This is a genomic window from Paenibacillus sp. J22P59 (assembly GCF_059383895.1).
Map to the genome: position 1 here is coordinate 173,015 of NZ_JBXENX010000007.1, position 187,915 is coordinate 360,929.

A 187,915-nucleotide genomic window follows, 5' to 3' on the forward strand; every position below is an offset into this window, starting at 1 on the left:
GTTCAATTAACGGAATCATAGCGTAGCCTCCACCAAAGGTAGCCGGCCCGATTCGCAGGAAGGTCCAGAATAACTGCAGCAGCAGCTTTGTTTTGTCCATGTTACATATACCTCCATCATTATGCCTGAAAGATTAGTCCTCTCTATTGTAGCATCTTTATTCCATTTTGGCATTAAGTATTGCAAATTAAATCTGGCATCCGCTTTTATCCATAATAATACATTGTCATCCTAATAAGTTAATTCCAATTTGGTTTTAAGTTCATGCATTAGCTCCCTTGTTCATTCCTTCTTTCTTCCCCTTCGCAAAATAAGCTATAATAAACGGACATGACTTTCGTCAACCTTAGTAAATGAAAGGAAGCGATCAGGTGGAAAAACGACCGCATCCTGTCCCGACAACCAAAAGGCTCGTTTACGACCTCGTGTCGAACACAGAGGTTATATCCAAAGCAGAGCTCTTAACACAGCTTACTGCCCTAAGCAGCACCTCCCTATCCCGCTTGCTAGACGAGATGATCGGGGAAGGACTTCTGATCGAATCTGGATTAGGACGATCCAGCGGAGGCAGAAAACCAATTCAGTATCAGATTAATCCGCATTACGGCTATCTATTCGGCCTCGAAATTTCTCGGATGTACTCAACACTTGCCTTGTTCGATATGCAGATGAACGTCAAATCCATCACGCGCTGGCGGATGGATGAGGCGATGAATACAGAGCAATTTCTTGACCATGTGCATGTGAACATCAAGACTTTCCTGAGTGACCACCATATTGCGCCTGACAAAATTATCGGCATTGGCGTAGGCTCTGTCGGTCCGCTGGACAGAGAGAATGGGATGATCCTTAAGCCGCTCTACTTTCTCGCTAATGGCTGGGAGAACGTCCCGATCTGTGAGCTGTTAGAGCAGCGGACGGGCTTCCCGGCAAGATTGGATAATGGCGTTAACATGGCGCTGCTCGGTGAGCACTGGTCGCTGCGGCATCATGATTACGGGCATTTGCTCTATGTACATGTAGGAGCAGGACTGCGGTCGGCACTCATGTCGCATGGACGAATTATTCATGGCTCCAATGATATGGAAGGCGCAATTGGACAGATGATTATTCAAATGGACGGCCCAAGGATACATAATTATGGAAACTATGGTGCGCTTGAGGCATTCGCCTCCGTCCATGCACTTGAGCACAATGCGCGGGCCCATGCCAAAACAGGCCGGCATCATTTGCTTGAGAAATATAATACGACGCCAGAGTATTTGAATTATGAGATTTTATCGCGAGCTTTGGCAGATGGTGATTCCTATGTCACGGAGCTGTTCCAGCAATCGGCCTCCTGCCTTGGCGTAGGTCTGTCTAATATGATCAATATGTTCCATCCGGAGATCATTATATTAGGCGGTGTCCTTATTCATGGCGCCGATTCTTATTACCAGACAGCATCAGCTATTGCTATCAAGAACACCTTCAATTACCCGGAGTACGAGCCTAAGTTCTCCAAGGGCAACTTAAAAGAGGACGCTATCGTGACAGGGTCAGCCATTATGATACGGAATGCCTTTCCGATGTAAATTAATAGTTAAAGACACGTTTTTCGAGCAGCCAGACGATAGAGAGCCCCTGCGTTTTTCAAACACGGGGGTTCTTTTTTACTTTGTTAGTTTGTTGGAGCAACGCGTTAATATATTACAAACGTTGCTAACCGCTGGCGTATAGAAGATGAACAAGATCTCTCTATCCTTAGAAAAGAGGGCTTTGGGGTCCCTTCTCGAAGAGACAGTCCCTATACCGAACATTAAAAAAAGGCCGGCGAGATTTTTCTCGACAGCCTGAACGTAACTACGTTCCGTTAATTTTTATTTTTGTATCTTTTCATGAAAATAATGGATCCAGGTTCCGCTATTTCTTTAGTATTAGTTAATTTAAGCTTCATTTTTTAAAACTAACGGAAACGCTTGCCGCTAATGGATTATTTAAAGGAGCAAAACAACAAATAGAGGAACGCCGTGCCGTTATGGCTTTACTCTTAACGGGACAACTCTGAAACCATCCTGATCATCCATGCACATGCAACATAAGTGCCACAAGAAAGTCAATTATAGCCTTTCAAGGTACACCTTTTTATTCTATAGAGAAAACAGCTTTCTTTACAGCCTGACCGCTTTCCTACCAGCCTGCGTACGCGTATTTTTTCCCTATACCTGTCTATTTATCTTACGAGCACTTTTCTATACCATCGCGACTAATAACCAGCTCTGTAGCTTGCTTAAGCTCGTGAATGACCTACGACTCCAATCTTTTCTCTAGAATCGGACGTACCCATCTCCAATAATAGACAAGCGCAAATGAAAGCATGATCGCGGTTAAGAGAAAGGGCAGTCGATAATTTCCCCCAGTCAGAATCCATCCCGTTAAATAGGTAGCCATGGAAGAGCCTACGCTGCGAAATACCGACCTCATCCCTGCATACAGATTCCGTTCTCGTTCCTTAAAGGCAGACATAAGCTGGCTGTCCACCAGATTAGAGAGCATAGTAGAGCCGCCTCCACGTATTAAGAACACGATAGTGAACAACCAGACAGGCATCACACAGAAAAGAAAAGCAAACAGTACAATATTCACAAAAAATACGGATAGAATAGCTCTATTAGGCCCGAATCTCTCTAAGACGTAAGGTGTCATTAAGGAGCTGATGAACAGGACGAATCCACTAAGGGCGAGCAGCAGCGACACCTGATTATCCATCCACTCCAGCCTGTACTTCACAATGACATTCTGGAAGGAGCCTGTCATAGCGAGCGCACCGCCGAGCAAGGTGATGAGTATTGCACACAGCCATAGCGGGCGAGCAGGGAACCAATTGAATTTCTTCGTCCCTTCCCCCTTGCTGCTGAGCTGGACCACTTCCACCTTCTTCTCTGCCGGAAGCCATAGAGCCCGGAGAATCCCTTGAAACAGCAGAACTGCTCCAGCAATGAGCAGCGGAATCGGGTAACCGGCTGCAGCATTGCTCGGAAGCTGTCCGGCAAGCAGCGTCCCTGCACCTGTGAAGGCAGTGAACACAGCGAACATGAGCGAGAATGCGCGGGTCTCATCTTTGCGGGATACGCAATATTGAAAGAGCAGCTGAACCTCGGTCGTCTCGACCAAGGTTAAACCAATTGAAACCATAATTTGCGCCATATAAAAAAGGGCCAGCTCTTCGCTGATCGCATAAAGCACATTGCCTGCTGCAATAAAAAAAAGACCAGTTACCAAAAGCCGCTTCCGTCCAACTCGGTTAGCAAGCAAGGACACGGGAATAGCGGATGCTCCCATGATTAGAATGCCTGTGGATACTAACGCGCCAATCTCATCCTCCTGCAAACCCTTCGCCAGCAAATGCAGATTAAGAACAAGCGCATACATCCCTATGCCAATGCCATATAGGGCCTCCGTTGCAAGAAATCGACGAACACCAACAGGCAGACGCAATAACTCTTTCATATAAGTCGACATGCTGGTCTCCTTTCCATGAAGCTATCGAGACAAACAGGAAGGGCTCCATGAGGAGCCCTTCGATTATTCCGGCTGCGTTTTTTTCAAATACGCACGCCAGGTAATGCACCATTGTTTCGGATCATCCAGCGACGATTCGTCATTGCGATGCACAGTGCTTCTATGCGGAGCTGTCTTGACGATATCTGGTGTCGTGTAAGCTTCGTTCGAGATATGCTCCAGCGCATGGATATATTCGTCCAGATCCTCCTTGGAATAGGATTCCGTCGGTTCCAGAGTGAAGGGCTGCTTCACTATATACGGATGGTGGGAGGTCCAATAATGGAGCCCAAAATCACACATGCGGCGAGTAATATCCTCGGTCGTTACGCCAGTCTCATCCGTCAGCTGCTTCCAGCTGTAGCGAACCTGCTCCAGACGTCTGCCTTTAATGTAAGGAGCGCTCGCACCGCGAATTTGCAGCACTTTATGATAGAGATAATTATTGTTCAGCACAGCAATTTGCGCTACATCTTTCAGGCCCTCGGCCCCTAGACTCATAATCCATGCATAGGAACGCAGGACAGTCTGGGCAACGCCATGAAAGCTGCGAACTTTGCCGATGCTATCGCTGGACTGATTCGCCAGCACATAGCGGCTGCCATCAAAGTCTACAAGCGGGCCGGGCAAGAAGCGTTTGAGCTCATCCGTAACGCCAAGCGCCCCAGTAGCGGGACCGCCGCACATATGCGGAGCGGCGAAGGTTTTGTGCAGATTGAAGAAGCACATATCGAAGCCTGCTTCTTTGGCTCTCGTAATTCCAAGCAAGCCATTAGCATTCGCTTGGTCATAGAAGCAAATACCTCCTGCTTCATGGACAACATCAGTAAATTCACGGATGCGGTGGTTATAAATGCCCGTATCTTCTGGATTCGCTACAACGAACCCTGCTGTACGCTCACTAATCACACTTTTCAATTTCTCCAGATCCGGGAAGCCATCCTCGTCGGGATGCAGCGTAATGATTTTGTAGCCCTTAACCGCAGCGGTTGCGGCTTGAGAAGGATGGGAGAAGATCGTTGTAATAATTTCATCCCTCTGATCCCCTTCCCCTCGGGAATCATGATACGCACGAACGATAGAGGCCATCGCAAGAAGTGCTTGCGTGCCGCTGCTTGGCTGGAAGGAAAAGGCATCCATCCCCGATATCTCTCTCATCGCAAGATCAAGCTTATGGAAGACCTCCAGCATGCCTTGTACGGAATCCGCATCCTGAAGCGGATGAAGCTCCATCATATTCGGTGTACGAATAAGCATTTCATTAATGCGTGGAATATATTTCATCGTGCAGGTCCCTTGCCCGATCTCTACATTCATATCAGAGCCAAGCGTCTCTTGAGACAGCCTTAAATAATGGCGGAGCACCTTCGCTTGACCAATCTCGGGCAGTGCAGGCGCGGAGCTGCGACGCATAGACGCCGGTATACGTCCAATGCCATCACCAATCGCGGCAGCGATGCCAGCTTCGGCAGTTGGCGGAATGACTCCCCGTTCACCCGGATGATGAAGCTCGAATATAACAGGCTCATCCCATTTGGCTTGATGGAATTGACGAACTTTATGATCTCTGCGAATCCGTTTCATGGCTATTCAATCCTTCCTTGGTTCTGAGTTGATTACGATTGTCGAACAATTGCTTCCAGCGAGTCAGCCAAACGATCCAATTCCTCTTGTGCATGGATTTCGGTCACGCAATAGAGCGCGCACTGCCCCCAGTGCGGATACGAAGTGGATAAATCTTTTCCACCGAAAATTCCTGCCTCAGCCAAGCGGCGATTAATGTCGGCAACCGTAAGTCCTGTATCGTTGAAGTCCACAACAAATTCCTTGAAGAATGCTGTATCACCGAAACGAAGGGCTACACCCGGGATTGCAGCGAGCTTGCTTGCCGCATACTGTGCCTTCTGCATAATCGTCTCGCCAACTTCCTGCATGCCAACAGGCCCGAGCAAGGATAAATAGACACCTGCCGTAATTCCCCATAACGCAGTTTGCGTACCAACCGATTCCTTGCCATTCTCACGGTGAGCGAAGGAGGTCCGCTCATAGGCGACATCGCCAAAGCCGTATTCGCCCTCGACCTCGGTCGGCACGATGCCGAACAATCGTGAAGGATATTCCATGACATAGGTCTCATCATCATGCGTAGCAATAAAGCCGGCTTGACCGCCGCCATAGTTCATATGCATGCCAAGCGGCTGCAGGTCTCCGCACACAATGTCCGCGCCATAGTGGCTTGGCGGCTCGAGCACCCCAAGCGAAATAGGATCAACGCCTACGATAGACACCGCCTGTACCGAATGGGCCAGCTCTGAAATTTCGCGGCCTTGATCCTCGATTATGCCCAAATACCCCGGATTCTCGAAGTAGACAGCAGCCACTTCATCTGAGAGCTTGGCACGAAGATCATTCAAATCCATACGTCCCGTTGCAGGATCAATCTCAACGAAGCGCAGCTCCATAACCGGTGTGCAATAGTTGTTAATGATCATCACTTTGTCTGGATCGACGGAGGTCGGCAGCAAAGCGATCTTGCGGCCCGTAATGCGTCCAGCCATCCGAATCGCAGTCGAAGCAGCCTGTGCCCAGTCAAACGTAGGTACATTGACAACATCCATATCGACCAGCTCTGCCAGAAGGCTCTGATATTCGAATAGCGATTGGAAACGGCCATGGTCCTCATAGGGCTCACCCGCATAGGCCGTTACGAATTCGGAGCGCTGATTAATTTCATCACAAATAGCCGGGATGAAATGTTGCCAGCAGCCTGCACCAAGAAAATTCAGATAGTCTGCACCATGCTTGTTTTTGGCCAGCAGGCCATTGATGTGCCTGCGAAGCTCATGCTCGGTCAACGCGGCAGGAAGGTTCATGTCCCGCTTCAGCTTCAGGCTGTCAGGAATGGCATCATGCAGCTGATCCATCGACGTGAGGCCGATCTCCTTCAGCATGGCATCCCTAACCTCAGGTACAGTGTTCGGTATATACGGATGAGCATAGGTTCTCTTCTCGGACAAGATTAACGCCTCCATTCATAATGGTCAGAATCGGTTATAAGAGAAAGCCAGAAGCAATTCTGGCTTATATATTTCAATAAATCAGGCGATGCCGCCGCCATCGACGACCAGCACCGTGCCGGTTATCCAAGAAGACATGTCACTAGCAAGGAACAGAACGGCATTGGCGATATCGCGCGGTGTTCCAAGCCGCTCAAGCGGGCGTCCGCCTGCGGAGGAGACGAGGAATGCTGCTTCATCCTGCTGCAACTGCTTAGCTTCGTCCCGAAGAAGAGGCGTATCTGTATCACCCGGCGAAACACAGTTCACTCGAATATTCGAGATGCCATGATCAATTGCCATTGCTTTCGTCAAGTTCACAACGCCTGCTTTGGCCGCGCAATAGGATGCTGCGCGATCTCCGCCCTTCAGTCCCCAGCCTGAGCCTGTATTGATAATGCTTCCTCCGCCATTGCGCTCCATGACAGGAACGACGTACTTGGATAGTAAATAAACGCCTTTGAGTGAAACATTAAGAACGAGATCCCAATCCTTTTCCTCAAGCTCTACAACTGTTTTGCGGCGAATAACCCCTGCATTGTTGAACAAAATATCTATTTTTCCATACATAGCATCAATCTCTGAAGTTACCCGTTTGCAATCGGCGGATGAGGTCACATCACAACGATAGAACCTCGCTTTGCCGCCATTATCTATAATGCTAGCTGCCGCAAGCTCACCTTGCTCGACATTAATGTCGAGCAAGAGAGCGTTCGCTCCAAAGCTGGCAAGAAGCTGCGCCGTAGCCAGGCCGATTCCTGAAGCTCCTCCGGTTACAACCGCCACTTTCCCTGTTAGATTCAATAGATCTAATGTATTAAGCATGATCTGTGTCCTCCTTTTGTAAGCTCATCGCTTCCAAGCTCATCTGACGGCTCAAGCGCTCAGGTGCTGCATCCTCTGACAAATAAGGCTTCAATAAAATTCGGAATTGGAATGGCTCTGGCTTAACCGTAGCTTCCGGCGTTTGAACGGGACCGCAGCTATTGCTGCCGAGGCCGTTCTGCCTGTAATCCAGATTCAGCGTAACGAACTCCCGCTTCACCAAATCACTCGCATGCTTCGCTTCCTCCAGATCCTTATCCGTATAACGGCGTGCGCTGAATTCAAGAACTGGCGCACCGGCTGCCAGCAGCCCGATGCCCGAGCCATCTGCAATAGAAACCCACCGGACATCGGTTCGATTGCCGTTCTCTTGCGGATAAATATAAGGCGTGAACAAACCATCTACCGTATTCTCATACACTCCGAACCTTCCTGCTTCCTTACTGTCTGAATAGCTTTCACCCGGACCGCGTCCATACCATTTCACTTTATCTAGATCACCCGGCACCTCCAGCTGGAGACCGATCTTCGGCAGCATAGCCGGCGGTTCGCCGATTGGAGAGCCTTTCACATCAACTGCAATAAGGCCAGAACCAGTAATCGTATAGGACGTCTCACATTGGAAGCCCCAAGCATAGACTGGCGGTGCAATGCGCGAGGTCCAGGTCAATCGAACGGAGCTCTCGTCCAATCTGCTCCACCGGAAATCATCTACCCGCTCGGTAAGTCTATCGAGATGCGCCTTGCGCCAGCCTTCAAGCACGTACATATCGTTGTCGATCGGCGCACGCCAGAAATTAAGACGAGGCCCTGTTTGAAGGAGCTCTTTGCCATTGATCCGCAGCGATGCAATCCCTGGGCGCAATGCATCACAAGCGATACGGAATACGCTGCTTTCGAGTACTAGCTGATGTCCTTCTTCCTTGCAAGCAAGGCTTGGTATAACTGCCAGAGCGGCTCTTGGTAAAGTCTCTTGCTTAGCAGGCGGCTCCATAAGGAACTGCGCCCAAGCAACCTCATGCCCCTGTGCTCCCCAATAGCAATCGGCTGCAAGCGTAAAGCTAATGTTCAGCCAGCCTTCGGCACCTTCCTTAAGCTGTCCGAGGAGTATTTCCTCCACAACCGGTACATACACAACCGCGCTTTCACCCGGCTCAATAACAGGCAGCACCAATGCTCCGCTCTGAATCGTTTTTCCGTCTTTCATTACGCTCCACGCCGCGTGCAAATGATCCAGCGTGATGAAATCGTACCGGTTCGTGATGCGTATCCGATGATTTTCTATATATTCGACCCGAATGGGCTCGATAATTTTCTTATATTCAATTAATCCCGGCGATGGTGTCCGATCCGGACGTACCAGCCCGTCGATTACAAAATTGCTGTTATTAGGAAAATCTCCGTAATCTCCGCCGTAAGCGTAATCCTCACGACCATCCTCCAGCTTGACGCGAATACCGTGATCGATCCATTCCCATACGAAGCCGCCCTGCAATCTGCGGTACGAATCAAATGCATCGAAATAAGGTCTGAGACCACCAGGTCCATTGCCCATGGCATGGGCAAATTCACATAAAATATGCGGCTTTGGATGATCCGTCATTTGTCCGAAGCCAATCATCTTCTCAACCGAAGAGTACATCGTACTTACGACGTCGCATACCTCCGCCTCTCGATCTTCCTCGTAATGAACAAGTCTTGTCGGATCGGCCTCTTTGCACCAAGCATACATAGCCCGGAAGTTGCAGCCAAAGCCAGACTCATTGCCAAGCGACCAGAAAATAACGGAAGGATGGTTCTTGTCCCTGTCTACCATGCGTCTAACGCGATCAACATAAGCCTCCTGCCATGCAGGATCATCGCTAAGCTGAGAGATATTGCCTGTAAGCTGGAAACCATGGGTTTCCAAATCAGTCTCTTCCATTACGTATAAGCCATATACGTCGCAAAGCTCGTAAAACCGTGGATCGTTCGGATAATGGGCCGTTCTTACCGCATTGATGTTATGCTGCTTCATTAATATAATATCTTGGAGCATCGTCGATACGGTTACCGTACGTCCTGTGTCCTGATGATGGTCATGTCTGTTAACGCCCTTGAGCATAATCGCTTTGCCGTTCACAAGAAACTGGCCATCCTTCACCTCTATCTTGCGGAACCCGACTCTTTGAGCAATGGTCTCTACGACCTGCTCATTCTTATCAACAATAGTTAGTGAAAGATGATATAAAGCAGGCGATTCCGCACTCCATAAGAGAGGCTTCGCAACGGGTATTGCGAATGCAAGTGAGGTCTGTCCCGCAATGCCCTGATCCGCAGAAGCGATCCAGTTGCCTTGATCATCTAACAATTGGACATTTAATTTTCCTTGCAGGGCGTCTCCGCCTAGTTCAACCGCTACCTGAAGTGTCGCATCTCGATAATCAGCATCAAGCTCAGTGACAACGGTGAAATCTGCGATACGAGTTGATGAGGGCTCCGATACCAAGTAGACGTCCCTGAATATGCCGCTAAGGTACCACATATCCTGATCTTCCAAATAAGTACCGTCTGACCATTGATAGACCCGAACGGCCATACGATTAATGCCCGGCTTCACATAAGGAGTCAAATCGAACTCTGACGTCAAACGGCTGCCTTGGCTGTAGCCGACGAATTGTCCGTTCACCCATAAATGAAAAGCGCTGTCTACGCCGTCGAACTTCACGGATAATGCTCTGTTCTCCCAATGTGCAGGAATCTCGAACTCTCGTACATAGCTGCCTGTTGGGTTATCATTCGGCACATGCGGCGGATCAACCGGGAACGGATAGTAGAGATCGGTGTAGTGCGGCTTTCCATAACCGCTTAGCTGCCACAGCCCGGGAACTTGAAGCTCATCCCAGCCTGTCACGTCATAATCCTGATGATAAAAGCCCTCCGGCGCATAATTCGGGCTCAGTGCATAATTGAACTTCCAAATACCGTTCAATGACTTGAACCAAGGTGAGCTTCCCCGGTCATAGCTCAATGCCTCGCCTTGATCGGAGAACGGAATGAAATAAGCACGGCTCTTCATCCGATTGCGCTCCAGCACCTCAAGGTTATCCCAATCACGTGTAATCTTTTCGTTATGCATCGTTTCTGCTCCTCTCGTATCTATCTCTATCGCTTCCAGCTGCAGGAAGCTATCCTTTTATACCTGTACTTGCGATTCCTCCGACAATATAACGCTGCGCGAAGAAGAAAATAGCGAGCGGCGGAATAGAGATCAAGCAAGTAATAGCCATGATGGACTGCATATCAACACCAAACATCCCTTTGAATTGTGCGAGTCCTAGCGTAAGCGTATATTTCGACTGATCATTCAAGAAAATCAATGGCCCCAAATAATCATTCCAGCTGTTCATCATATGGAACACGCCTACGAGAATAAGGGAAGGTGCCATCAAAGGTACAATAATTCGGAACAGAATGCCCAGCCTGCTTGCCCCGTCGATCGTTGCCGCTTCATCAAGCTCACGGGGAAGAGTCAGAATGAACTGTCTCAGCAAGAAAATAAAGTAGGCTGAACCGAAAAATGAAGGCACAATAAGCGGTTTAAGCGTGTTGATCCAACCCAAATAGTTGAATTCCATATATTGCGGAATCATCGTTACTTCCCAAGGAATCATCATCGTCGCGAGAACGATCAGGAACAGCGTATCGCGCCCTTTGAATTGGAATCTGGCGAAGCCATAGGCTACAAGCGTACAAGATAGCAGCTGGCCTAGCGTCGACAACACCGTAACGATAACTGTATTTTTCAAAAAGAGATTAAAGGGCTGGATGGTCCAAGCCTCTTTAAAGTTGCTAAACATCCATTCGGAAGGAATCCATTTGGGTGGAAAAAGGTAAAGCTCCGACTGGGACTTCAGCGCCGTCGTGACCGCCCAGAACAGCGGGGCAACAAAGAGCAGCGAGCAGAAGATGAGCAGCGCATATACGACTACTTTTTTCATTCTAGCGCCTCCTACCATTCGACTTCGTTTTCTTAATTGGCTTCCGCTTCATTTCGCCTTCGTAGAACACCCACGCCTCGGACGATTTGAAGACGAGGAACGTCAGGCTAAGAACGATCAGGAACATGAACCATGCATTGGCTGCGGAATAGCCCATTTTGTAATATTTGAACGCGTTCTCGTACATGTACATCGCATAGAAGTAAGTCGCTTTCATTGGGCCGCCTCCAGTAAGGAGGAGTGCCAACGTCAGCTGCTGGAACGCTGCGATTATAGACGTAATCAAATTGAATAGAATCGTTGGAGTAAGCATCGGAATGGTTACGCTTACAAACTGTCTGAGCACGCTCGCGCCATCCATGGATGCTGATTCATATAAATCTTTTGGTATGCCCTTGAGCCCAGCCAAAAAGATAAGCATCATCGAGCCTTGTCCCCATAGGCTTGCAACAACCATAGCTACGAGAGACCAGTTCTTTTCATTCAGCCAATCTGGCCCTGTAATTCCGAAGAGTGATAGAAAATAGTTCAGAATGCCATAATCACCGCTGTACACCCAAGCCCAGATCATCGCCAGCGCAACGCCCGAAATAACCGAAGGCAAATAAAAAGCGGTTCTGAATATCGCGCTTCCGCGCGTCTTCTGATTCAGCAGTATCGCAAGTCCCAAAGCAACTATAATATTCAGAGGAACAAATAAAGCTGCAAATTTCAGTGTAACGCCCAAGGATGTCCAGAATAACGGATCATCTGTGAACATATCCTTGTAATTGCCCAAACCGATAAACTTTACTTGACCAACGATCGGCCAATCAAAAAATGAAATAACCAGCGAGAACAGCAACGGCCCTAAAGTGAATACGAGGAATCCGAAGATCCAAGGGAAAATGAAGAGGTAGGGAGCTACCCCACCCCATTTGCGTTTCCTTTTAGGCTTGAAGCTGACCGCTGGTTCCCCTGCATGCTGCACGTAGGTCTCAGCCATCTCCTAACCTCCTTCTATCTTTATTTCAAGTAACGTGCGCTTTCTTCAACAGCTTGATTAAGCGCCTCTTGTGCATCACTGCCATGAACAACGGCTTCTACCGCAGCAGAGAGCTGTCGGTTCACTTCATTCCACTTCGGATTAAGCAGGAATGCTGGTGTATTGTCGGAACGCTCGAGCATCGTGTAGTAAGGCTTATACAACGGGTCTTGATCCTTCTTCAGCTCATTAACGACGCTAATCCGTACAGGCAAGTCCGCTACGCGCATCTTGATCGCTTCATCAGATACGTAATATTTGATAAATTCCCAAGCCAGATCCTTTTGCTTCGAATCCTTGGCAATGGACAATGCAGATTCGGCTACTACCCCTTTAACCGGCTTGCCCTCGAACGCTGGCATTTCAACCGTACCTACATCTATGCCTGCAGCCCGGAACGTTTCGAGCGGCCAGATGCCACTTTCCCACATTGCAATTTTGCCGCCTTTGAAAATATCCTCGCCGCTCTGCTGGCCTTTGCCGCCAGTCAGCACCGCTGAACCATCCTTGAGCATATTGCCGAATAATTGAATGGCTTCTACCGTTTCTTTACCATTCATATGGCCTTCTACCGTTTTGCCATCGTCGGACAAATATGCACCGCCATTACTCCATACGAAGCCTTGCAGATCATACGTATCATTCTCGGCACGAACGCCGAAGCCGTACTGCTTCTTCGATTTATCTGTCAGTTTCTTAGAAATTTCATTAAACTCTGTCCATGTCCAACCATCTTTAGGATAAGGAATGGACGCATCATCAAACATTTTTTTGTTATAATACATCACTCGGGTCGTGAACCCAGCTGGAATGCCATAAAGCTTGTTGTCGATCATGCTGTAGTTGAACAATCCTGCATAGAAGTCGTCTTTATTCAGATCCTTATCATCGTTAGCGTAACTGTCTAGCGGCTCAAGCGATTGATGGTAAGTTGGAAAATCCCACATATACATGACATCGGGAGGATTCGTAGCGCCAAAGCCCGCTGCCAGCTTCTGATCGAAGCCATCTGCATACGCCTCTACCTGTACCTTCGTGCCTGGGTGTTTTGCTTCGAAGTTTTTGGCGATATCCTGCTGAATCTTGAGCGCATCACCTGTGTCCCAGGTCGCGAATCGCAATGTCTTCGTTTCGCCCTTCCCACCTTGGTCCTTTTCTCCGTTAGCGTTTTCATTGTTGCTGCCGCAAGCGGACAGCATGGTCATCGCCAGCGTTGTTGCCAGAACTATCATCGGTAATCTCTTCTTCACTTGGCAGCTCCCCTATTCATGAGTAGATAATAATTGAACCGCTTTCATTGTATCTAAAATGAAAGCGGTTCAACACGGACATCTATTCGAATGTTTGTGCGTTTTTGTTCGATAAGAAGGGGCGGGTGTCATTCTGTTCGAGACTCGCCGCCTTTTTGTTGGATGCGGTATTCGCTTGGGGTCTGGCCCGTACACCGCTTGAACCATTTACTGAAATATTTGCTGTCTCCAAGACCCGTACGCTCCGCAATATCCTGCATCGTAAGCGTCGTATCCCTCAGCAGCCCATAGGCAAGCTTGAGCTTGCGCTTATATTGGAAGGCAACGAAGCTGTCGCCCAGTGCTTTTTTGAACAGGATGGAAAAATGGCTGCGGCTCAGCCCCACTTGGCTTGCAACGTCGCTGACCGACCATTCGGCAGAAGGATGCTCATGCAATAGCCGAACTGCTTTCCAGATCGGCTCCGGCCAATCTGTCACCGTTACGTCGTAGGCTTTCTCAATCTCAGCTTCTTTATGCAGGGCAGTGAACGCCTCCAGCCTTTCCTCCGCACTTACAAGCGGTCCTCGCTTGGCCCAGTGCAGCTTGGCCATTCTGCTCTTGCGTTCGATGAGCAAGCTTTCAACCGTCTCCCTGCATGCTTGCGGCACGAGAATATAGCAGCGGTTCTCACCGAACGGAATGAACGCGCCTTGACAGATTTCCTGCTCCTCGCTAGGTGCATCCTTCACCAGCTCCGGCCATTTTTGATCGCAGCCAGATGTCTTGACCAAATAAAGATAAGCAGGCTGCCCCTCAAACCGCCATACGCCTGCAGCGCGCTTCCGCATTTCATCGGCAAATTTGTCGCTGTGCCCGTTCAACCAGGCATAGAGCATACTGCCTAGACGCTCCTCCCTATCTTCACCAGATTCCTCACTGCTCGGAGCAGCCTCTGCAAGCTCTCGCTGAAACCTCTCCAGCATGCCCTCCAGCTCTTCATCTTCAAAGGCAGTCTTCAGCAAATAGCCGGAAGCTCCCAGCTTGATGCCTTGCTGGGCATACTCGAAATCTCTATGGCAGCTTAGCAAAATAATTTTCGTATTCGGGGCAGCCTCCTTCACCTTGCGGCAAAAAGCGATGCCATCCATCTCCGGCATAACAATATCCGTAATGACAACCTGCGGCCGATGCTCCTGGAAGGCTTCCCATGCTTTTCGCCCATTGGCTGCGTCCGCCACAACCTCCATTCCGTATTTAGCCCACGGCACCGTAGACTTCAGTCCTTTTCTGACAATGCTCTCATCATCTGCAATTAATACTTTAATGCTGCTGCTCGTCGTTTCCATGCGAATATTCCTCCCTTTTCGGCCATCGAATCGTGATGGTTGTCCCTTTGCCCAGCGTTGAGTTTACCGAGAGCCCGTATTGTATTCCGAAGTGAAGCTTGAACTTTTGATTAGCGTTTTGTACACCGAGCCCTCCTCGGCCTTTACGCTGCTGAGTGCCTGCCATATGCAGCCGCTTCAATTTGTCCGGCGGAATGCCAGCGCCATTATCCGCTAGCCTCAGCACAATATGATTGCCTTCCTCTTTTACAGTTAAGTGAATGGTCCCTTCACCATCCTCGAAGCCATGGAAAAATATATTTTCGAACAAAGGCTGCAGCGTCATCCGCGGAATGAGATATTGCTTCAATGAGTCTTCACATTCCAGCTCATAGTGGAATACGGAGCCATATCTAATCTCTTGGATTTTGAGAAAATGCTCGATCATTTGAAGCTCTCTGCCGATTGGAATAAGCTCCTGCGTAATATCGAGATTGCCCTCGAGCACCATTGTTAGATGATAGAGCATCTCGCGAATGTCCTCGGCGCCCTGCAGCCTTGCTTTCCATTGAATCGAATTCAACGTATTGAACAATAGATGCGGATTAATCTGATAATGAAAAGCTTTCAATTCCGCTTCTTTTTTGAGCCGCTCGCTGCGTTCAACCTCCTGAATAAGCGACTGAATGCCTCGAACCATGCTGTTAAAGCTCGAATCCAGGCTGCCCAGTTCATCCTTGCTTTTGACCATAGTTCTCGTATGCAGCTTGCCGAAGCTTACCTTCTGCATCGCATCCTTCAAACGGCGAATTCTCCCTGTGAAGTGCGAGGAGAAGAAATAGGCTAGCCCAAATGCCAGCAAGCACGAAAGAATCGCAAGCATGATCGTATACGACCGTATTAGTGCAGACGAACGATAAAATTCCTTGGCAGGAAGCCGTGCTTCAATCGTCCAACGATTCTCGGGGAGTGTCTTGTGCCACACAATATCGCTCTCTTCTGGCACGAAGGCTCCTGCGCTAGCATAGATCATCCTTCCTTGCGGGTCAGCAATGGAGAGATGGGCCTTCGTATCGCTCTCGAATAAACGGAACATATGCAGCAGATCGTCGGCATTCTCCTCAATGAGTATTCGACTGCCCTGCAGCGCACCATACGGATTATTGATTGGAACAACTAAACCCAACAACGGCTGTCCCGTATTATCCGTATCAATCATGCTGTGCTTCTGTGGATAAAATCCGAGCCAATATTTTTCCCTCAATTCAGCAGGAAGCGATGCCCATATTGGAATATCATGAAGCTTGGCCACATCCAGATTATTCTCTCCATAATAATAACCAGATGGGGTAATAATATAGATGCCCTTCGTACGGTCTGTTTGAAGCGCTTTCAACACGGTTTCAAAATCATTTTTTGCTACAATTTCTTTATAGGCGATTGGAGCAGCTTCTCCAAGTATTTCGCTCGCAGGATTAAGCAGGTAAGAATAAATCGTCTCAGTCGTCTGGTTCATCCGGTTAAGATAGGAGCTGATTTGCTCCTCTAGCTGTGCAACTGCATTGTCTCCATATTTGCCGAATTGCGAATTAATAACGTTGGCCGATTGATAGTAAGACAAGCCCCCGAGTACAAAAAGCGGGATGAGTGTTACGACCAGAAAACAAAATAGCAGCTTCGTTCGAATGCTTCGGTAGGAGCCCGACCATCGGCGGCTCGTCAAACGCTTCAACATCGCTTGAAACATACCAGGCTATCCCCCTTGTTTTCTCTACTGTAAGAATAAATTTAGTGTATCATGGCCTTCGCATACCGAACATGTAACCATCATCCAGTCTTATAATAGGAAAAGCACTCCCCTTCAGCCGCCATATGCGAAGGGAAGTGCATTCTTTTGTTTAGGTAGCGTACTCATTGCCCAGTATCAGGAATACGCTCGACGTCCAAGTGAAGGCACGGTCCCGCAGTCCTTCTCCTGTAAGGGCATCGAAGTTCTCCGCCATGCCGCTTCGATTAAGCATCGTGCAAAAGCGTCGAGAAACTTCCTCAGCGAGCTCTCGATCTCCCGCAGCATGAACGCCTTCTACTAGCAGCATGGTTGAAGGAGCCCAAATCGGCCCTCTCCAATAACCGTCTGGCAAATAGTAAGGGCTGTTGATGCTTTCCGTTGCCCATCCGTTCGCCGTAAGGAATCTTGTCTCATCTCTCAGGCCTTCGAGGAGCGCAAGGCGAATCTCATCCGGCAGGCGCTTGCCGAGCAAGATTGGTACAAACAACAGCAGGCTGTCGCCTTCAGAAAGCTCATGAGTACCAGAACGACAAGCCGTGAAGCGTCCGTCTTTCCAGAAGTGATTAATCATTTTGTCTAGTGTGTCCTTAGCAAGCTGGCGCCATTCGGAGGCTTCCTCTGCCTTATCCAGCTTTTCAGCGATATCGCCTAGCAGCTCGGTCTGCAGGATGAGGAAGGCCGCCAAATCTGGGCTTTCCACTGGAATGCCATTATTGAATGCGGTACTATTGTCCCAGCCGCAATCATTGCCATGATTGTACTGCGGTATTCCATCTCCATCGCCGTCGCGATAACGGAACCACCAGTTTGTCCATTTGGATAATGGGCCGTATACCTCCTGAAGCTGCTCCAGCTGGATGAAATCTGTTCTTGCCATCATCCAAGCCAAGGTCCAGCCATGAATCGGCGGCTTGTTGCAGTTCCACAGTTCATACTTATCATTAATGAAATCCGGTATTAACCCGCTTTCGTCCTGCCGATCGAAAAAGATCATGAATTGGTCCCAGGCAAGCTTCGGATCATGGCTCACGAGTGCCATCGCATTAAAGCAGTGATCCCAGCTCCAAATATTCGTCATCCAGTTTTTCGACATATACATAGCTGGACGCGTCAGACAGCCTTCGGCTGGAACAAGGCAGGACCAAGTGATATAGGCAGCTAATTCACGCCCCGCCTGGAAGCTCTCCGAGACCGAAAGGCTATTGTCCAGCCATGCCGAAAATTCTGTACGAGTCTGGCTGACTACATCATCGAAGGATGCCCATTCGAGTCTCGGCTCCTGCACGGTACGGAACTCTTCGATAGCGAACTCGGCTGTATCCTGGCCTGTACTTGGAATGAATTCCGCTACAATACGGGAGCTTTTGATTTTGTCCCATGGGACTTCCATCTTGAGCTCACCCTGCAGCTTGGTGAGCATGAAGCGACATTCATGCGTAAAGCTGTTCACTTCCCAGCTACGGTCTGTGACCTCGTAAGCATAATCATACGCTGCCGGCCGGAAGGTAAGCCGAATGCCGCAGCCGCTCGTGCGGATTCGGAAGGTGCTGCGGCCCTCGATACAGAGCTCTGCGCTTCCGGTTGCCGAATGAAGTAGAATTCGTTCTGGAGCAGCCTCGATCGTATAAGGCAGAGACTCACCGTTACTATCCAGCATTTCAATTAGAAAGGCTTCCCCGAATTTATCGTCGCCGCCGCGAACAGTTCGGAGGTATAAGCCTTGTTGTCTATCCTTTGCCTCAGGCAGGAGAGATATCGCTAGGAACGATCCTCTTCTGCTGAAGGGAACTACATTTAGATCAAAGTTCATAGGTATGGGCTCCTTCACTAGAAAGTATGCGCTTTCAGTGTACCTGAAGGAATGGCTTGAACAAACGGACAGTTGTTTCCGTCTATTCGCCATTTTGTCATTAGAGATCGAATCCGTGTCATTTTGTTAGATTAAACCCGTTCTTTTGTATGATTCATGAGCTGCCTAATCAAATGGGTCTGTCCTGAAAGCATGAAGTTCGCTGGAGAGATGGCTCACTTTCAACGAAAACATGAAAATAGGGCTGCCCCAAAAGTCATGAAGATGATTTTGGGGCAACTTCTTTCCTTCGCAGGTATTTTTAGAAGTAGAAGGGCTTAAAGCTCTAGGAGCTTTAAGAGCTTTATCCCTTACGCTTCAGATGGCGCATAGGAAGAGCTTACTCTATTTTAGAAAACGTTTTTCGTAAAAACAGACTTGATTTGGGGGCATGTCGAAGATAACGTCAGCTATATTCAGTAGTCGGAAACCGATCTGCTCCACTAGTGAACATAACTTCACTGTTGGCCCTTTTTATCTGTTTGAGCAGTGAGATAGAGCAATTGTATTCCTTAATTTGTACATGACATTCCTTCTCTGGCTTAGGAGCCTGCCTTTTTGGACAGTCCTTTCTTTTTTCAGGGCGGCGATTGGAACAGCTGCATGAACCAGACGCCACCTTCCATGAAGAAGGAATAAATCGGTGTAGGTGTTCGAACAAATTAAGAACAACCGACGATGTCCGGCGTTTTCTGCTTCGAGGATTGCCAAAAGTGAGCTTTGAGGCTCGGTGGCTGTCGCTCACCTGCCGTTACTCAAGAAGACAACAATAAGACCACACAGCAGAAATGGCGGTGCAGGAATAACCTCCTTAGCATCGCCATTTCTTAAATTTTCACCAAATTTCTAGTAAGTACGCTGTCTCTTCAAGTGAGTAGAGCTACTTCTGGGACAGCCCCATTTTCCTTTTGGTCTATTGCTGCTTGCTTCATAAAATCCTTAAATGGAAAATTTTTATTTTGTTCCATCAAGGAACATGCTTCGCTAATTAGTGAAAATGCCTCACTAGAGAATCATCAAGCATGTAATCTAGCTTTATTCCTTTACCTACTACTTGGCGAGCAATTGGTAAGTAAAATAAATTGGATAGTTCATTCGAGGCTCTCCAAACAATTTCGGGGCAGCCCCTTAATTACACCAAAATTATTTCTTATTAAGCTCACGCCTTACAATAGGTGCTACTTCACCAGCCAGCAGCTCAATCGAAGCAGCAATGCGAGACATTGGCAGGCCTCCAATATCAATCTGCGCCATAAATCGGTGATGTCCGAACAGCTTATGCTGCGCCACTATTTTCTCGGCAACTTGCTCTGGGCAGCCAACTAGAAGCGCGGTACCGGGACCAACATTACGCTCAAACTGTTCACGAGACAAGGATTCTCCCCGTGAAAGGCCGCCCAAGAAGCGATTATAATAGCTCACATAATGAGGGAAGAAATCATCAAGTGCTTGCTCCCAGGTCGGTGCAACATAACAATGACCTGTAATCGCTACTCTAGCTTGATGATAGCCAGCCTGCGAGGATGCTTCCTGATACCTTTCTACCAGAGGCTTAAATCTCGCGGGATCCCCGCCGAGCAAAGCCAATGCCATTCCCGCGCCAGAACTGCCTGCAAGAGCAGCACTCTCAGGAGTGCCGCCTACTCCAACCCATATAGGCAATTGCTGCTGAAGCGGTCTTGGCGCAATCTCCGCATCCATTAAAGCCGAACGCAGCTGCCCGCTCCAAGTTACCCGTTCATGCTTGTTGAGCTTCATAAGGAGCTGCAGCTTCTCTGTGAACAGCTCTTTATATTGCGCTAATTCATAGCCGAACAGAGGAAAGGATTCCACATAAGCCCCACGACCGACAATCACTTCTGCCCTGCCATCTGACAAGAGATCAAGCGTAGCGAAGTCTTCAAACACACGGACAGGGTCCGCTGTTCCGAGTACAGTAGTTGCACTAGTCAAGCGAATACGATTTGTCCTTGAAGCGATAGCTGCTAACAAAACGGGTGGGGAGGATACAGCAAAGTCAAGCCGATGATGCTCCCCGACACCGAATACATCCAATCCAGCATCGTCTGCTATTTTTGCTGCTTCCACAATTTCTTTGATTCTCTGATGAGCGCTTACTGCGCTGCCATTCAATGGATTTACGGCAAGGTCTCCTAAGGTGTAAATGCCAAATTCAAATGTACCTGCTTGCATATCGTCTCTCCATTCCGTCTTTTTGCGTTTACTTCCAATATAATTGCCAGCCAGCATTTATTACCGGCACAAACACCCAGTCACAATCCGCTCCTGCATCATATGATACATTGTAGTCAAGACGTAAGGAGGTGCATGTAATAATGTCCGGTTACGTTGGTGGAGCATTCAATCACACAGGTACGATTCTTGTTCTATTCATTCTGCTGGTGATCATTGCTTGCAGCTGCGGCTTCTTCGGTGGATAATCATTATTATGAAATAAAACCAACACAAAAGACCCATTCGATGGGTCTTTTGTGTCATTATGGGCTAGGTACATATAAAAGATACCGTCTGCTGAATCCATGACATAACCTGTCGGTAAATAAATGTGTTCCACGACCAGGTTATGACAAATAATTTGTTCCCAGTCTGATACAATCATTCTCATGTTGTCTCTAACAACTACGAGGAGTGAAATGAATGGAATCCATTATTAATCAGCAGTTTACGAATGAAACAATCAGCTTTGACGGTTTTCGCTTTATTGGCTGTACCTTTACGAATTGCGTCATTATTATTTCTACCTTACACTTTGATTTCAATAGATGCTCATTCTATGAATCAATTCTGCATGTCAATCCGAATCTTCCCGTCTTCGAGATCTCTCATCGGCTTTCCCAGTCCTCGTATGACACTGATACCGCTTGCTACCGTAATGACTATAAATTTCCGAGAACGATCGTGGAATTGCCTGCTGCAACGCTGGTGCATTAAGCAGATAGAAAGAACGAAGAGGCATTCTGCTACAGCGCAGCTTGCCTCCTAGGCTTCCTATGATATCCACGTCGTTCAACTATGGATTCATTTCTCTTATCCACTGATGCGATTGACAATCTTCAATACGGCAGCTCTCGTTAATTTGTTGCCGCCTGCCGTAAGAATCTTCACCGTCGCATGTGCTAAGGAAAGCGGAATTTTACAAAACTCCAGTGCAGGACCTTCCTTCAGCTCTGCGATATACTCATCTGCAACCTTCAGATTGCGGCGAGTATATTGCAGCATTTCCTTGAAGTCCCAGCCCTCAGGATAGAAGCTAACCCCTCTTTCGAGATCCTCTGCTTTGTTGCGAAGAATGTTGACCGCCTGCAATCCTCTGCCGAATGCAACGGCCTTCTTCATATCCGATTCTGTCCCGTCATACCACAGCCACAGCTCAGCCAACATCTCGCCTACCATACCTGCTACGCTATAGGTATAGCGATCAAGATCTTCTTCTGTCTTAATGCTGAAGCCGGCCTCTACCCACTCCGCCATTTGCTTCGACATCTCTGCCGTATAACGATAAACCGTAGGGGCTATCGTAGGCGGACATAGCAGCGCCCACTCATGCAGCTGCATCGTCACATCCGGCAGAACTGCTTGATGTGGAGACAATACCTGACGAGTCGCTTCAACAACATTATCAGCTTGCATAGCCTGTTGAAGAGCATACAAAAGCCCAACCTTCAATTCATCTGGAAGAGCGGGGTGATCCTCAATCTCATCAATGGCTCTCATACACAGATAACCTGAAGTTACAGCTTCACGCAGGCCTGGAGTCAAGCGACTGATCGGAATATAGAATGTCCTGCTCGTCTTTTCTAACATGGTCATGGCATCATTTAGGACAGCGTTATTAATGAGTATTCCCTCCAAAAAAGAACATGGCTTATTTTCTACCTCTATCATAACATACGTTGAAGAAAGACCCCAAATGGAATACTCGTTTTTCCGAATCAAAAGATTACTTTGTACGGCTCGAAACTATCGTTCTTCTACAAGGTGAATACCGTCTCATCCACTATTGGAATTAGCTGGATGAATAGGAGAAGGATACAGGGAACATCTGTCGAATGATTAGGGATGATGTCGAAACGGAAACTAATACTTATAACTGCTCTCTTTATACTGGTTCTCACAGGCATGCGTCTGTCCTGGCTTTACTGGTATGCCGAACCTGAACACCCAGCAGCCCAGCAAGGGGTGCTTGATTTGCGTGATTGGGATTTCGAGAATAATCGAGCCATTTCAATGGATGGCGAATGGGAATTTTATGCGAATACATTGCTTACACCAACTGACACAGGAGGTATAGATTCATCCAGCATCAAGTCTTATATTCAAGTACCTGCGGATTGGAGCTCTTCCTTGGGCAACGAGGGCGATTCTGCTTATGGCTACGGCTCCTACCGATTACGCATTCTTATCGGGGAAAGGTCAGAGCAGCCCTTGCAATTCAACGTCCGGGGAATAGAAACCTCCTCCAGCATATTTATTAATGGAAAGCTGCTCTCAACATGGGGCAAGCCTGCCGAGCAAGCTGATCAGTACATACCAAGAGATAAATCCTATACCCTGTTGTTCACGCCCGATCGAGATGCAATTGAGCTTGTCATACATGTTGCCAATTTCGATAATCCTCGGGCAGGCGGAATAGCAGCTCCCATCAAGATAGGCTCACAGGCAGCAGTAGACAATGAATGGATGTATGCGGTTGGTTTTCAATTAGTGACCTTTATTGTCCTGCTTCTGCACAGTCTGTATGCAGGTATTTTATACTTATTCAACCGCAGGCAAAAAGCACTTATTTATTTCTTGTTCTTCATCTTATTCTCTGCAGGCTGTATCGTAACTGATGACGATCAAATATTGCTCATGTGGCTGCCAATCGACTATTTATGGAGTGTAAAGCTGAGACTGTTCATGTATGTCGGTATGTCTGTCTTCATGCTTCAACTAATTCTGAAGATATTCCCCTCCTACAAGATTGGAAAAATCTTTCGCTGGCATGCCATTGCAGGCGGCATTTATATGGCAGTTCTTCTCTTGGCACCAATAGAAACGACTTTTTATGGGAGCTTTATTTGTAGGTCCTTAATTCTTTTCCCGGCTGTTATGGTCCCTTATTTCATCTTAATCCTAATATTGAAAAACCAAAACAATGCCATATTCTTGCTTTTGTCAGCTAGTAGTCTAACCTCCAGTATTATATGGGGAGGCTTCAAAGAGCCTGGCTGGAGTTTTTATCCAATTGATATCATGATTGCAATCATTGGATTTGCGACCTACTGGTTTAAGCATTACTTCCAAAGTGTTGCAAAGACGACCCAGCTTGCCGAAGAGCTTCAAAGAACGAATAAATTGAAAGATGACTTCCTGGCCAATACATCGCATGAGTTAAGAACACCGCTCCATGGCATCATCAACATTGCCCAAACCATCCTAACAGGTGAACAAGATACCTTGCAGGATAAGAATAGACAAGACATGGAACTGCTCCTTACCATTGGACGGCGAATGTCCTTTTTACTTAATGATTTGCTTGATTTGACACAGCTCAAAGAGAATCGAATAACGCTTCATCCGTCCTCCATGCGTATGCAGTCGGCAGCTTCAGGCGTCCTTGATATGCTTCGTTTTATGACAGAAGGCAAGCCTATTTCGCTTATTATGGATATTCCCAAATCATTCCCTCCTGTGTGGGCAGATGAAAAAAGAGTCGTGCAAATTCTATTCAATCTTGTTCATAACTCGATTAAGTTCACGACTACAGGAACAATTGTCATTCACGGGGAGATCAAGGATGATGGCTTGGCTTACATTCATGTGTCAGATACTGGGATAGGCATGGATGAAGAGACGAAGCTTCGAATATTCCGGCCTTATGAACAAGGCATTCACGACAAGAGCACGCCTGTCGGAGGCATTGGGCTAGGATTAAGTATTTCCCAGCAATTAGTCGAGCTGCATGGGGGAGAACTAGCGGTGAAATCCACTCCGGACAAAGGCTCCATATTTTCATTTTCTCTTCCCCTTGCCGAAGCATCGGAGCGTAATTGTGAACCGGCTCCCACTGCTGTTGAAGCACTGGCAAGCCAGACTTCACTTTTTTCTATAGCAGAAGAGAATGTACTACTACCGAGTTTGGATCCCCCATCGGTGATGGCTGGGAAAGCCCGAATACTAGCTGTAGATGATGATGCCGTTAATCTAAAGGTTCTGTCTAATATATTAGAACGAGAGCAGTATACGATTGTAACGGCAACTAGCGGCAAAGAAGCCATCATGAAGATCGAGGAAGGCCAATGGGATCTGGTTATAGTTGATGTTATGATGCCTCATATATCCGGCTATGAAGTGACTCGGATCATTCGCGAGCGCTATTCAATCTCAGAATTGCCCGTTCTCCTCCTAACAGCTAGGAGCCAGCCTGAGGACATTTACTCGGGTTTCTTATCCGGAGCAAATGATTACGTAGCAAAGCCTGTTGATGCTCTTGAACTGCGGTATCGTGTTCGAGCTCTAACAGAAATGAAGCAGTCCGTTGGTGAGCATCTACGAATGGAGGCTGCTTATTTACAGGCCCAGATCCAGCCGCATTTCTTATTTAATACTCTGAATTCGATTATCGCTCTGAATGATATTGATACGAGCAGAATGCATGATATGATCGAAGCCTTCAGCTCTTATTTGCGGATTAGCTACGACTATTGGAATTCCGAGAAGCTGGTTCCTCTTGTACACGAGCTGCAACTGGTCCGTTCTTACCTCTATATTGAGAAAGAACGATTCGATGACCGATTGGAAATAGTATGGGAGGTAGAGCCGGACATTGAGCTGGATCTTCCGCCCCTCTCCATCCAGCCTCTGGTGGAGAATGCCTTGCGTCATGGCATACTAAGCCGTTCCAAAGGCGGAACCGTTCATATTCAAATTAGTAGCAGAACGACTTACACCGAAATTTCGATTACCGACAACGGGATAGGAATGGATGAAGAAACGACAAGCCATTTGCTTACCTTCAACAAAAACAAGCGAACAGGAATCGGATTGTTGAATACAGACCGCAGACTGAAGCAAATGTATGGGAAGGGCCTAACCATCCAAAGCAAACCGGGAGAAGGAACAACGGTCTCCTTCACTATCCCAATAGTCATAAACAACCCTATTTCTAATTAAAAAGACAACATTCGATTCATTACGAATCGAATGTTGTCTTTTTTCATACAGAAGCAAGCGGCAGCTCTGATGGCAACAAATCCTGTGATTTCGTTACAGCCTTCCGCTTGTCATAATGTTTAGCCCTATACATAACACGATCAGCTTCTTTAATGAGCTGTTCTAATGAATACCCGTTCTCCAATGTCGAACTAACCCCAATGCTCGCGGATAAGCATACGTTCTGCCCATTCAGAAGCATATGGCGGCCTAGCTCCTGTCTCAGTTTATTCACTAAGAAGGATAGCTCACCATTCTTCCGGTCATTAATCTGCTGGATAACAACAAATTCATCGCCGCCGTATCGAATCAATCTATCCTCTGGCGCAATCGTACGATGAAGCCTATCGGCAATTTCGCGCAAGACAAGATCCCCGCAATAATGGCCATAGGAATCATTCACCTGTTTGAAATCATTCATATCTATAAATAAGGCGCGAAGCGGTGCATCCGGAATTTCTTCACATAGCCTGCTCAGATAGCGCCGATTATACAACCCGGTTAACGTATCCGTCATTCGATCTTCTTCCAGCTCTACTAGATATCCAAGCAATCCGGCTAAAGACTGTAATAGAGCAATCTGTGACTCGACGAGAGGGATAGGCTCGGCATCAACAAGACCAATGATAACCGTTGTATTTCGGTCCGAGGAGCTGGTAACCGCTATTCCCGTCAAGGAGCAGCTTCGAACTTGTTCATCATCTATAAGTGCTGCCGTTCGTTTATCCTGACTGAACCGATGGATACAGAGAACAGATGAATGTTCCATAATAAGCTTGCACAAAGGCTGAAAAACAGCTAATGCTTGGTCCATCTCATTCACACTCTGAGCGAAGCTGTTGCGACCTTTTATAATGCGGCTGGTTGCTCGATCATTTATGGCAATAAATAGCGAGGGGACACCAAGCATTTGTATGATGGTATTCATCATTTGCTCCGCTGCTTCATCGATGGAATGAATACAATTCATGGTCTCAACTCCTGATCCGATTACACGACACTTCTCGTGTCTTTCTATCTTTTCAGTATATCAGCCCATTCTGTACACTTTCTAAACATAAATGCAATAAAAAAAGGCGAAGCAGCATTCATTCTGCTTCAGCCCAATCATCGCATTTCGGCCTATTTTATGCATCATTTTATCGTTTTCGGTCCTATATACATGATAATCTTGATAGGCTTTACTATTTTATGTTCAAAGATCATCCCTTGACAATCCTCCGCAAAATAATAATGCGTAGAATCTACAAGATTCAATATGTATAACGTACTCTCCTAAGAACACTTATGAAGGATCTTCTCTATTTCCCCTGATGCAGCTTAACTTATCTCCATTAGCTTATTGGAGTATCCCAATTGCTATCTCTCTTTTGTTTCTTCTTGTTGTCTGCTCGTTTGGTGATCAGAATGAGAAAGATAATGCTAGCCATGCAAAGAAAAGATAAGGCTACAAGAGAATAATGCTGAAACATATATAGACCAGCCAGTAAGAGAACTGCTGAACTAATAAAGCCGACCAACTCGTTGGTTTTCATTTGGCACCTGCCCTTTTTGCCTAATAATTACATCGTAGGCAATATAATTATAGCAGGCTTTTAAGTTTATAGTAAAAAAAATAGTGAATAATATGAACAAAATTCGAATTAACCCTTAGCTTTCTATTTCGTTAAGCATCGTTTGGAACCGTTTTTTGACTTCTTCATAGCCCTTGACGACCTGCTGCACCTTTTGAAATTCTGCGTCTGCCGGGCCCAGATCGTTCATAAACATCATCTGCAATATTCGATTATAAATCGCTTGTCGCTCATCAATATTTTTAATTTCCATCCGCAGTAAATCTTCAAGGTCATTATGTTGAATGAGCTCCTCTATATCCATTCCATTCAAAGAAATGAAGTCTGAATTTCCGATAATAATGTCTGGGTTGGAATCATAGCGAGAGCCTCTAGGCTGCGGAATAGGCTCGGGAATGTCTTCCTCTGTTCTTCTGCCAAGAGGAATGGAGGTATTCAGTTCAGAGATAACAATGCCTTCCCTTGCAAGCATGACTTGGAAGGTCTTGTTTTGCAGCAAATCCGCTATTACGAGTCTTGACATATCCTTATTCCGAATAAGCATCGAATCAAACGGATGCAGGATCCACTGGTCCTCCTCTGAATGGAACAGATTAAAAGTAAACCATTCCCCTCCATAGTTGAATCTAATATTTATTGTCGTCTCCGAAATAATCTCAAAGGTAAAATCCAAAAGAAGACCCCCCGTATGGAATAATATAGTTACATTATACCAAAAGAGAGGCCTATGATGAGCTATGTTATTTTTTTTCTTGAAGGATGAAATCCGCCTTTTCTATACTGGCGATTACAATACAGACTGCGATAAATATTCCTAGACAAATGCCCTCGAACAACAGGATCACTCCCACTCATTCGTTTGTATCAATCTATGCGGACGGTTAGTCCATCATTACAGTATCTCCCACCGCTCTAATTCTACATACGCGCGCAACAAAAAAACGAGCTTTCTCAGCTCGTTTCTGCACTGCGCCTATATGCTATTCTAAAAAGCCCTTAGAAGTATTAGTGGATTGCAGCTCAGCCTGAGAGGACTTAATCCCTAATCGTTGTCCTACCTGCTGGTTAATCTGCGTCATTTTCTCCGTTTGCTGAGACACAGTCTGAATGATCTGACGGTTGGAGTTCTCATATTTATCCATTGCACTGAACAAATCTGACATTGCTCTCTCAACCAATTCCATGCTCATGGCAGGCTTTGTGAGTGCCTCATTCGCTCTTGTGGTCGTTTCATTCAGCAAGCGAGCATTCTCGGCAAATTGATTGCCCAGCATCTCATTGGTTGAATTAACTGCGTCTATCGCTTTCATCTGATCGTCAATCGCACTGGCAATAAGAACAGAGACAGACATCAAATGCTGTGTCTTATCAATCGAGCTGTCGAGTGCGTCCATCAGCTTGTCATTCGTATCGTTAATGATATCAGTTGCTGCGATCGCTTGCTGATACAGCATAATCATCTCGGTATAAGTCTGAATGCGGGTTACAACCTTGCGAAGACCACGCTCTAGATAAGACTTGCGCAGCTCATTCTCTGGCTTGAGAATCTCGGCCTCGAACATCTGCTTGATCCGATTGCCATATTCAATCAGCAACTGAAGCTCATAGACATTCTCCAAGCTGCTTCTTTTCAAATTACGCATATGGACAACATTCTCTTCCAGATTGTCGCGCCCATCGCGAAGCGATTTCACAATGACCTGCACATTTGTTTTGGCCGATTGATACTTGTAAATATAAGCCTTCATCGGTGTCTTTCTAAGCAGCTTTTGCATCAGGCTCAATTGCTTGCTTCGACTAAGGTCTTCCACCTCATTACGCAGCTTCAGCATATTGCTGGCAACCTCTGAGCGTTTGCCCGACATCAGATCCGATAACGGACGCTCGAGCATCGTCAAGGTCTGACCAGACCTCTCTAACGTCTTCTGTCCCCTCTTAGAGATCTCATCCATTAGTGTGTCTAGATTACTCGTGTCTGTCGTCGCTACTTTTTGCATCGTTAGCTGAACTTCTTGCTCCAGCTTCTGATAATCTTCCTCTTTTACTTGAACGAGCTGCTTCGCCATTTGCTTATTTCTCCCCTCTTAATCGTTTAATCGTGATAGCCATATCGCTGTTGAATTAATTCCGCCCTGGTTCTTAACTCCATAAGATCCTTTTGTTCAATCGTCGTCGTGTACGACGTCAATTTTGAATTAATGTCTTTGATGCCATCCAATAAAATTCTGCGATTCTGCCGCTTTGCCTCGCCGCTCAGACGCAGGAATGGATTAATCGTAGAATTAATATCCTTGCGGATCAATCGAATGATATTGTGATTGATTTGAGGATCTCCCAGAACGATTAAATCAGGAACGATGCGATTAATTCGAGCGAGTAAGGCTAATGTCTTCTGAACGATCTCAGGGTCAAGCCTGTTGTTCTCGCCTTCCAGCAAGACCATATCCTCTATGATGCCGATGTACTCAAGGGCTTGCGCAAGTTCTGGGTCCGTAGTGATAGGCGGAGCTTCAGCAGAATCCTTTACTTGCGGAGCATTATTCGGTAGATGCGGTGACTGTTGCGCTGGCGGAATAGTCTGTGCTTGCGGTACAGCCGCATTCTCAAGCTGACGCTGCTTTTTATTCCTTAGGACCATGAAAATAATCATTCCGATCGTAGGTATAGCTAATGCAATATATACGGAAGAAATCAGATAGACGATAATTCCGACTATATATACACTTACTGGAATGATAATATCTTTTTTGCGTATGTTCAGTTACAACACCTCCATTACAATAACAACTCCACTGCTCATTATTCATGTCCTACCTATCATTATCCCCAATAAAGCAGGTTCTCGTCAAATATTTGGAGCAAGGTTATCGCATTTGAACAGCCTGCTCAATATAACCCGCCTTAACTTCGAACTTCGGATTAGGAGGCGCAATCGTTTTTTCCAGAACGGCCCTGATCGCCAAGTACGGCATATTCACACCGGATAGACAAGTAATGAAGAGGCCCCCGGACATCCGTGGATTAATCTCAAGCAGCTTAGCTATTCCTTTACTGTAACGGACCTGAATATTAAAGGCGTACGGAATACGCAGCTCACTGGCGATTCTGCCTGCAATAGCTAGCAGCTCTGCATTATCTTCGAGCAGATAGACCCGACCTGTAGATTTGCGGCGAGGAATAGCGGTAATCAGCTCTCCTTTGGCGTTCGCAATACAATCAATACTATATTCTGGTCCGTCAAGCATCTCCATAACCATGATGTTACTGAAGCGTTCCGTTAGCGCCAATGTCTCATAAGCCTGTCGGAACGTCGTAGATAAGGTAACATAACCGAATAACTCCGCTAACGGATCACGTTCATTGTTAATAATGCGGAAGCCCATGCCGCCCTCGGATTTAGTAGGCTTGAAGCATACCTTATGCCCTGCCTCTACAAGCTCTTCATAAGCCTGCTTGAAATCCTCGGCATTCTGAACGACGCGATAATCAGGAATGGCGACAAGCTCTTTGTCTCTCAGTGCCTCGTAAAATTTATCCTTCTCCACCATGGAGTCCAGCAGCTCTGTATCTCTGCATACCATTACCTTGGTGCCGATCTCATCGAAGAGCTCGGCATGCCGGGCTATTTCCTCCATATGCAGCCTTGGAATAAACACATCTATCTCATGGCGCTTGCAGAAATCCACACAGAATGCAACATATTCTAGTCCTGTAACTTCCGGCTCTACCTCAACGACATCAGAGGCCTGCAAAGACATATGATTTATATCTGGATGTGTGCCATAGAACTTGAATTGTTCCCCATCTGGATTATCCCGAATCATATTAATATACAAGTAAGCGACCGAAAACCACCGATTCATATAAATGCGTGTCATTGAAAACAACCTTCCTTATCCGGTTTGGAATGTACATTTGTTAAGACATGCTCCGTAATTCGATCCAAAATTTCATCCGATGCCTTGGCTCCGCTGCTGCTCGTGAATTGAATATGCTTATGCTCAGAGTAAAACCTTCTTAATTCACCATGAGCAGGAGCTAACGCATAATCCGCTGTCATAAGCAGACTTTCATCTAATAGACTATCCCCTGCCGCATAGAGATACCCTGCAGCCAATTTGTCTTTGACATACGCCATGGCAGATCCCTTGCTTACTTTGTCTGGAACAAGATAGACCTTCCTTCCTTGCAAAGAAAGGCTCCAGCCTAGAGGCAGCAGGCTTTCCCTCAAGCTGTCTAGAGCACCCAGCGGTACTTCTGTTCGCTCTACACGTATGGAGTAGAACAGTTCATCACACAGGTCGATGGATTTCACCCAGTCCGCAGACGCGATTCTATCAAACAAATGAATGACTTCCAAATGGTCCGCGCAATGCTCTTTGACGAGGCCCCTGACCTGTTCATTCCATTCCTGATCCGGCTGTCCATCCTTGAGTATAGTTCCTCCATTGCTCATGATGGCATATTGAGGACGGAAAAGCTGGGACATTCCAAATATACGGTTGTATTGTGCCGGTATACGTGTCGTTACCGGAACGAAATGAATGAGCTTTTGGAGGGCGCTGAGCTTATTGATCGCCGTTCTGGTCATGAAGGACAACGGCTTATCATCCAGCTGCTCAACCAGGTCAAGCTCCTCCTCCAATATAACGCCCATTGATCTTCTTGAATAAATCAACGTCTGATCTAGATCGCTTGCGAATATCATTCGGAGCCCCCCTCTAGCGGTTTAATAATGCCGCAGCAGGAATAGGTAAGTCCGGGGAATTCTTCTACAGGAACATTCCGATCCTTTGCCAGCAGCAATATATGTCTAAGATTGGGGTTGTCCAACCGGTCGACGAGTATTTTCCAAGGAATTCTTCGGAGCAGCACACGAGTCGTCTCGCCTACGCCAGGCTTCACTAGATTCACATTATCAATCTGAAAATGCTGCTGAATACGCTTGATATCCTCCATGCCGCGCCATGTAACCTTATAGCCAGCTGGATTCATGCGATGCGTGTCAGCCTCTAGCTTTGCCATAGCAATATTCGATTCAAAATAAGCACTAATCGTATCTACGAATAGATTCGAGAGATCCTCCGCTTGCCATTCCTCATAATATTTGGCTCCATGAAAATCATAAGGGCCAATCAGATCATCTCTTAGCACAGTACGGCTTATCAGGCCGGACACGGTAGAGTTCAAGCATGCGCTTGGGATCAAATAATCTTCTCTAGTGCCGAATATGTCTGAGCAGCAGCCCGGGTCCGCCAGTACAGCCAGATCATCCTCCAGCTGTAAGCCATATTTGTCGTTGATGCTGGAACAAGCCTCAATCAGCACCTTCCTTATCGCCCCTTTGCCTGTCCAGCCATCCACGAATTGAATGCGGCGGTCGGGATGCTGCTGGTTCATATAAAGGACAGCATTCTCATCTATTCCTTTGCCTCGAATAATCGAAAGGCTGTAATGCGGAACATCCACCTTATAGACAAGCTTAATATAACGCTTGATCAATACGCCGATAGGCGTACCTCCCCGAGCCAAAGAAGCTAGAACAAGATTCAGGCCTTTGTTATGGACAATAATTTCAGAGACGATCGCTACTGCTCTTGCCATTTTGTCGGCAGATTCCTTCAGCGTCTCATGAAATAGTTCAATGTAGGCAGGCGTCGGCTTATACTCAATAGGCAGGCTCTCCGAATAATGTCCACCCGATTGCATAGCTCGCTCTCGATCTTGTGTCTGCTGCTCCAGAGAAACTCGGCTAAGATCTTTCAGAAGGAAGATCGCATCCTCCTTCTTGTAGCTCCCCATCCTGTCTGGAGGAGCTATTGGCAACTGATGGTTCTTCTGAGTCATGGTTGTACGACCTCCGGTTAGCAGCTGGCAAACACAAGATTAAGCCTTGGTATGTTCAAGGATAATAAGATCTGCTTCAGCTCATTCATCTGTTGTTCAGGTACTTTCCGTTCCATAAAAAGATACAGCTCATCGTAATGGGCAGGTGGAATATTATACATGAAATTCATAACTTCCGGATGCTCCGGTGATGTAAACCGGAAGCCATTACGCACTGCATAACGCTCATCAGCATGCGGATAGATCGGGCTTCTTGTCGTCGATTGATACCATACCTCTCCATCCATCTCCGCTGCAATCTTCATAGGAACGAACATAAACTCTCCTGTTCCCATACAAAGCACTCGCTTGCCTTGTTTGTGCTGATTAAGAATAGAAGCCGCTTGCTTAACCTCAGCATCCAGCAATCTGCCTTGTTCGCTGGTCATTCCGAATCGGCCAGTATGGTGAATATAGCTGACTTCCCCGGTACCGATAGGGAGTTTAGCAAAGCATGAAGAAAGATCAATTTCATTGATCCGTTGGGAACTTTCCTCATATTCAGTACCGGTATTGCTATATTGATGCTCAATCATACCAGTCGAGCCTGTTACTTCGATGGCTCCAGATACAAGAGAAAGGCATTGAATCTTCAGATTGTATTTTTCTTCAAACTCAGCAAAGCGCTGGATATCTTCGTCAGAGCGCCAATCGAGCAGGCTCGCCACAATAAATTTGCTTTTCTTATATTTCACATGCAGGTCCGCAATAATATTAAGGGCTGTTTTGCCTGTCGTCATCTCGTCATCGACCAAGACAATAGTCTCTGCTTGCTCGAACAATGCTGGATCAGTCGCATAACAGCGATGAGTAGTTGCATGGGAATGCTCCTCTTCAAAATCGACGCGGGATAGCATAGAAGGAATATTCTCTCTCGTCGTATGAAGATACGTGATGGGCCCATCGAACACATCAAACATGCTGTGCCCCAGAGCAGTAGCTGTCTCAGCAAAACCGATAAATAACGTTTTTTCTTGTATACGCATAGGGTTCAAGCTAAGGTGCTCATATACTGTTGCAGCCACTTCGGGTGATTCAAAGGCCTGCAGCAATTGCTCCAGTTCAATTGGAAGCTCCTCGCCTTCTGACTCTCTGAATAATAATCCTAATGCCGCTCCAGACAGCAAAGACGCTTTGGGGCCTACTGGAATGTGCTTGCCCAGCACTTTGCTGACAAATAAGAAGCTGCGGTTTTTATTGATCCTTGCCGCCATATGAAATAAGTATTCAAGAGGAATCTGAAAGGGATTGCTCTTTACCTGTATGCTTACTTCCAAATCCCCAAGTATGTTAAACGATTGCCGGCTCTCGATCTTCTGCGAGAAGGCTGGTAAAGTTTTGGTTTTCATTCAGCACCCCGTATATTTTTGATCTCGTAATAATTCGATCTGCCCAAGTTCGATGGGGCTTCATTTCATTCATTTTGTTGGCATATTGGCTCTTTAACACGCCAATTGCTCCGTGACTATTACCGTTTATATGCAGCGCATCCATATACTCTTCATGCGTGACAACATACATCGACTGGACAGGCTTAATATGCGTAGGATGAATAATCGTTTTGCCGATTATGCCATTTTCTTTATCCATGGCTACTTCTCGAATCAACCCATCCACATAACGATTAATATAGGACATTCGCAGCACTCTTCCCGAACGCCCCATGCTTTCTTCGAACGGCGTTTGCCGAAGCTGCGGCTTCAATACGCGATCACTCTTGAAATATTCCCATACCGGTCCCGAGACCACATAATTGTTATCCATTCTTCCGAACACATTAACGATATCCGCAATACAATCACGAATAACCGCTATATCATAGATCGTATGATCTGCACTTCTTCTCAAACCAAATAAGCTGGAGAAATCAGTTGCGCCAATTCGAACATTCAATACATATGATTTGTAATCATTCAATACAGCTGAAATCGATTGCAGAGCATCAATTCGGGATTCCCGATAAATAATTTCAGCGCTTTCCATAATAGGCATGCCATATACAGTAGGAGTATCCGGGCTCTTCCTTTTATTATATTGAGAGAGAAGCTCAAAGTACTCCGAGCCTGTCTCTGCATTAAACTTAGGAAATACGAAGCCTGTAATGTAAGTAATCTCCTCTTCAAAGAAGGACAACAGCCGTTTAAACTGTATTACCGATCTGACCCGAATGAACATTAAGGGAATTTGCTCTACTTGAATGCTGCCTTTACTAATAAATTGGGTCAATTTCCTAAGCGTTTGCTTCAACGTCTCTTCCGCTTCCAGAACTTGATTATCGCCCACGGCATCTTCAAGATCAAAGACCATCGAGACGAGGCCTTCCAACTTTTGATTCATCAAATCTTCTGCTATATTCTCTCGTGTTGCAGGCATATATAGCGCGGCACCAATGGCATGGGCAATCACGTCTTTGTCAGCATGATTATCGAAATGCATTGGAATAGTGTGGAATAGCGTCTCTTCCTCTTCGTCTGTGAGATAATTAAAATACCTCATATGTTGACTCCTCCTATTAAAAAAATACCCCTCATTCCGCTATGAGGGATATTAAATCAAAATCAATCAAACATTATCCTTTTATTGATTCCACACGTTTTTTCTTTTGTATGCTATAAATCATTGTGCCGGCAAAGACGGCAATAATAAGACCGAAGAAATATACATGATCAACATGGAAGTCATAAGCACCCGCAATCATCTTAGCACCAATGATAATGATAAGAATGAAGGCTGCTTTTTCAAGCTCAGGGAACTTATCAATAAGTTTGAGGAAGACTTGAGCAACCCCGCGCATCATGAGTACGCCCAAAATACCGCCAAGGAAAAGCACCCAAACTTGATCACTTACGCCAAACGCTGCAAGAACGCTGTCAATACTGAACGCAATATCCATAATTTCAACAGCAAGTACCGTTCTCCAGAAACCATAGCCTTTGTTTTTAACTTCTTCATTTTCTTCACCCTCTTTGGCTTTTTTGCCAATGTAAGGAATGAGAGGAATGTTGCCAACTCGCGCTAGCTTGAATTCCAAATGGAACAGGTTACTGAGGGCAATCCACAGGAGATATAGGCCACCTGCAACCTTGATCCATGTAATCTGTACGAGGTAGACTCCGACGCCAATCGCGATAAAACGGAAAATATAAGCACCTATAATACCATATAAGAGAGCTTTCTTTTGCTGTTCTTTCGGCAAATGCTTAACCATAACGGCGAGTACTAGAGCGTTGTCTGCGGATAATAAACCTTCCAATATGACGAGTGTTGCGATAATACCCCAGTTAGTCGGGTCACTCAAAACTTGAGATAAATTCTCCCAACTAAAAAAATTCCCGAAATTGGCTATCAAACTATTAAAAAAATCAGCCATTCTTTACAACCTCCGTCATATCTATTTGCTTCCTTGAACCCAACGCAGTCCCCAATCATAGGCCTGATCCAATTCCCGATGCCCTGAGAAATATTGAACAAGCCGTTTGATGCTGAAGGTCTGATCATTTTCATTCTCAATCATAGCAATCGCACACATGCCCATACGGTCATTATGCTCGTTCATGCGCACTTCGATCTCCGGCCCCCCGGCTTGCTTCACGGTTACGACACCATCCGCTTCCGCCCAATTCGTTGCTCCTTCGTAGATGTAGGCATAGACAACGATTCTCTTAATCTCAGATAATTTGTTGCCGTTGATCCGCAGATTCTCACCTGTAGTGATTGCGCCAGTCCGATCATCTCCATCGAGAGAAACATAAGGAGGTCTAGAGAAGTCGCCAAAAGAATTGCCAAGTGCTTGAACAGTACCCTTAGCTCCGTTCTTCAATTCGAAGAGACAGCCGAGATCAAGGTCAACACGCCCGCTGGAACGCCCAAAAAAGCTTGTCTTTTTTTGCTGCTGATTCCAGTTGAGATTGATGATGATCTCGCCAAGAGAACCGCTGCCTTTCTGCAGATTGATCTTGTCCCCGCGTTTCTCTAAGGAGATTTTGCTGAGGCTGATCGGTGATGCTGGTGCTGGTGGCGCGGGAGCTGGCGTCGGGATTGGTTTTGGTACTGGCGTTGGTGGTGGTGCTGGTTTCGGCGTCTCAATGGTCGGTTCCGCGGTAACCTCAATTCCGAAGCTTTGACAAAGAGCTGACAGCCCTCCAGAATAGCCGGAGCCTACAGCGTGGAATTTCCATTCACCGTTATATCTATATAAATCCCCGACGACTATTGCTGTCTCGACAGAGAAATTATTTCCAATATCATAGTAAAGGAGTTCTTGCCCGCTTCTTTCATCAACGATCCTTATGTATGCACCCTTTACGCTTGAGAAGGATTGCCTTCTCGCCTCCCCTTCATAGATGGTCAACGTAAATGAAATACGCTCGATCTCACCCGGCATGGAAGAGAGGTCCACAATAACTTGCTCCTGATCCGTCTTGCCATTGTAAGTACGTTTGTTGCTGCCAGCAATTCCTACGGCTCCTCTTGCTCCATTCGGATTGCTATAAAAAATTAAATCTTCGTCTCCTGAGACTTTTCCGGATGCGCGCAGCAAAAAAGCTGAAAAATCCACATCAACTCCGCTGGTTGCTTGCCAACCCATTCCAACAACGACTTTGTTCGTTGACGGGTTGTTCTTCGTTATGTCAGCCTTCTGGCCCTTCATCAATGCGATTGTCATGTATGATCCGCCGCCCTTCTCCATTATGGAATAGGGTGAAGCATCAACCTTGAAGAGGCTCACCCTAACATTCGTGTTCTACACAGAAAGACCATAGTTTCGGCATAAGGCTGCTAAGCCACCAGAGAAGCCGGAACCAATCGCTTGGAATTTCCAATCATCGCCATGTCTGTACAGTTCACAGAAAACGATGGCCGTCTCAACAGAAAATTCTTCACCAAGATCATAACGCAAAATTTCGCGGCCAGTTGTTTCATCAACCAGGCGCACAAAAGCGTTGGACACTTGTCCGAAGTTCTGCTGTCTGCTCTCACCATCATGGATCGTAACTGTGATGCCAACTCGTGAAATATGTGGAGGAAGCTTAGAAAAATCTATTTTGATTTTCTCATCATCCCCATCGCCCTCGCCAGTACGGTTATCACCCTCATGTTGAACGCCGCCGTTATAAGCGATTAAATGGTTATAAAAAACAAAATCCTGTTCGTCCTTAGCCTTGCCGTCTTGATGCAGCAGAAAAGCACTGGCGTCAAGGTCGAACTCGCCTCCGCCATTGTAACGATTCGTATCCCAGCCTAATCCAAGAATCACCTTTGTTAAGCCAGGATTCGTCTTGGTCAGATCAATCCTTTGTCCTTTGGAAAGGTTAATTGACATGGATGAATCCCTCTCTTCTCTCAAAAGTTGTCGAATGTAGAGAGGGTCGCCAGAAGCAACCCTCTCTTAAAAGGTAGAATGAAAATTAGTTAGCAGACAATCCGAAATCGCGAGCTAGTCCACCAAGACCATCTTGGAAGCCGCTGCCGATAGCGCTGAACTTCCATTCACCGCTGTGACGATACAATTCGCCAACTACAACAGCTGTCTCAACGGAGAAATCTTCGCCAAGATCGTAGCGAATCAATTCAGCACCTGTCTCTTCATTGACGATACGAACGAATGCATTCGATACTTGTCCAAAGTTTTGACCGCGTGTTTGACCATCATGAATCGTGATGCAGAAAGCGATTTTTTCTGTTTCTGCAGGAACTGCAGCCAGATCAACCTTAACTTGCTCATCATCGCCATCGCCCTCGCCAGTACGGTTATCGCCAGTGTGCGCAACCGAGCCATTGGAGTTCTTCGGGTTATTGTAGAAAATGAAGTCAGCTTCGGAGCCGGCTTTGCCTTGTCCGTTCAAGCAGAATACAGATGCATCAAGGTCAAAGTCCTTGCCGCCGTCATATTTATTTGTGTCCCAGCCAAGACCAACGATAACTTTTGAAAGACCTGGGTTTGTTTTAGTGAGATCGATTTTTTGACCTTTGGAAAGATTAATTGCCATTTGTAGTTACCAACTTTCTATTATAGGATTAGGTATATTGTCTTGCTAAAATATCGATATGAGGAGCATGAGTTCCTTCACCGATTGCATTGAATTTCCACTCGCCGTTATGGCGATACAACTCGCCTACTACGAGAGCTGTTTTGCCGGAATAATTTTCCGTAAGGTTGAATCGAATCAGCTCTTGATTATTCGCAGGATTAAGTATCCGAATATAAGCCGACTTGATCATGCCGAAATCCTGACGACGCGACTCACATTCATAGATGTTAACGACACACAATACTTTGGATACATCTGAAGGAATACGATTCAGATCCACCGAAATTTGCTCATCGTCCCCATCGCCTTCGCCAGTAATGTTATCACCGGAATGAACGACCGAACTACAACCACTCTGCTTATTGTAGAAGCATACCAAATTTTCTTTTTTGGTTAGCTTTCCGTTAGCGTCCAATAGAATAGCAGAAGCATCACAGTCGATGTTAGCTGCCTTCTTCGTACCAAAAAAGCCCTTCTTCACTTCAAGCGGGTCCCAACCTAATCCGACGATTACTTTACTGAGACCAGTATTGCCCTTCGTCAAATCTACTTTTTGACCTTTTACCAGAGAAATAGCCATGTATTCGCACCCCCTTCCCAGCATAAGCATAATTTCAAGAAATTCCCTCATATCAATTATAAGAACGAATGATCGAAAAAGGAAGCATTTTGTTCCTATTTGTCAAACGCCATATTGAACATTACGGATTTGATAGGAATAAAGTTGCGAAATCTCATAAAAAAGTTTTATCATTCCTTATTTATGAACAAAAAGCTACTGGCGGCATATTGAATTTTTATATGAAATATACTTCCCAGCACAAAAAGAGCACTTTAAATGGTGAATAAGCCCATTCGAGTGCTCTTTTCAATCGTTCTCAACCGAATCGCCCAGAGATATAATCACTCGTTTCTGTTTTATCCGGATTCGTGAATATTTTTTCTGTCAGATCGTACTCCACGATTTCACCATTCAAGAAAAAGGCGGTCTTCTCGGAAATCCGCGCAGCCTGGTGCATATTATGCGTGACAATGACAATGCAATAATCCCGCTTAAGCTCACTAATCAGCTCTTCAATCTTGGAAGTCGATATCGGGTCAAGAGCAGAGGCAGGCTCATCCATAAGAATAATATCAGGCTTAACGGCAATCGAGCGTGCAATGCACAGACGCTGCTGCTGTCCTCCAGACAACGCAAGGGCGGAACGATGAAGCCGATCCTTCGTTTCCTCCCAGATTGCTGCCTTGCGCAGAGATTCCTCCACGAGCTCATCGAGCTTCTTTTTGTTTTTGACGCCATGATAGCGCGGTCCAAAAGCAATGTTCTCATAAATAGATTTGTGGAATGGATTAGGGCGCTGCCACACCATGCCTATCCGCTGTCTAAGGGACACTACATCTGTCTTCGGATCATTAATATCTACATCGCCAATTCGAATCTGCCCCGTTATGCGCGCTCCCGGAATCAAGTCATTCATTCGATTGAGGCTTCGCAAGAAAGTGGATTTACCGCAGCCGGAGGGACCAATTAACGCGGTGACCTGCCGAGGAGCGAACTTTATGGATACATTATTTACGGCTCTCTTCTCACCATAATATACGCTTAAATCTTGAGCTGACAATTCAACATCAATCATGGGCCAAGCCTCCTATTTCGTTGCTGTAAACTTACGGTACATATAACGTCCGAACCAACGAGCCGATAAATTGAACAGCAGAACCGTAATGACGAGGACCGCCGATGCTCCTGCAGCGATTTCTGCAGCATCCGGCGCCAAGCCTTCCGAGTTAATTTTCCATATATGAACCGCCAGCGTCTCAGCTGGGCGGAACGGGTTGAGAGGAGACACAGGGCTGAATGGATTCCAGTCTGAGAAATCCAATCTTGGCGAACTCATCCCTGCGGTGAACAATAGGGCAGCGGCCTCGCCGAATACACGGCCTGCGGCCAATATGGTGCCCGATAAAATAACAGGAAGAGCAATCGGCAGCATAATCGATGTGATTGTTTTCCACTTGGACAAGCCCAGTGCGAGACTCGCTTCTTTCTGCTCTCTTGGCACGCTCTTCAAGCCTTGCTCTGTAATCCGTACCATTAGCGGAAGATTGAATACAGTAAGAGCCAGTGCGCCAGAGAATAGCGAGAACCCGAAGCCAAATAGATTAACGATCAATAAGAGACCGAATAAGCCGACAATAATAGAAGGGAACGATGACAGCACTTCAACCACAAGGCGTATGAAGCTCGTTAACCGATTTGGCTTTGCGTATTCGCTCATATAGATGCCTGCTCCAATTCCAATCGGCACCGTAATAAGCATCGTTAGGAATAGCAGGAACAAAGAGTTGAATAGCTGCGGTCCAATTCCCCCGCCTGCCTTGATTGTTTCTGGCGCCGAAGTAAGGAAATCCAAGCTAATATGCCCAAGGCCCCTCATAAGAATGAACCCGAGCAGTCCTGCTAGAAGGACAACAATGAAACAAGCGACAAGAACAATGGCTCCTGTTGCTATCTTATCGACCGTCTTCGCCTTCATAGTTTCGATCTCCCTTCAAGCCAGCGTACAATAAATACGAATACGAAAGTCATGAGCATCAAAATTAAAGCAAGTGACCATAGAGCATTATTCGGCGTAGTCCCCATAACGGTATTCCCCATGCTGAGTGTAATGGCACTCGTCAACGTGGAGGTGGACTCAAATAATGAGCGCGGAATATGCGGAGCATTGCCGATAACCATCTGTACGGCCAGAGCCTCGCCGAAGGCGCGAGCTATGCCGAGTACAATACCTGTTAATAAAGCAGGGAGCGTCGTAGGGAGTACGACCCGATATATCGTTTGCCAACGGGTGGCGCCAAGGGCATAAGAGCCCTCTTTGAGGCCTGAGGGCAGGGCTGCCAAAGCATCCGTAGCAATTGTAGTCATCGTTGGGAGAATCATGACCGACAGAACTATAGCTCCAGTAGCGAGGCCAATTCCTTGTCCTGGGAAGATGTCTCTGAATAAAGGAACGAGAACCGTGAGACCAACAAAGCCATAGACAACAGATGGAATGCCTGCGAGCAGTTCAATAACGGGCTGCAGAATTTTCCGCCCGAACTTCGGTGCAATTTCAATCATAAATACAGCCGCGCAAAAGCTTAACGGCGCAGATATGACTGCTGCTAATATGGAGGTACTGAACGAACCAAATATGAAGGGCAATGCTCCGAATAATGGAGGCTCTCCATCCGGCTTCCACTTCACTCCAGTCAGGAAATCAATAAAGTTAACCTTATTCACAAAAAATGTGCTAAGCCCTTTGGAAGCGACGAAATAAACCATGGATACAATGGTGGCTACCAAAAAAAGAATGCAAAGGAAGGTGTAGACTTTCCCTACCCATTCTTCAACAAAATGATGCTTTAATTTCTCTCGCTTAATCGACTGCGCCATTGGTCTCCCCCTTTATACAGCCAGAAGAGGCAGAATAGCTCCGCCTCCTTCTAGCTTGTGAACAGAAACGCTTTATTATTTAGTAATATTGCCTTCAAGATCACGCTTAACTTGCATTTTGCTAGCTGGGATGTAACCAAGCTCAACAACATCGCCATTTTGTACTTCTTCGCTAGCCATGAATTCCAAGAAAGCTTTAGCTACTTCGTTTGGCTCGCCTTTTGTGTACATATGCTCGTATGCCCACACCGGATAAGTACCGTTAGCTACGTTCTCTTCAGTCGCTTCTACACCTTCATATTTAACTGTTGTTACAGAATCATCAAGGTAGGACAAAGCAAGGTATCCGATTGCACCCGGTGTCTCGCCGATAATTTTCTTAACTGTACCTGAAGAATCCTCTTGAATCGAACCTGCAAGGTCTTCTGTTTTCATGCCAAGCGCATATTTTTCGAATGTAGCACGAGTACCTGAGCTTGATGGACGGTTAACAATTTGAATCGCTTGGTCTTTGCCGCCAACTTCGCTCCAATTTTTTGTTTTGCCTGTAAAGATATCAATAAGCTGTTGCTTCGTCAGGTTATCTACACCTGCATCACTGTTCACAACCGCTGCCATTGCTACTACTGCCACTTGATGGTCTACTAGCTCAGCTGCTTTAGCTGCATCCAGCTTCTCTTCAGCGAATACATCGGAGTTGCCGATATCCGCTTGGCCTTCCGATACTTGAGCAAGACCAGTACCGCTGCCGCCGCCTTGTACTTGAATGGTTACGCCATTATGTTTTTCCATGAACTTTTTGGAAGCTTGATCAACCAACGGTTGAAGTGCTGAGGAGCCAGTTGCTAACAAGGAGCCTTTCAGTTCACTTGCAGGAGTTTCTGTTCCTCCAGATGTATTAGCTGGGTTATTCGAACCCTCGTTTTTGTTCCCGCAAGCCGCCAATGTGAATGTTAGTACCAAGGCCATAATTAACATCAAGCTCTTTTTCATGTTTGTTGCTTCCCCTTTCAAAACCTTCGTTTTTTGTTTACATTCACATTGTAGTAGGCGGGCATTAATCTAATGTTTTCAATTTGTAAATTCAAATTTAATTATGCATAGATTTTTTGTATATACTTGATTATTATATAGATATTACTGATGATTTGATTTTTGAAAGGACGGTTTGTTATGAGTCTATTAAAAATGAAGTTAATTGTACTCATAGATCGCTATAAACAAGTGACTGCGGTCGCACATGCTATGAATTTGAAACAGCCTACAATCAGCTTTCATATGAAGAAGATGGAGGAAGAATGGGGCGTCAAATTATTTGATTATCGGACCGGGAAGATCTTCCTTACGACAAATGGAAAGATGCTGCTCCACTATGCTACCCAAATTGATTCCTTATATGCAGAAGCCACATCCAAACTAAGCCATAGCGCAAATAAGCACAGCCGCTTCGTCATTGGCTGTACAGAATGTACGGCTGCCACCTTGGTCCAACTGCAATGGCTCAAGCAAATTCATACGCTGCAGGATATCAACATATCTATAGAGCTTGGAGCTGAAGATGCTTTGTTCCGGCAATTGCAGCTCGGGACTGTCGATCTCGTATTAAGCGGGGAAAAAACAGCTGATGCGGAGACGGGATTTTATCATCATGAAGCTCTTCTTTCTTCTCCATTAAAAGTGATGATGCCTGCCGAGCATCCCCTCGCCTACTCCGGTAAACTATTACCGCACAAACTGGATACCGATTTATTTATTGAGCTTCATGAGAGGTCGGTAGAGGAATGCATCAAGCAATGGGATATGAAAATGAACAGCTCCATACAGACCATTGGAGCATTCGGCTCTGTCGACTTGCTCGTGAAGGCTGTACAATCGCAGATTGGACTAGCTATTCTTCCCGAATGTGCGCTGCCTGCAAGTGCGGATGATCAATTAGTGATGCTTGACCTGCCCGGTGACAGCCAAGTCTGGACTCTATTCGCAAGCCGCATGAATAATCATTGGAATATGGATATCGTTCTCCGTGTATTGGACAGCCTTAGGCAGACCATCCAAGGCTAATCCATAGAAGCAACAAAGAAGCCATCCGCGAAATAACTTGCGAGTGGCTTCTTTGACTATTGCTGATTAATGGTAAATTAATTAATAGTGATATTCCCTTTATACATGTTGCCTGCAGAGCTTCTTGTATTCTGAGATACAGTAGCCGAAGAATTGCTGTAGGCAGCAACCACATAGGCTGCAGGATCGCTCAGATATACCGTATTATTGTTAAATTCGTTATTAATGCCCCAGCCTACTACGATTTCATGAAGCTGGAAGGCATCTACAAGAATCGCGTTGCCATTCTGGTAGGCAATATTATTACGAATAATAGCATTATTCCCTTTGACATCAATAAAGCTGTCGGCGTAGTTCGCGCCGCTAATGCCCACACCATTAAATGTGCAGTTTTCTACGAGCGTTCCAAGGGTTCTCTCTTTGATGTCGATATGCTCCGCTGTAATATTGGGGCCAAATGCGACGTTACGAATCGTATTATAATGAGTAGCTTGGTTATACGTTGCTCCTTCCGCAGAACCTACATACACGCCTTCACCGAATCCCGCTCCCGTTAGACCGGTATCATGAATACTAGAATTTTCAATTGTGCTGTACGAGCTTCCATCCCGGAAATGTACCGCTTCATACCCGGTATTGTACACCTCAACATCTGTAATCAGCGTGTAATTAGAAGAGTCCAGCAAAATTCCTTTTTGAGCATTCGTGAACTTTAGATTACGAATAATCCAGTGATCGCCGCGAACTCGCAGGCTGTAGCCCGAGCCTGCCGAATAACCCGAAATAATAGCCGGGTTGGCGGGATTTGCACTTTCGATAATGATCGGCAAAGCGGCCGTTCCGTTCACATCAGTCGAGAAGTTGCCCGAATAAGTGCCTGGTGCAAGGACAATTTTTTGACCTGGCAATACATTTTTGAGCGCCTTTTGGAGACAGGCTACGGCACTGCAATCAATGACATTCGCAGAAGGGGTTTCTGGAGTGCCAGGAGTACCGGGACTTCCTCCGCCTGCTGTTTCACACACTCCCTTATCCTCCCATACGCCCCATTGCCCCGTCGTACCCGGCTCTTGACCAGATGTCCACCACTTCGCCTTCCACTGCTTGCCTAGATGCGATACCTCTGTTCCTCCCGCATAAGCACTGCTGGCATTCCATGCCGGTGCAGTGCAAGTTACATTACTGACCACCCCCTCGCTTGATGAAGTGATGGCGTAGGCTCCCGATGAAGGCTCGGCTTTGACAGAAGCTCCGTATGGAGCAACTCCTAGTATTAATAGGAATGTCAACAATAACCCAGTCCCCCTTTTTAACAATTGCCCCGATCGACCATCTGACATAAACATAATAATTCCCACTCTCCTTCATTATTTTAGTAAATCACGTCAAGTAAACGCTTACATATAAGTTTAATCCACTACTTATATATCCACAATACCCATTAATTTTAAATAAAAAATAACGCTTGGATACGCCCAAGCGTTATTCGCAGCTTTTCTTCTATTATATAACTAGCTCTTACACTTCTTCTCTAATCATTTCGCACTTCCAGCCTAACTGTCTGCACATTTCTTCAATTCGGCGGATATCGCGACGAGCCTCGATCTTGGTACAGCCCAATTCCTGGGCTTGCTTGGCTGCATAACGAAGCATGTAGACATGCACGTCTGCTTGTGTTTCCTTGGAGCCATAATCCATCAGTACCAGAGTGTCGTTCTGAACGCCAGAACGAACATATCCCCAGTTGGAACCTCCGAAGAAACGCGCAGATAATAGCTCACGTGATTCCGTTACTCCGTATAATTCAAGAGGGGTCGATAGATGCTTATACCATTCCCGTTCACTCGCAAAGCCGGATGTATATTGCGGAATGCCCCAATCTGCGGATTCGCAAGCAAGCTGCAATAGCGCCTCCTCCGATTGGATCGTTACAAAATCTTTGTCCGGGAAATCCCATTCAGCAGGAACCTCAATAACGAGCTTCCATGAGTTATAAGATACCTTCTGCTGGATCGACTCTAATATTTCCAATACGCCAACTGGACGCAGGCCTTGGTTAATGGCTTGACGAATGAGTGTTTTTAGAGCAACTGGCGTTTCTCTTGCAATATCATTACTATGCTGAATGACAATTGTGCCATTCGTCAATTCTGGAGATATCTTCTCTACAATTGCAGCAGCAGGCACGCCTGCCCAGTCCCCGGAATCTACTCCTTCTACATTCGTATAGCCCCATTCTTTCAGCCATTCCAAGCTATCGTCGGTATAAGAGCCGTATGGGAAACGCATTACGCTAGGACATGGCAAACCAGTTGCATCTTGATAAGCCAATTCTGTCAGTTTGAGCTGATACAGGAAAAAATCCTTAGGCACTTGTGCCATCCGGCGATGATGATACGTATGTGGAGCAAGAACGTGGCCCCTCGCAAGAATTTCACGTGCTTCTGCTGGATGGCTATCCATCCATTCTCCAGTGAAGAAAAAGGTGCCGATGGCTCCCCCCTGCTCTAAAGCATCTAACCATAGATCCAATGGCAGATTGACAGGACCGTCATCAAACGTAAATGCACAAAGATTCTGACTGGAATTCCCATGTTGAACTAATACAGATGTCATACCAAGGCACCCTCTCATTATAATATCGAATCTATTATAGCACGGCTTACCATCAACCAATATATAGAAAATGATAGGAAATAGGTCATTTTTGCGATAAATGCACGAAAAATAAAGCTTCAGACTGCCAGCATCATTGTCATTAGGTGTTACATCATTTTTTATCAATGGAGGATGAGAAGGTCAGGTGGTAAAGCTAGCTCACCTGCTTGATGATCCCCTCTAGTGAAGCATTTTCACTATATAATGAAGCCATTGTAGCTAAATGGATCACTTTGTAAGCTTGATCGAGGATTAGCGTTATTAAGGTTCCTAGTCGAGAAGCTTGGTTTCTCACTAATGAACCTAATTCACTATCTCATGTTTCTGTCGGTATATTGAGTGGAGCAGCGTAATGGGATTCATCAATTAGCGAAATCAGTTCCTTCCTAGAATAAATCACTATTTAGATCATGATGTAATGGAATAGCAATTAGCCTCTCAACAGTAGATATAAAAAAGAGGGTGTCCCAAAAGCCATAGGCTTCAAGGATACCCTCTTTAATTAGATTTTATATCATTTTTGTTCAAAGCAAACGATCTGTCTAGCAGCCTTACTACTATTGGAACAATTCCTTCCGCTTATAGCGCTTCCGTCTGCAAGGCTACAAATTCATTGCCTTCTGTGAATAGATACACCTTGCCATCTTTAATCACAGGAGCTGATACGATTGGCTGATTGTGCTCGTATTGCCACACTGGCTCACCCGTCTTGCTGTCCAAGCCGATAATAGCCTTATCTGCCAACACATAGATTTGATCTCCAGCAACGGTAACGTCAAAGGTCTTCAGCTGATCAAATTTTTTCTCCCATTGCACAGCGCCGCTTTCTTGATTCAAGAACAATATGCTCCCTTGTTTCGGTGCTGGCTTATTCGCCTGCAAATCAATGATCAGAAGAGAGTCTCCGAATAGAAGAACCTTTGGCGGCAAAATAGTCTCATCGACAGCATCGACGATGAACTGCCATTTTTCCAGATTCGCTTTGGTATCATAGAGAACTACACCTTTTTTCAATGGATCACTATTAGCAATACCGCTGAATGCCACTCTATCTTGCTGACGATCAAAGAACTGATGCGCATAAGCTGATGGAATCTGCTGAGCTGTCTCACTTGTACCAGCATCAACAAGCTGAATCATACTGTCACTTCTAAGAACCAATTGGTTATTGAACATCGCTGGCGTTGCTCCGGCAAGAAGAAGCTTGTCCTCTATTGCCCAGCGCTCTTTGCCTGTGCCCAGTGTCAGAGCTGCGAGCTTGCCATTATCAGCGAATAGCACGGATTGCCCATCCGATTGCGCGGAAGGAATAATCGTATCCGCTGCTAGCGGGCTACTATAGTTTTTCTCCCAGTCTACCTTGCCTGACTTGTCACTTACGCAGTGAAGGCCAACTAAGTCATTGAAGCATACTTTGTTATCTGCAATAACCGGAGCCGAAGGAATCCCCTTAATCCCGATCGTCCAAGCTGATTTCCCTGTGCTGGTATCCACTTTGTAGAAGGTTGTAGCTGTGCCGAAATAAGCATACTTATCCGATATGACGGCTTGAGAAGCAGCCCCATCTACAGGCAGCGTCCAGAGCGTCTCATTAATCTTACCTGTAGCCTTAGCATCGGTCGTAACCGATTGATACGATATTACAGGAGAAGCCTCATCATTCTTTGCACATCCCATAGCCAAGCCCATTAACAAAACAAGTGATAATAATGCCGATCTTTTCAATCATTACACTCTCCCTATTTATTGTAGTAGTCGATCCTTTGTCAAGCACCCCCAACTGCTAAAACGCTTTCAATTGCATTTTACCATAATTTTGTTTCATCAAACACTGTAATTTGGTTCTAATTCGAATGTCAGCCCCAGCTAGCGAATTATTCTCTTATTCTTCGCTTCCTTCAGCCATAGCGGGAATTCATTCAATAGCTGATCATACAGAGATTCATCCGATACCTTGCCAATGTCTTCAAAATGAATGAAGTTCGCGTTGTCTACGATTCTTCCCTCCATCGTATCCAGCTTTTTCAACACTTCAAAATCAGAATGCCCAATACCGACAAACTGCCAAAATATCGGCTGGACAGCAGCTTCTGTTATAACCTTCTTAATCGGCTTCACAACTCCCCCATCATTAATAAAAATAATAAATACAGGCGTTGCAGAATCCTCTTCTACTGTATATTTCTTAATGACGTCTTCCATCACGGGAACCTCATTGTTGCGACCAAACTTATGGATTGTATCATTGTTCATAATATGATCGACTACATAATGACCAAGATCCTCCTCAGTAACAACGGGCATTCTGCTGAAATACGTATCATAAATCCATACATCCAGCGCAGCATTATCATCAAATTTACAAGCAACAGCCAATATCCGCTCGACCACTTCCTGAACCGTGCCATCCTTATACATCGTCTTCATTGATCCTGTTATATCGAGAACAATGCCGACTCTCGCTACTACGCCCGTCAATTTTTTCTTCTCAAGCGTAATTTGGACAAGCTTTTTGCGCAAATCGATAGAAGTCATTTGTTTTTCTTCTACAGCTGCTGCCACCTCAGAATCTGTAGCCTCAAGCTCAAGACCAAAGCTCGTGCACAAAGCACCGAGTCCTCCATAAAACCCGCTTCCAATCGCATTAAATTTCCATTCGCCATTATAGTTATACAGCTCACCGACAACAATTGCCGTTTCTAGGCTCAGATCAGAACCATAGTCATATCTGTACAATTCATTACCGCTGTCAGCATCAATAAGCCGCAAATACATCGAAGCGACATCCTGCATCGTATGTCCGTGCTGCTCCCCCTCATGAATCGTTAACGTAAATGCGATTGCAGCCGCATCTGCTGGCAGCTTAGCGATACATACTCGAATTGCTTCTTGCTCGGGTCCATTCATTGAATTATGTGCAACTGCACCGTTTGGTGACACTGGATTACCATAAAAAACAAAATGCTCATCCCGTTCACAGCGTCTCTCATCTGATAATATAAACCCCGCAGCGTCTATACTCATTTCCTTCTTTTTCGCCGTATATCCGAACTGCAGACTAAGATTTGAGAGATTCCGTCCTTTTGTAACGTCTACCTTCTGTCCTTTTAACAAATTCATCATGAAACTCCTTCGCTTAGCAGAAATATATGGCTGTTTTTTCCATACTAGCATATGGCAAATAGGATGTCTTTAAGTATGTGCATACGGGAATAATAAAGATACAGGGCATACCCTTTTACACCCTGCAATTGGAAGAAGTAAACTGGCTTATTTCAGAGGGCAAGTGTAAGATATAATTTAATTGTTTGGGAGAGGTGGAATATAGGAATGACTCATGTAAAATTTGCAAGACCGCAGCTGGCAGATTGTATTCCTGACCTGGTTGCATTCGCAAAAGGGGAACAAAAGGCTTCTTTATTTATCCGCAATGGTACTTTAGTTAACGTAATTTCTGGCGAAATCTTGCCTGATATATCGGTTGCCGTAGTCGGTACCCGAATTGCCTATGTAGGTCCGTATGTAGATGGAATGATCGGGGATGATACCAAAGTTATTGATGCTGGAGGCAAATATATTGCTCCGGGTCTGCTTGACGGTCATTGTCACATTGAGAGCAGTATGCTGTCTGTTACACAATTCGCCAATGCTGTTCTTCCGCTTGGTACGACTGGCGGATTCTTCGATCCTCATGAAATCTCCAATGTACTCGGGCTGCCTGGTCTTCGTATCATGCTCGATGAAGCGCGGCAAACACCGATGGCCGCTTATATGCAAGTAGCCTCTTGCGTACCGTCAACGAATCCGGAATTTGAAACTTCGGGAGCGGAGTTCGGACCAGAGGAAGTAGCAGAAGCTTTAAGCTGGGGTCCTGATATGATTGCCTTGGGTGAGGTTATGAACTTCCCGGGTGTCGTATTCGGCGATGAGAAGATGATCGGTGAGATTCAAGCGACACTGCGTGCAGGCAAAGTCGTTGACGGTCACTATACTTGGCCTTCTAATACACCAAGACTATCTGCTTATATTGCAGCTGGCGTCTCTGGCGACCATGAGTGTGTAACCAAGGAGGATGTTGTCAACCGCGTAAGATTGGGAATGTACGCCAAAATGCGCCGTGGATCTGCGTGGCATGACGTGGCGGAGACGATCAAAGCCCATACAGAGCTTGGCATTGACTCGCGCCGAATGATTCTCGTCTCGGATGACCGGATCTGCGATTCTTTGGAAGAAGAAGGCCATATGAATTTTATCGTCAGACATGCGATTCAGCAAGGCGTGAAGCCTGTAACTGCCTTCCAAATGGCAACCGTGAATACAGCAGAACGTTTCGGTGTAGCAAGAGACGTAGGCTCAGTAACACCGGGAATGATTGCAGACATTATTTTGCTGGATGGCAATCTTGCTGATGTAAATGTCGTTATGACGATTGCCCGCGGTGAAGTCGTTGCGGAGAACGGTGCCATGACCATTGAGCTGAAGCCATTCGATTATCCCGAATATGCGATTAACTCGGTTAAGATCACCAAAGAGCTTGCGCCTGCCGACTTCGAAATTGCCACGCCGGTTCAATCAGGGGTGATCAAGTCCCGTGTAGCCAAAGTAATCGAGAATCACGTTGAGACGGAAGAATTATTCGTAGACGTAGCCGTTAAGAATGGCAAGCTCGATGTTACTGTTGAGAGCGGCTTATGTAAAATGGCCGTGTTCGAGCGTCATGGCAAAACCGGCGGCTCGGCAATCGCTCTTGTTGACAACGTAGGGTTCAATCAACCAGCAGCCATTGCAATGACTGTTGCCCATGACAGCCACAATGTGCTCATTATCGGCAACGATGACGCATTAATGGCTCAAGCGGCTAATTCGGTCATTCGCATGCAAGGCGGCATTGCAGTTGTAACGAACAACAACGAGATCGTAGAACTGCCGCTTCGCCTTGCTGGCCTCATGTCAACAGCGCCTTATGAGACCGTCGTTAAGCAGTCCAAAGCCATCAGCAATGCCCTAGTACAAGCAGGCTGTACAATGAATTATGCGTTCATGACGCTATCACTGCTCGCTCTAGTAGTCATTCCAACTCTTCATATCTCCGACACTGGCTTAATTCGTGTCTCTGAATCTGGCTTCGAGAAAGTATCCTTATTCGTTGACGGAGAAGCTTAACCGATTGTATGTAAAAAAGCTATCCCACAAGTCGTTCAGTATGAACGCTTGGAGGATAGCTTTTTATTTTTGAAAAACAATGAGTTTATAAAATTTTCATGCACTTATTTCTATATTAGGTATAATGATCTGGTGATTGCGAATTATTAGTAGAAACTGGGTGATCATTTTAATGGGATACGAATATTGACATTTGTAGTATTCGATGTTAAAGTTCGACTATAAAATTTGAGGAGGATTGCGATCTATGATTCCACGTATTTGGTAAGTACACGATAAAAAGCTTATTTCCACCAATGTGGGCTTTTTTGAGTTGCTTATCTTTACGTATGAGGACATCGATTGCGATCTCTACGGCCTTTTTTACTGTGCCTTGTTTCGCTCTGTCCAATTGTGTAATTCAAGCAGACCCAAGCCCCTATGCGGACTTGGGTCTGTTTTTTTTATTGCTTTGAATCCAACTATAGAAGGAGTCGTAACGATGCGAGGCATACATTTGTACTTCTTTATTTAATCCTCTCTAAGTAAATCGCGGGTCAGCCTGCGAACGAAAAAACGGAAACTGCGATTTTCGAAGGAGGATTAAGTATGTTATTGATAAAAGCGAAGGATATTTATGTGGAATTTTTGGGACGCGGCGTGCTTGATATCGAGCAGTTGGAGTTGTATGAGTTTGATCGAATTGGTCTGGTTGGCGCCAACGGAGCTGGAAAAAGTACGTTGCTCAAAGCGTTACTAGGTAAAATCCCTTTGCAGCATGGCAAGATTGCAAGGAAGGGGACGTTCACCTATATTCTCCAATTGGAAGAGGCGGTTACCCAACATGAACAGAATCAAGCTATAGCAAGCCAGTTAGGCGTCAGTCAGGTACATGTGGAGACAATGAGCGGCGGGGAAGAGACGCGGTTAAAAATTGCACAGGCACTGTCGGGAGAGGTGCATGGCATTTTTGCAGACGAACCGACATCCCAACTGGATCGTGAAGGTATCGACATCCTTGTAAACCGACTTAAACATTATTCGGGGGCGTTGCTCATTATTAGTCATGACCGTTATTTCCTAGACCAGGTCATAGATAGTATTTGGGAGATTAAAGAAGGGAAGATCACCGAATATTGGGGTGATTATACCGACTATTTGGCCCAGAAAGAAGAAGAACGAAAAAGCCAGGCTGCCGAATATAAACAATATGTAGTGGAACGTGAACGGCTAGAACGGGCTATTGAGGAAAAGAAAAGTCAGGCCAGAAAGCTTGATCAAAAGGCAAAAGAAACAGACAGAAAAAACAGGACGGATAGTGGCGGACGCCTCGGCCATCAGAAATCCCAAGGCAGCAAGCAGCAGAAACTTCATAACGCAGCCAAAAATATGGAACGGCGAATCGAAGCGCTTGGCGAAGTCACTACGCCTGAAACCATACGAAAAGTTCAATTCCGACAGAGCAAAGCGCTTGAATTGCACAATCCATTTCCGGTTGTGGGAAACGAAATCAGTAAACGGTTCGGAGACAAGGTGATATTCGACAATGTGTCCTTCCAGTTCCCGCTCGGGGGCAAAATTGCAATAACAGGCGCTAATGGGGCCGGAAAGACTACTTTGTTCAATATGATTCGCGATAGGGAGAGCGGTATCAAGTTATCGTCCAAAGCGGAAATCGGCTATTTTGTCCAAACCGGTTACAAGTTCGATCGGAATCAGAACGTAATGACATTCATGCAGGAAAACTGTGAATATCAGGTTTTGGACATTCGGGCGGTACTCGCATCCATGGGGTTCACACACCAGGATATTCGCAAAGAGCTATCCGTATTAAGCGGCGGTGAAATCATAAAGCTCCATTTATCCAAATTGTTGCTTGGACGCTACAACATCCTGCTTATGGACGAACCGAGTAACTTTTGGGATATTCCCACCGTGGAGGCACTTGAGACCATGATGCGAAATTACCAAGGCACCATCGTATTTATATCACACGATACCCGTCTGCTCGGGGGTGTCGCCGATCAGGTATATAAGGTGAGTGATCGCCGGCTTGTACGATTGAAGTAATGTATAAGTAAGACGATCTGAAAGAACGAAATTAGGGGGTACAGAACTTCATGTATATGCAATGGAAAAAAACGTTCGCATTAATCTTCAGCGGGCAAATTTTTTCGATTCTAACATCTTCTATGGTTCAGTTTTCAATCATCTGGTATTTGACTGAGACGACGGGGTCGGCTACCGTGCTGATGATTGCAGGTCTTTCCGGGTTTCTACCGCAAGCGCTATTAGGCCCATTCATTGGCGTCTGGCTTGACCGATGGAATCGTAAGCTTACAATGATCGTTTCTGACAGCGTCATTGCGTTTTCCAGTTTGGTTTTAGGCGCCTATTACTTATGGGGCGAACCAAGTTTATGGGTCGTGTATGCAATACTATTTATTCGATCGATAGCTTCGTCCTTCCATGCCCCGTCGTTCCAAGCCGCGATCCCTCTTATCGCGCCGGAAGAACAATTAACCAGGGTGGCTGGCTGGAATCAGTTAGTGTTCTCCGCATCTAGCGTACTCGGACCAGCGCTTGGAGTAGCGGTATACTCGGCTACTTCACTAGGAACGGTATTGCTCTTGGATGTGGTTGGTGCATTAATCGCTAATCTCATGCTTCTATTGGTCAATATTCATCAACCGAAGCCGGAGATCATACCAACGTCTTCGTTCCATAGGGAGTTTACTCTCGGTTGGAAAGCGTTCCTTTCTGAAAAGTCCATTATCACGATTACAATCGCAATGGCGATCTTTAGCGTTGTTTTTGTGCCTCTGGCGATGCTGTTTCCCCTGATGACACTGTCTCATTTCGGCCGCGGGGGTTATAGCGCTAGCCTGATCGAGGCAGTATTCGGAATTGGCATGATCCTTGGTGGCGCACTGTTGTCGGTTCTTGCTTCTAAGTGGAAGGATTCCACTTATATGAGCCTGAGCTTGGTTGCGATTGGGTTGGCCTGCGTCCTGAGCGGGGTAGTAGGGAGCGATGCGTTCCTTGCTTTCATCGTCCTATCCTTCCTTATGGGTGCGGCGGCGCCTTTGTTCAACGGTCCTTACATGGCGATGATTCAGAAGTCCTACGCGCCTGAAATATTGGGGCGTGTGCTTTCATTTGTCACGAGCATTGGACTATTGTCTTCCCCGATCGGGCTCGCTTTGGCGGGACCGGTTACCGACCGATTCGGAGTTCAAGTTTGGTTTTTCTGGTCTGGGATTGTCGTAGCCTTGATCGGAGTTTTTATATTTGTCAGGTTTCATGGTAAAGGTAAAGAAAAGTAACACATCGGTCAGTGTTCGAATGAGTGTTTTTCGAAATATGCAGGGCGTGGGCAGGTTGTTTTCCCCAAACACTGCGACCCGTAGATAGAACAAGATGCTAGTTAATTGAAGGGCGGCTACTTATTTGTATTACTAGAATCAATTTGTTGAGCTCTAACGGGTAACGATAGTTCAATCTCCAACTAAGACTAGGCTGCCGATCAATGTCGGCAGCCTAGCTCTGTCTTGGGCCATTAACGTAAACAACCCAACATGATAAATGTAGCTTTATTCCATACGTTTGAAACGCTGGTATTTCTCCAATCACAGCAAAATTCCTTGCACATATATTTAAAAAATTTATTCATCTGCTTTCTCCCTGGTGACAGCTACTACTACCTGCTTTCTAGGGCAACTGCTAATCAGTTCTGGATCTCTGAACATTCATCGTACATTGACCAAATTCACCGGCTCTTGAAATATAAATCACCCCAGAATGACAACGAATGGCTGTTGGCTTCAAGGATGGAGTTGGTGTTCTGTAGCTTTGCTTAAATCAGTTAATACTGATAAGATGGCTCTTAATATACTACTTACCATGACTGCTATTCTTGGAATAATAATAATTATGACTACTTCAATTAGATGGATTTCCGCTGAACTAAAGATACAATTACCCTTAACCCTGTAAACCTTCGAAAAACCCTTATCGAAAAACTTGAAAATATACTTTTACAAATTCCTAATAGTAAATTACTGCTCTATAGAAATTTTGTGAAATTGCCTCTAAATAAAAATCTCCAAGCACAATTCAAGGAATGTACTTGGAGATTACTTCGCTACTACCCTGCTTATTCAACTACTCTTTCTCAATGCCTCCAAACCAAGAGCCAATCCGCCGCATAAACCTGCATTATCTCCAAGTCCGGGCGGTACAATATAAGATTCTATTCCATCAGCCAGCTCCGCTAACTGTATATAATGATTAAGATTGTTCCGAACAACTCTATGGATTAGAGGGAATAATTGCTTCTGATGCATGACCCCTCCACCTAGAATGATCTTCTTAGGCATAAGCATCAATATGGTGTTCGTAAGAGCTTGCCCGATATAGTGTGCTTCGATTTCCCAAGCTGGGTGATTCGCCTTCAGCTCGTTGCCCTTTTCATTCCACCTTTTTTCGATTGCGGGACCCGATGCCATACCTTCCAGACAATCTCCGTGAAAAGGGCAGCATCCCGCGAAATTATCATCTATATGACGCTTCACAAGCACATGTCCTCCCTCAGGATGCATGAGACCATGAACAAGCTTTCCTTCGGCGATCGCCCCTAAACCAATACCCGTTCCAACCGTATAATAGACACAGCTATCTAATCCTTTGGCACTTCCCCACGTCGCCTCAGCCAGAGCTGCCGCATTAACATCCGTATCAAAGCCGAAAGGGATATCGAATTGCTCCTGCAAAGCACCCAAAAAGTTATAATTCGACCATCCCGGCTTTGGCGTAGTCGTCACATACCCGTATAAAGGACTCTTCGGATCAATATTGAGCGGGCCAAATGATCCCAGCCCTATAGCCGCGACGCTCTTATCCTGAAAATATTGAATAATCTTCCCTATCGTCTGCTCAGGATCACCCGTTGGAAAGCTGATTCTCTCTTCCACCACACCATGCTCATTGCCGATGCCACATATAATTTTTGTTCCTCCTGCTTCAATAGCTCCTATATACATCATAAGTCCCTCCCCTTTTGTCATTCCTTGATGCTGGTACTAAGATCATGCCAATGCCGATCATAATAGACTGATGCCATCCAGTTTACGATAAACAGAATATATCATAATTCGTATGACTTTAAAAAGATCGTTATGGAGATTCATAAGCTCAGATTTACCCTGTTGAGTACCCTCGATATGCTGGCTATTGGGCACGTAAGTAATCTGCTGATGGTTGAGTATGTGAGGTACTACGAGTACTACGAGGTACTACGACAAACTAAGAATAGCTTGAGCTTAGGAGCTGCCGCTATGAGGCAAAATCACATATGTATGAGGATAATCACCTATAATTGAGACGAATAACGACGAAAATAATCAGATATGAGGTAAACCTCATATCTCAGGAGGCTAGGCTCTTGAAGTATGAGGCTAGCCTCATACTATGCTTTTCGTGCTGCGTCAGCAGGTTATATGTATGAGGATAGCCTCACAGAAGAGTGAGGCTGATGGTGCGCTCGCAAGGATGGACAGGTTAGTTGAGTAAATAGTAAGTGATTGTGTAGGAGGTACAATGAGAAACTTTCCTTTACAGGTGAGTGAACATCATCCGTCTGTCTGGCAATAGATAATATATTGCTACTGTCAGCTAGTAACCAATTGAGAACTCTGGAAACTCAGTAGTTTACGATAAGGTTCGGAGGTCCGGGTTCCGGGTTCCGGGTTCGGGGTTCCGGGTTCGGGGTTCGGGGTTCCGGGTTCCTCCCGTTTCCCTTTCACGGCTTGCCCAAGCAAGCCATTCAAAAGCTTTCGCTTGTTCCTCCAACCGCTTAACAAAGCAGCGATCAATCAAAATAAAAAGGGATGAATCAGAAATCACCTGATCCATCCCTTTGTAAAACTTACTTTTGATAATGCCTCATGGCTCAAAAGACCCTAGCATTATGACTTAGGCGATACCGTACGCTTCACGAACAGAGCTAGAATTAATGCAGCAACGGCAAAGCCAAAGCCGATCATAAATGCATCATGCACACCAGCGACCATTGCTTCAGCCTGTTGGGCAGGCGCAGTCGGGTCAGCTGAATCGGTGAGGAAACGGCGTTGACCCGATGTCATCACACCGATGAATAGAGCAACCCCAATTGCTCCTGCCACTTGCTGCAGCGTATTAAGAATCGCTGTACCATGTGGATAAAAGCGGCTTGGGAGTTGATTCAAGCCATTGGTCTGAGCCGGCATCATAATCATCGAGATCGCAACCATCATACTAATATGCAGCCAGACATACGTCGTCTTCGACGTGTCTATAGATACTTGAGTAAAGAACCACATAATAATAACCAGAAGAGCTGTTCCTGGAATAACAAGCGCCCTTGGCCCAAATTTATCAAACAGCTTGCCTGTAAGCGGTGAGATCAGACCATTCAATAAACTTCCCGGAAGCATAATCAATCCTGATGTAAATACAGACAACAAGAGTGCGCCTTGGAACAGGAATGGAAGCAATGACATCGTAGAGAACAAAGTCATCATCATAATAATGAGCAAGATCGCTGTCAAAGTAAACATCGGATAACGGAAAGCTCGCAGATCCATTAAAGGCTCTTTGACTGACAACTGTCTTAGCACGAATAGCAGAAGCGCTACTCCGCCAACGATGACAGTTCCATATACCTCTGGGCTTGACCAACCGCCATGGCCCTCTCCAGACATACTAAATCCATACACAATGCCGCCAAAACCGATCGTGGACAAAATAAGCGACAATACGTCTACCTTAGGCTTTGTTGGCGTCGATACATTCTTCAAAAATACGAAGGCAAATATAATGGAGAAAACCGCGAATGGCAGAACCATATAGAACAACCAGCGCCATTCGAATGATTCCAGAATAAGTCCAGACAGCGTAGGACCAATCGCTGGAGCGAACATAATAACAAGACCAATACTACCCATTGCCGCTCCACGCTTCTCAGGAGGATACAAAGCAAGAATCGTATTCATAAGAACGGGAAGCATGAGACCTGTTCCTCCTGCTTGCAGCAGACGACCGATCAGAAGAACAGAAAACTCTGGAGCAATACCACATACCAGTGTTCCCAGAGAAAATAGGGTCATAGCCCCCAAAAACATTTGCCTTGTTGTGAACCATTGCACAAGCAATGCAGAGGCCGGGACTAGTACGCCGACTACGAGCATATAGCCCGTTGCCAGCCATTGAAGCGTTGGTGCCGACACTTTAAGCTCAATCATTAATTCAGGAAAGGCGATATTCAATAGCGTTTCATTCAAAATCGAGAAAAATGCCCCGATAATAAGTGATATTAGTATTGGCAGCCTCTTTACATTCCCCAAGTCCGGCGCATCCGGAGCTTTCATAGCACTTGCGGTATTCACAATAATTTCCTCCTCAACTCTACTAGAGGTAATTATAGTACATTATTCATGCCGTTTTCAAATGAATTCCTTGCAAATAAAATTTGTAATTATCATTACAAAACAAAATTACTTTAGTTCTAAAATACTTGTTGAGAAATCCCAAAGATAGATGTATAATCCAATTGAATTACAGATGATACCTCCACTTACTTATTCATTCCTGCGATCCTCAGATTTTACTCCAGCCTAATTTTTTCAACCTGTCTTACTTCCAAACGATTGTACCAACTAGATACGCCGAATTTTCAATCTTCGATTATCAAACTTACTATTGCCGCCAGTTAAAAATCTGAAGCAGAGACTGGTTTCTTAGCTTTGCCCTTTTTTCAACTGCCCTTTGGTATAGGCTCCATATGAGTTTATATATACGCCATCCCTACAAGGAGGAGGATGCCGCCACTGCTGCTCGAGGGCCTTACGCGGCCGCGAGAATTGTACATGCGGGAGGAGTTGATCAACAACCTATACCATAGCTTTAGCAGGATTGCATTGAAAATTAGTTCCACACTAAAAGGAGGAAAATAATTTTGACGTACAATCGTTTATCTAATTCGCTTATGTTAAGGCTGTTGATTGCAAGTGGCGCTCTTCTTCTTATTATTATGGCCTCAATGGTTTTCACTGGAAAAGCCTCAGCGCATGGTTATATTGACTCTCCGCATAGCCGGGCTGACTATTGCGCAAGCGGTGTTAATAAAAACTGCGGGGCTATTATTTATGAACCGCAAAGCTTGGAAGCCCACAAAGGATTCCCGGCCGCAGGTCCGGCAGATGGAAAAATAGCAAGCGCTTCCGGGATTTTCCCTCAATTGGATCAGCAAACCGCAGCTCGCTGGACTAAGGTACCTATTGCAGCTGGATCTACCACATTCCATTGGACAATCGAGGCTAATCATGCCACTACGAGCTGGAAATATTACATCACGAAGCAAAATTGGGACCCTAACCAGCCTATTAGCCGCGATCAACTGGACCTTACGCCCTTCTGCAACGTTAATTACAAAGGCAAGCAGCCTCCTCACTCTTACTCGGATACTTGCACCGTGCCTAGCCGCACTGGTTATCAAGTCATCCTAGCGGTATGGGAAATCGCAGATACAGCTAATGCCTTCTATAACGTCATCGACGTGGATTTCGGCGGCGGAGCTCCTGCTGATACGGTTGCCCCAACTGCACCTGCCAATTTGGCCTTCTCGAACGTAGCTATTACAAGTGCTGCCCTTTCTTGGAGTGCAGCAACGGATAACGTAGCGGTTGCAGGCTACAAAATCTATAACAGCTCCACTTTGGTTGCTACCATTGCTAATGGATCTACCCTGTCTTACAATCTTACAGGCTTAACGGGCAATACTACTTATTCCTATACGGTTAAAGCCTACGATGCTGCAGGCAATCATTCAGCTGCAAGCAATGCCGTTACCTTCACTACACAACCGCAGCCAGTTGATAATACGGCACCGACAGCACCGTCTAACCTTGCCTCCTCGGCTATCACTTCTACGTCTGCCAAGCTGACTTGGAATGCTTCGACCGATAATGTTAGCGTGGCTAGCTATAACATTTATAATGGCACAACACTTGTAGGAACCACGAATGCAGCAACCTTGACTTATACAGTATCAGGGTTGACCGCTAATACTTCGTATACCTTTGCTGTTCGTGCTCTTGATGCAGCAGGCAATGTATCGACAGACAGCACAATAAGTGTCACAACCTCCAGTCCTCCGGCAATCTTACCTTGGACAGTAGGGACAACTTACGCAACGGGCTCTCTTGTCACCTATAACGGGCAAACTTATGAAGCTCGGCAGCCACACACAGCACTGGTTGGCTGGGAGCCAACTAGCGTTCCTGCATTATGGTTGTTAAAGCCGTAAATGCAGCATATCTAGTAAAAAGAGCAGGAGGGGCTAACCAGCCCTCTCTGCTCTTTTTACTATTTCCAGCCGCCGAAGCAATCATTCACTTCATCTATATAGATGAAGCAATTCATCAGTCCAGCTTTTTTAATTAAGTAAATAGCATTTCTTGAATATCGCCCAAGTACATAGGTGAAATTAAAACTGGTATAATTACAGTTATTTTACAATCAAAAGCGATTTTCTATTGACAATTCGTATTAATCCTATATAAATAGATTGTGTATCTTCTTACTCACTGGCCACTAAACAAAAATGGGGGAACAGAACGTTATGATCGAAATCGATAAGGTTAATAAAACGTTTCACCAACGTGACGGCAACCTTTTCCATGCTTTGGACGACGTCACATTCACGATAAAAGAAGGCGAGTTCGTCTCCTTGCTCGGACCATCCGGCTGCGGCAAATCAACAGTTTTGAACTTAATCGCCGGGTTTGACAAAAGCTCCCAAGGAACGATCAAGGTTAATGGCAGCAATGTTAAGGAGCCGGGACCTGACCGTGTCGTTGTATTTCAGGAGCATGGGCTATTCCCATGGCTGACTGTTCTTGAGAATGTCGCTTTTGGCTTGAAGCAGAAGGGCATGTCCAAAAAAGAAAGAACCGCGATTGCGCTGGAGCAAATTCGTGCAGTCCACTTAAGTAAATTCGCGGACCGCTATCCGCATGAGCTCTCAGGTGGAATGAAGCAAAGGGCCGCTATCGCGCGTGCACTTGTGATGGACCCGCAAATTTTATTGATGGATGAGCCTTTTGCTGCACTCGATGAGCAGACGAGACTGGTGCTTCATCAAGAATTAGAAGAAATCTGGATGCGCACAGGCAAGACGGTGCTGTTCATTACCCATAATATCCGCGAGGCGGTTATGCTATCTGATCGCGTATTGGTCATGTCGACAAGGCCGGGCAAGATTAAGAAAGAATTCGTCGTACGAGCCGCAAGACCTCGGGATGGTTCGGATTCCGTGCTGCATCATGTGGAGCGCTCTATTATGGAATGCTTGGCAGACGAGCTAGAGAAAGTCGTAAAGGAGGAAATGGGCGATGACACGTACAGCCTTAAGAAAAACGGTCTTTCTGATCATACTTTTGGTAACATGGGAAGCGGCATATAGACTGATTGGCTGGGAGGAATGGAAGTTCCCTTCCCTATTCCAGACAGCACAATCCTTTTACGATGGATTCGCACATGGGCAGCTGCTTGAAGCGATTGTTAACTCCCTGCGCAGACTGCTTATCGCCTTTGCCCTATCCCTAACGATCGGCATGCTGCTTGGGCTGCTGTTCGCCAAATCGAAGCTGGTCGATGATACGTTAGGCTTCGTAGTCATTGCCTTGCAGACTGTACCCAGTATCGCATGGCTGCCCTTCGCTATTATTTGGTTCGGCTTCAATGACACGTCGGTTATTTTTATAACCACATTAGGAGCGACTTGGACGATGTCGCTCGCTACGCGAACCGGCATAAAAAATATTTCGCCAATCTATATTCGCGCGGCACAGACACTGGGGACAGGAAGCGGCTGGAAGCTGTTCGTCCAAGTGCTAATTCCCGGGGCCTTCCCACATATAATGACGGGGATTCGCGTGGCATGGGCATTCGCTTGGCGCGCACTCGTTGCTGGCGAATTAATCGCCAATGGCGCTGGTCTTGGGCAGTTGCTGCAGGATGGCAGAGGACTCGGCGATACGGCTCTGATGCTGAACGTCGTTATCATTATCGCTGTACTCGGCACCATCTCAGATCACTTCTGCTTCCGCCGTCTGGAAGACAAGCTGCTCATTCGATATGGGCTCGATAACAGTACCAAATAAAAAGTTATTTACAAATGAATTAATTCCGATATAATTAGTTGGTATAATACAAAACTATAAAAAAGCAATGCGGAGAGGGTTGGCGAGAAAATGAAAAAAACAGCGGGTCTTATTCTTTCATTGATTTTCGTTCTACTATTAGCAGCATGCGGTGCTAACGAAGCATCACCGAACAATACTAACAAACAGCCGAGTGCTACAGATGGCGAATCACAAAAACCAGTTACCGTGAAGATTGGCATATTCAAAAATGTCACGCACGCTGCAGGTTATATTGCCTTGGAGAACGGCTATTTCCAAAAAAACTTTGGTGATCATGTGAAGATTGAAGTACAAGCCTTCGATAATGGCTCTGACTTCTCCACAGCTCTGGCAACTGGGCAGATCGACTTCGGTTATACAGGACCTGGACCTTCCACGAACCAATTCCTGAAAAGCAATAACTTCCGCGTTATCTCTGGTGCAGACAACGGCGGCGCAGTTCTTGTAGCAGGTAAAGATTCCGGAGTAAAAACAGTGAAAGACCTAGTCGGCAAGACGATCGCCATTCCGACAAAAGGAAGCACGAATGAAATTTCACTGCGACTGCTGCTTGAGCAGGAAGGCGTAAAGGTTACAACAGATAAGTCCGGTGCACAGATTGTTGCTCGTGCACCATCAGATACACTCGTAGCGCTTCGCCAGAACGAAGTACATGCAACGCTGATTCCTGAGCCTTGGGGCACACAAATCGAGCAAGAGGGCATCGGTAGTGTAATCGTTCCTTGGGATCAAATCCCGCCAAACAACGGTGACTACCCATTAGTTATTCTCGTTGCTAGCGATAAGTTCATCAGCGAGCATAGAGATTTGGCAAAAGCAGCAGTAAAAGCGAATATCGAAGCGATCGACTTCATCGGAGCCAACCCGGATCAAGCTTATGAGCTGATCAACAAGCGTCTAAGCGAGCTTAGCGGCAAAGGACTTGATGTTGAATTGATCAAGGCAGCGCTCTCCCACATGAAATTAACGCCTGACGTTAGCCTCGCTGCAATTGAAGAAATGGCGAAGGTATCCATTGAAGCTGGCTACATTAAAGACATCACTGTAGACACGCTGGATTTGAGCAAATTTGTTGATACTTCCCTGTTAGAAGAAGTACAAAGTGAGAAATAATCATTACCCTGCATAAAAAGAGAGCTCCTCATTCCAATCGGATGAGGAGCTCTCTTTTTTCACGTTCGCTAAAAAGCAATGGCTTCCCTGTCTGTCATTATTTCAATCGAACTTTTCGATTCACAAAGTAAATGCTCAGCAAGATAAACACAAGGCCTATCAATAGTGAGACGGTAAACGGCTCATTCAGGAATATAGTACCCGCCAGAATCGCAACCAATGGAATAAGAAACGTATAGGATGCCACCTTGCTCGCTTCGCCGGAATCGATCAGCTTATAGAAGACTAACCAACCAATCGCAATAACGAATATCGATATGAACAATAAGCAGATTACAAACAGCGGAGACCATTCCACGTCCGACCAGCTCTCCATGCTAGAGCCCAGCACTGTCATAACCACTCCGCCTATTAGTAGTTGATTCGTAACGAGCCAGATTGGATCGACTCTTGGACCATTTTTTTTAACATAAACCGTACCTAATGCCCAGGTAAGTCCAGAGCCTAGAGCGAGCAAGATCCCTGTTACTGAAATATGTCCAGATAAGCCGCCTGCACCGCTTGATATGATGGCAACGCCGGCGAACCCTAGAACAAGCCCTGTAATCTTCAGCCCATTCATCGCTTCTCCCAGCCACAGCCATGAGAAAATCCCTACTAGCACAGGTTGCAGGTATACAATGGCAGAGAACAGCCCGGAAGGCAAGTAATTCAGCCCAATCGTCTGAAGGCTGTAATAGAGAATGACATTGAACAAAGCAGAGAACATATAAATTGGCCATGTATTTCTGAAATTTAACCGATTTAATCTCGGAATCGCCACCATCAGCAGCAGCAAGCCGCCAATCAAGGTCCGTAATCCTGAGAAGAGAACCGGTGGAATATAAGATAGAGCAAATTTAGATAATGGGAAATTAATTCCCCAGACGAGAACCAGAAAAGTAATGAATACAATCGTTTGCTTTTTTGATAACTTATGCATATCCCACAATCTCCTTATGTCTGCTACTGGATGATGAATTCTATTATAAAGGATTAAGACGCAAATAATAGATTTTCCATCAAAAAAAGCCGCCAATCATGTCGAAATCCATGTAGTGGCAGCTTGTTTCTCCTATTAATGGTTATTCCCTTATTCCAAGCGTTCATACAAAAAATCAACAATATGCACAGCTTCCATTTCATCCGTCTTGCCATGCTTGTCGATGCCAAGCTTCATCTGGAGAAGGCAACCGGGATTGCTTGTTAATAAGTAACGTGCATTAGTCCGGTTGGCATGCTCCATCTTATGCTCAAGCAATTGCCCAGCCATCTCAGGCTGAGTCACATTATAAATGCCTGCTGATCCGCAGCAGCGGTCTGGTTCCTGCATCTCTACGAATTTCACACCTGCAATCTGCTTCATTAATTGCCTTGGGGCTGACGCGCTCTTCATCACATTGCGAAGATGGCAGGAGTCTTGATAAGTAATCGTTGTGGACTCGAAGGGATGTCCCATTTCCGTGACGGACGCAGAGAATTGAGGAACTCTGCCTTTCTCTAGAACAAGCTGGCTAATATCGATAACCCGCTTCGCGAACCAGACGGAATCCTCTTGCCATTGTTCATCCTCATGAAGCAAATGATCATATTCCACCAGCAGAGCGCCGCAGCCTCCCGCATTTGAGACAATATAATCTACTCCAGAGGCTTTGAACGCCTCGACATTGGTTCTCGCAAGTTCTCTAGCTTGCTCCATCTCCCCGCTGTGAGCGTGGAGAGCACCGCAGCAAACCTGACTTTCCGGGATGACCACGTCGAAGCCCGCCTCAGACAATAGCTTGACCGTATTTACATTTGTGCCGGCGAACATGACATCCATTATGCATCCTCGGAACAAGGCTACCTTTGCAATCGGCTCTCCCTTAGCTGGATAGAAGCTGCCAAAGCGCTCGATCACTCCTGCAGCTGTTGCTTCGGGCAAAATCCGCTCCATCTCACGCAAATGCGCCGGAAAGAGACGCATAATGCCGGTCCCTCTTGTTAAACGCTGAAGGCCGGATTTCTGATAAAATTGCATAGACCTGCCGAGCCATTGCAACCTGCTCCGATGCGGGAAAACCTCTTCGAAAAACAGCTTGCGGAGACCTTTGACAGGAGCACGATGGCTGGCATGATCCTCGATTGCATCACGCGCCTGCTCGATCAACTGTCCATATTTCACATCAGCAGGACAAGCAGGCTCACAGGCACGACAGCCGAGGCAATGATTCATCTGCTCTTGAAAAGCCTGATCCGGCTCCATCACCCCATCTGCGACAGCCTTCATTAATGCAATTCGTCCGCGCGGCGACTCCGGCTCACCCCTGTTTCCTGAAAGGTAGGACAGGCGGGCAGACAAAAGCCGCAGCGCATACAATTCGTCAATTGATCATAATCCAACTTCTCCAGCAATGTACGTGACAAGGGATTCGTATGCTCGATATCAGGCTTCTTCCGTGCCCTTCAACTCTGAGCGCACCAACCTCACTTTTCTGTGAGGTTATCCTCATCCATTCTAACTGCTCTCCCGGCATTATAACTCTTCTATGAGGCTAAACTCATATCTCAGGAGCCCAGCCTCCTGAGGTATGAACCTCACCTCATACATCCCAGCTTTCCTCACTATTCTCCGTAATTATAGGTGCTTATCCTCATATATTCGTGAGTTTGCCTCATAGCGGCTGATCTTTTCTACTCAACTAACCTTCCCTTCAACTCCGAGCGCACTAACTCATTATCTTAGTTCCTCGTAATCCCGCCTAGTTCCTCACGTAATGCACATCATAACTAAACATCCGTTCAACGCAGCAGAAGGTCCCGCAACAACAAACGGTCAGTTTTCCAACTCACCCGTACATAAGTAACCTATCCTCAACTCCAAGCTTACCAGCTTCTGTGAGGACAGAGCTTCTACTTCCTTACTAGAAGAAGATCAATCTATTACACCATAATCATGGTATAATAAGTAAAATTTAAGATGAAATTCATAACCTAAAGATTAAGGGGATTAGTATTTATGATTCTAGAAGCAGTTATGCTGCAAGTTAAAGCAGACAGGGAGCAAGAATATGAAGAAGCATTCCGTCAGGCCTCTTCTATCATTTCGTCTATGAACGGTTATATTAGCCATGAATTACAGCGTTGTATGGAGGCAAGGGGGAAATATCTTCTGCTCGTTAATTGGGAAACGCTTGAGGACCATACTGTGGGCTTCCGTCAGTCCGAGCAATATCAACAATGGAAAGAACTATTGCATCCATTTTATGATCCTTTCCCGACAGTCGAGCATTTCACTCAGGTAGTACTATCTTAGCTCAAGGAGAACGAACAAATGAATACAATCGAATACAAAGCATTTTATGAAAAGGTTGGAAAAGCAAATGGATGGGATTTCAGTAAATTGAAGTTCGTTTCTGAGGGCGTACAATGGGATTTTTATACGGAGGTTACGCGAGCTTGCAAAAAATCTGATCTATTGCTGGATATCGGGACTGGTGGCGGAGAAGCACTATTACCGATTACGGATTCTGCTTTATTGTTAGTTGGAATCGACCTTTCCTCTGCTATGATCGAGAAAGCACACCACAACTTACAGCAGACGGACAAGACAAATATACGCTTCTTCCAAATGGATGCCATGCAGTTGAATTTCCCTGACGGCTTCTTCAACATTGCCTCCTGTAGGCATTCCAGCTTCTGTGCGCTCGAAGTAGCAAGAGTACTCGCCAAGGACGGCCTTTTCTTAACACAGCAAGTAGGTGAACAGGATAAAGCCAATCTCAAAGCAGCCTTCGGCAGAGGACAAGCATTTGATGTCAAGGAAGATACATTGAAAGACCAGTACATAGCCGAACTGAATAAGGCCGGCTTTACTGATGTTCAGTCTCTGAAATGCAATGCAACCGAATATTATGAAACTGCCGAGGATTTGCTCTTCTTGTTGAAGCATACGCCTATTATTCCCGATTTCGGTCATACGGAGACTGATTTCCACATTCTCCAACAATTCATTGCCGATAATCAAACACCAAAAGGAATACAAACCAATTCTGAACGCTTCATGATTATTGCCCGGAAGTAAAGTAATTAACCTCGTTTATTTTCCGGGAAATGATACTCAACCTATTTGTTCGAGATTAGCTGCTGGGTCTGTTCAGCAAGCCTATAAAAACACTAAGCAGACCCAGCCCCATCAAGATCTTGATCTTCTCTAGCCTGCTTCAGCCATCGCCTCATTCCTATTCCCTTCATACATGACCATCGCACGATACTTCGAATCTTGTTGCATTAGTGAATCATGCGAGCCCATCTCTGCAATTCCTCCTTCATGTAGAACAACGATTACATCACTGTCACGTATCGTCGATAATCGATGGGCAATGACGATGGTTGTTTTATTACTTCGTTCACTCTTGAGGTTTTTCTGAAGAAGGCGTTCCGTTTCCAGATCAAGTGCAGAAGTCGCTTCATCTAGAATTAATAGCTCTGGATTGCGAAGAAGTGCCCTGGCAATGGCAATTCGCTGCCTTTGTCCACCAGACAAAGTAATGCCTCTCTCTCCAATCCGAGTCCCTAAGCCATCTGGCAAAGAAACAACAAACGACTCAATCTGAGCGAGTTGGCATGCTCGCATCAGCTCTTCGTCTGTGAAGCTCTCATTGCCCATTTGCAAATTATTGCGTAATGTATCATGAAATAAATACGGCTCCTGCATCACAATCGCAATTCTTTCTTTCCACTGAGATAAGTGCAATTGATTCAGGGGTGCTCCGTTCACCAGAATGCGGCCTTTAACAGGATCATAAAATCTCGCAAGCAAAGACACTATAGTGGATTTCCCGCAGCCGCTTTCGCCTACGATCGCGACGGTCTGTCCAATAGGAATAGCAAGATTGATTTGCTTCAAGACGTCACGGTCATTGCCTTCATACTGAAAGCTGACTTCCTCAAAGGAAATATAGCTGAGCTCCCCACATAGATCTTCTTCTCCCTCAGCCTGTACGTCAGCCTCTGTAAAATCCCGCAGCCGATCCACATGAGTCAAGTGAGTCCAAATATCATTGCTGACCTCGAATAAAGCTTGCAGCGTACTAAGCAATTGTGTGGAGAACATGTATGCGATGACATAAGTACCGACCGATAGATTGTGCTCCATGACCAGATAACCGCCGAATAATAGAACGAACAGCCGCGCTCCCCATTGCAAGGGCTCTGTAGTAAACATCCTCACATTCAGCAGTTTAACTTCATTCATTACCCGCTGAAAAAAAGCATCGAAAGCGCTGTTATAGCGCTGCTTCTCCCAAGCTCCCTGGTGAAAAGCAATTACCTCTCTTGTAGCCGAGATGCCTTCCTCCAAATACACCCCTATTTTATGCTTGGCATCCCATGACTTTCCTGATGCTTCTTGGGCCACCTTCCCAAATTTCCATCCGAGAAAAATATAGAATAATGCGGTTCCCATACAAATAGCAAGCATCATAGGATGAACCCAGAATAAAAAGCCGGAATAAGCTATTGCGATAATGACCTGCTGCATGAAGGTCCACAGCCGATCAGAGAAAGCAAAAGAAACCAAGTGAATATGCCATTGAAAAAGCCCAAGCACCTCACTCGTTCTTAGCTTCACAAGGCGGGCTACCGGCAGCTTGAACAAATAGTGCATTAACCACTCTGAGAGCTTAAAGCGAATGCCTGTGTAATTTTTCAAAGAAATGAGAGGACTAATAAAGATCAATAAAGAATGAACAACATAACAAATAGCCATTCCTATTAGAATGCTTCGATAATGATCACGATTATTGCCTAATATGACATCGTCAATTAATCGCTGCTGCAGTACAGATCCTATGAATTGAGCGATCATCTGAATGCTGGTTACCCCTATAACGAGAATTAATAAAAGCTTATGCTGCTTAATATGCTTCCACACCCAGCGCAGCTGCTTCATCCTTATTCACCTCCTTATGTTCGCCTGCTACCAATCGAGTGAAAGCTCCGTTCTTGCTCATCAACTCGTCATAAGTGCCCGCTTCAACAATCCGGCCGCCTTCCAAATAAACGATCTTGTCATAATCCATAATCGTCGAGATTCGATGTGCGACAGTTATGGTTGTCGTGTGCCTCATATGGGTACGCAGAGCTGCTGTAACGAGCAGCTCGTTCTCATTGTCTAACGCAGAAGTAGCTTCATCGAGCAGCAATAGCTTAGGCTTCTTGAGGAAGACGCGAGCGAGAGCAATCCTTTGCTTTTGTCCGCCGGATAGAATAACCCCTCGTTCTCCCACCAAGGTGGCATAGCCTTGAGGCAGATGGCTGATGAATTCATGCGCTGAGGCCATCTTAGCTGCTTGGATCACCTCTTCCTCTGTTGCAGAAGGAGCTCCGAATGCAATATTTTCTCTCACTGTATTTCCGAAAAGGTATGTTTCCTGAAACACGACCCCTACAGCTTCCCGCAGCGTCTCGAAGGAAAGCTTCCGTATATCTACACCGTCAATCCGAATTGTGCCGCTTTGTACATCATAGAAGCGCGGAATCAGCTTGAGCAGTGTAGACTTCCCTTCCCCGCTAGGTCCAATAATAGCCACTCTTTCCCCCGCCTGTACTTGCAGCGAGAAGTTGTTAATAACAGCTGTGCCATTCGGATATGCGTAGGTCACATCCTCCAGATCTATTTGGCCCATGATTTCACCTATTTGCTGAGGATGCTCTGGTTCGCTCACCTCGGGCTCAAGCTGCATCAAATCATGCAATCGGGCCATCTGATTAATTAATACTTTAACCTCAGTCAATATCGAAATCATCGCAGACAAATAGAGCATCGCAGGAAAAAAATAAAGCAGAAAAGCAGCTACAGCACCAACCGTCAACTCATTCAGATTCGCAAGCTGTACCCCATATACAATTGCAGCAAGCCCGCCTGCATAATAAAAGAACATTCTTACCGCATTTCTCAAATTCATGAAGCTATATGAACGCAGCAGCATATCATTATGCAGCTTCAATCGGGCTAAGCCCCTTCGCTTATCCCATGCTTCCCCATTATTCGCCTTAAGCTCCAGTTGAGCCGATATCGTCTCATGAAGCTTTTGATTCAAACGGATTCGCTCATCTGCCCAACGCTTCCCGTAGTATGAAATTTTCCTTTCAATTACCGGGCCCACCAAATAATAAAGAATAATGGTTGGAAAAATGACCAAAGTGAGCTTAATGCTTATCGACAGCATCAGAATAATAGAAACAACAGCAAACAAGCTCTTATTAAGCAATCGAGGCAGCAGCCTGCGATACATCCCTTGCAGTGTATCTACCTCTGATTGCATCAGGCTGATGCTCTCTCCCACAGGATGCTGATCAAAATAAGCAAAGCCTAATCTTCTAATCTGATCAAAAATAGTAGATTGTATGTTTCTAGAGATTCGCTCCTGCATCGCCCGCTCTACGCGGTTATTTACAGCTTGCAGCACGACTATTCCGATTAAAAGCACTAGCAGCAACGGGATGAGTTCGAATAATTGCGCAGTACGTCCATTCGGTATAACATGGTCCAGTATGTATTGAATGAATTTGGGAATGATCAGTTCTGCAAGTGCCACTAATGCTCCTAATAGAATCGTAATACAAAAGATCCATTTATAAGGTTCAAGGTAGGAGAGCATCCATACGAGTATGTCACGGCTACTTTTTTTCTCAGTGGCTGCTTCCATCTTGCGAGAAATTACGGTCTTCAAATTTCCATCCCCTTTTACAATAGCAACTATTAATTAGAATATTTATCCAATAGAACCATAGTACTATAGATGTGATTGCAATGGGAATTAAATTGTTGCCCCTAATAAAAAATAACCCGCGATCATGGTCGCGGGCTTTTCGATAATTCTTAAATTAGTATTCTTTTTAATGCATAATCCTCCCTGATTTGATTAAAAATAAGCTTTGTCTTTCCAAACACAACCATTATGGAGGAGTGATCGTTATGCGTGAAGGTTTGATTCCCGCCGTTCTTGGAACTGTGGTAACGGCTTCTGCTGCTTCACTGCTTGGAGGCAAGTATAAACTTGCTGCAACAGGTGTACTCGGGTTTGGGTTAGCCCATGTCCTACTAGGTGCAATTGATCTTGTTGAACATAAGTAATGTGCTTGGAACGATGTAGTGAGGATAAAAACTCTCTGCAAGGCTGTCGAGACGTTCTCGACAGCCTTTTATTATGGTTCGCTGTCTATGTAAGTAAATCCACTATCCTATGAAGCTGTGGATTTACCACTGGCATGCCAAAGCTAATGACGTGCCATAAGATAAGGAGCCAATTCTCTTGCAATAACTTGATGCCCCCGATCATTCGGGTGAATAGGCAGAAAACCGCTTAACGCGTCTTCTATTCTTCCTCTTCGATAGCCGTAGATTAGCTCTGCCTGTTTTCCTTCAAACCATCTATGGGCGGGAGCGATTCTTACATTGTAATGATGGGCAACATCGGCCGTTGAATCATTCAAGCGATCTATCGAGTCTGCTGCCAAAGCGCTATTCGGAAAAGGGTTGTATTGTGTGCAACAAATGATTCTGGCATGGCTTTTGCTTTGTATTTGCTCCAGAATCGCGCGTAAATTTCTTCTGTAGTGGTACAGAACTGGTTTTATAGCCAAGGGCTGCCGATTTTTAAGTGAAAAAAGCGCTGCATTCGCTAAATCCACTCCTCCGATCCATATCGAAACGACATTGGATTGACTAATAATAGAGGACCCTTGCCACAGCACAGCATCTAATAAGTCTTTGCTGCTCCAGCCAGGGCGTGCCACAACATACCCAGTAACTTTACGAGAGCGTGAATTCAAAGCCGATACGGCTAATTGGGGATAAGCTCTTGCCAAAGAGGACGCATTCTCCCCGAACGTTATCGAATCTCCAAGAGCTGTGTAGATCAATCCAACACCCTCCACCCCATCTTTAATCTTGCAACTATAGTATTGCAATCCTGTACCGGAGGTGTGGACATTTATAGCTGGAGCCCCATTATTCTTTCAATACAAGCTGTAGGTTCTCTATAAATGCTGATTAAAAAAATCTAGTACATATTCATTAACGGCAGCTGCTCCTATATTTCCATCCAACTCTCCGGTCATTCCTGTTATTCGCAGGAGACTAGAGAATAGCTGCAAATCGGTGAAATTGTAATGACCCGTCCCTTCAATCATGATTCGATTCCCGCCATGGTAAGCTGCCGCATTCATAACAGCTTCCTCTTCCATAACTTGCTTATTATTATACTCACGCTTCTTGGCCGCCACATATTCCTCTGATTCCAGGAACAAGAAAGGCTTCTTCAATTGCTCTTGATCATGAATCCCAAACAAAGTTCCATCCATATCGACCCCTGCTTTAACTGCTGGCATTCCATATGCGCCCTGATACGCAACAGCACCTCCGAACGAGTGTCCAAGCAGTCCGATGCGATTCAAGTCCAAATCCCCCTTCAATTGGCTAGGGATTCCTCCCTCATTGAGTACCCCTAATTGTTGAATGACGAACGCAATATCCTCCATCCAGACTCTGCCAATCCCGCTGCTCAATTGTTCAAAATCACTTTGGCCAATTTCGGTTCGCATCCCTGTTACCGTACCATCAGGAAACACGGTAGCGGTTGTACTATAGGTATGATCAATAGCAGCCACAACATAGCCATGACTAGCTAGATTCTCCGCTTGAGAAGTATGCAGAATCTTCCCTGTTCCCATGCCATGGCTTAGCACTATTAACGGAAAAGAAGCTGCTGAAGCTATCGGCTCTGCTTCCTCATAGGCATTCGTACGGATATATTTCCAATAGTCCAAAAACAAAGAAGGGATCCCTAACTGAGCAGAGTAAGCCACAGTGACTTTATGGAATACTTCTCTAGCTTGAGGAAATAGGAAATTCGGTCCCTGTGCCGGATCTGAATCAGCAGGGTACCAGAGCTGCACCATGAGTTCCCTCTTGTCAGTACCAATCTCTGTATTCATCTCTTCTCTGTTAAGGTCTGTGAAATGCAAGGTTTGCGTACCGACTGAATAGGCACCCGTTGGCTTCGGCAAATCAAATACAGGCGCATAAGAAGCGATTAATGCCGAGCCCGCAATAAGAAGAACTGCTATGAGGTAGAGACTACCCCTCAATAATCTTTTTAATCGAGTAGCTGTCTGTGCGAAGGAGTAACGCAAGCCTATGAGTACACTCATTAAAAGCGTCAGGGCATAGACGAAGAATAACTGCCATCTATATCCCTCTAAAAACCATTGTGCGATTAGTACAGCAAGGCTTGGCAGCACAACGAGAATTCCTGCTCTCCGGGGCATCTTTCCAGAAAAATACCCATACACCAGCAATACCGTACATGCCAGCAACAGCAAAACTTCAAATGATCTCACTTTAATACTCCCCCTAAATGATTATCTGCCGGCATTACACGCGACAATTCTATCCTAAAGCACGAAGTTTAAAGGAGAAGATGCATTCGTTTAAAACGGGTTTAAATTTGAGGATAAATCTCCAACCGCCTATTTTACAAATAATGATAATATTATATTTACAATAGTGTGTGGCACACAGTATAATATGAGCAGGAGTTGATTACATGAAAGAGATTGACGAGGTCATCAACAGCCTGATGCAGGAGCTCAGGCGCGGAACCATTATCATTGGCGTGTTAAGCCAGCTATCGGAGCCACAATATGGCTATTCCCTTGTAACCGTATTGGAGGAGAAAGGAATTGCTATTGATCCTGGCACCTTGTACCCGTTGCTGCGCAGGCTTGAGAAGCAAGAGCTATTAGAAAGCCAATGGGATACGAATGATACTCGTCCGCGCAAATATTATTTGCTCAGTCCATTTGGCAAGAAAGTGTATGAGCAGTTATGTGTGGAGTGGAGAAAGATGATTGCTAGCGTAGAGGGCTTGATTGAATCTGAAGGAGGCGGCAGTAATGGAGCTGGTCAATAGGTATATTTATGCGGTAACTCATAAATTACCACTGAAGCAACGGGAGGATATTGAGAAGGAACTGCGGAGTTTAATTGAAGACATGGTTGAAGAACGCATGGAGGGCGGACAGCCTGCTGTATCAGCGGTAGAAGGAGTGCTCCAAGAGCTCGGAGATCCGAATAGGCTTGCTGCAAAGTATCAAGGGAATCAGCGATATCTGATCGGCCCGGCTTTATTTAGCTCTTACATCTCGGTGATGAAGATCGTGTTCGTCTCCATTCTGATCGGTATGTCTGTCTTATTCATAATAGACTTTATTCTGGAACCAGCCATGACCGTACACTTCTCAGAGTTCTTCTCTTCTTTGTTCCTAACGATTGTCCAAGGGTTTGCATGGGTGACCGTCGTGTTCGCTTTTATCGAATATGGCAGCCAGCATACGGTTAAGAAAGGCCAGCTTACTAGCAAAAACGATTGGAAGCCATCTCAGTTATCCCCCATTCCAATCCCGCAAGCACAGATCAAGCCGAGCGGTCCAATTGCCGGCATTATATTCGCCATTTTGTTTCTCGTCCTGTTCACCTTCTCCAATCATCTGATTGGCGCTATCTTTATAAACAACGGGCAAAAGGTCGTTCCCTTCTTTAATCTCGACGTACTGCACAGCTATCTTCCACTTATCTGGGCTTGGGCTGCACTTGGAATACTCGGGAATTGCCTGAAGATTATTACAAAAAAATGGACGACAATGATCATTGCCTACCAATTTTTCTTCATTATTGCATCTTTTGTGTTCTCCTTCATCCTCGTTACGAATGCCGGGCTTTGGAATCCGCAATTTCTGAACGAATTGGTCGCCACAGGTATTTTCACCGCTGGAAGCGAAGCTTATGATACCGTATCCGCAATCTGGGACCGTTCAACTGAAAATTTCATCACTTTAGCAGCTCTCATCGCTATTATCGAGCTCATCGTCTTAAGCTGGAAAGCTTATCGCTTGAAGAATGTTGACTAATCTATAGGAATGAAGAATGAATGACAAGCCCAGCCCTTCAATAAAAGCTCGGCTTGTCATTTTTCTTATTGCATGGTCATAATAACTGGACATAAATAGTATTTACATTTATTTCACAGCATGATAAGCTTATTTCGATAATAATCGAAATTATCAACACAGAGAGGACTTACCGACATGGATGCAATCAACACGGACATGAATCAAGCCGTTAAGGTTCATAGAGCACTAGGCGAGCATACTCGCTACAAAATCATCCAGATACTTACGAAGGAAAGTAATCTGTGTCCGGCAGAGCTTGAAACTCGCTTAGAATCTGTAGCTCTATCGACCTTATCCCATCATCTTAAGCAATTAGCTGAATGTGGTCTTCTAGACTCTCAGAAAAAGGGAACCTACATCTACTACAGTTTAAACTTGACTGCTGTTAAAAAATTTGCGCCTTATTTGATTGATTAATTTTTTGTTTATTATTTCGATTAATCTAGAAATATCGAAACAATACATATTGTCCTTGTTTGCATGCATTCCTTTCTCTGTTAATATTTCGATATTTCTAGAAACATAAAATAAAAAGAAAAGAGGTTCATCGTAATGACGAACACATGGAAAATTTATATTCTTGCCCTCATCAGCTTTTTGGTTGGAACATCTGAATATATTATTGCAGGAATTCTCGATAAAATAGCAGACAGCATGGATATCACATTAGTTGCAGCTGGACAGCTTATTACCGTCTTCTCCCTCGTATATGCGCTTGGCACGCCTATTCTCATGGCATTAACGTCTCGATGGGAACGCAAGAGACTACTGCTCTATTCACTGGGATTATTTGTTCTTGCGAATGGGCTGGCTCTTATTCTGCCAGGATTCGGATTATTCATTGGAGCACGGGTTCTGATGGCACTTGGGGCCGGAGTAGTCGTAGTGACTGCTTTGACGGTTGCAGCTAAGATCGCTCCCGCAGGCAAGCAGGCCAGTGCAATTGCAACGGTTGTTATGGGTTTTACAGCCTCGCTGATCGTCGGTGTTCCGCTGGGAAGAATGATTGCTGCCATCTACGATTGGAAGGCCGTCTTCGGGGGAATTGGCGCACTAGGATTATTGGCTATCCTCATTATTGCTGTCGCAATTCCAAAAACTGACGGTGACAAGCCTACTCCTTTACGAGAACAGTTGTCCCTTCTCAAAAAACCTAAAATCTTGATTGCCTTATCCATAAGCTTCTTTTGGTTAGCCGGCTACTCCATTGCTTTTACCTACATCTCCCCTTATCTCTTATCAGTCACTGGAATGAGTGAGCGAGCACTCAGCGCGGCATTGCTCGCATTCGGTATTGCAAGCTTGGCCGGCTCGAAGCTTGCTGGATATAGTGCAGATAAATGGGGCGTTTTCCCTACCCTGCTGTCGGGCATGATGCTGCATGTCCTATCACTTGTCTTATTGTCACTTGCTGCTCATTCTCCAATCGTCGTATTTCCTTTGCTTATTCTATGGTCATTCGCTGCATGGTCATCTGGCCCGACTCAACAATATAATTTGGTGACAATGGCGCCCGAATCAGCTGGCATTATGCTTAGTCTTAATAGCTCCGTCATGCAGCTTGCTATGGCAGCTGGCGCAGGAATCGGAGGAGTTATCGTAAATGTAATATCGCTATCCTCCATTACCTGGATCGGAGCAATCGGCGTAATCATTGCCATTCTACTCGTAATCTTATCCTTGCAATGGTCTCGTGCAAGCTCAACACATCTAGAAGTATCGACCTCCGATAAGTAACAGCTGCAAGCCTACTATTATGCAATGCGAACAGGCATCTTTGCGAACAAAGATGCCTGTGTGTCATTGACTCTGGCTTATCAGCTCCAAAGCTGCTTGGACAAGTTCTGTTTTTGCGGGAGTAAATCCTTTCAATTCATAAAATTGACATGAACCCCCTATCATTTATACCTTAACCGCCATGATGCGAATTCTCGTGTAATCCGCATGCCATACCCCATCGTTATAAAGCTTAGGCTGTGCTTGCTCCATCACCTGTCTATATGCTTCCAAACGCTCTGCTTCCGACAGCCCTCTGAAAAAGTCATCTGCAAAGCTATTCAACCAATGAACTAGACCCCATTCGCCATCTTCAAGTCGTGTAAGCCTATCAAAGTGGATGGCATACGTTACACGGAACCCATGCTCCTCAAGCAAGGAGCTATATTCAGCGATACTGGGGAAAAACCAAGGATTCCTGCTCGCAGCATCTATTCCATAATGATCCGCAAGCGTCGCGGTAATGCTCGCTACAATATGTTCCACATTGCCCCTGCCTCCGAACTCTGCTACGAAGCGTCCACCCGTGCGTAAAGACAGCTGCACAGCTTCGATTACTTTCCCAGCATTTTTCATCCAGTGCAGAGCAGCGTTGGAGAAAACCGCATCAAACTGTTCGTCTGTTCGGAAGGATTCACCATCTTCGACTAGGAAGGGGATATACGGATATTTTAATCTAGCTTTATCAATCATGCTGGCTGCCAGATCCGTACCTGTCACCAATGCTCCGGACTTCGCTATTTCATTAGCGAGATCTCCTGTTCCACAGCCCAAATCAAGTATCCTCTCGCCATGTTGGGGGTTAAGCAGCTCAATGACTCCCTTACCAAACTCGGATACAAAGCCTAATTGATGGTCATATAATTCTGCATTCCATACATTCATTGAACCCATAACTGATCTTCCTTCCTTCAATGGAATTGTGCTTAGATCCATTATGTTCCAAAAAACTTCATAACTGAAATATATAAAGTTTATATACGTTATAGTTTTTACCTATAAAATTTGTAATGAGACCGTAAATTTGAAAAAAGGAAGTGCAAGCGCCGGCCTTATCTGACCGACGCTTGCACTCCGCTCATTTCTTAATGGCTTTCATCTCAGTTCTTTCAGGCACACAGAGCCCTAAAACTTAACTAGAAAAAACACCAGCTCCATAAGGAGCGATCCCAATAAGCTCAATCCTTTAAATATTTTTCAATTCCAATAATCTTATAATAACCGTTATCGCTTCTGCTCGCGTTGTCATTGCGTTGGGAACGAATTTGTTGCCCCCGCGGCCTTGCATGATGCCATTGCCGGTCACCACCGCAACCGCGTCCCTCGCCCACGCAGGAATATTATCGTTGTCAGCGAAGGTCAATTCCTTATTGGTTTCTGCGCTCCATCCATTAACTGCGCGCATAGCCGATTCCAATAAAGCGCTCATCTCGACACGGCTGATTGTGGCGCGCGGTCTGAACGTGCCATCCGCGTATCCCTTTACGATTCCTGCCTCAACGGCAAGCGAAATCGATCCCTTCGCCCAATCGCCAATCTCTACCTTATCCTTGAATAGAAGCCCTGTCTCATCGCCCGTCAGCTTCAACGAACGAACCAGCATGACGACAAACTCTTCCCGGGTAATCGAAGCCTCTGGACGGAAAGTGCCATCGAGATATCCGCTGACAATGCCTTGAGCGACCGCTTGCTTAATTGCTTTTTCCGCCCAATGCCCTTGAACGTCCGTAAACGCAACATGTGGTGCAGGGCCGTCTTCATTCAATCCGAATACGGCGAACTTGGTAAAATGATTAACTTCTACTGTAACTTTATCACCGGATACCGTGCCACCAATCGGAATCCAAACCTTGCTTGCTTCATCATAATAAGCAATGTACGGCAACAGTTTATCCGTCACCTTGCTCGAATCGAACTTGATGGTTATCGTAACCGGCTTCATGAAATTTTCAGAGAAGTTTTTAACAATCTCAAAAACCGGACTGAGCAACAGATCTTTACCCGTGATCAATTTGGATGGGTCGAGTATCTTTTCAATCTGTAGCCGCAGCTCCTCATTGATGGCTCCCGCAGGAACGTACACCTTCACTTCATCCTGAAGATTAGCTGTACCCGTTCCGCTAACCGGAAGGGTGAGTGTGCCATCTTTTTTATCGGGCTCTGGACTTGGTCCAGGCTGGCTTGGCGGTACATATCCGGCTACGGTCACCGTCACCGTATACGTTTGCGTCGTTCCGTCCTGCGCCGTTACCGTATATAACACCGGCGAAGTGAAATCATTTGCCATCATTCCGCTCACCTGCTCTACCCCATTCACTTGCACGGATACCCCCGTACTGATGAATGAGGCAATCAGCTTACTTGCATCTGTGCCGTAAGGAACGACAAGTTGAATGCCTGTTTCGTTAATCGTTCCGGTCACTGCAGGCGACAAGCCCATAAAGGAGAATCCAAGGATTTCCTTCTCGCTGCTTGTGAAAATGGTCACCGTCACCGTATACGTTTGCGTCGTTCCGTCCTGCGCCGTTACCGTATATAACACCGGCGAAGTAAAATCGTTTGCTGTCATCCCACTCACTTGTTCAGTTCCGTTAACCTGTACCGAAGCTCCCGTGGCAGCGAATGTTGCGATCAGCTCACTTGCATCTGTACCGTGCGGAACGACAAGATTAATTTCTGTTCCACTAATCGTTCCTGCCACCGCAGGCGACAGGCCCATAAAGCCAAATTCCGTGATTTCCTTCTTGCTGCTAATAGCTATCGTTACCGTCACCGTATACGTTTGTGTGGTTCCGTCCTGCGCCGTTACCGTATACAGTACCGGCGAAGTGAAATCGTTTGCTGTCATCCCACTCACTTGTTCAGTTCCGTTAACCTGTACCGAAGCTCCCGTGGCGGCGAATGTGGCGATCAGCTCACTTGCAACCGTTCCATGAGGAACGGTTAGGTCGATGTTGGTTCCATTAATCGTTCCAGTCACCGCAGGCGACAGGCCCATGAAGCTGAACGCAACAATTTCCTTAGAGCTGCTTGTCACTATTATCACCGTCACAGTATACGTTTGTGTGGTTCCATCCTGCGCCGTTACCGTATACAGCACTGGCGAGGTAAAATCATTCGCCGTTGTACCGCTTACTTGCTCGATTCCATTGATTTGCACGGAAGCTCCCGTACTCGTAAATGTTGCAATCAACGCACTTGCATCTGTGCTCTCAGGAACAATAAGATCAATGTTAGTTCCGTTAATTGCCCCGGTCACCACAGGCGACAAATCCATGAAGCTGAATGCTGTTATTTCTTTAGCAACATACCCTTTTTCTACGAGTCTGCTTTGCGCATCCGTTAAAGCTGCCAAGGCTGTATCGACTTCCGATTGGGTTGCAAACGGCTTGTTGTTTATGACTTTAGCTTTCGCTACAGCTTGAACGAATAGGTTCCAGCTCTGGGCGGTATAATCCGCTTCTGCTTTCTGCTCTGCATCCGAGATCGCTGCTGCCAAAGCGGTTTTGTCCGCCTCTACAGGCAGCAGGTCTTTGTTCGTTGATATATTCATTTCATAGATAACGGGCTGCACATTACCCCAGGTCAACTTAATTTCAAAAATATGTGCATACACCCGGTTGTAAATGGTATTCAAGCTTTTATCCAAAATTCCGAGATCGACCCATTGGTCTGGACCAATCCTTGCGCTTACGACAGCGTTAGAAATGGCATTTGAACCTTGAACAATGGTGATTACCGCTACATCTGTTTTTTCTGACAAACGATAAGTCAAAGAGCCATCGGTACGATTCGTCATATTCGGTTTAAATCCAGTTGTAAGATTGCCATCCATCAAACGCCCTGGGCCAAATCCTTCTTCTTCAATGGGATCGGCAACAAAGCTAGGATTGTTCTCTGTTTTGACATATTCGCCGCCGTTAATGACGAACTCGTTAATATGAGCAAATCGGGTTAAATAATTTGCTGTGTAGACAATTCGAATATATTTGGCTTCAATCCCACCTATATTGTCATTGCCATAATAATAATTACCTGGGTTGGCTGAATCATGCGTATAGCCGTCCGCAATCATATCGGCGTAATCTTGCTTGCCGCCCGCAAGATTATCTACGCCATCGCCCAAAGTAATGACATCTGTCCAAGTGTGGTTGTCCAGCGACAATTGGACCTTGGCGTCCCGAATATAGTTAATATTATTTTCTTCATTATATACACGCAAACTATTAAAAACTCTTGGCTCGCCCACTGAATAAGTGATGTACTGCCCTCTTCTCTGAAAATCAGCAAAGACAGCTTTCGTATTGAAGTTTTTATCAAACGGAGCTAGCAGCGTGCCTGCGTTTCTTGAATCGCTAGCTGCGTAGGCACCAGAGATTCCCATGTCCGACCCGACAAAGCTTGGTCCGTAAATCTCCTTCGATAGAACAGTAAACTCATTCAGGTCGAAGGTTATGACATCATTCGTGTCGTTCAGCAGCCTTACGAATCGAGCTAGGGTGCCGTCCGTAGGAGTTGTCCATTCGACCTCATTCGCAGAAGCCTGCAGCGTTAATTTATCGCTTGTTGCATCTACCTGCACACGCGCAAGCTCTTTGATTCGCTCTAATTTTACACCCACGTATTCTTGCGGATTCAGTGTAATATTTGTTGTTGCAGCTAAGCTTGTATTTTCTAATGTGTGCTGAGATGCAATTTTTTTATAGTTATTGTTATTTGAATAGGTATAATCGGAAGAAGCCAATTTGGCGGCATCGACCCGAATTTCACTAAACTTGATCCATGCGCTAACATTTTTCAGGTTGGTCAAGCGGACATATCGGGCTTTAATTCCGGTTAGATCCTCTTCAACCTTATCCATGCCTGAAGACTTGCCTGTATATTTTTTGTACAAGGTGTAGTTCACATTATCAGACGAATACTCCAATTGATACTCCGTCCACTTGTCTCCGTTATCTCTGCCGACAGCGAAATAGACCTTCCCTAGATTCGTATCCTTTTGCAAATCTACGCCAATATAATCTCCTACAACAGACGTATCTTTAACCGTGCCTGAAGGATTATACCAGATAAAAGTCGTATCATTGCCATCGAATAGATTGGCTTCGCTTCCTTGGTACACTTTAAAATGCCCCGGTACCATTAACTTGTATTGTGGCGCTCCCGTCTCTGCCTTGATCTCGTTAATCACAATATCTTTAATGCCAAACCAAGTATTCGTACGATCACTAGTCGCAATCAAACGAATCCCTCTTGCTTTCAAGTTCAAGTTTTCTAAAAGCACTTTATTGATATGTCCATATTGGGCCCCGGCAATATCTATCCAGTTTTCTCCGTCAACGGTGTATTGCGCTTTGCTTGCACCAAAAGTATCGGTATTATTGCTGCCTTGGCCTAATTCAAAGCGCACCGTATTAAACGTTAAAGCTTTTTCGTATACGACTCCAATGAATGTCCCTGTCGTAATCGTATTCGGATTCTTAAAAATAACTTCCGTACTCAAATTGTTATCCAATAAATTGTCCAGGCTGCCAGCAGGCGTATCTGTCCGATTCGTAATGACTTTAGCAAAGTTGCTATCGGGGTTCACGCTCGATTGAACCTTAATTGAAACATCATTTAGTAGAACCTTAATAAATGGAACGATATGTTGAACCCCGACTTCAGCATATTCATAGTGATCGATATATCGGAATGGATGCTTCAGTGAAGCATCAAACGAAGCTTGGCCTTCACTATAGTTTTCCCATACAGCAGGGCTGTCTCCAGTTTCATGCGCAATCTCGGCTTTCAATAAGAAAATCGCTGCATTCGCAGTATCTACAGCGCTATCCAGCCAGTAGACAATCTGGTCTCTTGTTCTTGGATTGCCAGGGCTCTTCTTGTAAGTTAATGCCGCATCCCGGATGACTTCAAACTCTGCAATTAAAGCTTGCGCTTGATCAGCAATTTTCGCTTTGCCCAAAGCTCCTGTAAGCGCATTCAACTTTGGAGCGAGCTCAACCGATTCTTCCAATTTGGCCACACGACCGTCCATATTCTGATTGATCATGTGCTTGGACAACTCTCTAAGCGCGTTTGAAGCCGGCGTTTCATTAATGTTCAAATGATCCATATAGGCAAATGAATCCGTCCAGTTTTGCCTTGCCTGATCTACATTGTCCCAAATATTCCATGCATAATCGGCATTCGCAAAAATAGCGGATTTGCTTGCTTCCGATTGCTGCATAGGATTCAACACAATTCCTTCAATGTTGGCAGGGTTAACATTAGGCTGTAAAAATGTTTCATTGCCGCCCATGAGTAAATGTTTTTTGGAGTTGTCCGTGCAAGGCCAGTTAATCCATAAGTAAGGCCCTCTTCCGGCATTGGCAGTAAATTGCTGCGTGAAATTGTTGGAAACCTCGCCCCACACCTTACCGCCGGTTTGAACATTGCTGACAGACTTCGGCAATTGTTTTAACGTCTGGATTTGGGCGCTATCTCCCCAGCCCATATAATCATTCGGACAGAAAATCATGTCTGTCACTAAATCCTTATAGGTTTTTTGCTGCTCAATTAGCCAATCGGTTAAATCCGTCATCAAGGTCACGTAGGTTTGAGCCCCTTGCGGCGGAACTCCCGCGTCATCAGCCAGAATACCAAACTTTCTAACGCCGGCATCCATCAATTGCGTGAACTTCGCTTTAATGACGTTCAAATCAGCTTCATAATTGTCAACTGTATTAAAGCGAATCGCATTATTCATAAAGGGATGAAGGGTGTATACAAATCTCGTTTTGCTGGCATTGCCGGCTTCAGCAAGCTTGGTGATTTTCGCAAGCTCTTCACCCGTATATAATTCTCTCCATTTGCTATTATGCTTAGGATCATCCTTAGGCGCATAAATATAAGAATTCATCTTGAACTCTCCGCCAAATTTCATCAGTTCAACACGATCCTCATTGGACCAAGGCTCTCCATAATACCCCTCAATGAAGCCTCGGCCCTTTACATCCGCGTAGTCCTTAATGGTCAATGCATGAATGGTTCGCTCCTGCAGCTGCTTGAAGATATGCTTGATCGTGGTTACCCCATAAAACGCAGAATCAACATCTTTTCCCAAAACAGCAATGACATTATTACCGATGGATATGATGTTGGCATCCAGCTTATCTAACAGCGCGGCATCTATTAATTGCTGGTCTTCAAAGTACTGGTCTACATATTCGTTCGATTGATAAATACCGACTAAAAAATTGGTTGCACCTGACACGATGGCGTTGGACTCTGTAAATTGAATATTTTTATCCGCCAATATTTCTTCTACTCTTTTTTTCGTATAAGCATCTACCTGCGATTCGTATACGATATTGATCGTATCACTTACTTCGAACTGACCGCCCTGATAGTGAATGTCGTGAGGATTTGGATAGATGGTGTAAGGCTCTACTGCAGCAGCCGCAGCAATTGGACTGATTATTCCAGCTACGCTGCTAAAGAGCATTGCAAAAATGACAACCAGATTGAGTGCAAACTTTTTATTCATAGAGATCCCCCTGTACTTAGTAATGGATTGCTTTTACTTCTCATTCGCTGTCATTTTAGCCCTCGATGATGATCAACGCCTTCATTCTCCCTTCCGGCCGCACTTGTATCCGCTTACATTTCTGAGCAGATAACGGCGTCTTTCCTCATATTTCGCCCCTTTTCCCTACAGGTGCAGCTCATAAACGTGTATCTGCCTGATACCTGCATAACACAAAAAAGGCATCAGTTAAGAAGAAATAATTCTTCATAACTAATGCCCTTGCGGTAACACGTTATGATAATATGAATTTTATAGCTATGATACACGCAGTACCTATAAGACGTCAACAATATTTTCATTAATTTTGGAAATTTTAACTTTTTAGCTCTTTGTTTTTATATATAATACTAAAATGATAACGCATTTGATATTCATTAATTTGTGTTATATTCGCTAATTTCAAAAAGTCTAAATCATAGAAGTGGGATTGCTGCTGCTCTTCAATCTATGAGCAGTTGCTGTTTTTCTAAGGATCGGAGCAGGAGGTCTTCTCCCTTATTCTGTACCGCCTTATTCCCCTGTTGAGAAGCTTGGCATATACCAGCTCGGTATATGGGTTTGAAAACCATTATACCAATGCAGCACCTGTCCAGCTCGCTCCAACATAATATTGACCTGATCCTGCCCGAATGGAATAGCCCAGTGAATTGTGGATAACTGATTACTCGCTATATAGAGCGCCATGACTCTAAGAAACTCATCAGGCACATCGTTATTGAAATAACCATGAATACGGCCCGAAGCAAACACTCCGCTCTGCCATGCACACCATGTAATACGATTAAATTCCTCCCAAGGGTCTCCATAATCCAATCTATTGAAATCTATGATCCCTAATTCATGCGAGCTCGTAACGATCATATTGCCCACATGATAATCGCCATGCTGTAAAGTACAGATGCGCTTATCCAATAGATAACGATTCCGCTCCACAAAGTTGATGATCTGATCTGATCCATGCAGAGGTATCCCGCTTGCCTTATAATTGGCCATATATTTATCAATTTTGAGATTATAATAGTCAGCCCATGACCCCTGATTGCTCGGAGCAGGAATGTCATGAATCGACCTTAAGATTTGTCCTGCTTCAACCCCCAGCCGGTACTGCTCCTCCGTACTTAGTGAAGTGATAACCTCATTCGCATCCTCGCCTTCAATCCATGTCCACAAAGAATAGACAGACTTGCCGCTATTGCTTATTCCGAATGCAATCGGCCTAGCAATTAGAATAGGGCTATTATCAAGCTGGGCTGCCGCTTCAAACTCCCATTTCTTCTTATCATACTGGGAGATATCTGATAATCTAAGCAGCCACTCTCTGCCGTCTTCTGCCTGGATATAATATTTCTTATCCCTTGACCATCCTTTGTTGATTTCCTTCACTATTTTCCAAGTGCCGCTATTAGGTATGTCATTAAAAAAATCATTCACATTATGTCCCTCCCTTGCGTCCCTCTACATCTATTTTCGAATGACTTATCCAAATTTTACTATCCCGCTTACCATATGGCGAATTTCGGTAATCTTATAACCCGTATTCGTTTAAGCACAAATCAACAGCCCTTGACAGAATGTCAAAGGCTGGCGTTTTTATTGCACTTTATTCATTACTCATTCGTAACTCAAGCCGAAGCCTCTCGGATAAGCTTCACTAATCGTTATAGGCAATTTGCCTTTTGGCTTGGCACCGAATATGACTTTAACAGCAGCATCCCAAGATACAGGAATTGGGGTAACGGAATACCAGGTGTCCAGAGCATAGGTTGCCAGATAAGCCGCTACATCTGAATAACCGAGCAGATCACTAGGGTTGCCAAGTGAGATTGCTACAACTGGTTTACCTGTTGCACGAAGCTGATTCACAAGATCAATCTGCCCTTGCGATACCTCTTGATCGGAATGGGTAAAGACGAGAATGCGATCTGCTTTTTGCGCCTGTTCAACCGCTTTCCTAATGCTTTCTTCCGTTGCATCCAGCTTTTCACCAGTCGCTGGCGCTGCCTGATAAGCCATGACCTCACCCTTGCTCACCTTTTTCACGGTTTCAGCAATTTGATTCGCGTACGCCACACTTACAACTAAAGTCGTTTCCTTCGACTCTGCATCAAAAGGCAACGTACTATTCTCGTTCTTAAGTAATGTAATAGAATCCATTGCAATACGCTCAGCTAGCTCCCCATGCTCCTTGCTCCCTACGATTTCTATAGCCTTATCGACTTCGACCTTACGATTCTCGAACAGCTTCATCTTTAGCTTATACGTAAGAATACGCTCTACAGAAGTATCTACACGGCTTCTTTCCAGCTTGCCGTCTTGCAGAGCTTGATAAAGGGAGTTCATTGTATCATATTGGTCAGACGCAGAGCCATTGGCCATGACGATATCTGCACCAGCATTAACAGCCATAACAGCGGCCTCTCCCGCGCCCCAATTTCTTGATATCGCTCCCATAACCATAGCGTCCGTAACGATAATCCCTTTAAAGCCAAGATCTTCGCGCAACAATCCTGTCAGCACCTTTTTGGACAGTGTGGCCGGCAGATCGGGATCAATCGCCTGCACAATAATATGCGAGGTCATAATAGATTCAATGCCTTCATCAATAACAGCCTGGAATGGCGGGAGATGTACTTTCCGCAGCTCCTCTTCGTCATAGTTTACAGTGGACAATGAGTAATGCGTATCGAATGCGGTATCCCCATGCCCTGGAAAATGCTTGGCACTCGCAATGATTTCCTCACTATGATAGCCTTTCACCTCTGCAACAGACATATCACTGACCAGCTTCGTATCTTCACCGAATGAACGAACGCCAATGATCGGATTCAAGGCATTAGAGTTCACATCGGATACAGGAGAAAAGCTCCAATGGAAGCCCATCGCTTTGGCTTCGATTGCTGTAATTTTGGCAGCCTGTTCTGCATAGTCGAGATTTTGTGTAGCCGCTATCGCCATTTGCCTTGGCAATACAGCAGCTTCTCTAGGAACCCTTTGAGCCGCACCATATTCCAAATCACCTGAAATAAACAATGGAATGCCTAATCGAGTCTCCGACGCTAATTGCTGCAATTGATTATTGAGATCCGTCATCTCTTTCACAGTATTGATTCGGCGATTCATAAGCGTGCTTCCCGCGTAGTATTCTTGAATCATCTTCTTGGAGAAGGCATCAGCTGTATAGGTAGGTGTATACATGACTAGCTGGCCGATTTTCTCCTTGTCATTCATTTGTGCGACCAGTGCCTTCGCCCTTTCCTCGATAGAACCCGAATTATTTGGCTTAACGGTTTCGGTTACCGGCTCACTTTGTATAGGCTCACTCTTATTCCCGCTCGTTCCTTTAGAATTCATAATTGGAATGATAACCGCTACTGCAATCACGATTAATAGTGCGAGTAACATGACGACTTTCTTATTCATAATAGCCTCCTAGTTTTTACTGTTCATATTTTACCATAATTTATATTATTAAATAAATGTTATAATATAAGGAAAACGAAAAAACAGGTACGGTTTGGAGACGGATTCCCGTCGTGTCGAACGTTTGAGTTTTAAGCATCCTTGCCCTTGCCCTGAAAAGAGCCCAGCAGTCCAGTTTCATAGCCTCTAACAACAGCCCCAATCCGTGTCTTCACGCCAAGCTTCTGGTTAATAGAGGTCGAATAATACTCAACTGTTCATTGGCTCATAGCGAGCTCATGGGCAATTTCCTTACATTTATGAGTGAGCGCATTCTCATCCACACGGCATGATGGCCTGCACGAACAGCATTCTATGAGGCTAACCTCATCGCTCAAGAGCCTAGCCTCCTGAGGTATGAGGTTAACCTCATATCTCCCCGTTTTTTGCATCCATTTCCATCATTAAGAGCGGGTCTACTCACACTTTTATGATTTTGCCTCACATGCTCTAATGATGAATACGTAACTGCGAGCGATCCATTATTCGAATGCATGTATTCAAGTGTAAATAGCTATGTCTTGTTACAGACTTCAGGATTAGCTTCGTTTCTTGCTCTACTAGTCCGCCAGCCAGCTAGCCTGCTGCGTAACAGCCTTTTCATCAAATAACCGCTTGATTCTGTTAGGTGCAATCTTCGATCTAAATTGTCCTTATCTCAATGAGGATACGATTTGGTCGTGTTTGCCTGCCAATAACTGCTCGATAGGCTAATAAATCTCAACAATCGAGCTTAGTTCGGCTATGCCCTGTGCAATCATTTCATTATCAGAGTGGCAAAGTTTATTTAGCCAGTTGCCATCAAACCAGTTGTCATCAAATAGAATGTGCTGATTGTCAGCCACCAACATATTCATGGTCATATTTTCAATTCGAGCTATATACGATAAGTGCCGCGCAATCGAGTTGTTCGTTTATTCCTATTGTATTGGCTAGCAGATTTCAGGATTGCTACTCCTAATCTCATGTCAACCTTAGCTGGAACCCTCCTATTAATAGTCATCTGAGAAATGAGGTGCTTTCGCTATTTAATGAGGACAATCTCACTTATTTCACTACTTTACTAGCCAAAATCCAAGTTAAGGTAGGTCAGCCTCATTACTCAGGAACCTAGGTTCCCCACTAATGACCTCAGGTTCATAGTTTTACCTTTTCGCCTGACTGAGCCTATTAACTGCGAACTAATATTCCTTATTCCAAGAAATATCTTCCTTATATGCCCAGAAGAACATGGGATGGGAATGCCACAAATAGGCGTATTCCATTCTGCTAGGGAGGAGACAGGAATACCGTACAAAAAAGCGGCTTCCCATTCTGCTTGGAATGGAATGCCGCCTCACCGTTCGCTTCTCAAGTGAAACCAAATATAAATCCTAACTGCTAATCGCCGGCTGCTTAACCGCTGCATCTGCCTTCGCAGCTGGAATTGCCTTGCACACTTCAAGCAATTGAAACTCCCCATGCTGCGCTTGAACCTCGTAACGAAGCTGGTTGCGAGTCAATATTTGCTCGAATTCCTCCAAGCTATGCCAAGTCCACCCAGCAACGCATGCGAGATAGGATACATACACCTCGCTGTGGATGAGGATCAGTTTTTTCGATATACGGAAAAGCTCCTTGAATAATATGCCCGCGATCGGATCGCTGAACATCCGGTAATAATCCGTAACGATCAGCACGTCGAAGTGGCCTGAAGGATAAGGCGTATCAACGCCCAGCATATATACGAATTCTTTATCTACGATTTTGCTTTTGAAGTCTTCGTAAAGATGTTTGTTTTGCAGGAAAGCATGCGTAACCCCGATCTCGTTCAATAAGGCGTAGCTGTCAGCCCCAATAATCGCGGATCGCTGAGTCCCTTCTAAGTAGTCGGAATGAAGGGTATCAATAATAGCCTCAGGGTACAACGGCGTATAATATTTGATGACCATCTGATTGAATTTCGTCATGATTTGGTTATAATGCATATCCGACGAATAAGGGTACAGCTCCGTATCGAACTGGTAATGCTTATAATGCATTTTTTTACGGTTCAAATAGCTCGTCTTGATCTTAAGGTCAATCTTGTCGTCCGCCTCATGAGGAAGATGCAGCACACAAATCTCTTCCGTCGTCAGCATCTGAGCGCCATGCTTGTGCAGATGATAGGAGAAATCTGTATCCTCTGCTCCCCAGCCTTTGAACGACTCATCGAAGCCTCCGGATTTCAGTACGATATCCCGTGAAGCACTAATCGCCCCGCTCCAGCCCATCGTCCAAGGCACGACCATCTTATTCAGATCGCCTCCGACCAGCTCAAAATGCGCCGTGCGCAAATCTTCCCAGCCCGGATGATGCTTCAGACGCTCACATATTTCTTCCAGATTATCTGGAGAAATACCATCAATAACAGACATATCCTCTGTAGCCGGATCGGTGAAAGCGCCCAAAATATAATGATACAGCACCATATTGGTACTATCACCAATGCGGTTCGCTACTCCTTCGATCAAATGGGCTGGAATGACAATTCCGCAATCTAGAAAAACAAGAATTTGCCCCTTGCTCTCGCGAATGCCGGTATTGCGTGCCCGGGAACGACAGGAATGCTTATCCCGAGGTATGAAAATATAGTTCAATAAAGGAATGCGATCCGCATACGAATCGACTACGCTTTTGATCGGTTCAGTGGAGCCGTCATCTATGATAACTACTTCCATCTGAATATCGTCACGATACTTCTGTCCGCTTATAAAGTACAGCGTCTTCTCCAATTGCTCGGGCTTGTTATGCACCGGAATAATGATTGAGATATCCATACTTCTAATCTCCCTCCTAATCGAAAGGGAACAAACCGAGAACCGGGAGCTTCCTCCAAGAAGAGGAAGCCCTTAAGCCCGGCTATTATGCTCCCACAACCACTGCTCGTTCCGGCTTATACGGCATAAGGCCATTTCGACTGCACAGCTCATTAATAAGCGACTGAAGAACAGGCTCCTCCGCAGCTTGCAGCTTTTCAAGACCATTAATAATGGATTCCAAAATTTGAGTGTTCCGTGACCAGAAATATTTCATCAGCATACTGCGCAGCGTGAACGCCTGCTTTTCCAGAGCACGATAATCTTCCAGCAACGTATTGTCTTTACTCAAGCACCCAAGCTCCTGTAGATAGGTAATTCGGGAAACCATCATTTTTTTGTGCTCCCACAAAATATGGACCGGCCTTACATCCAGATTGACTTTATCCTCTATCAGCACTTGGAAGTAGCGCTGCAGCCCCTTATAAATATCAACCCCGTGATAACCATCCGATGGCGTGTAATGGAACCGTAAGCGTTCGGACGTATTCACCGCATGCAGATAATCGCTCAACACATCAACCATCATCTGCAGATCCAGATCGAATTTACCGAGACGCATCCCGAACCGCGAATCTTCATACTGATAGGGAGCTATTTTGCGGCATAGGGTAATTCCCTTTTGCCCCGTATCGGTGTGATACGCTTGTTCAAAATGCTCGAAGGATACTTCTTGGAAAGAAAACTGCCGATTTTTATCAAAAATAGCGATGTTATAGATCCGTCTCTCCAGATCATAGCCATATACCATCAGATCATGGCTGAAATGATGCGTGCCATTGCTTACAGAATTCGGGATATAATACTCATCCACATAGGTGAAGCAATAAAAGTTCTCGTCGATTTGATACTTCAGAAAACGATGGAGGTCAATCCCCATCTCGGACAGCATCGTTTTGTCGGTATGCTGATATTCAAGCCACGGCACATTGCCGAACAGAATCATTAGATTCGGTACGAAATCCAGCCGATATTCTCCTGCCTCGATATAATCCTGAGAGATATGCAGCTGATTATAATGGGTATACATCCACGGCTTGCATTCCTCATAGTTCTGAAGAATGCCAAGCACATAAGCATGACCAAGGAAACCGTACACATCCGGCATCGCGAATGGCAGTTTTTTTGACTCACTGGATATACACGCAGCAGAGAGGTCAATTGCCTCGTTGTCCATCATTTATCTCCTCCCCAGCCTCATGCAGTCATTAGAATGATTCTTTATCCGCGAACATACGCGTGCAGCGATTGCACATCATAAGGTTCGTCGTTTTCAAATATTCACGGAATTTCGTTGCTCTTTCACCCTCCCACATTTCCTGAAAGGAATTCTCGTAGATGTTCCCATATTTATAGTCAGGCAAATCGACGCATGGATACACATCGCCCTGACGGCGAATGACAAGCTCATGCCATGGCGCTACACATTTGGAACGACCGAACACATTCTCGATATCTGTGAAATACTCGTGAATATCAACGAAGTTGGATGTATCTACACCCTCAGATGCCCAGATCTCTTCAAGATCCTTTTTAAGCGCAACTGTGTCGATGTCGATAGACTCTTCCACGAATCCTTGCCAGCCTGGAGACACATCGCAGTCCAGATGCTCTTTCATTTGGGCAGCATACGCCTCGCCGCGCTCCTGACTCGTGAACAGCAGCGGTGCGAAATTGACAGACAAATCACGGCGCTTGAGCCAAGGGTTTTTGGAATCATGCAGAACAACCGTTGCATCACTGAAGCGTTCGCGAAGCGCACCCATGAAATCCTTGATACTATGATAGTTATATTTGGACAATACCATCGTAATGTTGATGAATGGGAACATTTTTTTTCTTCTTCTTTTCTCAGCAATCAGGGCATCTATATTCTCACAGATCGTTTTGAAGCTGCCTTTGCCGCGAATTGAATCATGGAATTCTTCTGGGCCATCAATCGAGATATTCATCCCTACGATGTTTTCCATAATGAATTGAACTTGTTTTTTGATCAGCGAGCCGTTTGTCAGCAAATAAATATTTGCTTTTCTGCTGCGCAGATATTCAACCAGCTCCGTAAAGTTTTTGTACAGCATCGGCTCACCGCCGGTAATGATAACGTTAAGATTCTTATTGACCTCTGTTACTTGACCGAGGAAGCCCTTCAAAACTTCAATATCAAGCTGCTCCCGAATGGCACGTTGGGGCTCCTTCAGCGCCCAGCCGGTATCTCCCCAAATGTGGCAAAAGCTGCAACGATAATTACATAATTCTGAAGGAAACAGCGTGAGCTGCTTGATCTCCGGCTTTAAATTCTGGACATGCTCCACCAATGCGGCTCCACCAAGACTACCAGCTTTCGTTAACATAAATAGAAAACCTCCCTTTTCTCACTATTCGTCGCTTGAGCTTGCGATATATTCCATAATGGCGTTAATGCTTCTGAAATTGCGGAAATCCAAATCCTCGTCCTTCCAAGCAACACCAAATTCCATTTCCGTAGCAATGACGAGCTTAATGAAAGTCATCGAATTAATTCCGAGAACGGACAGATCATCATCTGGACCAAGGCGGTCCAGCTCATCTGGATCATCTACATTTTCCTTCAGTAGGTTAATTACTTTTTCCTTCAGATCTTCCTGCGTATCAATTGACATAATAAATCCTCCTATGCATTGGCTTTTTGCTGAATCTGTTCGAAACTGACGAATAAACAATTCTGGAAATCAGTTTCGTTGCGGACAAGCTCAAGCAGCTTGTCCGCGATCGCTTGAATCGTGTCGGGCTGGTATTTCGGCAAATACATATACCGAACTACGCCTTTTCGAATCGTCTCCCAATCATTGTGCAGCAGCATAAATTGTTTCGTTAGCTCATGCTCCTCGCCGAAAACAGCGCTCAGCCGATACCGTTCAACCTGCTTGGCATTCATAATCTGATTCAATAAATCGACGAGATCATTCACCTGCGGACTAAACGAAGCTTCCAGCGAGCCGATCCGCTCGAACCATTCTGCAAGCTCCTTCAGCGTTCGCAAGCTATCCTCGATGCGGGATCGGCCGCTAAGCTGGCTCTGTGCGAACAGCTTCATGGCAGCAACGCTGTCCCCACTGCTTGCTTCCGCTCGTTCCGAGAGGCTCTCGACGATGTAATGGGTCGGCCGGTATTCCCGCTCCATGAAATGGTCGACGAAGCCCCGGCACGCATTGGTCAGATCGTCATAGCTGATCGTACGGGCTTTGTACGACAAATTTTCCTGACGGTCATGCTCCACGATATGGAATTGCCGGAGTCCCTCATCGAACCCGAATACGAGCAAGGTGTGATCGACATGCCTCTTGTGATACGTATCCTTGCGGAAGGATTCGTAATAGCAGTCCACCCATACGATAACGGGCTTGCCTTGGCTGATGCTGCTCACCAGCTCGCCCACAATATCCTCGTTGTTATAGTAGGTCATCACCCGCAGCCCCAATTGAGCAAACAGCTCATCAATTGGGCGGACGAAGACATACTCAATTCCATATCGTTCCTCGTTTGCTTCCTCCGGACGGCTGAATACAATGAGATCATTCAAGAGGAAGGGCAGAACGCTGCGTCCGAAATGCTGAACGGCCGGGAACAGGGAGTTGTAGAAGCAGTTCCGATAATACAAATCATTGAACGGCTCCATTCGAGGCAGAATAATCGGCTCCGAGTACGGAATTACTTCTCCTTCTAGAGACAGCTCTTCTGCAGCAGCTGTCTCGACTGCCCTTTCCTCGTTCGGACCAAGCTTCGGCCGCTCCTCTTGGAATAGATTCGATGATGGCTCCAGCCTTTCGGCGGCCTCTTTGATCGTCGGATAGCTGAAGAGCTCTTCCGAGCCGAACCGAATGCCCTTTTTCTCCAGCTCCACTTCAAGCCGAATCGCTAAGATCGAGTTGCCGCCAAGCGTAAAGAAGTTATCGTAGACATCAATTTCCTGAATGCCGAGAAGCGTTCCCCATGCTGTCGCCAGCTCTTGCTCCATTCGGGTGTAATCGCCGCCGGCTTTGCCTGTCAATGTAATGTCCGCTTCCAGTTGGGGCTGAGCGTTCAGATAAGGCTCCTCTGATAAGGTCGCCACAGCCCCCACTTCTGGAGGAAGCGGATCGACCCAGCATCTCATTTCCTGAAAAGGATAGGTCGGCAGCCTGGTATTAGGCCGGTTGTTACAGCCGTTCAGCTGCTCCCATTCGACCTCTGCACCAAGGCTATAGAAATAGCCTAGCTGCCTCAGATCCTCAGGCCGTGTAGTCTCCCGCTCCGAGAGACGCGAGATGCATTCGCTCGCGGCTTCACTGTACGTCCGCAGCTCTTCCGTCGTAACATCGCCCTCTCCCCACAATTCCCTGCGGATGCTGGCGATTCGATGCTCCCCATAATAAATGCCTCTTGTCTCATCATTGCGAAGACCTTCATCCAATAGAATCTGGAGCTTGTCCTTCAGCTCATCCAAATCCCCCGCAATAATCGCCAATCTGCAATTGTAATGCCCCCTGCCGATGCCTGCGGTATAGCAGATATCACCGATGCTTGCTTCCTGGTCGGGAAGCCATGCTGCATAGGCTCGCAAGAGCTCCTCCAGCGCCGGCTTGCTCTTGGCAGACAGCGTCAGCAGTTGATCGCCATCCTCCTGCTCGCTCCGGCGGGGACCTATCTTCGGGGCCTCCTCCAGCACAAGATGGCAATTCGTGCCGCTGAAACCAAAAGAGCTAACTCCGCATCTTAGCGGTGAATTCTCCGCTTCCCAGCGCTGTGCGCGGTCATTGACATAGACCGGCGATTGCTCGAACGGGATGTTGCGGTTCGGTCTCGCGAAATGAATCGTTGGCGGAAGCGTGCGATATTTCAGCGCTGCAACCGCTTTGGCAAGCCCGGCGACACCCGCCGCAGCATCCAGATGGCCAACATTGGTCTTCACCGAGCCGAGTGCACAGAACTGATTCTTCGTTGTGTAATTACGGAAAGCTCGTCGAATCCCATCCACTTCGATTGGATCGCCCAGCTTCGTCCCCGTGCCATGCGCCTCCATATACGTGACCGTCTCAGGGTCAATCCCGGCGTCCTTCCAAGCCTGTACGAGCAGCTTCTCCTGTGAGGCTGCGTTCGGGGCAGTCAGGCCAACCGAGGTCCCATCCTGATTCATCGCACTGCCTTTAATTACTGCGTGAATCGGATCACCATCGCGCACAGCCTTTGCCAGCGGCTTGAGCAGAAAAGCCACTGTGCCCTCTCCCCACACCGTACCGTCAGAGTCATCATCGAAGGCATTCGTCTGCCGCATGGAGGATTCAATTCCGATCTCGAACAAGCCTTCTACCGGCATTAAACATACCTTGACTCCTCCTGCGATCGCCATCTCGCACTCGTCATTGCGCAATGCTGTGCATGCTAGATGCACAGCGACCAGCGATGAAGAGCAGGCGGTATCTACCAGCAGCGTCGGTCCTTGCAGATCGAGTAAGTAGGCAATTCTCCCCGCCATAATGGAAGGCGTATTGCCAATGCTGGCAGTCTGAATCTGCGAGGGCATATTCTTGCTAATGTACTGGCCATAGACGGGCCAATCAGCGTATCCAATATAGACGCCCGTCCGTGTGCCATTGATTCTTTTGCCACCGTAGCCAGCATCCTCAATTGCCCTCCATGCGGTCTGCAAAAAGAGCCGCTGGTTCGGGTCCATCAGTGATGCTTCCTTAGGCGACAGGTTGAAAAAGCTGTAATCGAAGCCGTCAACCTCCTGCAGATATCCCCCGTGGCTGTAGCGAATATCATTCGCCTTCAGATGAGTGAATGTTCGAATGAAGCCCTCGGAATCCGCTTGCCTAGCCAATGGGTACGGCCTGATCAGGTCTCTGCGATTCACAATATTATCCCAGTACTGCTCAAGATTGTCCGCTCCCGGCATCTTGAGGGAAAGTCCAATAATGGCGATGTCCTTCGATGGCTTGGGATGCTGGCTCTTGAGTGACCGAAGCAGGTCGAGACCAGTCTCGGCATCAAGCTTTCCTGCTCCAACACTCTCGAATATTGTGCGTATTATGTTATCCATTCGACACCTCCAAAGCCTGGTACAGCTCGACTGCGTCGTCGATCGTCAGCTCGCCCTGCCCAATTCGATCGAACAGGGTCAGAACCTCTTGCCTGAATTCGTCTTCTCCGAAGTCTGTCGGCAGCTCTTCTATTAATGATGCTGCTTGGGAGCTTAGATGCTCGGAGATACGAGCTATCGTTGGATAGGAAAACATATCAGCAACAGTCGTCTGTCTTGGGAACTGCTCATCCAGAAGGGCATGTATCTTCGAGATGAGTATCGAATCCCCCCCTATTTCGAAGAAGTTAGCATGGACGTCCAGTTCTTCATAACCAAGCACTTGCTTCCAAGCCTGTGCCACGATTTGTTCAATCTCACTGTAACCGCCAACTGATTTGCCCTTTAATATAATCGGAACTACGACCGCAGCTTTCCGCGTAAATGCAGGTTTAATGGGTACGCCGTTCCGATTGCTTGGACGGATCGGCGCTGCCATTCGGAATGGCAGCAAATCCCCTAGGGCAAATAAATCTCCGCTTCTATTCCACTCCCCGACGAACACCTGCTTGTCGCCCCGGTTCAGCATTTGATGAAACGCCTCTACCCCTTGATTAGGAGGCAATATTCGGAACATTTCCTTGCTCTCGTCCATGTCGGCGCCTTCTGCTACCCCCGTCTGCTCCCATGCCGGCCAATTCAATACGAGCGTCCGGCATCCTTGGCGGCTTCGGTATGCGGAGTAGGCATCCAGATAAGCATTCCCCGCTGTATAAGGTCCTGAGCCGATTCCGCCAACCAGCGTAATGGCTGAGGAGAACATGACGAAGAAATCCGGATGGTCCTGTCTTGTCAATTGATCCAGCAGCCAAGTCCCTTGCACCTTGGAGGCCGTTATTGCCTTGAACTCCTCCAACGTCAAGCTGCCAAGCAGATTGCCTTCTGCAATCCCCGCAGCATGAACAATGCCAGCTATTCGCCCATACTGCTGACGCAGCCCCTCGATAGATGCAGATAACTGCTCGCTGTTTGACACATCCGTCTGGACAATTACCACTTCGGAGCCTAATTGCTCAATAGCGCGAATAGCTTGGATGCGAGCTGCGGTACGTGATTTGGGCTGCTCCTGAAGCTCGGCATCCCAATCCTCACGCAGCGGTAAGACTGAGCGGCCCAGCAGAGCGAGACGAATGTTCGCTTGCGTCGCCAAATGCTTGGCGATATGAAGCCCAATTCCTCCGATGCCGCCTGTAATCAGATAGATGCCTTCCGAAGTCAGCTCGACTCCTGTGCCTGCTGCCTCCTCTAGAGGAAGGTGTTCAACCTGATCTATATACCGCTCCCCTTGCCGATAAGCAGCAAGATAACCCTCGGCTTGGGCAAGCAGCTCCGCCCATACGATCTCCTCTGCATCCTTCGTCTCATCAAGATCGATGCAGCGCACCCGCAGCTTGGGATTTTCCCAGCCTATAACCTTGCCTAGCCCAACCATCGCATACGATTCCGGCAAAACGCTCACTTGATCCGTAATCACATCATCTGCGAGCAGCGATACGACAGTTAGTTCAACCCGATCATGGAGAGGCTGATTCGCAAGTGCTTTAGCCAAATAAAATAAGCTGAACATGCTGCGATCGAGCCTATTCTCAAGCACTGTGAGAGAATCTGCTTCTGTTTGGCTGCCCAGGGAGCGGAGATGAACAATTCGCTCAATCCTCTCTCCTGCTAGCTCCAGCAATAGCCGAGCATAATCTTCTGCGACATCTCGAATAAGGAAGGAACTCTCATTCTCCTGCTCGTATCGGTCGCCAATACTGACCTCGATTACTTTGCAGGAAGCAGACCTTGCCCGATTCGCCAGATTAACCCCAACCCCCTCCGCATCCTTGAAGATTAACAAAGCAGCGGGTACATGGGCCTCTCTTCTACTCGGCAGCGGCTCCTTTATCCAAACCCGTCGATGGTATAAGCCTTCTCCCTCGAACTGTGTGCGATCAGCAATCGGCTCAGCTTCGGGGAATGACAGCCAGCAGCGGTCCCGATCGAATGCATAGGTCGGCAGGTGAACCCGTCTTCTTTTCTTCCCGGCATATAATCGGTCCCATGCAAGCTGAGCGCCTCGAGCATACACAGCGCCCAGCTCTTGAAGCAATTGCGCATCCTGCCCGCCTGCAGACTGCAGCTTCTTCAAGATTGCTTCAGCCAAGCGATCTTGATCCGCTTCCTGCCCTTGTGGAGCATTCGCTTGCAGTGTCGAGGCGAACCAGCCTTCTCCTGCACAATCGCCTTGCAGCATTCCCATGCGAGCTTGCCTGAGCAGATCCACAGCTTCTCTACTACTTGAGGCAACAAGCCCAAGGCGATGTCGATAATGCCCTCTGCCTACGCCTAATGTATAGCTGACATTTTCTAAAGACAGCTCTTCATTCCGTTCAAAAAAATCAACAAAACTGCCAAGGAGCTCATTCAAAGCCGTATCCGTCTGTGCCGACCATACGAGCAGACTAGGCTTCCCGCTCTCCGTCTCTGCTGCTAAGGCTAAGGCGCCGACATCAGGCGCTTCCTCCAACACGACATGGCAGTTCGTGCCGCTGAGGCCGAAGGAGCTAATGCCGCACCTTCTAACACCTGACTCTTGTTCCCAGCTTGTCAGCCTATCATTGACGTACACCGGTGAATCTGCGAAGTCAATTTGTCTGTTCGGCCTGGCAAAATGCAGCGTCGGATACAGCTTCTTCTCATGAAGCGAGAGCACAGCCTTGACCAAGCCTGTGATTCCAGCAGAATTGTCCAGATGACCAACATTGCTTTTCACAGAAGAAACCGCGCAAAACTGCTTTTTGTCGGTGTATCTGCGGAACGCCCGCTGAATGCCTTCTACTTCAATCGGATCGCCCAGCTTCGTTCCCGTACCATGCGTCTCGATGTAAGCAATCGTCTCAGGGTCAATGCCTGCCTGTTTCCAAGCTTCAACAATCACAGCTTCTTGCGCCTCTGCATTTGGTGCCGTAATGCCCACTGAACTGCCATCTTGGTTCATCGCGCTCGACTTAATGACGGCATAGATCGAATCCCGATCCTCCCGTGCCTTTTCCAGCGGCTTGAGCACAATGGCTACAACACCCTCTCCCGTCCCGGTTCCATCCGAGCTGTCGTCGAAGGTTCTCGCTCGGGACGTCGATGACTCAATGCCGACTTCTACCTCCCGAACAGGTACGAGATGGAGCTGAATGCCACCGGCAAGCGCCATATCGCATTCACCGTTACGAATTGCCTGACACGCTAAATGCACGGCGACGAGTGATGACGAGCAGGTTGTGTCTACCAATAAACTCGGTCCTCTCAGATCCATCAGATAAGATAGACGGCTGGCAATAATGGGACGCACATTCCCTGTCATCGCCAATGACAGGCTCGCTGGTTCGACTTCTTGAATTAATTTCTTATAGTCTGAATCGGAGCCATAGCCTACATAGACACCAGTACGGCTTTCTTTGAGCTTATCGCCGCCGTAGCCTGCATCCTCGACTGCACTCCAAGCTGTTTGAAGGAATAGCCTCTGATTCGGATCTAGCAAGCTTGCTTCCTTGGGCGAGAGCTTGAAGAAGCGATAGTCGAACTTGTCGATCTCGTCCAAATAAGCGGCTTCGCCATACTCAATCTCATGGGGCTCTTTGCCCATCCACTTAAAGTAGCGATCGGTGTCTTGCTTACGGGAAGACGGGATTGGCCTAACACAATCAAGACCTGCTCCGAGATTGCTCGCGAATTGCCGTGGCGTATCTGCTAGAGGGAGCTTCAATGATAAGCCGATAATGGCAATATCTGAATGCGATACCTCCTCAAAGGCGACATCGCCGAACTCCTCCAGTGGAATGCCGGTTAACTTGATCGAACCGAAGTCCATTTTCGCTTCACCTCCGGATGTTATGACATACTAACGCTTCATGCGCTGACATAGTGGGAATACAGCGTCTGGGTACCCGACTTTTCCACAATTTCTTGGAGTCGTTCCCGTTGCTCCGCTTCCGGCACTTTCTTCGTCGCAAGCATTCCTTTGAGCAGTGACAATGCTTCTTCCATCTGCTCCGAGGTCGGCACAGTCTCTGGAGCTGCATCAAGCTGCTCCTGAAGCTGCTGCAGCTTGCGATAAGGCTCAATGAATCCATGCTCGTATTCGATGTTGTCAAAGTTCCGGTTGCGCGTGCATACAGCAGCTGCCAAGCATAAGGTAACCACATTATTGACTGCGTTTTTGCGGCGCTGAGCCTCTATTTCCACTGTGAATTGGTGGCGCACAGCCTCTAGCTCCTCAGCCTTCTCGTACGAATAGCAGGCAATCGACGGAGCATTCGCCTTCATCAGCTGAGTCAGTACGTTTTTGGCTCCTAGCTCGATCGCTGCGGAGACACCCATGCGATAGATGTATTGCATCGATTCCTCCCAACGGACCGGAGCGGTTAATTGGGACGATAAGCTCGGAATAATCTCGCCTACCGAGGCGTAGGGAATCGCCGTAACATTAGAGAGCACCGGGAATCGGAAGCTGCGGAACGAGTAGCCTTGCAGCTCCTGTTCGAATTGAGCCGCTGCCGGCTGCATTAACGGGCTGTGGAATGGCGCACTGACCTGCAGAAACGCCAGCCTTCCACCCTCTGGCTCCAATTGGCGAGCCGCTAATTCCACGGCCTCCCGATGTCCAGAGATGACGATTTGCTGCGGCGAGTTGAAGTTAGAGATCACAACCTTGCACCCTGAATTCGCTGATGCTTCTATGCATGCTGCTTCAATTGCTTCCTTGCGGATGTCAATTGCCGCGCACATTGCACCCGTTCCCTCGGCTGCTGCCTCCTGCATCAATTGGCCTCGCCGCCTCACAATACGCAGGGCATCCGCATACTCCATCGCTCCCGCACAGGTTAATGCCGAGAATTCGCCAAGGCTGTGACCAGCCGCATAAGCAGGCAGCACGCCGATCTCCTCCATATAGACGCGAAAGGCAGCGACGCTTGCAGCAAGTAGAGCAGGCTGTGCATTCTCTGTCCGAGTCAGCTCATCCAAGCTTCCTTCGAACATCAGCTTTCGCAGATCGAATCCTAGCACATCATTCGCTTCCTCGAAGGCGGCCTTGGCGGATGGATAGTGGTCATGCAACGATTTCCCCATTCCAACATACTGGGAGCCTTGTCCCGGAAAAACCAGCGCAAGCTTACTCATTATTCATCCCCTCTCATGTTAGGACGCGGCTATCCGCCAATTGGCGAAGCACGTCGACATAGCCTTTTGCCAGACTATTCACCGCTTCTTTTCGGATGCGCCTGTCATTGAACTTAACCGTAACTGTCAGCTGTTTCGTATCCTCGGAATCCTCCAGAATCAAGGCGATATCATAGATATCTAGGAACGCTGCATCCATCTCCAGCTCATCCTTGCCTACGAACGGCAGTATGGAGGCTTCGTCCTTCGTCGAAGGGATCGCTCCAATATGGCTTAAGGGATAACTAGGCGAATCAGCATTCTTCCCTTCCCTAGTCAGCTGAACGGCACGGAACAACTCCGCGAAGCCATTCATGGCCTTCAAATCTGCTTGAAGCGGTGCCACATGCTCCCTGTCATCCAGCAAGCATTGCAGGACAGCTGTTTTCCGGCCGCTCCATTCTGCAAGCAGATACAAGAGAACACCTGAGAGAACATCGAACCATTCCACCTTATGCTCGGTCCCAATCGATCGAACATGCTCACGCATAGCGGATTGGAGATGGAAGCGTATCGTTCCGATGCCGCTGGCTTGCGGTTGACGGGTGAAAAAGCTGGCTGGAAGCACTTGATAACCGCCCCACACCGACTCATCGTATACAACGTTCCTGCTGTCCACATAACGAGCCAGCCTCGCTATCGTCGGATAAGCAAATAAATCGACTATGCTAATTCCCCAACCATATTCCTTCTCCAGCTTGGCATGCACCTGCATGATCAGAATCGAATTGCCGCCTAGATCGAAGAAATGGTCCTGCAAGCCGACATGCGCAAGCTTTAACACATCCTGCCATACCAAGCGAATGCTCACTTCTGTAACGCTGGCGGCCCGATCGTCTTCCCTCTGGCGTTCCAACGGTTTTGCCACTTGCGCAAGCGCCCGCTTATCGGTCTTGCCATTCGGGGTCCTAGGAATTGCCTCAATGACATAGAACTGAGATGGAATCATATATGCTGGAAGCTTGGCCCCCAAATAATCCCGCAAATCGTCCGAATGAAGGTCGCTGATTGGCTGGATATAAGCTATTAGCGACTTTTGCCCATAAGCATCGTCTATTGCCAATACAACCGCGTCCTCAATGGACTCATGCTTAAGCAGATGGTGCTCAATGTCGCCCGGCTCCACCCGGAACCCGCGAATTTTGATCTGCTCATCCGTCCGCCCAAGGAATTGAATACTGCCGTCCGGAAGCCATTTGCCAATATCGCCTGTCCGATAGAGACGACCGCCCTGCACATAAGGATCGGGGAGGAACTTCTCCGCGGTCAGCTCTGGCTGGTTCAAATAGCCGCGAGCGACACCTGCACCCGCAATGCAGATTTCCCCAGAAATACCGACAGGCATCAGGTGACCGTGAGTGTCCAGCACATACACACGGTAATTCAAGATCGGCTTGCCGATTGGAACGACGGTCAGATCAGCATTCGTACAACGATGATACGTAGCGCAGACCGTTCCTTCCGTAGGACCATATGTGTTATATACAGCCGCACCGCCAAGCAATCGGGAGATGTAATCGGGCTTCAGCACATCACCGCCCCCGATGAAGAGTCGCACCCCTTCGAGCTCTTCTTGCTTGTTCAGCTCATTCAAGAGAAGTGGAGAACAAGATACAATTGTCACTTGCTGCTGACGGATTGTGCTTGTCAGCTTCCCAATATCGAGCACGTCCAGCTTCTGAGCAATTACCAGCCTGCCCCCAGCCAACAGAACCGGATACATCTCTTCGACAAATTGATCGAATGAGCAAGAGGCTTGCTGAAGGAAGGCATCATCCTTGGTCAGGCTGAATTCTTCCTGAAAAGCTTGCGCATAGGCAAGCAGGTTGCCATGCTCCACGACAACGCCCTTCGGACGCCCTGTGGAACCAGATGTATACAAAATGTAAGCAGCATCGTTGCTGCTGTTGCGGTTATCCAGATTGCCGCTATCATAAGAACCGGATAACAGCCAATCTCCAGCAGGGTCCAGCCTCACACCGTCAAAGCCAATTGCCGTTGCAAGCTCTTGCGAAGCCAGTAGTATCTTCGCTCCACTGTCTTGCACCGTCTGAGCGATCCGATCAAGCGCATATTCATGATCAATCGGAACGTACGCGGCGCCCGCTTTAAGCACACCCAGCATAGCCGCGATCAAATGCTCGGACCGTTCCATGACAATCGCAACCGCATTATCCGGCTGCACCTCTGCCTGTCTCAGCTGCACCGCAAGCCGATTCGCCTGTTCATTAAGCTCGCGATAGGTAAGGGTCTTGCCGCCGCTAATCACTGCAATCGCATCGGGCGTTCGCTCCGCCTGTCTCTCAAACAAAGCATGCACGGGCTCTGATTCGATCTGGCTAATCTCCCGATTGAATTGCTGCAAAATAACATTTCGTTCTTCTGGCGTCACGATGTCGATCTCGCCTAGTCGCATATCTGGCTTACTAACAAGCCCGCGTATAATCTGGACGAAATGTCCAGCCATCCGCATTATGGACTCCTGTGAGAAGCGCTTCTTATCATAGGCAAATTCGAGCTCGATTCCATCGAATGTCTGGATGCCGAGCGTTATTCCATAGTGGGTTGTCTCATGCATCTCGAAGCGTTCAATCTTCAGCAGCTCATCCTGCAGCAGCTTCATATCAAGCGGATAATTCTCCAATACGACGATGGAATTGAATAAGGGCTCACGGTTGCCCAGCCCGCTATAGGTTCCGATATCGACCAGCGGGGTATGCTCGTATTCCTCACGGCGTTTCAAGCCTTCGTTCACGGAGCGGATGACTTTGTCCACGGAATCACCCGGACTGCCTAGAACACGGAGCGGGATCGTATTAATGAACAAGCCGACCATTTCTTCAATCCCTATAATCTCGGGTACTCGTCCGGATACCGTTGTGCCGAACACAACATCATTTGCCCCACTATAGCGGCCAAGCAGAATCCCCCATGCGCTATACAGCAGCGCCGCAAGCGTCACCTCTCGGCTCCTCGCACAGCTGCCGATCTCCTCGGCTTCGTCATGCGCCAGCTCTACTTTATAAATGCCGACAGATTTCCCGGCAGGGAGAGCTTCCGGGCTCTCTGGCAAAGACGTACGCTCTGACCAGCCCTCCAGCTCTCGCTCCCAAAATTGCCGCTGCGCGTTTTTATCCTGGCTCTGATGCCATTTGACGAACTGCTTGAATGGCGTTTTTCCTGGCAAATCCGGCAGCGTTCCCTTAGATATTGCCCGGTAAGCCTGCAACAGCTCCTTCAGAATAACGCCGTTGCTCCAGCCATCGAATAAAATATGATGCCATGTCACGATCATCTCGCATTCATTGTCTGCCAGCTTGCAGAGCGCAATACGGAATGGCGCCGTCTCAAGATCGAGATCCGCCTGCCGTTCTTTAGCTCCCACTTCCTTCGCGAGCCTCTCGCGGTCTTCCGTCGAGTGGCCCGTCAAGTCGATTAGCTCGATCGGTGTCTGAGCGTTCTTCAAAACAATCTGTACAGGTCGCTCAAGCTGTTCCCAGCGGTAAACGGTGCGAAGCATTTCATTCCGCCGAATAACCTCTTCCCAAGCCGCAGCCAAACGGTCCAGATTGCACTCGCCCGTCAGCCTGACGGAAAGCTGCTGTGCATAATGCCCTTGCTCCCGACTGCCCACATAATGAAACAGCAGGCCCTCTTGTATGGGCGTCAGTGCCAGCATGTTCTCCACATTCGTTCTATCTAGCCGTCTTTCTTTCATGCTCTCCCATCCTCTCCCCATGATGCGACTACAGCAATCGGGCTAATCTTAAGCTCCAGTCACCGCATAGCCTGCGGATTGTGGATATTCAATCTTGACGATTTGTCCCATATCCATCTTAATCACCTGATCAGCCAAGTCGAAGAACCGATCATCATGCGTAATCGCAATGATGCATTTTCCTCGTTTTTTCAAATCAGGCAGCAGGGTGTTGTAGAAAAAGGCACGGTATTCCGGGTCCTGATCGGCAGCCCACTCGTCAAAAAGACAGAATGGACGGTCTTCCAAATAGCTCATGAGCAGCGCAAGCCGTTTCCGCTGGCCTGTCGAGAGCTTGGTCGTGTTAAGGATACCGTCCTCAATCTGGACCTTATCCTCCAGATGCAGAACGCCAAGGTAATGCTCGATCTCCGCTTGCTTGGCCTCGTGATCAATGCCGTACATTTTCTGGAACAGGTAGAAATCACTGAATATCGCTGAGAAATGTCTGCCGAGCCTTCTCGGATCGGCTTGCTCGCCTCCGAGCAGCACATTGCCTTGATCAGGAACATACAGGCCGGTGAACAGCTTCGCCAAGGTTGATTTGCCGCTGCCGTTACCGCCCGTTATGAACGTAATTTCGCCTTGTCGGAATACACAATTAATAGGTCCAACAGAGAAGCTCTCGCCATCTTGGGTCCGATAATGATATTCCACGGAACGAAGCTCTAAATTCGCCGTAGCCGGCAATACAGCTCCTATCGACTCCGGGCTCTCCTCCTGGATCGCATCCAGCTCAGCGGACAGCTCTTTAATCCGATTCCAGCTGATGCGAATCTGGATGGCATTCGGTATCGTCGCCAATATACCGTGCAAAGGACCGATCATGTACAGCAATATGAACACATAGCTCCTAAGCGTGTTTACTTTCAGCTCACTGAATAGAAGCGGGAATAGAAAGACGACCGCACCGATAACGAAGGTGAACAACAGCTCGCCAATTACGTTGACGTTAGCGAATTGAAGATCTCCTGTAATCCGTTTGTCCCTGTAGGTCGTACAGCTAGCTTCCATATCTTTGCGGAAGCCGCCCCGTTTGCCAGCGTTCAGGCTTAGCTCTTTGAAGCCATTCATGAGATCATTAATGAAACGGAAGAACACGTTCTGGATGTCGCGAGTCTCTCCCCAGATCTTATTGGCCTTAATTCCAGTAACGTAGTGGAGCCCTGTAGCAATTACGATAAAGGCGATTGCTACCAGCACCCCTTGCAGACTGATTGCTCCCATGTACACAAAGCAGCAGATCAGCGTTACCAACCCGGTAGCACCCGAGATGACGACATTCGAGAAGCCGCTAATCGTTTCGGTATCATTATTAAGGGAAGCCTGAATTCTACCATCCTCCAAGCTATCAATGCGCTGATAGGAGGTATTCAGGATTTTCCCAAGCAGCTCCATACGCGTCTGATACACCATGTCGTTGGCGACCTTCACCAGTCTTGTACGAACCAGCTTCTGGCCGATGACGTAGATGGCAATGCCGAAGCTGAAGTAAAGCAGCAGACCGCCCTGGAAATCTTCAATGCCACGGTTCAACGTCTCGTTGACAATGAAAATGATCATCGCATTGCCGAAGCCGCTCGCAATGCTGAGCAGCGTCAGCGCAAACATGGCGCGATCATCCGCTCTCGGGAACAGGTTGGTAAGCACCATATATAATCCGAACAGCAGGATCGTTGCGAACAATGTCAGGACAGCGTATACGAGCGTGTTCGGTGCCCATACGCGGACAAAGTCCCAGTTCAATCCCCAATACAGAATGTCTGGAATACGGTATAGACAGTAGGCTAAACCGACCATGAAGGCAGCAAGCACCGCTATATGGACTACAACCGATAACAGGTTTCCTTGAAAACGGCGTATACCGCGAATCGCCTGTACAATAGCCGAACCCGTCATCCATATTACGAGCAGAACTACTGGAATTGCGACGATCAGAATAACAGAAGCAAGTGTGTCGATGCTCTTGTAGGCATCGCTGATTGGATCAGGAACTTCCTTGCCCACCATAATGTTCATGATGCCTTGGGCAATCGTCCCGGAGTATGGAGAATTCATATTCGCCAACAAGGCAACGCCTAGCCCATCCTGCGGACGGAATACAAAATAACTAGAAAAGTTCGGATTAGCTCCAGCATGTGAAATCTCTCCCGTGCCATCCTGATAGATGCTCCAGCCTGCCCCATAAGAAGAGCCGTCAGAGCCCGGCGGCACCGTTCTATTAGGAAGATGCGACTTCGCAATCAGCGCGGCAAGAGACTGTTCCACCGGCTGGGCACCAAGCTGGATCTTCAGCCACTTCGCCATGTCATTTGCATTAGAAATCACGTACCCGGCAGGCGTATTTCCTCTGTACATCGGCGCATCATATACCGCCGGGCGCATCATCTTAGGCTTGTATCCTTTAGAGAACGAACGCTGTGCCGCCTCATCGCGGAACAGGAAGGTCTCGGACATGCCCAGCGGCTGCAAAATTTGTTCCTTGATATACTGCTCAAAAGAAATGCCTGACAGCTGCTGCACAATCAAGCCCAGCACGTCATAATTGATCGTTGCGTAAAGATACGTTTCGCCGGGCAGGTTGTCCAGCTCTTGCCCGATTAGGGTTCGAGCCGTCTGCTCCAACGCTTCCTCGCCCTCAGCTATCGGAATGCCGCCAATGCTCTTGAAAGGAACGCCTGTCGTATGGTGTAAAAAGTCTCTCAAGGTGACATCAACCGGACGTTTTTCGTAGGTCATAGTAAGCCATGGAAGATACTTCGTAACAGGATCATCCAAGCTCAGCAAGCCTTCCTCCTCCAGCTTCAGCACGGCAAGGCCAGTGAATGCCTTGCTTGTCGATCCCAGCTCGAACAAGGTGTCGGGCTGAACAGGAGTGCTTTTATCGACATCAGCATAGCCGAAGTCCTTCTGGTAGACCGTGTCTTTTCCATCTACGATCACAATGGACATCCCGGGGATGTCTGATTTCTTCCAGCTTTTCTCGATGAATCGCTCAATCTCTGCTTCCTTGCCGCTTAGGCCGGCAGCAGAGCCTATAGCCGGCTGAACCGCCATCATAAGCAGAAAGCAGCTGGCGAATAGCAAAAACCATCGTTTAATACGCATCATCGTACACCTTCTGCTCTTTGAATTTAAACATTTCATCTACCGCATAATCCAAGCCGCCCGTCGCTTCGAAGGTCTGCTGTACCCGCCTGCAATTCTCGTGGTAAGCAGGGTCTGAGACGATAGCCTCAACCGCCTCTTTCAGCACGCTTGCGTCAATTTGCTTATCCCGAATGTACAGGCCAGCTCCCGCTTGCTCCACCATCAACGCTCCCATATACTCATCGAATACTTGCGGGAGTACAACCATTGGGACATGACAGCATATCGACTCATAGATGCTATTGGCGCCGCCGTGAGTAATAAAGACGTCAGCTTGCCCGAGAATGTCAAGCTGTGGCACATAAGGCAGCACGATAAAGTTATCTGGCGCCCCACTCCAATCTACTGCGTTCATTTTGGGTCCGACGGACATCACCACTTGGAACCGGCTGTCGCCAAACGCAGAGAAGCAAGTCTCGTACAACTCACTTAGATCACTTAATATCGTTCCAAAGGCAATATAGACAAGCGGCCTGCCGTCCAGAAGCTCATACGGAAACGTAACTGGCTCCCGTCTTGGGTACAGCGAATACCCCGCAAATAAATGGCTGTCGTCAAAAGCATCCGCATGGATCTGAAAGGATCTGGAGGTGAACACCAGATTAAGCGGCTGCTTGCTGCAAAACACATCGTTAATAATATTGAGCGGCGGCAGGCTATACCGCAGCGCAATCATGCGAGACAGCTTGTCCAGCAGCTTCCGGTAAATATCATGCTTGCCCTTGTTCTTCTCGTACAGCGGATCGCCTTCTGCCCGAAGCACATATTCCATGAAAAACTCGGGATCACGATCCGCCATCTCGTCGATAAAGGGAAAGTTGGCGAAGAAGGCTATGCCCGGTACGCCAAGCTGGTCCGCAAGCCGCTTGCCCCAGAGGCTGAATGCATCGTGGACGATATAATCAGGCCTGAGCTGTGCCACTTCCTCAGATAATGCCTCTGTCAGAATACGGCTCTTGTCCATCAGGAAATCGGCGAATACGAGAAACGTATCAATGCCCGTCCCATCGTGGGTGCCGAATCCGAGCAGCCCTCTATAGCTGCGGAATGAGGCGCCGGTTTGTTCGATTTTGTCCTTGAAGGCGTCACTGCAGTAATAAATAACCTCTTCTCCCCGCTCAATCAGCTTGGCGACCAGGCCAAGTGTCGGGTTAACATGACCATGCAGGTCTACGCCGAAAAATATAACCTTCGACATTACACACCTCCTCTGCTGAATTCGCTTGTCATAGCAGCAAGCTGTCCAGCTCATCCTGCGATAGTTCAATCGTGTCGAAATCAGATGGCGTATATTCTGTCGCATGCTTCCCACAGCAGTGCGCAATGATGCTCCTTAGTTGATCCATGAATGCCCCGACAAGCTTAGCCGCTGTCTGGTCATGAAACCTATTGCCGCTGTAAGTGACAGCCAGCTTAAACCTCTTATTAACGATCATCGCGTTAAAGTCCATTTGAGAAGTCATAGGGTTGAGTCGCCCCGATTCTAATCCACTGTCTCCCTCATCTAAAGAGAACCAGTCATTGTGGAAGTCGCTATCGAAATCGCCCATGAAATTAAATCGGATCAGCTTAGGTGCAGCAAAATCTTGGGATTCCAGAGATCGCAGTTGAAGCAGCCCGAAGCCGATACCGTTGTTAGGCACTTCGCGAAGCTGTTCCTTCACCCGCTTGATCCAGCTTGGAAGCTCGCCTGGCGTGCGGATCAGCTTCACAGGATACAGAGAAGTAAACCATCCCGCTGTACGGGACAGATCAATCGGATCGCCGAGCTGCTCACGGCCATGCCCTTCCAGTTCAATCCCTACTTGATCCAGCGAAAAGAACTTGAACAGTGTCTGGCCCAGTGCTGCGAGCAGCAAATCCATCGCTTTCGTTCCATAGGCAGAATGAGCATCAAGCATTAGGCCGCTTGTCTCCGATTCCGTCAAATAGCTAAAGATCGTTCGCGCACTGTCAATATCATCCTCGCCTCTCTCCTCATCAACCGGAATCGGGCTAAGGCCGTCCACTACAGACTTCCAATAGCGATACTCTGCTTCCGTCAGGCTAGCCTGATGCAAATACTCAGCCCATGCTTGTAGAGATGCAGTCTTGCTTGGCAGCTCGACTGTATCACCTGCCCGAAGACGCTCAAGACCTTGAGCGATATCCTCCAGCAATATTCGCCATGTCACACCGTCAACGACCAAATGATGCGCAGTCAGCAATAGCTTCTTGCCGCTTCTGCCGAGATCTAATATACACGCTTTAATCAATGCTCCCTGCTGCAGATCAAAGGATGCTTTCAGCGCTTCGCCGAGCTCAGCTATACGAATAGCCTGCTCTTCCTCCGATATGGCCGAGAGTTGATGAGCATGCACCGCGACTGCTTGTTCTGGCTCATTGTTGTAGAATAATTCTCCTGTCACAGCATCGACATTCATCCGAAGCGCATCATGATGCTCGATTAGCTTCGCAAGAATAAGCTCAATCTGGCTTGCTTCAACCTCTTGCTTGAGGCTAAGCAGAACGGATTGATGATAATGCTCCGGCTGCTTGAAGCGGTGTCCAAAAAACCACGAGCTGATCGGCCATGGTCGAATGCTTCCCTCAGCCCGATGCTGGGGATATAAATCATCTTCTTTCAGGGGCTCCATCTGACGTGCCATATCTTCAAGGATTGCATGCGATAAAATATCTTTGACCTTGATGGCATACCCTTCTCGGTTGAGCCTGGAAGATGCTTGAATCGCCTTGATCGAATCGCCGCCAAGGTGATAGAAGTTGTCCCGAATGCTGATCTGCTCGATTTGCAGCAAATCGCCAAGAACGCGAAGAAGACTTCTCTCCGCTTCATTCCGTCCTTCTTCGAAGCCGGCTTCTCGTGCTGTGGCCTTCTCTGGTTCGGGAAGCAGCTGGCGGTTCACCTTCCCATTGACGCTAAGCGGTATTTCATCTATTGCCACAAAATAAGCTGGAACCATATAAGCTGGCAGCCTTTCCGAGGCAAACCGTCTTAACTCCGAGGTTAGCGACCCGTCCTTAACCACCACATACGCGCATAAATACTTGCTCTCATCCGCATGCTCGCGGTCGATGACTACCGCAGCCTGTACATCATCGTGCTGCTGCAGAACCTTCTCGATCTCTCCCGTCTCAATCCGATGTCCGCGAATTTTGACTTGGTGATCTGTCCGTCCAGCATATTCGATTATGCCGCTGGCTAGCCGCTTCGCTAGGTCCCCTGTTCTGTACATCCGTTTGCCGGAGACAAATGGATTATCTATAAACCGTTCATTCGTCAGATCATCTCTGTTCCGATAGCCTCTGGCAATGCCGTCTCCCGAAATATACATCTCGCCGAGGGTTCCATCGGGTACCGGATTTCTATTCGGATCAAGCAGGTAGATCATCACGTTATGTGCAGGAACACCGATAGGCACCGACGCCCGCGTATCCGCTGCCGGATCATACCGGTGAATCATGCAGCCGACCACCGTCTCGGTCGGACCATACTCATTAAAGACGTCAACTTTCCCTCCCCAGCTCTCAAGTATATTGCGTGCCAAGCTTGTTTTTAGATCTTCACCTCCAACGATAAACCGCTTGACTAAGGAAGAGCGGTTATCCATATTTTGCAACAAGGATAGATGTGCCGGAGTCAGCTTAATAACTGTAGCCCGGTTGTCTCGTAAAATGCGATATAGGATGAATTCATCTCCATTATCCCGATAGACAAGTATTTTGCCTCCGCAGATCAGTGGAGTGAAGATAGAAGTCACGGTTAGATCGAATGCCAGGGATGAATATAGCGGGAATGCTTCCTCCTCGCCCTTGACATACATAAGCTGCGCCCACCAAATATAGTTGGTCAGCCCCTGATGCTCGATCATTGTTCCCTTCGGCATGCCTGTAGACCCGGACGTATAAATCATGTATGCCAGATCATTCAGTTCATTGGAAGCGGCAGGATTGGAAGTATTGGAATCGTAAATAGCAGGATCCGTTAGGCTCAGCCATTCCCCGGCAAATGCAAACGGAGAGGATTCACTGACATTCGACAGCACCAGCTTCGTTCCGGAATCGTCCAGCATATAACGAATTCGTTCTTCGGGATACGCGGGATCGATCGGCATATAGGCGCCTCCCGCTTTTAGTACAGCCAAGATGCCGATAACGGTCTCGATCGAGTGATGCGCCCATAAGCCAACAATCGAATCCTTGGTCACTCCGCTTTGAATCAATCGCCAAGCCAAGCGATTGGCTGTCTCGTTAAGCTCTCGGTAAGTGAATTGACTGCATTCATGCTCAATTGCAAGAAGATCCGGCGTCCTCTGTGCCTGTTCTTCGAACAGACATTGAACCGTTTTGCTGCGCGGATATTCCGTCTGGGTATTGTTATAATCAAGAAGCTGACGGTCTCTTTCCTCCTCCGTTAGGAGGGAGAGGCTGCCAATGCTGGCCTCAGGATCGTCTAGCATCTGCTCGATTAATAGAAGCAAGCAGCTTGCCATTTCATTGATTGTCTCAGAGGAATAAGCATCCACTCTATAATCCAGATCAAGCGTCAACGCGCCTGAATCGGACCAATCCTTGATCACCCATTGCAGCTCATAGGCTTGATGACCGTTATAAAATTCGGTGTTCTCAACAGATGCGCCATTCATGCTGGTCAGAAGCTTCGTATTGTAATAATTGACACAGGCATGGAACAGTTGGTCATATTCTTTTTTCTTAAGATCCAGATCCCTTACTAACAGATCATAAGGGTACCGTTGGTTGAAATAGCTTTCCATCAGCTGCTTCTGCAGAATCGTCAGCGTCTCTTCAATCGTTGCGTTAGCATCAACTGCAAACCGGAAAGGCATCGTGCTGGTGAACATGCCGAACATTGCTTTTTCTTTTTTGCCGGAACGGTTCAAGACCGGGGTGCCGACAACAAGATCATTCTGGTTCGTCGTTTTATAGATATAGGCAAAGTAGACGAATACAAAAAAAGTATTCAACGACACCTTGCGGCGTTCCGCCAATTCCCGAATTCGCCAGGAAAGCTGTGGGTCCAGCTCGACCGTCGTTCGTCTTCCTGCAATATGATTCGATTCGGTGACCGCCAGCCCTTCTGGAAGAGTTCGGAACTTCTCCGCCCAATAGAGCTTGTTCTTATTGAAGCGCTCTGATTGAAGATAGGCTTGCTCCTCAGTCAAATAATCGAGATAGGAAGGCGTCTGCTGGCCATCATCGGCCTCTTCCGCATTTGCTAGCTTCGTGTAGCACTCTGCGATTTGCTTCGTGAGAATCTGGATGGACCACCCGTCGCACACAATATGATGACACTTGATCAAATAACCTTTATCCTGATCGCTAAGCTGAAAAAAAGCAAAATAGTATAAAGGGGCTTGCTCAAGCGCAAAGGACTTTCCCGCTTCCCGGTCCACCCACTCTTGGAATGCCGCTTCGGGATCAAGCTCCGTTGTGAAATCAAAGAAATCAAAGGGCTGCTGCTCGTATTCACTTACATATTGCCGAGCTTCTCCGTCGGCCTCGGTGAGTTGGATTCTTATTCCTTCATGCTTGCGGATGAACTGCTGAATCGCTTTCTGGAGCAGCTGGAAGTCGACGTCACCTTTGATACGGACGGGACCACCGATATTCGCCAAAGGCGTGTGGGGAAAAATTTTCTCAAGATACCAGATTCTTTTCTGGGGATGGGTCAAAGGATAAACATCCTCACAGCTCGTATGAACAGAGGAAGGATTGAACATGCGTATTACCTCCATGATAACGCGTAATTGAACGTACATGCGGGTTGGATTCATGATGAAGCGAAGAAACGCTCGGCGGGCGAGGCTCTTCGTCTTGTAGGTAGACGCAAGATGTGGAATGGCTAGGCTGTCCGCTTGGAATGACCTAACCTCATAAGGCGGGAATTCGACTTCTCATCAGTCGAAAGTTGACGTTAAAAGTAGAATTGATAGATTTCTTGTAAAGTTAGCAATAATGTAACAGAGTCACTCTCATAGAGTCAATACAAGTAATTTATGGAATTTGTAATCCTATTTATTGAGTACGAATATTACTTTACCAATAAACATTAACTTCTTTTTTTCATGTTATTTCGACAATTTTCTCCGTTTCCAAGTTAGTCTGTCAGTCCATTGTTTTTCCTTAAATAGTTAAATTAACAGGACTTATTAGGTCTAATTACCTTGTTTTCATATTAAACGGGTTCTATTTTTGAATTTTTTTTGAATTCCTCGCAACTTTTTTACATCTAATACAAATATGTAAAAAAATGTATTACTCGTCTATTACTCTATTACATTGCTTCCGCTCATTTCTCTCTGCCTCCAATCATATAATGGTGTAAATGGCCTAGGAGGCGCTAAGAAAATGGGTAATATTTCAATAGCAATCCATAAAGAAATCCAGCAACTGACAGCAATTCTCATTAAGCAGCAGCATTCGGACGGCGCTTGGCGTTTTTGTTTTGAGAGCGGTACGACCATAGATGCTTACCTTATTATTCTTCTCCGAAGCTTGAACGCTCCAAGTGAGGACCTGATTCGCCAGTTGCATGAGCGTATTCTGGCAGAGCAGCAGCCCGACGGCTCATGGAGCTGGTATCGGGATGAAGAGGGGAATTTATCGGCTTCCGTTGAAGCCTATTACGCCCTGCTCTATTCGGGGTACAGCAAACAGGCAGATGAACCGATTCAGCGAGCCAAGCACTTTATTCAATCCAAAGGCGGTCTCGGGAAAGTAACCAGTCTCCTTACTAAAGCGATCCTTGCCGCCACCGGGCGAAGAAAATGGCCTGTCTCCATCTCCTCCATTCCATTAGAGATCGTGCTGCTCCCTGCTTCCCTGCCCTTTTCCTTTTTCGAATTTTCCGGCTATTCGCGAGTCCATCTTGCCCCCATGCTGATCATGGCTGATCGGAATTTCTCTATTCAGACTCCCCATACTCCTGACCTAGATGAGCTTCATATCACTAGAACGGATACCGAGAAGCCACCAGCGAGGGGATTCCATGAAATGCTGGGCAGCATACAGTCCGGAATGAACACGCTTATTGGCACTCCCCATGCGATCCATGAGGCTGCCCGGGCTAAGGCCGAGCAATTCATGCTGGAGAGAATCGAATCGGACGGAACATTGTACAGCTATGCCAGCAGCACTATTCTAATGATTCTAGCCTTGCTTGCTCTTGGCTACGATAAGCAGCATCCGCTGATTACTCAAGCGATTCAAGGACTAATGGCGATGCGATGCCACACGGGCCGCAATGTAACGATTCAAAATTCACCCTCTACGGTATGGGATACCGCTCTGCTTGCTTACAGCCTGCAAGAGTCCGGCATTGCCAGCCACCATCGAGTCATTCGTAACGCTGCTGCTTATTTGCTTAAGAAGCAGCATGATAGCGCAGCAGATTGGAGCTTCCATAACCCGAATGTTTTACCTGGCGGATGGGGATTCTCTGAGTCCAATACGCTTAATCCTGATGTGGATGATACGACTGCAGCTTTGCGAGCTATCAAAAATCTGTCCCTGCATGAACCCGCCTATCGGGAATCATGGAACCGCGGACTTCATTGGGTGCTGTCTATGCAAAATAAAGATGGCGGATGGCCGGCTTTTGAGAAAAATACAAACAAAGAGATGCTCACTTGGCTCGCCATAGATGGGGCCAAATCGGCTGCCATTGATCCTTCGGAGGCTGACCTGACTGGACGTACCTTAGAGTATCTCGGCAATTTTGCCAGACTGGACACTCGACATGCCTTCATGGAGCGGGGAACGAACTGGCTGATCAACCACCAAGAGAAGGATGGATCGTGGTACGGGAGATGGGGTATCTGTTATATCTATGGCACATGGGCAGCGTTGACTGGCCTCCGGGCTGCTGCTGTTCCATCCAGCCACGAGACAATAAGCAAAGGCGCCAAATGGCTGTTAAGCATCCAGAATACCGATGGAGGATGGGGAGAATCTTGTAATAGCGATCGGCTCCTCCACTATGTGCCTTTGGGAGTAAGCACGCCTTCCCAGACCGCATGGGCATTAGATGCGCTCATCGCTGTTCATGCACAGCCCACCGCTGCCATGATTAAAGGAGTCCATCGACTTATCGCTTTCTCGCGCGAAGATGCTTGGCCGACTGCTTATCCTACAGGCGCTGGCCTTCCCGGCTATTTCTATACGCATTACCACAGCTACCGTTATATTTGGCCCTTGCTTGCTCTGAGTCACTTCCGCAAAAAGTATGGAGAAGCCTTGCATTAACTTCGTATTTTAATTCCTGCACTGTGAGGAAGTTAACATCTTCCCTTCATGCATTTATGTTATATATGAGAGGTAGAAACGAACGGAGTCTAAGTAGTTATACGACAGCAAAGAGATTGCCTCGGTTCTCTATTCGAAGGTTAGTACGATGCGTTTGGAGGTTCCGGTCGAACGAGCCGCCAACGATTAGTCACTAGCCTTACAGGAGGTCAAGCCCTTGAAAGAAAAACAATTGAATAGTTCCAATGAAGAAATCGCGCGGAATGATACTCAAAAACCCGGAATACTGGATGATATACTGCTCTGTAAGCGGAAGATCGAGCGAGTTGCGGATTACCAGTTTAGGACAATGACGACGAGTCAGTCTCTAAGTATAACAGCCGCTGCGCTTGTATTTATTTTTTTGATAGGCAGAAATACACGGCAATACAACCGCTGACAGCTGGATAAGGCTGATCGGCTGAAAATTGTTTTTTTTGCGTATGAAGTAAGGGTACGAGATCATTTCTACTGAGGCATTCATCTGCTTAAGTGAGGAGAGTTCCGTTTTACTGTATGGGTGAATATCCTGCATCATCCTACACATACGGAGGTACGATGATGATTCCGAGATACCCTTATTACGGACAGGAAACCAAGTGCAAGGAGGTGCCGATTACTTTTTCTCCCCAGCATCAGGATGTACAGCCTGGCCTGGAGTATAAAATGGTGCCGCTCCCAATCTCCGACAACCCTGCTTATAAGGGAAGCGGGAAGCTTACGGGCAAGGTGGCCATTATTACTGGAGGAGACAGCGGAATAGGTCGGGCCGTTGCCATTGGATTCGCCAAAGAGGGCGCGGATGTCGCGATTGCATACTTATATGAACGTCGAGATGCCGAGGATACTAGGCAAATGGTTGAGCAATATGGCCGCCGTTGTCTGCTTATCGAAGGCGACCTGCGCCACCCTGATTTCTCGACTGAGGTCGTCCGGCAAACCTTGGAATGTTTTGGTGCCATCCATATTCTAGTCCTCAATCAAGCTGTGCAATTTCCTCAGAAGAGCATTATGGATATTTCCAATGAACAGTTGGAGGATACGTATCGTACAAATATCTTCCCTCATTTTTATATGACCAAGGCTGCACTCCCCTATCTTTGTCCCGGCAGTTCCATCATCAGCACAGCATCCGTAACCGCCTATGCAGGAGCGCCGCTTCTGGTTGATTATTCCTCAACAAAGGGAGCCATCGTATCCTTCACCCGCTCTTTGTCGCTTCAATTAGTTGATTGCGGAATACGCGTGAACGCCGTAGCCCCAGGTCCCATATGGACACCGCTGATCGTCTCCAGCTACTCAGCCGAATATGTGAAGCACTTTGGTCTAGAGACACCGATGAAACGAGCAGGCCAACCCTTTGAGCTCGCCCCAACCTATATTTATTTGGCTTCTGATGATTCCTCATTCGTTACCGGGCAGGTCCTGCATGTCAATGGGGGCGTGATGACGGAGACTTGAGCCCTCCTCTCGCTCATGCTCTAAACGGTGCGGTGCAGATATCAACTCGGCAGACCAGTTACTCCGCTAACGAGTACTCAATCTGCGAGCGCGGCAATAGCCTCACTCTTTTGTGAGGCTATACTCATTCATATGAGCTGCTTCCCTGACACGACAAGCATTCTATGAGGCTAGCCTCATAGCTCAGGAGCCTAGCTTCCTGAGGAATGTGCTTTACCTCATACATTCCAAATTCCTTCACCATTCGCCACGATTATAGCTGTTTGGCCTCATACTTATGTGATTTCGCCTCATGGTGTTTGTATTCTCCCTTACTCAAAATTCATACGGTTCGTCAAGAGCAGCATCGCGCACCTAAGTAACTTCTGATTAACTAGTTGCATACCTCATACTTATCAGCTAGACAAGACATTTACTCCACTAACGAGCCTTCAACTGTGAGTACGACAATAGCCTCACTCTTCTATGAGGCTACTCTCATCCGAACAAACTGCTCCCTTCACGTCAACCCTTCTTATGAGGCTCTTTTCCACGGGCTCATACCTAAGTAACCAACCTATTAGGCAATCTCCATAACTCTACATATATCTTGCTATGTATCCCAATATTTTGTCATTTATAAGCCATAATAGACACAAAACATTCGCGAAGTGACTCCCGTTCATTATCTTTCAGCGCTAGGTGATCATGCTATACTAAGCATACTAGCTATATCCAACACGTTTATATAGGAGATGTTCTTTTTGGAAAATCAGCAATGGATCGCACCTGCATACTACAATCTCACTTCCGAAATGGAACAGCATCCTGCCAATAAGGTTGCGCTCAAATGGTTGAATGAACAGGGTAATATTAAAGAAATCACTTATGGAGAGCTTCGTAAGCAAGCTAATCAACTTGCCGGAGGCTTAGCTAAGCTTGGTCTTCACCAAGGGGATCGCGTACTTGTAATGGTCCCGAGAAGCATTATTACTTATGTGATTTATCTCGCTTGCCTTAAGCTGGGATTGGCCGTTATTCCTTCTTCCGAAATGCTGCGGGCTAAGGATTTGTCCTATCGCCTCCAGCATTCCGAAGCAAGAGCCGTTATTACTTGGTCTGAGGGTACGACTGAAATTGATAAAATTAAAGAAGAATTGCCTGCTCTGAACTACCGTCTTGCTGTTGCCGGAGAGGCTGACAAGCTTGGTCCCAATTGGCTGAATCTCGAAGAGCTAATGCTCAATCAGCCTGATACCTTTACAGCAGTAGACAGCCGCAGTGAAGATATTGCGATTCTCGCCTATACCTCCGGCACAACCGGCAATCCGAAGGCTGTTGTCCATAGCCATGGCTGGGCGTATGCCCATTTAAGAATTACCTCCTCCTTATGGATGGATATTCGCGAATCGGATACGGTATGGGCAACAGCAGCACCCGGCTGGCAAAAGTGGATCTGGAGTCCTTTCTTGACGGTACTCGGCAATGGTGCCACAGGATTCGTCTACAACGGATCGTTTAAGCCGGAACGATACTTACAGCTGCTGCAAGATCATGGCATTCAGGTATTATGCTGTACGCCAACGGAATACCGCTTAATGGCCAAGACAGAAGGATTGGAGCAATACGACTTATCAAGCTTGCGCTGTGCTGTATCCGCTGGCGAGCCTTTGAATCAAGAGGTTATTACCACCTTCCAAAGACATTTCGACATTACTATTCGGGATGGCTATGGACAGACAGAGAGTACGTTGATCATTGGTACACTCAAGGATACTCCTATTCGGACAGGCTCTATGGGCAAGTCCATTGCACCTGGCATTGTCGAGGTTATTGATGAGGAGGGTAACCCGCTTCCAGCAGGCGTAGTAGGAGATATTGCTGTGCATCTCAGCATGCCGGCATTGTTCAAGACCTATTATAAGGACCCTGACCGTAAAGAAAACAATTCGCACGGCAATTATTTCTTAACAGGTGATCGGGCACGCAAGGATGAAGAAGGTTACTTTTGGTTCGAGGGTCGCGGGGATGACATTATCATCAGTTCAGGCTACACAATCGGTCCCTTTGAAGTTGAAGATGCGCTTATGAAGCATGCCTCTGTCAAAGAATGTGCGGTCGTCGCCAGCCCCGATGAGATTCGCGGGCATGTTGTGAAGGCCTTTATCGTGCTGAAGGAAGGCGCTCAAGCTTCTCCAGAGCTTATTAAGGAGCTGCAATCCCATGTGAAAGAATGGACAGCCCCATACAAATATCCACGAAAAATCGAATTCGTCGAGGATCTCCCTAAGACCTCCTCCGGCAAAATCCGAAGAATCGAACTGCGGGAGCAAGAGAATCGGACGGTTCAGAAGTAAGATATTATGGCGGGTCTGTCGATAATTCTGTAAAAGTAATATAAGTATTGGGCTTCGTCTTTCTATACTTGCAAGACAACCTGACACAATAGAAAAGCTTCCTTTCGAGAATGCTCGAAAGGAAGCTTTTCTATTGTGATTATAAGGAAATGCACGCCTAGCTCTTATATGGCGCGCTTCTATTCGTGCCTGACCAGACCAGTTCAATCTAACGTTCCCTTTGATTCTTTATGTACTGTACTCACAAGCGATAACCTCGTACTCTTAACGGAACGGTGTTCCTCTATTTCATCCTATTCTACTGCCACGAAGAGAATAGCACTCAACTAGGCTATTTCTGAATAATAACGGATTGCAAATCCGTTTTTATTCCCAATATTGGTATAAACAGCAGAATAACGGAACCTCGTTCCGCAAAGCTGTCGAGAAAACTGCTCCCTCCACTATATTCAAACCACGCACCCACGTAGGGTGCGACCGTGGAGATGATCACTCGCACGGATGCAGATTATATTTCAATCCACGCACCCACGTAGGGTGCGACTATTTTGGCATGATGGTTAGAACATTAGCGACAAATTTCAATCCACGCACCCACGTAGGGTGCGACAATAGGATCGATGTTGCGTTGCGCGAGGTCATAATTTCAATCCACGCACCCACGTAGGGTGCGACCAGAATAATCCACTTCGATACATTGATCCTACAGATTTCAATCCACGCACCCACGTAGGGTGCGACGCAGGGGCAAAAGTGCTGGGGAAGCTGGCAGGAACTATTTCAATCCACGCACCCACGTAGGGTGCGACAGCGGTTTTTCGTCAAAACGGGCTTGAAAGCCCGCTTTTCCAATCAAAAACACGCTTAATTTAACGATTAGCAAAGTTAGATTACACATTATTGTTAAAATAAACAACAAAACAGGGCAAAACTTGGTGCGAATGTCCCCGGGAATTCATGTGCGCTTCACATTCGCACTATAAAATTAAAGGCCCTTCCATATCCATAGATTCTTTTACACCGACATGTTCAACCTTGCCTTTATAGTTATTGCCCAGCTTATAGAACCGCAGGCTATCCTGCTCTTCATCAATAATCGCCATAAGCTTTAATCTCAATACAGCAAATTGAGTGGCATCTACTACACATTCAAACACCGAGTTCTGAACACGCTGCCCATAATTTTGGCAGACTTTCGAAACCTCACGTAGCCTTCTCTGCCCTCCGCTGCTAGTCGTTCTTACGTCGTATGTAATAACAACGAGCATACCTTTGCACCTACTTCCATAAGAACGGAGGATACTCATCCAAGTCATTACGCAAATAACGCGCCAGCAACAAGGCCTGTACATGAGGAACTAGTCCCCATGCTATCTTCTCGCCTAAATAGGGATGTGTAATCTTTTCTTGCTTTTTATTGTGCCATGCCGCTAAAATTTTCTTTCTAACTTCATCCGTCATAATGACAGCGCCATTTTCCTTTTTCAGAAAATCTCCGCCATTAACTACTTTCTTATTAATTAATGACAACACAAACTTATCTGCAAAGACCCCCCGTAATTCTTCCATCACGTCCAGCGCAAGTGAGATCCGTCCTGGCCGATCCCGGTGCAGGAACCCAACATACGCATCCAGTCCGACTGTCTCTAATGCAGCTGCGGTATCATTAGCTAGCAACGTGTACGTAAAGGACAGCAAAGCATTCACATTATCTAGCGGTGGTCTTCGTGAACGGGAATGAAAATAAAAATCCTCTTTTTGCTGTAAGATCATCTGATTGAACAGCTTGTTATAGCAGAGGGCCGCTTGCCCCTCTAAGCCTCTTAATCTTTCCAGATCCTCGCATTGCCTTACTTCAAGAATAATAGAAGACAACTGCTGAGAAATTTGCTTGAACTGGGCGACATCTACACGCAACGGATAATCCCTGGTCATTCTTTCAATTATCCATTTATTATTGTAAATTTTACCTATTATAAAATTTCGCGCAATGGTTGCAGACAAGAGGGTATCATCCGATACCCTATATTGCTTCTTCCTTAACACAACATTACCTTTGCTTTTTCCAATTACTCTAGCAATGAATCTACCATTCATCGTTAAGAATACTAATGATATATTTCTCTCTGCACAATAACCCATTAGCGCTGGACTTGCTCCTGTATATCCAAAGGATACCACCGACTCTAAGTTATGGAGCGGCATTCTTCCCAATTTCTCCTGTTCTCTCAGCAACACAATATTATCGCCATCCAAGGATAAATAGACATCTGGTTGGGTTACGTATAAGGTATTAAGAAGTTTTTTCATTCATTAATTTTCCCTTCTACATAACTTTTTACTGATCGTTTATTCATCATTTCAGGCAAACAAATATGTTGAAGAGAGCAGCTCTGGCAAAATGGTCCTGTTGGAACTTTAGGTGTATAACTACGCTTATAATAGTCTTGCATCTCAGTGACAATCGCTTTTACTTTTCTCTTGCTGTCATCGGTTAACGGTACCTCGACTCTATGCTTGATCTCGTTATAAAACAGATAGCCTACATGGATCTTACACAGCAGCATTTCTTCCAGACATATCGCTTGTGCTGTTAACTGCAATACATCAGCATCATTCACCTTAGGCTTGCCACGTTTGTATTCCACCGGGTAAGCCATGTACTTACCTTCAGCCTCATTGATTTCAACACCGTTGTCATCCTTAATAAACTCAACCACATCGCAGATGCCTGTAATTTGAAGCTCATTAGACTTAATCGGCATGGCCCGAACAATGAGCTTATCTCCACGCTTCTCCCTCAGAAATGGCTTATCCGCATTCCGATGAAGGTGCTGCCCTTCAACGGTTAGAACATTTTCTTCCCATTGCTGCTCAATATGAATGAATGCCCACTGGCGTTTGCAAAATTGAAAATGCTGAATACCAGACAACATCAAATAATTGTCGTCTTCATTATAGTCCATCTATAATCTCGACTTTTAAGTGGTCTAATTCATTCAGGGTCACCGTATAATGCTCGAAGCATCTAGGCTCTTCTACATTTGCACTAACAGTTAATGACCGATGGACCTTCGCAGATGAATACTGGCCTAATTTGGAGCTGTGCTCCCACCAGAATACCTTATGTACCTCCATACTTCCATCCGGCCTTGCAGCAGAGGCATCATTCTCGAATAATGTTACTAACGCCTGCTTGATTTTGTCAGCATCCACATTCGTAAATCCGGTTTTTTCAGATAGTTGTGTATTAATACTTCCTTTTAGAACATACACACCATAATCGACGCGATGCTTCATTCCCATCGTATCTGAGCCTCTTTCCTTTCCGGGCTCAGAATTAACGCTTTTCGTAATTTGCATACTTGTAATATCGACAGGAACAACACTCGTAGCAGTATGAATAGACACTGGTCCTCTTACCCCGACGGAGACACCTGCTTCTTTACCTGCACTCTTGAATGCAAATACTTGACCGAAGCTGCGAACATCAAGCCATTCCTGACAAGCAATTCGAGCAAAATCATCACTTGAACCAGCTTTAGCCTTTAGAATCTTCTCAAGCTCCGCATTCGCATCCGCACGCTCTCTTAAACTATTGAAGGAATCTGACTTACGGTCATTAGATTGAACAAATATAGGTTCGCCCATATCCTGCAGACGGTTTCTTATCTTTCTTTTGATCGCTACGTCCGAAATTTCGCCATGGCCATCATAGTTTTGTCTCGGGCGATTCCCATTCAACGGGTCACCGTTAGGATTAGCATTGGTTACAGATAATACAACAGCAAAGTCGATTTTATGGTCTAATATCGTCATTCTTATCTCTCCTTTTAATTAGATGCTTCTGCTTCCACTGCATCATCTATTTTTTCTTTCTTTTGATATAGCTCATGTCTTTGACTATAAAAGCCCAGCAAATACTTGCCGGATAATGGCCTATTATTAAACTTATCAACAGGAATACTAGAGGCTACTTCATCAATAATTCGCGATAAATAAGATGCTTTTGTGCCCATTCGCGCTTGGTAAGGCTGTAGGCACTCTTGGATTGTATGCCATGTTCGGGCAGGATGCTTAGAGAATGCATTCATATAGCGAATTGCATTGCTCGAACGAGTCTCGTCACCTAATGCACGTCTTTCCAGAACATCTGCCACCGCTAATAAGCGACCAAATAAATAATCACGATCTTCATTAGTTGTATCTAATACCATGGAATATCCCTCCTGCTTATTAATCAAAGCGCATGTAATGCTAAGTGTTTTTTCCCACTCCCACTTTTCCATTGAGACAGGGTTCGAAGCACGATGAAAAGAGCTATTCACAATATCTTGGGGGATATTTCTCCCGTCTACAATACAAGGAAGCATCCGCTCCGTCAGCCCTTTGACCAGCTTTTCATTCGCTCTAGGCCCGTATGCGGCAAATGCAATGTCCTTCGTCGCTGGCGCCCCAAAAAATTGCACAAATTCACCCTGCTCGTCCTTGCGATAACGATGAAGCCATGCGCAGGTAGAGTGCCACTCTGCAAGCTTGTCCAAATATAGCTCTTTATTCATATTCCGGTAATACAGCACTGCTAGACGCCCAGTTGTTGCGGAATCCAGCACCATTACATTAACGTGAGCGGAAGAGGAAAGCTTGTTCTTATATCCATCCAATGCCTTATATACTTCAGTTGCATACTCTTGATTCGTGTAAGATTTCAGTTCTTTTTCTGTAAGGGATACAGGATAGAAGGAGAAGGTATCCTCTGTAGGAATAATGATGTCAAGATCATCATTGCCCCATACGAGAAATACGCGCTGGTCGATCATTTTCCCTTGGCGGTTAATAAGCCACTTTAAGGCATTATGTGCTTTTTGGGACACCTCGTAGCTAATGCTAGCGACTTCATTACTTTGGCTGAAACGTCCCCGAAAGGTGAAACCGCTAGTGTCATTGGCAGATATAAGCTTCGCTTTGTCGGCCGCATTTCTTATTTTATTCGCATGCTTGTCGGTGCTTGGGAGATTCTCCCCCGTGACATAACAAATATCCTCGCTCCCCAGCATTCCTCTATAAAATTGAATGAAAGAATCATACATCTCTTGATCCTTCCATATTGGGCGCAATTCTTTTTTAGGTGAATACACGTTGAACCTGATGAAGACACTCTCCTGCTCACCAGCAATGACCGAGAATATTTGAGGCTTCTCTCCATACTCAGACTCAAGCTTCTTATCCCATTTATTCAGTAGCTTGTTACGGGCATCTACAATCAGCTTATGATCTTCCACTAGATCTTTAATCAATTGTCTCTTGCTTAAATACGTATAAATGCTTTTTACTTTAGAAGTAGCATACGGAGAATCAGCCCACTCTTTTAATTGCTCAATATAGTAGGTGAAGGGCTCTTCTTTTTTTATTTGCCCGCCATAAGCGACAAAATCTCCCGCCACATAACTCAATTTATCATGAAGGGGGTATGGAGCTATGACGGACCCAGCACGGCTTGAAGACTTTTCTGTACAAGGTATCAACGTACTCGCATCACTTTTATCAATGATTTCCGCGGAATGAAAATCTCCACTCTCCGTGATCGTTACTTCAATATGGGCATTTTGTGTTGTGTGTGAGACGGGCAGAAGGGTATACTCACGATCATTATATTTCTTCTCAATGACTCCAACACGACCGAGATTAGCTTCATAGGTCTCATATAAATTTAATAACCAGCTCATTAATTCCCCCCCTCTGCTAATTGCGCGAACAGGCTATCGGCGGATTCGACATTCGTATGATCGAATAGCTTCGGCTTCATATCGGTAATCTTGCGAATCTGCTGGCATTCCTCTGGCTTAATAAACTGAATAACACCATTCCTCATCACTGGACTCCATAAGCGAACCTCCATTTGATCCCTGCCGGTCTCATCCGGATAATTAATGCCATGTACCATATTTCCTAGATGAATATCTCCATAGTCGTCATAGAATCCCTCCCCTTCATCGAACACGCAGGGCTCCACATAGCCTTGGCACTCTCTGGCACCGAGAAAAATATCTCTTCGTCCCCCAGCGTGAAGGGATCGTTTGAATATATTATGATGTTTATTTTCATTGCGATCATAGGCCATGTCTGGGCGATTCATGTTGAAATTAAAATGACATCGTACCCGATAGCGCACATCTTTTAAATACGTATAATTTGCAAGCGTATTGCCGCCTCCATAGTCCATTGGACGAATGCCTTTCGATTCCATCCGTATCGCATTCATAACTCGGACTTCATCGACAATCATCAAGAGCGTTGGCTTCCAATAAATCGATTCTACTATTCCTTTCAACGCTTGATAGGTAGGAACCTGATAGGTCAGCTTTTCCCCTCCCATCTTGGTCAACGGGTCTGTGAATAGGGCATAATCTCCGTAGACTTCAAATTCAACTGCGTTTCTCATGTCATCAACTCCTTTATGTCAATCTTTTTCGAAGATAGGTTTTAAAATAGGCTCAGGCCAACTTCACTGTCATTCTCGATATTCACGCCAAACTCCTCATCATAGGCTGCTTCTTTTAACACGAAAACCTTCCCATCCAGACAGCTTTCCAATCCGCCATTTTTATCTAGCTGCTGCAATTCATTGCGACGTAAATTAATCGTATATTGCTGTGCCTTACGCAGTAATTGTGTAAGGTCGTTGATCGTCTGATCGCTAATCAATTCTGCGATAATGTCCTTGCCCTCATCATTTGCGTTCCCATAAGGAACAATAACAGAGGTCGTATGATCTTCAATGACTTGAAAATGCTCCGCTGCTGTTCTATAGCTATTGACCAGAAATAGTGGTGGCCTATCTTGAAAGTTGCTGCAATACGCCTGATAATATGTATCTTCATCTTGCTTCCCGCCTATCAATAAACCCGTCATTTCCTTCTTTAGCTTCGGTATAAAATAATTCAAGCTCGATTCGAATTGCTTATATAACTCACTGAAATATCTTTTCATCGCTTGTACAGACAGCAGATTGCCGCCATGCTCCGTCTGATCTCGCTTAAGATCCAAAAGAATTCTTCTAGCTATCTGCTTCCCAGCCTTAATTTCTTGCAGATGATTCAGATTTTCTTCTTCGTGGTCAATAACGTAGACTTGCTGCAGCTCCCTCTCTCCATGTCGATTGCATCGTCCTGCTGCCTGAGCAATGGAATCCAAACCAGCCAAAGAACGAATGACACATTCAAAACTTACATCAACACCAGCCTCTATTAGCTGTGTGCTGATGCATACGATTTTATTGCCTGCCTGGAGATGCTCTCTTATTTCTTCCAAAATACAATTCCGGTGTGCTGCGCACATAGCTGTACTGAGATGATAGATAGGAATATCCCTATCTGCCATCATCAACTGTCGATATAATGCTTTCACAACTGATTTGGTGTTTAATATAACTAATACACTCTGGACCTTTTCCAGCTTCGTCGTAATAAAATCTGCCAGCTTGTCATTATTAAACCCTTCACCCGTTGCCTTATCAATCATCTCGACTCGTTGGAACGCTTCAATTACATGATCAAGATTATGTATGATCTCCGCCTCTGATTCGAGCTGTAGCTTATGTGCAACAATATCCAATTCAGGCTGTGTCGCCGTACATAGTAAGATGCTGGAACGGCCATATGCTTTCAAAAAATTCACTGCATGATTAAATAAAGATACGCATGGGATAGGAACCTTCTGTACTTCATCAAAAATAATAATCGACTCCGTTAAATTGTGAAGCCTTCGAATATTTCTGCTGCCTTTTGCATAAAACACATTGAGAAATTGCACCATTGTCGTGAATATAATGGGCGAATCCCAGTTGTCCTTGGCTAGCTTTAATTTCTGCTGCACATTGATTAGACCATCTTGATTCTCATCGTCATCATTCCTATCCTCAACGACATTCGAATGATGCTCCAGAATATTCGCATCATCAAGCAATATTTGGCGTACCTGAGCCGCATTCTGCTCAATAATGGTTGTATAAGGAACGACATAAATAATATGCTTCTTCTTATAGCGAATAGCGTGCTTTAAAGCATAGCGCAGGCTTGCTAATGTTTTGCCCCCTCCAGTGGGGATGGACAATTTATAAATATTAGATGGCTTCTCGGCGAATTGCTCGCATTGTTCGGACATCTCTCTTCGCAGAACGTTGATTGGTGATTTCGCATGATGATGCTCTTCAAAGGAATTAAGCTTCGTCATGAGTCTCGCGTAATACGCTTCGAACAATTCTTGATGATTTAATACAGCCTCATATCTCTGATTCTCTTCGAATAATCTTGTGTTCGTACGATCAGCATCTATTAGAGCGCTGAATATAAATTTCGTTAGAAACATTAGCTTGTTCTCTATGGTTATCGAAGACTCTTTGCCTAAATAATTGTTCAATTCAACCGCGGCTTTATCTACATAATGGTGAAACTCCTGTTCATCCATAACCTGCTCGAAAAAACGCTGTGCTGTCCATTCGAATTCATCCAATTTCCTATCGACGCGTTGTAAGTATTTAGATTCCAAATCCGGATTCAGAAAGTCATGCAGATAGGAATGATGAGAGATGATTGCATTGCCTACAATTTCAGCTAAGATTGCTTTGAAGAGTTCGCCTTTCCCCGTATGGAAAAGATCAAATAACAATTTCCCCCCTGCGCTGGAATGATCTACACTCCCTCTTTTCGGCGGGGAGTCAGGGTTTGCTACTGCTTCTACTATGTAATCATGGAATTCCTGACTAAATTTGCCCATATCATGAAGCAGACCTGCAAGCCCCGCTATATGCTTGACCCCAATCTTATCCCCATACATCTCAGCCAGATCCCTTACCTCTAATAAATGCTCTTCGACAGTCTGAATCTTCCCGTCACTCTCACGGATATGAGCAATGGAATCCACATCATTCCTCCTCTATTGTCGTTGTTAAATACCAAAGGACTGTAGGCCTATTAAAAAATACAAAGTATTAGATTCACTTCCACTATCCACCAGGATAAGCTAACATTCTATTAAATATATCACAACATATGTAAAAATTGGAACAAAAAATAGTCCTTGTATAATTCCAAGGACCTACAGGGTATATTGGGTGAATTTGAACAATTTAATGGGGATAAAAATATACTCTGATAAAATACGAATACAGAGCGAAAAGAGGCGCGATCTTCCAATCCGCGCACCCATACAGGGTGCGACGTGACGGCTAATATCGAAGAGGCTGCGGTCTTTAAAATTTCAATCCACGCACCCATACAGGGTGCGACTTTATTCATCGTTTATTTGCAGGGCGATTAGAGAATTTCAATCCACGCACCCATACAGGGTGCGACATGTCAGGAAAATCTTATCGGGAATTATTAGTTATTTCAATCCACGCACCCATACAGGGTGCGACATCACAATTAAACAAACTCCTCCCTGATATTGCATTTCAATCCACGCACCCATACAGGGTGCGACAGGGTTCCCGCCATGTTGGCCACTGCGACTATTATTTCAATCCACGCACCCATACAGGGTGCGACCCCGTGAAATCGAGCCATATGAAAGGTCTTGGATAATTTCAATCCACGCACCCATACAGGGTGCGACTACAGCAAAGTCAAGGCGTTGGGTTCAGCATAAATATTTCAATCCACGCACCCATACAGGGTGCGACAAGATACCGTTGTGGACTAAAAAAGTTAAGGATGAATTTCAATCCACGCACCCATACAGGGTGCGACATGAGCAGCAGACTACAAATCTTTAGCCGCAATCATTTCAATCCACGCACCCATACAGGGTGCGACAAAATTGATGGTCATTACATCTTAATCGAGGACATTTCAATCCACGCACCCATACAGGGTGCGACGTGCGCTGCAGTCTCAGGGTAGCGGTCAGCGGGATTTCAATCCACGCACCCATACAGGGTGCGACGATGCAAAGCTTAAGGGCGATGCTGCAGGCATGAAGATTTCAATCCACGCACCCATACAGGGTGCGACCAGTTTTTAGCGTTGCGCCATGCATTTGAACAAAATTTCAATCCACGCACCCATACAGGGTGCGACGGTTGGCGAAGCACTTTCAGATCCTAATGTGATATTTCAATCCACGCACCCATACAGGGTGCGACGAGTATGAACAGCCATCAATCACAGCTTTTATGATTTCAATCCACGCACCCATACAGGGTGCGACGAGTATGAACAGCCATCAATCACAGCTTTTATGATTTCAATCCACGCACCCATACAGGGTGCGACCAATCAGCATATCTGTATGCCTGGCTAAAGTGTCATTTCAATCCACGCACCCATACAGGGTGCGACGGTCGCATGGAGCCTTTTAGCATCATTGACGAGCATTTCAATCCACGCACCCATACAGGGTGCGACATAGAGGAGGTTTTTAGAATGTCTGACAAATTGAGAATTTCAATCCACGCACCCATACAGGGTGCGACTAGAGACTGGGACGCCTTGCCCATAGGAGGGTTTAATTTCAATCCACGCACCCATACAGGGTGCGACAAGCCTTATTTTACTCTATCTCAGTTGTATAGATTTCAATCCACGCACCCATACAGGGTGCGACAGCGCCTAGTAAAAACCCTTGCCCCGCAAGGGTTTTGGAGCTCAAAAGTGCGAATCATCAAAATATGGTGCATTTAACTTCTATTTTTATGTTTAAAATCACGCAATCGCTTGTCCTGCCAGGGGTGCGAATACCCCAGGGATTTCATGTGAGCTTAGGGTTCGCACCTCATTCTTTACTTTTAAGTGAAATACGATTAAACATAGACACATAGGCCTGATGAGGAAACAAAAGTGGATTATTTATCAGCATCAATAATTGATTTAACTGAAATGTCAAAGTAAGCAAGGATATCTCATTGCCACCACTTTCATTTTCCCACACTTTCAAATCGTTCAGGCTCATCGTTTCTAGCTTTGGATTACTCTTTGCCTGAGGAACAGGAATCGAACTATCGTTATGATTCAATTCTTTAACCCAATAAGCTATCGTGTCCGTTCGATCGGTTTCAGCATTCTGCTTCATAATCATTTCTACTTTCAAGCGCTCACTCTGGGGTGCCATAACAATATCAAAAGGCTGTTTAAATGGCAAAGAAATATTACCAGCCATGTGACATAATATCCGAATAGGACGGGTAGAAGTTTGTGATATTCCAAACGGCCTATCCTTTTTATCACATCCTTCTTTCTTTTCATCTATATCGGTTGGACTTTGTAAACTGGACAACCATCTTCCATCAGCATCTTTATAGGGCAGATCACTACAAGCAATACCCGTGGCAATCCGGCTTATTCCAGTAAAGGACGTTTTCAATTTCGTAATGCTTTCAGCCCAAGCCTGTACACCTGGCACAGTTGTACTTTTACATTGTACAACCACAGCTACTGCCTCGATCGGTATATATTTCATCTGCCCATTCTTAAAAATATAAGGGGTATACTGTTCATCAAAGATTGCCAAATCTACTTCGTCAGAAATATTGCCAAAAGAATCTATAATAAATACAGAACGGGCTACAGTAAATTTATGCGGCACAATCTGATCGAAGATAGATTTCCAGACATCTTCTCGATAGCCGCCTGTAGTCATCGGATGCTGTGCGCTCATGTTAAGCTGTTCAACTATGGACTTTTCCCAATGAACATAATTTTTTTTGATTTTAGCAATAGCCGAGTTATCCTTAACCGAAGAATCACTACTCACCCTATCTCCCCCTTGAAAAAACCATATCCACTGCTTGTTTTGCCACCCAACCCTTCCTTTTCCAGCATAGTCTTAACAATTCGCACCGCAATCGGCAACCATTCTTCCGCTTCAGGAACGTCTGGATCAGCAATAAGCTTGAATGTAAAATGGCCTTTCACAGCCAAAAAATGAACAGGAATCGGTGAATCATCATCTCGCGGAGCATAATCCGGAAGCACATCCTCTGGGATCATAGCATCATTAGGCTGCAGCCCCTGATAATTCCTGTGATGCGGTGTCAACACATCTAGACACAAAGCCTTCTCGACGCTCTTCGGATCGAGCCAGGCATCCTCATATTGAATGATCGCCGACTGCTCAGTAGAACCAAACAGCATCGTATAGTAATCCTGTCCTTCCCGAAATCTTATATCCTGCGCTCCTAATACACGGTGGCAGTAATGAGCAACCGCGCCTTTAATCATAGTTCCGGGCAAATAAGGAAAGCCGTATACGGGATGCAAGGTTAGATGCGTCTCAAGCACGGAGGCTTGTCCTTGCCCAGTTATCAGAGAAGATTCACATTCTTTTGTGAAAATCCCGGTCAGCTCTACTGATTTTCCATCCGATGTGCCAGACTGCCTACCTTCTGGCGCTCCGAATCGACCTTCATATCGCCGGAGGTACCACGCCCTCCATTCTTTGTCCTTCCAGCTTTCCGTATAACCCGTTATCAATCCTTTATAAAACGTTCCACGCGCGTCCTGTCCCTTTGAGATAATACCGGATAAGCCAGATAAAGCATCTGTCTCTCCAATAGATTTCGTCATATACAGATAAGCGTTCACATCGCATCACCATCCTGCTCCTCAGCTGCCTCCACTTGTAGAATAGCCTCCGCATATCGCTTGAACCAGACCGAGGCAGTCAGCGCTTGACGGGACAAGAGCCGATAGCGGTTCCCATCGCAGGAATGATGATTTAATTCCACACTTAATTCCGTATCCTTTACTTCCAGCGCTTGCTTCATATAGCGCAAGTAGCGAGCGTATGCTTGTGCTCTTGCGGATTCTCCTTTTTTTGAAGCACCAGCCTCATAAAAAATAACAGTCAAACGCAGCCCGTTCAATCGAACCATAGCCGGGAACTGATGACATAGCGTCCCGAAGATTACAGCTTCTGCGGTATTCACAACAAGACCCTCGGTCATACCGCTATAAGCCGCTTGAGCGTACCGCTGCTCGCCAGAAATCATCATTCCCCCTCCTCCCCAGATAGTAAATAACGCACCCGACCTTTGCCGACACTAATATTAGCACCAATCTGAAGCGCTATGTCCTTGTGCAAGCTATCCAGCACAGCACGAGGAGTCAGCTTCATTTTTGGTGCATATACATGATCACACCAAGCAAGACCGTACAAAATAGCTTCAGAAGGAATATATTCTTCATACCAAAGCGCGCCGTTCTCCACTATCTTAGTCTCTTGCTTCATTCGAATACGTGGAGTAACCTCGCAGCACATCGTCACAAAGTAATGAAAAGCTTCATCTGAGACTACAACAAAACGCTTGGACCAGCTTGTACGATCTATTTCCATTCCCTTGCCGGGAAAAAGCTGCTGGGCACACCATTCTATCCAAGTCGTTAAGGTACTTAGGTTCGATACAGCTTGAAACTGAAACTCATCCAGCCAAACCTCACCATTATTATGTTCATTAGCTGTTTGGGTTGACTCCGTACTCTTGGTTGGAATAAGTTTGCTGCCAGGATAAATGAAGGCGTCTTGAGCATTGCTACTCAGTAATTCTTCCAACTGCGCAATTCCTGGATTGGGCATAGAAATATTAGCCGCTTCGCTGTCCCGGGCGAGACGACGCAATGCCAATGGACAGGTAACATAGGCGAAGACACCATGTAAGCTTGCTACCGGAAAGGCCAGCACTCTACTGTCTGTAAATACGAGTGCTCCAGCGTTGCCTTCATTCGACTCCTCCGTATTGTCAGAACTTAATTTGTCCTCACCCCGTCCGAACACGGCATCGACCCATGGTCCTGTGATGTCGGGTACCTCTTTTTCAGCTTTCCGCTTGTAGTACCGACGTTGTACACCTTTCATACTGCTGCCCGGTATATAAGGCCATTCCGTCGTACGCTCGCGTATTATCGGCAAGTCAATATCACCGACTCCCTGCCCAGCGCCTACATGCACTGGCGAAAGACAGTGGACGAAATACATTTTTCCATTCTCACTCATTGATGATCTCCCCCTTGGTTTCAATCCCCCATATAGCTAATCCAAACCCGTCCTCTCGGTCCAGAGGACCTTTGCGCCGTCTTGTGTCCGATACCGAAGCAAGCCAATGCTCAGCAAGAACTCCCGCATCTCCCTCAACTAATTCAAAGAAGTAGACACTGCCTGCCGGGACCATCCTCCGAACTGGCTTCTCTCTGCCTTCCTCTGATGTCCGGCTGTAGCTCCATCCTGACACAGGCAGCCAATGATCGACACAAGCCCACTTCAGTTTGAGTCGAAGTCTTGTCCCGGCAAACACGGGCATATTCCAGCATTCATATAAATGTTCGTTTGTATGTAAATCAGCATCAACCCAACGAGGTCTCCATCCCTTCAAGAAATAAGCAGGCGTTGCAAGCGTCATACGTATCAAGCTGCCTGGCTTAGCAACTTGCAACGCACGCGCGATAGGCTCTGGACAGCTCCACGGGGAAGGTCGGTCTTGTGGCCAGTCGATTGTCTCAAAATGTGACAGCCGACGCTTGCCTCCCATACTATGAAGCGCCTTCAAACGCTTAATAGATTCGTCTCCTTCGACTTTCACATCTGCAATTAGAGACACACCCTGCTTAAATCTTAACGCTTCCGTCGAGAACAGCTTTCCCTCTTCTGTCCTGCCCGTTAGAGCATCGGTCGCATTGTGTATTCGCATCTCTCGTTCATAAGGGAGCAGGAAAGGAGAATCAGCTGGCGCAGCCTCAAGCTTATGGCTCCGGGTATTGCGCCACTCCTTCCATTCATTTAACACGCAGCTCCACTCTTCATCTGAGACACCGCCGACCAACTCTTTATACAGCCAATCCTCGCGTACAAAAGAGGGGCTTCCGGCATATGGTTTGCCATAGTAATCTAGTACAGGGGGCAACAAATCCATTCGTTGATTGCCCTCAATCGTCACCCCAAAATACCCTTCGTCAGAACGTAATGGGACTGGACGTAATCTATGAATCTTCAGAATGTCCTCTTCCTCGTAAATAATTAGATCAGCAGGCATCGGAAAATACAGATTTCCCTGCCATTCCAGCAATGGACCAGCTATTAGCAGCTGTTTCATTAAGCCGGCTCGATCCTCATTCGACAAGCTTGTCCGATCCTTATACAACATAGCTCGAATCGTTCCAGCCAACATGCCGGGAGATACATCCTGCATGCTATGAGCCATTGACCCCGGCGAAGCATCGAAGGGACGACCATCACGGGTCATAATCGGATCAACAGGTTCAATACGCAGCAACATCTGAACCAACCTCCGTTTTTTTCAGTGTAATTGCCAACATGACCTGCTCTGCTAAGCAGTCTAATGGAATCAATGCCCGTCCGTTGTGGCTCCGAATAACCGAGGCCATCCAATGGCTTAACGTTAACCCCTTTTCAATCGTCATAGGACACTCATCAAGCTTCTTTTTCCTGAGCAGTCTATGGACTTCCTTAATCAACAGCTCTTTATATTGCAAATCCATCTCTTGGCTTCCGAGCTTACCGCTAGTAATCGTCATTAACGGAAATCCAACCCGCTGGTACCTGCGATGTAATTGTCTCAAATCATGGGCGAGTTGGACCGAAATTAATCCCTCCTGATACAGCCTTCCTAACTCACTCAGGCTTTGTGCCGGATTCTCCTCCCAAGGCAAGCTAACCTGTAGCTGATTCCCTCCAGCACGCTTCTGCACATGCACGAATAAGCGGTCTCTATGAATTTTAGCCTGACGTTCCGCCGTTTGAGCCATTCGCCGAACTTCTCCAAGCGGCTCCAGCATATGAGCAATAACCAGTCCCGCTGACAGGGTGGGTTGCTCGGACGCTTTCGTGTAATTCCCCGGCCCTTCCTGAATAATCTCCGTGAAACGTAATCGGAGCCTATCCACAGCCTTCACGCAAGAATGCAAAGGGAGCAGCGCCATGCAATCATCCCCGCCGCCATAAATGAACTCTCCAGCATGCTCCTCAATAATTACGCGGGATTCAGCCGCAAAATGGGACAAGCACTCCGTCCATTCCCTATGCACATCGGGAGCTGCGACCTGTCTTAATTGATCTCCAATTCGGTCCCCGTCACAAAGGAGAAAAGCGTAATAAGGTGAAGGTGTAAGCTTGTGCTTACTGGACCACGCGTTAATCAGGTGACGCAAATGGGCCGCTAATTCTTTTTTCTTCTCCTCATTGAGAACCTCACTCTTCTGTCCTCTGTTTGTCTGAATGGCGTATTCATCAACAAAATCCTTCATCTGATGCGGGTAGAATAGCCTTGAATCGAATTCCTCTGCCCTTGTGGCCTGGGTGATCTTATAAGGAAGTTTCAGGTGAGGAGCACAGGCTTCAAGCAATGATTTGTATAGCTCCGCTGCCTTTTTTTCTAGTTCCAGATCCTCTTTCAGTCGGTCGCGGAAAGGTCTGAATGCTAGATCGCAAACGGAAGCAAAAGAAATTTTCGCCCCAGAAGGATGCAGCTCCCCTACAATTCGATTGCTCAGTCTCTTGACCAGGGAAATCGCATCTAATGCTTCTTTTTCTCTAATGCCGAAATGAGCATAACCCAGATGACGGCTCTCCAGCAGGACCGATTCTCGACCTGGATTCAACGATGACTTCTTGTCCCCATACATATGAGAAGGCTCATTTTGTCGAAAATCTCGAAGCGTCTTGCGTCCAGCGAGCAATTGGTTCACTCTATTCAGAGTTTCTCTATAAGAGGTTTCATCCGTCATACGGGACCAAGCAGCGTGGAATTCCACAAAATCTTTTACCTGTCGCTTCCACATTTCTGTATTAATGCTTCCTTTGGCTTCTAAGAGCTCTTGCGCTTTCCGTGTATATAGTTGCCATGTATCCAAAACCGCTTCACGTATCTCTTGCACGAAAGCAGCTGGATTTTTGCGGCTAGTCAATCCTATGATTTTATTAGCCACTGGAAGCTTAAAGTTATGCTCGATTGGCTGATTAGTGTTCTCATCGTCAGAGAGAAAGGGCATAATCAGTTCCCCATTCCCTCGAAATCGTTCCGCTGCAGCGCGGCTTAGCTCGGAGAGCAAATATGATCCAAACCATAGATCACGTGTCTTGCGCGCCTGCATTATGAAATCCTGCACAGGCCCAATCGAAATAACAATCAGCGTTTGATGGGATTCCAGTGTTTGTTCATTTTTTGTTGTATGCTCGCTTGAGCCGAATGCGTTGTCCAATTCCTCACCTCCTCGCTTTGTAGAAAACCTGCTATGGCGTCAGGACCACTGTCTCTTAGAGGATAGCGGGCGCTTATGTACTGCTTGGGATAGATATGTTCAGTGGTTATTTTCAGTAACTTTAATTTTTCTTCAAATTTATATATTTCAACATTAAGATTTTTCTTTTTTCCTTTTCTATTTATATTTCTAAATCGCTTCTCTTCTCTCACATGGCGCAACTGCAAAAACTTTAACGGCGGTTGAACTAACCTTATAAAGATTCCAAAAGCTTGATCGGTACCTATCGACAGCGGTTTGAGAATTAATGGCGATGCAAGCCTGTCCTTGCCTGTAGGAGTCAGCTCCGTCTTAAGCGGTTCCTCCCCCTCATCATTACGATATCGCTCCAACTGAGCATCATCCACTTGTTCATTAAACTTGAATGTAATCGGAAGACCGAATTGCGCCCGCGGAAATGCAATTATTCCCTTAGCTTTGGGGTCTATGGAATAAAGCGTTCCATGCCTAATATCGGCCCAGTTCGTAGCTTTTCGTATCACATCCGGCTCAGGCCAATGACTGCGTGTAGACTTTGTTATTTCTTTTCCACCTATGATACTTTTTCGAGTATTTCTTCTTTGCCGGAATTCGGAATAAGCTAATATTGTTTCTTTCCATACATCTGTGGTAGATTTCGGTTCGTTCTGAACCGTAAAGCAGTCCTTACGACCCGCCAATATCGCTAGAATTGGCCAATCCCTGAGAAATTCACTGCTACATTGGGTACGCAGCTCATACTTTTCAACTTTAGTATTAATCCATTCAAGAAGTTTAACAGAAGTATTGTATTCTTTTTCAGGTGAAAAGCACTCACTGTGCAAACTGCCAAACCCCCGTCTTGTACGGGCACCAATTCCACCGAAATTGATCCATGCCCATAAAGCAGCCTCTACCTCGATTTTAACGTCTTCTGCACTCATCCACACATGCAGAGCTTTCTTCTCGGAAAGATATTCCACGGAATCTGAATAATTAATGTGCAATACAAATGAACGGCCACGCTGTTTTTCAGCCATAGCAAGAACCTTATCATCAAATGGAAATGCAATATAACGTGAAACAGGACGAGCTTTTCCTTCTCTTCTATTAGAAGATGTGGCAGACAGAGCAGATGAGACTGCTACTTTCAATTTGCATGGACTCGGCAATGATGTATCGCCGAATATTAGACGTTCTCTCGCCTTTAATTCACGGGCATTCTTGTACGCTGCCCCGCGTGTTGCCCGCCACCAAAAACGTAAATGTCCCCGAATAGAAGGAACACGGATCTCCCCATCCTCAAGCCGTTCCAGAGAGGGGCCTCCAAGAATAGCATCGGTCACTATTGTAATTGGGTATTGTCTGCAAAATTCTGTTTCCGTTTTTCCCAGCAGCTTCTCCACATCTTGCAGATTCGGAGCATTAATCCTCACGTCATTACCCTCCTTCATTCTACATAATATCCAAATACTCCCTACAAACTAGTTATACCATTCTTTAGACCTATGCTAAAGCCTTTTTTAATAGATCAAAAGACAGATAAGAGATTCATTCAAGAAAAAGATGCTATTCAACACCAAGAAATGAGTATTAGGAAACAAGAAGAGGAGCCTGATTTCAGGCCCCTCTTCTTGGGTTCTCTAGCTAGACACCAACTATAAAGGATGTAGAAGTCACGATTACGATTTTCTATCGCTTCGATTCCATGTTATTTGGACTATAGTTCGTCAATTGCTTGAACAACTAGCACCAAAGCCTTAATCCTTCTTTCTAAAAGCGTTCTTTGTGGACTTCCAAGCTTCGACTTAATATAACTGCTCTCAACGGAGGGGGTTAGACCCACAAGAACATTACGAGCTCCTACTATATCTTCATGTGTGTAGCGATGAGGTTTTTGATTCCATACATTCTCCAAAACAGCTAAACCAATGTCAACAGCATGAAGTCGTTTCTTTACCAAGGTAGTATTTGCGCCGCTTTGAGTCATCTGCAACAAGGCGTTCTCGAGTTTTTTAATTGTAGATTGCAATGATTTTAAAGATTCAAACTTGTCAGCATCAGATACATTTTCCATAGTTACTATCCCTTCCTCGCTTATGAATTGATATATTGATTCCTGTCTCTAACCAGAAATTTTAGAGTTGCTTGAACCCTTTGACCTTGTCCTTTGTTCACCGAAGGGTCGAATTCCTTAGACACAGTAACACACATTTATAGCTACGTGAATATGGGTACGGGTTCCTTTGTAAATGGCATAGCCGTGTATGGTTGAATCTATTCTCTGAAGGCAGTGAAGTGGCTGGAAAAGCTAGCTGTTCTGGGGAATGGTGGGAAATGGGATAGCTTTAATTTTTGCACGGAAGAAAACAGAGATGTTCTTTAATCAGGCTTGGAGCCGAGCAGATACGCGCTGCTTTTCCTACGAAGCCGCTTGCACTTCTACCATGATGATGGTACGAGAGCAGAAGCAAATGCAGTGCGACTCGACCGGGACAGGACGCTCTGTTCGTTATCATCATTTTCAATTCACGCACTCACAAGAGTGCGACTCTATATTATTAGGCGGTCATTGGAAGATGTACAATTTCAATCCACGACTCACATAGAGTGCGACTTGCTAGAGAACTATGTTCTTAATGGATCGCTCATTTCAATCCACGCACTCACATAGAGTGCGACCTGATCGTACTATTGAGCGTACTAAGACTTGGATATTTCAATCCACGCACTCGCATAGAGTGCGACAAACTACGAGTTCCGGACGGATAGCATTGATTATGATTTCAATCCACGCACTCACATAGAGTGCGACGCGGCTACGAACCGAATGTCAGCGCCAAATGACAATTTCAATCCACGCACTCACATAGAGTGCGACGTATTGCGTGAAGCAAAAATGCCGTCCGTTTTGATCATTTCAATCCACGCACTCACATAGAGTGCGACTTTTGAAAATCAAACAAAGCGTTGGATTTTTGCAATTTCAATCCACGCACTCACATAGAGTGCGACGTCAGTCGTGATCGAAGCAATAATGCTCTGGAAAATTTCAATCCACGCACTCACATAGAGTGCGACATATAAAATCTTATGAGTACGAAAGGAAGATAAAATTTCAATCCACGCACTCACATAGAGTGCGACAGCAAATCATTTAGCACAGGAAATGGATATGGATATTTCAATCCACGCACTCACATAGAGTGCGACGTTGGAGGGTTCATATAACAAATTCAAAAGAAAGATTTCAATCCACGCACTCACATAGAGTGCGACGCGGGATATGCGACCGAAGGCCGTTCTGTTTTATATTTCAATCCACGCACTCACATAGAGTGCGACGTCGATAGATTCGACAACGATGAAGAGGTGACGGTAATTTCAATCCACGCACTCACATAGAGTGCGACTATTTGCAGCATATCCTGATCTTTCAGTCCCTAGTATTTCAATCCACGCACTCACATAGAGTGCGACGAGGGCTTACCAAGCTAACTATTGGACTACCGAATGAAATTTCAATCCACGCACTCACATAGAGTGCGACAGCGATTTTCAGCCAAAAAGGCTTGAAAATGAGTTAAATCCAATCAATAAAACGCTTATTTCTTTAATTCGAGACCAAAACTATGCATCTCACTAAAAAAACCTGCCGAATAGGCGCCCAAATTCGGTGCGAATCCCCCGGGGATTTCATGTGTGCTTCCCATTCGCACCATAAATCTCGCCCTATAAATCCTTCCATCCATCCCGCAATTTTCACCAGTCCCACTCTAAATCAACTTATGCTTGTACCATTTCTCGCCTTTGAAGCGCCATGCGAAAATAAATCCGCGAATGCCCCATTCGGCTACCATTGCCAGCCATACGCCCATAATGCCGAATTGCAGAGTGATTCCCAGAACATAACCGAGCAAGATGCGGAACAGCCACATCGACAGCAAAGAGGCGATAGACGTGAAGCTCGAATCTCCAGCCGCTCGCAAGGCGGCGGGCATAATAAAGCTGTATGACCATAAGAAAGGCTGCGCGATCGCTATCACTAGCAGAAGGCCAAATATGGTAGGAACGATCTCTTCCGGCGGCGAGAATAAACTCACAATGAACGGAAACAACGGCAATATAATAACGGCCGCGACTATAAAGAATACCGTCGAAAGCCCGATGAATGACTTAATGAACTTCCGGGCATCCGGAATATTTTTTCGTCCAATACATTGCCCGACAATCGTTACAATCGAAATGCTGAGCGCATTACCGCCAATCTGGAACAGCATCGCAATAGAGCCGCCAATCGCATTCACGGTCATCGCCAGCGTCCCTAGTTGCACAATGAACGTCTGCGTCAATAGCTTTCCGCCATTGAAGAACATCTGCTCCGCAGCGAACGGAAGCCCGATGAACATAATTTTTTTGAAAATAGAAAAATCAAAGTGCAGCGCATTCTTAATCTTAAAGCGCAGCGTCTGGTTATATTTCAGCAAATAGGTTAGCGATGCTGCCATACCCAATATTCTTGCTAGAATCATAGAGATGACTAGCCCGATAATTCCCATATCAAACACCGTAATTAAGACGATATTTAAAGCTAAGTAAGTTAAATTCATGATCAAAGATAAGCCCAAGCAAGCCTTTGTCTCCGCAACCCCTCTAAGCACTCCGCTGACCGCTTGGAAGATGGCAATAAAGGGATAGGAAATACAGCTGCCGATTAGAAAAATCTTCGCATTGTTGAATACCTCAGCCTCAGCATTACCAAACAGCACATTTAGGGTAGAGGTATGGAATATAATGACTAGCGCACTGATCAATATAGACAACAAAGCAACTACAGAGATTGCTTGCGTAGCGGCTCTGGATACCATCTCCTGATTCCCGCTGCCTTTATACTGCGCCACAATAACGGTTCCGCCTGTAGCTACAGCCACGAATACGTTAATCAAGAACATATTCAATGAATCGACCATACTGACCGCACTGACGGCGGCAACCCCAGAGGAGCTGATCATCGCCGTATTGAGCAAACTCATCAGTACGATAAACGCCTGATCTACAAATATCGGAATAATAATCGCAATAATTTGCTTGTAATCAATTGAGCTTCCTGTAAAATACTTATTCAATAATAAAACGGTTCGTTGTTGTACACTCTGTCTTATTCTATGCACCGCGTCATCACTTCTTTGGTTGTATTGTGTCAAGAGTCTTAGCTGATCGTCTACTATTCCAACTTACAATAGCTCTATTACGATAAAAGTACCGTTTCCGAGTACAATTTGTTATACGTCTACCCTAGCTTACCATCCTATTGCTTTTTAAGTAAGCTTCTTTTGGCTCTCGCTACAATTCGTTTCGTTTCCTTCGTATCTGAAATATCCAACCACCGATCACAAATTTCCAGTACCCACTCCAAATTAGTTTTGCTAGCATCATTCAGCCAATTGCCTACGGAGTCCTGAACATATTTCGCCGGATCAGATTTCACCGCTTCTAGAAGTGAAGCTGCCATAGCAGGATTCTCCTTCAACTGCGGAATATGCTTCGCCCATACGCCTTGCGGACGTGTCGATTCAATGGCAAATCTTCTAATATTCTCATCTTTATCCACTACCCAATCCTTCAAGCAATCAAGCGACTTCACTACTTCCTTAGAGATCGATTCCCGTAGAGCCATCCACGCTATCTCCCGAACGCCAAAATGGGAATCTGCCGCAAAACGGCGAATGGCCATCAATCTTTGCTCCAAATCCAATCGTTCATCTACCCCAATCACATAAGCAGCCCAGCAGCGCACACTATCCGATAGATGAGTCGCCAATTCATTGTAGATTCGGCTGCCATCCTCTTCCGATCTTCGATCCATTAGCTGAAGCCACTCTTTAGTGATAGCAGGTATGATTCTCATAATCCTTTTTTCATCCAGCTCATTCAGCCTTTGAATTATTGGATCGCACTCTTCCTTCAAGTCAAGCTCCACAAGGATTGCTTGCACAAGAACCAGATGATCGACAGCCAGCCATTCCGTCAGATTAACGGTTTGCAGCTTCCCCTTCTCCAGCATTTCAACCACTTCATTCGGAATCTCACTTACCTTTCGAGCCCCTTTTCGCTGTAGCATCGTTCCATTATCCATAAATATCTCTTCCCCTCTTTTGAGCAAACTACTTCTACTATACTTCGTTTGTTCGAAGGAGGATGTAAGGTGGCTTACAGCTTTGTAAGAAGCTTTTCTCGATTGATCCAAATCGTTTTGAAACCTGTCTTTATGACCTCTTCTTTGACAAGCTCTTGCAGGGCGACCGTAACCCCTTCTCTCGTTGCTCCAACTAAATTGGCAATCTCCTGATGGGAAAGAGGAAGATTAATTTTGTGATACCTATCTTTACCCGCAAGTCCATACTGATCATACAGCTTCATCAGCACATGCAAAATTTTATCATGAAGACTTCCCACCGCGAGATTATGCGTTAATTGGCTTATGCCATTGATTCGATCACTCAATACTTTTAATAAGCTCATCATAAAGCGAGGGCGTTTCACCACAAAATCCTCAAACCTCAACCTATCCATCAAGCAAATATCGCTTTCTTCGATGGTTTCAATATAATGCTCTCTTGTGCCAAAAGATAGGATATCCATTTCGCCGAATACATTTCCTTCATTAAGAATATCGGAAGTAAACTGCTTCCCCTCCGCATTCAGCTTGTATAGACGAACCTTCCCTCTTTTCACAAAATAAAGCCCTTCGGCAAAAGTGGCTGGTGTCTGGATAAATGTGCTTTTCGGAAGTGTAGTTATTGAAGTTAGTTCATCCATCTCGATCAGATCTTCCATGGATAAGGAGTGAAGCAGATTAAATTGTGATAAATACTGTACGTTATCCATTTGTCCTCCTCTTGCCTAAAGCTGTTGAGAATGAAGAAAGCCAATGACCTGAATGGGCCAGAGGCTTTCTTGCGATTTATTTATTTTCTAAATCATCTGGATAAGAGATTGTTTTGAATACTTCGCCTGTGCTCTCATCTTCAACATGAATCTTAACGTTTATTTTATCTGCTTTTACACCGCTGAAGGATTGATAGAACATCCCTTGAAGTCCAAGGCCTAAGCTCACGAAGCCATCAAAACTGCCCTCGTAGGCTGCCTTATCCACACTTAGTGTAAATTCCGAATAGGTATCATTGCTGGATACATCTTTGATTGATTTGTAATCTCCTGAGGTTTTCAATTCATTGATATAATTAACAACTGTATCTTCCATTTTGTCCATCATTTTTTTATGGACTGCTTTCGGCATTTTATAAGTAACAGACCCATCTGCGTTCTTTGTAACGTCGCTTACTCCCTCTTCTTTCGCCGACGCAATGACCTGTTCAATATCCTGCCCCTCGAACATAGATGCAGGCAATGTAATCTCTACGCTCAAAAGATTCTTTTCGACTTCAATCGGCTTTGCCGTATTGGATGCCTCTTCATTAGGCTCGGAAGTTACTTCGGTATTTGCTGGTGTGTTGGTTTCTTTATTGCTTGCTGGCTCATTTGACCCACAAGCGGATGTGATAACCAATAAGAAAATAACAGAACCTATGAGAACTAATTTGATGCGCACTATAAAACCTCCTAATATTATGTAATTTCAGTCTACTATATAGTGCCGATTTTACCTAATAGATTATTAAAGGTGTGTTTCTTGCATCGAGGGGGAAATGGTTCTAATCACTGGTGTAGCTAGTTAGCTCACACATATATAGAGTGCGACTGATGCGCTTGGAGATCCATCTGCACCGTATCCTTATTTCAATCCACGCACTCGTACAGAGTGCGACCTACTTATGGAGAGCTCAAAGCCCTCGCAGCGAATTTCAATCCAGGCACTCATACAGAGTGCGACTCCGATGGAGCTTGGGTATTACAACATAGAGGGATTTCAATCCACGCACTCATACAGAGTGCGACGAGAACCAGTCATACTATCACCCTTAACAATCAAAATTTCAATCCACGCACTCATACAGAGTGCGACCGTTGGGAGCCAGCTCAGCCAATTCAAGGGCAATATTTCAATCCACGCACTCATACAGAGTGCGACGTTCGTACAGTGAAAGAATGTCCGAAGAAAAGCATTTCAATCCACGCACTCATACAGAGTGCGACACGTACCAGCCAAATGCCTACTGTAGCACCTAAATTTCAATCCACGCACTCATACAGAGTGCGACAGATCGGGAAGGAGTGGACGTCGTGGACGAAAATATTTCAATCCACGCACTCATACAGAGTGCGACCCTATGGAGAATTTACAAGGAGCAGCCTTCTCAATATTTCAATCCACGCACTCATACAGAGTGCGACAAATTCGAAACTACAGGCTGAACGAAATAGTCATCATTTCAATCCACGCACTCATACAGAGTGCGACGCGTCTACTTGATCATCATTTTTGCCATTAGGATTTCAATCCACGCACTCATACAGAGTGCGACGGTTTTCCCCTTGTCAATAGCTACACTTAATGCTATTTCAATCCACGCACTCATACAGAGTGCGACATCATCGTATTTACCTAGATAGAGAGCTGCTGAATTTCAATCCACGCACTCATACAGAGTGCGACCGAAGTTAGGGCAGTGGATAGGTGAACATTCTTATTTCAATCCACGCACTCATACAGAGTGCGACTACCTGCACCAGTAATGGCGCAGATCGCCCTATGGATTTCAATCCACGCACTCATACAGAGTGCGACTTGTTAAATTTTGACTCGTACTAAAATTATTAAATTTCAATCCACGCACTCATACAGAGTGCGACCGTTGCAAGTGCAGCGGAACCATGGCCTTTCCCAATTTCAATCCACGCACTCATACAGAGTGCGACTGCAGGGGTTCATGAATACGGTAGCGCTAAGATGCATTTCAATCCACGCACTCATACAGAGTGCGACGTGCACGGATAGCTATTGTAGATGATCCAGTGAAATTTCAATCCACGCACTCATACAGAGTGCGACGGCGGCAATGGAGTTAAAGCTAAATATCATGCAAATTTCAATCCACGCACTCATACAGAGTGCGACCAGATATATTAGTGCTATGTGCAGAGAGCTTGAATTTCAATCCACGCACTCATACAGAGTGCGACTTGGTCATTTTGGGCTGAAACTAGGCTGTATAAAATTTCAATCCACGCACTCATACAGAGTGCGACATGGAATTTATCTTCAATACGTATGAAGCTCGGTATTTCAATCCACGCACTCATACAGAGTGCGACGGTGCGAAGGATGCACCACATGCAGCAGGCGAGTGAATTTCAATCCACGCACTCATACAGAGTGCGACGCAAAGCATGGGTTGCAGCTGATGAATCCCGTATATTTCAATCCACGCACTCATACAGAGTGCGACGAGGATGCGCCATGGTTAACGGATTACGAGGATATTTCAATCCACGCACTCATACAGAGTGCGACAGCGGCCCGAAAAAGGCCTTGCCCTGCAAGGGCTGAGAGGCCAAAAAGTGCGACTCTCTAACAACAAGGATAATTTCAAGGTTTAACTTCGTATCTAAATGGCTGAAACCCTTGTCCAGCAAAGAGGTGCGAATCCCCTAGGGATTTCATGTGAGCTTAGGGTTCGCACTTCGTTTCTTCCACCATGCGATCTAAACTATGTTTTCACCTGATATCATTCACCCAGTTATTTCCTTAACGATAGTTATATCATTCTTTTGTTCGATAATAAACTCTTTTTTCTCTATGCTAATAGTAAGCTTCTGTACCCTATCTCCGATACTTCCATCTTATTTGCCCCACCTGCAATTAAGTATCGGATCTGATAGATCTGTTTTATATATAAAAATTACAGTAAAAGCCAAACCCTCTCTTTTTCGAGCAAAAAATTTATATCCCAACTCATATTCATCAATTATTTTCCACTCTTAGTATGATACTATGTTAATAGATTTCATTACTACAGAATGGGGTGTACTTTGTGACGATGAATCATAGCCAGCTTGAAGAAGGATATTTTGGTGAATTTGGGGGCAGCTTCATTCCTCCCGAACTGAAAGAAGTAATGGATTATTTAAGTGAACAATTTAATAAATATAAGGATGAACCCGAGTTTAATGAAGAGCTTCGTTATTATTTGCGCGAATACGTTGGTCGGGAGAATCCGTTGACCTTTGCTAAGCAGATAACAGAAGCTTGGGGCGGCGCTAAAGTTTATTTGAAGCGTGAAGACCTCAATCATACTGGCGCGCACAAAATCAATAACGTTGTCGGTCAAATCCTCCTCGCCAAAAGAATGGGCGCCAAGCGCATTATCGCCGAGACTGGAGCAGGTCAGCATGGTGTTGCTACTGCTACCGTATGTGCGATGTTCAATATGGAGTGCATCATTTATATGGGTGCCGAGGATACGAAGCGCCAAGCATTGAACGTATTCCGCATGGAGCTGCTAGGTGCTACAGTCGTACCCGTACATAAAGGCCAAGGCCGCTTGAAGGATGCGGTAGACGAGGCTTTGAATGATCTGGTCCTGAACTATAAAAACACGTTCTATCTGCTTGGTTCCGCAGTAGGCCCTCATCCGTTCCCGAGCATGGTGAAGCACTTCCAATCTATTATTAGTGAAGAGTCCAAGCGTCAGATTATGGAGAAAGAAGGTCGCCTGCCTGATGCTGTTATTGCTTGCATAGGCGGAGGAAGCAATGCAATTGGAGCGTTCGCGCACTATTTGGACGAGCCTTCTGTTCGTTTGATCGGGGTAGAGCCGGATCAAGCTCCTACTTTAACGGAAGGCGTTCCAAGTGTCCTCCATGGCTTCAAATGCTTGGTCCTGCTTGATGAAGAAGGCAACCCAAAGCCAACTTACTCCATCGCAGCAGGTCTAGACTACCCAGGGGTTGGACCAGAACATAGTAACCTCAAGGTTATTGGACGTGCAGAATACGTAGCAATTAGCAACGAAGAAGTATTGGCGGCGTTCCAAGAATTATCCCGTACAGAGGGAATTATCCCCGCACTCGAAAGCGCACATGCGGTCGCTTATGCGAAGAAGCTTGCTCCCACAATGAGCAAGGATCAAATTATTATTATTAATCTGTCCGGACGCGGCGACAAGGACGTTGAGCAAGTGTTCCATATGCTTAAAGCCTAGAAACAGCTATACACCAGCAGCTATCACAATCTATTGTGGTAGCTGCTTTTATTTAGGAGAAGGATTCAAATAGGAACTAATACTTGTTCATGGCAATGGCCTTTTATGACCGCCACTCGTGTCCGAGCTGCCCCGACCTTCCTTTCTTTATCAGCTTTCCAGCCATGTGCGCATCCCGTCCATCGTTTATCTCTCGATTTATGTTCATTGATCTAGTAAACTGACATACACCATTGCCTTATTGCTAACAGCTTTCAGATAATAGCCACTACGTCCCAAATCTTCACACACAAAAAGAGCTGCACAAATTGGTTTTGTGCAGCTCTCCATACTGTTATTTTCTCTATTACTGTTGCTCACGCTCGAACGTACGAATCATTTGCTCCATAACCTGATCGGGTGATTGGTCAATCAGCCAAGTCTGGCCAAACATTTGGAAAATTTTAATGGTTGGGAAATCTCCCCAGAAACCAACAAACTCATCATTTAATTGTACTTTGTCCGACACATGGCGATTCATTTCCTCCAGGTAGTCCTCAAGAATCGCTTTCGCTTTCGGATGGCTGAGCCAATCGTTTAACAGGCTAAACTTATGGAAGGTAATCTCTTCGCTTCCGAAATCGCAATATATTCTTTCTCGAATGCGGATATCCCTTGAAGAGCTCCCGATTGCGAACTGGAAATACCCCGTTTCGGCGACCCATTTGTTATATTTCGTATTATAGTAAGCAAGATCCCTCTCCTCAAGAACGAAGCTGATCTCCTTCTTCTCACCAGGCTCAAGCTCAAGCTTGACGAATGCCTTCAATTCTTTCTCAGGCCGAACCCATTTGCAGTCCTCGTCATGCACATACAGCTGTACGACTTCTTTGCCAGGCAGCCCTCCTGTATTCTCAATACTGAACGTAACAGTCACTTTATCGCCATGCTGCACAGCCTTCAGATTAGAATAGCCGAAGGACGTGTATGACAAACCGTGTCCGAATGGAAATTGCGGAACAATCTCCTTCTTGTCGTAATAGCGGTATCCAACGAACAGCCCCTCCCGATAGAACAGCTTCCCGTTCTCACCGCGTATCCGCATATGCGACGGGTTATCGGACAGCTTGACCGGGAACGTCTCTGACAATTTGCCTGACGGATTTACCTTTCCGAACAAAATGTCGGCGATCGCTTTGCCGCTGCCTTGTCCCGTCAGCCAAGAGTGGAGAATGCCTGGCACATGCTGTGCCCATGGACGCATCGCGAGCGCTGTGCCGCTGCTTGTTACAACAATGCATTTGGGTTGAACCGCCGAGATGGCTTCAATGAGCTTCAGTTGATGCAAAGGCAGATCAATGCCTTCCAAATCATGCATTTCTGACTCCGCATACTCCGGCTGCCCGACGAACAAGATCGCCATGTCTGCCTTCGCTGCCAGTTCAACGCTTTCTTGAATAAGCTGTTCATTCACGCTGTCATCTTGCGGATAACCGTCCGCATAAGACAGAGAGATCGAACCAGCCGCATTCTCTTGCATCTCTTCCCATGGAATATCTATGCGTGTAGGTGTCACCTTGGCGCTGCCGGCGCCTTGGATTCTCGGCTGCTTAGCGAATTTGCCGATAATCGCCACCGAGGATACCTTCTCCGAATTAATCGGAAGAATCTGATTGTCGTTTTTAAGCAGTACAATGCTTTCCGCCGCCGCTTTCCTTGCAAGCTCATGATAATCGACAGCTGGCTTCTCCTGCTCGTTGCTTGTTTCTGTTGTTTTGCGCACCAATTCGATAATGCGTCTGACGGTCTTATCTAGCTGTGCCTCAGTCAACGTACCCGCTTGCACGGCTTCGATGATCGCTTTCGTATTGTAATGCGCTGGTCCCGGCATTTCCAAATCAAGGCCTGCTTTAAGACCTCTTACGCGGTCGTTTACAGCCGTCCAATCAGACAGCACAACCCCTTCATATCCCCATTCCTCGCGTAAAATATCATTCAGCAAGTGCTCATTTTCGCTAGCATAGGAGCCATTCAAAAGATTATAAGAGCACATGATCGTCCACGGATTCGATTTTTTGACAATTCGTTCAAAAGCGCTCAAATAAATTTCGCGCAGCGTCCGTTCATCTACCTCAGAGCTGGTTACCATTTTCTCGTACTCTTGATTGTTGCAAGCAAAGTGCTTAACCGATGCACCGACGCCTTGGCTCTGCAAGCCGTTCACGAAGGCTACTCCAAGCTCGCCCGACAGGCAAGGGTCCTCGGAATAATATTCGAAGTTGCGGCCGCCGAGCGGGGTGCGCTTCATATTGATTCCAGGTCCAAGAAGAAGCTCAACGCCCATCTGTTTGCCTTCCTGACCAAGGGCAACACCAACCTCATGCAGCAGCTCTATATTCCATGACGAGCCGATTGCCGAGCCCGTCGGGTAGCAAGTTGCTGGTATATTCTCGCCAGTAATGCCGATCTCTTCGTCACTATTCGTTTTGCGTATGCCATTTGTACCGTCATACATATGGATGGCCGGGATTCCAATACGGTCATTCCCTTTTGTCATCCACATATTCAGACCTGCGCACAGCGCGGCTTTTTCCTCTATTGTCATGGCTTTCAGTACATTTTCTGTTGATTGCTTCACAGTGTACTCCTCCTCATCCAAACCTATTTATCCTTCATTCAGGCTGGTATCTTGTTGTTCTTTCTTTAGCTCTTGCATGTCATAAATTTTGAAGAATGGAAACCAAACGACGAAAATAATGATCAGGACAACCGCGAGCAATATGAGCCCTTTAAAGCCGGTCAAAAGATACGTGGATAAGCCAAGAGGCGTGTACCATAGCTGGAATACCTTGCTCGGGATATCAACAAGGCCGAGATCGAGCACTATATAGACGATAATTGGCGTTATTATGCCGTTGATCCACATTGGAACCATTAAGATCGGATTGAAAGCAACTGGAGCGCCATAAATGACGGGCTCGTTAATATTGAATAGGGAAGGCACAATCGTCGCCTTGCCAATGGAACTCAGCCTTTTGGATTTGGCGAATAGGAACCAGATAACAAGCGGCAGTGTCGCGCCAAGCCCGCCTACTCCTACCCATCCGGAGAAAAAGGTCTCGAACGTATTAATATTAGCAGGCTCCAGGCCCTGTGCGACCAATGCAGCATTCTCCTCGATCGCAGGAATCCAGATCGAATATAAGATCGGAGTTAATACCCATGGGCTGACGCCGAAGGAATAAAGAACAACACCGATAAAGTTAAATAATACGAATCCTAATAAGCTTTGGCTAATGATGTTAAGCGGCTCGAACACGCTGACAATCAGCGCGAAAATATCGAAGTGAAGCTGATAGATAAGCACCCAGCCGAATGTTAGAATAAGTGCAATCGGAACGAGAAAATCAAACCAGTCTACAATAAACTCTGGCAAGTTTGTATCCTTCTTAAACCAGGAGAAACGGTTGAACGCATTTATCACGACCGCTACGGTAATCCCTACTAGCAGTGCTGTAATCATGCCCGACGGTCCGAATCGCTCCAATATAAACTGTACGGTACCGTCATCCCCGAATGTCGGCTTCAGCAGCATGAGGAACAACGATAAGCCTGTCGCCCCTGCGATCAGCTTAATTTTGTGGCGTTCCTTCTTCTGCATAACCATATATGGCGTCAGAAAAGCGATGAAAATGCCCAGTAGACCAAAGCTGAACGTCGTGATCGGCGTCAAATCGGGCAGGCCCGGAATAAAATCCTTCAAAATCGATATAAGCGTAATCAATGAACCAATAAAAATCATCGGCAGCGTCACCATTATCGCTTCTTGAATCGAGTCCACCCATACATTTTTAGTGAATGCTTCAAGACGAGGTGCGAATTTATCTGCCATCCACTTCATAAAACGATCCATTGTCATCCCCCCATAATCTTTGTTCGACGTTATTGCTTACTCAGTATAAAACCATTTGATAACGCTTTCTTGTTGTTATTTGTCACGTATAGGTATGTTTCTTGCCGAAACATTTTCCCCTCAATAACTTTGCTATATCCGACATTATATATACAGCAAAAAACACCCTTACAAAAAAATAGAAAGGGTGTTTGCTTACGACCACGCTCAGTCGCTTCTATTCAATATTGTCTAGTAAGCGTAATCAGCCTAATTCCGTGAGGCGGAAGAATGCATGTCACTTCATAGCCTTCCGCCTCCGTTATAAGCTCCGTCTTCATTTCAGGGCCGCTTTTGCCCTGCAAGTAGAGGAGCTCCTCATTCGTTGGATGGATGGGCGCTCCCAATCGAATCCACTCATCAAATACCGAACCATGCTCACGATCAAGCTGATAGCTTGTCATTTTATAGCTGTTATTCAAGCCTTCCAGCTTCAAATGAAAGGCTTTGTCACCCTTCTCTTCAAAAATGGTATAGCGGCTCTTGTCCGTCAATCCTGATCGGTCACCGCTTGCGAACAGCTCATCCACATGCGCATAATGATACATTAATACTTGGAAGCTTCCGTCCTTTCGATTCGTTACGATATAACCGTCTCCACGGGCGACAATCTTATCTCCCAGCTTGGCCAGCAGTTCAAAGGCATAATAGCTTGGCTTCTTCAGCCCGTTCTGACTGATTAGACCGAACCCGCCATAGAATAGCGAGGGTGGAACCTGGCTTTCTTCGAAAACATCGGTGAAGGACCAAAAGGCGATCGAGGTCATCGTGCCTAACGTTTGAAGAGCTTGATGGATGACGAATGCTGCCATAAACATCGTATCATGCATCAGGTTGCGATCATAAATAGAGAAATTCCATTCCGTCATATGGAGCTCAAGATCCGGTGCAGCATCCGCACCGATTTGATCTCTTAACCGCTTAACGCTGTCCAGATAAAAGGATGGCGGCATGATTCTCGTTAGCTTATCCGTCTCGTCCTTATGATGCGGATATTCCGAATACACATGAAATGAAAAAAAGTCGATCGGTATATGACCATTGCGGCAATAAGCCATAAAGTCCTCCGCCCAGCTGTCATTCCACAGCGATCCATAACCGAGCGCAGGCCCGCCCACCTTCAAATCGGCAGCTACCGACTTAATCATGCATACGGTTGACTTGTAAAAATCAAAATACTCCTGCTTCGTTCCCGCCCAACAAACGCCAGCTAGATCGGGCTCATTCCAAACCTCGAAATACCACTTCTTCACTTCATCATACCCGTAACGATTCAAACAATGACGAACAAACTCACGGACGAGCTTGTCCCACTTGCTCTGAATAGCCGGAGGAGCAATATTGCCCCTCCACCAAAAAATCGTTTCGTTTGAACGGCGCAGCAGCGTCGGCATAAAGCCCAGTTCTACGAATGGGCGGATGCCGGCTTGCAGCAAGAAATCATATAGCTTGTCTACATACGACCAGTTATAGATTGGTTCTCCGTCATCCGATTCGCTGTAGACCATCATCTCATCATTAAATATGCCGTGGAAGCGGATATACTTGAAGCCAAGACTGCGTTGCAGCTCCAGAAACTGCTCCTGCCAATCGGATCTAAGCCCTTCTACAGCTCTGCCGGCAGTCGTTACCTTATTCCAATGCGGTTCATACATCGAGCCCGGATCATTAGCGCTTATATGTATAGCAATGCGATTAGGAACCATCTGCCTTGCTTCCCATTCATTCGTTCGGTCCTCGTTGCGTCCCAAATAACGATATAAAGATTCCATAGCTTGTATAGTGTCGGTTTCATAATAATCACTGCTTGACGATTCATCGTAGGTAAGCGGTTTTCTCGTCGATGAAGATCTCGCCTCGGTTGCCAATGATTCACGGAATGCGCTTGGCGTGCAATCATACTTTTCTTTGAAATATTTGTTGAATAGCTTCACATTCGCGAAGCCGCAATCATGCGCAATTTGTGTCATGCTTTTGCTGGACTCCATCAGCTCGATTACCGCCTTCTCCAAGCGGACCGAGGTTAAATATTTTTGGAACGGGATACCGATTTTATCAGAGAAGAAATGAGAGAAATAATGCAGGCTCAGATGCTCTTGATCGGCAATCGTTTGCAGCGTTATTTTCTGGCTATAATGACGATCGACGAACTGCAGCACGCGATTCAGCCGTTTATAATCATAAGCCTTGCCTTCCTCCTGCGAGGCTTCGTTAAGGCCTTCTGAGAAATAGCGAAGCAAATGGCCTGCCAGCAGGTGCAGCAAGCCTTTTGAATAATTACGGCAGCCAGGAGCTTTCTTGCTTGCTTCCCATGCCATCTCCGCCAAATAACGTCGAACCCTGTCATAACGATCGCGGTTATCAGGCATCTGCTGCAAGGAATTGCAATCAATGAAGGCATGATCGTCCACGAGCTCAGGGCTGAATTGCAAAGTCAGCAGCACGTTGTCTTGATTGGTACGCTCGATTTTGTGGACGGACATGCTGTTTACGACAATAATATCGTCTTGATGCAGGATGTATTGGCGCTGATCCAAATAGATGATGACTGCACCCTGCAGCACATATATAATTTCAACTTCTTTATGCCAATGAAAATGAACATGCGCAACACTGTTCACGAACAGTCGTATCGGCAGATCATCCTGATGCTCAATAAACTCATAAAGGTAACGCATTGCAAGCTCCCCTTTCCCTTCCTATTATGTATTCATTACGCACAAAAATACAAACAACAGGAACGTTCTTCTCTACTTGTGCGAAACATTTTTTAGCAATTTTATACATTTCACAATCCCATCAATGATATATTATTAGTGTGATTAATTAGGAAGCTATTACTGGCAAACAAGGAGGATTGTATGGAATACTTAAGAGATTACGCTATGTATACTTCTATATTCGGCATGTTCAGCTTTTGCTGGTTCGGCTGGGCACAAGAAAATCCCAGACCAGCCTGGCGCAAATACATTGGCATCGCTTCTGGCATTGCCCTATTACTATGCTTGTTCGGTGTTTACTTAAGCGTGAAGAATTGGAACGCACCATCCGCTTTATCCGACGTGACCTCTTTCCGCAATTATTTGATTTTTGTATACGCCGAAATCATTTTAGCAGGTGCGGGTGCTTTTGTACTCATCAGAAAAAAAAGCAAGGATTATATCGCTCCTTGGATCGCCTTCGTTGTAGGCATACATTTTATTGGCTTGAAAAATGTCTTTGATGATGCCAGCTTGTATCTGCTCGCGGCCTTACTCGTTGGCGTCTCCGTTCTGTCACTACCCTTATCCAAAAAACTCGGCGTAGCGAGCAGCGCTATTACAGGCATCGGTGCCGGTACAGTACTATTTGCCTTTGCTGTTCTAGGATTAATACGATTTTTCTAAATATCGGAGGAATGAAAAATGACTGAGCTCAATACCTTATTTCGCCAAAGAATAGGTCTCCCTGCTGACGAAGTTATTACCTTCCACAGCCTGTCGGCCATTCTGGAGGCAACAGCAACCACTATCCCATTTGAGAATTTAAGCATCATCAATCATCATACAAGCGATATCTCCAGAGAAAACATAGTGAATAAAATACTCATAAACAACGAAGGCGGCCTTTGTTATGAATTGAACTCGATCTTCTATTTGTTCTTGATTGACAATGGTTTTCATGCATCGGTCGCAACCGCAGTCGTCTATGATTCTGCTGCTCAAGAGTATCGCACGCTTGGCAGAACTCATGTAACCATTCTCCTTTATCATGAAGAGCAGACGTATTTAATAGATACAGGCTTTGGAGGGAACCTCCCTCTAGCCCCTGTTCCTTTGACTGGGGAAGCCTTAGCATCCATTAATGGAGAGTTTCGGATTAGACAGGAAGAGAGTGAGCATGGGAATTATGTGCTGGAGATGAAATTGAAGCATAAGGATACGGACTGGAGAATAGGCTATGCCTTCGATTCCAAGCAGACTCTAATCGACATAGCAGAATTCAATAGCATCCAGCAGATTATTGCCGAGCACCCGGAATCTTCATTCAACAAGACGCCTCTAGTTACCCGTCTGACACCTCACGGTAATATAACTTTAACGAACACTTCATTTACGCAATGGGATGATGGGATTAATACAAAAGAGACGATAGACAGTGAAAGGTATAAAGAATTGCTGCAACATTATTTTGGCCTGTAATACGCCTATAACAATTACGGCCTAGTTCTTTATTGTTGAATACTTCATTTTATCAAACACCAATAAATCTTTTGCATTTCTCCACCCAATGGGTTACTATTTTTATATCGACAAATTTGCAGGTCTATATAAGGAGGTTCACACGCTATGTGCCCCCGTACCAAAGAACAAAATGAGCTCATACGCATACAGCGAAGAGAACAGATCTTGGACGTCGCTGCGCGCTCCTACTTCCGCACGGGCGGCAGCTTTGATATTCGCGACGTCGCCCGCGAGGCAGGGCTTGGTTATGGCACAGTATACCATTATTACCCCAGCCGGCATTTATTAATAGAAGATGTGTTAGAAAGCGGCTTCGAGCGATGCGAGCAAGTTATCGCAGAATGGGCGGACAGCAGCAGCCTCCCGGATGACTCGCAGTTGTTGGCGTATTGTAAAGCACTGCTCCGGCTGTGGCAGTCTGACGCCCGTGCATATCTCGTCTACAAAATGGCGGCAGAACATTATGCAGGCTTGCCTGAAAAGGATCAACACCACGCCAAAAAACAATTTATGGAACGGCTGTATGTCCCACTCCAATCGATCGCCCAGTGCGAAGACGACAGCGTCGACCATATGCTTGCCGTGCTGGTCGGTTGCTGTGGGCTGCACTACTATGCGGGCAATTCGGACCTGAACATCGATCGAATTGCCCGACTCGCTATGCAAGCTATTACGAAGGAGTCCTGATACGAACATGGTCATTTTAAAAAGCAAACATGAAATTGAGGCGATCCGCAAGGCATGCCAAGTGGTAGCTGAATGCCATCGTACAATCGCCCCGCTTATCAAACCAGGTATTACGACCAACGAAATTGATCGCATATTCGAGGACATCATGTTGAAGCACGGGGCAAAGCCATACCAAAAAGGCTATAAAGGCTATCAATATGCAACCTGTGCCTCCCCCAACGATGTGATCGCACATGGCTTCCCTAGCAATAAGCCACTCAAGGAAGGCGATATCGTAACGATCGACACGGTCGCTGAGGTCGATGGCTGGCTCGGCGATTCGGCTTGGAGCTATGCGGTCGGGCAGATCTCGCCGATGGCCGAGAAGTTGATGCGTGTTACGAAGGAATGTCTTGATCTGGGCATCCAGCAGGCGCAGCCCGGCAATCGACTCGGCGACGTGACGAGTGCGATTCAGCGGCATGCGGAATCACACGGTTTCGGCGTCGTGCGTGACCTTCTCGCCCATGGCATCGGCCGCGATCTGCATGAGGAGCCGAATTATATGCATGTCGGCAAGCCTGGCAAAGGTCTCCGTATCAAGGAAGGTATGGTATTCACGATTGAGCCCATGATTACCGAAGGCACGTACTTCATGAAAATTGATTCGGACGGCTGGACCGCTCGGACGTTGGATAACAAGCTCGCCGCCCAATACGAGCATACAATCGCCATCACGGCTGAAGGTCCACAAATTTTGACCGCGCAATAGAAAAAAAAGGATAGAGATTTCAGATAACATCTGAATCTCTATCCTTTTTAATTCCTATTGTTTGTTGGCATGGAACAGGCAGCTATGACTTGCCTATAGCCGAATCTTGCTCATGCTCACGAACGTCCGCAAGCAATTTGGCGAGCCATTCAAGCTCTAGCTTAATTTGATTATAAGCATGATCATAAATCAAATAAGCCGTTTCCTCTGTACTCTTTTTCTCGCTGTTCACAATATCTTCCGCATGCTTCAAGCGCTCCCGCTGCTTCTGAATAATTTCCTCGACGAGAAACCCCACCTTGCTCTGATCCGCATATCTAATGAAGCAAGTGGTGGCATAAATCCCTCGAATAGTTGTGAAATTTTTCAGGCTGGAATAAATCTCCTGCTCGAGCGCTTCACGCCCAAGCTGTGTAATCCCGTAAGTGGTTTTGCTCGGACGATTCACATCCCGTGTAACTTCGAGCTTCTCAATATACTGCTTCTTCCGCAGCACCTCAAAATTATAGTACAGGCTCCCATCATTGAAATGTGGGATATCCCCCATATTCCGGCTCAACAGCATCTTCTTAATATCATACGGATGATGGTTCCCGCTAGATAATATGCCCAATATCGCGATATGAAGTGTCAACCAAATGCCCCCTCTGTTAAGGGTAGTAGCCTGCTGATTCCTAAGGCTCAGCAGACTCTTAGGCTAGTGTACATGAAAAAGGAGAAAGAATCACGCTTGAACCGGATGAGAATCGCCCACTACAGCTTTTTTCTTCGATTTGAAATGATGGGTAATGGCTCCGATTAGTATGCTTGCTACCGCAATCACAACTAATCCCAAAACATACTTGCCTGTTTTGCCGCCGCCGAAGAGAATATTGAAATCCGCTTGGGAAGAATAGAACATAATCGAAATATAGCTAAGTGGCTTGAAGAAGCCTGGCATCATGGACTGTGCCAATACAGCACCGCTGCTAATGGTTTGCGAAAGCAGGATTGGCAGGTTGACCAACATGCCGCTTTGTCCGAATAAGAACGAGAATATAGCCGTAAACTCAATAGCAGTAAGCAGCTCCAGTGCATGCAGCATCCACATTTGCGCGAACGTTCCAGCGCCAAATCCGCCTTGAATGCTGAAATAGATAGCTAGTCCAATAAGCGGAGCGATCAAGGAAGTAATAACCGTGACACCTTGATAGTAGAAGAATGCTTTCCACTTGCCGATCTTGTTCTTGTAGCCGTTCACTACACCAACCAAAATCATGGAGAAGATCATCGCACCAACATAAGATACCATGGAGATGAACATCGGTGCCATTTGGTTATGCATACCCGGCGGCAGCTCATTGGTCGATACGATATTCGATACCAATCTTGTAGGCAAGCCTTCCGCTAATTGCTTTGCTTGATCATCAGGGATCTTCAAGCCTTTAAGAACACCTTCCGCGTTCTGTACGGCCAGTTGTTGATTAAGGGCTGTCGTAATTTGTGTAACCACCGAGCTCATTGAGCTGGTTACCATCGCCGGATTAGATTGATTGATCATGAAATCCAAGGAAACCGGCTTGTCCTGCTGAGATAGCTGTTCACTAAAGTCCTGCGGAATATGCACGATCATATGAATGTCGCGATCTTCCAATTGCTGCTCGGCATCTTGAAGCGAAATATCTGTTAAGAGCTTGAATGGAAGCTGCTCCTTCAAGCCATCTGCAATTTCCTCTCCATACTGCGTATCCTCATTAACAATGGCTACTGACATTTTCGCGATATTTTTCGGCACTGAGGAGTAACCATACATAAAGAGTCCGAGAAACATTACCTGATAAAAAACAACCATAAATATTCCGCCCATTACGGCTTTGTTCCTCAAGAAGGCGAGAAATGGCTTCATCTTGCATCATCCTATCTGATTATATTATTTGCATTTACCTTCAAACCAAATACTCTAATTAAAGTAATGCAGTGAGAAATTATAGACTTGTTTGAGGGTGATGTCAAATAAAAGATCAGCCACAGTCGTACAGCAGTTTTTTCCATAAAAATCTGAGTATAAAAAAAAGAACACGCCTCATTGGGCGTGCTCGATTAAACCTGTCCTTTTATTTATTCAATTTAAAGGTCGATACCATTTCCTGCAGCTCTGCAGCCATATGGCTTAATGAATCCGAGGAAGAAGAAATTTCCTCCATGGAACGGCATTGCTCTGCTGTAGTCTCGGAAATCATCGTTAATTCTTGTAACGAAGCTCTAGATATATCTACGATTTCATTCATAGACGCCAACACTTCCTCCGAGCCTGCAGATAATTGCTGCGTGGAAGCAGAAATTTCATCAATCTGATTAGATACCCCGGTTACTGCCTGAATGATAGACTCAAACACCTCTCCTACCTGCTCGATCTTAAGAACACTTCTACGAGCCTCCTCCGTCCCTTCCGATATTGATCTGGAAGCTAACGAAGTCGATCGTTGTATATCTGACAATATTCCTGCAATCGATCCAGTAGCCGCAGTCGTCTGTTCAGCCAGCTTCTTGACTTCTCCTGCCACAACAGCAAAGCCTCTGCCATGCTCGCCTGCACGAGCAGCCTCAATCGCAGCATTCAAGGAAAGCAAATTCGTTTGTGTCGCGATTTCCGAAATGTAGCTGACAATCTGATTGATCTCAGCTGATCTGGATTCCAATGCTTGAATCATGGAAGCTGAGTTCTGTACTGCATGACTGACATTTGTAATTTGTTGAACCGCCTCTTGAACAACGTCATCGCCTTTTGTCACTTGCCCGTACACATGCTGAGCACTCTCATTTACGATGCTTGAAGACTCCGCGATTCTCTGAATGCCTATAGCCATTTCTTCCATTGCATTAGCAGATTGCTCCGACCCTTCGAATTGCTCTTGCGCTCCTTTTGTAATCCGATTGACCGAATTAGACGTGTGCTCAGAAGCACGAACAGAGTTTAGAGATATAGCCGTTAATTGTTCTGAGGAAGCTGCTGTATGCTGAATAGCATCTTCTAGTTTATGGAGTGTGAGAGAGAACGAATTCAACATAACATTGATATTATGCTTCAGCTGCTGCAATTCGTCCCTTCCTTTTACTTCAAGGCGATCTGTCAGGTCTCCTCCAGCCACCCTCTTCATAAGATTGGTCATCATGTAGATTGGCCGAACGATAAAGCCTGATAGGATATAGGATAATAAAGCGACTACCAGCGCGCATATGACAATAACGATGTAGCCTGTTCTTTTTGATTGCTCAACACTGCTCATTAAATCCGCTTTATCCCCGGAGACAACAACCTGCCATCCGGTTAAACCAACCTCCGCATAGGATGCTAGCTTAGTAATGTTATCCTGATCTTTATAGTAGGTGTTCCCCTGTGTCTTTGCCAGAATTTCATCTGTAAATACACCAATAGCTGCTTCGCTCTCAAACTCCTTGAAGCTCTTTCCTATTCTCTCTTCCGATTGATGGGCAAGATAGTTCCCGTCCTTTGAAAGGAGAAACGCCGAGCTGCTTTCGCTCATTTTGTTTTTATTTAGCTTCTCCAATATATTGCCGGGAGTTACGATCGCCTGAATTAGACCACGGAATTCACCACTATCCGCGAGAATGGGAATATCGATAATAATAATATTGTCCCCGGTGCTGCCATCAGGCAAAATGTCAGAGACTCCTACACTCTTCCCTTCCTTAATCTTCTTGAAATTATCGTAATTCGAAATATCCAGTTTTTCGAAATCCTCGTTTATCGATAACCCCGATTCTGGCGAATAGGAAAAAGATAGAACATCAGGGCTCATTGCTTTCATTAGCTTAAGATGCTCGACAATTACATTTGGATCATTTTGCAGGAAATCCGTTTTATATACACTAACCATATTTTTTATCGATTCGACTTTTGTATTGAGAAATTCATTTAGCTCCTCCGCATTCACGGAAGCAATAATCATTTGCTGCTCTTTGAGTTCCTTTTCCACAATACCGGAGAATAAATGGGTGGAGACCCAAGCAACCAATACAACGGGTATAACGGTAAGCAACAGCAGAAAAACAATAAATTTAACCTTTAAAGAATTCGACCCCTTTTTCAGCATCCCTAACCAAGAATTCATAAGCTGTGCACTCCTCTGTGTTGTATAATTCTTTCGTGCTAGATTGCTCAGAATTAATTCGACATGACTTGACAAATACCTCTATTAAACGGAGAAATTGCCACTCTAATCAAATCAGCCGCATCCATTGTTATGGACGCGGCTGATAAGCGAAATTCTCAAATTTCTACAAAGGATCATTAGCAGTGCCCGTCAGGCGTTCGCGAGTGTCTGTCTCATTGCCTGCCAAACGTTTGGTAAAGGTTCTTCTCCAGCTTTCCGACAGCTCCTCTACCTCCAATATCCGCCTCATATCGTCCATTCGATCCTTGTCGACATGCATAATTTGATTGGCAAAAGCTATCGTAATCGCAAGGGGATGAGAGGAGACCTGCAGCAGTCTGTCTGTCGGCGAGACCTTTCCTTCCTTTAATACGCGAAAATAAAAACCAGTGTACCCTGTCTCTTGTACCTTTAACGGCATCGCAGGCTCATCATATCGAACGGATAGCTTATAGCATGGCTGTCGCGGCTGAGTGATCTGTACGATCGCGTCCCCCAGCTCGAATACATCCCCGATACATCCCTCCGTTTCGAGAAATCCTCGAACGGTGAGATTCTCGCCGAATGCTCCGAATGCCAGCTCCCTCTGCAGCTCTGCCTCCCAGTATGGATAATGCTCATAAGCATAGACGCATACTGCCTTATCCTTTCCGCCATGATGAGCAAGATCCGCCTGCCCATCCCCTTCGAAGCCTTCCCAGCCCAAAAACAAAGCATCCTGCACAGATGACTTGAATATGCCTGTACTTATTTCTTTGTTTTTATAGTGGATTTGCCGAGGCTTGCTAATATTGAGCGACAAAAGCTCGCCATTGATCATTTGAATTTCCCCCTGTTCCATTCTAATGTTTAACTCCGCCGAGCCAAGTTTAAGTATAGAGTGCAATGTGACTTGCTAACTCGGAGGAGGTTGAAAGATTTATGTTCAAGCGTATGGATGAAATTATGATTGAAATCCCGGATGTGGAGAAACCGGATGCGAATGCAGCAGCCGCTATCCAAGAGCTGCTCGGCGGAAAGTTCGGAGAAATGTCGACGTTGAATAATTATCTGTATCAGTCCTTTAACTTCCGATCCAAAGAGAAGCTTAAGCCTTTCTACGATTTGGTTATGAGCATCACGGCTGAGGAGCTTGGCCATGTCGAGCTTGTCTCGCATGCGATTAACAAATGCCTGAGAGGCTCAACAGAATATAAAGAACCGGATGCCACTCCGCTCGGATCGGTCAAAGACGCACGCTTTTCCTACCCTTTCCTCGCTGGTGCGCAAGGAGCTATGCCATTCGACTCGATGGGAAACCCATGGACCGGCGCCAATGTGTTCAACAGCGGCAACCTGGTCGAGGATCTGCTGCATAACTTTTTCCTGGAATGCGGAGCCCGAACTCATAAGATGAAGGTGTACGAAATGACCGATCATCCGGCAGCTCGCGCAGTCGTAGGCTTCTTGCTCGTTCGGGGCGGCGTCCACGTCGTTGCCTATGCCAAAGCACTGGAAATCGCCACGGGTGTGAATGTAACTAAGCTAATTCCGATCCCGTCCTTGAACAACAAAGCCTTTAACGAAGCTAGAAAATATGAAGAAAAAGGTGTTCATACGAAGCTCTATACATGGAGTGACAAGGACTTCAATGCGATCGACCAAATCTGGAAGGGAACGCATCCTGAGGATGGCCTCCCGCTGGAAGTTATTCAAGGCTATCCTGAAGGAGTACCGATCCTTGAAGCTCCTGCCCTCGAAGAGGAGTTTGCGCCAGGCATCTCCGCCGAAGACTTTAAAGCGATTGCCAAGCGCCTGAAAAAAGCAGGAAATATCTCGGAATAACGGTTCGCTGCCCTTGTATCTCTTTTTAACAAGATGACTCTTCATTCCTACCGAATGGATGGTCATCTTTTTGCGTTAATCGTATTATACAGGTAAAAAACGGATCTGAACATTGCATACAATTGTCGATTAATAGGCATATTTCACATGATTAAGCGATCAGGAAGAGGTGTACAATAGAATTTGTTTTGGGCTTATAGCTTGCCTTAATAGAGAGAGGCTGCGAATAAAAGGCTTCCCGATTTTTCAGTTAGGAGAGGATTAACTCATGGCACAGAGAAGCAAACAAGATGTTCTCGCGTATCTGGCACGGGCCGAGGTCGCCGCAGTAGGCACTTCGAATATGGGCTTGCCCCGTCAGAGAATGATGCATTTTGCCGTAGATGACCAATTTAATTTTTATTTAACAAGCACTAAGGGAGATCCGAAGGTCATTCAATGGGTCAACATACCCGAGACCGCTATTCTGATCCATCAGGGCCCGACTTTTATGGAGATGGAAGAGTGTGAGATTATTGGCAGAGCCGAGGTTCTGAAGGATGATAAGGAGCGGCAAAAGGCAATTGATTTGCTCGTATCCCGCTCCCCGATCGTAGGGCAATTCCATCAAATTAACGCGCTCGACCGCTTGGAATTTATTCGGGTCAAGCCCTTCATGGTGAAGTATCGCTATGTACCCGAAATTCTTCAGGGTGAGCCGCCTACGGTATTTGACTTCGAGCATAATCGCGACACCGTTAGCATATGGGATGATGTGAAGGCCAAAGCACGGGCCTGGAAAGAAGCGGTTCGTCCGCTATCGCTTACTGCCTCCTTAGTTCCTATTCTTCTTGGAGGAGCGCTTGCTCTATCCTACACAGACCAGTTCAATATGCTGCATTTTGTGCTTACTCTGCTTGGTGCCATTATGATTCAAGCGGGGACTAATATGATCAATGATTGGAAGGATGCCGATAGAGACAATGAGAATCGAACAGGCATACGCCCTTTCACTGGCGGCTCCCGCATGATTCAGCTTGGCCTTATATCACGAGCGGACATGGGCTTTTTCGGGCTAATTCTGTCTATAAGTGCTGCTCTGATAGGAATCTATCTGATCTTTGTCAGCGGTCTTGGTCTTATTCCGCTTATCCTATATGGCATTATGGCGGGCTTCTTCTATACGGGCGGAAAAGGCAAGCTGTCCTTCATTAATATGGCGACTGGTGTAGCCGAGGTCCTCATTGCTACAACCTACGGCGTGTTTATGACGATGGGTGCTTATTATGTACAGACCGGTACTTTCTCCTTGCAGTCCTTACTGATTTCTCTGCCTGTCGCTTTGTTCATCAGCAACGTCTTGTTAATTAATCAGTTCCCGGATGCAGAGTCCGATGCGAGCTCTGACAAGAACACTTTGGTCGTACGGCTAGGCAAGCGAAAAGCAAAAAATGTGCTTATTGCCTGCTTTATCATTGGTTATGCTATCATTGCTCTGCTTCCGATCATCGGCTACGCACCTTATACCTTCTACTTCTCTTTCCTGTCCATTCCGTTCGCAGCGCAAGCGATCCGTTATGTACAGCAAAATTACGAAAAGAATGCTGTAGACCTTATTCCGAGCAATGCTCATACGGCCATTAACCATCTGTTCAACGGCTTGCTGCTCGTGTTTGCTTTTCTGCTGAATCAAGTTGCGCTCGCCATCCCTATCGTCTACTTAATAGCTTCCTTTATTCTCGTATTCTGGGTATGGCGTTACATTGAACGGCAAAGAAAAACGATGAATGACTTTAGATTGGCCTTCAAAAAATAAGCTGCGCACTAGACCGCTTGAGGCGAATACTCTGGCTGCTAGTTCTCAACTATTCGCCATGCGTAAGCAAAAGACAAGAATGAAAATGATTTGGCCTGTGTGCATATCCCGGGCTATCAAAAAGCTTCAAATCCACCCATTAAGTGGATTTGAAGCTTTTTTTAATCCTATCTCGGTGAAGCTTGCATACTGGAAAATGATACTCAGAACATTTTTTACCGATGGATCAGCTCAAGTGCTTAGTGCGTCTCTAATGCTTGGTGCGTCTCTAATGCTTAGTGCGTCTCTAATGCTTGGTGCGTCTCTAATGCTTGGTGCGTCTCTAATGAGGCATTTTCACTATTTAATGAGGATATTTACTCTAAAAGGATTACTTTACAGGCTTGAACGAGGATTAGCGCCACTAAGATTACTGGTCGAGAAGCTTGGTTTCCCACTAGTGAACCCAGCTTCACTGTCTCATTATTCTGCCGGTATATAGTGTGGAACAAAGTAAAATGATTCACCAATTAGCGAAACCTGTTCATTCACGAAACAAAATAGCTTCAACATTCTACGCCTTGCAGCAGCTGCTTGCCGCGCATATATCTTAAATTCCTATAGACTTTTCCCCCGTAACTCCAGTAAGAAAATATTTCCTTGCGTCTTTTTGGCCTTCTCGTGCATCTAACCTTTGTAAACTTCGAAGAGCACAATAACCATGGTTAAACCAAAATATAAGGCATAAAGCCACAAGGAGATTTTTCTAATGAAAAAAACAATTCTAATCAGCACTGTCGCAGCATCCGTAATCGCTGGAGCTACTATCATCGGGTTGATGACAACATCAGTTCTGGATCACAAGACGGTACAAGCTAGAGAAATCATCAAGCAGGACAATCAGCAGCAAAAAATGAACGACTCCTTCCGCAACATCTCAATTGCGAAGCAAAGCTTAACTTTTGAGTTGAAGGGTGAAGCAAGCGTTTATGAGGGGACCTACAATTACGCGATCAAGCAAGGCGATACCGTAATTCTGACCGACTTCGGAACCGCTTCAGTGGGTGGACCAGAATGGGGCACGATCAAGCAGAAAATTACGGTACCGTTAAATAAACTGTCAAGCGGCAAGCCGCTTACTTTGGAGCTCTATGAAATTAATATGGAGAACGGCGAGCAAGTTCATACCATCCAGATGCCTCTGTCGCTCGGCACCGCTAACAAAAACGATGAGAATGAAGTATTCCGTAGCTTAACAATCGCTCCAGTTTCATTCGAATATTCCTTGAAGGGCGAAGCGAGAATGCATGAAGGAACCTATAATTATGCGGTGAAGCAAGGCAATCATATCCTTGCCACTGGCTTTGGCACAGCCTCCATCGGGGCGCCGGACTGGGGTCAACTAAAAGATACAATAACAGTTCCAACCCACAAGCTGTCAGGTGACCAGCCGCTTACATTGGAGTTGTTCTCGATAGATCAAGAAAGCGGTAAAGAAATCAATAAAAAGACGATCAAGCTCGTTTAGAAGACTTTGCGGCGTGGTCAAACGCCGTTTTCTTTTTCCCTATGCACTGCCGCTTCACTTGTTGTAAATAGCTGTATGGTTGGAACACGTTGGGAGAGCCTATAGGCAGTACTACTATTATTCATAAGAAGGAGGACATGCGCTAACGTGAATGAACTCGAACTGGTGAAGAAAGCGATCGCAGGAGATGATGCCAGCTTCACCAGCCTAATCGCTAGTCGGCAGGAACGGCTGTACCGAATCGCTTACACCTATGTCCGGAATAAGGATGATGCGCTCGAAATTGTGCAGGAAGCGGTCTATCGTGCTTTCATTTCCCTTCATAAGATCCGGGAGCCGCAGTACTTTACGACATGGCTGACCACAATAGTCGTCAATTATGCGCTTGAATATATTCGTAAAGCGAAAAAAACAGTTTATATCGACAGCGATTATGAGGCTGGATATGTTCCTGAGCGCACCGAGGAGCATCTCGATTTATATCAGGCATTAGACAGTTTGGACCCGAAGTCACGGACGGTTATCGTCCTGCGCTATTTGGAGGACCTGCCCATAAAAGAAGTAGCCGACATTCTGTGCATGCCGTTAAGCAGCGTAAAGTCGACCATCTATCGAGCTTTGGCAAAGCTGAACATTGATCTAAAGGAGGGTAAAGACGATGACTAAGCGTATAGAGTCCTATAAAAAAGACTATGAAGATATCGATATCCCCGATGAGCTTTCTACCATAATCGGAGCGGCTATCCACAGAGGCTCAGTCGAGCGCAAACGCAATCAACAAATCCGATCGAGGCGTTGGGTGAAGCGTGTAGGAGCTAGCGCGGCAGCCCTGTTCGTCTTATTCACGGTGAGCATTAATACGATGCCAGCTCTAGCGAGCAGCTTGGAGCAATTGCCGGGGCTCGGTACCTTAGTGCGCACCTTGCAATTCAACAAAGGCAGCGCAGGCGGCGGCGCCATTACAGATAATACGAATATCAATGTCATATCCCTGCACAAAAAAGGGGATTCCGAACAAATCGTGATTCATTTCCAGCAAGATAATGAGGCTCAGCAAATAACGAACTCGTTCCATGCAACCTATAGTGAATATCCGAATACGATGAGCTTTGCCATTGGCGGCGTAAGAAGATTCTCAGCGGAGAAGGATCTGGCTACACTTAAGCAAAGCGGTCTGATTGAGGATGCTTATGAAATCATTACATTAGACGATTCACTCGTTCGGTTTAATGTAACGTTCAAGAGCAACGTTGCTTACGAGGTAAAAGAATATAAAGAACCTGCGCAGATTGTTCTTACAATTAAGCCGAACACAACCGCAGCGAACCAGCCGCCTGTCTATTCTGTGCGAACAGCATCCTCTGCTTATGGAGAATCCCAAGGCATGTTCGAGGAAATGCTGTTCGATGTGGAAGGGCTACGTGTCTTGAAGGATCAAGCGGGAACCTATTTCGTAGAGGCTGGCTACTTCCAGACGGAGGCTGACGCTAAGGCAAAAATAAATGAGCTCCAGCAAACACACGGCATCTCCAAAGATTCCTTATATATCGAACGTAGAGAAGCCCTGCAAATTCCGAAGGCTATTACTGCCAGTGTAGAGTAAAGCTGCCGAATGTGGTCCCCTTATAAAAAGGGAAGTTTGTTGAGTGACTGGTTGAGATTGTTGCCTAGTAATGTCCTGTAGTTTGTTGTATAGGCATTGTTAGGCTTCTTCTCTGCTTCTTAGAATGCGAAAAAATCCACCTCATAAAATATAGAGGCGGATTTTTATCGCTTTCGAGCCTATCATTGGCTGGAATAATTCTATGCTTTCATTTTTTTGCGGCTGTACTTCAAGAGCACCCTATCTACCAGGCATGCTGCCACAATTCCAACACTGTACCTGACTAAATCCACAACAACGAAGCCTCTTCCTAACACTAGTGAACCAAAAAACGTATTCCTTATTTCGTTAATCCAATCTGCTTGGTATAACTGGCTAAACTCGATGCCGAAGCAGAAAATGAAGCTGATTGCTACGGCCCAGCTTATTTTCCAATTGATCCATAGACAGCGAACGCCAAAATAAATCATGCTCGCCCACAGAGCATCTCCAAAATGATCCGCTACAAATACAGGCAGCTCTTTAGAAAATGCCCTTGAACCAAAACCGAGGATGATAGCAATGAGGACTGCAATGAGGTATGTAAGTCGGGTCACTATCATAGTCTCCTCGCTTGAATATGTACCTGCTGATGGTATCCACACACTCATACAAAGTGCGACTAGCACTCGGGGCAGCTGCAAAAACGTATGACCACGGATTTCAATCCACGCACTCATACAGAGTGCGACACAGTCAACGGAGGCACGTCGAACGTACTCATTTCGATTTCAATCCACGCACTCATACAGAGTGCGACTAGATCGGTAGCAATGTCGCGTTCTTCTATTGATATTTCAATCCACGCACTCATACAGAGTGCGACCATGTGCGCCTGGTTTTTAAAAGATATAGCCAGGCATTTCAATCCACGCACTCATACAGAGTGCGACGGTGACGGGGATCATCGGAGACATGTTTTTTCGCAATTTCAATCCACGCACTCATACAGAGTGCGACGAGTTGCAGCCGAAGTTTGTTCTGGTCCCGAAATTCATTTCAATCCACGCACTCATACAGAGTGCGACCGGCTATTTTGTGTATGTAGATGGGCAACGGGTATTTCAATCCACGCACTCATACAGAGTGCGACTGAGTCTGGGCGTTATTTTTCTTCCAGAAAATGATTTCAATCCACGCACTCATACAGAGTGCGACCGAAATACCAGGCACAAGCTATCAGGATGCAAATGTATTTCAATCCACGCACTCATACAGAGTGCGACTTCGACCGAAAATAATACGCGAACAATCTAAAGTAATTTCAATCCACGCACTCATACAGAGTGCGACAGATGGCGACCTTGAATATATGCCGCAATACAAAATTTCAATCCACGCACTCATACAGAGTGCGACCACAGCATGGTCAGCGGTTTTCCGCTGCCAAAAACAATTTCAATCCACGCACTCATACAGAGTGCGACTTTGCGATTAGATACTCAGGAGTAATCTCTTCAGCATTTCAATCCACGCACTCATACAGAGTGCGACTAAATTGGTCAAGAAGATCGTAGCCACCAAAAGTATTTCAATCCACGCACTCATACAGAGTGCGACCTATGATCTGGCATGTAAAAATGATTTTGGTATATTTCAATCCACGCACTCATACAGAGTGCGACTGCGCCCCAAAAGAAGCCTTGTCCCACAAGGGATCATGGGGCTAAAAGTGCGAATCGTCCAAACAAGCCCATTCTCAGAGTCAACTTCGGAATCTGATTCATTAAATAACAGGCCCAGCAAAGGGTGCGAATCCCCCTGTGATTTCATGTGAGCTTGGGGTTCGCACTTCACGAATGATTCTCTTATTTATTCATACTATCATAAATCCCCTTATTCTCCCAGACTCGTCGCAATTCTGCCTATAGCTCATTCATGACACATATTTCATAATGATTCAGACAAGCTATGGGGCGGTAAGGAAAGGAGCCTCCTTTATGAACAAGCTGTATGAGCAAGCGTCGAATTCCATTCCAAGTCATCTGACTTTGTCCATTATAGCTGCCCGGCTTCTTCTTCTTACATTTATTATGACAAAACATATCAACAACCTGAACCAATATATTTTACAAAAAAATGACCTCATCCTCCACTTGACTGTGGATTTTAAGGTCATTTTTGGGCTGGTCCCATCCAGAGGGAACACTTTTAGATTAGCGTCGTCAACACTGCGACTATTTTTTCTGTGAAACCTCCACAATCCAATCAGCCAGCTCCTGATTCTGAGCGAGGAGAGCGATAGGATCCCGATACCAAGAACGTGCTTCATTCCAAAGAAAGATTCGACCTTCACGGACTGCCTTCAGCGAACCCCATATAGGGTCTTTTTGCAGCTCCTCCAGTGAAGATTCAGTGGTCAGAACGATGTAATCTCCCGCATATTCCGGCAGCTTCTCCAAAGAAGTTTCTGAATAAGTCGCCTCCATTACTTTGCTCGGAATCGCATCAGGGGCATGGAGACCCAGCACCTGATAAATATTCCTTCCCCCGCGGCCTGATTTGGAGCCGAATACGAATACCTGTCCGTCATATTCCTGGAATACAGAGAACGTGGCCTCTTCGGGAAATTTCCCTTCAATTTTGGCTTTAGCCGCAGCTGCCTGCTCATCATATTGGCTCAGCCATTCAACCGCTTCTGCCTCTTTTCCCAACACTTCGCCAAAGTAGGTCATCTCTTCATGCACACTCGTGAACGCATTAGATGCCATAGATACCGTTGGCGCAATCTGACTATACTTCTCATAAATCTCCGGTTTCGTCGTATGTGTAATTATAAGATCCGGTTCCATAGCCAGCAGCTTCTCAAAAGATTCGCCGATATCCTCAACCCCGTCCAATTGCCCCTCCAGATAAGGACTGCTTAACAACACGCTATTAGACCCAATCGGATCTATACCCAAAGCGATAACAGTACCCAGATAGTCTACAGACGCAACTCGCTGTGGATTAAGCGGAACCTTCACATCGCCAAAGTGAGTAGATACTGTTTTGGTTTCTCCCTGAGCAGGATCAATAGAACCATTAGTTGACGTATTGCCTGTTCCGTTCTCTTTACCTGTTGCATTATTCGTGGCTGGAGCATTATTACCCGCTGTGCAGGCGCTGAGCATAATAGTGAAACAGAGCCATAACGTCGCTAACATAACCGATTTGGAGCCTTTGTTCATTGATAATTCCCCTTCACCTTTATATTGATAATGATTTTCATTATTAATATAAATATAGTTTTGAGAGGAAGAATTAACAATGGAGTTTTTGAACGCCTTTTTTGCAGGATTAGAACCTTGTTCGATTAAGAGCAGATTTTTGCTTCTAAATTTACCTGGAGCGACCCCCGCATACTTCTTGAACATGCGATTGAAATAAAACAGATCCGGGTATCCGACATGACGTGCAATTTCCTGCAAAGTGGCCTCTGTTGTGAGCAGTAAGCTCTTTGCTTTCTCGATTCGCAATCGAATCACATATTCAATTGGACTGATTCCAGTCTGCTCCTTGAATTTGCGTGACAAATACTGCGGGCTATAATTGAGCATAACAGACAAAGACTCTATTGATTTCGGCTCTCGATAATGTTCAGATAAAAAACGAAGCACTTGCTCTGCCACACTGTTCCGGCTAGGCTCCTCTGAGCTATGCTCCATCTGCTGCAACAGTTTATGAACGAATTGATAAAAAACGCCCCTAACCTGCAGCTTATTCAGCTCCTGAGCCTCATTCCAATCCCGCTGCATGCATTGTGTGAATTCTAACAGCTCTAGAGCGTCATGAGGTACGAAGCCGTACGGCTGCTCGAACGGATTATCTCTTTGCATAAGTAATTGAAAATCATAAAGTCCGTTTTGCGGTATTACAGCCTTATATAGAATTAGATAATATTCCATTATCGTCTCCGCTTCTATTTCCAGAGAAGCTCCTTTTCCTCCATGCAAAATATAAAACCTATCCGCATAATGAACTTCCCCGTCAAGCCATAACTGCCCTCTTCCGCGAACCATATAGACAAAGCTGCTAGCCGGCAAGGTATACCTTTGCAGGCGCTCGCCCGGCTCCAGCACGTTATACCTGACATCAAGCACTTTACTATTAGCCTGATTCCATAATTGAATAGGATCATCGTGGTTCATCTTCATTGCTCCAATCCTCTCTGTTCTTATTCGTCTCAACAACTTGCTCTTCGTAATAGACCGTATCAAAAAAAGGAAGGAACCTAGCCATAGGCAGGATCCTTCCTTTAAATGCTATGCTAGACTGTATCAAGCAGACTTGCCACTCTCATCACTCTTCTTCAGCAACTAAGCCAAGCTCTTGATTTTTCTTCTTAAATCTTTCGTTATGGGAAGAGACATAAGCCATCGTCGGAGCTTCTGGTTCCATATACAGCTTCGCGCTATTGAGTGCCAGCACGCTGTCCGTGAATGTCCCGGCGATTAGTCCGACTTTGCTGCCATAATCTACGAAATCACCTGCTCCGAAAATCCCGGGAATATTCGTCGCCATTCGCTGTTCTACATTCGCGTTCCATTCTCCCATATCGATACCCCATTCACGAATCGGCCCGAAGTCGCTCTTCATTCCGTGATTCACGATAACGGCATCCACATCAAGGCGAATGCGCTCCTCGGTATCCACATGGGCAATCGTTACCTGTTCGATACTTTTTCCGTCACTGCTATGCAAGGCTTCCACCGCATACGGCGTACGCACATCTACAGAGGACTCCTTCATCTTGGTTACATTCCGCTCATGTCCCCCGAAGCGGTCGCGCCGATGTACAACTGTAACACTCGCAGCAATCGACTCCAGTTCATTCGCCCAATCTACTGCCGAATCGCCGCCTCCGGAGATGAGTACCCGTTTCCCACGGAATACTTCCAGCTCCTGCACGGTATAGTACAGATTGGATACCTCATAGCGATCCGCACCTTCAATCTCCAGCTTCGCCATCTTCCGAATGCCATAGCCGATCGTTAGGATAACAGTCCGCGTATGATGCCGCTCACCGCTAGCAGAGGTTAGAATAATCGTTCCATCAGGCTGCCGCTCGAAACCAGTAATTTGCTGGCCCAATACAAAGGTAGGCTCAAAGGTATCAGCTTGCTCAATTAATTGCGCAATTAATTTCTCACAGCGGATAGGCGTTACGCCCCCCACGTCCCAAATGATTTTCTCCGGATAGGTAAGCAGTCTTCCGCCAAGCTGCTCCTGCGCTTCAATCAGCTTCGTCTTTAATTCACGCATCCCGCTATAAAAAGCCGCATATAATCCGGCAGGACCACCGCCAATAATCGTTACGTCAAAAAGCTCCAATTGTTCGTTCATCGTATGCCTCCGCATTCCTATTTTGTGGTGTGCTGCTTAATTAAGCTCCGAACTGAGCCTTATGCAAGCGACTGTATGCCCCTTGGGCTGCAATCAGCTCCTCATGCCTTCCCTGCTCGACAATTCCCTGCTCGGCAACAACGATAATGCGATCCGCATTCTTAATCGTCGCCAATCGGTGGGCGATTACAAGTGTGGTACGTCCCTTCGAAAGCTCGGACAGTGCTAATTGAATAGCCGCTTCCGTCTCTGTATCCAATGCCGATGTCGCTTCATCCAGAATAAGAATAGGTGGATTTTTCAAGAACATCCTTGCAATGGACAAGCGCTGCTTCTGCCCTCCTGACAGCTTGACGCCGCGTTCTCCAACGAATGTATCGAGTCCATCTGGCTGTGACAGAATTAATTCTTCTAGCTGAGCTCTTCGCGCCGCTTCCCAAATATCAGCTTCGGAGGCGTACAGCTTGCCATAGGCGATATTCTCTCGAATGGTTCCATCGAACAAGAATACATCCTGCTGCACAATGCCGATATGTGAACGCAATGATTCCAGCGTGACCTTGCGTATATCGACGCCATCAATGGTGATCGAGCCCTGATCCGCATCGTAGAAACGAGGCAGCAGCGAGCATAGCGTCGTCTTGCCGGCGCCTGATGGGCCAACGAGTGCAACTGTTTCTCCCGCCTTAATCGACAAGTTCACCCCGGCAAGCACCTTCTCTTTGTTCTCATAACCGAAGGTTACCCCGCTGAAGCGAATAGCTCCATCGACCTGTGTAATCGGCTTCGCATCCGGCGCATCATCTACATCCGGCTCTGTTTCCAACAGCTCCAAGTACCGTTTAAACCCGGCAATTCCTTTTGGATAAGTCTCGATTATTGAATTGATTTGTTTAATAGGACCAAGAAATACACCAGATAACATCACAAAAGCGATAAATTCGCCATAAGTCATCTGACCCTCGATGACGAACCAGGTCCCGCATACGAGTACGAATAAAGACACGCATTTCATCAAAATAAAGCTCAGTGACGAGTTCCAAGCCATAATCCGGTATGTAATCAGCTTGGTCATGAGAAAACGTTTGTTGTTCTCAGCGAACTTTGCGATTTCATGCTTCTCATTAGCGAAAGCTTGAACGACACGAATGCCGCTAACGTTATTTTCGACCCGCGCATTGTAATCAGCTATGTCTCTGAACATACGATCGAAGGCAACTGACATCTTGCGGCTGAAGTACAACGACAAATAAATCATTAAAGGCACGATGATGAAGGTTAATACGGCAAGCTGCCAGTTGATGCTAAGCATAATGCCAAACGCTCCAGTAAGCGTCATGATTGCGATGAATAAATCCTCCGGACCATGGTGAGCAATTTCCCCGATGTCCATCAAATCATTCGTCATGCGAGATACGAGATGACCCGTCTTATTGTTATCAAAGAAACGGAAGGACAGCTTCTGTACCCGATCGAACAGCTTTTTGCGCATATCGGATTCAATGCTGATGCCCAGCTTATGTCCCCAATAAGTCACCACGTAATGTAGTGCTGCACTGACCACATAAATGCCAAGCAATACGAGGCAAGAATAGAGAATCCACTTCCAGTTACCGCTTGGAAGCAACTGGTCTACCACCTTATTCACAGCAAGAGGAAAGACCAGCTCAAGCAAAGCGGCAAATATAGCACAAGTAAAATCAATAATAAATAGCGTTTTATACGGACGATAATAAGCAAAAAAACGACGTAGCATGAAACTCCTCCTTCAAACAAATCCAATATCTATTAACTGCTGCTCAAGTTTATTGATATTGATTATCATTAACGATTGAGCAAGTATAAATGAAAGCAGCAGTAATAACAATGGATTTTTTGAACCTTTTTCCAGACAAAATGTACAATTGCGCTCTCATAGAAAAGAAATTGGAAAGGGGTGATCAAATCACATTTCTTCTTCCGAGCGTTGCACTGTCCTCCTCTATAGCTAGTTGATATGGCAAGCAGAGTGGTATTCCCGTACGGGGATCAGCCACAATATCGGCCTCGATATTAAATACTTTTCGCAGCACTTTCCTCGTCATCACCTGAGTCGGCGTCCCTTCACTGATTACCGTCCCTGATTTAATCGCCACAATATGCTGGGCATACCGGGATGCATGATTCAAATCGTGCACGACCATAATGATTGTGCGCCCTTCTTCTTCGTTCAGCTTATGCAGCAGCTGCAGCACTTCGAGCTGATGCGCCATATCGAGAAAGGTTGTCGGTTCATCCAAGAATAGAATGTCCGTCTGCTGTGCCAGCGCCATCGCGATCCAAGCCCTTTGGCGTTGTCCCCCAGAGAGCTGGTCGACAGGCCGATCGCAGAATTCAGTCATCGACGTAACTTCTATCGCCCATTGAACGATCGCTTTATCCTCCGAGGTCATCGATCCAAAGCCTTTTTGATGGGGAAAACGGCCATAGCTCACTAGCTCAGATACCGTCAGGCCGTCGGGAGCAGTCGGATTTTGCGGCAAAATTGCCATTTGCTTGGCAACCTGCTTGGTCGATTGCGAATGGATGGACTGCCCGTCGAGCAGTACCCCGCCTGATTTGGGCTTCATGAGCCGTGCCATCGTCTTTAAGATCGTCGACTTGCCCGAGCCATTGGCTCCTACAAGAGCTGTTATTTTCCCTGTAGGGATGGTCAAATTCAAGTCGTTCACGATCGCTACTTCCCCATATCCGATAGTCAGCTGATTCGTATTCAGACGTTCCTTCGTCATTTTCATTTCAATCACCCTATCCTTCTTTTATTTTCAGTCCGTCTTTATTATTTGCTCTTAGCAAGCAGGTAGAGGAAATACGGCGCACCGATGACCGCCACTACAATACCGGTCGGAATTTCGGAGGGCTGCAGAATCCAGCGGCCAAGCGTATCCGCTATAATAACTAGCAGCGCTCCTGCCATCGCGGCAGTCGGAAGCAGCAGTTGATGCTTCGAGCCGACCAGACGCCGAGCCAAATGTGGCCCAATCAAACCGACAAAGCCGATACCACCGCTCACGGCAACCGAAGATGCCGCTAATGCGACCGCAGCAGCAAGCAGCTTCAATTGCTCCTTCGACACCGCCGCGCCTAGTCCAGTTGCCATATCTTCTCCGAGATTGAGTACGTTCAAGACCTGCGCTTTATGGAACACATAAGGCAGCAATATAACAATCCACGGCAATAACGAGAGAACGAACTCCCAGTTCGTTCCCCAGATGCTGCCTGCCAGCCATGTCGCCACGAACTGGTATTTATCCGGGTCCAGCTTCAAGGTCATCACAATCATCGCTGCACTTATGCCTGCTGCAACCGCGATTCCTGTCAACAGCAAGCGTGTTGGGGAGATGCCCTGATGACGCTTATAGGCAAGTGAATAAATTAGCGCTGCGGTTAGTCCTGCACCAACCAGAGCCAGCAGAGGAAGCAGATAGACAGGGGCGGCAGCTGTACTCGGGTAAAAGGAGATAAACAGCATAACCATTAAGCCTGCCCCGGCATTAATGCCGAGTATGCCTGGATCAGCCAGCGCATTGCGCGATATCCCCTGCATTACACAGCCCGATACAGCTAGTCCTGCCCCAATTAGAACAGAGATTACGATCCGCGGCAGGCGGAAATCGAATAGAATCAGATTCTCCTTAGCCGTTCCCGACCCAAACAATGTTCGTAAAACGTCCATAGGGGAAAGCCGGATATGTCCGGTATTCATGCTAATTAGAAAAGCAATAACGATAAGAGCGCCAAAAATGGACAGCACGAGAATGCCGCGCTTTCGCTTCCTTTGTTCGTTCATCGTAAGCGATACGTTAGCCACTTATAGCTCCCTCCTTTCCTTGCGTGCCAGATAGAGGAAAAAGGGCACTCCAATGAGCGCAATTAGTGCTCCTAGCGGCGTTTCATAAGGTGGATTAATCATTCTTGCGCCAAGATCAGCGAATACGACAAGCAAGCTTCCGAGTACCGCAGAGCAAGGAATGATCCAGCGATAATCGACCCCAACCAGCTTGCGTGTCAGATGGGGAATAATGAGCCCTACAAAACCGACGGAACCAACGACAGATACTGCCGCACCTGCCAGTACGAGCACGATCACTACACCTGCCAGCTTAACCAAATGCGTGCGTTGCCCGAGTCCGCGGGCGATATCTTCCCCTAAGCTCAGCATAGTGATCGAACGGGACAAAGCAATCGCTCCCAAGATAGCGGCTCCAATCCATGGAAACATAATTTTCAGCTGGAACCACTTGGTCCCTGCTACACCGCCGGCATACCAGAACGCCAAGTCCTGTCCAATCCGAAAGTACAGCGCAACGCCTTCACTTAGCGCACTGAGCAAAGCGCTTAGTGCTGCGCCCGCCAAAACCAAACGGACAGGCGTCAGACCGCCCTTGGCAAGCGCGCCGATGCCATAGACAAGCCCCGCTCCAATGCCGGCCCCCAAGAAGGAATACATAATCAGATATATAAACGGCAAACCAGGAAAAAAAGCAAAGCATAGCGCCAATACGAATCCCGCTCCTGCATTCAATCCGAGCAGACCCGAGTCTGCCATTGGATTACGGGTCATACCCTGCATAATTGCACCGGCTACAGCGAAGCAAGCGCCGACCATCGCCCCGCCGAGCACCCGAGGCAAGCGCAGCTCTTGAATAATTTGATGCTGGGTCAGATCTGGATTAAAGTTGAAGATGGCTTCCCACACGACAAGCAATCGAATATCGGCAGCACCGAATGATACGGATAAACCGATGCCCAGCACCAATGCTGCCAGCCCTCCTGTCAATATAGCGGTCGCCGCCCATGGACGGCTGTGGAACTTAGGAGCGGCTGCTGATCGCCGCTTCTGTTTTTTAGAAATAGACTCTACTAGTTGACTCATATATTCCACCTCTGTGATAGTCTTCGTCTTATGAAATAGGCATTCGAATTCGGGTAATGACTATATCCTCCTTTTTCACATAACAAACTAATTCTACTGCTGCCCGTAGCTGGATAAACTTGTCCTTTATATTAATGATAATGATTATCACTGTCAACAATAAAAATTTTTCTTATATTTTTCAGGTGAGTTAGAAGTTGAATATTCTGGAGGCATAGACTATAATTCATACTGAGAATGATTATCAATATTATAGTCTATGGGAGCCTCAATTGATGAAAACGAAACGTATACGACAGGCAGCTGGAACAACTGAGCTTACCTACTACTTACCTGTACAAATACATCATTTGCATGATGAGATGCTCTTTACTGGAGAAGTAGAAGTTCATCGCGACTTTCCCTTCCTGCTCGTTATTACAAGCGGTACCGTCCGGCTTCGAATCGATGGACTCGAGCAGACCGTCCACGGCTGCTCGGTTCTATGCTGTGATAAGGGATCCGAGCTCCGACTGCTGGAGACGCAATCTCTCAGAGCAGTCCTTATCGAATACCGCTGCATCGCACTGAATCATTCAGCATCACAAACACTGCTAGACAATCCAATGCCACAGCCCTGCTCACATCGTGTCAAGCTGCTCGTTATGGAGCTTGGCGAAGCGTGGCGGTTACGCTTTGATCGTCCTTTTCAAGCACATCGGCTATTTCTTGAGCTTATTGAGCAGATTCAGCTCGAAATCTCGGAAGCCGCTAACCAAGGGAGTGACTGGCTGAAAAATGTGTTGGAGCATATCCACCTGTACTACCGAGACGAATTAACACGCGAACATCTGGCAGCACTAGGCGGTATTAGCCCGGAACACTTCTCTCGTTCCTTCCATAAGCATATAGGCTGTACGTTCAACACTTACATGAACACTCTTCGCATCCGTGATGTCCAACTGCGGCTATTAACTGGTCCTGCTAATAATTTGCATGATCTGGCGCAACAGGTTGGCTACAAGGACGGCTATTATCTAAGCCGCAAATTCAAGCAAATCGTAGGCACAGCGCCGATGATATTCCTTAGCAAGCCCAAACGTATTGTGTCGACAAATTATAACTATACTGCGATGCTGCTGGCTTTGGGGGTTCCTCCGATCTTGGGCGCTTATTCAGCATGGGTGCAAACGAGGCAATCAGGCCTTCCCAATGACCAAGGAAGAGAGCTTAGGTGGGGAGGATCGCGGGACACTTATACAAAGCTGAAAGCTCTCCAGCCAGATGTGATTATCGGCTATGAGCTGTTATCGGAGGATATGAAGCTTAGGAGCCTTGCTCCCGTAGTTGCGCTGCCATTCATGAAGCTTACCTGGCGCGAGCAATTCCGCCATATCGCAGCAATTGTGGACAAGCAACAGCAGGCTGAGAAGCTGCTTGTCCGATATAGCCAGCAAGTTGAACTTGCGAATAGTCGGCTGGATGAGGCTCTTGGAGCTAGAGGAAGCCTGATTATCTGGGAAATCCATCATGATACAGCTTATGCCTTCGGCAATTGCTACGGTCGGGGCGGGCATATTCTCTATGAGGATCTTAGCTTCCATATGCCTGAGCAATTGATCAGGAAAGGCATACGTGCGCAGGGTTATATCGAAGTTCCTTTGAGTCAGATTGTTCAATATTCTGCGGATTATATTGTGATAACGGATGTATCCTACAATCCTCAGGTAGAGCAATTATTGCGTTCGCCAGAATGGCTGGCACTTGATGCTGTTAAGCAAGGGCGGCTCATCATCCTCAACCATCCCGATCTTTTCTACGGCTTTGATCCCTTATCGACCATTCAACAGTTGGAGCTGCTGGTCAGCAGCCTCACATCATAAAATGCCATCCTTCCATATCACTTAGTGACATGGCATTTCATTATCAATGGGATTAATGTTAGTAAATGATGATGATTATCATTATTAATAACATGAAAACAGAGAGGAATAACACACATGAAACAAAGAAATTGGAATATTCCCTATTATGGGATTGCTGTACTCTTGCTCGTACTCCTTTTGGCCGCTTGTAGTAAAAATAATGAAGAGCTAGTATCACCTTCACCTACGGCTGCGGTCACCACAGATCCGACTGCTGCCCCTGAGGAAACAACTGTACCATCAGACTCAGCGACAAAAATAGTAACAACCAAGCACGGAGATATTGAAGTGCCTGTCAAACCGCTGCGAATTGTCACGGATGATTATTTGGGTTCTTTGATTGCACTTGGGGTCAAGCCTATTGGGACACCTGGCCTGCATTTGAAAAATCTATATTTTTCCGCTGCGCTTGCAGGGGTTGAGGATATAGGCGACTACGGCAATAGCTCGATGGAGAAAATTATTGAGCTGCAGCCGGATCTCATCATCACTGCAGAGGATGATGAGACCAAATATAAGATGATGTCCAAAGCCGCTCCAACCATTTCGGTTCCTTATGGGGAGTTGAAGAACGCGAAAGAAGAATTAGAATACTTCGGCAAATTGCTTGGCCGGGAACAAGAAGCGGCAGATTGGCTCGCACAATACGATGAAAGAATCGCCAAAGCGAAAGCCAAGGTCGATCTGGCCATTCCTGCAGATGCAACCTTCACTATTTTCGAAGATACCGAGAAGTCGGTATATGTCTATGGAGATAATTTTGGCCGGGGAGGACAGCCTGTTTATCAAGCGCTTGGACGTAAGCCTCCCTCTGGCATCGCCGAGGAAATCATGGAAAAGCAGTATAAAGAGCTATCTATGGAAACCTTGGGAAAATACGCGGGTGATTACATTATTCTAACCTCTAACAAGCGAACGCTTGAAGATTTCAAGAAAGATCCTATTTGGAACACACTTGAAGCGGTTAAAAACGATCGTATGTATGTGTGGAAGGAAGAGCGCTCCTGGTACTACGACCCGATAGCTGTACTCTCTCAGACAGAGGAACTGGCAGCATGGCTTGCAGGAGAAAAATAGGAAGTTTGTAACGCAACGTTTAATAAAAAGATAAGGGGCTGTCCCAAAAGTCATGAAGATGATTTTTGGGACAGCCCTTTTCCTTCACAGGTATTTTTATAGGTAGAAGCGCTTAAGGCCCCTAAGGCTCTTATGGCTCTTACCGCTCTTACGGTTCCTAAACCTCTGAGCCCTATCCCTTTCGCTACAGATGGCTCGTATGAAGAGCTTACCCTATTCTATGAATCATTGTTCGCAAAAACAAGCTCCATCTGGGGGCATATCGGAGATAGCGCCAGCTATATTCCGTAGTCGAAAACCGAGCTTCTCCACTAAAGAACATAGCTTCACTAATGCTCCTTTTTACCTGTCTGACCAGTGAGATAGAGCAAATGGATTCATTAATTTGCACATGACATTCCTTTTCTAGCTTGGGAATCTGGCTTTTGGGCCAGCCCTTTCTTTTTTTCAGGGGGGCGATTGGAACATTTGCAAGAACCTGACGCCACTTTTCATGTGAATGAAAGAAGATCACATGCGTAATGATCACCTTAAGCCTAGCTACAATATGCCGATCGAAACGGAAAATCCGTTCATTACCGGCTGCGGCTGGGAAGAAAATTATGCTCACTTGGGAAGCCAACAGCTGGAAGCTTTAGTGAAGTTCAACACGTATTACAAGGAAGAATCCGAAAAAACGACAGTAAGATATAACAAGCAAGACAACTGGCAGCACAGCGAAGCCAAAGATACATGCTAGAGCCGGAGATCACATTGTAGTCTCACTGGATTTGCAGCTTCTATTTCGTTCTATTATTTAACTACTCTTGAGATTGAGTTCTTATTTCAATACGTATGCACGCATGTCATTTTTTAGTAAGATCCATACTTAATGCCCATAATTTCTCGGCATTTTGACTGTCCAATGCATATTGAGGATAGCTTTTTGAACCGAAAATATTTTTCAATTGGGCAAAGCCTTGCTCACTTGCAGACGGCTGAACTATCCCACACTTATGGTTGATTAACTGGCCTGTAACCTTGCTAAATTCTTCTGAGGTGCAAATATAGTAATAATTATCAGCCATGCCTGAAGGCAATGGATTAGTTAAATTTTGCGCCTGTGCCAAGACCCTCCACCACGGGCTTAGCTTCTCGATCGTTTCTTTGGATAGCTTCACACGATTGATTTGAAGGGCATTGACTTTAATCCCCCGGCTTCTATATTCCTCGGCTAGCTTGAAGGTTAGAATCAGCAGTGCCATTTTGGAATCACCGTACATTTTGTAGGCGCTATAACGTCTCGTATTCCTAAACTCGCCACGCAAGTTATCGAAGTCTATTTTTCGTTTCGGATCAAAGAAGTTTTTGATATTCGTCGTGCATGCATTTAAAATTCTCGGATCTTGCGATCGCTCCAGATGTTCCGCTAATAAATTAGTCAGCAGGAAAGGACCGAATGTATTCGTAGCAAACGATAATTCGATTTGCTCGGGACTAAGCTTATATTCCTGTTCGCCATGGCTTAGGTAAGCCGCGTTATGTATGAGAATATCCAGACGTGGATATTTGGCTGTGAAAACAGCAGAAAATGTGCGGATGGAATGAAAGGAAGACATATCAAGCTCCATGAGATTCACATTAATATTACGTGAGACTGCTATTATTTCTTGCTGGACTAATTCGCTGATCTTCATATTCCGGCAAGCCATAATGACATAATAGCCTTCGTTCGCAAACTTTAGCGCTGCCGCTTTTCCAATTCCCGAATTTGCTCCTGTAATTATAACGATTTTGTCCATCATAGGGAACTTGAACCCTCCTGCCTGCAAATAAGGGAACGATCTGCGAGATCGCTCCCTATAGCTTGATTATTGCTTCTGTATATAATCCATTAATCTGGAAATGATTGTAGCCATCTCTGCTCTTGTTATCTTGTCATTAGGCTTAAAACTGCCATCCGGGTAACCTTGAAGAATTCCTATATCCAGCGCCCTTTGAACACCCTCCTCTGCCCAATTTGGAATACTGGAGGCATCCGAAAAAGATGATGTTTGTTTCGTATCAACAGAATCTGAAGTGGCAAGAACTCGGCCAAGTATCGTAGCTATTTGTGCTCGTGTCATCGCTTGCGTACCATTAAATCCTTCATTGCTTCCTTTCATGACTCCATCCTGTAAGACTACCGCCACGAATTTCCGAGCCCATTCAGGAACGGACTTGAGCTCTTCATTAATCCCCACAGTGCTTTCATTTATTGAATCAGTATCTAAGTGCAGTACTTTAGCGAATACAACAGCCATTTCATAGCGAGTCGTTTCGTCATCAGGTTTGAACGTATTATCATTAAAACCATTAAGAATGCCTAAACTCATCATCTTCAGAATATCCTTATTCGCCCAGTTAGAAACTATGTCAGCAGGTTGAACCAACTCTGACTTTTCCATCACTGAAACCCAGCTCCCTGTAGGGACTTCAGCGATTAATGTTTTTCCGTTTATTTCCGTGGGAAGAGCTATCCATGTCTTATAGAGATCGTCGTAGTAATAGATCATTGTACGACTTGTAATTGTACTGTCTACTGAAAACTGGACGTTCCCATCTTTTGTCGACATGGTCGGTTGAATGATTACCATTATATTTTTATCCTGCGCCACTGACGGTGGCTTTGATGTATTCTGTTCTCCATTGTCAGGGTTAATTATAGGAGCACTGCCCCCGTTGGAGTTGATGTTAATTGTCGTGAAATCCCATGTCGTCGTATCCCAAATACCGCTGTAAACATTGCCCGCCTCATCGCTTATTGCCCCTGATGTTACCTGCACATAATACGAAGTATTCTCTTCCAG

Annotated in this window: 133 protein-coding genes, 2 pseudogenes and 5 CRISPR repeat arrays (1 of these 140 only partly in view); of the genes and pseudogenes, 38 read left to right on the forward strand and 97 right to left on the reverse strand. The window is 46.1% G+C overall.

The features are described from left to right. Nucleotides 1–100 carry the start of a chromate transporter gene (locus AC50YO_RS14160; protein ID WP_494847877.1) on the reverse strand. The gene continues 524 nt to the left of window position 1, outside the view, so 100 of the gene's 624 nt are visible here — the first part of the coding sequence; its start codon is at nucleotides 98–100; its stop codon lies off the left edge, out of view. Between the two features lie 271 nt (nucleotides 101–371). On the opposite strand from AC50YO_RS14160, the gene AC50YO_RS14165 reads away from it, so the two are divergent. Continuing rightward, nucleotides 372–1,574 carry an ROK family protein gene (locus AC50YO_RS14165; RefSeq protein WP_494847881.1) on the forward strand — a complete coding sequence of 401 codons (1,203 nt, stop codon included), beginning with the start codon at nucleotides 372–374 and terminating at the stop codon, nucleotides 1,572–1,574. Nucleotides 1,575–2,286: 712 nt separating this feature from the next. Here AC50YO_RS14165 and AC50YO_RS14170 read toward each other — a convergent pair. The 12 genes from AC50YO_RS14170 to AC50YO_RS14225 all read right to left on the reverse strand — a co-directional run bounded on the left by AC50YO_RS14170 (nucleotide 2,287) and on the right by AC50YO_RS14225 (nucleotide 20,813). After that, nucleotides 2,287–3,501 (reverse strand): MFS transporter, encoded by a 1,215-nt coding sequence (locus AC50YO_RS14170; protein ID WP_494847883.1) that lies wholly within the window; start codon nucleotides 3,499–3,501, stop codon nucleotides 2,287–2,289. A gap of 63 nt (nucleotides 3,502–3,564) precedes the next feature. Further along, nucleotides 3,565–5,124 (reverse strand): aminomethyl-transferring glycine dehydrogenase subunit GcvPB, encoded by a 1,560-nt coding sequence (gene gcvPB, locus AC50YO_RS14175; RefSeq protein WP_494847886.1) that lies wholly within the window; start codon nucleotides 5,122–5,124, stop codon nucleotides 3,565–3,567. 32 nt (nucleotides 5,125–5,156) lie between these two features. Beyond that, nucleotides 5,157–6,572 (reverse strand): aminomethyl-transferring glycine dehydrogenase subunit GcvPA, encoded by a 1,416-nt coding sequence (gene gcvPA, locus AC50YO_RS14180; protein WP_494847889.1) that lies wholly within the window; start codon nucleotides 6,570–6,572, stop codon nucleotides 5,157–5,159. Nucleotides 6,573–6,638: 66 nt separating this feature from the next. Next, a complete protein-coding gene (locus AC50YO_RS14185) occupies nucleotides 6,639–7,421 on the reverse strand; it encodes an SDR family NAD(P)-dependent oxidoreductase (RefSeq protein WP_494847891.1) in 783 nt (260 codons plus the stop codon). Continuing rightward, on the reverse strand, nucleotides 7,414–10,539 hold the full coding sequence (gene ebgA, locus AC50YO_RS14190) for a beta-galactosidase subunit alpha (RefSeq protein ID WP_494847893.1): 3,126 nt from the start codon (nucleotides 10,537–10,539) through the stop codon (nucleotides 7,414–7,416). Before ebgA ends, AC50YO_RS14185 begins: the two co-directional genes overlap by 8 nt. Before the next feature lie 49 nt (nucleotides 10,540–10,588). Beyond that, nucleotides 10,589–11,401, reverse strand: a complete 813-nt coding sequence (locus AC50YO_RS14195; RefSeq protein WP_494847894.1) for a carbohydrate ABC transporter permease — start codon at nucleotides 11,399–11,401, stop codon at nucleotides 10,589–10,591. 1 nt (nucleotide 11,402) lies between these two features. Beyond that, entirely contained in the window at nucleotides 11,403–12,386 is a 984-nt protein-coding gene (locus AC50YO_RS14200; RefSeq protein WP_494847895.1) for a carbohydrate ABC transporter permease, read from the reverse strand. 20 nt (nucleotides 12,387–12,406) lie between these two features. Further along, nucleotides 12,407–13,657: an ABC transporter substrate-binding protein gene (locus tag AC50YO_RS14205; protein ID WP_494848116.1), complete on the reverse strand. Its 1,251-nt coding sequence runs from the start codon at nucleotides 13,655–13,657 to the stop codon at nucleotides 12,407–12,409. Between the two features lie 146 nt (nucleotides 13,658–13,803). Next, nucleotides 13,804–15,003, reverse strand: coding sequence for a response regulator transcription factor (locus AC50YO_RS14210; protein ID WP_494847897.1), 1,200 nt, complete (start codon nucleotides 15,001–15,003; stop codon nucleotides 13,804–13,806). Beyond that, a complete protein-coding gene (locus AC50YO_RS14215; RefSeq protein WP_494847898.1) occupies nucleotides 14,978–16,729 on the reverse strand; it encodes a sensor histidine kinase in 1,752 nt (583 codons plus the stop codon). Before AC50YO_RS14215 ends, AC50YO_RS14210 begins: the two co-directional genes overlap by 26 nt. A gap of 151 nt (nucleotides 16,730–16,880) precedes the next feature. Beyond that, nucleotides 16,881–18,581, reverse strand: a complete 1,701-nt coding sequence (locus tag AC50YO_RS14220; protein WP_494847899.1) for an amylo-alpha-1,6-glucosidase — start codon at nucleotides 18,579–18,581, stop codon at nucleotides 16,881–16,883. Nucleotides 18,582–19,763: 1,182 nt separating this feature from the next. Further along, the gene (locus tag AC50YO_RS14225) at nucleotides 19,764–20,813 is read right to left on the reverse strand and encodes an LLM class flavin-dependent oxidoreductase (protein WP_494848117.1); all 1,050 of its coding nucleotides are present in this window, start codon (nucleotides 20,811–20,813) and stop codon (nucleotides 19,764–19,766) included. 143 nt (nucleotides 20,814–20,956) lie between these two features. Between AC50YO_RS14225 and AC50YO_RS14230 the strand changes: the two genes are divergently transcribed. Beyond that, nucleotides 20,957–21,061, forward strand: a complete 105-nt coding sequence (locus tag AC50YO_RS14230; protein WP_494847900.1) for a YjcZ family sporulation protein — start codon at nucleotides 20,957–20,959, stop codon at nucleotides 21,059–21,061. 217 nt (nucleotides 21,062–21,278) lie between these two features. Next, nucleotides 21,279–21,572, forward strand: a complete 294-nt coding sequence (locus tag AC50YO_RS14235; RefSeq protein WP_494847902.1) for a hypothetical protein — start codon at nucleotides 21,279–21,281, stop codon at nucleotides 21,570–21,572. A 96-nt stretch (nucleotides 21,573–21,668) separates the two neighbouring features. On the opposite strand, the gene AC50YO_RS14240 is transcribed toward AC50YO_RS14235, so the two are convergent. Beyond that, nucleotides 21,669–22,451 (reverse strand): squalene/phytoene synthase family protein, encoded by a 783-nt coding sequence (locus AC50YO_RS14240; protein WP_494847903.1) that lies wholly within the window; start codon nucleotides 22,449–22,451, stop codon nucleotides 21,669–21,671. Nucleotides 22,452–22,703: 252 nt separating this feature from the next. Here AC50YO_RS14240 and AC50YO_RS14245 point away from each other — a divergent pair, with 252 nt between their 5' ends. Further along, entirely contained in the window at nucleotides 22,704–25,796 is a 3,093-nt protein-coding gene (locus AC50YO_RS14245) for a hybrid sensor histidine kinase/response regulator (protein ID WP_494847905.1), read from the forward strand. Nucleotides 25,797–25,839: 43 nt separating this feature from the next. On the opposite strand, the gene AC50YO_RS14250 is transcribed toward AC50YO_RS14245, so the two are convergent. The 19 genes from AC50YO_RS14250 to AC50YO_RS14340 all read right to left on the reverse strand — a co-directional run bounded on the left by AC50YO_RS14250 (nucleotide 25,840) and on the right by AC50YO_RS14340 (nucleotide 43,756). Continuing rightward, on the reverse strand, nucleotides 25,840–26,805 hold the full coding sequence (locus AC50YO_RS14250; RefSeq protein ID WP_494847906.1) for a GGDEF domain-containing protein: 966 nt from the start codon (nucleotides 26,803–26,805) through the stop codon (nucleotides 25,840–25,842). 364 nt (nucleotides 26,806–27,169) lie between these two features. Beyond that, a complete protein-coding gene (locus AC50YO_RS14255; protein WP_494847907.1) occupies nucleotides 27,170–27,370 on the reverse strand; it encodes a hypothetical protein in 201 nt (66 codons plus the stop codon). A gap of 115 nt (nucleotides 27,371–27,485) precedes the next feature. Next, nucleotides 27,486–28,082 (reverse strand): hypothetical protein, encoded by a 597-nt coding sequence (locus tag AC50YO_RS14260; RefSeq protein WP_494847909.1) that lies wholly within the window; start codon nucleotides 28,080–28,082, stop codon nucleotides 27,486–27,488. Between the two features lie 307 nt (nucleotides 28,083–28,389). Then, entirely contained in the window at nucleotides 28,390–29,475 is a 1,086-nt protein-coding gene (locus AC50YO_RS14265) for a toxic anion resistance protein (protein WP_494847910.1), read from the reverse strand. Between the two features lie 26 nt (nucleotides 29,476–29,501). Continuing rightward, complete coding sequence (locus AC50YO_RS14270) at nucleotides 29,502–30,059, reverse strand: hypothetical protein (protein WP_494847911.1); 558 nt, start codon at nucleotides 30,057–30,059, stop codon at nucleotides 29,502–29,504. A 214-nt stretch (nucleotides 30,060–30,273) separates the two neighbouring features. Further along, nucleotides 30,274–31,287 (reverse strand): ATP-grasp domain-containing protein, encoded by a 1,014-nt coding sequence (locus AC50YO_RS14275; RefSeq protein WP_494847913.1) that lies wholly within the window; start codon nucleotides 31,285–31,287, stop codon nucleotides 30,274–30,276. After that, nucleotides 31,284–32,117: an HAD family hydrolase gene (locus AC50YO_RS14280; protein ID WP_494847914.1), complete on the reverse strand. Its 834-nt coding sequence runs from the start codon at nucleotides 32,115–32,117 to the stop codon at nucleotides 31,284–31,286. Before AC50YO_RS14280 ends, AC50YO_RS14275 begins: the two co-directional genes overlap by 4 nt. Further along, nucleotides 32,114–33,256, reverse strand: a complete 1,143-nt coding sequence (locus AC50YO_RS14285; RefSeq protein WP_494847916.1) for a cysteine protease StiP family protein — start codon at nucleotides 33,254–33,256, stop codon at nucleotides 32,114–32,116. The genes AC50YO_RS14280 and AC50YO_RS14285 overlap by 4 nt, the downstream gene beginning before the upstream one ends. Before the next feature lie 17 nt (nucleotides 33,257–33,273). Further along, on the reverse strand, nucleotides 33,274–34,644 hold the full coding sequence (locus AC50YO_RS14290; RefSeq protein ID WP_494847918.1) for a phosphoribosyltransferase family protein: 1,371 nt from the start codon (nucleotides 34,642–34,644) through the stop codon (nucleotides 33,274–33,276). After that, nucleotides 34,586–35,791 (reverse strand): HpcH/HpaI aldolase/citrate lyase family protein, encoded by a 1,206-nt coding sequence (locus AC50YO_RS14295; protein WP_494847920.1) that lies wholly within the window; start codon nucleotides 35,789–35,791, stop codon nucleotides 34,586–34,588. The genes AC50YO_RS14290 and AC50YO_RS14295 overlap by 59 nt, the downstream gene beginning before the upstream one ends. A gap of 73 nt (nucleotides 35,792–35,864) precedes the next feature. After that, on the reverse strand, nucleotides 35,865–36,665 hold the full coding sequence (locus tag AC50YO_RS14300; protein WP_494847922.1) for a TerC family protein: 801 nt from the start codon (nucleotides 36,663–36,665) through the stop codon (nucleotides 35,865–35,867). Between the two features lie 21 nt (nucleotides 36,666–36,686). Beyond that, nucleotides 36,687–37,961 carry a TerD family protein gene (locus AC50YO_RS14305; protein WP_494847924.1) on the reverse strand — a complete coding sequence of 425 codons (1,275 nt, stop codon included), beginning with the start codon at nucleotides 37,959–37,961 and terminating at the stop codon, nucleotides 36,687–36,689. Between the two features lie 78 nt (nucleotides 37,962–38,039). Beyond that, the gene (locus AC50YO_RS14310; protein ID WP_494847926.1) at nucleotides 38,040–38,618 is read right to left on the reverse strand and encodes a TerD family protein; all 579 of its coding nucleotides are present in this window, start codon (nucleotides 38,616–38,618) and stop codon (nucleotides 38,040–38,042) included. A gap of 85 nt (nucleotides 38,619–38,703) precedes the next feature. Further along, nucleotides 38,704–39,285 (reverse strand): TerD family protein, encoded by a 582-nt coding sequence (locus AC50YO_RS14315; RefSeq protein ID WP_494847927.1) that lies wholly within the window; start codon nucleotides 39,283–39,285, stop codon nucleotides 38,704–38,706. Between the two features lie 28 nt (nucleotides 39,286–39,313). Beyond that, a complete protein-coding gene (locus AC50YO_RS14320; protein WP_494847928.1) occupies nucleotides 39,314–39,907 on the reverse strand; it encodes a TerD family protein in 594 nt (197 codons plus the stop codon). 298 nt (nucleotides 39,908–40,205) lie between these two features. Then, nucleotides 40,206–40,964, reverse strand: coding sequence for a phosphate ABC transporter ATP-binding protein PstB (pstB, locus tag AC50YO_RS14325; protein ID WP_494847930.1), 759 nt, complete (start codon nucleotides 40,962–40,964; stop codon nucleotides 40,206–40,208). Between the two features lie 12 nt (nucleotides 40,965–40,976). After that, complete coding sequence (gene pstA, locus AC50YO_RS14330) at nucleotides 40,977–41,864, reverse strand: phosphate ABC transporter permease PstA (protein ID WP_494847931.1); 888 nt, start codon at nucleotides 41,862–41,864, stop codon at nucleotides 40,977–40,979. Beyond that, the gene (pstC, locus tag AC50YO_RS14335; protein ID WP_494847932.1) at nucleotides 41,861–42,763 is read right to left on the reverse strand and encodes a phosphate ABC transporter permease subunit PstC; all 903 of its coding nucleotides are present in this window, start codon (nucleotides 42,761–42,763) and stop codon (nucleotides 41,861–41,863) included. Before pstC ends, pstA begins: the two co-directional genes overlap by 4 nt. 75 nt (nucleotides 42,764–42,838) lie before the next feature. Next, entirely contained in the window at nucleotides 42,839–43,756 is a 918-nt protein-coding gene (locus AC50YO_RS14340) for a phosphate ABC transporter substrate-binding protein PstS family protein (protein WP_494847934.1), read from the reverse strand. Nucleotides 43,757–43,936: 180 nt separating this feature from the next. Here AC50YO_RS14340 and AC50YO_RS14345 point away from each other — a divergent pair, with 180 nt between their 5' ends. Next, on the forward strand, nucleotides 43,937–44,824 hold the full coding sequence (locus AC50YO_RS14345; RefSeq protein ID WP_494847936.1) for a LysR family transcriptional regulator: 888 nt from the start codon (nucleotides 43,937–43,939) through the stop codon (nucleotides 44,822–44,824). 77 nt (nucleotides 44,825–44,901) lie between these two features. Here AC50YO_RS14345 and AC50YO_RS14350 read toward each other — a convergent pair whose 3' ends face one another. The 5 genes and pseudogenes from AC50YO_RS14350 to AC50YO_RS14370 all read right to left on the reverse strand — a co-directional run. Further along, the gene (locus AC50YO_RS14350; RefSeq protein WP_494847937.1) at nucleotides 44,902–46,116 is read right to left on the reverse strand and encodes a right-handed parallel beta-helix repeat-containing protein; all 1,215 of its coding nucleotides are present in this window, start codon (nucleotides 46,114–46,116) and stop codon (nucleotides 44,902–44,904) included. A 226-nt stretch (nucleotides 46,117–46,342) separates the two neighbouring features. Next, nucleotides 46,343–47,440, reverse strand: coding sequence for a polysaccharide deacetylase family protein (locus AC50YO_RS14355; protein ID WP_494847938.1), 1,098 nt, complete (start codon nucleotides 47,438–47,440; stop codon nucleotides 46,343–46,345). Between the two features lie 621 nt (nucleotides 47,441–48,061). Continuing rightward, nucleotides 48,062–49,207: an outer membrane protein assembly factor BamB family protein gene (locus tag AC50YO_RS14360; RefSeq protein WP_494847940.1), complete on the reverse strand. Its 1,146-nt coding sequence runs from the start codon at nucleotides 49,205–49,207 to the stop codon at nucleotides 48,062–48,064. Between the two features lie 141 nt (nucleotides 49,208–49,348). Then, complete coding sequence (locus AC50YO_RS14365; RefSeq protein ID WP_494848119.1) at nucleotides 49,349–50,017, reverse strand: vWA domain-containing protein; 669 nt, start codon at nucleotides 50,015–50,017, stop codon at nucleotides 49,349–49,351. 69 nt (nucleotides 50,018–50,086) lie between these two features. Continuing rightward, nucleotides 50,087–50,656: pseudogene (locus AC50YO_RS14370) on the reverse strand (TerD family protein); the annotation flags it as partial. A gap of 156 nt (nucleotides 50,657–50,812) precedes the next feature. Here AC50YO_RS14370 and AC50YO_RS14375 point away from each other — a divergent pair. From AC50YO_RS14375 to AC50YO_RS14385, 3 genes are all read left to right on the forward strand, one after another. Beyond that, a complete protein-coding gene (locus tag AC50YO_RS14375) occupies nucleotides 50,813–52,645 on the forward strand; it encodes an adenine deaminase (protein ID WP_494847942.1) in 1,833 nt (610 codons plus the stop codon). Nucleotides 52,646–53,233: 588 nt separating this feature from the next. After that, complete coding sequence (locus AC50YO_RS14380) at nucleotides 53,234–54,694, forward strand: Msr family ABC-F type ribosomal protection protein (RefSeq protein ID WP_494847943.1); 1,461 nt, start codon at nucleotides 53,234–53,236, stop codon at nucleotides 54,692–54,694. Between the two features lie 50 nt (nucleotides 54,695–54,744). After that, nucleotides 54,745–55,950 carry an MFS transporter gene (locus tag AC50YO_RS14385; protein ID WP_494847944.1) on the forward strand — a complete coding sequence of 402 codons (1,206 nt, stop codon included), beginning with the start codon at nucleotides 54,745–54,747 and terminating at the stop codon, nucleotides 55,948–55,950. 834 nt (nucleotides 55,951–56,784) lie between these two features. Here AC50YO_RS14385 and AC50YO_RS14390 read toward each other — a convergent pair. Both AC50YO_RS14390 and AC50YO_RS14395 read right to left on the reverse strand, forming a co-directional pair. Next, entirely contained in the window at nucleotides 56,785–57,666 is an 882-nt protein-coding gene (locus AC50YO_RS14390; RefSeq protein WP_494847947.1) for an ROK family protein, read from the reverse strand. Between the two features lie 924 nt (nucleotides 57,667–58,590). Continuing rightward, nucleotides 58,591–60,030, reverse strand: a complete 1,440-nt coding sequence (locus AC50YO_RS14395) for an MDR family MFS transporter (protein WP_494848123.1) — start codon at nucleotides 60,028–60,030, stop codon at nucleotides 58,591–58,593. 587 nt (nucleotides 60,031–60,617) lie between these two features. Between AC50YO_RS14395 and AC50YO_RS14400 the strand changes: the two genes are divergently transcribed. The 4 genes from AC50YO_RS14400 to AC50YO_RS14415 all read left to right on the forward strand — a co-directional run bounded on the left by AC50YO_RS14400 (nucleotide 60,618) and on the right by AC50YO_RS14415 (nucleotide 64,980). Then, the gene (locus AC50YO_RS14400) at nucleotides 60,618–61,967 is read left to right on the forward strand and encodes a lytic polysaccharide monooxygenase (protein ID WP_494847949.1); all 1,350 of its coding nucleotides are present in this window, start codon (nucleotides 60,618–60,620) and stop codon (nucleotides 61,965–61,967) included. Between the two features lie 315 nt (nucleotides 61,968–62,282). Beyond that, nucleotides 62,283–63,125 (forward strand): ABC transporter ATP-binding protein, encoded by an 843-nt coding sequence (locus tag AC50YO_RS14405; protein ID WP_494847951.1) that lies wholly within the window; start codon nucleotides 62,283–62,285, stop codon nucleotides 63,123–63,125. Beyond that, nucleotides 63,055–63,825, forward strand: a complete 771-nt coding sequence (locus tag AC50YO_RS14410) for an ABC transporter permease (RefSeq protein ID WP_494847953.1) — start codon at nucleotides 63,055–63,057, stop codon at nucleotides 63,823–63,825. Before AC50YO_RS14405 ends, AC50YO_RS14410 begins: the two co-directional genes overlap by 71 nt. Nucleotides 63,826–63,915: 90 nt before the next feature. Then, a complete protein-coding gene (locus AC50YO_RS14415; protein WP_494847954.1) occupies nucleotides 63,916–64,980 on the forward strand; it encodes an ABC transporter substrate-binding protein in 1,065 nt (354 codons plus the stop codon). Between the two features lie 97 nt (nucleotides 64,981–65,077). On the opposite strand, the gene AC50YO_RS14420 is transcribed toward AC50YO_RS14415, so the two are convergent. Next, nucleotides 65,078–65,962, reverse strand: a complete 885-nt coding sequence (locus AC50YO_RS14420) for a DMT family transporter (protein WP_494847957.1) — start codon at nucleotides 65,960–65,962, stop codon at nucleotides 65,078–65,080. A gap of 150 nt (nucleotides 65,963–66,112) precedes the next feature. Continuing rightward, nucleotides 66,113–67,374, reverse strand: a pseudogene (locus AC50YO_RS14425) ((Fe-S)-binding protein). Nucleotides 67,375–68,017: 643 nt separating this feature from the next. On the opposite strand from AC50YO_RS14425, the gene AC50YO_RS14430 reads away from it, so the two are divergent. Continuing rightward, on the forward strand, nucleotides 68,018–68,314 hold the full coding sequence (locus tag AC50YO_RS14430) for an antibiotic biosynthesis monooxygenase family protein (protein ID WP_494847962.1): 297 nt from the start codon (nucleotides 68,018–68,020) through the stop codon (nucleotides 68,312–68,314). Nucleotides 68,315–68,332: 18 nt separating this feature from the next. Then, nucleotides 68,333–69,082 carry a class I SAM-dependent methyltransferase gene (locus AC50YO_RS14435; RefSeq protein ID WP_494847964.1) on the forward strand — a complete coding sequence of 250 codons (750 nt, stop codon included), beginning with the start codon at nucleotides 68,333–68,335 and terminating at the stop codon, nucleotides 69,080–69,082. Between the two features lie 129 nt (nucleotides 69,083–69,211). On the opposite strand, the gene AC50YO_RS14440 is transcribed toward AC50YO_RS14435, so the two are convergent. Then, nucleotides 69,212–70,951 carry an ABC transporter ATP-binding protein gene (locus tag AC50YO_RS14440; RefSeq protein WP_494847967.1) on the reverse strand — a complete coding sequence of 580 codons (1,740 nt, stop codon included), beginning with the start codon at nucleotides 70,949–70,951 and terminating at the stop codon, nucleotides 69,212–69,214. Next, nucleotides 70,917–72,734: an ABC transporter ATP-binding protein gene (locus tag AC50YO_RS14445; protein WP_494847969.1), complete on the reverse strand. Its 1,818-nt coding sequence runs from the start codon at nucleotides 72,732–72,734 to the stop codon at nucleotides 70,917–70,919. The genes AC50YO_RS14440 and AC50YO_RS14445 overlap by 35 nt, the downstream gene beginning before the upstream one ends. A 245-nt stretch (nucleotides 72,735–72,979) precedes the next feature. Between AC50YO_RS14445 and AC50YO_RS14450 the strand changes: the two genes are divergently transcribed. Beyond that, nucleotides 72,980–73,138, forward strand: a complete 159-nt coding sequence (locus AC50YO_RS14450) for an asparagine synthase (protein ID WP_494847971.1) — start codon at nucleotides 72,980–72,982, stop codon at nucleotides 73,136–73,138. A 143-nt stretch (nucleotides 73,139–73,281) separates the two neighbouring features. On the opposite strand, the gene AC50YO_RS14455 is transcribed toward AC50YO_RS14450, so the two are convergent. Together AC50YO_RS14455 and AC50YO_RS14460 are read right to left on the reverse strand one after the other, a co-directional pair. Next, nucleotides 73,282–73,926: an SGNH/GDSL hydrolase family protein gene (locus AC50YO_RS14455; protein WP_494847972.1), complete on the reverse strand. Its 645-nt coding sequence runs from the start codon at nucleotides 73,924–73,926 to the stop codon at nucleotides 73,282–73,284. 117 nt (nucleotides 73,927–74,043) lie between these two features. Further along, the gene (locus tag AC50YO_RS14460; protein ID WP_494847974.1) at nucleotides 74,044–75,405 is read right to left on the reverse strand and encodes an alpha/beta hydrolase family protein; all 1,362 of its coding nucleotides are present in this window, start codon (nucleotides 75,403–75,405) and stop codon (nucleotides 74,044–74,046) included. A gap of 206 nt (nucleotides 75,406–75,611) precedes the next feature. Here AC50YO_RS14460 and AC50YO_RS14465 point away from each other — a divergent pair, with 206 nt between their 5' ends. The 4 genes from AC50YO_RS14465 (at nucleotide 75,612) to AC50YO_RS14480 (ending at nucleotide 78,753) form a co-directional block, all read left to right on the forward strand. Beyond that, entirely contained in the window at nucleotides 75,612–75,977 is a 366-nt protein-coding gene (locus AC50YO_RS14465; protein ID WP_494847976.1) for a PadR family transcriptional regulator, read from the forward strand. Next, a complete protein-coding gene (locus tag AC50YO_RS14470) occupies nucleotides 75,961–76,974 on the forward strand; it encodes a permease prefix domain 1-containing protein (RefSeq protein ID WP_494847978.1) in 1,014 nt (337 codons plus the stop codon). Before AC50YO_RS14465 ends, AC50YO_RS14470 begins: the two co-directional genes overlap by 17 nt. 177 nt (nucleotides 76,975–77,151) lie before the next feature. Further along, nucleotides 77,152–77,433, forward strand: a complete 282-nt coding sequence (locus AC50YO_RS14475; protein ID WP_494847980.1) for an ArsR/SmtB family transcription factor — start codon at nucleotides 77,152–77,154, stop codon at nucleotides 77,431–77,433. Nucleotides 77,434–77,568: 135 nt separating this feature from the next. Next, entirely contained in the window at nucleotides 77,569–78,753 is a 1,185-nt protein-coding gene (locus tag AC50YO_RS14480; protein ID WP_494847982.1) for an MFS transporter, read from the forward strand. Nucleotides 78,754–78,918: 165 nt separating this feature from the next. On the opposite strand, the gene AC50YO_RS14485 is transcribed toward AC50YO_RS14480, so the two are convergent. The 5 genes from AC50YO_RS14485 to AC50YO_RS14505 all read right to left on the reverse strand — a co-directional run bounded on the left by AC50YO_RS14485 (nucleotide 78,919) and on the right by AC50YO_RS14505 (nucleotide 90,678). After that, nucleotides 78,919–79,686 (reverse strand): class I SAM-dependent methyltransferase, encoded by a 768-nt coding sequence (locus tag AC50YO_RS14485; protein WP_494847984.1) that lies wholly within the window; start codon nucleotides 79,684–79,686, stop codon nucleotides 78,919–78,921. A gap of 292 nt (nucleotides 79,687–79,978) precedes the next feature. After that, nucleotides 79,979–86,320, reverse strand: a complete 6,342-nt coding sequence (locus AC50YO_RS14490) for a beta-N-acetylglucosaminidase domain-containing protein (protein ID WP_494847986.1) — start codon at nucleotides 86,318–86,320, stop codon at nucleotides 79,979–79,981. Between the two features lie 552 nt (nucleotides 86,321–86,872). Further along, complete coding sequence (locus AC50YO_RS14495) at nucleotides 86,873–87,793, reverse strand: aminoglycoside phosphotransferase family protein (protein WP_494847988.1); 921 nt, start codon at nucleotides 87,791–87,793, stop codon at nucleotides 86,873–86,875. Between the two features lie 180 nt (nucleotides 87,794–87,973). Next, nucleotides 87,974–89,782, reverse strand: coding sequence for a glycoside hydrolase family 3 protein (locus AC50YO_RS14500; RefSeq protein WP_494847990.1), 1,809 nt, complete (start codon nucleotides 89,780–89,782; stop codon nucleotides 87,974–87,976). Nucleotides 89,783–90,531: 749 nt separating this feature from the next. Next, nucleotides 90,532–90,678, reverse strand: coding sequence for a hypothetical protein (locus AC50YO_RS14505; protein WP_494847991.1), 147 nt, complete (start codon nucleotides 90,676–90,678; stop codon nucleotides 90,532–90,534). Nucleotides 90,679–91,056: 378 nt separating this feature from the next. On the opposite strand from AC50YO_RS14505, the gene AC50YO_RS14510 reads away from it, so the two are divergent. Further along, nucleotides 91,057–91,179 (forward strand): hypothetical protein, encoded by a 123-nt coding sequence (locus AC50YO_RS14510; protein WP_494847993.1) that lies wholly within the window; start codon nucleotides 91,057–91,059, stop codon nucleotides 91,177–91,179. A 15-nt stretch (nucleotides 91,180–91,194) separates the two neighbouring features. Here the strand turns inward: AC50YO_RS14510 and AC50YO_RS14515 are convergent, their stop codons facing one another. The 11 genes from AC50YO_RS14515 to AC50YO_RS14565 form a co-directional block, all read right to left on the reverse strand. Next, nucleotides 91,195–92,619 carry a glycosyltransferase family 2 protein gene (locus AC50YO_RS14515; RefSeq protein WP_494847995.1) on the reverse strand — a complete coding sequence of 475 codons (1,425 nt, stop codon included), beginning with the start codon at nucleotides 92,617–92,619 and terminating at the stop codon, nucleotides 91,195–91,197. Between the two features lie 85 nt (nucleotides 92,620–92,704). Continuing rightward, nucleotides 92,705–93,838, reverse strand: a complete 1,134-nt coding sequence (locus tag AC50YO_RS14520) for a hypothetical protein (protein WP_494847997.1) — start codon at nucleotides 93,836–93,838, stop codon at nucleotides 92,705–92,707. Nucleotides 93,839–93,866: 28 nt separating this feature from the next. Continuing rightward, nucleotides 93,867–95,009, reverse strand: a complete 1,143-nt coding sequence (locus tag AC50YO_RS14525; RefSeq protein ID WP_494847999.1) for a radical SAM protein — start codon at nucleotides 95,007–95,009, stop codon at nucleotides 93,867–93,869. A 24-nt stretch (nucleotides 95,010–95,033) separates the two neighbouring features. After that, complete coding sequence (locus tag AC50YO_RS14530; protein WP_494848001.1) at nucleotides 95,034–95,297, reverse strand: acyl carrier protein; 264 nt, start codon at nucleotides 95,295–95,297, stop codon at nucleotides 95,034–95,036. Between the two features lie 11 nt (nucleotides 95,298–95,308). Beyond that, complete coding sequence (locus tag AC50YO_RS14535; protein WP_494848003.1) at nucleotides 95,309–98,716, reverse strand: beta-ketoacyl synthase N-terminal-like domain-containing protein; 3,408 nt, start codon at nucleotides 98,714–98,716, stop codon at nucleotides 95,309–95,311. After that, on the reverse strand, nucleotides 98,709–102,602 hold the full coding sequence (locus tag AC50YO_RS14540; RefSeq protein WP_494848005.1) for a type I polyketide synthase: 3,894 nt from the start codon (nucleotides 102,600–102,602) through the stop codon (nucleotides 98,709–98,711). The genes AC50YO_RS14535 and AC50YO_RS14540 overlap by 8 nt, the downstream gene beginning before the upstream one ends. 38 nt (nucleotides 102,603–102,640) lie before the next feature. Continuing rightward, entirely contained in the window at nucleotides 102,641–103,912 is a 1,272-nt protein-coding gene (gene fabD / locus AC50YO_RS14545; RefSeq protein WP_494848006.1) for an ACP S-malonyltransferase, read from the reverse strand. 13 nt (nucleotides 103,913–103,925) lie between these two features. Further along, nucleotides 103,926–107,669 carry a non-ribosomal peptide synthetase gene (locus tag AC50YO_RS14550; RefSeq protein WP_494848008.1) on the reverse strand — a complete coding sequence of 1,248 codons (3,744 nt, stop codon included), beginning with the start codon at nucleotides 107,667–107,669 and terminating at the stop codon, nucleotides 103,926–103,928. A gap of 48 nt (nucleotides 107,670–107,717) precedes the next feature. After that, nucleotides 107,718–110,819 (reverse strand): cyclic peptide export ABC transporter, encoded by a 3,102-nt coding sequence (locus AC50YO_RS14555; RefSeq protein ID WP_494848009.1) that lies wholly within the window; start codon nucleotides 110,817–110,819, stop codon nucleotides 107,718–107,720. After that, the gene (locus AC50YO_RS14560) at nucleotides 110,806–112,056 is read right to left on the reverse strand and encodes a macrolide family glycosyltransferase (protein ID WP_494848011.1); all 1,251 of its coding nucleotides are present in this window, start codon (nucleotides 112,054–112,056) and stop codon (nucleotides 110,806–110,808) included. The genes AC50YO_RS14555 and AC50YO_RS14560 overlap by 14 nt, the downstream gene beginning before the upstream one ends. Before the next feature lie 28 nt (nucleotides 112,057–112,084). Beyond that, entirely contained in the window at nucleotides 112,085–116,599 is a 4,515-nt protein-coding gene (locus tag AC50YO_RS14565; protein WP_494848013.1) for an amino acid adenylation domain-containing protein, read from the reverse strand. Between the two features lie 628 nt (nucleotides 116,600–117,227). Here AC50YO_RS14565 and shc point away from each other — a divergent pair. From shc to mbcS, 3 genes are all read left to right on the forward strand, one after another. Beyond that, complete coding sequence (shc, locus tag AC50YO_RS14570; RefSeq protein WP_494848014.1) at nucleotides 117,228–119,123, forward strand: squalene--hopene cyclase; 1,896 nt, start codon at nucleotides 117,228–117,230, stop codon at nucleotides 119,121–119,123. A 600-nt stretch (nucleotides 119,124–119,723) separates the two neighbouring features. Beyond that, on the forward strand, nucleotides 119,724–120,623 hold the full coding sequence (locus AC50YO_RS14575) for an SDR family oxidoreductase (RefSeq protein ID WP_494848015.1): 900 nt from the start codon (nucleotides 119,724–119,726) through the stop codon (nucleotides 120,621–120,623). Nucleotides 120,624–121,357: 734 nt separating this feature from the next. Continuing rightward, nucleotides 121,358–122,959, forward strand: coding sequence for an acyl-CoA synthetase MbcS (gene mbcS / locus AC50YO_RS14580; RefSeq protein ID WP_494848017.1), 1,602 nt, complete (start codon nucleotides 121,358–121,360; stop codon nucleotides 122,957–122,959). A gap of 446 nt (nucleotides 122,960–123,405) precedes the next feature. Then, nucleotides 123,406–123,768: direct repeats of the CRISPR family, unit length 32 nt; unit sequence ATTTCAATCCACGCACCCACGTAGGGTGCGAC. 168 nt (nucleotides 123,769–123,936) lie between these two features. Here mbcS and cas2 read toward each other — a convergent pair. From cas2 to AC50YO_RS14675, 19 genes are all read right to left on the reverse strand, one after another. Beyond that, on the reverse strand, nucleotides 123,937–124,227 hold the full coding sequence (gene cas2, locus AC50YO_RS14585; RefSeq protein WP_494848019.1) for a CRISPR-associated endonuclease Cas2: 291 nt from the start codon (nucleotides 124,225–124,227) through the stop codon (nucleotides 123,937–123,939). A 10-nt stretch (nucleotides 124,228–124,237) separates the two neighbouring features. Continuing rightward, complete coding sequence (cas1c, locus tag AC50YO_RS14590) at nucleotides 124,238–125,269, reverse strand: type I-C CRISPR-associated endonuclease Cas1c (RefSeq protein ID WP_494848021.1); 1,032 nt, start codon at nucleotides 125,267–125,269, stop codon at nucleotides 124,238–124,240. After that, entirely contained in the window at nucleotides 125,266–125,925 is a 660-nt protein-coding gene (gene cas4 / locus AC50YO_RS14595; protein WP_494848023.1) for a CRISPR-associated protein Cas4, read from the reverse strand. The genes cas1c and cas4 overlap by 4 nt, the downstream gene beginning before the upstream one ends. Next, the gene (gene cas7c, locus AC50YO_RS14600; protein ID WP_494848025.1) at nucleotides 125,915–126,778 is read right to left on the reverse strand and encodes a type I-C CRISPR-associated protein Cas7/Csd2; all 864 of its coding nucleotides are present in this window, start codon (nucleotides 126,776–126,778) and stop codon (nucleotides 125,915–125,917) included. Before cas7c ends, cas4 begins: the two co-directional genes overlap by 11 nt. Nucleotides 126,779–126,792: 14 nt before the next feature. After that, nucleotides 126,793–128,685 (reverse strand): type I-C CRISPR-associated protein Cas8c/Csd1, encoded by a 1,893-nt coding sequence (gene cas8c / locus AC50YO_RS14605; RefSeq protein WP_494848027.1) that lies wholly within the window; start codon nucleotides 128,683–128,685, stop codon nucleotides 126,793–126,795. Further along, nucleotides 128,685–129,401, reverse strand: coding sequence for a type I-C CRISPR-associated protein Cas5c (gene cas5c, locus AC50YO_RS14610; RefSeq protein WP_494848029.1), 717 nt, complete (start codon nucleotides 129,399–129,401; stop codon nucleotides 128,685–128,687). The genes cas8c and cas5c overlap by 1 nt, the downstream gene beginning before the upstream one ends. Nucleotides 129,402–129,442: 41 nt before the next feature. Further along, nucleotides 129,443–131,881 carry a CRISPR-associated helicase Cas3' gene (cas3, locus tag AC50YO_RS14615; RefSeq protein WP_494848031.1) on the reverse strand — a complete coding sequence of 813 codons (2,439 nt, stop codon included), beginning with the start codon at nucleotides 131,879–131,881 and terminating at the stop codon, nucleotides 129,443–129,445. A 265-nt stretch (nucleotides 131,882–132,146) separates the two neighbouring features. Next, nucleotides 132,147–133,564: a CRISPR direct-repeat array (repeat unit 32 nt; unit sequence ATTTCAATCCACGCACCCATACAGGGTGCGAC). 168 nt (nucleotides 133,565–133,732) lie between these two features. Further along, on the reverse strand, nucleotides 133,733–134,710 hold the full coding sequence (locus AC50YO_RS14620) for a DUF6602 domain-containing protein (protein WP_494848033.1): 978 nt from the start codon (nucleotides 134,708–134,710) through the stop codon (nucleotides 133,733–133,735). Further along, nucleotides 134,707–135,522 (reverse strand): type III-B CRISPR module RAMP protein Cmr6, encoded by an 816-nt coding sequence (gene cmr6, locus AC50YO_RS14625; protein WP_494848035.1) that lies wholly within the window; start codon nucleotides 135,520–135,522, stop codon nucleotides 134,707–134,709. Before cmr6 ends, AC50YO_RS14620 begins: the two co-directional genes overlap by 4 nt. Nucleotides 135,523–135,536: 14 nt before the next feature. After that, nucleotides 135,537–135,950: a type III-B CRISPR module-associated protein Cmr5 gene (cmr5, locus tag AC50YO_RS14630; protein WP_494848037.1), complete on the reverse strand. Its 414-nt coding sequence runs from the start codon at nucleotides 135,948–135,950 to the stop codon at nucleotides 135,537–135,539. Continuing rightward, complete coding sequence (cmr4, locus tag AC50YO_RS14635) at nucleotides 135,947–136,948, reverse strand: type III-B CRISPR module RAMP protein Cmr4 (protein WP_494848038.1); 1,002 nt, start codon at nucleotides 136,946–136,948, stop codon at nucleotides 135,947–135,949. Before cmr4 ends, cmr5 begins: the two co-directional genes overlap by 4 nt. Continuing rightward, the gene (gene cmr3 / locus AC50YO_RS14640) at nucleotides 136,941–138,224 is read right to left on the reverse strand and encodes a type III-B CRISPR module-associated protein Cmr3 (protein ID WP_494848127.1); all 1,284 of its coding nucleotides are present in this window, start codon (nucleotides 138,222–138,224) and stop codon (nucleotides 136,941–136,943) included. Before cmr3 ends, cmr4 begins: the two co-directional genes overlap by 8 nt. Then, a complete protein-coding gene (gene cas10, locus AC50YO_RS14645) occupies nucleotides 138,208–140,166 on the reverse strand; it encodes a type III-B CRISPR-associated protein Cas10/Cmr2 (RefSeq protein ID WP_494848040.1) in 1,959 nt (652 codons plus the stop codon). Before cas10 ends, cmr3 begins: the two co-directional genes overlap by 17 nt. Further along, nucleotides 140,094–141,620 carry a type III-B CRISPR module RAMP protein Cmr1 gene (gene cmr1, locus AC50YO_RS14650; RefSeq protein ID WP_494848042.1) on the reverse strand — a complete coding sequence of 509 codons (1,527 nt, stop codon included), beginning with the start codon at nucleotides 141,618–141,620 and terminating at the stop codon, nucleotides 140,094–140,096. The genes cas10 and cmr1 overlap by 73 nt, the downstream gene beginning before the upstream one ends. Before the next feature lie 284 nt (nucleotides 141,621–141,904). Next, a complete protein-coding gene (locus AC50YO_RS14655; RefSeq protein WP_494848045.1) occupies nucleotides 141,905–142,261 on the reverse strand; it encodes a hypothetical protein in 357 nt (118 codons plus the stop codon). 573 nt (nucleotides 142,262–142,834) lie between these two features. Then, nucleotides 142,835–143,734: direct repeats of the CRISPR family, unit length 32 nt; unit sequence ATTTCAATCCACGCACTCACATAGAGTGCGAC. 226 nt (nucleotides 143,735–143,960) lie between these two features. Further along, nucleotides 143,961–145,310 carry an MATE family efflux transporter gene (locus AC50YO_RS14660; RefSeq protein WP_494848046.1) on the reverse strand — a complete coding sequence of 450 codons (1,350 nt, stop codon included), beginning with the start codon at nucleotides 145,308–145,310 and terminating at the stop codon, nucleotides 143,961–143,963. A 182-nt stretch (nucleotides 145,311–145,492) separates the two neighbouring features. Next, entirely contained in the window at nucleotides 145,493–146,305 is an 813-nt protein-coding gene (locus AC50YO_RS14665; RefSeq protein ID WP_494848129.1) for a DNA alkylation repair protein, read from the reverse strand. Nucleotides 146,306–146,394: 89 nt separating this feature from the next. Continuing rightward, nucleotides 146,395–147,072, reverse strand: a complete 678-nt coding sequence (locus AC50YO_RS14670) for a Crp/Fnr family transcriptional regulator (protein WP_494848048.1) — start codon at nucleotides 147,070–147,072, stop codon at nucleotides 146,395–146,397. A 76-nt stretch (nucleotides 147,073–147,148) separates the two neighbouring features. Further along, the gene (locus tag AC50YO_RS14675) at nucleotides 147,149–147,796 is read right to left on the reverse strand and encodes a hypothetical protein (RefSeq protein ID WP_494848052.1); all 648 of its coding nucleotides are present in this window, start codon (nucleotides 147,794–147,796) and stop codon (nucleotides 147,149–147,151) included. A 185-nt stretch (nucleotides 147,797–147,981) separates the two neighbouring features. Next, nucleotides 147,982–149,659: a CRISPR direct-repeat array (repeat unit 32 nt; unit sequence ATTTCAATCCACGCACTCATACAGAGTGCGAC). A gap of 526 nt (nucleotides 149,660–150,185) precedes the next feature. On the opposite strand from AC50YO_RS14675, the gene trpB reads away from it, so the two are divergent. Beyond that, entirely contained in the window at nucleotides 150,186–151,349 is a 1,164-nt protein-coding gene (gene trpB, locus AC50YO_RS14680; protein ID WP_494848131.1) for a tryptophan synthase subunit beta, read from the forward strand. A gap of 346 nt (nucleotides 151,350–151,695) precedes the next feature. On the opposite strand, the gene AC50YO_RS14685 is transcribed toward trpB, so the two are convergent. The 3 genes from AC50YO_RS14685 to AC50YO_RS14695 all read right to left on the reverse strand — a co-directional run bounded on the left by AC50YO_RS14685 (nucleotide 151,696) and on the right by AC50YO_RS14695 (nucleotide 157,958). Then, on the reverse strand, nucleotides 151,696–153,966 hold the full coding sequence (locus AC50YO_RS14685) for a beta-glucosidase family protein (RefSeq protein ID WP_494848055.1): 2,271 nt from the start codon (nucleotides 153,964–153,966) through the stop codon (nucleotides 151,696–151,698). 27 nt (nucleotides 153,967–153,993) lie between these two features. After that, nucleotides 153,994–155,241, reverse strand: coding sequence for a PTS sugar transporter subunit IIC (locus AC50YO_RS14690; protein ID WP_494848057.1), 1,248 nt, complete (start codon nucleotides 155,239–155,241; stop codon nucleotides 153,994–153,996). 221 nt (nucleotides 155,242–155,462) lie between these two features. Then, complete coding sequence (locus tag AC50YO_RS14695) at nucleotides 155,463–157,958, reverse strand: GH39 family glycosyl hydrolase (RefSeq protein WP_494848059.1); 2,496 nt, start codon at nucleotides 157,956–157,958, stop codon at nucleotides 155,463–155,465. A 183-nt stretch (nucleotides 157,959–158,141) separates the two neighbouring features. Here AC50YO_RS14695 and AC50YO_RS14700 point away from each other — a divergent pair, with 183 nt between their 5' ends. The 4 genes from AC50YO_RS14700 to map all read left to right on the forward strand — a co-directional run bounded on the left by AC50YO_RS14700 (nucleotide 158,142) and on the right by map (nucleotide 160,944). After that, nucleotides 158,142–158,666 carry a hypothetical protein gene (locus AC50YO_RS14700; RefSeq protein ID WP_494848061.1) on the forward strand — a complete coding sequence of 175 codons (525 nt, stop codon included), beginning with the start codon at nucleotides 158,142–158,144 and terminating at the stop codon, nucleotides 158,664–158,666. Nucleotides 158,667–158,684: 18 nt separating this feature from the next. Next, nucleotides 158,685–159,461, forward strand: coding sequence for an arylamine N-acetyltransferase family protein (locus tag AC50YO_RS14705; protein ID WP_494848063.1), 777 nt, complete (start codon nucleotides 158,685–158,687; stop codon nucleotides 159,459–159,461). 147 nt (nucleotides 159,462–159,608) lie between these two features. After that, nucleotides 159,609–160,190 carry a TetR/AcrR family transcriptional regulator gene (locus tag AC50YO_RS14710; RefSeq protein WP_494848065.1) on the forward strand — a complete coding sequence of 194 codons (582 nt, stop codon included), beginning with the start codon at nucleotides 159,609–159,611 and terminating at the stop codon, nucleotides 160,188–160,190. A gap of 7 nt (nucleotides 160,191–160,197) precedes the next feature. After that, nucleotides 160,198–160,944: a type I methionyl aminopeptidase gene (gene map, locus AC50YO_RS14715; RefSeq protein WP_494848067.1), complete on the forward strand. Its 747-nt coding sequence runs from the start codon at nucleotides 160,198–160,200 to the stop codon at nucleotides 160,942–160,944. Nucleotides 160,945–161,026: 82 nt separating this feature from the next. Here the strand turns inward: map and AC50YO_RS14720 are convergent, their stop codons facing one another. The 4 genes from AC50YO_RS14720 to AC50YO_RS14735 form a co-directional block, all read right to left on the reverse strand. After that, nucleotides 161,027–161,578: a PadR family transcriptional regulator gene (locus AC50YO_RS14720; RefSeq protein ID WP_494848068.1), complete on the reverse strand. Its 552-nt coding sequence runs from the start codon at nucleotides 161,576–161,578 to the stop codon at nucleotides 161,027–161,029. Between the two features lie 90 nt (nucleotides 161,579–161,668). Beyond that, complete coding sequence (locus AC50YO_RS14725; protein ID WP_494848070.1) at nucleotides 161,669–162,829, reverse strand: YhgE/Pip domain-containing protein; 1,161 nt, start codon at nucleotides 162,827–162,829, stop codon at nucleotides 161,669–161,671. A gap of 208 nt (nucleotides 162,830–163,037) precedes the next feature. Then, nucleotides 163,038–165,056 carry a methyl-accepting chemotaxis protein gene (locus AC50YO_RS14730; RefSeq protein ID WP_494848072.1) on the reverse strand — a complete coding sequence of 673 codons (2,019 nt, stop codon included), beginning with the start codon at nucleotides 165,054–165,056 and terminating at the stop codon, nucleotides 163,038–163,040. A 166-nt stretch (nucleotides 165,057–165,222) separates the two neighbouring features. Then, nucleotides 165,223–165,918, reverse strand: a complete 696-nt coding sequence (locus tag AC50YO_RS14735) for an MOSC domain-containing protein (protein WP_494848074.1) — start codon at nucleotides 165,916–165,918, stop codon at nucleotides 165,223–165,225. 101 nt (nucleotides 165,919–166,019) lie between these two features. On the opposite strand from AC50YO_RS14735, the gene AC50YO_RS14740 reads away from it, so the two are divergent. From AC50YO_RS14740 to AC50YO_RS14765, 6 genes are all read left to right on the forward strand, one after another. Beyond that, nucleotides 166,020–166,922 carry a manganese catalase family protein gene (locus tag AC50YO_RS14740; RefSeq protein WP_494848076.1) on the forward strand — a complete coding sequence of 301 codons (903 nt, stop codon included), beginning with the start codon at nucleotides 166,020–166,022 and terminating at the stop codon, nucleotides 166,920–166,922. A gap of 268 nt (nucleotides 166,923–167,190) precedes the next feature. Continuing rightward, a complete protein-coding gene (gene menA / locus AC50YO_RS14745) occupies nucleotides 167,191–168,717 on the forward strand; it encodes a 1,4-dihydroxy-2-naphthoate octaprenyltransferase (RefSeq protein ID WP_494848077.1) in 1,527 nt (508 codons plus the stop codon). After that, the gene (locus tag AC50YO_RS14750) at nucleotides 168,689–169,198 is read left to right on the forward strand and encodes a hypothetical protein (RefSeq protein ID WP_494848079.1); all 510 of its coding nucleotides are present in this window, start codon (nucleotides 168,689–168,691) and stop codon (nucleotides 169,196–169,198) included. Before menA ends, AC50YO_RS14750 begins: the two co-directional genes overlap by 29 nt. A gap of 267 nt (nucleotides 169,199–169,465) precedes the next feature. Next, on the forward strand, nucleotides 169,466–170,224 hold the full coding sequence (locus AC50YO_RS14755) for a Gmad2 immunoglobulin-like domain-containing protein (RefSeq protein ID WP_494848081.1): 759 nt from the start codon (nucleotides 169,466–169,468) through the stop codon (nucleotides 170,222–170,224). Nucleotides 170,225–170,371: 147 nt separating this feature from the next. Beyond that, nucleotides 170,372–170,890 carry a sigma-70 family RNA polymerase sigma factor gene (locus tag AC50YO_RS14760; protein WP_494848083.1) on the forward strand — a complete coding sequence of 173 codons (519 nt, stop codon included), beginning with the start codon at nucleotides 170,372–170,374 and terminating at the stop codon, nucleotides 170,888–170,890. Further along, the gene (locus AC50YO_RS14765) at nucleotides 170,883–171,827 is read left to right on the forward strand and encodes a DUF4179 domain-containing protein (protein WP_494848085.1); all 945 of its coding nucleotides are present in this window, start codon (nucleotides 170,883–170,885) and stop codon (nucleotides 171,825–171,827) included. Before AC50YO_RS14760 ends, AC50YO_RS14765 begins: the two co-directional genes overlap by 8 nt. 200 nt (nucleotides 171,828–172,027) lie before the next feature. On the opposite strand, the gene AC50YO_RS14770 is transcribed toward AC50YO_RS14765, so the two are convergent. The 7 genes from AC50YO_RS14770 to AC50YO_RS14800 form a co-directional block, all read right to left on the reverse strand. Continuing rightward, entirely contained in the window at nucleotides 172,028–172,429 is a 402-nt protein-coding gene (locus AC50YO_RS14770; RefSeq protein WP_494848133.1) for a ribosomal maturation YjgA family protein, read from the reverse strand. Between the two features lie 97 nt (nucleotides 172,430–172,526). Then, nucleotides 172,527–173,491: direct repeats of the CRISPR family, unit length 32 nt; unit sequence ATTTCAATCCACGCACTCATACAGAGTGCGAC. A gap of 552 nt (nucleotides 173,492–174,043) precedes the next feature. Next, a complete protein-coding gene (locus AC50YO_RS14775; protein ID WP_494848087.1) occupies nucleotides 174,044–176,002 on the reverse strand; it encodes an AraC family transcriptional regulator in 1,959 nt (652 codons plus the stop codon). A gap of 145 nt (nucleotides 176,003–176,147) precedes the next feature. Further along, entirely contained in the window at nucleotides 176,148–177,191 is a 1,044-nt protein-coding gene (locus AC50YO_RS14780; RefSeq protein WP_494848089.1) for an NAD(P)/FAD-dependent oxidoreductase, read from the reverse strand. Between the two features lie 40 nt (nucleotides 177,192–177,231). Continuing rightward, the gene (locus AC50YO_RS14785) at nucleotides 177,232–178,947 is read right to left on the reverse strand and encodes an ABC transporter ATP-binding protein (protein ID WP_494848091.1); all 1,716 of its coding nucleotides are present in this window, start codon (nucleotides 178,945–178,947) and stop codon (nucleotides 177,232–177,234) included. 184 nt (nucleotides 178,948–179,131) lie between these two features. Next, nucleotides 179,132–179,968, reverse strand: coding sequence for an ABC transporter ATP-binding protein (locus AC50YO_RS14790; RefSeq protein ID WP_494848135.1), 837 nt, complete (start codon nucleotides 179,966–179,968; stop codon nucleotides 179,132–179,134). A gap of 41 nt (nucleotides 179,969–180,009) precedes the next feature. Then, nucleotides 180,010–181,020, reverse strand: a complete 1,011-nt coding sequence (locus AC50YO_RS14795) for a FecCD family ABC transporter permease (RefSeq protein WP_494848136.1) — start codon at nucleotides 181,018–181,020, stop codon at nucleotides 180,010–180,012. 21 nt (nucleotides 181,021–181,041) lie between these two features. Further along, the gene (locus AC50YO_RS14800) at nucleotides 181,042–182,106 is read right to left on the reverse strand and encodes a FecCD family ABC transporter permease (protein ID WP_494848093.1); all 1,065 of its coding nucleotides are present in this window, start codon (nucleotides 182,104–182,106) and stop codon (nucleotides 181,042–181,044) included. Between the two features lie 275 nt (nucleotides 182,107–182,381). Here AC50YO_RS14800 and AC50YO_RS14805 point away from each other — a divergent pair, with 275 nt between their 5' ends. The 4 genes from AC50YO_RS14805 to AC50YO_RS14820 all read left to right on the forward strand — a co-directional run bounded on the left by AC50YO_RS14805 (nucleotide 182,382) and on the right by AC50YO_RS14820 (nucleotide 185,826). Then, nucleotides 182,382–183,968 carry an ABC transporter substrate-binding protein gene (locus tag AC50YO_RS14805; RefSeq protein ID WP_494848095.1) on the forward strand — a complete coding sequence of 529 codons (1,587 nt, stop codon included), beginning with the start codon at nucleotides 182,382–182,384 and terminating at the stop codon, nucleotides 183,966–183,968. A 117-nt stretch (nucleotides 183,969–184,085) separates the two neighbouring features. Further along, nucleotides 184,086–185,087: an ABC transporter substrate-binding protein gene (locus AC50YO_RS14810; protein ID WP_494848097.1), complete on the forward strand. Its 1,002-nt coding sequence runs from the start codon at nucleotides 184,086–184,088 to the stop codon at nucleotides 185,085–185,087. A 132-nt stretch (nucleotides 185,088–185,219) separates the two neighbouring features. Further along, on the forward strand, nucleotides 185,220–185,378 hold the full coding sequence (locus tag AC50YO_RS14815) for a hypothetical protein (RefSeq protein WP_494848099.1): 159 nt from the start codon (nucleotides 185,220–185,222) through the stop codon (nucleotides 185,376–185,378). Between the two features lie 208 nt (nucleotides 185,379–185,586). Further along, nucleotides 185,587–185,826, forward strand: coding sequence for a hypothetical protein (locus AC50YO_RS14820; RefSeq protein WP_494848100.1), 240 nt, complete (start codon nucleotides 185,587–185,589; stop codon nucleotides 185,824–185,826). Between the two features lie 106 nt (nucleotides 185,827–185,932). On the opposite strand, the gene AC50YO_RS14825 is transcribed toward AC50YO_RS14820, so the two are convergent. Continuing rightward, nucleotides 185,933–186,871, reverse strand: a complete 939-nt coding sequence (locus AC50YO_RS14825) for an SDR family NAD(P)-dependent oxidoreductase (RefSeq protein ID WP_494848102.1) — start codon at nucleotides 186,869–186,871, stop codon at nucleotides 185,933–185,935. Between the two features lie 66 nt (nucleotides 186,872–186,937). Then, a partial coding sequence (locus AC50YO_RS14830) for an S-layer homology domain-containing protein (protein ID WP_494848106.1) occupies nucleotides 186,938–187,915 on the reverse strand: 978 nt, incomplete at its 5' end.

Coding starts and splice junctions, on each gene's coding strand:
- AC50YO_RS14170 (WP_494847883.1), bottom strand. CDS start 3,501: ATGTCGACTTATATGAAAGAGTTATTGCGTCTGCCTGTTGGTGTTCGT.
- gcvPB (WP_494847886.1), bottom strand. CDS start 5,124: ATGAAACGGATTCGCAGAGATCATAAAGTTCGTCAATTCCATCAAGCC.
- gcvPA (WP_494847889.1), bottom strand. CDS start 6,572: ATGGAGGCGTTAATCTTGTCCGAGAAGAGAACCTATGCTCATCCGTAT.
- AC50YO_RS14185 (WP_494847891.1), bottom strand. CDS start 7,421: ATGCTTAATACATTAGATCTATTGAATCTAACAGGGAAAGTGGCGGTT.
- ebgA (WP_494847893.1), bottom strand. CDS start 10,539: ATGCATAACGAAAAGATTACACGTGATTGGGATAACCTTGAGGTGCTG.
- AC50YO_RS14195 (WP_494847894.1), bottom strand. CDS start 11,401: ATGAAAAAAGTAGTCGTATATGCGCTGCTCATCTTCTGCTCGCTGCTC.
- AC50YO_RS14200 (WP_494847895.1), bottom strand. CDS start 12,386: ATGGCTGAGACCTACGTGCAGCATGCAGGGGAACCAGCGGTCAGCTTC.
- AC50YO_RS14205 (WP_494848116.1), bottom strand. CDS start 13,657: ATGATAGTTCTGGCAACAACGCTGGCGATGACCATGCTGTCCGCTTGC.
- AC50YO_RS14210 (WP_494847897.1), bottom strand. CDS start 15,003: ATGGAAACGACGAGCAGCAGCATTAAAGTATTAATTGCAGATGATGAG.
- AC50YO_RS14215 (WP_494847898.1), bottom strand. CDS start 16,729: ATGTTTCAAGCGATGTTGAAGCGTTTGACGAGCCGCCGATGGTCGGGC.
- AC50YO_RS14220 (WP_494847899.1), bottom strand. CDS start 18,581: ATGAACTTTGATCTAAATGTAGTTCCCTTCAGCAGAAGAGGATCGTTC.
- AC50YO_RS14225 (WP_494848117.1), bottom strand. CDS start 20,813: ATGCAAGCAGGTACATTTGAATTTGGCATTTACACCTTAGGAGACCTT.
- AC50YO_RS14230 (WP_494847900.1), top strand. CDS start 20,957: ATGTCCGGTTACGTTGGTGGAGCATTCAATCACACAGGTACGATTCTT.
- AC50YO_RS14235 (WP_494847902.1), top strand. CDS start 21,279: ATGGAATCCATTATTAATCAGCAGTTTACGAATGAAACAATCAGCTTT.
- AC50YO_RS14240 (WP_494847903.1), bottom strand. CDS start 22,451: ATGACCATGTTAGAAAAGACGAGCAGGACATTCTATATTCCGATCAGT.
- AC50YO_RS14245 (WP_494847905.1), top strand. CDS start 22,704: ATGTCGAAACGGAAACTAATACTTATAACTGCTCTCTTTATACTGGTT.
- AC50YO_RS14250 (WP_494847906.1), bottom strand. CDS start 26,805: ATGAATTGTATTCATTCCATCGATGAAGCAGCGGAGCAAATGATGAAT.
- AC50YO_RS14255 (WP_494847907.1), bottom strand. CDS start 27,370: ATGAAAACCAACGAGTTGGTCGGCTTTATTAGTTCAGCAGTTCTCTTA.
- AC50YO_RS14265 (WP_494847910.1), bottom strand. CDS start 29,475: ATGGCGAAGCAGCTCGTTCAAGTAAAAGAGGAAGATTATCAGAAGCTG.
- AC50YO_RS14270 (WP_494847911.1), bottom strand. CDS start 30,059: ATGATTATTTTCATGGTCCTAAGGAATAAAAAGCAGCGTCAGCTTGAG.
- AC50YO_RS14275 (WP_494847913.1), bottom strand. CDS start 31,287: ATGACACGCATTTATATGAATCGGTGGTTTTCGGTCGCTTACTTGTAT.
- AC50YO_RS14280 (WP_494847914.1), bottom strand. CDS start 32,117: ATGATATTCGCAAGCGATCTAGATCAGACGTTGATTTATTCAAGAAGA.
- AC50YO_RS14285 (WP_494847916.1), bottom strand. CDS start 33,256: ATGACTCAGAAGAACCATCAGTTGCCAATAGCTCCTCCAGACAGGATG.
- AC50YO_RS14290 (WP_494847918.1), bottom strand. CDS start 34,644: ATGAAAACCAAAACTTTACCAGCCTTCTCGCAGAAGATCGAGAGCCGG.
- AC50YO_RS14295 (WP_494847920.1), bottom strand. CDS start 35,791: ATGAGGTATTTTAATTATCTCACAGACGAAGAGGAAGAGACGCTATTC.
- AC50YO_RS14300 (WP_494847922.1), bottom strand. CDS start 36,665: ATGGCTGATTTTTTTAATAGTTTGATAGCCAATTTCGGGAATTTTTTT.
- AC50YO_RS14305 (WP_494847924.1), bottom strand. CDS start 37,961: ATGACAATCGCATTGATGAAGGGCCAGAAGGCTGACATAACGAAGAAC.
- AC50YO_RS14310 (WP_494847926.1), bottom strand. CDS start 38,618: ATGTCAATTAACCTTTCCAAAGGACAAAGGATTGATCTGACCAAGACG.
- AC50YO_RS14315 (WP_494847927.1), bottom strand. CDS start 39,285: ATGGCAATTAATCTTTCCAAAGGTCAAAAAATCGATCTCACTAAAACA.
- AC50YO_RS14320 (WP_494847928.1), bottom strand. CDS start 39,907: ATGGCTATTTCTCTGGTAAAAGGTCAAAAAGTAGATTTGACGAAGGGC.
- pstB (WP_494847930.1), bottom strand. CDS start 40,964: ATGATTGATGTTGAATTGTCAGCTCAAGATTTAAGCGTATATTATGGT.
- pstA (WP_494847931.1), bottom strand. CDS start 41,864: ATGAAGGCGAAGACGGTCGATAAGATAGCAACAGGAGCCATTGTTCTT.
- pstC (WP_494847932.1), bottom strand. CDS start 42,763: ATGGCGCAGTCGATTAAGCGAGAGAAATTAAAGCATCATTTTGTTGAA.
- AC50YO_RS14340 (WP_494847934.1), bottom strand. CDS start 43,756: ATGAAAAAGAGCTTGATGTTAATTATGGCCTTGGTACTAACATTCACA.
- AC50YO_RS14345 (WP_494847936.1), top strand. CDS start 43,937: ATGAGTCTATTAAAAATGAAGTTAATTGTACTCATAGATCGCTATAAA.
- AC50YO_RS14355 (WP_494847938.1), bottom strand. CDS start 47,440: ATGACATCTGTATTAGTTCAACATGGGAATTCCAGTCAGAATCTTTGT.
- AC50YO_RS14365 (WP_494848119.1), bottom strand. CDS start 50,017: ATGACTTCTATCGATTTGCGCAAAAAGCTTGTCCAAATTACGCTTGAG.
- AC50YO_RS14375 (WP_494847942.1), top strand. CDS start 50,813: ATGACTCATGTAAAATTTGCAAGACCGCAGCTGGCAGATTGTATTCCT.
- AC50YO_RS14380 (WP_494847943.1), top strand. CDS start 53,234: ATGTTATTGATAAAAGCGAAGGATATTTATGTGGAATTTTTGGGACGC.
- AC50YO_RS14385 (WP_494847944.1), top strand. CDS start 54,745: ATGTATATGCAATGGAAAAAAACGTTCGCATTAATCTTCAGCGGGCAA.
- AC50YO_RS14390 (WP_494847947.1), bottom strand. CDS start 57,666: ATGTATATAGGAGCTATTGAAGCAGGAGGAACAAAAATTATATGTGGC.
- AC50YO_RS14395 (WP_494848123.1), bottom strand. CDS start 60,030: ATGAAAGCTCCGGATGCGCCGGACTTGGGGAATGTAAAGAGGCTGCCA.
- AC50YO_RS14405 (WP_494847951.1), top strand. CDS start 62,283: ATGATCGAAATCGATAAGGTTAATAAAACGTTTCACCAACGTGACGGC.
- AC50YO_RS14410 (WP_494847953.1), top strand. CDS start 63,055: ATGACACGTACAGCCTTAAGAAAAACGGTCTTTCTGATCATACTTTTG.
- AC50YO_RS14415 (WP_494847954.1), top strand. CDS start 63,916: ATGAAAAAAACAGCGGGTCTTATTCTTTCATTGATTTTCGTTCTACTA.
- AC50YO_RS14420 (WP_494847957.1), bottom strand. CDS start 65,962: ATGCATAAGTTATCAAAAAAGCAAACGATTGTATTCATTACTTTTCTG.
- AC50YO_RS14430 (WP_494847962.1), top strand. CDS start 68,018: ATGATTCTAGAAGCAGTTATGCTGCAAGTTAAAGCAGACAGGGAGCAA.
- AC50YO_RS14435 (WP_494847964.1), top strand. CDS start 68,333: ATGAATACAATCGAATACAAAGCATTTTATGAAAAGGTTGGAAAAGCA.
- AC50YO_RS14440 (WP_494847967.1), bottom strand. CDS start 70,951: ATGAAGCAGCTGCGCTGGGTGTGGAAGCATATTAAGCAGCATAAGCTT.
- AC50YO_RS14450 (WP_494847971.1), top strand. CDS start 72,980: ATGCGTGAAGGTTTGATTCCCGCCGTTCTTGGAACTGTGGTAACGGCT.
- AC50YO_RS14465 (WP_494847976.1), top strand. CDS start 75,612: ATGAAAGAGATTGACGAGGTCATCAACAGCCTGATGCAGGAGCTCAGG.
- AC50YO_RS14470 (WP_494847978.1), top strand. CDS start 75,961: ATGGAGCTGGTCAATAGGTATATTTATGCGGTAACTCATAAATTACCA.
- AC50YO_RS14475 (WP_494847980.1), top strand. CDS start 77,152: ATGGATGCAATCAACACGGACATGAATCAAGCCGTTAAGGTTCATAGA.
- AC50YO_RS14480 (WP_494847982.1), top strand. CDS start 77,569: ATGACGAACACATGGAAAATTTATATTCTTGCCCTCATCAGCTTTTTG.
- AC50YO_RS14485 (WP_494847984.1), bottom strand. CDS start 79,686: ATGGGTTCAATGAATGTATGGAATGCAGAATTATATGACCATCAATTA.
- AC50YO_RS14490 (WP_494847986.1), bottom strand. CDS start 86,320: ATGAATAAAAAGTTTGCACTCAATCTGGTTGTCATTTTTGCAATGCTC.
- AC50YO_RS14500 (WP_494847990.1), bottom strand. CDS start 89,782: ATGAATAAGAAAGTCGTCATGTTACTCGCACTATTAATCGTGATTGCA.
- AC50YO_RS14505 (WP_494847991.1), bottom strand. CDS start 90,678: ATGAATATGTTGGTGGCTGACAATCAGCACATTCTATTTGATGACAAC.
- AC50YO_RS14510 (WP_494847993.1), top strand. CDS start 91,057: ATGGGAATGCCACAAATAGGCGTATTCCATTCTGCTAGGGAGGAGACA.
- AC50YO_RS14515 (WP_494847995.1), bottom strand. CDS start 92,619: ATGGATATCTCAATCATTATTCCGGTGCATAACAAGCCCGAGCAATTG.
- AC50YO_RS14520 (WP_494847997.1), bottom strand. CDS start 93,838: ATGATGGACAACGAGGCAATTGACCTCTCTGCTGCGTGTATATCCAGT.
- AC50YO_RS14525 (WP_494847999.1), bottom strand. CDS start 95,009: ATGTTAACGAAAGCTGGTAGTCTTGGTGGAGCCGCATTGGTGGAGCAT.
- AC50YO_RS14530 (WP_494848001.1), bottom strand. CDS start 95,297: ATGTCAATTGATACGCAGGAAGATCTGAAGGAAAAAGTAATTAACCTA.
- AC50YO_RS14535 (WP_494848003.1), bottom strand. CDS start 98,716: ATGGATAACATAATACGCACAATATTCGAGAGTGTTGGAGCAGGAAAG.
- AC50YO_RS14540 (WP_494848005.1), bottom strand. CDS start 102,602: ATGGACTTCGGTTCGATCAAGTTAACCGGCATTCCACTGGAGGAGTTC.
- fabD (WP_494848006.1), bottom strand. CDS start 103,912: ATGAGTAAGCTTGCGCTGGTTTTTCCGGGACAAGGCTCCCAGTATGTT.
- AC50YO_RS14550 (WP_494848008.1), bottom strand. CDS start 107,669: ATGAAAGAAAGACGGCTAGATAGAACGAATGTGGAGAACATGCTGGCA.
- AC50YO_RS14555 (WP_494848009.1), bottom strand. CDS start 110,819: ATGATGCGTATTAAACGATGGTTTTTGCTATTCGCCAGCTGCTTTCTG.
- AC50YO_RS14560 (WP_494848011.1), bottom strand. CDS start 112,056: ATGTCGAAGGTTATATTTTTCGGCGTAGACCTGCATGGTCATGTTAAC.
- AC50YO_RS14565 (WP_494848013.1), bottom strand. CDS start 116,599: ATGTTCAATCCTTCCTCTGTTCATACGAGCTGTGAGGATGTTTATCCT.
- shc (WP_494848014.1), top strand. CDS start 117,228: ATGGGTAATATTTCAATAGCAATCCATAAAGAAATCCAGCAACTGACA.
- AC50YO_RS14575 (WP_494848015.1), top strand. CDS start 119,724: ATGATTCCGAGATACCCTTATTACGGACAGGAAACCAAGTGCAAGGAG.
- mbcS (WP_494848017.1), top strand. CDS start 121,358: ATGTTCTTTTTGGAAAATCAGCAATGGATCGCACCTGCATACTACAAT.
- cas2 (WP_494848019.1), bottom strand. CDS start 124,227: ATGCTCGTTGTTATTACATACGACGTAAGAACGACTAGCAGCGGAGGG.
- cas1c (WP_494848021.1), bottom strand. CDS start 125,269: ATGAAAAAACTTCTTAATACCTTATACGTAACCCAACCAGATGTCTAT.
- cas4 (WP_494848023.1), bottom strand. CDS start 125,925: ATGGACTATAATGAAGACGACAATTATTTGATGTTGTCTGGTATTCAG.
- cas7c (WP_494848025.1), bottom strand. CDS start 126,778: ATGACGATATTAGACCATAAAATCGACTTTGCTGTTGTATTATCTGTA.
- cas8c (WP_494848027.1), bottom strand. CDS start 128,685: ATGAGCTGGTTATTAAATTTATATGAGACCTATGAAGCTAATCTCGGT.
- cas5c (WP_494848029.1), bottom strand. CDS start 129,401: ATGAGAAACGCAGTTGAATTTGAAGTCTACGGAGATTATGCCCTATTC.
- cmr6 (WP_494848035.1), bottom strand. CDS start 135,522: ATGACGAAATCTATTGGAGAGACAGATGCTTTATCTGGCTTATCCGGT.
- cmr5 (WP_494848037.1), bottom strand. CDS start 135,950: ATGATGATTTCTGGCGAGCAGCGGTACGCTCAAGCGGCTTATAGCGGT.
- cmr4 (WP_494848038.1), bottom strand. CDS start 136,948: ATGAGTGAGAATGGAAAAATGTATTTCGTCCACTGTCTTTCGCCAGTG.
- cmr3 (WP_494848127.1), bottom strand. CDS start 138,224: ATGTTGCTGCGTATTGAACCTGTTGATCCGATTATGACCCGTGATGGT.
- AC50YO_RS14655 (WP_494848045.1), bottom strand. CDS start 142,261: ATGGAAAATGTATCTGATGCTGACAAGTTTGAATCTTTAAAATCATTG.
- AC50YO_RS14665 (WP_494848129.1), bottom strand. CDS start 146,305: ATGCTACAGCGAAAAGGGGCTCGAAAGGTAAGTGAGATTCCGAATGAA.
- AC50YO_RS14670 (WP_494848048.1), bottom strand. CDS start 147,072: ATGGATAACGTACAGTATTTATCACAATTTAATCTGCTTCACTCCTTA.
- trpB (WP_494848131.1), top strand. CDS start 150,186: ATGAATCATAGCCAGCTTGAAGAAGGATATTTTGGTGAATTTGGGGGC.
- AC50YO_RS14690 (WP_494848057.1), bottom strand. CDS start 155,241: ATGGATCGTTTTATGAAGTGGATGGCAGATAAATTCGCACCTCGTCTT.
- AC50YO_RS14695 (WP_494848059.1), bottom strand. CDS start 157,958: ATGCGTTACCTTTATGAGTTTATTGAGCATCAGGATGATCTGCCGATA.
- AC50YO_RS14700 (WP_494848061.1), top strand. CDS start 158,142: ATGGAATACTTAAGAGATTACGCTATGTATACTTCTATATTCGGCATG.
- AC50YO_RS14705 (WP_494848063.1), top strand. CDS start 158,685: ATGACTGAGCTCAATACCTTATTTCGCCAAAGAATAGGTCTCCCTGCT.
- AC50YO_RS14710 (WP_494848065.1), top strand. CDS start 159,609: ATGTGCCCCCGTACCAAAGAACAAAATGAGCTCATACGCATACAGCGA.
- map (WP_494848067.1), top strand. CDS start 160,198: ATGGTCATTTTAAAAAGCAAACATGAAATTGAGGCGATCCGCAAGGCA.
- AC50YO_RS14725 (WP_494848070.1), bottom strand. CDS start 162,829: ATGAAGCCATTTCTCGCCTTCTTGAGGAACAAAGCCGTAATGGGCGGA.
- AC50YO_RS14730 (WP_494848072.1), bottom strand. CDS start 165,056: ATGAATTCTTGGTTAGGGATGCTGAAAAAGGGGTCGAATTCTTTAAAG.
- AC50YO_RS14735 (WP_494848074.1), bottom strand. CDS start 165,918: ATGATCAATGGCGAGCTTTTGTCGCTCAATATTAGCAAGCCTCGGCAA.
- AC50YO_RS14740 (WP_494848076.1), top strand. CDS start 166,020: ATGTTCAAGCGTATGGATGAAATTATGATTGAAATCCCGGATGTGGAG.
- menA (WP_494848077.1), top strand. CDS start 167,191: ATGGCACAGAGAAGCAAACAAGATGTTCTCGCGTATCTGGCACGGGCC.
- AC50YO_RS14750 (WP_494848079.1), top strand. CDS start 168,689: ATGACTTTAGATTGGCCTTCAAAAAATAAGCTGCGCACTAGACCGCTT.
- AC50YO_RS14755 (WP_494848081.1), top strand. CDS start 169,466: ATGAAAAAAACAATTCTAATCAGCACTGTCGCAGCATCCGTAATCGCT.
- AC50YO_RS14765 (WP_494848085.1), top strand. CDS start 170,883: ATGACTAAGCGTATAGAGTCCTATAAAAAAGACTATGAAGATATCGAT.
- AC50YO_RS14770 (WP_494848133.1), bottom strand. CDS start 172,429: ATGATAGTGACCCGACTTACATACCTCATTGCAGTCCTCATTGCTATC.
- AC50YO_RS14775 (WP_494848087.1), bottom strand. CDS start 176,002: ATGAAGATGAACCACGATGATCCTATTCAATTATGGAATCAGGCTAAT.
- AC50YO_RS14780 (WP_494848089.1), bottom strand. CDS start 177,191: ATGAACGAACAATTGGAGCTTTTTGACGTAACGATTATTGGCGGTGGT.
- AC50YO_RS14785 (WP_494848091.1), bottom strand. CDS start 178,947: ATGCTACGTCGTTTTTTTGCTTATTATCGTCCGTATAAAACGCTATTT.
- AC50YO_RS14790 (WP_494848135.1), bottom strand. CDS start 179,968: ATGAAAATGACGAAGGAACGTCTGAATACGAATCAGCTGACTATCGGA.
- AC50YO_RS14795 (WP_494848136.1), bottom strand. CDS start 181,020: ATGAACGAACAAAGGAAGCGAAAGCGCGGCATTCTCGTGCTGTCCATT.
- AC50YO_RS14800 (WP_494848093.1), bottom strand. CDS start 182,106: ATGAGTCAACTAGTAGAGTCTATTTCTAAAAAACAGAAGCGGCGATCA.
- AC50YO_RS14805 (WP_494848095.1), top strand. CDS start 182,382: ATGAAAACGAAACGTATACGACAGGCAGCTGGAACAACTGAGCTTACC.
- AC50YO_RS14810 (WP_494848097.1), top strand. CDS start 184,086: ATGAAACAAAGAAATTGGAATATTCCCTATTATGGGATTGCTGTACTC.
- AC50YO_RS14815 (WP_494848099.1), top strand. CDS start 185,220: ATGGCTCTTACCGCTCTTACGGTTCCTAAACCTCTGAGCCCTATCCCT.
- AC50YO_RS14820 (WP_494848100.1), top strand. CDS start 185,587: ATGAAAGAAGATCACATGCGTAATGATCACCTTAAGCCTAGCTACAAT.
- AC50YO_RS14825 (WP_494848102.1), bottom strand. CDS start 186,871: ATGATGGACAAAATCGTTATAATTACAGGAGCAAATTCGGGAATTGGA.